Source organism: Alteromonas sp. S167 (genome assembly GCF_036864375.1).
Lineage (GTDB): Bacteria > Pseudomonadota > Gammaproteobacteria > Enterobacterales > Alteromonadaceae > Alteromonas.
Genome location: NZ_JAZETR010000003.1, coordinates 173014 through 392400, shown reverse-complemented (window position 1 = coordinate 392400; position 219387 = coordinate 173014). Strand labels below are relative to the sequence as shown.

Below are 219387 nucleotides of genomic sequence, written 5' to 3'. Positions count from 1 at the left end.
ATTCACTTGAAGCCGTTGCTTCTTAGTGACTCACCCTGTTCGAGTGAGGTGCGCATTATACGCTGGAAGTTTTCAGTGTCAACACTTTTTGAAAATTTATTTTCGAAAGTGTTTCTTTTAAACTCCCGTCTTTACTGGCCTATATAGGTAGTAGAGACTCACTTCGTTTGGTTAGCTGTTTTGCTTTCCCCCCGAAGCGGATGCGCATTTTAGGGAAATGAGCGCTCACGTCAACACTTATTTTAAAAAAAGTGTCATATTTGTTTTGAACGCTCGTTTATTCAGCAAAAACGCCCTATTTCCAGTATCCCGTCTTCTTTCTCATCTGGAATTTGCGCCATATTCCTGGCTTATGCGGCTTTAGCTTTCCTTTATAGTTAAGAATAAAGTCATCGATAGCATCAAGAACGCGTTCGCTATTATGACCATCGCGATATTTTTCGTGGTGATCTACATATGCATTTATTTCATCAATTACTTTAGACGGCTTCGTAAGCGCATAATCAATCGCCTCTTCAATTTTATCTGCCTCTGTTACATCGATGAGATGAGGGCCTGGATTTGTATTTCGGAAGGTCACCACGGGCTTTTCTTGCATCATAAATTCTAAGATGATGGATGAGCTGTCGCAAAGCAGCACACTGGCTTCGTTCACACTGTCTAAATCAACGGTGTGTAAATATTTAACGTTATCCATGGATGCTGCTAATTGTTTATAGCGTTCCACAATGTCAGAACCGTGCAATTTAGGGTGAAATGTAAGGATCCAGTTCCATTCTCGTTCTTTAGCTAATTTCTCGATAGTCGAAAATACCTGTTCAGCCGAACTAATCCCTTTGGTAAATGTGGTTCCATAAAGTATTGTCGGAGGGTTTGTTACCGGCGGGCGCTTTCCTTTTACATAGGTGTCGACTTTACACCATCCTGTCTCATAAGCCTTAAAGCTACCATGCTGTTCTTCTAATATTTTATAAGGTGCTGTACTGCTTGGCCCTTGTGTACAGATTAGGTCAAACCACCCGCGAATGCGGAAATGTGAATCTTCTTGGTAAGTCTGTTCACCGCGCTTACCAATAAAGTAACCGTGAAAAACGCCTACTTTAATACCAGGAATAAAATGATAGATATAGTTACCAGGTGTCAATGTTGCATCGGGATTGAATTCGACAAGCTCTTCAACGGTTGCTAATCTTCTTTCATCCTCAAGCAGCAAATCTTCACAACTAGGTTCTAGATACCACGCTACTTCCCCTCCACGCTTTCTGATCTCAGATTGGATAGGTCGCAAAATTGAATAGGAATATGGCAGTGCAGCAAATAGTACGTAGCGCTTTGACATGGACTCTCCGTAGAAGTAGCTTTTTAATTTTTGACGATAGTATATCAGCATTGTCACTTTAAAAGATTGAAGTCCGCCATCAATAACTAGATTAACCATCAAGTGTTACAGTGTTTTATGCATTTATTGAAAAAGGGCTTACCATAGCCTGCATAATTTCGTTAAAAGAGAGTTTTATGGCACAACCTATAAACAGTTTTAAAGGTATATCTCCTACGTTGGGAAAGAATGTCTATGTTGACGGCTCGGCGAGAATTGTGGGCGATGTGGTTTTAGGAGACGATGCGAGTATATGGCCCTTAGTAGCAGCTCGCGGCGACGTAAATAAAATTCGTATTGGTGCTCGCTCTAACGTTCAAGACGGGAGTGTTTTACATGTAACGAGAAAATCGTCACAAAACCCCGAGGGCTTTCCTCTTATAATCGGCGAAGACGTTACCGTTGGGCATAAATGTATGCTTCATGGCTGCCAGTTAGGTGACCGCATTTTGGTAGGCATGGGCGCTATCATTATGGATGGAGTCGTTGTTGAAGACGATGTGTTTATTGGAGCAGGTACATTGGTTCCGCCAAACAAGCGCCTTGAGAGTGGCTACTTATATGTCGGTAACCCAATGCAAAAGAAAAGGCTTTTAAAAGAAAGCGAACTGGCTTTTCTTAAACAGTCGGCTGTGAACTATGTTGTATTAAAAGACGAGTATCTAGAAGAAGCGAACTAGTTTCGCTTCTCTTTTTGTGTAACGATTTCCCTTACGCGCTTCACTATATCTGACGTATCGGGGCGCTTTTTAGTCCATATATAAAAAGCCTCGGCAGCTTGCTCAACCAGCATCCCTAATCCATCTATTTGGGTTTTGACGCCAAGTTCGGCCGCATCCCTCATAAAACGCGTGGGCGAGTTTTTATAAACCATGTCGTAAACCACGTCACAGTTATTCAAAACACCATCTTCTAAACTACACGGCAATTCATTGCTTAAACTGGCGGCTGTTGAATTAATAATAATATGAGGCCCAACATCTGCGATATCTTCAAGCGCAACCACCTGCACTTTAGCGTTTGAAGCGGCACTTGCCACTTCCTCTGCTTTCGCTTTGGTTCTATTGGTGATGATTAAAGAGGCGGCCCCTGCTTTTAATAACGGGGAGATTACGCCACGGGCTGCGCCGCCGGCACCAATAAGCAACACGCGCTTACCCTTAATTTCCACACCACTGTTAAGCAGATCGTTTACCAGCCCAACACCATCAGTGTTGTATCCCCACACTTCACCGCTGTCACCATTCATTAGCGTATTAACAGCTTGTGCATCTTTGGCTGCTTGGTCATCTACCTTTGCCAAGTTGAATGCATCAAGCTTAAAAGGCATGGTGACGTTACAACCTACAGCGCCTTCCTGAGCTAAAAACGCGTTGGCGGCATCTACAAAACCGTCTACTGGCGCAAGTATCTTTTCATAAGAAATCTTTTCTCCCACTTGTTCTGCAAACATTTCATGGATAGTTGGTGATAAACTCTGGGCAATAGGATTACCAAATACAGCGAATTTTTTCATGGGTATACGCGATTTATTTAAAGGTAAAAAGAAAAGCGAAGAAAGCGCCTCACACAATACGCCATACTATCGAATTGGCGGAGAGATGAAAGTGCGAGAATTGGCAAATTCGTTCTATGATATTATGGAAACCGATCCGTTAGCAGCTGAACTGCTGGCAATACACCCGCAACCATTAGATAGAATAAGACATGTATTCTTCTTGTATTTGACGATGTGGCTTGGCGGACCAGATGATTTTCAACAGCAGTTCGGCCACCCTCGCCTTCGTGCGCGCCACTTGCCATTCACTGTCTCACCAGAACTTAAAGACCAGTGGATGTACTGCATGCGAAAAGCAATGTTTAAAACCGTAGACGATTTAGCATTAGCGCAAAAGCTTCTGACGGCGCTAGATCAACTTGCCGAACATATGATAAACACAAAATAAAAAAGCGTGCGAATCAGCAAAAAGCCAATCGCACGCAACCCCCTGTTACTCTAAACGCTCTTAATGGCGCATAAGTAGTGCAATAATTTCAACAAGGTATCGCTATAAAAAAAGAGGCCCTACTATATAGCGGTACAATAAGCGGCATTAAAATGTATAGCCCACAGATAACGTATAAACCCATGGGTCTATTTCTATTTCACCCACTTTGCCTTCGGCATCGCCCACTTTAAAAGTGGCGTCTGTATCTATATCAATGAAGCGCACCGACGCATTCACATGCCACGTTTCATCTATGTGATAGTCCATTCCTACTTGAGCAGATAAACCAAAAGAATTATCTAACGACAAGTCACTTAAGCCCGCAGTTTCGTTAGCATCAGTAAATTTCTCATCATAAATAAAGGTGTAATTGATACCTGCGCCAATGTAGGGCTGGAACGATGAGGCTGCATCATTAAAGTAATAGTTGGCAGTAAGCGTTGGTGGAAGGTGTGTTACTTCACCTAACTGATTGCCAGTACCTAATGGGTCTGGTACTGAAAAAGACACATCGTGTTTAAACGGTGTGGCAGCTAGAAGCTCTATATTGATATTGTCTGTAATGAAATAAGCGACGTTAATTCCTAGCTGAGTATCATTACCGATTGTAAGCGCTACGCCTAAGTCCGAGCCACCAGCAACAATATTTGATGAAGATTCATCCGGCGCTACTGTTGTTAGACCGCCACGAACTAACCAGTCGCCTTGTTGATGCGCGTGAACCGCTGGAGAAAGCGCTGCTAGCGCTAGACAAATTGTTGAAAGAGTTGATGTACGCATAATGTGCTCTCATAAGTGATTTACTTCAATGAGGCCACTGTACGTATTTAGAAAAAGAAGATGTTGATCCAGCGCAAGTTTATTAGGTAACGAAAACCTTGGTAGATATGTGTATTGATGTAGATCAAAATCACGCGCCGCTATGGATGTAGCGGCGCTTTATATTATGGCATTAATTACCAATCGGTGGGCTTAAGCCAGTCAACAAGCTTCGCCTCGGCACTACCAGGTGCAGGCGTATAACAATACTCCCACCTCGCAAGCGGCGGCATAGACATCAAGATAGATTCAGTGCGGCCACCCGTTTGAAGACCGAATAAGGTTCCACGGTCGAAGACCAAGTTAAATTCAACGTAGCGACCACGACGATAAAGCTGAAAATCTCTCTCTCGTTCGCCATATGGCACTTGTTTACGACGCTCCATAATAGGTACATAGGCATCGATGTAACCATTGCCTACCGCCTGCATGAAAGCAAACGAAGTATCAAAACCCCACTCGTTTAGATCGTCGAAAAATAAACCACCAACACCGCGGGTCTCGTTACGATGCTTAAGGTAAAAATAGTCATCGCACCATTTCTTGTACTTAGCGTATACATTTTCACCATAAGGCTTACACAGCTTCTTCGCTGTATCATGCCAATGTATTACGTCGTCCTTAAACGGATAGAAAGGCGTTAAATCGAAACCACCACCGAACCACCAAATAGGCGCTTCGCCTTCTTTCTCTGCAATGAAAAAGCGAACATTAGCATGTGATGTAGGAATGTAAGGGTTGTGAGGATGTATAACCAGCGACACGCCCATAGCTTGAAAGTTTCTGCCTGCTAATTCAGGCCGATTGGCAGTAGCCGAGGCCGGCATCTGACTGCCAAATACGTGTGAAAAGTTTACGCCACCTTGCTCAATAACAGCACCGTTTTTGAGCACGCGTGAACGGCCTCCACCGCCCTCTTCTCGCTGCCAACTGTCTTCGACAAATTGGCCTTTACCATCGGCTAACTCCAACGTTTGACAGATGGTATCCTGCAGATTGAGAAGGTATGATTTTACTTGTTCGATAACTTCTGCTGCATCTTTCCCATCAAGTTGCGTAGACCCTATCATGCTCTTATTACCTCGGCAGTATCGCCATCGCGAATGGTACTCGGTTTTGTTGCTCCACCTACTTCACCATCAACATACACAACTGAATCGGCAAAAACAGCCTTTGCTTCATCAATGGTTATTGCCGGCGGTTGACCTGTTAAATTGGCACTTGTTGACACTAGCGGCTTACCAAGCTTGTTGCACAATTCTACCACCACCGGATGGTTAGTTACTCGAACCGCAATTTTCGGGTGCTTCCCTGAAATCCAACTTGGCGCAGAAGAAGATTTAGGTAATAGCCACGTATTTGGCCCAGGCCAGCTAGAAAAAATGTCGGTACGACGGTCTGGACGAATAGCATTGTCATCAACATAAGGTAAGAGTTGACTGTAGTTGGCAGCAATAAGAATGACGCCTTTTTCTACTGGGCGCTGTTTCACTTCTAATAGGGCATGCACTGCCGCTTCGTTATCTGGATCACATCCTATGCCCATAACCGCTTCGGTGGGATACACCAACAACTTACCTTCCTCAAATGCACTTACAATAGGATCTTTTTCTGTAACGTTGGCTTCAACAGGATTAAACGTATTCACGTCCCCATTTTGAAAATCAGACATTTTTCATTCTCTAAAACAAGGTTTATTTCTTATAACCGCACGCTGGCTGTGGGCATTGCAGCTGCCCTTTTTTATCGATAAGCACTGCCCACCCGCATGCTGGACATGCTTCGTTGACTGGGGTGAAATTTAGCACATAACGACACTTCGGATAATGGTTACATGCAAAAAACTGTTTACCGTATTTGTTGGTGCGCGAAATCAGCTGTCCTTTTTTACATTTCGGACAATCAACGGAGGTTTCTTCTTGCTGTTTGATAGGCGCAATGTAGTGGCAATCGGGGAAGTTGGTACAACCGATGAACATACCAAACCGGCCTTTCTTTATTGCTAATTCTGAACTGCATTCTGGGCAAGAAACGCCATCAAGTGTTTTAAGTAATGTCGTTTGTTTGTCGTGTAGCGGTTTACTGAAGCTACATTCTGGATAACCAGTACAACCTAGAAAAGGACCAGATTTACTGTTTTTAATATGAACGGCTTTGCCACATTCTGGACAATCGCCGAAGTTATCTTCTAAGGCATGCTCGTTTGCTGAAAATAACGAGTGGTCTATTTTAGACATGGCATACGATCACGCACTGCACTTTGGCAGTGCGTATAAAGCAGTTAGTGCTGAGTAAAACACGCATTAATGAAGTGCACCATCTGGCTCTTCGAACAGTAGGTCTTCCATTTGAGCGTAAGCATTTTCTTTACCTGGTACGTTAAACAGCACCATCAATACTACCCACTTCAAATCTTCTAAGCAGAATTCATTGGAATCAATTTCCATTACGCGGTCAATAACCATCTCTCTGGTAGATGCATCAAGCACATTAACTTGCTCTAAGAACATCAAAAAACCACGACATTCTACATCAAGGCGCATTTGCTCTTCATGCGTATAAATACGACTTAAACCAGTACTAATGCCTCTACAAAAATACGGCTTAATGTCGGTTTCTTGCAGCGCGGCAAGTTTTTCTAACCATGCGAGGGCTTTGTATATTTCATCATGATGAAAGCCTGCGCGAACCAACTCTTCTGTAAGCTCGTCTTGGTCTACGCGGATCTCAGTCTCACTGTGGATGAAGTTTTCGAACAGATACATGAGGATATCGAACATTTTATTTTCCCCTCAATTTAATGTAGCCACCAGGGACAGCGGCCACTAAACCACGCAATTCATATTCTAATAATGACGCCATTACATCTGACACAGTAACGGCATTGCGCTGGGCTATAACATCAATAGCGGTGATGTCATAATCCACACTAGCTAATAATTTATCAGTTGCCAAGCTATTCACTTCACTTTTTTCGTTTTCAATGTCAACGGGAATGCCTAGCTGTAAAGGCTCAACATCTATTTCATCAATAATGTCGTTCACGTTGGTTACTAGTTTAGCACCCTGTTGGATTAACCAATGGCAACCTTGTGCGTGTTCGTGGTAAATATTTCCCGGCACCGCAAACACTTCTCTCCCTAGATCTGCGGCCAAATTGGCAGTAATCAAGGTGCCACTCTTAATTTTCGCTTCTACAACCAAAGTGCCTAACGTTAATGCTGCAATAATTCTATTTCGCCTTGGAAAGTGCCAGGGTTTCGGTCCTTGGCCGGGAAAGAATTCAGTGATGCAAGCTCCTTTTCCACTAACAATAGCATCGAATAATGGCTTGTTCTTGGCAGGATAAACAATGTCGGGCCCTGTACCCATTACCGCAACTGTTTTGCCTGTATTTACTAACCCACCTTGATGTGCGGCACTGTCTATGCCCATAGCTAAACCACTGGTTACCGTAATGCCATTGTTCGACAGGTCACTGGCTAGAGTTTTTGCTATTTGCTTACCTTGTAAACTTGCACGTCTGCTGCCTACAACAGCCACTTGAGGTTTAATTAAGCACTGTGGTTCTCCCACCACGAACAGCACTAGCGGCGGAGAGTCGAGCTGCTTCAACGAACAGGGGTAGTTTGATGAGTCGTACGAAACAATATGATGATTTGCGCATTCCCTTTCCCACGCAATGGCTAAAGACGTAAGTTTGTCTGAAGTTTGCGTTTTTAATTTATCAATATCGGCAGCGTGTAAGTCATTTTCGGCTGTGAGTAGCTCATGCGGGGAAAGTGTTGTACGTAAAAGTAGTTCTAGCCAGTGTTTGCTAGCAATGCCCTGTGCCGAAGCCATACGAAGATACGCAAGCTCAAATTGCGTTAATGAAGACGCTGCTTTTGCGTTTATTTGTTGCGACTTTGCCCGTGAGAGTGTTTTTAATTGTGCTTGAAGAGAATGTTGAGACACTGCCGCTCCTTAATGTTAAGCGGCAGATTAAAAATAGCTTAGTGGGGTTAGCTAAGGCTTGGCGACGATAAAGCCGCGTTTTATGCTTTTGCTTGCACGGGTAATTAAGCCATAACTAACGTTATCAAACGTTTTAAACACGATAACTTCACCTACTTTCATTGCAGGTTGAGTTAACGTGTCGATAAACCATTCGCCACCGCTATTAGCACCCGGTTCATCGACATAGCGAGGGGTTTCGTCATCTACAATTGCAGGGCCTTGAACATATAACCCCATTACCGTTCCGGGCTTAACGTCCATATTCCCTAAATCAAGAATAACCACGTCGTATTTACCCAGTAAATCATGGTCATGCAAATCGCCCACTACTGCACCACGCTGCGAGGTTGCTGCAACTAGTTCAATGCTATCGGGGTTTTCAAACCCACCTTCCAACAGCTTATCGCCGCGCTTAGCCTCTTGGTAAGCATCATCGATAAACAGCAGCATAGTGTCATCAGTATTTCCTTCTGGAATGACTGATGCGGTAGATACGTGCGTGACTTGTATACCTAATGTCTCACCTTGAAGACTTTCGATGGTAGCGTGCTTCCGCACTACACGATACTGATCGTTGGCACTGAATTGCTGTTGACCTAATACAAAGTCGTCTGAGGCAAAGCGTATGTTACCGTCTTGATTACCGAGCACTTTGGGCAGCATGTTATATCTGTCTTCATCAACGAATGTGTGCTGCTTTATAAATGGCGCTATTGCCTCCCAAGCAAGTAAATCGATGGGTGCTGGCTTTATGCGTTTATTTGTTTCAGGTGATAGTGTCATTGCAAGCTTTTCTCGCTTGACGATTAACACCGGCTGCCCATCCTCGTATCCAACAGTAATGATGTCACCCGGGTAAATAAGGTGAGGGTTGTTAATTTGTGTGTTGGTGCGCCACAGTTCAGGCCAAAGCCAAGGCTCGTTTAGAAACACGTTGGCAATGCCCCATAAGGTATCGCCACGTTTCACCGTGTATGTTTTGGGCGCACCTTCTTTAAGTTGCAAGGCGAGTGCAGGTAAAGTAACTAGCGCACAAAAGGTTAACGCTGCTATTTGAACTATTTTACTTAATCGCTTTTTCAAATTAATCACCCGCAAATTATTCACTGTCGCTTATTGTTGCTTTTTCAGACAATAACACTATATCGACCTAAATCACTATACTAATAGGGCTTTGGCAAAAAACTGCACGAAAGCCGTGATATACGTTAGAATAGTAACTTAATAAGCACTGTAAAGTGTGCTGGCAATTAGATCGTATATGAATTTATACAGCAATAGGTGAAGTAAGCGAGACATGGCAATATTAGACGTATTAAGTTTTCCTGATGAACGACTTCGCACGGTAGCTAAACCGGTCGAAGAAGTTAACGACGAAATCAAACAATTGGTATCGGATATGTTCGAAACCATGAAGGATGAAAATGGTATTGGCCTTGCCGCTACACAGGTAAATCGCCACGTACAAGTCGTTGTTATGGACGTATCAGAAGACCAAAACGAACCTCGTGTGTTTATAAACCCTGAAATTACTCGTAAAGATGGTATGACCATTAGCGAGGAAGGCTGTTTATCTGTACCTGGCAATTATGCAAAAGTAGAGCGGGCTGAATCTATTACGGTAAAAGCACTTGACCAAAACGGTGAAACATTCGAGCTGGAAGCAGACGGTCTACTGGCTATTTGTATCCAACACGAGCTTGACCACTTAAAAGGCAAGCTTTTCATCGATTATCTATCACCTCTGAAGCGCCAGCGAATTCGCAAGAAGCTTGAAAAAGAAGCGCGACTAGCAGCGAAAGCATAGGACAATTTGTGACATCACCATTGAAAATAATTTTTGCCGGTACTCCGGATTTCGCTGCTAAGCACTTATCTGCACTTATCGACAGTCAGCATGACGTTGTTGCGGTTTACACGCAACCAGACCGCCCTGCCGGACGTGGTAAGAAACTCACAGCAAGCCCGGTAAAAGTATTAGCAGAAGAGCATGCTATAGACGTATTTCAACCGTCGTCACTTAAAAGCGAAGACGCTCAGAAAAGGCTTTCTTCATTGAACGCCGACCTCATGGTGGTAGTGGCTTACGGCTTATTGTTGCCAAAAGTGATACTTGATGCACCTAAGCTAGGTTGTATTAATGTGCATGGCTCCATACTGCCTAAATGGCGCGGTGCTGCGCCTATACAGCGCGCTATTTGGGCAGGTGATGCAGAAACAGGCGTTACCATTATGCAAATGGACGAAGGGTTAGATACCGGCGATATGCTACATATCGCTAAGCTTCCCGTAGCGTCTTCAGACACCAGCGCTACCATGTACGATAAACTCGCCGAGCTTGGGCCAAAAGCATTGGTAGAGGTAGTTGATAGCTTCGAAAGCTACACGCCAGTAAAACAAGATGATACACAAGCAACGTATGCTAAGAAGTTGTCAAAAGAAGAGGCGTTGATTAACTGGCACCACGATGCTGCTCAAATTGAGCGCAATATACGAGCTTTTAATCCTTGGCCAGTGGCATGGATGAAAGTAGAAGATCAGAACGTAAAAGTATGGTCTGCCCGTGTTGTTAAAGCAGAAAAAGCGGCTGCGCCAGGTACGGTTCTAAGTGCCAACAAGGAAGGCATTACAATAGCAACAGGCAACGAAGCCCTGTGTATTACGTCTTTGCAAATACCTGGTAAAAAGGCATTACCAACCGCAGATGTAATTAATGCGCGCCAGTCATGGTTTGAAATTGGTCGCAATTTATCTCAAGAAGAGTCTCTGTGAAGCCTATCCCACTTCCAAAACAAAAGAACCTGCGCGCGGACTGTGCATGGGTTATCTATCAAATTTTAGAGCATGGTAAGTCTTCAAGAGAATGCTTAGAGCGTGTTCAGCGTCGACACAATGTACGCGACAATGCATGGCTTCAGGAGATGTCTCTTGGTGTTATGCGTCGTCTGCCCATACTACAACATTGGCTTCGAGGTCTGCTTGATAGACCGCTGAAAGGCAACAAGAAAGTGGTAGAGCACCTTATTCTTCTGGGACTTTATCAACTTCACTATTCACGTGTTAGTAGCCATGCTGCTGTAGGTGAGACGGTTGCCGCTGCATCGTATTTAGGCGCAACGAGTCTTAAGGGTTTGGTAAACGCAGTTCTACGTAATTTTCAGCGTGAAAGCCTTGGCGATAAACCTATCGAGAACCCCATAATTGAAAGCGGGCTACCTAAGTGGTTATTTAAAGCTATTGAAAATGCCTATGGCGAAGACGCCAGCCGCGTGCGTGAAGCAACGAATGCAATGGCACCTATTTGGCTTCGCGTAAACAAACAAAAAACATCGTTAACCGCGTTCACTGCTGCGCTTGATAATATAAATGTTGCATACACAACAAGTGAAGAACACGGCGACGCCGTTATTTTGCAAAAGCGCGAAGACATTACGGCGCTTCCTGGCTTTGACGATGGCCACTTTGCTGTTCAAGATGGTGCAGCCCAACTTGCTGCACATTATTTACAAGTAAAAGCGGGAGAGCGCATTTTAGATTGCTGTGCCGCACCAGGTGGTAAAACCGGTCATATTGCTGAAAATACGCCTGACGTTGGCTATTTACTTGCCCTTGATGCAGATGCTACACGTCTAAAGCGAGTGGAAGAAAACATGACTCGCCTGCAGCATACGGTAGACATTAAGCAAGGTGATGCAACAGCACCGGATACATGGTGGGACGGTGAATTGTTTGACCGTATATTGCTAGATGCCCCCTGCTCCGCAACAGGTGTTATTAGAAGGCACCCCGATATACGCTGGCTTCGTAAATCAAGCGACATAGACAACCTTGCCGCGTTGCAGCGCCAAATTTTAGATACGCTTTGGGCATTGTTAAAGCCCGGCGGCACAATGCTCTACGCCACCTGCTCTATTCTTCCACAAGAAAACACGCAACAAATTCAGCAGTTTTTGGCGCAGACACCTGACGCGCAGTTATCGCCCGTGACAAAAACAGAAACGAGTGAAAGGCCTGGTAGACAAATTCTTCCCGGTGAACAACAAATGGATGGTTTCTATTATGCGAGGCTGGTAAAGTCGAGCCAATAACCCTTACTTATTTTAACGCAGTAACGGTTGCATAATTGTCATCACATACAGTTAGCAAGGCAAAGTAATAACGATGAAAATCATCATTTTGGGTGCAGGCCAAGTAGGCGGAACACTTGCAGAAAATTTGGTCGGCGAAAATAACGAAATTACCGTTATTGACTCCGATCCTACGATTCTTCGTTCCCTGCAAGACCGACTTGATTTACAGGTAGTTACCGGCGTAGGTTCGCACCCTGATGTGTTACGCAAAGCAGGTGCGGAAGATGCCGACATGCTAATTGCTGTAACCAATAGTGATGAAAGTAATATGTTGGCGTGTCAGGTTGCATACAGCCTATTCAAAACGCCTACTAAAATTGCCCGCGTTCGTTCAGAACAGTACATCATTTACCAAGAACAGCTTTACAAGCAGCAAGATATTCCAGTAGACCACATTATTGCGCCAGAACAGCTTGTGACCAAAGCCATCAAGCGCTTAATTGACTATCCCGGCGCACTTCAGGTAGTGGAATTCGCCGATGGAAAAGCCAGTTTAGTAGCGGTAAAAGCCTACTACGGCGGATTACTTGTTGGGCATGCTCTGTCTGCACTTAAAGATCATATGCCAAACGTTGAAACGCGTGTAGCTGCGATATATCGACGTGGCCGCCCTATTCGTCCACTTGGTACAACAGTGATTGAAGCCGACGACGAAGTATTCTTTATTGCGGCAACAAAGCACATTCGAGCAGTAATGAGCGAACTGCAGAAGCTAGAATCTAGCTATAAGCGCATTATGATTGCAGGCGGTGGCCTTATAGGTGCAGGTCTCGCCAAAAAGCTAGAACATAATCACAATGTAAAGCTGATTGAGTTTAGTCCTGAGCGCGCTAAGTACTTATCTGCACACTTAGATAAAACCATAGTGTTCAGTGGCGACGCATCAGATCCAGAGCTTTTAAGTGAAGAAAATGTTGAACAGGTAGATGCCTTTATTGCCGTTACCAACGACGATGAAGCCAATATTATGTCTGCCATGCTGGCCAAGCGAATGGGCGCACAAAAAGCCATGGTACTGATACAACGCAGTGCCTATGTTGACCTTGTGCAAGGTGGCGAAATTGATATTGCATTCTCTCCACAGCAAGCCACAATCTCGGCATTGTTAACGCATGTAAGGCGCGGCGATATTGTGAATGTGTACTCACTACGCCGAGGCGCAGCAGAAGCCATTGAAGCTATTGCACACGGCGATGAAAACACGTCAAAGGTAGTGGGCAAACAAATTGGTGATATAAAGCTACCTCCGGGCACCACCATAGGCGCCATAGTGCGAGACGACCAAGTTATTATTGCTCACAGCGACACCAAAGTTGAAGCCAACGACCACGTTATTTTGTTCCTTGTCGACAAGAAATACATCAATGACGTAGAGAAGCTTTTCCAGCCAAGTGCATTTTTCTTCGGCTAGCCTAACAACTCGCGTTAAGAGAAAAGCCAAAAAAACAAAATGAAAAAGCCGAGAAACTGTTTCTAGTTACTCGGCTTTTTGCTAGTTGGATATCAGGTTATCTAGACGCTTTAGCTACGCCAGAATGTTGGTGAAAACAGCACAAGAAGTGAAAACACTTCAAGACGACCAAATACCATCGCCACTACTAAAATCCATTTTCCTGCGTCTGTTACATCAGCATAGTTTGCGGCCACACTCCCTAAACCCGGCCCCAAGTTATTTAACATGGCGGTGGTTGCAGTAAATGCACTTAGGTTATCAAGTCCTGTCGCAATGAGTCCTATCATAATTATGACAAACACTACGGCGTATGCAGAAAAGAAGCCCCATACAGCCTCGACAACTTTGTCTGGCATAGCGCGGTCGCCAAACTTTACGCTGTATACCGCTTTGGGATGAATTAGACGGTCTACTTCACGTTTACCTTGAAGGAACAATAAGCACACCCTGACTACTTTAAGGCCTCCACCCGTTGAGCTTGCACAACCGCCAATAAAACTAGAAAAAATAAGCAGAATTGGCAGAAACGTTGGCCACACTGAAAAGTCTGTAGTAGCAAATCCTGCGGTAGTGCTGATAGACACAGCTTGAATCATTGCCTGATCTAACGCCTGCTCAGCAGAACTGTAGTAGCCAGACAGTGTAAGTACGAAGAAACAAATACCTATTAAAAATGCTTGAATTATAAAGAATGCTTTAAATTCTGGATCTTTAAAGTAACCACGCACTGAACGTGAGCTTACCGCCGCGTAATGTAGGGAAAAATTTAACGCCGCGATTAGCAAAAATACCGTACAAACAATGTTTACCATAGGGCTATTAAAATAACCTAAGCTTGCGTCGTGGTTCGAGAAACCACCTATTGCAACAGTAGAAAATGAATGACAAATAGCGTCGAACACATTCATACCTGCTAACCAATAAGACGCAGCACAAGCAATAGTAATAGATAAATAAATATACCAAAGATGCTTTGCTGTATCGGCAATACGCGGCGTCATCTTGTTGTCTTTTACCGGACCCGGTGTTTCTGCGCGATAGAGCTGCATACCACCAACTCCAAGGATAGGTAAAATAGCAACGGCGAGAACGATGATACCCATACCGCCAAGCCACTGCAGCTGCTGGCGATAAAACTGCACAGAATGCGGAAGAAAATCGATACCTTCTATTACTGTCGCACCAGTTGTGGTTAAACCAGAGAACGACTCAAAGAACGCATCTGTAACTGTCATACTGGGCTGTTCCAACAGTATCAAAGGAATGGCACCTACACTTGCCAGTACAGACCAGAAAAGCGCCACAATTAAAAAGCCTTCTCTAGCGCGTAAATCGTTCTTTTGCTGACGGTTTGGATACCATAGCGCCATACCACCTAGCACACAGATTATGAATGCCAAAGTAAAAGGTAGACCACTACCGTCTTGATATATCAACGACACAATTGCAGGCGGGATCATAGTAACGCTGAATAGCGCAATAAGAAGCCCCAGTATTCGTATGATGGCACGGTAGTGCATAGTGTATTATGCCTTTATTTTTATTAGTGGCGATAAGATGAAAAGCGCGACGTTATTCACTGTGTACTGTAAGGGAAACGTCATGTTCTCAGTAACAAGGCTTTGATTATAGGACGTTAAACAATAAGGGGAAACCTTTGTTTCCCCCTATCAATTCGCAATGCCTAAACATCTAACTAAATACAGTTCTACTTCATACTCAGCACGGTTTTTACCATTTTGCTTATGCTTCTATGTGCTTCTGTAATTGACTGCGCCAACATGTAAGCAGGTGTAGTAACCAACTTCGCTTCGTTGTCGATAACGACTTCATCTACATTACAGTTTACGTGCATTGCACCCAACGCATTTAGTCCGCTTGCCGTAGACTCGTCGTTACCAATAGTAAGCTTTACGTTATTGCCATACACTTTTGCTGCAAGTGCAGGTGCTATACAAGCGTAAGCAGCGGGCTTTTTCGCCGAAGCAAACGCACGGCATACTTCAAGTACATCTTCATTAAAAGTACATGCATCACCGTCAACCGCAAACGTGCATAAGTTTTTAGCCGCACCAAAACCACCTGGCAAAATAAGGGTATCAAAGGCATTTACGTCACACTCAGAAACCGGCTTTATATCACCGCGAGCAATGCGCGCTGACTCAACCAATACATTGCGCGACTCACCTTCAGCGACATCACCAGTTAAATGGTTAACCACGTGAAGCTGCTCTACATCTGGAGCAAAACATTGGTACGTAGCGCCCTCTAATTCAATGGCCAATAAGGTTAATACTGCTTCGTGCAGCTCTGCACCGTCAAAAACACCACTACCGCTTAGAATAACTGCTACTTGCTTCATATTGTCTTCCAACCCTTGTTCTGTCTACTTATTCAAATTTTGGCTATTAAACAGCCAACTGTTCAAAAAAAGTTCTTAGTAATACGTGTATACTTTGCAAATGGTTATGCTACATTATTCCACCAACTTGGTTAAACCAAAAAACAAATTCACCAAGTTATCCACAAAACATGGAATGGTTTGTAGCAGGTACGCTGTTTTCACACCTTAGTCTCATTCCCTTATTTTACTTGAATCTAGCGATGATCTTTACAAAGCAAAAGATCATCCGGATCAGTGTGCGCGACACTTTAGATCACAAAGTTATCCACAACACAGCACCCTTGATCACACTCTGTTAATGTTCTTCCACAATATGGCGATCTGAGCGTGGCTGTGGCATTCTTGCGCTCATAATCTATAACGGAAATCCGCCTTTTATGTCTGATTCGAAAAAGCCTCCATTTGTCTTAGTTGATGGATCATCTTATCTCTTTAGAGCGTTTCACGGCTTACCGCCGTTGACCAACTCAAAAGGACAAGATACGGGCGCCATTTATGGCGTTGTGAATATGCTGAAAAGCCTGATCAAGCAATATAACCCTACGCACATGGCGGTTATTTTTGATGCTAAGGGCAAAACATTTCGAGATGATATATATAAAGAGTACAAAGCAAATCGCCCGCCTATGCCGGACGAACTTCGTAGTCAAATTGAGCCGCTTCACGCCATTATCAAAGCGATGGGTTTGCCTGTAATTGTTGAGTCAGGCGTTGAGGCCGACGATGTTATAGGCACACTTGCCAAACACGCCACAGAAAAAGGCATCGACACCGTTATTAGTACTGGTGATAAGGATATGGCACAGCTGGTAAATCAGCATGTGACGTTGATTAACACCATGACTAATCAGGCTATGGACGTTGAAGGCGTAAATACTAAATTTGGTATTCCACCTGAATTGGTCATCGATTTCTTAGCACTTAAAGGCGATAAAGTAGATAACATTCCTGGCGTACCCGGTGTAGGCGATAAAAGCGCGCAAGCACTTCTTAACGGTATTGGTGGTATTGACGCTATTTACGAAAACCTCGATAAAATTGCCGACCTGTCGTTTAGAGGCAGTAAAACCATGGCCGCAAAGATGCAAGAATATGAAGAGCAGGCTCGCCTCTCTTATACACTTGCAACCATTAGTATCGACCTTGACTTGCCCTACGATGTTGAAACACTAACGCCTGAACAAGCAGATAACGAGCAACTGCGCGATTTATTTGCAGAATATGAATTTAAACGTTGGCATGCGGAAGTAAGCGCACTTTTGACAGGCGAAGCGCCTACATCAAGTGATAGCGCAGGCAACACCACTGCAAATGACGGTGAAGGCAAAGACGCAGCCTCCTCTAATTCCACCGTTGAGCTAGATCATTCACAATATGAAACCGTACTTGAAGAAGCACGTTTTAAAGAGTGGGTAGCGTTACTTGAAAAAGCAGAGCTTTTTGCATTCGATACAGAGACAACAAGCCTAAACTACATGGACGCCGAACTAGTAGGCGTTTCATTTTGTATTGAGCCAGGTAAAGCGGCATATGTGCCAGTAGCGCACGATTATCCAGATGCCCCAACGCAGCTTTCACGCGACGACGTGCTTAGTGCCTTAAAGCCTATTTTAGAGTCGAATGACATCATCAAAGTCGGTCAGCATATTAAATATGACAAAAATGTACTGGCAAACTATGACATTACCTTAAACGGTATTGGGTTTGACACCATGTTGGAAAGTTATGTGCTCAATAGCACGGCTCAACGACACGATATGGATTCATTGGCCCTTGCCTATTTAGGTCATAAAACCATTCACTTTGAAGAAATTGCTGGTAAAGGTGCAAAACAGCTTACGTTTAATCAGATCCCTCTTGAGCAAGCTGGCCCTTATGCAGCTGAAGACGCTGATATTACATTGCGCTTACACCAAACAATTTGGGAAAAGCTAAGCGGCATCGATGAATTAAAGCAGCTTCTTATTGATATTGAAGTACCGCTTGCTTGTGTTCTGTCGCGTATGGAACAACAAGGTGTACTTATCGACAGTCAGAAGCTTCGCCAGCAAAGCCAAGACCTTGCAACACGTATAGCAGAACTTGAAAAAGAAGTGCACGAAGAAGCAGGCGAACCTTTCAATTTGGGCTCTACAAAACAGCTTCAGCATATTTTGTTCGAGAAAATGTCGCTGCCGGTCATTAAAAAAACACCGAAAGGCGCACCGTCTACCTCAGAAGACGTGCTACAAGAGTTAGCATTGGAATACCCTCTTCCTCAAAAAATTATGGAATATCGCGGGTTAACCAAGCTGAAAAACACCTATACCGATAAGTTACCGAAAATGATTAACCACCGTACGGGTCGTGTTCACACGTCATATCATCAAGCGGTTACGGCAACAGGTAGACTGTCATCTACCGATCCTAATTTACAAAATATTCCTATTCGAAACGAAGAGGGTCGTCGTGTACGTCAGGCGTTTGTACCCCGTGAAGGCAATAAAATTGTTGCTGCCGACTACTCGCAAATTGAGCTTCGAATTATGGCACATTTATCGGGTGATAAAGGGTTACTTGACGCGTTTGCACACGGGAAGGACATCCATAAAGCCACCGCCGCAGAGGTGTTTGGTGTCAACCTTGATGACGTAACTACCGAGCAACGTCGCAGCGCTAAGGCCATCAACTTTGGTTTGATATACGGCATGAGTGCATTTGGTCTATCAAAGCAACTCAACATTCCTCGTAATGAAGCACAGAAGTATATGGACCTCTATTTTGAACGCTATCCTGGCGTATTAGAATACATGGACTCAACACGTGAAGGTGCCAAAGAAAAGGGCTATGTAGAAACCGTATTTGGCCGCCGTTTATACTTACCTGATATAAAAGCAAGCAATGGTGCGCGACGCAAAGGCGCTGAGCGCGCTGCGATAAATGCACCAATGCAAGGTACCGCGGCTGACATCATTAAAATGGCGATGATAAAGGTAGACGACTGGATTGCAAACAATGCCTCTGACGATGTCACCATGATGATGCAAGTACACGATGAGCTTGTATTTGAAATAAAAGAAGACAAGGTAGATGAATACGTAGCAACGATAACTACGTTAATGGAAACTGCAGCAACCCTTAATGTGCCTTTAGTTGTTGAGGCCGGTATTGGTGAGAACTGGGACGAAGCACATTAATTTAAAAGCGTGCCTTAATTACTTTGTTTAGGCATTTAAATTAAGTAATTAGATTACAGCTTTAAGTAAAACAGCACGCTAAAACCATTAAATTTGGTAATTAAATTACAAACCTCTCTTGCCTTTTACATGCTATGTTGTAAAATTACGCATGTAGGGTACAGAGGTGAGAAAGCTGTTTTCAAACCTTTGCTTTAACCCCGACAGATTTGTCGGGGTTTTTTTATGCCTGAAGAAAAGTAAAAGGAGATGGAAGCGAGGCTTATAAAGCGAGATTTTCAGTTTTTTAAAATATTTCTCTTTTTTTGTGAACTTTCTTATTTACCTACACTCTATATTTACGGTTTTTATGTGTTTTCTCTCATTTCACGCCTCGCATTATGCGGGGCGTTCTTTTATCTGAAACACAATAACTGCAGTGTAAAACATTATCGCTCGTCGTCAGCTTCAATCTCTTCATCTGGCTTATTTAAGCCAAACCATTCATTGAGAATATGTTCTAGTTCTGGCAAACCGTGTTTATTCAGCGAAGAAAAGGTTTGCACCGTTACGTCGCCCATAAATGCTAATGCAGCCTCTCGGGCCATCAATAACTGTGCTTTTCGTTTTCCACTTTTAAGCTTATCGGCTTTCGTTAATAACGCTAGAACTGGGATATTAGAGTCGACTGCCCAATGGATAAGGTCTTGATCTAGGTCTTTAAATGGATGACGAATATCCATAAGCACCACTAACCCTTTAAGTGATTTACGCTTTTGAAGGTACTCACCTAGCGAGGCTTGCCATTTTTTCTTCATGGCCACAGGCACTTTTGCAAAGCCATAACCAGGCAAATCAACTAAACGTAAATCTTCTTCTAACTCAAACACATTAATAAGCTGAGTACGACCTGGTGTTTTACTGGTGCGTGCCAAATTCTTTTGACGCGTTAATGTGTTTAACGCGCTCGACTTCCCTGCGTTAGAGCGGCCAGCAAACGCCACTTCTATCCCTGTATCATTCTTTAAGTGGCGAATATCAGGTGCACTAGTAAAGAATTTTGCTTTGGTGTAATACGACATCTAGACTATTTCCCATATGCGTCACAACCTAGGGTTTACAGTTTTTTAATGAATAAACCAGCTAAAAACCATAGTTTTATCATGGAATAGGTTTTTCTGACGCGTTAAATGTGTAAAATACGCATGATATCACGTATATCACGCGAGCCGTTGGATCCATTTAAGAGATTTATTATGAAAAAACTGTGTTTGTTGGTATTTATGTCTTTAGGTTTAAGCGCAACTGCAATGGCAGAAGGCGATGCCGAGGCAGGTAAAGCGAAATCAGCTGTATGTGCAGCTTGTCATGGTGCTGATGGAAACAGCATGATTGACATGAACCCTAAGATTGCTGGCCAGCATGAAAAGTACATTGTGAAGCAACTTATGGAATTTAAGCTTGCTTCACAAACCGGTGGTGAGGAAGGCCGAAACAACGCGGTAATGAACGGCATGGCTGCTCCACTTTCAGAACAAGACATGAAAGACCTAGCGGCTTACTTCTCAAGCCAAGAACAAAAGCCAGGCGAGACACCTGAACAATACGTTGAAGCCGGTCGTGCACTTTATCAAGGTGGCGACGAAGAGCGTGGCGTAACAGCATGTATTGCATGTCACGGCCCTAAAGGTAACGGTATGGCGCTAGCGGGCTTCCCTGATATCAGCGGTCAACACGCTACTTACACTGCATCTCAACTTAAATCATTCCGTTCTGGTCAGCGCCACAACGATATGAATGGCATGATGCGCGACATTGCGATGAAATTAACCGACGAAGATATCGAAATTTTATCTAACTATATCGCGGGCTTACACTAAATCGTATTGTTTTTAAGCACTATTGTTAATTAATTGTTATCAATTAAGTTGTATTTTGAAAATATTCGTGTAATCTAACGGCTGAGTTTGTAGTAGCCTTTGAAAAACTACAGGCTCGATAACAAGAATAATAATAAAAATACAAACATGGATGACGGGATAAAGAGCCAAGAGGGCCAAAAACAACAATAGCGCTCTGCTAACAATAAGAATAAGGGGAGCAAAGCTAGGGAAGCCAAATACACATAGATGTGTATAACGGGAGAGGTGTCATCTGACACTCATACAATGTAAGGTGATGGTGAAAACCATCACCTTTTTCTTTTTTCTATAGCCCCATTTTTTAACTACCTTTTTACGCGTTATTACTTCATGCAATGCCCGCTTTGTTTACATACAACTTCAATTACGCACTACGCTAAAGATAAAAAGCGTGACTATCTGCAATGTGGCAATTGCCAATTGGTGTTCGTAGCACCGTCATTCCTACCTTCTAAAGAGAAAGAAAAACAAGAGTACGATTTACACGAGAATAATTTCGAGGACCAGGGTTATCGTAAATTCTTAAGCAAAGTAATATCCCCTATCGCTGAACACATTACCCATCATAGTATTGATAAACCGCTTACAGGTTTAGATTTTGGCTGTGGGCCTGCAGCCGTTCTTGCAGATATGCTTGGCGAACAAGGTATACAAATGCACACCTTCGACCCTTTTTTCGCCAACACGCCAGAAGTGTTACAACGCACTTACGACATAGTAACGTGCACAGAAGCAATAGAGCATTTTCACGCGCCACATAAAGAATGGCAGCAGTTCAACTTACTTGTGCAACCTGGCAGTATAATTGTGGTTATGACAAAGCGTGTAATCGATAAATCGCGCTTCTTACAATGGCACTATAAAAACGACCCTACTCATGTAAGCTTTTTTAGCGAAGCCACATTTGAATTTTTAGCGCAGCGAGATGGATACGATGTGTCTTTCCCTACTGCCGACATTGCGCTTTTCAAAAAAATATAACCATCAAACAACCAAGCATCATTGTTTTTTTAAAGTGTGCCCAAACATCAGCATGCTTGTTCAATTCGCGCTATAATAGCGCTGTTTTTATTCTCTTTGTTAATTGGAAACTATGGCACGTTCAAAGAAATCTCGTAAAGTCGGTCTAATCGGTGTTCGTAAAGATCCGGACTTTAAACCAAGCGAAAACCGAAAGTCAGATTCACCTCGCCCTAAAAAGCATAAAGGTAAGCCTGCAGGTAGCCGTCACAATGTTGAGCAGAAAAAAGTTACTGGCAAAAAGAGTAATGAAAATAAAGATCCTCGTCACGGCAGTAAAAAGCCTATTCAGCTAGTAAAAGCGACGGTAACACCAACGCCGGCTCAGAAGAAAAAGTATGCCACGCCAGCACAAGAGCTTGCAGCACTTGAAGCCGATCAGCGCCTTACTGACTTGCTAGATAAACTGGACGACGGCAAGTCTCTAACGCGTGAACAACAAGCCTATGTTGATGAGAAAATGGCTCGCCATCGCATTTTGTGCGACCTACTTGGCATTGTTGAAGAAGACGGTGAAGAAGATGATATGGATCCTTTTGATGACTTAGACGCTATTAACATCGACGACTTTAAGCATTAACAATAAGCAGGACATCTTCATATGCTTTGGGCAGTACTAACGGGCGTAGCGCTTTTAATTATTCTTGGGCTAGGATTTTACGCGGGAAAAATGTTGTTCCTATTGAAACAGCAAAAGGCGCGACAAGAAGCTACCCGACAATCTCGAGTAGAAAATATTACAGAAAGCTTGGTACTTATTGCGAAAGCCATGGAACAGCAGCAGTGTGATTTATCTGAAGGCGTTATCCGCATTGTTAACTTGCTAAATGCTTTACCAATTGTCGATCAGCCAGATTACAAGACAAAGTACCCGCATATTTATGCGTTGTTCACTGAAGTAAGTGGCTTTGCTATTTTAGAAGAAAGGCAAAAGCTGTCTAAAGCAGAACGACGCAAGCAGGATATTGCGCGTGAACAAATTGAATCAGAGTATGAGTCAAAGGTTCTGTCTGAACTACCTGCGCTGCAAACATATTGTGAAACGTTAGTTTAACCGCGTTTCTCATTTCTCTTTGTATGGCGACTGTGCTTTATGTGTGGTCGCCTTACTTACACAAAGGCACATTAACCCGCGCTACTTTATTGCTAGGTCACAGGTTCGTTGATAGCAATGACAGTTTACCTCGTGGTCATTTACCATGCCAACCGCCTGCATGAATGCGTAGCAAATTGTTTCACCCACAAAGTTAAAACCCTGCTTTTTTAGCAGCTTAGACATTGCTTTCGACTCACCGGTGCTGGTAGGCGCATCTCTAAAGTTTTCCCACGTATTAATGATGGTTCTTCCCTCAGTGAATTGCCAAATAAAGTCACTAAACGAGTGCTTCTCTTCAATGGCGATAAAGCCTTTTGCGTTTCGAATAATCGACTCTATTTTAAGACGATTTCTAACAATGCCCTTGTCTTGCATCAGACGTTCAACGTCCGAACTGGTCATTGACGCAATTTTTTCTGGGTCAAAATTAAAAAAAGCACTTTCATAATTTTTGTGCTTTTTAAGGATCGTTATCCACGAAAGTCCTGCCTGCTGCCCGTCAAGACACAGCTTTGCAAATAGCGCCTGACTATCGGTTTCAGGAACTCCCCATTCATTGTCATGGTATGCCTGATATAAAGGGTCAGAGCTTACCCAACCGCATCGTTTTAGTTGATCTGACATAACAAATTATTAAATCCTTGTAGTTTATTGGTATATAACGCCCCTAACAGGCGTTTTTTCACCCTTTACACCTACATACTATGCCTTACAAATTGTATACTATCCCACCTTTATTTTTAGTCAGATAACTAACAAGCAGCGGATGTATGCAGAAATACGATATTAAAACCTTTCAAGGGTTGATCCTTGCGCTTCAAGATTATTGGGCGCGCCAAGGCTGCGTTATTATTCAGCCTCTGGATATGGAAGTAGGTGCAGGTACTTTTCACCCAATGACGTTCCTACGTTCTTTAGGCCCAGAGCCAATGAGTAGCGCCTATGTTCAACCATGCCGCCGACCTACAGACGGTCGTTACGGTGAAAACCCAAATCGCTTACAACATTACTATCAGTTTCAAGTAATGCTGAAGCCTTCTCCTGACAACATTCAGGAATTGTATTTGGGCTCTTTGAAAGAGTTAGGCTTCGATCCGCTAGTTCACGATATTCGCTTCGTTGAAGACAACTGGGAATCACCAACCCTTGGTGCTTGGGGTCTTGGTTGGGAAGTTTGGCTAAACGGCATGGAAGTAACACAATTTACTTACTTCCAACAGGTCGGTGGCATTGAGTGTAAGCCTGTTACTGGCGAAATCACCTATGGTTTAGAGCGCCTGGCGATGTACGTTCAAGGCGTAGACAGTATTTACGACTTAGTTTGGACAGACGGCCCAATGGGTAAAGTCACCTATCGTGATGTGTTCCATCAAAACGAAGTTGAACAGTCTACCTACAACTTTGAACACGCTAATGTTGAAGCGCTATTTAGAACCTTTGACGAGTGCGAAGCAGAAAGCCAAAAGTTGATTGAAAACAATCTTCCACTACCTGCGTACGAACAGGTTATGAAGGCCTCTCACGCTTTTAACTTACTTGATGCACGCCATGCAATATCGGTTACAGAGCGCCAGCGCTACATCCTTCGTGTAAGAACGCTTGCGAAGGCGTGTGCAGAAAGTTATTACCAAGCACGTGAAGCATTAGGCTTCCCACTATGTAACAAGGAGGCATAAGCGTGCGCACAGAAAATTGTTTAGTAGAATTAGGTACAGAAGAATTACCACCAAAAGCGCTTAAATCGCTGGGTGAAGCATTTGCTACTCAGTTCGAGGCAGCGCTTACTCAAGCTGATTTACAGTTCGACTCTGTAAACTGGTTTGCGGCACCTCGTCGTCTTGCCGTTTACGTCTCAGGTCTTGCTGAAGGACAAGCGGATAAAGTAGTTGAAAAACGCGGTCCAGCTGTGTCAGCAGCATTTGACGCAGACGGGAACCCCACTAAAGCAGCGCAAGGCTGGGCACGAGGAAACGGCATTGACGTTGCCGATGCTGAGCGCATGGTAACGGATAAAGGCGAATGGTTACTGCATAGAGCAAATGTACCAGGCCAGCCTGTTGCAGCACTACTTGAAAGCCTTATAAACCAAGCGGTAAGCAAGCTTCCTATTCCAAAGCCTATGCGCTGGGGTAACTACAACACGCAGTTTATTCGTCCGGTACATACACTGTGTGTACTTTATGGCAGTGAAGTAGTGAATGTTTCAGTACTTGGGCTCGCAAGTGGCCGAACTGTGCAAGGACACCGTTTCCACGGTGAAGCACGTTTTGAATTAGACCACGCCGATAACTATGCAGCAGCACTGGAAAAGCAGTATGTTTTAGCCGACTTCGAAGCGCGTAAGGACAAGGTTCGCCAACAACTAGAAGACGCAGCAAAGGCACTTTCGTTAACTCCAGATTACAACGAAGACCTGCTAGAAGAGATTGCTTCGTTAGTAGAATGGCCTGTTGTTCTTCAAGCAGGCTTCGATGAGGCTTTCCTTCAGGTGCCTAAAGAAGCATTGATCTATACCATGAAGGATGACCAGAAATACGTACCATTGCTAGATAGCGACGGCAGTCTTTCTAACACTTTCTTATTTGTTACCAATATTGAAAGCCGTGATCCTTCACAGGTAATCTCAGGTAATGAAAAAGTTATCCGCCCTCGCCTTGCTGATGCTGAATTCTTCTTTAACAGCGACAAGAAAGAAACCCTTGAAAGTCGCCTTGAAAGCTTAGAAACCGTTCTTTTCCAAAAGCAGCTAGGTACGCTTAAAGAGAAATCAGAACGTATTTCAGCACTCGCTGGTTTTATCGCTGCACAAATAGACGCTGACGACACACAAGCTTCACGAGCAGGTCTGCTAGCCAAAACAGATTTGATGTCGAACATGGTAATGGAGTTCCCTGACGTACAAGGCGTTATGGGTAAGTACTACGCATTAAATGACGGTGAAGACGAAGCGGTAGCCGTTGCGCTTTATGAGCAGTATATGCCTCGCTTTGCTGGCGATTCATTACCAAGTTCAGGTGTAAGTGCAGCAGTTGCCCTAGCCGACAAGCTAGATACCCTTGTAGGTATTTTCGGTATCGGTCAGCTGCCAAAAGGTGATAAAGATCCATTTGCACTACGTCGTGCGGCAATTGGTGTTCTGCGAATTATTACAGAACTATCGCTACCACTTGATTTAGATGTACTTGTAGCAAAAGCAGTAGATGTTTACGGTGATAAACTTACCAACACCGATACACAGCTTCAGGTAGTAGACTTTGTGTTAGGTCGCTTTACCGCACTGCTTCAAGATCAAGACGTTGCCATAGATGTTATTCAGGCAGTGGCGGCTAGACGCCCCACCAAGCCTGCTGACTATCTTGCGCGTGTTAACGCCGTAGCGCAGTTTAAAACGCTAGACGAAGCAGAAGCACTAGCCGCAGCCAATAAACGTGTGGCAAACATTCTAGCAAAGCAGAATGTAGATTTAGCTGGTGATGTTTCCATTGATGCATCGCTTCTTGCTGAAGATGCAGAAAAAGCGTTATTCAAAGCACTTGAGTCTGTTCAAGGTGAAGTGAACGCAGCGCTACCATCGCAAGACTATGCGCGTATTCTTACCGCACTTGCTACGTTACGAGACGTTATTGATACGTTCTTTGACAACGTAATGGTAATGGCGGAAGACGAAGCCGTTAAACGCAATAGACTTGCGTTATTGTTGCTTTTAAGGCAACTTTTCCTAACGACGGCAGACATTTCAATGCTTGCCAAGTCATAAGGCGATATTTTATTGATGGGCGATTAAGCTTACCAATAAGAAAGCCCAACGATTACGTTGGGCTTTTTTTTACACTGGAGTTGTTGTGAAAAAGTTAGTAAGTATTCTTTCACTTTGTTTTGTTTTAAGTGCCTGTTCAAGTAGCGGTAGCTTTAGCATTCCAGAACGTGCACCTGATATACCCCGTATTCAGTTTGAAAACATGTTTTTAAGAGGTGTTTTTAATTGGTGGGAAGCAGATCCAAGCTATCAGTTTCAAGCATCTAGCACTGGCTGGATTGTAGATGTTGAGTTAATTGCGGATGGTCAACCTTACGACTTTCGCTTATCTGATGCTAAGTGGACCCCTTCACAAAGCTGCGGTGGTAAATATAAAGGTCAGCCGGTGATGCTTGGCTCAACAGTATATTTAGTCTGTGAGCAGGGTTCATCAAACTTACAGTTTACCCCCTCGTCTACCGGTACTTATCGATTTACAGCAAGTCCTGCAAGTGCCGGCGAAGTTGCCCTCACCGTTACAAAACTATAGTTTATATTGACTACAACAAATAAAAAGGGATGCCATGACATCCCTTTTTATTTATGAGAGCTCTAGGTTTAGAGAGGAACTCCGGTGTATTAGAAGAACTCCATTTCGAATTCAACTAACGCCAATCCCGACTCGGTTTCATCAAAATAAAAATCGTATTTAGCATCATGTAAAAACACCTGCCAGTAGTTATCCAGGCCCATAACTTCATCGCCATACATTTGCATCACTTCGTCACCACTTTGACCTGAATAGTGCTTGGCGTACTGCCATTTTTGGTTTTTTTCTTCAAAATCAAACAAGCCTTCATAAACACTTAGCTTATTGAGTTCGTCATACTGAAACTGCAACACTAGGTTATTCTCATAGACCTGAATAATTGCACCGTCTTCGCTAAAAGCCTCGAAGCTTGGTGTGAACGTTATTAGTTCATCTAGCGCTATTGTTTCTCCTTGTGCTCGCCTGTCTTCAATGTACTCAATAACCTCTTTAGACTCTGTTACCGCGGCAAGTGAAAGCATGTTCTTCACATTGGATTGCGCTAGAGTATAGTTAAACCCTGTCACTACTAGCGCCCTGTCTCCGTTTATACTCCTAACTGTTAACAACGCATCTAACTGTTCGCCGTTGGGTCCAGTAAACCTGTAGATATTGTTTCCAACATATTGTCCGTTCAACTTCATCGCATCAATAGCAGCTTTACTCAGTTCATAACCTACTGAGTCTTGAATTTTCCACTGATTATCAAAGCGGTCGTCAAATGCGATTAAGTTTGTTAATGAACTTGAAACCCATTGGTTTTCATTTGAAACCTGATGTACTAAACCGTTCACAGTAACTATCCAAAGGTTTCTGCCGTAAGAAAATAAGGCAGTGTTTTCGCTTAGATTTAGTGTAGACGTTGGCGTTCCTAAAACATTCATCATTTCTTCAACTGATGAATTTAGCTTGATGCCAAAGGCTCCTTCACTTAATGAAATGGTATTATTTTTTAAGCTAGGCTGGTTTTTGTTTACATTGCGGTTTCGTGTAAGTGAAAACGAGATGACGTGCTCAATATCTACTGATGTTTTTTTATTATTGAAATTTGTTACCGTTTTGCGCTTCTCTTCGTCGGGAACAATTTCATACTTTGTTTGCGCAGCAGCATGAAATGAAAATAACGACAACATTAATAGTCCAAGCACCCCAAATCTAGACACAAACATAGACACCTGCGGGCCACTTCCATTTTTTATTTTCATCTAGTATTCCTTTTTTTATCTTGTTTCTATTTGTGTGTTAACACTGTATTGGCACTGTACATTGTTTTAATTGAATCAATTTCTTTCAGGTAAAGTTTTGCCTTGTCAGGTGCACGTAAAACACTGGAAAGACTGCGTTCAACATTAGCAATCGTCTTTCGAAGCGTGTAGTGTTCTACCTCATCCATCTGACCTAGAAATATCGCAATATGCTTTAGTGGCGCAATACAGCAGCTTTGAAGGTCTTCTTTGTATTGCACTGCCAGGTACTTAACCATGCCATTGCTAGTTGCATTACTCTGGCTACTCAAAGGTTGTAGCGGCATTTCATCTACGTCTTTTCTAAACGTTAGTGTCTTCGCCACCGATAATTGTAAAAGTTCTATCGCCTTTTGCCCGGCTTCGCTTTCTAGTTTCGACAGCCTGTTATGCAGTTGAATAAATGCTGGCGTGTTTATACCCACTATCTTCGCATCAATAAAAACTTGCTCTGCATGTAGTGCAATCTCACTTACATAAGTAATGTGGTTTAAATCATCAAGTAGGTCACCTGTAAGCTTGGTGTCGAGAATATCTGTGGCTTTTCGTAACAAGATAGCTTGTTCTTGCTTTGCTTTTGCAAAGCGAATCTGAGACTCAGTTAGCCCTTTCTCCTTTGAACATGCAAATAGAAGCGTGGTTAGAAAGGTAGTAAGGAATAGACGATACAAGTAACGCATAGAGGCACATCCTTTTGACTCGATGAATGCATAAAGCAGTTATTAACATCCTGTTAATATTCACTCTAGTATAGGGTTGATTAATTTACACGCTTTTTTTTGACTGAACCAAATGATTGATAGCACAGCAACCCATGTGTTCTAGTCGTTATTTTTTGCGTTTGCGAGTACAAAAAAAAGCGGCTTGTCTGTAAAACAAGCCGCTTTTCATTTCTCGATAATTAATTTATCTGGCGTCTACACGTCTAAGTTTTCTACTTTCAACGCGTTCGCTTCGATGAACTCTCTACGCGGCTCTACCTGGTCGCCCATTAGCGTTGTAAATAACTGGTCACAACCAATGGCATCTTCAATCGTTACCTGAAGCATACGACGGCTATCAGGATCCATTGTGGTTTCCCAAAGCTGGTCTGGGTTCATCTCACCTAACCCTTTATAGCGCTGTATGTACTGACCACGTTTCGCCTCGCCCATTAGCCATTCAAGTGCTGCCTTAAATGACTCAACAGGCTGCTTACGCTCACCACGCTGAATAAAGGCGTCAGCGCCCATCATGTCATTAATGGCAAGATTTAGCTCTTTCAAACGCTGATATTCATTAGATTCAATAAACTCATGGTTAATGATGTATTCATAATCAATACCGTGCATACGCATGATAATAGTGATGTAGTACTCACTAAGTTCTGAATCGTGACGAATCTCAAAGCGATAGGTTGCGCCATCGTTCTCGCGCTCTGTAAGCTGCTCTACGAAGTGAGTAGCTACGTTGGCAAGGGTTGCTTCATCTTTTAAGTCAGCAAGGTTCAGCGTAGGCGTATACAGCATTCTATAAAGAATAGAAGCAGGCATCATACGCTTCATACGCGCAATCATTTTCTCTACAGACTGGTATTGCTTAACTAGGTTTTCTAAGCCCACACCGCTAATGCCAGGGTCATCGCTGCTGGTGTGCAGTGAAGCACCATCGATTGCAATAGAGGTTAGATAGTTAGTAAGCGCATCATCGTCTTTCAAGTATTGCTCTTGCTTGCCTTTTTTCACTTTATAAAGCGGTGGCTGTGCAATATACACGTAACCACGCTCAATAATTTCAGGCATTTGACGGTAGAAGAATGTAAGTAGCAAAGTACGAATGTGAGAACCATCAACATCAGCATCGGTCATGATAATGATACTATGATAACGAAGTTTCTCAGGGTCATATTCGTCACGGCCTATGCCACAACCAAGCGCGGTGATGAGTGTTGCTACTTCCTGTGAAGAAAGCATCTTGTCGAAGCGCGCCTTCTCTACGTTAAGAATTTTACCTTTAAGTGGAAGAATTGCTTGGTTCTTACGGTTTCTACCCTGCTTCGCTGAACCGCCAGCAGAGTCACCCTCCACTATATATAGCTCACTTAGTGCCGGGTCTTTCTCTTGGCAGTCTGCAAGTTTGCCTGGTAGACCTGCTAAGTCTAACGCGCCTTTACGGCGTGTCATTTCACGAGCTTTACGCGCAGCTTCACGAGCGCGCGCAGCATCAATAATCTTACCTGCAATAATTTTACTTTCTGCTGGGTTTTCCAATAGGAAATCAGCAAGCTTTTCATTCATTGCCGATTCAACAGCAGGACGAACTTCAGAAGAAACAAGCTTGTCTTTGGTTTGCGAGCTAAATTTTGGATCTGGTACTTTTACTGAAATTACTGCTGTAAGACCTTCACGCGCGTCATCACCACTGGCGTTAGTTTTAGCTTTTTTGTTTAAGCCTTCCTTTTCCATGTAGTTATTTAATGTTCGCGTTAGTGCGCCACGGAAGCCCGCTAAGTGAGTACCACCGTCGCGCTGAGGAATGTTGTTAGTGAAACAGAATACATTTTCTTGGAAGCTATCGTTCCACTGCATTGCCACTTCTACTGCAATCCCATCTTCTTGCTCACTAGCAAAATGAAACACTTTTTGATGTACAGGTGTTTTCTTTTCATTTAAGTATTCTACAAACGCTTGAATACCACCTTCATACATAAAGTGGTCTTCTTTACCATCACGCTCATCTTTAAGACGGATAGAAACACCTGAGTTCAAAAATGAAAGTTCACGTAAACGCTTAGCTAGAATATCGTAGTGATAGAGCGTGTCAGTAAATGTGTCGGCACTCGGCCAGAAACGAATCATTGTTCCGGTCTTATCAGTATCACCTGTAACTGCTAGCGGAGCTTGCGGTACACCGTGATGATATTCTTGCTCGTGGGCTTTACCAGCACGGCGTATACGCAATTTCAATTTACTTGATAATGCGTTTACAACTGAAACACCTACGCCGTGAAGGCCACCTGACACTTTATAAGAGTTATCGTCGAACTTACCGCCGGCATGCAGAACCGTCATGATAACCTCTGCAGCTGACACGCCTTCTTCAGGGTGCAGCTCAGTAGGAATGCCACGTCCATCGTCAGACACAGATACCGAGCCATCGCTGTGGATTTGCACAACAATCTCAGAACAATGTCCAGCAAGCGCTTCATCGATTGAGTTATCGACAACCTCGAAAACCATGTGGTGCAATCCGGTACCATCATCTGTGTCACCGATATACATACCAGGACGTTTTCTTACGGCATCTAATCCTTTAAGTACTTTAATACTGGACGAGTCGTAGTTGTTCTCTGCTGACATACTAGCTTTTACTCCTCTTTCACGCTTCCATGTTCCACGTGAAACATTTTCTTTTCGTTATATTTTTCTATAAAGCCGAGTTGCGAAGATTCTATTGCAGTAACGAAAACCTGAGTATCCATTTCAAGCAACCCATCAATAAATTGTTCTCTTTTATCTGCGTCAAGCTCGGCACCTACATCGTCTAGTAAGAATATACTTTTGCGCTGTGTAGCCGAGTTGAACAACTTAGTTTGCGACATCTGTAACGCCGCCACTGCCATTCTAAGCTGCCCCCTAGATAAAAGCTCTTGGGCATTAACACCATTCACTTTAAGGCGTAAATCAGCCTTATGGGGCCCAGAAGAAGTATGTCCTATTTTACCATCATACTCGCGCTTTTTAACTAGGCTTTCTGATAAACAGACATCTTTTTCCCATCCTTTATAGTAACTCAATTCAACATCAAAGGTTGGAAGAAATTCATTTGCGTAATACTTAAAGACTGGTTTAAGTGATTCAACGTATTCCTGTCGCATTGTGGTTAAGGCTTCCCCTAACTCTGCGAATTGGTTTTCCCAATATTGATTCTCTGAGGCATCAAGATTTGCATGCTGCTTTAATAAGGCATTACGATGTTTTAGGAATTTAGCGTACTGATTAGAAAGAGATTGAAACTGATGTTTCACGTGAAACAATCCCCAATCGCAGAACCTTCTTCTTTCAGATGGAGAGCCAATTATTAAGTCTGTACTTTGTGGAGTAAAAAGTTGTATAGGTACTAAGCTAACTAAGTCGGATAACTTCTTAGACCTTTCTCCATTAATACTGCAGGTAAAGGAATCATTGCGGCTTCGCATAAAACCAAGCTTCAATGCTTCCCCTTCCTCGTCAGTACACGACGCGAATACGCTGAAATCATTTTTGTCGTGTTGAATTACCGACGTGTGTTTACTTGTTCGAAAAGACCGCCCAAAACCCAGATAATGTAATGCTTCAATAAGCGATGACTTACCACTACCGTTAACACCTCTGATTATAGTAAGCGACGTAGATGGTGAGAATGAGACAGAAGAGAGATTACGAAACTGAGTAATCTGTACGTTGTTCAGCTTCATGACAATATACTAAAAACAAAAGAGCGATGTTGCACCGTTGCATACATCGCTCTTTCTGATAAAAAATTAAAATACAAAATACGCTACAACACAATCGTGTAATGCACCTACAGGCGCATAGGCATAATAACGTATAGCGCTGAATCGTCAGCGTCATCTTCAATTAGCGCACTGGCATTAGAATCTGACAAACTTACTTTTACACTATCAGAGCCTAAAGAGTTAAGAACATCGATGAGATAGGCAACGTTAAAGCCTATTTCAAGATCATCACCCTGATATTGCACATCAACAATTTCTTCTGCTTCTTCTTGCTCAGGGTTGTTAGCGGTAATCTTTAGCTCGCCTGAAGAAAGATTCAAGCGAACGCCACGGAACTTTTCATTCGATAAGATAGCGGCACGAGAAAATGCGTCTTTCAATACTGCTTTACTTGCCACTATTTCTTTATCGCCGTTTTGCGGCAAAACACGTCGATAGTCGGGGAAGCGACCGTCTACTAGCTTAGACGTAAAAATAAAGTCGTTTGAGAAGATACGTAGGTGATTAGCACCAATTTGTACCTTTAAAGATTTATCATCTTCACTAATTAAACGCGAGATTTCCAACACACCTTTACGAGGAATGATTACCTGGCGAGCTGGAAGTGCTGTTTCATAGTTTAATCGGCATAGTGCTAGACGGTGACCATCTGTTGCAACTGTACGAATTACATTTTCTTCAGTTTCAAGCGACATACCGTTTAGGTAATAACGCACATCTTGTTGCGCCATTGAAAAGCTGGTTGAATCTATCAAGCGCTTTAAATCGCTGCATGTAAGCTCGAACTCAACTTCGCCTTCCCAATCTTCAAGATTAGGATAATCGTTCGCAGATAACGTAGAAAGCGTATAACGACCACGACCCGCACGAATTAACGCCTTACTTCCATCTAATGAAAAATGAATATCCGTACCTTCGGAAATGCCACGGATAATATCGAAAAGCTTTTTGGCAGGAACCGTTATTTCGCCCTCAGTGAATTCACCTTCTAGCTTTACGCTAGAGATAAGCTCAACCTCTAAATCTGTACCTGTAAGCCATAGTGCGTCTTCACTTACTTTGATAAGTACGTTAGACAGAATAGGCAAAGTGTGTCGGCGTTCAACCGCACCAGACACAAGTTGTAAAGGTTGCAAAAACTGTTCGCGGCTTATAGAAAATTTCATCGCAGTGCTATCTCGCCTCTAGGGTCGTTTGGTTAGGAAGATAAAGTCCTAATGAGGTTCTTATAGTCCTCTTTTATATCATGACTTTCTTCTCTTAGCTGCTCTATTTTTCGACAAGCGTGCAAAACCGTTGTGTGGTCGCGGCCACCAAACGCATTACCTAATTCAGGTAAGCTGTGGTTTGTTAGCTCCTTCGCTAATGCCATTGCAACCTGACGAGGTCTAGCAACGCTTCTACTTCTTCGTTTCGATAAAATATCAGCTACTTTAATCTTATAATAATCTGCTACCGTTTTCTGAATATTATCAACGGTTACCAACTTTTCTTGCAACGCTAGCAAATCACGAAGTGCTTCACGTACAAAATCGATGGTAATAGGCCGGCCAGTGAAATTCGCGTTTGCTATTACACGGTTTAACGCCCCTTCTAACTCACGAACATTTGAGCGAAGGCGTTTAGCAATAAAGAACGCTACTTCATTTGGTAAGTGAATGCGGTTTTCTGCTGCTTTACGCATAAGAATGGCAACACGTGTTTCAAGTTCTGGAGGCTCGATCGCGATGGTTAGCCCCCAGCCAAAACGTGACTTTAAGCGATCCTCAACACCGTCGATCTCTTTAGGATAACGATCTGACGTAAGAATGATCTGCTGATTACCTTCGAGCAGCGCATTAAACGTATGGAAAAACTCTTCTTGCGAGCGCTCTTTATTCGCAAAGAATTGAATATCATCAATAAGAAGCGCATCTACACTTCTATAGAAACGTTTGAAGTCTTCAATGGCGTTATTTTGAAGCGCTTTTACCATATCTTGAACAAAGCGTTCTGAGTGCATGTACACAATTTTAGCATCGCCATTGTTCGCAACAATGCCATTACCCACGGCATGCAATAAGTGCGTTTTACCTAAACCCGTACCACCATAAATAAACAGCGGGTTATATGAACCACCAGGGTTATTAGCAACTTGTGTTGCAGCTGCACGTGCTAGTTGGTTCGACTTACCTTCAACGAAATTGTCGAACTGATAAGTGGGGTTGATGTTACTTTTGTGCTTCATTGCTTCAGGAATAGGAATGACCTTCGGCGGCGTGGTCGTGCGCCCCTGATTATTCCCATACTGCTGGGTGTGATAGGCATTATTTTGCGCATTGCTTTGTTCAGCAAACGTGTCGCTGTTTAAAGACTGGTGACCAGAAGTCTGAATAGGTGCATTGTGCACAGGTGCATCATGAGACAGTGCACTAGTTGGCTGAGTATTATCCGCTTTTCTATCATCCCCCTTCTTCACATCACTAGTTATGTGACGAGCATTATCAGCACGAGCACTATCAACAGCGGTGTTAAAACCAGGCTGATTAAATTGTGATGGCTGTGATGAAGGAAGGCCCTGGCCTGACGCACCGGCGCTCAGTGGGCTATGACTTGAGACCTGCTGTGAAGGCACATTGCTTGGCGTGCGATTAACGCTTTGACGGCTCATCACTTCAAGTCGTAACTGGGGTGCATCGGCACCTGCAAACTCGCGCAGAAGCAACGTGATGTTGTTAAGGTATTTATCTCTTACCCAGTCAAGTACAAATCGATTAGGTGCATAGAGCGCAACAAAACCATCTTGTTCCTCACAAACAAGCGGTCGTATCCACATACTAAATTGCTGCGTTGGTAATTCTTGGCGCAGCCTTTCAAGGCATTGGTTCCATAGTGACATGGTACGTTGTTAGCTCCCGTAACTCGCTTGAAAAGCCAACAAGACGCCAATCTACTTTAATGAAGTAGATATAAGGAGGCAGAAAACGCGCTATGTATGAAAACAGCGTAGGGAATGTTGGGTAACTGCGAGATATTAGTTATCGTTGTATTCGCTGTGGATTATCTTACGTTATCAACAAAATGTAAATGGCGATCTTGGCTGATCTGAACGATCATTTTTTTATACCATTGAATTTATTGAAATTTAGTTTTAGATCAATACGCACTAACAAGCCAAGATATGCAAGCAAATTAGACTAATAAATCAGGTAGATCACCTTGCTTTTTTAGCTACCGTTATTGTTTTTCACAAATTACTGTGGATAACATCAGTGTTTTAGATGCGTTATTCACAGCTTCTTTCCAACCTTGTGAATTGATTTGATTAAAAAACAGCAAAATTTGTTCACTTATTCGTCCAAAAAGGCAGAATATCCATTGACAGCAGGCCCCGAGATCTCTAGAATTCAGCGTCCTTTTTCGATGGGCTTTTCTGGTGAAAACACCACAATGTTCTGGCAACAGTGCTTTGTGTTACCAAAAACGCCTATGTTTAACTAAATATAAGTGAGACTTTGGTCATGAAAAGAACATTTCAACCGAGCAATCTTAAGCGCAAGCGTTCTCACGGTTTTCGTGCTCGTATGGCGACTAAAAATGGTCGTAAAGTACTAGCAGCTCGCCGTGCAAAAGGCCGCGCTCGTCTTTCAGCTTAATTAGAAAGACGCCAAAGTGGGCGAGAATACGTTTTCTAGGGAGTTACGTCTGTTAACTCCCACCCACTTTACCTATGTGTTTGATAACGCAACCCCAGCAGTATCTCCCTCTTTTACTATCTTAGCTCGACACAATTCTCTTGCATCTCCACGTTTGGGCATAACGCTTGCCAAAAAACGTATTCGCAAAGCACACGACAGAAACCGTTTAAAACGATTAGTCAGAGAAAGTTTCAGGCATAAGCAGCATAACTTACCCAACGTTGATATCATCGTCATTGGTAAATCTGGTGCAGATAACCTTAGCAACCAAGAAGTTTTTGCAACATTGGATAAGCTATGGAAAAAGTTAAACAAGCGCTGCAACAAGTCCTAATTATTGTTCCTTTAATCTTCATTAAAGGTTACCAGTGGTTTATTTCACCGCTTTTAGGACAACGTTGTCGTTTCCATCCTTCTTGTTCTTGGTATGCTATAGACGCATTAAAAACACATGGATTGGTAAAAGGCGGTTGGTTATCTATTAAACGCATATTAAAATGCCACCCTTTGCATGCCGGTGGATACGATCCAGTACCGGAAAAACAACAAGATAAACACTCAAAATAAAGAGACCTCTATGGAATCGCAACGTAGTTTTCTGATAATTGGCCTCGCGCTAGTTAGCTTTTTGCTTTGGCAACAATGGCAAAAAGAATATGGGCCACAGCCTGTTACGCCTGTTGTGCAAGAACAGTCGCAAGAAGCACCTCAAGGTGTGCCGTCATTTAATGATACAAACAATGAAGATGTGCCGAGTGGCGACAGTATGCCTGCAGCACAACCTATGGCGTCTGCGACAAACACTCAGCGTATTATCGAAGTAAAAACCGATACACTGGATTTACGCATCGACCTTCTTGGTGGCGACGTAATCTCTGCTGACCTTTTAAAATTCCCAGTAGAGCAAGGCTCAGATATACCTTACAGCCTTTTGCGCTCAGGTAACGGTTTATACGTTGCACAAAGTGGTTTAATTGGTGCCCAAGGCCCAGATGCAAGTAGCAGCGGCCGTCCAGTTTACACTGCAGAAAATACGTTTTACGAAATGTCTGGCGATACGTTAGTGGTTCCACTTAACTGGAAAAACAATCAAGGCCTCTCTATTACCAAAACCTTCACGTTTAGCAAAGACCGTTACGACGTAAACGTAAGCTATACGGTGAATAATGGCAGCACAAACACAGCTACCGTTCAGCCATATGCACAGCTTAAACAAGTGATGCAGTTTGACGACGACAGCAACATGTTTATGCCGACATACCGTGGCGCAGCGTTCTCAACTGAAGATGACAAATATCAGAAGTACTCTTTTGATGAAATTGAAGATGAGAACCTGCGAGAAACCACCAAAGCAGGCTGGGTTGGGATGCTCGAACACTACTTCGTGTCTGCATGGGTTCCTTCACAAGAACAGACTAATACGGTTTATTCACGTAATTTGAAAAACCAGTATGCAGTTATTGGTGTGCTATCACCTTCAGAAAGCATTAATGCGGGTGAAACCAAAACTATTGCCTCTACGCTTTACATGGGTCCTAAAGACCAAGAAAAGCTAGCTAAAATTGCGCGCGGTTTAGACCTAACTGTAGATTACGGCATTTTGTGGTGGATCTCTCAATCGTTGTTCGCATTGCTTACTTTCCTACACAGCCTAGTGAACAACTGGGGTGTGGCCATCATTCTAATTACGGTTGTAGTTAAAGGTGCAATGTACTGGCTAACGAAGAAGCAGTACGAGTCAATGGCGCGCATGCGTAACCTTGCTCCTAAAATGCAGCAGCTAAAAGACCGTTTTGGTGATGACAGACAAAAAATGTCTCAAGCTATGATGGAGCTTTACCGCAAAGAAAAAGTAAACCCTATGGGCGGTTGCTTACCTTTGTTACTTCAAATGCCAATTTTCCTAGCGCTTTATTGGGTACTTATGGAAAGTGTCGAGCTACGTCACGCTGACTTCGCGCTTTGGATTACCGACTTATCGGTTAAAGATCCATACTTCGTGCTTCCAATTCTAACAGGCGCAAGTATGTATCTGCTGCAGAAACTGCAGCCAACTACCATTACCGACCCTATGCAGCAAAAAATTATGCAGTGGATGCCGGTAGCAATGAGTGTATTCTTCCTGTGGTTCCCTGCAGGACTAGTACTATACTGGCTAGTAAGTAACGTAATTACACTAATACAAGCCAAGATGATTTATGCTTCAATGGAGAAGCGGGGCATCAACGCAAAATAAGCGCTGATTACTTATTTTACAGCCCGCCTATGCGGGCTGTTTTGTCTTACGAGGATTATACCTGTGCCATCATTTGATATTGTTTCTGAAATCAACATGGAAGAAGTGCGTAACGCCACTGAAAACGCTAGCCGTGAATTGTCTACGCGTTTCGATTTTCGCGGAATAGACGCTAGTTTTGAATACAAAGACAAAACCGTTGTAATGAAAGCTGAAGCTGAATTCCAACTTCAACAAATGGAAAGTATGTTCCGTACTGCCATGTCTAAACGCAACGTAGATACATCATCAATGGATGTAAAACCCTATGACGCCCACGGCAAAACATACCGTCAAACTATTGCGTTTAAAGAGGGTATTGAACAACCTACTGCAAAGAAAATTGTGAAGCTTGTGAAAGACGCCAAAATTAAAGTGCAAACAGCAATACAAGGCGAAGAACTTCGCGTAACCGGTAAAAAGCGTGACGACCTTCAGCAAGTCATCTCTTTGGTAAAAGAGTCTAATTTAGGTCAACCGTTTCAATTTAAAAACTTCCGCGACTAACTATGGATTCACTCTCCCTTTCCACCGATACCATTACTGCACAAGCCACGGCACCAGGTCGTGGCGGTGTGGGCATTGTTCGCGTATCAGGCCCAAAAGCCAAAGCCATTGCCGAGGCACTAGTACCCTGCTCCCTTACACCACGATTAGCAACCTATACACCGTTTGTAGATAGCAATAATACGGTTATCGACCAAGGTATTGCGCTTTTTTTTAAAGGCCCAAATTCCTTTACCGGCGAAGACGTACTTGAACTACAAGGTCATGGTGGCCAAGTTGTTATGGATATGCTGATTGACGCGGTGTTATCTACAGGCCACGCCCGCTTGGCTAACCCGGGTGAGTTTAGTGAACAGGCTTTTCTTAACGACAAGCTAGACCTGGCGCAAGCTGAAGCCATTGCCGATTTAATTGATGCAAGCTCGCAACAGGCAGCGCGAAGCGCGCTACGTTCTTTGCAGGGAGAGTTTTCCACACAAATTCAAACGCTTTCCGACCAAATAATACATTTACGTATGTATGTTGAAGCAGCTATTGATTTCCCAGAAGAAGAAATAGACTTTCTTTCAGACGGAAAAGTGTCGGGTGACCTAAGCGAAATCATGCAAAGCTTGACCAAAGTACGTGAGCAAGCGAAACAAGGAACGCTTTTGCGCGAAGGTATGCAGGTGGTGATTGCAGGAAGACCTAATGCCGGTAAATCAAGCTTGCTGAATGCGCTTGCAGGCAGAGACAGCGCAATTGTAACCGACATAGCAGGCACCACACGAGATGTGCTGAAAGAGCATATTCACATTGACGGTATGCCGGTGCATATTATTGATACCGCAGGCTTACGAGAAAGCCCTGATAAAGTAGAGCAAATTGGTATTGAACGCGCATGGCAAGCCATAAACGAAGCCGACCATGTACTGTTTGTTGTCGACTCTACCGCAACCAGTGTCATTAACCCTTACGATATCTGGCCTGAATTTATGGACCGCTTGCCAAAAGGCATTCCGGTAACCGTAGTGCGCAACAAAGCCGATTTAAGTACATTAGATATTGGCCAAAGTAGTGTAAGTACACAGCACGGTGATATCTCGGTAATCAACTTATCAGCTAAGCAAGGAGACGGTGTCGATACGCTTAAAGCACACCTTGCTAAAACTATGGGCTTTGATACCACTACCGAAGGCCAGTTTATAGCAAGACGACGTCACATCGATGCGCTTGATCAAGCCTTTAATTTTGTAAGCACAGGCGAACAGCAGTTGCATGATGCCATGGCGGGTGAACTGTTAGCAGAAGAGTTACGTTTAGCGCATCAGGCGTTGTGTGAAATCACAGGTGAGTTCACCTCTGATGATCTACTTGGAAAGATTTTTTCCTCGTTTTGTATTGGTAAATAACAATAAGAAGTCGCATTTAATGAATAAGCATTTTGAGATTATCGTTGGCACCATGTTAGGTGCATCTGAATATGTTGCAGACGCCATTGCAGAAAGATTAGACGCTAACGGTCACACCCACACTATTCACACAGAGCCTAACCTTGATGATATCAAAACAGACTCACCATGGATTGTGTGTACATCTACACATGGTGCAGGAGAGCTACCTGACAATATCCAACCGTTTGCTCAGCAGCTTACACAAAGCGATTTATCCAGTGTTAACGCTTATGTTATTGGACTAGGTGACACCAGCTACGACACATTCTGTTTTGGCGCGAAAGAAATAAAAAAACACATTACTGAAAATGGCGGAAAGCTTGTTGCTGAGGCACTTTACATTGATGTGTTAGAACATCCAATTCCTGAAGATGCCGCGGTTGAATGGTTTGATGCCCAGTTGGCAGGCTAACTCGTTATGACAGATGCACTTACTCAAGCAGAAATTGCAGCACTACAATCACCATTATCAAATGAATGTCGCGTGTTGTATTTGCTTGGACTGCGCGTAGGCGCTAATAGTGCAACAACATCATCCTCCCCTATCGACTATAAGCAGCTGTTATCGCTGCTTAATGGTGACAACAAAGAGACGTCATTTCAGCGTGGCCGCCAAATTAACAGCCTGTTAAAGCAGCTTGAGCAAGTGGGTTTAGTCGCCATTCCGGTGAACCTTGACCTTGAGCACACCATTAATGGCCAAACGTTACTACTACCGTTAATGTCAGCGCCAGCATCAGATTTTGAACAGCTTCACCAACGACATAGCGCGATGTCCGGTTCTTGGCAGCCAAACAAAGCACTTTTTGAAGAAATGGCATCGTTACTGGGCATCATAGATAAAACTTATGATGATAACGATATAGGCGAATTTATTGCCTATTGGCTTGGCCGGCCAAGTTCAGTGTTCAGTGAGTTTCAATGGACCCAAAAATTTGCCAATAACATCAAGCGAAAAAGGCTAGCAGCGGGTTTTGGTTCAACACCAACAAAAGTGGTGGGATCACAACAAGTGAAAGTTGCAGCGGGCATTGAAGCAGATGATAATGCTAGAAAGCTGGTGGAAAAGTACGCCTCGTCAAAGAAGAGTTAAGCCATTATGGATCGTATAACAGACAAAATTGCAAATTTAGCAAAAGCACTTAAAAAGAACGTCGATCCCGGTGATGAATACATCGACTATAAAACGCTTCGTAAGCAATACGAAGCGAAAGCGAATGAAGAAGTATCGCAACTGCAGCAGCGCAGCAAGAAAGCGCGTGTAGAAGCTATTCATGGCCGTTCTGACCTAAACCCTAAATGGACCTTCGCTAATCTTGTTGAAGACAGCGACGATGTCATTGAAGCAGTATCTATTGCGCAATCTTTTATTGCAGCTCACGATGACCCTGCGTGGCGCCAGAGTGGCTCGCACATGATGCTGTTTTACGGTGATTACGGGCGCGGCAAGTCTCACATTGCAGGCGCTATTGCGCATCAGTTGATAGAACAATACGAGATTACGGTTTTGTATCGTCAGTTATCATCGTTACTAGAAATGCGAAACTTTTCTTACGACTTTGCAGCAACAGACAATGCTAGCCAGCGTTTTAGAGAAATACATCAGGAACTACTAGACGTAGATCTCCTTATTTTAGATGAAGTATGCGTTAACGAATCAGCACTTAAGAAAAATGCGCAAAGCTGGTTTGGTAATTTGTTACGACAGCGTTTGGTTAACAAGAAAAACTGTATTTTAATTACTAATCATAACCTTGCGGAACTTGAGAATGCGCTTGGTCGCTATTGTTTTGAATCTATCAAAGAATACGATACATACAAAGTACGCTTTCAAGGTCCTAGTCGTCGAGAAGGGCTAACCATTGAGCAAGAAGATATGCAAAGCTCTACTGCACAGCCCAGGTACCAGCCGAACCAAGTGCGTTAATTTCTTCAAAAAAACATGAGATAAAGGCGTCTGACTTGACGCCTTTCTTTCATTTGATTATTTTATGGCCATTCACTTCTTGGAGTTTGCGCCAACATGAACAACTAATACCTGCAGATCATACTTTTATCTTTTTTCGATCTACAGGGTTAGTAGGCGCACCATCAATGCCTCTTTTGTGCTTGTGTCTGTAATTACATAGCAATTACATATAATCGCCAGTCACTCGTGTACCGCCAATCGCTTTTTCATTATTCTTACACTGATTTGCATCAGCCTTAGGAACAGTATTTAAAGCCAGGCGATTTAAAGCTAAACGTTAAAAACTAGACCGAAAACGCTATACATATCACGCACAGCTGTCACAAAAAACGCCAAATAGGCTTTCACTGCGCTTGCCCCTGTCAAACGGGAGCAACCTATGCCTTTACTTTCTGCACACCAACTCACCTATGAACTTGATGACGGCCGCACGCTGTTTAAAAACCTTACCGTCAACCTAACCCACAAACGCACTGGCATTGTGGGCAAAAATGGTGCTGGGAAATCGCTACTTGCTGCTTTACTGTACGGCGATATTCTGCCCACACAAGGGCACGTGCAACGTGCACCTAACATCGGCTATTTCTCACAGATATCAGACCGTTTTTTACCATCTCAATCACAAACTATTGCTGAGCTTTTAAGTGTAAGTGATGTACTAAATGCGCTTGATAGAGTGGCTTTAGGACATTGCGAACCCGTACTTTTCGACGTCATTGGCGACAATTGGAACGCACACCATGATGTAGTAAGTAGGCTACGCGCTATTAACTTGCCTGACGACACTACCATGCCTGTAAGCAAACTAAGCGGTGGTGAATACAGCAAGCTAAAATTGCTGACGCTTTTTGAAAACAAACATGCACTATTAATTTTGGATGAACCATCGAACCACCTAGACCTACACGGTAAACAGTGGCTTGCAGATAAAATTAGCAAATATGAGGGTGCTGTAGTACTAGTAAGCCACGATCGAATGCTATTAAATGATATGGAAGAAATATGGGAAGTTGCTGATCAAACACTGCATATCTTCGGTGGAAACTATCACGCCTACATCGCGCAAAAAACTGCACAACATGACGCTTTGAAAAGAAAGTTTGGTGTATTGATGCAACAAACGAAACATTTAGAAAAACAGGCGCAACATAATTACGAAAAAGCACAGCGAAGAGCAAGCGCCGGCAACAAGCAACGCAAAGAAGGAAGCCAAGCAAAAGTTTTATTAGATAAAAAACGCGATAATGCTACAAAAGCCGCTTCAGCAAGAAGCAAAAACGAACGAACAAGAGCCGCACTAATCAATGAGCAAACACGCCAACTTTCAAAGCAATATTCAAGTTCTTCTCTTACCAACAAACCCTTACGGTTTTATTTGGACGCGCACAGTAATGGTACAACCCAAATAGTTAATAAGACGGCTTTTTCATGTGATAACGTTGTACTTAAATTTGGTTCTCAGAAACCGCTTTCTCTTGGTATAAATGCAAGCGAGAAGCTTCATGTAACTGGTACTAATGGCAGCGGAAAATCAACATTATTAAAAACCCTTTGCGGTAGCTTGCCACCGAAATATGGAAAGCTTTCTATAAACACGGTTACAGCATACCTCGACCAGCATTTTTGCTTACTTAACACTCAACAAACAGTTCTGGATTACCTCGTCGAGCAATGCCCTATCTTGTCAATAAGTCATGCTAGAACGCTGTTGGCCAGCGCAGGTCTTAGAAACGATATGGCTAATCAATCTGTAGAAACGTTAAGCGGCGGACAACAAATGGTATTGGCGATGCTGGTGGTAAGTAATCAAAGGCAGTGCCCTTTTTTATTACTAGATGAACCCGATAATCATCTTGATATCGACGCGAAGACAATACTTGCACGTGCAATAAAAGAATACAAAGGCGGTATTTTGTTAATCAGTCACGACACTGTTTTTATCGCTGACTGCGGAATAACCGACACTATTCATGTAAAAAAATGATGTTAACGCTGATAAGTGAAAAAAATTTTCCAAAAAATTACAGAATGTGATCGTTTGATAAAAACACGATCACGCGATCTAATCACAGGTTTTCGAAAAAATCTTCTCCACAACAAGATCGAGTTAGAAAGCTTATTCCTACAGGATCTTCTGATCACCATACATAATTAGCAAACATTTTATCCCCAACTGGATCACATCTTGATCACGCCTGTGGATAGGATCCTACAAACCACTGTGCATAAGCTTTGATCGAAAAAAGAATAACTTTTCGCAGAAATCAGGGTGTGGATAAAAAGGGGGTTTATACACAAGTTTGAAGGGGGGTTATGGATCGGTGTTTCCCAATGTTATTGATCGCGTAACTTGATGATCTTTATGCGCTTTGATCGGTTACCCACAGATCTTGATGATCCTAATAAAAGTAAAAATAAACAGATCTAAAAGAGATCTTAAGATCTTATTTCTCGATCACACTTTTCAACAAACCTCATTTGAGGAAAATTTAATCATTTTATTTGTCCAATAAGTCAGATAAAATACGCGCCCTTTTTTCAGCACAGTCTGATTAAAGTGTTTTAGTTTAAATCGAGTTTTGAATAGCTAAACACGCATCGGTTTTAAGTAAGTATTGGTTTTTCAGTGAGGTTATCCATGTTTTATGCTGAAGCATATGATGTCATAGTAGTAGGTGGTGGACATGCAGGTACAGAGGCTGCACTAGCGGCTGCGCGCATGGGGGCAAATACACTATTGCTTACTCACAATATTGAAACCATTGGGCAAATGTCTTGTAACCCAGCTATTGGTGGGATCGGTAAAGGGCATCTTGTTAAAGAGATCGATGCATTAGGTGGTGCAATGGCACTTGCCACCGATAAAGGTGGTATTCAGTTTAGAACACTTAACTCAAGCAAAGGTCCAGCCGTTCGCGCTACGCGAGCGCAAGCCGACAGAACACTTTATAAAAACGCGATTAAAGAAATTGTTGAAAACCAAGAAAATCTGACGTTATTCCAACAAAGCGTTGATGACATTATTGTTGAGAATGACCGTGTCTGCGGTGTTGTAACGCAAATGGGCTTGAAATTTAAGGCCAAAACCGTAGTACTAACGGTAGGAACATTCCTTGGTGGCACTATTCATATCGGTTTAGAGAATTACAAAGGCGGGCGTGCAGGCGATCCACCTTCTATCGCGCTTGCTGATAGACTTCGCGCATTGCCCTTCCGCGTTGACCGTTTAAAAACAGGAACACCAGCTCGATTAGATGCCCGTTCATTGGACTTTTCTGTGATGCAGCCACAGCCTGGAGATAATCCTACACCTGTGTTTTCTTTCATGGGGAACCGTGAAATGCATCCGACGCAAATCCCGTGCTACATCACGCATACGAATGAAAAGACGCATGACATTATACGCGGTGGTCTTGATCGCTCTCCTATGTTTACCGGTGTTATCGAGGGTATTGGCCCGCGTTACTGCCCCAGCATTGAAGATAAGATCACGCGTTTTGCTGATAAAACGTCGCACCAAATTTTTGTTGAGCCTGAAGGCCTTAATAGCATTGAGGTGTATCCAAACGGGATCTCTACAAGTTTGCCATTTGATGTGCAAATGAACTTAGTGCGTTCGATAAAAGGTTTTGAAAATGCGCACATAGTGCGTCCTGGGTATGCCATTGAGTATGATTTCTTTGATCCTCGCGATTTAAAACAAACGCTGGAAACAAAATTCATTGAAGGGTTGTTTTTTGCTGGGCAAATCAACGGTACTACGGGCTATGAAGAGGCTGGTGCTCAAGGTTTGGTGGCCGGTGCAAATGCAGCTCTACAAGTTCAGCAAAAAGATCCATTAATTCTTCGTCGCGACCAAGCGTATGTGGGCGTACTTATTGACGATTTGGCTACCATGGGAACCAAAGAGCCATATCGTATGTTTACAAGCCGTGCTGAATACCGCCTGTTACTACGTGAAGACAATGCCGACAGCCGCCTAACGGCAATGGGCCGTGAAATTGGCTTGGTTGATGATGCGCGTTGGGCCAAGTTCAACGACAAAATGGAAGCTGTAGAAAGTGAGCTTCAACGCTTACGAGGTCAATGGATACACCCAGACCACGCGGCGACGCCTGAACTTAACACCATGCTTAAAAATCCTGTTAGCCGCGAACATTCCCTTGAGGAATTAATTCGTCGTCCCGAAATGACATATTCGCAACTTATGGAAATTGAAAGTGTGGGGCCGGGATTAGAAGATCCGATCGCAGCAGAGCAAGTTGAAATTCAAATTAAGTATGCCGGATATATTGCGCGTCAAATGGACGAGATAGCCAAAACACAGCGCCATGAAAACACGTTGTTACCTGTTGATATGGACTTTAGCAAAATATCAGGCCTGTCGAATGAGGTCATTGCAAAGCTTACGGAAGCGCGACCTGAGACCATTGGCAAGGCATCTCGTATATCGGGAATAACGCCGGCCGCCATTTCTCTGCTTCTGGTTTACTTGAAAAAACACGGTATGTTGCGCAAGCAGGAAAAAATCAGTGCGTAAAACACGCACTTAACGCCGGCAACCATCACAAGCACTTAGCTTTTCCGAGATCTTAGCGTATCATTACAAATGATCTTGGAGAAGCCTGTATCCGCAAATCCAAATATTCGACAAGTAACTCTTGCAAGTGCGTCCGAACGCACAGAAATGCGTTAAATATCATCTAAAAAAGAAAGACTTATCAATGAGCATACAACAAGAATTGCACGCCATATTAACCTCGGGCCTTGATGCCTTATCACTCGAACTAAGTGACATACAGCAACAGCAGTTGGTTAACTACGTGGTAATGATTGATAAGTGGAATAAAGCGTACAACCTAACCTCGGTGCGCGATCCAAAGCAAATGATGGTAAAACATATTCTCGATTCTTTGGCCATTGTGCCGCACCTTTCTGGCGATAACATTATTGATGTTGGCACGGGTCCTGGACTTCCGGGAATGCCGCTAGCCATAGCATTTCCTGACAAATCGTTTACGCTTCTCGATTCATTAGGTAAACGCGTTCGATTTATGACACAGTGCGTGCACACATTGAAACTCACTAATGTAACCCCTGTACAGAGCCGTGTGGAAGAGCATCATGGCGAGCGCCCGTACGATATTGTACTTAGTCGCGCTTTCGCATCACTAAAAGATATGTTGCACTGGTGCGCGCATCTGGTAGATTCAGAAGGTCAGTTTTTGGCGCTTAAAGGTCAGTTTCCTCAAGATGAGATAGATGAAGTGAGTGATCACTTTCATGTGAGTAAAACGGAAAACCTCACTGTGCCAAATCTTGTAGGTGAAAGACATCTCGTTTGGCTGAAAAAGAAATAACAGGATCTAACGTGGCAAAGGTAATCGCAATCGCGAATCAAAAAGGTGGTGTTGGCAAAACGACGACTGCAGTGAATGTTGCAGCCTCAATGGCAGCAACTAAGCGCAAAGTATTGCTTATCGATCTTGACCCTCAGGGCAATGCAACGATGGGGAGCGGCGTAGACAAATATGATGTTGATGCAACCGCGTTCGAATTACTGATTGAAGAAAAGCCTATCAATGACGTTATTGTTAAAGCGACAAGCGGAAAATACGACCTTATTGCGGCAAACGGCGATGTAACCGCAGCTGAAATTAAGCTGATGGAAATGTTTGCCCGTGAAGTACGCCTTCGCAATGCGTTGAAGCCTGTGATGGATTACTACGATTTTATTTTTATCGACTGCCCTCCTTCGCTAAACCAACTTACCGTAAACGCACTTGCTGCAGCTGATTCTGTCATGGTGCCAATGCAGTGTGAATACTATGCACTGGAAGGGTTAACAGCACTGATGGACACCATTCAAAAATTGGCGTCAGTGGTGAATCCTGAATTGAAGATTGAAGGCGTATTGCGTACTATGTACGACCCGCGAAATCGACTAGCTAACGACGTTTCTGAACAATTGAAACGCCATTTTGGTGAGCAAGTTTATCGTACGGTTATCCCACGTAACGTGCGTCTTGCAGAAGCACCAAGTTTTGGTACGCCAGCGATGTACTACGACAAGTCATCAACAGGCGCTAAAGCGTACTTAGCATTGGCTGGCGAAATATTGCGTCGTCGGGATAAATCTTCGCCTGCACAGGCAAAAGCCAGTTAAATCTTAAAAAGCTGAAACATATCAGCACATGCCATAGAGGACACTATGTCAGCACGTAAAAGAGGCCTTGGTCGCGGCTTAGATGCGCTACTTGCAACCAGCCAATCATCAGCTCAACGCGAACAAGATAGCGCCGAGGTTGTACAAACCAACGGAGAGTTAAGCAAGCTTCCTATTGAGTTTTTAGTGCCGGGGAAATACCAACCTCGTAAAGACATGTCTCCCGAAGCGTTAGAAGAATTAGCGTCTTCCATTCGTGCGCAAGGCGTTATTCAGCCTATTGTGGTGCGAAAAGTCGATGAACATCGATTCGAAATTATTGCTGGTGAACGTCGCTGGCGTGCATCTCAGCTTGCGCAGTTAGATGAAGTACCATGCATCATTAAAAACGTGCCTGATGAAGCCGCTGTTGCTATCGCGCTAATTGAGAATATTCAGCGTGAAGATTTAAACGCAATGGAAGAAGCGCAGGCGTTAGACCGTTTAATGAACGAATTCGCGCTTACTCATCAAGAAGTTGCCGAAGCGGTTGGTAAGTCACGTACTACCGTAACGAACTTACTGCGCCTAAATAATCTCAATGAAGACGTTAAGCTTTTAGTGGAGCATGGCGACATTGAAATGGGCCACGCTCGTGCATTATTAGCCCTTGATGGCGAAACTCAATCTGACGCTGCACAAGTTGTGTCGGGTAAAGGGTTAACGGTACGCGACACTGAAAAGCTGGTGAAAAAGCTACTTGAGCCTGCAAAACCGAAGCCTGAGAAGAAAGTTGATCCTGATGTTGAAAACCTTATGACACGACTTTCAGAAAATTTAGGTGCACCAGTAAGCATTGATCACAATGCGAAAGGCAAAGGGAAGCTCACTATAAGCTTTAGTGATTTAGAACAATTAGATGGAATTATCTCTAAAATACAATAAGTTAAAAATTGAATTGCAGAGTTATTAGCAGAACCTATCCGCTAACGATGGTACATGCAACAAAAAAAGCGTGCACTCTCCTTTCCGGTTATAGCAACAGAAAATTTTCATAATAACTTTCAAAAAGCGTTGTACTGTTGAAAATTGTCGGTAAAACAGTATACTTCTGACGCTTTTTGTAAGACGTGAACAAGCGGCGAGAAAAAGTGACGAACAAGCTAGCAAAACGAGGCAAAGACCTCGCCAGAAAAGGGCTACTTTTTCAGGCAATTACTGCCCTTATCGTCACCACAATCGCAGGCGCTGCATCGGGAAGTCATTCCGCCATGTCAGCCGCCGCAGGAGCATTGATAAGCATTCTGCCGAATATCGTTTTTATGTTGTTCGCATTTCGGTATGCCGGAGCAAGCAAGAACGACCTTGTTGCACGTAGTTTTAGCCAAGGCTCAAAATTGAAGCTGGCACTGACAATCATTTTATTTGTAATTGCGTTTAAAGGCTTAAGCGCCACGCCACTTGAGATATTTATGGCTTTTGTGATTACAACTGCTAGCCATGGGTTAGCAATGTTTCATTACGGTACGAAAGAATAAAGTCGGCAACAGCCGCAAGAACGAACAGAATAACGACCGTTTGAAGCAAATAAACCAGTCACCAAATTTTTACACTTTACAACTTGGGTTAAACAATGGCATCTGAATACACTACCTCAGAATACATCAAGCACCACTTGACCAATGCCACTATGTGCTCAACTGACAACGGAGTCGCGTTTAACAAAGCGTGTTCTGATGCTGGTTTTTGGGCATGGCATGTCGACACGTTGGCATGGTCTATCGGTCTTGGTCTTCTTTTCCTAATTATCTTTAGAAGCGTTGCATCAAAAGCAACAACGGGCGTACCTGGCAAAATGCAGGCGTTTGTTGAGTTAGTTGTTGAATTTGTTGACGACAACGTGAAAAGCACTTTCCACGGTAAAAGCGCGCTTATTGCGCCATTAGCGCTGACCATCTTCGTATGGGTATTGCTAATGAACCTAATGGATCTAGTGCCTGTTGATTTAATTCCATGGGTATCTGGTCTAATTGGCCAAGCTGCTTTTGGTATGGATCCTCACGACGTTTACAACAAGGCGGTACCGACTACTGACCTTAACCTAACGTTTGCGCTGGCTTCAGGCGTGTTTATTCTTATCCTATTTTATTCAATCAAGATGAAGGGTATTGGTGGCTTTGCCAAAGAGCTAACGATGCAACCTTTTGGTCACCCTGTTTTCATTCCGGTGAACTTCATTCTTGAAACCGTTACGTTACTTGCGCGTCCGCTTTCACTAGCACTGCGTTTGTTCGGTAACTTATACGCCAGTGAGCTAATCTTTATCCTGATTGCTACCATTGGTTATTTCCAGCTTCCACTGCACTTTATGTGGGCTGTGTTCCATATTCTGGTACTTCCGCTTCAAGCGTTTATTTTCATGATGCTAACCATCGTGTACTTAAGCCTGGCGTGTGAAGACCACTAAGCATTAACGGGTGTCGGTTAACGCTGTTATCGACACCGTTTATTACAGAGTTTGACTTTTAAACATTAACTTTAAATTTAACTTAAATCGGAGACGTAAATGTTATACATCGCTGTTGCACTACTGATTGGTCTTGGTGCCCTAGGTACCGCTATTGGTTTCGGTCTACTAGGTGGTAAATTCCTTGAATCTGCTGCTCGTCAACCTGAACTAGCACCTCAACTACAAGTTAAAATGTTCATCGTAGCGGGTCTTATCGACGCCATCGCGATGATCGGTGTTGGTATCGCTCTATACCTATTGTTCGCTGTTGGTGCCTAATTTTACTAAACACTTTTTTAGCGAACTTTAAGAGGAGGGGCGATTGTGAATTTTAACGCCACTTTTATTGGTCAATTAATCGCCTTCGCTGTGTTCGTGGTGTTCTGCATGAAATATGTATGGCCTCCACTAATGGCAGCGATTGAAGAACGTCAGAAGAAAATTGCCGATGGGCTTGAAGCTTCTGAGCGTGCAGAGAAAGACCTAGAGCTTGCTCAAGCGAAAGCTTCTGAGCAATTGAAAGATGCGAAAGCGCAAGCAGCTGAAATTATCGAGCAGGCTAAAAAGCGTGCCAACCAATTGGTTGACGAAGAAACGCAAAAAGGCCATGCGGAACGCGAGAAAATTATCGCTTCTGGTTATGCCGAGATTGAAGCTGAACGCAATCGTGCCAAAGAAGATTTGCGCAAGCAGGTTTCTGCACTTGCAGTAGCTGGCGCACAGCAAATCTTACAACGTGAAATCGATGCAAACGCACAAAACGACATTGTTGAAAAACTTGTCGCTGAGCTTTAATAGGGAGATGAGCCATGTCTGAATTGACAACCGCTGCTCGTCCTTACGCTAAAGCTGCTTTCGATTTTGCTGTCGAGAAAGATGCCGTTGCAAAATGGCAAGAAATGCTAGCCTTTGCAGGCGCTGTAGCAGCGAACGATGACATGCACCAGCTTTTGTCTGGTGCGGTTGCCGCTGACACGCTTGCCGACATTTTTAACAATGTTTGTGGTGAGCAACTCGACGAACACGGCCAAAACCTAGTGAAGGTATTGGCTGAGAATAAACGTTTAGCCGCGTTGCCTGAAATTTCTACTTTGTTCGATGCGTTTAAAGCAGAGTACGACAAAGAAGTAGAAGTGGACGTAACCTCAGCATCAACGCTGACAGATGCACAACAAAGTGAGTTGATTGCATCTTTGGAAAAACGTTTGGCACGTAAAGTGAAGCTTAATTGTAACGTGGACCCTGCCCTTATCGCTGGAATGGTTATTAAAGCCGGCGATACAGTAATTGATGGTTCCGTAAAGTCGAAATTGAACCGTCTAGCAGACGCGTTGCAAGCATAACGGGGATAAGAGCATGCAACTTAATTCCACTGAAATTGCTGAACTGATCAAGAAAAGAATTGAACAGTTCAATGTAACCAGTGAAGCACGCAATGAAGGTACTATCGTCGCAGTAACTGACGGTATTATCCGCATTCATGGTCTTGCAGATGTAATGCAAGGTGAAATGATCGAGCTTCCTGGAAGCCGCTACGCAATTGCACTAAACCTTGAGCGAGACTCAGTTGGTGCCGTTGTAATGGGCCCATACGCTGACCTACAGGAAGGCGTAAAAGTACAATCTACAGGTCGTATCCTCGAAGTACCAGTTGGTACAGCGCTACTGGGTCGTGTTGTAAACACACTTGGTGAGCCTATCGACGGTAAGGGCGCGATCGACGCAGCTGGCTTCGAGCCGGTTGAAAAAATTGCACCTGGTGTAATCGAGCGTCAATCAGTAGACCAACCAATCCAAACTGGTTATAAGTCAGTTGACGCTATGATCCCAGTTGGTCGTGGTCAGCGTGAGCTTATCATCGGTGACCGTCAGTGTGGTAAAACAGCAATGGCTGTTGACGCAATCATCAACCAAAAAGGTACAGGCGTTAAATGTGTGTACGTAGCGGTTGGTCAGAAAGCGTCTACTATCGCTAACGTAGTACGTAAGCTAGAAGAGCACGGTGCGCTTGAGCACACTATCGTTGTTGCTGCTTCTGCTTCTGAGTCTGCAGCGCTTCAATACCTAGCGCCATACTCTGGTTGTACTATGGGTGAATACTTCCGTGACCGCGGTGAAGATGCGCTAATCGTATATGATGATTTGTCTAAGCAAGCTGTTGCTTACCGTCAAATCTCACTACTACTTAAGCGTCCACCAGGCCGTGAAGCTTACCCAGGTGACGTATTCTATCTTCACTCACGCCTACTAGAGCGTGCTGCACGTGTAAACGAGCAATACGTTGAGCGTTACACTAACGGTGAAGTTAAAGGTCAAACTGGTTCACTTACTGCGCTTCCAATTATCGAAACGCAAGCAGGTGACGTATCAGCTTTCGTACCAACTAACGTAATCTCGATTACTGACGGTCAGATCTTCCTAGAAACTGACTTGTTCAACGCAGGTATCCGTCCAGCGGTTAACGCTGGTATCTCGGTATCGCGTGTTGGTGGTGCTGCACAAACTAAAATTATCAAGAAGTTGGGTGGCGGTATCCGTCTAGCCCTAGCTCAGTATCGTGAACTTGCGGCGTTCTCGCAGTTTGCTTCTGACCTTGATGATGCAACTCGTGAACAGCTAGAGCACGGTGAGCGCGTAACTGAGCTAATGAAGCAGAAACAGTACGCTCCACTTTCTATCGCTGACATGGGTGTTTCTCTGTTCGCAGTAGAGAAAGGGTTCCTTAAGGACATCGAGCTTCCAAAAATCCTAGATTTTGAAGCTGCTCTTCACTCGTACATGAACAGTGAACATGCTGAGCTGATGAAGACTATCAACGAATCAGGTAACTACAACGACGAGATTGCCGGCAAGTTGAGCGACGCTTTAACTAACTTTAAAGCGACACAAACTTGGTAATCAATGGTGCTGGTGTTTAACCACCAGCGCATTTCGTTGAGTAATCGGAGAGATAGTCATGGCCAGCGGTAAAGAGATAAAAGGTAAGATTGGGAGTATCAAGAATACTCAGAAGATTACCAGTGCGATGGAAATGGTTGCTGCGTCTAAAATGAAAAAGGCGCAAGAACGCATGACCTCTGGTCGTCCATACGCACAAAACATGCTAAAAGTGATTGGTCACATTGCTAACGGTAACCTTGAATACCGCCATCCTTATTTGGAAGAGCGTGAAGTCAAGCGTGTTGGTTATATTGTGATATCTACTGACCGAGGCTTATGTGGTGGTTTGAACACCAACGAGTTTAAGCTAGTAACTCAGGACGTGAAGAAATGGCGCGACCAGGGTGTGGAAGTAGATTTTGCTGCATTAGGCTCTAAGGCGTGCGGTTTCTTTAACCGTTTTGGTGGCACTTTGTTAGCCGCTGAATCTGGTTTAGGTGACAAGCCGTCGGTAAGCGATGTAGTAGGTGTTGTACGTGTAATGCTTAATGCGTACGACGAAGGAAAATTAGACCGAGTATTCTTGGTATTCAATGACTTCGTTAACACCATGACACAGACACCTGTGATCAATCAGTTATTGCCTTTGCCAAAGTCGGAAGACGAAGAATATCAACATCGTTGGGACTACATTTACGAGCCAGATCCAAAAGAGATTTTGGAAGCATTAATGGTACGTTACATTGAGTCTCAGGTGTATCAGGGTGTTGTAGAAAACGCAGCGTCAGAGCAAGCTGCGCGAATGGTTGCCATGAAGGCAGCAACCGACAATGCCGGTAACCTTATTGATGAGTTACAACTGGTATATAACAAAGCGCGTCAGGCCGCAATCACTCAAGAAATTAGTGAGATTGTTGGCGGTGCCGCAGCGGTGTAGGCAAAGGTTTAAAAGAGATAACGAGGACAAATTATGAGTCAAGGTAAGGTCGTCCAAATCATTGGCGCCGTTGTGGACATTGAGTTTCCACAAGATGCGGTACCAAGAGTTTATGACGCACTACAAGTTACCGAAGGTGACTTATCAGGTCTAACCCTGGAAGTGCAACAGCAATTAGGTGGCGGTGTTGTTCGTGGCATCGCACTAGGTACTACTGACGGACTAAAACGTGGTCTTACAGTAGAGAACACCGGTAACCCAATCATGGTTCCAGTTGGTACGAAAACACTAGGTCGTATCATGGACGTATTGGGTAACCCAATCGACGAAGCAGGCCCAATTGGTGAAGAAGAGCGTATGTCTATTCACCGTGAAGCGCCTAGCTACGAAGATCAGTCTAGCTCGGTAGAACTACTAGAAACTGGTATCAAAGTAATCGACTTGGTTTGTCCATTCGCTAAGGGTGGTAAAGTTGGTCTATTCGGTGGTGCGGGTGTAGGTAAAACCGTAAACATGATGGAACTTATCCGTAACATCGCAATCGAGCACAGTGGTTTCTCAGTATTCGCAGGTGTTGGTGAGCGTACTCGTGAGGGTAACGATTTCTATCACGAAATGAACGAGTCAAACGTACTTGATAAAGTATCGCTTGTATACGGTCAGATGAACGAGCCACCAGGTAACCGTCTACGTGTTGCACTTACTGGTCTAACTATGGCAGAGAAGTTCCGTGACGAAGGTCGTGACGTACTATTCTTCGTAGATAACATCTATCGTTATACCCTAGCAGGTACTGAGGTATCAGCACTTCTAGGTCGTATGCCATCTGCGGTAGGTTACCAGCCAACTCTTGCAGAAGAGATGGGTGTACTTCAGGAACGTATTACGTCAACAAAGACTGGCTCAATCACTTCAATCCAAGCGGTATATGTACCTGCGGATGACTTGACTGACCCATCTCCAGCGACAACCTTTGCTCACTTGGATGCAACGGTAGTACTTTCTCGTGATATCGCGTCTCTTGGTATCTACCCTGCGGTAGACCCACTAGATTCAACGTCTCGTCAGCTAGATCCGCTTGTAATTGGTCAAGAGCACTATGACGTAGCACGTGGCGTACAGACTGTTCTTCAGCGCTATAAAGAGCTGAAAGACATCATCGCGATCCTAGGTATGGACGAACTATCTGAAGAAGACAAGCAAGTGGTATCACGTGCTCGTAAGATTCAGCGTTTCCTATCTCAGCCGTTCTTCGTAGCAGAAGTATTCACTGGTGCACCTGGTAAATACGTATCGCTAAAAGACACAATCAGTGGCTTTAAAGGCATTCTAGACGGTGAGTATGATCACCTTCCAGAGCAAGCCTTCTACATGGTTGGTTCTATCGAAGAAGCGCTAGAGAAAGCCAAGAAAGCATAATGACAAGGCTAGCAGTTGCTAGCCTAGCATCATGCTAACGTACCTAATCAGGAGGTTCACATGGCAATGACAGTACATTTGGACGTAGTAAGCGCGGAGAAAGCGATTTTCTCAGGTCGCGTTGAAGCGATTCAAGTGACAGGTAGCGAAGGTGAGCTGGGTATTCACCCTGGTCACGCGCCACTTATCTCTGCTATTAAACCTGGTATGGTGCGTTTGGTTAAACAGCACGGTGAAGAAGAAGTTATCTATGTTGCTGGTGGTGTACTAGAAGTACAACCTGGCAACGTTACCGTACTGGCTGATACCGCGGTTCGAGCTGAAGATCTTGACGAGCAGGCAGCACAAGAAGCCAAACGACGTGCAGAAGAGCACATCGCCAACCCAGGCGCTGACTTTAACTACGCTGAAGCAGCTCACGAGCTTGCTGAAGCCATTGCGCAACTTCGTCTTATACAGAAGTTACGCAAGTAAAAAGCACAGCTTTGAAAAAAACCCGCCAAATGGCGGGTTTTTTATTGCCAGCGTGAAAAGTAGGCATTCACATTGTTTTACACTTATTTCTATTGCTATCAACAATGCTAATGGCTTATGGTGGAAGGGCTTAAGTTCTAGTGACGTTAAATGGTTTTGTGTAGTAGCCCATCAAGCTAGTACAGAAAAATAAAAATAATGAAGTTAAACCCCTACTCCAACACGCACAAAGGTGCCTCTATTGGATTTTTCCCGCTGCTCGCAACGTTATTGTTGCTGACTCTACATTACTTCTCCGGCGCCTTAGATTGGCCACAGCACGGCGATATACGCGCTCAACGCGACTTTAACTCTGCCATTGGTATGTCGGTAATAACAGGGTACTTTTGGTTTGCACTTCGCTTAATGCATCAAAACGTAGCAAGCACGCTAATATCTCTTCTTGTCAAAACAAACCAATTGAGTCAGTTTTCATTTCACCGAAGCGCCCTATTCTTGCGCCTTAAACATCAAAGCATGAACTGTATTATTGTGGCGCTAATGCTTACATTGGTATACGTGTTTGTAGAAGGACTGCTGTTCAATAGCCCCGCCTTTTACCAGTATGTTTTGGCCGTTAATGGTACAATTTTTTGGTTCTTTTTTTGTCTGTTCTTGGCGCAAATATCATCAAATATCAATTATTTAAGAAATGAGATATTAGTAGAAACAGAGCAAAAGCTGGATTTGTTAAATTCAATCTCAGCATTAATAAAACTAGGCTTTGTAAATGCCACTACAGCACTAGGTGCGTTTGCACTGTTCCCAATATTCTGGTTTGAGAAAGCCGTGCCAATTATTGATATTATTGGGGCGAGTGTTTTTGCGCTTATTATTATCAGTTATCTTTTTTTACCTATTGTGAAGTTAAGAAAGCAATGGTTTTCTGTGAAAAATGAAGTGCACGTAGAGTTATCTGCAAATCAAGAAAAGCTTTTTTGCGAGCAAAATGAAGATTTAACCAAACTTGATTACTTACAAAGCGAGCGCGAATTGCTTATCAAGATGGCAATGCTTAAAATAACCACCCAAGATAAAGTAAGACTTGGCGCGTGTATAACAACCGTATTGTTGTCTTGGTTTACCTTCGGGTTTTTCTCGTACGTTTAATTGTGGCAGTGATAAGAGGGTCTACATTGCTATCTCGTTTGCCGTTTCTTTCATATAGAATGATTGTGTACCCGTTTTGTCTTTCTATTGCGCTTATTCTTATCAATGTGATGGGCGGATCTATTGATCTTCCGATTACTAACAACGATGCGCAAAGAGACTTTAATACTGCCTTAGGAACATCCCTAATTAGCGGATACTTCCTGCTAACCATCCGATTTGTACACCGCAATCTGGCTTCAAGCTTATACGCTATTTTGGTGATTAAGAACCAACAATCGTTGTTTAAGCACTACAACAAGGAAATAGCACAATCGTTTAAACGTCACGTTGTATGGTGCGTTTCTATTGGTTTTTTAATGCCCGTTGTATACATGGTTTCAGAGGGCGTGATTGAGAGAATTAATGAACCTGAGGTTATTGTTGTGGCCATTACTGCGATACCTTTTTGGTTTTTGATGTCGCTCTTTTTTATTGAAGTGTATGCCAGTAATAAGCTGCTTCGTAAGCTAACATGCAGTCACGAGCTTAGCCCTTCAAGTCAGATAGAGTTAATCAGAAAGGTGTTAAACGTTGGATTAACGTCGGCTACCATTATTCTGTCTGGTACTGCTTTGATGCCCATTTTTTGGATTAACCAACCCGTTCACTTTTTTGATTTATTGTTTATTTCTTGCCTTCTAGGCTTTGTAGCGTTGTTTCTAATGTGGCCTTTATTTACGCTTATATTTAAATTGAATTCGCTGTCTGAAAAAGTATTTGAAGAGAACGAAAACCTAATTAGTAACTACATAAAAAGCAACAACGCAAAAGTTGAATCGAGCTTCATAGAGAAAAAAATCACAGAGCAAGAGCTCTATACTCACGCTTTAACACCAAGTCACTACAAAAAACTTATTACCTGCATTATTCCTTTACCGTTTTCATGGTTGCTTTTTTTGCTCATTGAAAGCATCTTGGTGGTTTAAGCGCTTAACAACTCGGCTAGGCCTTTAGGATAAACGTGAAAATATACGGTGATAAACGCTCTGGTAATTGCTACAAACTGGAATTGCTGACGTCCATTCTTGAACTGCAACACGAATGGATTGATGTTGATATTTTAAAAGGTGAGACACGTTCCGCTTGGTTTTTAGAAAAATCGCCTAACGGCAAAATTCCAATTTTAGAACTTGATGACGGACGCGTGTTGTCTGAATCAAATGCTATTATGCATTATCTAGCCGCTAGCAGTTCACTTATTCCTACCTCTCAATTTTCGTTTGCCTCACTGTTGCAATGGCAATTCTTCGAGCAATACAGTCACGAGCCATACATAGCAGTAGCACGTTATATCAATATTTATCTCGGTATGCCCGAGGAGCGGCGTGCAGAGTTCGAGTCGAAGCAAGCGGGAGGATATCGTGCTCTAGCTGTAATGGAAGCGCAGCTTAAAGATACACCATTCTTATTGGGCGATACGTTAAGTCTTGCCGATATCTCGCTTTTCGCTTATACCCATGTTGCCCATGAAGGCGGGTTTGATTTATCAGCCTACCCTGCTATTCGAAACTGGATTAGTTTAATACAGTCGCAAAAGGGTTTTGTGAAGATGCTCGCGTAGCACGCTGCCTGATCTCATCGCTGTTATTTTCTGTGGTGTTGCGGTGGGCTTTTAAAATGTCGCTGCATCGCCTCCTGCGCGCTATATAAATTAGTCACATCGCTATGGCAAAGGCACTCTAAACTGTAGGCAACGGCCTCGAGTGTAGATAGCGCGTTGTTTACCGATGTATGACGAATTCGATAGTTTGACCTTGGTGCATTTTCAAAGTGAAACATCGGTAATGCTTCAAGCCATGGAAAGCTTTTCACAATGCCATAGGCTTGCTTCCAACTGCCGTCTATAAAAATTAGTGTCTGCAAGTTCCCTCTATCATCTTTTGAGGTCGACTCTAATGGATTACTGTTGCTGTGCGGATAAATAAGCGCTGCGTTACTTTCGGTATAGCGCTGCGCCAACGCAGTCATTGCCTCTTCATCATCGGTAAAAGTAGTGACTGCGTTTTTTAGAACGAGAGATACCAAGCGAGCGGTATTTTTTGCGTGAGAGTGTTCTTTTCTATGCTGAATAATGACAATGTCTATCGGGCTTGTGCTAACGGTAATATCATCGCAAATACACGTTACTTCAGGATATTGACATTGATTGCAGTATGGGCGCATTGATAGTGTTCGTTGTGTAGCTAAAACGTGGGTAATAGAACTAAAGAGTAACACAAAGCATGGTTAATGATGCAGTGCTGACACGTGTAGAGAATACCTTAGCAGTAATACCTGAAGGTGTTGTGGTTAGTTATGGACAGCTTGCTGACCTTAGCGGCTTGCCGGGACGTGCTAGGCTGATGGGTAGGGCGTTGCGCGCACTTGATGGCGAGCACAACTGGCACAGAGTGGTACGTGCAGACGGGAAAATTGCCTTCCCACATGGGTCGTGGCATGCCCACGAGCAAAGGCAGCGGCTAATTGAAGAGGGTCTGACAATAAAAAACAATCGTATTAATTTAAAAAAATACGGATGGAAACCCGATTTACACACTATACTTTCATCATTGCAGTACTAGCGTTTTGAAAAAGTTTTTACCGCTTGAAAGCAACATTTTCATTCGCGCAGTCACGCGCCTAAGTGCGTGTATTCTAAAAGAGTAAGCCACACCTAGTATGTTAAAAAAAATCACGATAGATCAGCTTGAGCCGGGTATGTTTGTTCATCAAATTGTTGAGCAAAAAGGAACGCTTTCAGTAAAGAGCCAAGGACGCGTGACTTCTATTGCTATTGTGGACACGTTAAAGAAGCGCGGTGTAAAAGCGCTCACTATCGATACTGAAAAGGCGTTTAATCCAAATAATGAATCTGATGCAGAATGCACTGCGCTTCAAGATCCGCCACTTGAAGCAGTAGATAATAAAAGAATTAAACGGGTAGCGCTGGGTGCCGAGCTCTCGCGTGCTGCAAAGCTTCACGAACAAGGTAAAGCAATACAGCAATTATTGTTGCAGAGCGTGCAGAAAGAAACGCCTTTTGATGCCAGTATTCCCAAAGCGTTTTCTAACAAGCTGGTTGAGTCAGTTGACAGAAACCCTGACGCGTTACTCTGCTTAACAAAGATTCGAGAAAAAGATGATTATCTTCTTGAGCATTCATTGAATGTCGCGATTTTATTAGCGAATTTTGGCCAGTTTCTTGGAATGTCTGATGAAGAGGTACAAGATTTATCGTACGCCGGTTTCCTTCATGATTTGGGTAAAATAAAGATACCCGACGAAATTTTGCATAAGCCTGGTCGATTGACTGACAGCGAAATGGACATCATGAAAGAACACGTTCAACACGGTGTCGATTATTTGAAAGGTACTGATATTTCTGCGCCGCTTATTCAAGCCATTGGCGAGCACCACGAAAGACTGGATGGGCTTGGTTACCCGAAGGGTAAAAAAGATGCCGAAATTAGCCTTGCAGGGCGTATGCTAGCGATTGCTGATATGTACGATGCGTTGACCGCTAATCGCGTCTATAAAGCCGGTATGTCTAGTCAGAAAGCGTTTTCTATACTAATGAACGAAGCGCCCACAAGACTCGACATTTCGCTCGTACAGCAATTTATAAAATGTTTAGGTGTTTATCCTGTAGGCAGTCTAGTACTGCTCTCAAATGAGCGCCTTGCGATGGTAATAGAACAAAATGACTCACCATTAACTCCAGTGGTAAAAGTATTTTATTCGGTACGAAATAGTCATTACCTAACGCCTAAAGACATAGACTTATCTAGCGATAAAACGGTGAAGGTATCAAAGGCTGCCATTCCATCAGATTACAACATCGACATTAATGCCTTCTTTGAAAGATCAGTTGTGCTTGGGTAAATGTGTCGCAATTTACTAACACCTTGTAGCTTTTACACAGTGCCGTATTTGCAGGCGACAGTTCGTTAACCTTGTGTTCAGTTAAGCAGTACTACTATTTGACCCCGTGGTTAGCGTTAAATACAGAAGTAACTGTTGCGCAGCTATATAATTGTTCAGAGGGGAATTTGCGTTAATTTTAGCGCTGCGAATATATAAAAAAGCGGTTTATATTATTGGTTGTAAAACACAACGTTATGGCAGTGGAATGCATTTTGCTCACATTGTTACTAGTAGCATATAAAACAGTTTTTTATTTTTTTGATGTAACGGGCAAACGACAGATTAAGTGTAAAGCATTTACTGGCGTGTTAATGCGTTACTAATATGGCTCGATATTCGAGATAAGAGGATGACATGAAAAAGATCTTAACAGTAGGCTTAATTACCGCTTCACTTGCTGTAGCAGGCTGTGCAAACGATCCCAACAATACGCAAAAAGGAGCGGCCATTGGTGCAGTTGTAGGTGCACTACTAGGTAAAGCGACCGGTGATAACGATAAAAGCCGTTATGCGTGGGGGGCAGCGGTAGGCGCAATTGCAGGTGGTGCTATTGGTAACTACATGGATAAGCAAGAAGAAGAACTACGTAATGAGTTATCTGATACAGGCGTTCAGGTAGTGCGTGAAGGTGATAATTTACGTTTAATCATGCCTGGCGACATTACGTTTGCAACAGACAGCTCAAGCATCAGCCCTAATTTTAACCCGGTATTGCAAGATGTTGCGAAGGTAGTGAATAACTACGAAAAAACCGTGCTAATGATTAAAGGGCATACCGATGACACAGGTGCCGAACAGTACAACCAAGCGCTGTCAGAACGTCGTGCAGGAGCGGTTAAAAACCTCTTAATTAATTATTCGGTAAATCCTACGCGTATTACTACTGTAGGCATGGGCGAGTACGCACCCAAAGTGCCTAACAGCAGTTCGGCAAACCGCTCGATGAACCGTCGTGTGGAAATGGAAATTCAGCCGCTTACCTAACAACGAAAGCTGGCTGTATAAGTTTGCATAGAAGCCACCTTACGGTGGCTTCTTCTTTAGTTATTGGTCCTTTAACGCTTTTATCTGAGCAGCAACGTCACTTGCAATGCTATTGGGTATGGGAATAGTGAGGTGATATTGCGATACCTTCCATGTATTATCTTTTTTTATTAATACGCCTGTACCACGCGTTTCTCCAAGCTTTTTGTTATCAAGTAATTCATCAAACCAAGCCACATCATTGTTTGACGATAAATAAATGCTTCGGTCTCTAGGGTAATATGTCCACCCAGTGCCTTTATCAAAATGCGGCTTCGCATACGCTTTAAACTCGTCTATCTGCCATACTTCGGAAGCGTCGGTACCAATAAATACTGCATCATTACTATAAAGGGCAAAATAACCGTGGAAGTCTGCATTAGATGCATTTTCGTGCAATGCATCTAATACATTATTTATATGGTCGATATCGCTTTTTGCATACGCGCTATTCATTGCGGTTGCTAGCATCATTAATAAGCTTAAAAGTGCGTATCTCATCTATTGTTCCTTTGTTTTAGTATGTTGATACCGTGCCATAGTCATGTACCACCGGTGATAATGGGCCAGCGTCTTTGTTTTCTATGTCGTAAAAGTTCTGAAGGGCGTTCTTAACGAGATGATTTGCTATGTCATAGGTTGAAAACTCTAGCGTGGTTACATTAATTGGCTTTTGATTATTGACCTTATTCTCTACCTCGCCTGGCAGGCAAGCTGCTACTACGGAAACATCTTGAGGTACTCTAAAGCCCAATTCCTCTAATAATGCATGAGCCGATATTGCAAGCGCCTGACTAGTGCATATGAGTGCTGAAAAGGGTTTCTCGCTAGAGACGAGTTCAAGCACAGCATCATTGGCACATGGTGCTTGGCTAGCGAATGTATAATCAGATGAGAAAGTGGTGGCTTGCAATTTATCGATATTGAGAAGACGATGAGTGATAAGAGCTATATCGCTATGATTGTGCTGTTTAAGGTAATCATACGCTGACAAGACAACTGCTTCTGCATTTGCCTTTATGGCTAACGGGTTATTTTCCTCTGCCGCCATATTAAAAATAAGACTGTTACGTGTTTTGTAGGGTGCCTTATCCAGCGTGGTTTGCTGCATAGAAAATACAATGATGCCGTCACAGCCTTGAAGGTGAAGGTAATTAATAGTGTCTTCTTCACTTTTGTTTGAGTCGCTGGAAAAAGCTATTAAGCAACGCTTTTGATGTTTTCTAAAAAGCTGCTCAATAGAAAACAACAAATGTGCGTAAAACTGCATATGTTGATTCGGTAGCACTATGCCTACCGTATTTGCATGTTTTGCAGCTAGGGAACGTGCATTTTGATTGGGTTTATAGGCTAAAGCTTCTGCGGCTGCTTTTACCTTTTCAGTCATTTTTGCATTTACGGTGCCTTTGCCGTTTAACACTCTTGATACAGTAGAAAGCGAGACGCCAGCTTTTTCTGCTACTTGATATATGGTTGTCATAGTTTGTAAGCACTTACTTTTATAGATTTTCTTTTAGCGTTAACGCACGTTTGCAATTCCCTTAGTATTTATCCAATTCACTTTTCTATAATTTTTTTATGCATTTACTGGACGAAATGGCAAACACCGACAACACTTCACTACGTAACACGGATACGTTAACGGTATTCCAATAAGAGTCAACACATGGAGGTAAACAAGCCACGTAACACATGAAACAGAAGAGAGAATTCAATGCTTAAGCGAACACTTGCGTCCATTTTGCTTACATCAGCGGTTAGTGTTTCTGCATTAGCAGAAGTAGCCGTTATCGTTCACCCTGGTAATAGTGCAGCCATAGATGCTGACGCGGTTGAACGTATTTTCCTAGGTAAGAAAAGTCAGTTTCCAGACGGCGCAGAAGCATTGCCTATCAATATCGAGAGCGGCGGTGCGGTAGATGAATTTAACAACAAAGTACTCGGACGCAGTACTGCTCAGGTTAAAAGCTTTTGGTCTAAGCAAATTTTCACTGGAAAAGGCACGCCGCCAAAAGAGGTGGCGAGTGACGCTAGCGTTATTGACCTTGTCAAAAACAACAAAAATGCCATTGGCTATGTTGATGCTGCCAACGTGACTGGCGACGTTAAAGTTGTATTTACTAAGTAGGAGCCAACATAGTGAAAGCGAATAAATTTAGCTTAGCAGTGCTATTAACTGCCTCGATCTCCGCTTCTCAAACGTATGCTGTTGATAACGTTCGAATAAATGGTTTTGGCAATGTAGTAATGGGCGTGACGTCTTCAGACGACACCTTTTTGGGGTACGACGATAACCCCGATTTCAGCAACGAAAGCTTATTTGCCCTTCAGGTTTCAAGCGATATCTCTGACAAGCTGTCGGCCACTGCGCAGGTGCTTGGGCGTGGTAGTGAAGACTTTGATGTGAACTTTGAGTGGGCATACTTAAGCTACAAAATCTCAGACTCGCTAACCTTAGTTGCAGGGCGTTCGCGTTTACCGTTATTCACTTATTCATCATCGCTTGATGTAGGCTATACCTATCACTGGATTACAGCACCTAGCGTGGTTTACAACGTACCATTTAATAACCTTGATGGGGTGAAACTATCTAAAACGGGTTATGCAGGTGGTTGGGACTACATGGTAGATGTAGCATTTGGTCAGTTTAAAGGTACAACCCTTGGTGCTGAAAACCGAGGTGAAAATACCGCACTGATATCAGGGCAAATCAGCAACGAAACGTTCACTTTTAGAAGTGTATATGGACGTACAACAAACACTATCGATTTGGCAAACTCTGAAGATGCGACAGCACAAGCGCTAGGTAATGGCTTTGACAGTCTCGAGGCTGCCGGTTTTGTTGATTTGGCAGACTCCCTTCGTATTGAACAAGACACCGGTGAATTCGTTGGTTTCAGTGTGATGTACGATAACTTTGACTATTTCATTGGTGCAGAACACACTGAGATTAAAACAACGAACACGTTTGCTAACGACGACGAAGCATATTATGTGACGGTTGGTGCCCGCTTTGGTAAATGGACTCCTGCTCTTACTTATGAAAATTTTGAGTCATCTGGTGATGTGAAATACACCGCCCAGATTGCGCAAATTGCCTCCTCTGGTCTTCCACCTGAGGCCGTAGCAGCATTGTCGGGTTTGGCTATCGGTAGTCAGCAGTCACAACTGTCTGACTATTCTATAGTAACCGCCTCACTTCGCTACGACGTTACGTCAGGAATGGCAATAAAGGCTGATATTTCGAAACGGTCAGATGACGTGGATGATAACCAAGATGCAACGCTCGCGCGTTTGGCAGTGAACTTTGTGTTCTAGGTAGAAAAGAAAAGCTCCGCTTACGGGCGGAGCTTTTTGGTGTTACTCAATATTCTGAATTTGTTCGCGCATTTGCTCAATAAGCACTTTAAGCTCTACGGCTGACTGCGTGATATCGGTGCTGATGGATTTAGAGCCCAGCGTATTAGACTCACGATTAAACTCTTGCATCATAAAGTCTAAACGACGGCCTACAGCGCCACCTTTTTTCAAAATGTTGCGGGTTTCTGCTACGTGCGCGTTAAGGCGATCGAGTTCTTCGGCTACATCAACCTTCTGAGCAAGCATTATCATTTCTTGTTCAAAGCGTCCTGCGTCTAGTTCTACTTTCGCCTCTTCAAAACGTGCCTGCACTTTTTCGCGTTGCCACACCATAATTTCAGGCATACGCTCTGTTACTTTGCCTACTTCAACATCAATGGCATCAAGGCGTTGGGTAATCATGCCTTTAAGTGCTTCACCTTCGGTTGCACGTGCACCAATAAAGTCAGACAAAGCCTGATCGAATGCCGCCATTACATCGGCATGGATGGTGTCCATATCCGCTTCTTCGGCTGCAATTACACCAGGCCAGCGCAACACGTCTAATGGGTTTACGCCCGTTGACTGTCCATGAGATTGAACCCAGTCGGCAGCGTTTAACACTTGCTTGGCAAGTTCTTCGTTAAGGCTAAGCTTAGTGACCGCCGCGTCATTTGCCGTAAATCGCAGTGCGCATTCTACTTTACCTCGGGCTAGCTTTTTGCGAAAACGCTCGCGAAGAACAGGCTCTAGTGAACGAAATTGCTCAGGAAGGCGAAAGTAAGTTTCTAGAAAACGCTGGTTAACTGAACGGATTTCCCAAACCGCAGAGCCCCACTCTTTCTTGGTCTCTACGCGTGCAAACGCGGTCATGCTGTAAATCATAAATATCCTTAACGCTAAAAAGTGAAAGCCTGCAAAAACAACGCGACGTTTTTCGTGTTGTATACGGTTCGTTCAAAGGCAGGTTTTCTTGTAACGTTAATAATAACCCACAAAAGCATATTTCTATACAAAGTTCGTTTTTAACGCTTGCGTGTATTGCGTTATACTTACGCCAATTCAACTTGCGCCACAGCGCCAATGGTTTTTGTACTATGCGCAAAACGGTCAAGTTTCTCATTTTTGCATTTACGTTGTGGAGAACACTATGCGTCCAAGCGGCAGAACCGCCAGTCAAATTCGCCCTGTTACAATTACTCGTCAATATACCTGCCATGCAGAAGGCTCTGTGCTTGTAGAGTTTGGTAACACCAAGGTGCTGTGTAATGCGACTGTGGAAGAAGGTGTACCACGCTTTATGAAGGGGCAAGGCAAAGGCTGGATTACAGCGGAATACAGCATGCTTCCACGTGCTACCCACACACGCAGTGGCCGAGAGGCAGCGCGTGGCAAGCAAGGTGGTCGTACGTTAGAAATTCAGCGTCTTATTGCTCGTTCGTTACGTGCCGCAGTTGACTTAAAACTGCTTGGTGAAAACACCATTACGCTAGACTGTGACGTTATTCAAGCCGACGGCGGCACACGTACAGCTTCAATTACAGGCGCTTGCGTGGCACTGGTTGATGCGCTGACATACATGCGTAGCAAAGGCATCATTAAAACTAACCCACTTAAGCACATGATTGCAGCGCTGTCGGTTGGTATTTATGAAGGCACACCTATTGCCGATTTAGAGTACACAGAAGACTCTGAAGCAGAGACCGATATGAACATCGTTATGACTGAGACCGGTAAGCTTATTGAAGTACAAGGCACCGCAGAAGGCGAACCATTCTCGTTCGAAGAGCTTGATGAAATGCTTAACATTGCTAAACACGGCTTACGAGAGCTATTCGATATTCAAAAAGCAGCACTAGCGTAATAAGAGGTTGTCATGAAAGCGTTTCAGCGTGATTTTATTGAATTTGCCATAGAGCGTGGCGTATTAAAATTTGGCGAGTTTACGTTAAAGTCGGGCCGTGTAAGCCCATACTTCTTTAACGCTGGGCTGTTTAATAGTGGTGGCGACCTTGCCAAACTAGGCCGCTTTTACGCTGATGCACTTACTGATGCTGGCGTTGACTTCGATGTGCTGTTTGGCCCTGCCTACAAAGGTATTCCCATTGCAACGACTACTGCAGTAGCACTGTTTGACAGCCACAAGGTAGACGTACCTTACTGCTTTAACCGCAAAGAAGCCAAAACCCACGGCGAGGGCGGAAATCTAGTAGGTAGCCCTTTAGAAGGTAAAGTTATGCTGGTGGATGACGTCATTACTGCGGGTACCGCAATTCGCGAGTCAATGACGTTAATTGAGCAGCAAAATGCAAGTTTATCTGGGGTGCTTATTGCGCTTGATAGACAAGAGCGCGGTAAAGGTGAACTGTCTGCCATTCAAGAGGTAGAGCGCGATTTCAACACCACCGTTATTTCAATTGTGTCGTTAGCCAATGTGGTGGAATACCTTACAGAAAAAGGTGGTCATGAAGACCAGATTGGCGCTATCAACGCATACCGTGAAAGCTATGGCATCTGATTTCGACACGGCATTTAACAGTGCGAATACGCATTTAGATGCGCTGGGTTTGCGTTGTCCTGAGCCAGTTATGATGGTGCGCCTAAATATTAGAAAATTGGCAGACGGAGAAACGCTTTCGGTTACCGCCGACGACCCGTCTACTGCCCGTGATATTCCCAGCTTTTGTCGGTTTATGGATCACACCCTTGTAGCGTCTCAAACCGACGTTATGCCCTACCAATATGTGATTAAAAAAGGCGTGTAGCGTTGTCTGCGCGCCTTTTTAGTCTAATACGTCGTTACGCTTTTTCAATTGCTGCTTGCAACAACAGTTGTTGAATAATCTGTTTGCTTTGCGTGCAGGGGCAGTGAATATCAGTCATATGTACGCTTTCTTTCTTCAGCATTTGTTGTAGTACAGACGCTTTCAAACTAAGCGTAATAAACCCATCGTCATGAATAGTGTGATTAGTAGGCATGGCTTCTCTCCATCTGCAATAATGTTCTTACATTAGTGTAAATGAGAATTATTATCAAATAAGAGGTTGAAATTTACGATGGGTTTCAAGCAATATATTGATTATCCCGATAAATTAGACAGCCACCACAGTAGCAATACCAGTAGCGTTATTGCCGCGACGGCTTTCATACGGTAGCGCTTTATCAGCTTTTCAGCGTGATTTCCCGCAAAGTAGACCACAATTGCTAAACCGAAATAACGCAGAGAACGAGCAATAACAGTTGCCAGCAAAAATAAGGGTAAAGAGAATTTTGTTGCGCCTGCGGCAAGCATGGCAACTTGAAAGGGAATGGGCGCAATGCCTAAAGTCATAACAAACCAAAAACCTTGCGCCTGCATTTTTTGTTGTACATTGTTAAATTGTTGTTCGTCGAAGAACGTGGTGATTAGCCAGTCACCAAATACATCAAACAAGTAATAGCCCAAAGCGTAACCAAACAAAGCGCCAATAACACACCCAATGGTTGCCATTAAGGCTATTTTCCAAAGCAACTCACGCTTTGCCTGCAACAACGGTATTAATACCGCTTCAAGGGGAATAGGCACTATAGTTGACTCAAGAAAAGACGCCAATGTAATGCTTTTCAGCATGTGTTTTGAGTCTATTAATTCTCTTGTCTTTCTCTTAACCTTTTTACTTAGTGCCATGTAATCCTTACTACTGTTGTTTGTATATTACACCGTCTTTCATTACAAAAGAGATGCTTTCCATTAGCGAAATGTCTTCTAATGGGTTACCTGATACTGCCACTATATCAGCAAGTTTTCCTTGCTCTAGCGTGCCAAGAATATCGCTAATCCCCAATAAATTTGCGCTATTCACAGTTGCACTAAGTAGCGCATCCTCCGGTGTCATTCCCGCTTCCACCATCAGTGAAAACTCTTGCGCATTATCGCCATGCGCTGAAACACCACTGTCGGTACCAAAAGCAATTTTCACGCCCGCTTCATAGGCTTGTGCAAAGGTATTTTGAATAAGTGGGCCTATGGCCGCGGCTTTAGGGCGCACTAAAGCCGGAAAATAGCCATCAATTTTTGCTTTGTCGGCAACAAACTTCCCGGCTAATATAGTAGGCACGTAATAGGTGCCGTTTTTCTTCATGAGGTCGCGAATTTCATCGTCCATGTACGTGCCGTGCTCAATAGAATCTACGCCCGCTTCAATAGCGCGCTTCATACCTTCACGGCCATGGGCATGCACCGCTACGGTCATACCATAGTCTTTTGCTGTATCAACAATCGCTTCAAGCTCATCGGTCATAAACTGCGGGTTTTGACCGCTTTTCGCTACACTTAGTACACCACCTGTAGCGGTGATTTTTATTAAATCAGCGCCATCTTGATAACGAGAACGTACCGCCTCACGGGCTTCCACTTCGCCATTAACAACACCCTGTTCGGGGCCTACATCAGGGCGAAGCTGGTGAGAAATCCCGTTACTAGGGTCAGCATGTCCGCCTGTTGTGGCAATAGATTTACCTACTGTATAAATACGTGGTCCTGTCGCATAGCCATTAGAGATAGCATTTCGAAGCGCTACGGTTTCGTAAAAACCGTCACCCAAATTTCTAACGGTTGTAAAACCAGCATCTAGCGTTATACGCGCATAGTTAGCGGCACGCAGCGCATAGTCAGCTTCATTTAACGAAAAACGGTCTAAATAGGTCTGAGGGCCGCCGTGCTGCATAGACAAGTGCACGTGCATGTCCATTAACCCAGGCATTACCGTGGCATGTTTTAAATCAATAACGGTGTCGCCCTGCCCTGGCTCTTTATAACCACGTTGAACTGATGAGATCTTGTTTCCATCAACAACAATGGTCACTTCTTGCTGTAAGGTTTTTGATGTGCCAGTAAATACGTTACCAGCGTGAATGAATGTAGCGGCTTGTATGCCTGCTGATACTGTCATTAATGTGGCAGAAATGCTGATAGCGGTAAGGGCTTTTTTCATAGTAGGCTGCTTCTTGTTGATATTATCGACACAATTGAATGTAAAACAGCCGTGAGGGGAACGCAAAAAAAAGTGATAAGTAGTAATAAATTAGAGGAGTTATGTTGGCAGTGTCGTCACTGGGTTTTCTTCTACCATGACAACTGCCAATACTGAAATAAGAACTCGCAGCTAAATGCTTACTTCGCCAATAACAAACCTTGTGTTGTTAGAGCGGATAGTAAACTGTGTGCTAGCTGCTTGCTGTTCTTCTGATCCTTGCTCTAACAGCTGGTAATACACATTTTGGTGCAGTCGCGCCCATAGGTTTCTTCGTACATTAATGTAAGGGATTTCTGTGGCATCAGAGTCTTTAAGCGCATCGGGCGGCGTGCGAAGTTGTAACTGTTCAGCGTTTGACAGTTCGATGTCATCACCTGTTTGCGTGGTAAATACAAAAACGTTGTTGCCAGTATCTTTGTTAGTTTTTCTGTGCCATTGCGTAATGAGAAAAGGTGTATCCTCTACCGTAATACCTACCTTTTCAACCGGCGTTACCAGAAAATACTTGTCATTCTCTTTCTTTAAAACAGAGGCAAACAATTGAACTAAGCTAGCGCGCCCTATTGGACTGCCTTCGTAAAACCAGCGACCATCAAGTGCAATAGTCAGGTTTATGTCACCGCAAAAATCAGGGTCCCACTTTTCTACAGGAGGAATGGGACGCGACGTTGAAGTCGCGCCTTTGAGCTGGTTTTGAAACCTAGTTAGATCCACGCTCTTCTACCAGCGTTTTAATTTCACGCAGTTTTGCTTTTATACGACGCATGTTGTCAGGCCCTGTTCGAAGCAACTGCTTTTGCGGCTCGTTCAAGTTTTCTAGGCGTTCATCAGCATATTTATACGCTACTGAGTCGGTATACACTTCAACTGGAACCGGTACTTCTGGCGTATCAAGTAGTTGGTCGATGGCTTGTAACAATACTTGATTGAAATCTTTGTCAGGATCGCCAATTTCATCATATTTAGCCTGTATATCACCTTTGTATGTAGCGTACACATCTAGCAAGGCTTCATTGTTGAAAGACTCAAGCATATCTACATACGGTGTATAGCGTTTATAACTTGCTGCATCAATCCATTGTTTACCAGCCTGAGAGTACACGCGGAAATTCTGCTCTGGTGGTGTTAATAGCTGATGGTTGGGTGCCATTTCATCGTTTGCTAAATTAGTTACCGAAACCACAAAGCGCTGCAGTAAACCTTCATTTACCAACATGCGATTTACCGTGTCGTCGCTGGCGGTTGAGCTATCTAATAGCGATGATTTTACAGCGGGGTCACTTATATCTAATGGCTCTGGTTCAGTTTCTTCTACTTCAGGAAGTGGCTCTACTTCTTCTTTTTCTTCAAGCTCAACGGTAGGTGCTGCTGGCTTGGGTTCAAAAATATCAGGCTCTATCGGAGCAGGTTCGTTTGGCTCAGTAATCGCAGGTTCTGGTTCTGTAACCTCTTCAGGCGCTTTTTCGCTTGGCCAAAATACTACGGCTAGTACAACAATTAGTAGAATGCCGATAATAATAAATATTGGACCTAACGACTTCTTTTCTGACAACTCGCTCATACTGTCTCCGCTTTAAAAATATCCTTTTAGTAATACTATCAAACATATTACTTATATTCAGACTTTCAATAATAAGAAACGTTCAAACTTCAAAAATATGCTGTTGGTGTCTTTTGATACAGCAATTTTCAGAAAATAGCGCAACTCTCTTGGTCGATTAGGGGTACTTACCTATTACGTGTACCGCTTGTTACATTTAATATATAAAAGTTGTTGATGAATTTAAACAATTGTTTAACATCTGAAGAAAGATCACTCTTTGAATTCATCATGACTGTAATTTTATTTGCGCTACCTGCGTTTTTTATCTTAATTGCATTGGAGCTTTTTTGGGATTGGAAAAAGCGTACAGGCCACTATCGTGTAAACGATGCAGTAACTAGCTTAAGTGCTGGGGTTTTGTCACGTGTGGTGGCGATTGGTCATCAACTTATCCCGTTTACGGCATATGTGATTGCCTACGAATATATTGCTCTTTTTGAGTTGAGTAATGCATGGTGGGTGTGGGTAGTTGCCTTTGTTGCCTACGATTTTTTCTATTATTGGAATCATCGTATGGGCCACGAAATGAGCATTTTGTGGGCGGCGCATGTTGTGCACCACTCTAGTGAAGATTACAACCTTACAACAGCGCTGCGACAAACCAGTGGTGCGCTGTTTAGCTGGGTATTTTATCTGCCGCTTGCAGTAGCAGGGTTTTCACCAGAGATGATTATAACCGTTGGCGCGTTGAACCTTGTTTATCAGTTTTGGGTGCACACTCAACACATTGATACGCTAGGTTGGATGGAAAAGGTGTTTGTAACACCGTCAAATCATCGTGTTCACCATGCACAGAATCGCGTATATATAGATAAAAATTACGGTGGTGTTTTTATTCTTTGGGACCGTTTATTCGGTACTTTCATTCCAGAGCTCAGCAACGAAAAACCGGTATTTGGTATTCGTGGGGCACTGAAAAGCTTTAATCCTCTCATGGCCAATATCCAGGTTTATAGCCGTCTTGCTAGGGACAGTTATTACACAAGCCGATGGAGTGATAAGTTTAAAGTTTGGTTTGGTCGCACGGGTTGGCGCCCTGCTGATGTAGCCGAGCGATTTCCAGAGGAGAAGCTTCCCTTGAATGTATTCGAAAAATACGATCCCAAATTGTCAGATTCGGTGAAGAAATATTGCGTATTTCAACACGCAGTTATGCTAGCAATTACCGTTTTTTTATTACTGAACGTAAGCGTATTAAGTGCTTCGCAGTTATTGGTGCTTTCTGCAACCGTAATAATGTGCAGTATTCAAATCGGCACTGTCCTGTCGGGTTCAAAGTTCGCTTTGGCTCTGGAGGGACCAAGGTTGCTTGTTTTCCCTTTAATGTGGTTCGCATCAGGGCTTGGTGATGTTGCTATAGTTTTTGGCGCACTGTCTGCTGTAAGTTTGACGCTTCTTGTTTGTGTTATAAGAAAGGGGTACATCCGCCGAACTTACACTGCCGCCGATAGACGAAGCAACACAAGCCAAGTTACTACTGAACTATAAATTTATTCTCAGCGTATTAGTTTTAAATAAAAAAGCCGCAAAAGCGGTTTTTTTTGCTTTCTTTATTCGTGCGTTTCGCTGAGGTTTTTATGCACAAGTTTTATTTCCGCGATATTGAAGACACCCCAACCGTTATTGATTACCTTGAAGTACAGTCTTATGAGATGAACGTGTACCTTGTTTATCTTTCAATTGGTGACAAAAGCGGCATGGTGTACGACAAGAAAGATAAGCCTATGCGCTTTTATTCGTCTGGTCATATTCGAGAAGCCTTTGCACACTGCAGCGTGGAAAAAGCGGTAATGAAGCACGATACACCGTACGATGAAATGATAGGAAACCCACCGAAGAGTGCAGAGCAAATGGCGCTGCCTTTTAGCATGGACTTGCCCTACTAGCTTCGTTAAAAGCTTGCCTTTCTAACAACGTTTTATAGCGTCGTGTCAAGCCATGGCGCGGCGGCAGCACGCATATTTACACGTGCGCCAAGACGCTTCGCCAGCAAAAATAATCCACCCAATTTTCGATGAATAAACAAGGCATCGACAGGGGGCGTGTGCCAAAAATCGTGCTGCATGGTTAACGCCATGCCTTTATCGTGCAAGCGCGCTATTAAGTCACTGTTGCCAAAGTCGTAAGGCCCTTCACTTCGAATTGATTCACAGGCTTCCATGCCAATATCAAGAACTGCGCTTATTTGCGCCTGAGAATGTGATTCATCTATTAACCCTATGGCAAACGCCGCCGCTAGCATGCCCTCTTTATTGTTAGTAGCCGCGCTGTTCAGTAGTGCTTTGTATTGCTGTGATAAGTGCGTTGGTACTTCTCGAGTTGCGCCAAAATCTAAAAGCACTAATTGTTTGGTGTCGACCTTGTACTTGTAGTTGGCTAAGTTGGGATCGCTTTGAATAAGCGTAAACTCAAAAACTTCTTTAAAGAACAGGGTCATTAGCGAAGTCATTATGCGGTCGCGCGTTTCTTGAGGCTCGTTTAATAACGTGTCTAAGCTGTCGGCCTCAATAAAGTCCATGGCAAGCACTGTAGGTGTTGTTAACGCTGAAAAGCGCTCTGGTACTACAAAGTCGTTATTCTTGCCTAAATGCTCGCGGTACCGCGTTAGCATAGCGGCTTCTCTATGATAATCGGCTTCTTGGTGCAGCTGCTGCTTGGCTTCTTCAAGTAAAGGGGCAATGTCTAACGACTTAGGTACCAAACCGGTTAGTTTAATAAGCGTTGCAACATTATCTACGTCGCTGTTGATGCTTTTTTTCACTCCAGGGTATTGCACTTTTATCGCTAGCATTTTTCCGTCCATGGTAATGGCTTTGTGCACTTGTCCGATAGACGCTGCAGCGATAGGTGCAAAAGAAAAGTAAAGCAGCGAGTCTTGCCAGTTATCTCCCCACGCGTGGTTTAAGGTATCAACAAGTTGTGATTTTGGCATCGGATCGGCGTCTTCGCGTAAACGCCCCATAATAGCGGCCAATTCTGGGGGTAAGAAATCACCCGTATCCATGGATATTAACTGCCCTAGCTTCATTGCTGCGCCGCGCATGCTTGCCAGTTGATTAGCAATGTTGCTGACGTTTTTTGGGGTAAGTAATAACGACGATAGTGCTGGTTTCTCGCCTTTGAGTAATTGTCCAGCTCCCTGCGTTACCACACTTCCTGCAATTTTGCCGGCCAATGCGCCTAAACGGCTCACTCGGGACAGTCGTGAGGAGGGAATGGCCTTACTTTTACGTGGTGCAGGTTTATCAGACATGTATATAGGGCTCTTTGTGGGTAAATATGTTTTACCTATCAACATACGTTTGGCTTTGCGTATGCGATTAGTTCAAAGCGCCGATGCGCGTGCTATTGCACAAGCCGCTGTGCTTGCCGTTGCATAACGTCTGCTAAATAAGTTGAGAAACAAACTGCAGGGTAAAACCAATTACACTACCGTAAGCAAAGCCCGTCCAACCATTACTACTGCGATAGCGCCATAAAGATGCGCCAAAAAAGCCGCACCATAGCATGGCTGAGTACGTTGCAATCATGCCATTACCCATGCCGGTATTAGGTAAAAACAGCATAACAATAAACGTAAGCACCATTGCACCACTTAATAGCACCCACATAACGTTCTTTTTGTTGGCAAAAGCGTTGTCTTTACTTTGTTTGCTATTACTTTCAGCGTTCGCGCTAAGTGTATTTTGTACCTCGGCTTCTTTTGCTTTGGCAGATATTCGCTTTCTTTCGCTTCTTGACTGCATACGCTTCGCGCCTACTGGTGTTGCTGCACTTGTGCTCATCAAAAGCCCTTTTTGTGTTTAATTGCCCACGTTAACGTTAGTGAAGTTAGGCCTAAAACACTATAAGACTTCAGTCTCACATGCGCTTAGTCAACATGCTCGAATTATCAAATTCAAAAACAAAAAAGCCCGCTTTATAAAACGGGCTTTCTACAACTTTTAAGCTATTCAATGCGTTAGTGATCGTGGCCTTTAAAGCTTACTTCAAGCAAGTTCACCGTATCGGCAAAGGTCAAGGTTTTAATATCACCTTTACCTTCAACGTTTATGGTGTTCACTTGTTTAGGCCACAGGTCGCGCAGTGCGTCATGGCGAATTTGCAAACCTTCTAGTGCAGGTGGCTCAGCGGTTTCTTGGTAAACCCAAAAGTGCTTACCTTCCACTTCAAAGCCTACTTCAGCCAAAGGCAGTGACTCACCTTCACTGTTCAATATAGCGAAGTGCTTTGCCACATAGTCGGCAAACGCCTGTTGTGTAGCTACATCGTCCATAATGTCAGCGTGCTTGTTGAACAGCGCTTTAACTGCATGCTCGGCGTCATGTAAATTAAAACGGTGCATTACTTCGATGTTCTCGGTGCGCTGGTTAAATAGCACGGTAGTAATGGCGGCTTTAATTTGATGCGCTTGAACCTGTGCACTAAACACAATGGCACACAACAAGCTAAACGTAACAAGACTAGCAAGCAGAGCAGATTTGCCCTGCTTGAAGGTCAAAGACAACTTATGCGTCATCTTTGTCCTCTTCTTTGTCTTCGTCTTTATCTAGCTCGGTTTTTGAATCGTGCATAAGGTCGCGATACTCGTAGGTATTACGCGGCTTGTTCTTATACGCTTCAATGCGTGATGGAATAATGCGACGTGGATAGTGGTTGTTTTCTACATCAACGTCAGCCGTTTCCCAATGCGGGTCAACCGTTACGCTAACAAGGTTCTTGTCTTTATCAGTAACGATAAGCTTGCTAACCGCTTTCGGTGTACGACGCCAAATTTCAGCAGGAATGCGCATCTCTTCTTTGCTGCCGTCTTCAAACGTTAGCTCAAGAATAATAGGCATTACCAAACCACCTTTGTTACTAAAATCTAGCACGTAGTAGTTTTTGTCTTCTTTAACCGCACGCTCAAACGCTTTACGCTCCCAAGGCTCAAGCTTATCAAGAAATTTCTTGTACTTGTTGCGCTCTTTGTTAGTTACCGTGTAGCGGTCGTTTTCATCGTAGAAGTCGCGAATATCTTCAAAACGGTCAACCCACAGCTTTTTACCTTCTTCTTTGTTACGAATATCGGTAAGCGACTTTGGCTTTTCCATTTCTGCTTCACGCTCGCGCGCAAAGTCGATATCTGGATCTTCAGTATCTAAACGAAGCTTGTAAACGCTGTCTAGGCTAATGTCTACGTGATCTGTTGTGTAGAACCACCCGCGCCAGAACCAATCAAGGTCAACACCCGATGCTTCTTCCATAGTGCGGAAGAAATCTGAAGGCGTAGGACGTTTAAACATCCAGCGTTGCGCATACTCTTTAAAGGCGAAGTCGAATAGCTCACGACCAAGAATGGTTTCACGAAGAATGTTTAGTGCTACCGCTGGCTTAGTGTAAGCATTTGGACCAAGGCGAAGTACCGAGTCAGACTGGGTCATAATTGGCACTTGAGTTTGAGACTTCATGTAGCCTGTAATATCGCGTGGCTCAACACCCCATGGAATAGTTGGATCCCATTCGCGGCCAGCAACACCGTCTAGGAAGCTGTTAAGGCCTTCGTCCATCCATGTCCACTGACGCTCATCAGAGTTAACCGTCATTGGGAAATAAATGTGACCTACTTCGTGAATAACCACGCCAATTAGGAAGCGCTTTTCAGCCAGTGAATACGTACGTGAGCCGTCATCGCGAAGCTCGGTACGTGGGCCGTTGAAGGTAATCATTGGGTATTCCATACCACCTACTGGGCCATTTACCGACTGCGCTACCGGATACGGGTAGTCAAAGCTAAAGCGGCTGTATACATCCATCGTGTGGATGATAGATTCCGTAGAGTATTTCTCCCAAAGCTCACCGCCCTCTTTCGGGTAAAAAGACATCGCCATTACAAGCGGTTGTGTATCGCCACCTTGCTGATAGCCACGTGCATCCCAAGCAAACTTACGTGAAGACGCCCATGCGAAGTCACGTACGTTGTCTGCTTTAAACGTCCACGTTTTAAGCTTCGAGGTACCTTCTTTTTCGTTTTCAATCGCTTCCTCTGGCGTTACGATGAAAACAATACGGTCAGCTTTTTCTGCTTTTTTCAAACGGTCGCGCTGCGTTTTTGTTAGCACGTCTTTCGGGTTTTGAAGCACACCTGTTGATGAAACGATGTGATCAGCAGGTACCGTAATATCTACTTCATAGTTACCAAACTCTAGCGTGAATTCACCGCGTCCAATGAACTCTTTGTTCGTCCATGCTTCGTAATCGGTGTAAGCCGCAAGGCGCGGGAACCACTGAGCTAGCAAGAAGATATCATTGCCGCCTTCGCGCTCATCATCTGGGAAGTGTTCGTAACCTGCTCGCGCCGACACAGCATCTTCTTCAACAATGTTGAACGCAAAGTCGATATCGAAAGTCACTTTCTTGCCGGGCTTAAGTGGCTTGGCAAGATCTACACGCATTAGTGTGCCAACAATGGTGTGGCGTAAGTCGTTGCCTGACTTATCTTCAACGCGAGAAATCGTATAGCCAAGCTCGTTATCTTCAACGAACTGCTGACGGCGAAGTGCACCCATGCTTAATTTAGCTGGCTTGTTGCCGCTAGCCGCTTGCGTACCCGGTCCACGATTACCAATACCACCAAAGGTAGTGGTAAGCGCCGACATTGAATCGTCGCGGAATTTATTTTGATCTAACTGCACCCATAAGTACTTAAGCGTATCTGGTGAGTTATTGTGATAAGTAATGGTTTCTTTGGCTTCAATACGGCGCTTGTCTTCAAGTAGTTTTACGTCGATGTCGTAGTCTACTTGTTGTTGCCAATACTGGTGGCCAGGCTCGCCCGCTGCGTTGCGGTATACATTAGGTGTTGGTAGTACTTCGTCTAGCTGACGGAATTTGTCTTCAAAGTCGCCTTTAGTTTGTTTAATAGCGGCGTTTGCACTTGGAAGAGATATCAGCATAGACAATACTGGCGCAAGCCAGAATAAGTGTCGTTTTGCGGTGCTCATGCAGGATCCTTGCAACTTGTATGTTGGAATTGTTATAGAATAACAAATGCTAGTATATCGGCCTCCTTAAATGGATCCAGTTTTTGACCGTAAACTAATTAAGTTTTAACGCAAAAATTGTGTAACAGAACGTTTGCTTACCTGCTCAACTGTCGTATTCTTGAGCTCTTGTTTCCTTTTTATCTCCTATTATGAATCGTTTCACTTGGCAGCGTGCTGTCATAAAAGTCGGTAGTGCTCTTATAGCGCCAGAGGGCAATGAGTGCAGTGGTCGTTTTCTATTGGCATTAGCCCGCTTTATTACCGCAAGCCGAGAAGCTGGCAAAGAAGTCATTTTAGTATCTTCTGGCAGCGTTGCAGCAGGTCGCAGCAAAGTTAAAATACGCCACAATGCTTCAATAGCAGAAAAACAAGCCATGGCGGCCATTGGTCAAACACTTATGATGGCAAATTGGCAGCGCTTTTTTGATTTTCCCTGCGCACAGGTGTTGTTAACCGCCGACGATTTACGCGACAGAACCCGTTACGTAAATATCAAAAACACATTGCGCGAAATACTTAATCATCAGGCGTTACCTGTGGTTAACGAAAACGACACTGTTGCGGTAAACGAGCTAAAAGTGGGAGATAACGATAATCTTGGCGCCTACACGGCTCTGGTAGCACAGGCCGATACCCTAATAATATGTTCAGATATTGACGGTCTTTATACCGCCGACCCGCGCAAAGATCCAACCGCTACACTTATTCCAACGGTTGAAAAAATTGACGCTACCATATATGGCCTAGCAGGCGGTGCTGGTACGTCTGTAGGTACCGGAGGTATGCGCACTAAAATAGAAGCTGCTGAAAAGTGCACCAACAGCGGTATTCAAACGCTTATCGTTAATGGGCGAAAAGGTGAAACCTTTGATAGTTTGCTGGAAGGCAGCGTGCCAGGAACCTTGTTTAAAGCAAACAGCACGCCGTCGAGCGCTAGACGATTGTGGCTTACGCATACACTTAAAACCGCTGGCACTATTGAAATAGACAGTGGCGCAAAAGAAGCACTAGTGAAAAAAGGGGCTTCGTTATTGCCATCGGGTATTACACATATACACGGGCAGTTTGAACAGGGGGATGCAATCGACGTGGTGTGTAATGGTAGCACGATAGCGAAAGGCCTTAGCTTGTATAACGCAAAAGACTTATTACTTATAAAAGGGAAAAAGTCGAAAGACATTGCCAGTGTGCTAGGTTATGAAACAGCTGATGTCGCCATACACCGAGACGATATGGTGCTGTTTTAACGCGCTTTAATCACTGCCGCCATTTAAAAAGGACAAGCATGACCGATATAACGCCTACCCTTTCCGACTATCCTTATAACGTTGTTATTGCCACTCGCTGGCAAGACAATGATGCCTATGGTCATATCAATAACGTAGTGTATTACGGCTTTTTCGACACGGCGGTAAACCGCTTTCTTATTGAAGAAGGCGGGTTAGATATCCATAAAAGTCAATCGGTGGCGTATGTGGTTAGTAGCCAGTGTCAATATATCGCCCCCGCAGCGTATCCAGAAGATATTTACGTAGGGCTGCGAGTGATTAAGATAGGGAGAAGCTCGGTAACGTATGGTTTGTCGGTGTTTGCTGGAGAGTCGAAAAGGCGCGTTGCTCATGGCCAGTTTGTTCATGTTTTTGTAGATAGAAAATCAGATAAAGCCATACCTATTCCGGTAAAAATCAAGTCGGCCCTTGAGTCGATATGTGATGTGCTATGAGTCAACATCGTATTGTTTTTCTTGATGCCGAAACGCTGGGCTTAGCGTCTCTTGATTCAAAAGGCTTAACCGAAAATTTTACCGACAGCACAAAAGATGGGCTGTCAGAAGGGCTTTTAGAAGCACAAGCAAACAGCATTGACGCTGATGTAACCATTTTTGATAATACTGCGCCTTCAGAGGTTAAAGAGCGAATTAGGCATGCTAGTGTAATCTTGGTGAACAAGGTGGTGCTGAATGCCGACACGCTTAGCGCTGCTAACAGTTTGAAGTATATTGGCGTAACCGCTACTGGTATGAATAATATCGACCTAGACTACTGCAATGCTAACGGTATTGAAGTGCGTAATGTCACGGCTTACGGCACCGACAGCGTGGCCCAACATACCCTTACATTGCTGCTTAATGTCGCTACACGGTTTGTGCAGTATCAGCATGACGTGCATGCGGGAAAGTGGTCGGCGTCGCCTCATTTTTGTTTGTCATCTCACCCCGTAGTAGAACTAGCCGGAAAGCATGCGGTTATTGTTGGTCATGGTGAGCTTGGCAAGCGCGTTGAAGTATTGCTAAAAGCACTAGGTATGCGGGTAAGCATTGCGGCAAGGCCAGGGAAAAAAGAGGATACGCGTCCATCGTTGTCTTCACTGTTACCCCATGCCGATGTGGTGACGCTGCATTGCCCGTTAACTGACGACACCAATCAATTAATTGATGCAAACGCGCTTTCGTTAATGAAACCAAGCTGTTTTCTTATTAATACTGCGCGCGGCGGGCTAGTGGATGAACACGCGCTACTTAACGCATTGATGAGCAAGCAACTAGGCGGTGCAGGTTTAGACGTATTATCGGTAGAGCCACCACCGGAAGACCATATTCTGCTAAAGGCAAACTTACCTAATTTAATCATTTCACCGCATAACGCGTGGATAGGTGTTAACGCAAGACAAACGCTGTTAGATAAAACCGTGGAGCAGTTAAAGGCATTTATCGCAGATAGGGGCAATGCGTAATGAATAACGCAACATTATTTGCCCTATGCTGTCTTATTTGGGGTTCAACATGGATTGCAATTACCTATCAAATAGGCCACACCTCTGAAACCTTTGCTATTGCTTTACGTTATTTATTGGCGTCGGCCTGTTTAGGTGCGTATTGTTTGGTTAGAAAACTTCCGCTAACGCTTCCCGTCCATGTGCATGTGAAAATGGCGGGTGTAGGGCTGTTTCTTTACAGTTTGAATTACACCCTGCTTTACATGGCTCAAGCACATATTATTAGTGCCCTGTTAGCCTTGATGAGCTCATGCATTATTTACATAAATGTAGTGCTAAGACGCTGGTGGTTAAAAGAGCCCATACGAAAAGAGGTAGTGATAGGCGCGACCTTTGGCTTAATTGGCATTGTGTGTTTGTTTGTGCCTGAGTTCTCGAAAGTATCAATGGATGCTGCGCTTGCTATTGGGTTAGGGATAGCGTTTGTGAGTTTCTTTTGTGCATCAGTAGGTAATGTAATTTCTGAGAGAATACTTACATCGGGCACACCTGTAATTCAAATGAACTTTTATGCCATGTCATACGCCATGGTGCTGTTATTCATTACCTCACTCTTAGCGCCAGGCGATATTGTTATTCCTACAAGCACTAGCTTTTATTTGTCGTTAGTGTATTTGGCATTATTTGGGTCTGTATTCGCATTTGGCGCATACATGAAGTTGCTAAAGCAGATGGGGGCAGATAAGGCTGCCTATGTGGTTCTTGTTTACCCTATGGTCGCACTTGTTATATCCACATTTTTTGAAGGTTACCAGTGGACCATGCTTTCTGTTGTAGGGGTTATTGTGGTGCTGGTGGGCAACGCTATAGCTATGGGCAAGGTGCCCTATTTTATGCGTCGCCCTTCAATACCAAATTAAGCTGGCCTGCGTTGCTTAACGCAGTGCGTTAATTTTCTTGTTTAGCTCGTAAGCAGGCTCGGTAACAATGGCCTCAAGCGTTTCAACGCGTTCCATTAAGGTTTTAATTTGCTCGTCTTTTTGCTTTAACTGCTGTGCTTGCTGCGACGTTTTACCGGCAATGAATGGATTGCTGCATTTACCGTTCATCCAGTCATTTAATCGCCACTGGAACTTGGCATCCAGGTAACACGCTAAGAGCGCAATAGACGTAATACCGCTGAGTAGTAAAACAAGGCTTAACGTTGACATTATGCTCTCCTTAAAAGTGGTGATGGCTGTCAAAATTTATCTGTGTGGAAATATTTAGGTGTCAAAAATCGTCTTTATTTCTTTCCTTCATAATCACTAGTCAGTTGTTACCGGAAAAAATTACAGAAATTTTTTAATGGCATAAAAAAATACGCAAAAAAAGCTGTAATAAAATTCAAAGCATGCAGACTGTATGAATATGAAATGGGGTAACACCTTAATAATTAGGCACTAAAATCAATAAAGGGCAGGAAGCTTGGGGCAAGGGTTCGAAGAGGTTTTTACGCAATACGGCGCATTGCTAAGCCGTGTGGCCAGCAGTTACGAAGCGAACGAGGCTATGCAGCAAGAATTGTTGCAGGAAATTGCTATTGCCGTGTGGCAGGGCCTATCAAGGTTTAAAGGCGATAGCAGCGTAAAAACCTATATTCTTAAAATTGCCCACAATCGTGCGGTTACTCATGTAGCAAGTCAGGTTAAACGGGTAGATACACACCGTTATGAAAATGAAGAGCTTGGTAGCGATGGCTATGCAAGTAATCAACACTCTCCAGAAACTGCCTCAAGCCAGCAGCAGTCTTTAGCCCGTTTACTCAAGGCCGTACGAGAACTTCCTTTACAGCAAAGGCAAGTATTAACCCTGTCTCTTGAGGGGCTAAGTTACGATGAAATTGCAGATGTTTGCGGCCTTACTAAGAGTCATGTGGGCGTAATTTTAAAACGTGCGAAACACGCCGTTATGCAGGAGGAACACCATGCACAGTGATAACGACAATCAGCAAGGTGACAATGCGTTAACTGAACTTTGGCAAGCACAGCCTACAAACACTATCGATGTGTCAGAGGTAAAGAAAAGCTTTAACAGCGAGCGTGTAAAACAGCGCCTTTATATACTGATTGACATCATTCTGTTGCTTCCGCCTCTATATTTGGTGTATCTGGCTTGGGGAGAAATGACGTTTGCGGCCAGGGCATTATGTTTGTTTATGGTGGTAACAGCTGTGCCGTTAGTGATGTATCAGTTATGGTTACGACGCGTCGCAGCGTTTACAAAAGATTCGCACACGTTAGATCATCTACAGCAGTTCACGCATCAAATAAAAAATAATATTCGCATTGCGTTTCTTACCAAACACTCGGCATGGCCTGCGTTTATTGTTTTGCCATTATTTGTATTGGAACGGCATTTTGCTGGTGCGCTTAGCCCTGAAAAATGGGACAAGTTAATCATTGCCCTGCCAATAGCCAGTATCATTGTTATTGTATGGGGTGTATGGGCGCATAAACGACAGCAGCGATTTGAGGCACAGCTGGCAGTGTTGCAAAGTATGGCCGACAAACGCGGCCATTAGCGAGGGTTAGTCTTTTGGCGAGTCTGCGTCGCTGGCTTTTTCGTCCCTTTTGCTGTCGCTTTTGTCTTCGCCATTGTCCTCTTGTGAAGGCGTTCTGTTGTCGCCAAGGAAGAACTCGTAGTACAAGTCTAGGGCAAACTCAGACTGATCTTCTAACGTGGTTTGGATGGCCTCAAGATACAGACTAGGAAGTAGTTTGTACTTTAATGCAAGGTCAGGCGGCAACTGTCTTCGTCTTAACGTAGCGTTGGCATCATTGTTACTTAAACCCACATCTACATTGTACTCTACTGATAAGCGGTCATTTATCTGCCCCGTTACAGACAAGCGGTTTTCATTAGTACTTAAGCTGAAATCGTCTATCCCGAGCGCACTGCCCACTTGTCCGGTGAGGGTTTTCGTATTTGATAAACCAAAACCTAACAGAAGCGCTGCGTAGTTGGGGTCTTGGGTTCCTGAGTTTGGTCCACTGCCGGTTAATAAGTACGACAGTACGCCCTGCTGATCCATTGCTGGCTCAGAAAACAGGTTAATACTTGGTGCATCGGCAGCGCCGTCAATTCGAATACCAGCAATAACGTTATCGTCGGTCTTCGCTGGGTCTCTAATGGCTTCTACAAGCAAAAGAGGTTGGTCAATAGGCCCGTTAAACTGCACTTCACCGGTTTGAATGATTAGCTGCTGACCGTATGCGTTATAGCGACCATTAAGTATTTGCAGGTCTCCAAACCCTACTAATGCTGGCTGCGTGTTCACACGAATTCCGCCATGTAAGCTTGCTGTAAGTCCAAAGGCCTCAAGCTTCACTTCTTGTGTTTTCGCTTTATCGATATTCACCATTACAGAGGCATGTACAATATCAAGGGGCTCTTCTCTGTCTGGCTCACCACGAAGGTGTACATCTTTAGATGGCGAAACGGCGCTTTCGGGTAAGCTTTCTATTTCAATGCGTGCCCAAGGAATATTTACATCCCCTTTCACATCTACGCGCTCTTTGGTTGCTGCGATTTCGATATTTGGTGACACTTTCAAGCGAACATTAGGCTGACGTACTTCAAACGCATTACCTTTTAGCGAGAAGTTGGCGCTAGGCGTTGAAGACCAGTCAATATCACCGGTTAGCTCACCTTTTCCTCCACCCAGTACAAACGTGCCATCAAGCTTTGCTGTTTGCTGGTTTAACACTATCGACTGGTTCCAGTCAGCAAGTGTAACCGGCGTATCTTGTATATCTATGGCGCCGTTAGAAATAGTCATCTCGCCGGTAAGCGCAGGTTCGCTTACCGTTCCTGCTAAAACAATTTCACCATTTAGCACACCTGTTAGCGTTCTTATTGCGGGCGAAAGTGGCTTTAAAGGCGCGACATCTAGCTGCTGCAAGGTAAGTGTACCTTCAAGAGGCTTTTTATCTTCAAACGGGCGAGTGGCAATGGTTAATGTGGCATCACCTATTTCTTTACTGGAAATAAGCGACGTTGCTTCAAGCTTTCCTTGTTTAATTTTGCCCGAGGTTTCAACAGAATTGATAGTAAGCGTTAGCGGTCGTTCCTCGCCAAGCTGCCATGGGGCTGGGCTAAGCGAGGCGGTAAACGTAGCATCGATAGGGTCGTTGGGCGCGTATTGCCCTTGGGTTTTTATCGTTAAAGTCGCATCTGATGGTGCAGATACAATATGCGGCACCAGCTCATTAGCCCATAGTCCAACGGGCAGTACGTTGGCACTGATATCCCATTTCGCGCGATTGTCTTGGTAGTTAACATTGGAAACGCAAAGCTCGCCTTCTTTTCGCGATGTCCAACAATGCTGGCCTATTTTGGCTGTTACAGGTTCAGTACCAATATTCACCGAAAATGCATTAGAGAGTGTCCAATACATGTTAGCCAGCTTCAACGTAGTATTACTTATTTGACCGTTCCAGTGATTGTTGGCCCATGCTCCCGTTAGGTCTGTTTTTAAGGTGTGCTCGGGTAGGCGTAAATCCAAAGAAGCCGTGTGATCGGTGTATTCACCTGCGAAATTAACACTGCCGTTTATTGCGCCTTGTTGTGCGGCCTCCGGCGAAAGCGCTGCGCTTATTAAAACATTTGTTAAATCTATTTCGCCCTTTGCTGAAGGGTTCTGCCATGGGCCAACCGCCTTTACATTGCCTTTTATCTTTCCGGAAACGTCAGGAAATAGGCTTTCAATTTGGGCTACATCAATGTTGATGTCGGCGTTTAGATGGCGTTTATTCAGCACTTGCGCAATGGCCTTTATGGCATTTGTGTCTTGCTTTATGCTGACGTTGGTTACAATCAAATCGCTTGGACCAGAATATACAGCATTGCCTTTCACATCTATGCGCTTGTTTTGAAGGTCGCCCGATACATTTAAGTCTCGCAAGCTGATATGCAGCCCATTTTGCCGCGAGTATTGCAATATGCTTTCTACATCACCGTTTACATTAGATGGCGCGTATTTACTAAAGCGTTTTGCTGATACATTCGTAAGCGTTGTTTTTCCTTCCCATGCTATGGCATCGTTAAGATAAAGCGTGCCGCTGTTTTTTAGGCTTCCTTCTAACGCTTGTACATTGGCTTCATTCACAAAAATATTGTTCTTTTTCAGTACCACATCTAAAGACACAGGTACTTTGCCAATGTCAGCAAGTGTTGCCGCACCGTTGCCTTTAAGAACGTAGTCGCCCATTACGCCATCTAGCGTAAGCGCGCCTTCATGTAGTGTTGCGTCTGCCATTAAAGGAATAGCCTGCTCGTTCCAGCTAGCTGAAAATTCAATAGGTAATGTGTCGTCTAAGATATTTGTGGATAGAGACGAGTTAGCAGTAACTGCACCTTCAGCGACAATGTTTACTGCAAGATCATCCAACGCACCTTTTGCATTTACATTTAGCTTTTGTGGCTGCGTGTCTAACTGAGTTTGTGCAGTTAATTTCGCCGTTAGCGGATAGTTGTTGGTTAAGTTCGCCGAAAAACGCCCCTGAACTGAACCTTGTTCATGAACGATTTTGATATCATCAACGCCAACATCTGTTTCTTTGAAGTGCGCATCGGTTAAAGCAATAACGTCCAGCTGCTCTGTTGTACTGCCTTGGCTAAACGAAAAACCTTCTATTAAGAATGTACCGATAGAAAGCGGAATTGGCGTAGCGATACTTTGCAACGTTGGTGCAGTGTATTGAAGTGAGTATGATGCGGGAAGCCCGGTATTAGGTGTTTTCGGCGAAGGCGCTGGTGAAGCAGGTTCTTCGCTCGTTTGTGGCAAAGTAACTGCTATGTTCTGTGCCGCGAAGGTTTCTAGTTCAATGGCGTCATCTGCTTCAAAATCGTATAGCTCAAGCGCTTTTACGCTGATGCTTACGGCCAATAGACTGACGTCAATATTATTCAGTGCCAGCGCTTCTACCTCTACAGGTAAAGGCATGGTAAACGTGGCATCTGTGGTGTCTTCTTGTATGGCTTCTGGTGTCTCGGCAACTTGTTTTATTGAAGCGTCATCCACAGACAGTTCGTTTACACAAACCCGTGGTTCGAAAAAGCAGCGCCAGGTTAGATCGGCATAAATAGTGCCCACTGAAACCTGCCATTGGGCGTCTTTCCAAGAAAGCCCAGTAATTTCAAGTGCATCAGCAAAGCTGCCGTCGATGCGCTCTATGTGTAAAGGTTTGACAAACGTATTCGCCAATACTTTTACTGTAGGGCCGCCTAGCGGGCTAATAAGCAGTGCGTAAAGGGCAACAACAATAAAAACAGGCGATAATAGCAGTGCTGAAATAGTACGTTTTTTCATAGCTCAGGCCCCAACATAATATGCAGTTGCCACGTTTTTTCCTCTGGTGCAAAACCTCTAGCAATATAAAATCGAACCGGTCCTATTGGCGAAATCCAATGAATGCCGGGTCCAATACTGTAGGTAAACTTGGAGCTTATATCGTTAGTGGCAGTACCTACATCCACAAAAGCGGCTGCACGCCAGTTATCAGCGAAACGGTAGGCATACTCCACGCTTGAGGTTGCCAAATATTTACCACCGATAGAGTCAATAATTGGCTCGCCTGTTTCTGGGTCAATCACTTCTGCAGTGGGGGAAATTTCCCTAAAATCGAAGCCTCTCACACTTCTATCACCACCCGCATAAAAACGCAGTGATGTAGGTACTTCGTCGAATCGATTGGTATCTATAGCGCCCAACTCACCGCGAATCGAAATTCGATGAACGTTATTAAAGGTTCTGATAATCATTGCCTCAGCCACTATTTTGGCAAAGTCGATATCTGATCCCACACCTTCGCGACCAATTTGTGATAGAAGCTGTAAATAACTGCCGTTGTCGATGTTCAACTCGCTGTCTTTTTTGCGATATGAAATGGAATAACCCGGTAAAACAAGCGATGTGGTATTGGTACTTAAATCGCCTTGGTCGTAGGTTTCGCGCAAGTAGGTAATAGAGCCATCGTGTTGCCACGGCGAGTTATTGTCTTGCCAGTAACGGTGTACCGCCAGCGATAGCGTTTCACTTTCAAAAGAGGTGTTACTGTATTCAATAAATTGGTAACCCGCTTCAATACTGGCATAGTCGCTAGTGATATTTTTCATTGGAATACGGTAGTCTGCCGTCACCGATTGCTCGGGAGACGATATGAAAATATCAGACGAAATAGAGTGACCTCGACTATTTACCCAAGGCCGTTCCCAGCCAAGCCTAATACGCGGTCCCGTGTCGGTTGCAGCACCAATTGCGGTGTTAAAAGAATCTGTAGGACGATGGAGCAAGGACACTTCAATAGGCACCAGTAAGCCGTCTGCTTCACTCACAACAGGGCGCGCAATTACACGGGTAAAGTAACCCGATTGGTTAAGGCTTCGGTTAAAATCGGCGAGCGCGGCAGAAGAGTATGCATCACCAGTTTTAAAGGGCTTTAATCGTTCAATAATGGCGCGGGCTTTGTCTTCTCCCACAAACGTTAATTCGCCAAACTGATATTGAGGGCCGCTTTGTGCAATAAGCAGTATGTTCGCTTGCTTCTCTTCTCTTACTAAATCTAGGCGTGTTACTTGCCAAAAATAGTCAAAGTAACCGTTTGAGAGCGCGTAATTAAACATGGAAGACTTAAACGCTTCATAAATGCGTTGATTAAGCACATCGCCTTGCTTTAGCTTGAAAGCGTTAAACCGTTCTCGAAATGCCTTGTCCTCTCGGCCTGCACCGATAATTTCTCGCGTTACTTTGTTTACGGTTAGCGGTGTATTTAAAACCACGTTTACTATCACTTTGCCGTCGGTGACGTTAACCGTAGTGTCGCTATTGTAATAGCCGAACGGTTGCACTGCGGTGGCTACGGTAGCGCCCACTTCATCTTGCCAGTAAGGGTCGGTTAATAAAGACGTTTCAACGTTTAGACTTGCCAAGTGAATGCGAATATTGTTGTGCAGTACGTCTTGTTCAACGCCTTCAATTTGATAGGTTATATCACTTTCAGCAAAACTTGGTGAAACTGCAAAACCGCACCCCAAAAGCATGAAAAAAAGATACACGCCACCCGTCAATACCGATTTCATTGCGAAGCGATATCCTCGTTGTATAAACAACAGAAAATAAAATGGGAGAACGGCAATGCCATTGCAGTCTGACGGCATGAAAAGACTAAATCCTTAAGGTATTGCAAGTAGGTGAAATCCATGTTGTGACTATGGTTAATCATACCACAACCGTTATTTGTAATTGTGTCGTTCGATGAGAGATCAGTTTTTTGCGTTCATTCTACCGCTTTGGGGATGAAACGTTCAAATTTTGGACTTTAACCGCTTCGCTTGTATACTACGCGCAGATGTACGAGGCGCAACCTAGCCCTAAGTTCCCTCGGTAAATAAAAAATGACAAGAAACAAGGATTGTTATGCATTTTAGACTCTCTCTCGCCACTTTACTGTTGGCTGTCTTCACGTTAGTGCTATCTAGCGATGCCGTTGGAAATCAATCAAAAAACACGTCAGATTATGAGGCGTTTAGTGCACTTCCTACTTATTGGACACCAGCGCTATCGCCGAATGGCGACAAAATTGCATTTGTACAAAATACCACGGGCGATAACGCTATTGCTATGCTGGCCACCTACGATCTTATTGAAGGTAAAAAGCACTTTCTTTTACAGTCTGACAACGAGCGCGTGAAAATTCGCTGGTATAAGTGGGTGAATAACGAGCGTTTAGTAGTCAGTGCACGCTATGAGACTAGAAGAGGCACAACTAAAGTGCACGACACCCGTTTGTTAAGTATTAAATACGACGGCAGTGGTAAAGGTGCGTTCAACCTTGTTAATTGGGAGCGCATAAAACAACGCGCAGGAAATCCCCGACATATTCCTCAGTTTCATGACGACGTGATTGATTGGCTCCCAAACGATCCTGATCACATTTTAATAGCGCTTGATGCTGAAGTGTTGGGCTTGCCATCGGTGTACAAAGTTAACGTAAATACCGGTAGCGTGTCGCGACTTGAGCGCGGCAAAAAGAAAATTAGAGACTGGATTACGGACAGACAACACAATGTTCGCGTTGGTGTATCACTAGATTTTGAAAGTGGTGAACGCAAAGTGTTCCTTAAAGAGGGGGACGACTGGCGAACGCTGTTTGAATACAACGCCATGACTGAAAAAGGCGCCTATCCACTTGGGTTCGCAAAAGATCCTAATATCTTGTATTACCGTGGCTATAAGGGCGATTACAAGGCGCTGTTTACGCTTAATGTGGCGACAAATGAACATACCGAAGTGTTCTCTGATGAGGGCTATGACGTAGATGGAAGCCTTATTTATTCCCCAGTTACTAACGATGCAATAGGTATTAGACACGACGGCCGTCACTATTGGGACGAGCGCTATGTTGGGTTGCAAAATGGTATAAATAAAGGTTTACCTGATTATCAGAACACCTTGGTAAGCTTTAGTGATGATGAGCAAACCTATTTGGTGTATTCAGAGTCAGATGTGTTACCAGGCATTTACCTAATTGGTAATCGCGAGAAAGGCTCGCTTGATTTTCTGTTTCAACAATATCCGCTAATAGATTCTGCTTCGCTGTCTGAACATGAACTTATTGAGTTTGAAGCAAGAGACGGCATGAAAATTGAAGCCTACCTCACACTACCAAAAGGCGACGGCCCATTCCCTACCATTATCCATCCTCATGGCGGCCCTGGAGCACGAGACTTCAGTGGTTTTGATTATTGGACTGCTTATTTTACTTATAAAGGTTATGCCGTTTTACGCCCCAATTTTAGAGGTTCACGCGGTTATGGATACAGCTTTGCACAAAGCCAAATGAAAGGCTGGGGCCTTGCTATGCAAGATGATATTACCGATGCGGCGAAATACATGGTTGAGAAAGGCCACGCAGAGCAAGGCAACATGTGCATAGTGGGTGCAAGCTATGGCGGATACGCAGCGTTAATGGCAACGGTAAAAACACCGGACTTGTTTCAGTGTGCGGTAAGCTTTGCCGGTGTCAGCTCGTTAAAACATATCGTTATGCATTCACGTAAGTTCTTGAATAATGAATTTGTTGAAAATCAAATAGGTGACGACTTTGACGACCTTGAAGCTCGCTCGCCGTATTACAACGTTGAAGGTATTAAAACCCCTATTTTGCTTGTTCATGGTGAAGAAGATCGCGTTGTAAGACCGCTGCACAGCAGATATATGGCTGACGAATTAGAAGATTATGATAAAACTTTCACGTATGTAGAGCTGGAAAGTGGCGACCACTCACTGTCGATTCAGCGAAACAGACACCGATTCTTTGCCGAAATGGATGCCTTTTTAAGTAAGTACTTGAAGCGTAAACATGCAGAGCATGAAGTTGCAAACAGCAACGACAAGCTTGAAGCACAAAGCGAATAAGTAAACCGTTAAAGCCGTCATTTTTCACGACAGTTACGGTGATTGTTGGCGGCTTTTTAATCACAGCTAGGTTATACTTGTCACTCTTAAAGCGCGAGATATCGCGCTTTTTTATTACCTAACTTTTATTCACATTCGAGATTTTATGCCGCAGTCACCCACCCGCGTATCTGAAGATACTGCTGTTGTAACTAAGCCCGTGCTAGGGTTATTTGAATTTGTTGCGTTAATGGCGACTATGACATCCCTTGTTGCGTTAAGTATCGATGCTATGCTGCCGGCACTTATTCAAATAGGTGATGCGCTAAATGTGGCTAACCCCAGTGAAACTCACTTAATCGTTACGGTGTTTTTTGTTGGAATGGCCTTTGGACAGATGTTCTTTGGACCGTTTAGTGACAGTCGTGGTCGCAGATTAACCATTCTTGTTGGCTTGTGTATCTTTGCCCTTGGTACGTTCGTGTGCATGATGGCCACAAATTTAGAAACCATGCTGATAGGTCGCATTATTCAAGCTTTTGGCGTATCGGGGCCCCGTATAGCGTCTATGGCTATCATTCGTGATCTATACGTTGGTGACGCTATGGCACGAGTGATGTCGTTTATTATGATGGTATTTATTCTAGTGCCTATGCTTGCGCCTATTATTGGGCAAACAGTGATGGATTTATTCTCGTGGTTCCATATCTTCACGTTATTTTTAGTGGTAGCCACTATGTCGGGAATTTGGTTTTTCTCTCGTCAAGCTGAAACCTTACCAAAAGCTAAGCGACGCGCCTTCTCGTGGGAAGCGTTTTTCGCTTCTTCAAAGTTTATTCTTACGCACCCCGCAGTAATGGGCTACACCTTTGCAATGGGTTGTATTTTCGGTGCTTTCCTTGCCTACTTAAGTGCTTCGCAAACCATTTTTTCGGTGTATTACGACATGGCAGAATGGTTCCCCTACATTTTTGCCATACTAGCGTTCTCCATCGGTTTGGCGTCTTATTTTAATGGCAAAATGGTAATGCGCTTTGGCATGCGAAAACTGTGTCGCTTTGCATTAAAAGGCGTGAACATCTTTGCATTGGTATATGTAGGCTTACTTTACGCTTATGACGGTTTGCCACCCATCGCGCTTACCGTTTCGGTAATGTTTATCGGCTTTTTCTTTGTGGGCATTCTGTTTGGTAACTTAAATGCTATGGCCATGCAGCCACTTGGTGATATGGCGGGTCTTGGTGCCGCTATTATCGGGTCTTTTTCGAGCTTGTTTTCTGTGCCTATAGCGCTTTTTGTAGATAGTTTTTTGTCAGGTACGTTAATGCCAATTGGCTTGGGCTTTTTGGTGTTCTTTGGTTTGGCGTATGTATCGGTACGCTACGCTGAAAAGGTTCGCGATAGCGAAGGGTAGCAGGCATAAAAAAGCCCGACCAAAATGGTCGGGCAAAAGGGCTTAGTTAAGCACCTAACGACAGAAACTGTCTTGACTACACTACTATTGCCTTCATGTCAGTCATATAGCCACGTAAGGTTTGACCTACCGATTCCACACCGTGTGAGCGAATAGCGTTATTTACTTCAACAAGGCGTTTGTTTTCTACTTGGTTAGAAGTAGCAGGCAAACCTTTACCAATAACACTGGTGTCGATGGTAGGCATAAATTTCTCACGCAAAATCGGAATTGCTGCATTAGCAAATAAGTAGTTTCCGTATTCTGCAGTATCAGAAATTACAACGTTCATTTCATATAAACGCTTACGTGCAATTGTATTAGAAATAAGCGGTGTTTCGTGTAGCGATTCGTAATAGGCAGACTCCGGAAGAATGCCAGCTTCAACCATTACGTCGAAGGCTACTTCTACACCGCACTTGATCATGGCAACTAACAAAATGCCGTGGTCAAAGAATTCTTGTTCGCTAATCTCACCTTCATAAGCAGGTGCATTTTCAAACGCGGTTTCACCGGTTTCTTCACGCCACTTAAGTAGGTTTGCATCGCCGTTGGCCCAGTCTTCCATCATAGTGCGAGAAAACTCACCGCTGATGATGTCGTCTTGGTGCTTTTCAAATAGCGGACGCAATAAATCAGTTAACTGTTCAGAAAGCTCGAAGGCTTTTAGCTTTGCAGGGTTAGACAGACGATCCATCATATTGGTTACGCCACCAATTTTAAGTGCTTCGGTAATAGCTTCTAAGCCGTACTGAATAAGTGCACCTGCATAGCCTGGATCAATGCCGTCATCTACCATTTTTTCAAAGGCAAGTACCGCTGCAACCTGCTGCATACCACAAAGAATGGTTTGCTCACCCATTAGGTCAGATTTAACTTCAGCAACAAACGAAGATTCCAATACGCCTGCACGGTCGCCACCTGTAGCACTAGCTAGCGCTTTAGCCTGATCCCAACCTTTGCCTTCTGGGTCGTTTTCTGGGTGCACAGCAATAAGTGTTGGAACACCAAAGCCACGCTTATATTCTTCACGTACTTCAGAGCCTGGGCTCTTTGGTGCGCACATAATAACCGTGATATCGCTACGGATTTGTTGACCTTCTTCGACAATATTGAAACCGTGTGAATAGCTAAGCGTTGCGCCCTCTTTCATTAGTGGCATCACCGCTTCTACTACGCTTGCATGCTGCTTATCGGGTGTAAGGTTGTAAACAACATCTGCATCAGGAATAAGCTCCTGGTAAGTACCCACGGTAAAACCATTGCTGCTAGCGCGTTTAAAAGAGTCCCGTTGTTCATCGATGGCAGCCTGACGCAGCGCATAAGAAACATCTAACCCTGAGTCTCGCATATTTAAGCCTTGATTAAGGCCTTGCGCACCGCAGCCAACAACGACAATTTTTTTGCCTTTTAAGCTCTGACAACCGTCAGCAAATTCTTCGCGTGCCATAAAACGGCAGCGGCCTAGCTGATCTAACTGCTGGCGAAGTGATAGGGTGTTGAAATAATTAGCCATAAAAATTTCCGAACAACATTCATTTTTGTCAATACCAACGTCAACCGTGACGCTGATAGACCTCGTCTATGACGACTTGGTATTGAGACTAAAAGATTTCTTTTGTTTTGGAAAATGATATATTTGCAAGATAATATTGCAAAAAGTGAAATGTTATGGACTTTCGAAGCCTTCAGCTGTTTAACCACTTAGCCACTAGCTTGCACTTTGGTGTTACCGCTGAGGCCATGTATGTATCGCCCTCTACGCTTAGCCGAGTTATTCAACGCCTTGAAGACGAGTTAGGCTGTACATTGTTTAAGCGTGACAATCGCAAGGTTGCGCTAACCCACAGCGGGCACAAGCTGTTGGCTTTTTCTAAGCAGGTATTAAAAGACTGGCAGCAGCTTAAAATTGACCTCAAAGAAGACAACGACGCGCTTCAGGGGGAACTTAGCGTGTTTTGCTCTGTAACCGCTAGCCAAAGCCACTTACCCGCCATGCTTCGTCAATTTAGGCAACAACATCCTGGTGTTGATATTCGTCTAATTACCGGCGACCCTGCTTTAGCCATTGAAAAAGTGAAAGGTAAACAGTGCGACTTATCTATTGCTATTTACACACCGGATATGCCAACCGATTTACATTTCACTGCGCTTGATAACGTACCCTTGGTGCTTATTGCCCCTAAAGCGTGGCGTCTTACTCAGTTGAGTCAGTTAGATTGGACAAAGCACCAAGTTATTATGCCTGAAACCGGCCCTACACGACGTACCGCATATCATTGGTTTGCTGAACACAGTATTCGCCCTAACGTGTATGCCTATGTGGGAGGGAACGAAGCTATTGTTAGCATGGTAGCCCTAGAATGTGGGGTAGGCTTTGTGCCTAAGGTGGTGCTTGATCACTCCAGTATGGCCAATGCGGTTACGCAAATTCAGGTAGACGACATCGAGCCTTACGCACTTGGGCTATGCTGTTTGCAAGACAAGCAAAACGAGCCTCTTATCAATGCGTTTATGGAGCTTAATGCTATTTAGCGTTCAAGCACTAGCTTCGTTGTAGCGGCTTAGTTGCCTAGTTGTCCAATTGCTTAAGTACCAAATTACTCAGCTACTTAACTGCTTTATAAGATTGTCCAGCGCTCTATAGCCTAAGGCCTCGGCCAGATGTGCGCGGCTCACTGCATTCTGGTGTTGTAAATCAGCAATGGTACGAGCCACTTTTAACGTGCGATGAAATACGCGCATAGAAAGGTTTAGCTGTTTTGCTGCCGCTTGCAAGAACTGCAAATCAGCCGCTGAAAGCTTGCAAATATCGGCCAGTTCACCCGCGTGCAATGCGCCGTTCGGTTTACCCTGACGCATTAGTTGTGTGTGTCGAGCAGCTGCAATGGCTTTTTTCGTTTCAAACAACGTGTCGTCAGGTTTATTGGCGCGTTCTGGTAAATCATAATCGGGTAAACGTGGCACCTCTACTTGAATATCAATTCTGTCGAGAAGCGGCCCTGATAGCCGGTTTAAATAATTAAGCTGCTGCTGAGGTGTTAGCCTGTTATCGTCTATGTCTCCCGTTGGGCTTGGGTTCATGGCAGCCACCAACTGAAAGTTGGCAGGGTAAGTGGCGCTACCCGATGCTCGAGATAAATGCACATCGCCAGTTTCTAGTGGCTCTCGTAACACGTCTAAGGCTTTACGGCCAAATTCCGGTAATTCATCTAAAAACAAAATGCCGTTATGTGCCAGAGATATTTCACCGGGCACAGGGTGTGAGCCCCCGCCAGTTAACGCCACTGCCGAGCTTGTATGATGCGGCGAGCGCAAATGACGTTTTAAAAATTGTTCTGCGAAAAGGCGCTCGCCTTTTACTGAATGAATGGCGGCCACTTCAAGTGCTTCTTCTTCAGTCATGTCTGGTAATAGTGAAAGCATTCGGCTTGCTAACAGGCTTTTACCCGTGCCCGGCGGGCCTACCATTAACAGATTATGCGACCCCGTGGCTGCAATCATAAGCGCGCGTTTGGCCTGCTCTTGGCCAATAATATCGTCCCAGCCGGAAGGTGTATCGGTACTTCCAACAGAAGAAAAGGGCTGACCTTTCGCTAATTTCTTATTACCCGCCAAGTGTTCGTAAACTGAGAGTAAGTCGAAGGCGGGATAGCGGGTGGCGTGAGAGACTAGCGCGGCTTCTATGTCATTGTCGCCAGGATATACAAGCGGCATATCTTCATTCGCTGCGGCCATCACAACAGGTATTAGCCCATTAACTGGTTTTATTTCGCCATTAAGGCCAAGTTCGCCCACCAACGCGATATTAAGTAGGCTAGTATCGTTAATGTAGCCCGATGCGGCCAATATTCCCACGGCGATAGGAAGGTCGAATCGCCCGCCGAATTTGGGTATGTCGGCAGGTGCCAAATTTACAGTAATGCGCTTAGCTGGAAAGTCAAAACCGCTGTTTATAAGCGCACTGCGTACGCGCTCTCTGGCTTCTTTTACGCTGGTTTCTGCCATACCTACCAACTGAAACGCCGGTAGACCATTGGCAAGATGGATTTCTACCCGTATTTCTGGTGCAGAAACACCCTGCCCCGCAAAGGTTTTAACCACCGCCATGCCCATAATATTCGTCGCCTTATTTACGTAACTCTGCTGTGAAATTGCAGTTTAAAAACAGGCACTATAAAGACAAAAGCGGGCCATTTTTACTGTACAAGAGACGAGATTTTTTCAATAAAACGGTTTCTCTTTGATACGGTTAAACACGCCCTAGTGATTGTCGTTGTAAAAAACGGGCAACTGCCAATGCCAACGCATTGCACCAAGGCGCAGTAATACTGTGGTTACCAATGCTGCAATACCGCACCATTGGGTTGCAAGCTCTAACTGTAAGCCAACGCCATACACCACACCCCCTGCAATACACGTCATAGCGTACAGTTCGCCGTTTAATACCAAAGGTACTTCACGGCAAATAACATCGCGCAGTAAACCGCCAAACACCCCTGTTATCGTACCCATTGCGACAGCCACCGCCATGCCCGTTTCGTAAGATAATGCTTTTTCTATTCCTACTACATTAAACAGTGCAAGCCCAAAAGCATCGGCAATCAGCAAGTAGTGGTAAGGAAAACGGGGGCTTACACGTAGCCATATAATTGGGATAAAAGCAGCAATCAACGTGGTGTATAAGTAATCGGTGTCCGCTATCCAAAATACGGGCACGTCAAGCATCACATCGCGTAAGGTTCCTCCACCAATAGCCGTTGCACTAGCAAGCACCACTACGCCAAAACCGTCCATGCGTTTTTGGTACGCCATTAAGGTGCCCGATATTGCACATACCGCTACACCCGCAAGGTTAAGCCAGTGAAACCAATCAAACATATCTACAACCTTTGTTTGTTAATTGAGTAGGTGCTGTTAAACAACCTGTATTTATTTCATAAAAAAGCACATTAAATAAGCGCACTGAAGCGTGATTAAAGCCAACACTTGCTATGCAAAATACTTGATCATCCGCTGCGTTTCATGCTATTTCTTTGCCCATTATCAACTCGTAGCCGTTATGAATAATCACTACGAGTTGAAAGTAGAGGTTAAGCCATAGCCTTATACGAACAACATTTCATTTTTTCCGAAGGGCATCTATTGTGTGCTTTGGACGTCAATATGTATCTTAAAAACAAGGTGCTAGCGTAAAGCTACGCAATTTGTTGCCTTTATTCTAGACGACTGAAGACGCTTTGCTATACCAAAATAAAACGCTCTCAATGTTAAGCGTTTATTTTTTCACTCGGTTATGCAAGGTAGTGCAAATAAACATTTAGTTTCAAAATAGCGCTAAAAGCGCCAATTAAAACGGGAAGGATTTATGCCCAAGTTACGTTCTGCAACTACCACGCAAGGTAGAAATATGGCGGGAGCTCGCGCGTTGTGGCGAGCAACTGGAATGAAAGACACTGACTTTGGAAAGCCGATTATTGCTATTGCGAACTCATTTACGCAGTTCGTACCGGGGCACGTTCACCTTAAAGATCTCGGACAACTAGTGGCGCGAAGCGTTGAAGCCGCGGGCGGTGTTGCAAAAGAGTTTAACACCATTGCAGTGGACGATGGCATTGCTATGGGGCACAGCGGCATGCTGTACAGCCTACCTTCTCGAGAAATCATAGCTGATGCTGTGGAATATATGGTGAATGCCCACTGTGCCGACGCCATCGTATGTATTTCTAACTGCGACAAAATAACGCCGGGGATGTTAATGGCGTCTATGCGCTTAAATGTACCCGTTATTTTTGTTTCAGGTGGGCCAATGGAAGCAGGTAAAACCAAGCTTTCAGATCAGCTTATTAAGCTTGATTTGGTAGATGCCATGGTAGCGGCTGCCGACGATAAAGTGAGTGATGCCGACAGCGACGAAATTGAACGCTCTGCCTGCCCAACTTGTGGCTCATGCTCTGGCATGTTTACGGCAAACTCGATGAACTGCTTAACCGAAGCATTGGGATTATCGTTACCCGGCAATGGCTCAATGCTAGCTACCCATGCCGACCGTGAGGGATTGTTTAAAAAGGCAGGTGCGCAAATTGTAGAGCTGTGTAAACGCTACTACGGCGACGATGATGAAAGTGTGTTGCCGCGTAATATTGCTAACTTCAAAGCGTTTGAGAATGCAATGAGCTTAGATATCGCCATGGGCGGGTCTACTAACACTATTTTGCATTTGTTAGCCGCTGCGATGGAAGGCGAAGTGCCTTTCACAATGGATGATATCGATCGTCTTTCTAGAAAAGTGCCGCACTTGTGCAAAGTGGCGCCATCTACACCCAAATACCATATGGAAGATGTTCACCGAGCAGGTGGCGTGTTGGGTATTTTGAACGAGCTTAACAAAGCCGGTTTGCTAAATACTGACGTGAATCATGTGTTGGGCAAACCGCTTACCGACGTTATTAGCGATTGGGATATTACTAACCCTGAGAACAAAGACGCTATTACCTTTTACCGCGCAGGTCCTGCAGGTATTCGTACCACTCAAGCGTTCAGTCAGGACTGTCGTTGGGACGAAGCCGATGATGACCGTGAAAACGGCTGTATTCGCACGGTAGAACATGCATACAGTCAAGAAGGCGGATTGGCAGTGCTATACGGTAATCTTGCTGAAGATGGCTGTATTGTTAAAACAGCCGGTGTTGACGAGTCGATTTTAAAATTCAATGGTACGGCCCGTATTTACGAAAGTCAGGACGACGCTGTTGCCGGAATTCTAGGTAACGAAGTGCAAGCTGGCGATGTGGTATTTATTCGCTATGAAGGTCCTCGTGGAGGGCCGGGTATGCAAGAGATGCTATACCCTACGTCATACTTAAAATCGAAAGGGCTTGGTAAGTCGTGCGCCCTTGTAACCGACGGTCGTTTTAGTGGTGGTACATCGGGCTTATCTATTGGGCACTGCTCGCCAGAAGCAGCTAGCGGCGGTGGTATTGGCCTTGTAGAAGATGGCGATAAAATAGCAATCGATATTCCAAATCGCAGTATTAACATCGTAATAAGCGATGAAGAGCTTGCCGCGCGTCGCGCCAAAATGGAAGCTAGCGACAAACCATGGCGCCCTAAAAACCGCGTTCGTGAGGTTTCTACATCACTGAAGACCTTCGCAGCATTGGCTACCAGTGCCGATAAAGGCGCTGTGCGCGATGTGAGTAAACTGGAAAATTTATGATGGTAAGTGAGCACGTTAGCGACCACGATTATCTTAAAAAGATCTTACTAGCCCCAGTATACGATGTGGCGGTGGCCAGTGAGCTGTCTTACATGTCGTTACTGTCGGCAGAACTTGGTAACGAGGTTTACTTAAAGCGAGAAGACCAGCAGCCAGTTAAGAGCTTCAAATTACGGGGCGCATACAACCGTATATGCTCGTTAACACAAGTGCAATTAAAAGCCGGTGTTATTGGCGCATCTGCAGGAAATCACGCTCAGGGTCTTGCTTACAGTGCCAAGATGAGAGGTATTCAGGCTACTATAGTTATGCCTGAAACGACACCTGACATTAAGGTTGATGCGGTGCGTCGCTTTGGTGGCGACAATGTCAATGTGGTGCTGTACGGCACCAGCTTCGACCAAGCAAGTAATCATGCAAAGACGCTATGTGAAACACATGGCTACACCTTTGTTCCACCCTTCGACGACCCCGATGTTATTGCTGGGCAAGGCACCGTTGCTCGAGAATTATTAGAGCAAAATCCTAACCTTGATATATTGTTTGTTGCCGTTGGTGGCGGCGGCCTTGCCGCTGGCATCGCTGTGTATCTAAAACAGTTAAAACCAAGCATTAAAATAGTTGCGGTAGAATCTGAAGAGTCAGCGTGCTTTATTAAAGCGCGCGAAAAAGGTGCGCCGACAGAGCTTGAAAGCGTAGGTATTTTTGCCGACGGCGTTGCCGTTAAGGTAATGGGGCAAGAAACCTTTAGACTATGTAATCGACTGATAGATGAAACTATTACAGTTACCAACGACGAAATTTGCGGTGCCATTAAAGATATATTCGATGACACGCGGGTTATTGCGGAGCCCGCTGGGGCGCTTTCTGTTGCTGCTATTCGCAAATATGCTAAGCAGCATGTTCTGCAAGGAAAGAAACTTGGCGGCATCTTGTGTGGAGCCAATATAAACTTCCACACGCTTCGTTATGTGTCGGAACGCTGTGAGCTTGGTGAGCAAAAAGAAGCCGTTTTTGCAGTGAAGATCCCTGAGACAAAGGGGGCATTCAAACAGTTCTGTGAATGCGTAGGTGCAAAAGCAATTACCGAGTTTAACTATCGTTACGCAAGTAGCACCGAAGCGCATATCTTTGTTGGCGTAAAACTTAAAGGTGGACAGCAAGAATTTTTAGCATTGCAAAGCTCGCTTGAAAGTAAAGGCTATGATTGCTTTAACCTTACGGATAACGAACTAGCGAAGCTGCATGTGCGCCATATGGTGGGAGGTAGGCTTCCTACGTCGTTAAACGAACAAGTGTTTAGCTTTGAATTTCCAGAGCGACCAGGAGCACTATTGAACTTCCTCAATACACTTGGTGAGCAATGGAACATTACGCTGTTTCACTATCGCAATCACGGTGCCGCTGAAGGTCTTGTCTTGGCTGGCTTTGATATTGCCCCAGAAAGCCGAGCTGACTTCAATCAGCACGTTGCCGAACTAGGATATAAAGTAGAAGAAGTGACCGACAACCCGGCTTATCGTTTCTTCTTATCTCAACCAGAATGATTTAACCAATTAAGCACCGCTTACAGTTTTTGCTTTTCGCCGTTTCACATTAAGCGCATGCTTACTGTGAAGCGGTGCAAAGCTGCCTTCTTACGTCACCAAAATAAAAAAGCCCAAACGGTGTTGCTACAAGCGTTTGGGCTTTGAAAGCTACAAAATACGGTTTAAAGCATTAACTCTCTGCGTGTAGCGCTACATTTTCAAGATGTTGCATCATCTCAGGCCAAATCAAGGCCATCACATCTTGGCGAAGCGCTTCGCATTCTTCTGAGTATCTAAGGCTGCCGTCTTTTTCAGTATCTAGCCAGTGATTATCTTTCAGAGCACTGATAAAGCTTGAAAGCACGTTTTTATCATAGAATTCTGGCGAGCTTAATCCATACAATGTCGACAAGCGTTCTGCCACTTTTTTGCTTTCACGTTCTAGTGCACTTCGACTAATCACTTTTTCTTTATCTAAAATAGTAAGCACCACAGCGTAGCGCTGTAATGTTTCTTGCATGCAGCGACTTAGCAACCATGCTGAATGGAACTGCTTACAGTGTGCATCAGGTGGCAGCAACTCATCACCTTCTTGACGAAGTAGACCGTTGCTTAGCAATGCGTTAATAAGCGAGTCGGTATGCGCTAGTGCTTCATCTTGCGTTAAGTGCAAAAACAGCTCTTTTTGCAACAATGGATAAAGTGCGGCGATTAATTGCAAAATTGCGCTACGGCCAGTCCCTTTTCTTGCAAATACCGACGCCATAATAAGCCCAGGTAGCGCAAACAGATGCAAAATATTATTGCGGTAGTAAGTTAGGTATACCGCTGATTTTGGCTGCGGGCCTATTAGTCGGCCATAGTCGTCCTCTTTTACATCAAAACGACCTAGCTTCAAGGTATCGTGCAGTAGTTCTTCTGCCGTCGAATCGGGAATAGTGGCGTCGTCACTAAAGGGCACTGCTTTAAACAGTTCTATGAAATCACCTAACGCCTGTTTTAGTTCTGCTTCACTCATGGTTTGTGTTTTTGAAGACAACAGGCAAAGCGAAGTAAGTGCCATTCCGTTAAGCGCTGCAGCACGGTTTATACGCGTCATCACATTATTGGCTAGCTCGTTAACCGCAGGTGTAAGCCAAGCCGGTTTCTTGTCTGGATCGGCGTCTCGACATTCGCGCCAATCTGGCACTTGGCTTTCTAGGAATTGGTTAAGTTGAATGGGCTCGCCAAAGTTCACGTAACCATGGCCATAGTTTTTTAACTTCTTAATGGCAGAAAATACCTGAAGGTTAGACTCTTTCTTTTTCTTCGAGCCTTTAAGCTCGTTTAAGTAGCTCTTCACTTCCATCACATTTTCATAGCCAATATACACAGGCACAATGCTCACGGGGCGATTAACACCTTTTAGCATGGCTTGAATAGTCATAGCCAGCATACCTGTTTTAGGCGGGATAAGTCTTCCGGTACGGCTTCTACCCCCTTCTGGATAATACTTTACTGAATAACCTTTGTTGAAAAGCAGCTCTAGATATTCTCTAAACACCGCTGTGTAAAGCTTGTTGCCAGCAAAACTGCGACGAAGGAAAAACGCACCACCACGGCGGAACATTTTGCCTACCGGCCAAAAGTTAAGGTTAATACCTGCAGCAATGTGAGGTGTTACCATACCTTCGTGATATATCACGTAGGTAAGCAATAGGTAGTCCATGTGGCTTCGGTGGCACGGTACATAAATAATTTCATGTCCATTAGCAGCAAGCTCACGAATTCTATCGGCATGGCCTACGCTGATACCGTTATAGATTTTATTCCAAATACGGGTAAGCAGCCTGTCACCAAAGCGTATTAAGCCTTCGCGATAGTCGGCAGCAATTTCGGTTACGTAAGACTGTGCTGTTTCTTTTGCTTTTTCGTGGCTTATCTTTTTACTGCGAGATTCTTCTGCTATCGCACGGCGAACGGCATCTGAACCCAATACACTGTTATTCAGTTCTTGGCGCTCAAGTAACATTGGGCCAGTCATGCTTTGGCGTTTACGTTGAAAGTGAGTGCTTGCTACACGTACTAGCTTGTGTGCAATGCTTTGATCGCTACCGTGCTGATTCGACATTACGCGGGCAGACACTGCTTTAGAGTAATTAATAAAGTTGTCTCGGCCTAAGAACAATACGATAAACAATTTTCTTAGCCAGCTTGGTGCGGCTCTATCAGCAATAAGATCGCTTAAACCTGGGTTGCCTTTACCTGGCGCTCGTCCCCACGTTACGAAAACGGGCACGACTTGAAGGTCAAGGTTTTCATGATCTCTGTGCAAATGAAAAAGTTCGGTAAATACTTCTTCAATATCGGTATCCTTTGCCGATGAGCGGAAAATCGGCTGCGTTTTTCTTAAAAACAGCGTAGAAGAATACTCTCTTCCGGCAAGCGCAAGAGTTTCAGTGGGGCTAGGTAAGCCCAGCGCCTCTGTCGACATTTTTAGCGCCAATTGATCGGTCACTGAGTTTGTTGGAAGCAGATAAACAATAGGTTTGTTCTTATCTATTCCTAATTCGGTTTCAACGTTTACTGGAATGCTATGCGCTTTAACCAGCAACTTAACAGGATAATGAAATACCGACAGAAGGGCTTTTCGCATCCACGACATGAATTATGTAATCCTATGAAATAAAATCTGGCGAAGTGTATCACAGTTGGCGATATATCTCGCTATTCGCACTGTGATACCTGAATTGTCACACCTGTTAAGTTATGGCTACAAATAGCCTTGAACAAGACGTTTCATGTAGGGCGTTATACGAACGCTTTTTTAAGCCGAATAACTACGTTATAACGCATGGGGGATGTTCCAATCAGCAGCATAGCGCATTGCTACATTGCAGCGCTCATAGGCTTTACCGTAGGTTTTCATTATTTCTGTACAATGCGTAAAGCCGTTTTTTTCATACAAATGGATGGCTGCTTCACAACTGCTATTAGTAAGCAAAAACAATAGCTTTGTAGCAATGTCTTCAGCTTCCTTAACGACATGTTGAAGTAACGCTTCACCCACTTTCAACCCTCGTGCCGTTGAGACTACCCCCATTTTGGTAAGTTCAAACGTGCCTTCATCTTTTTTCATCAGTGCGCAAGTTCCTACCACACCCAACTCAGGGTGCAGTGCAAACCAAATATGACCGCCTTTTTCGATAATTTCACGCTGAGGGTTTGATATGACACGCTCATCAATGGCTTCTAGCTTGAACATATCATTTATCCATTCTCGATTGATTGAATCAAAATAAGGAGCAAGCTCTAATGAAAAAGGCGCAAAAGTTAGCATGAAAATTAAACCTTTATGGGTGTGGATATAGGTAAAAATATTATCAGTGCCATACGCTTATCACAAAACAATTACGAATTGGCATTTATCAATGGGCGATTTAGGCTAGGCGCCTAATTATTACATAAAGTTCACACTCTTAAATAAATAAGAAAAGGCCTATAGAAAAGGGGGGTGAAAATTGCGAAATCTCTGCTTGTTTACTACTTTTGTATGATATTAACGCAGTGTGAGAACAAGCAATGAATGAGAAGTCTCGGCTTAAAGTCATCGATGAATTTATGCTAGATCAAGATTTGCCGTTAGACCTAGACGATTTAATGATGGTTTTGGCTGAAGCGTTTAGAGTACCTATCGCACTGATAGGCATTATGGGCGAATATGAGGAAAAATTTAAAGCCAGTTATGGACTTGATACTACCAGTGTTTGCCGTGAAGACACGCTTTGCAGCATCGTTGTTAAAACGCGAGACCAGCTTGTAGTTAGCGACGCCACACAAGACCCGAGATTTAAAGATAGCCCGCTCGTTACCGGCGCTCCCAATATTTGTTTTTATGCAGGTACACCGCTTGTTGTAAATGGTGAGGCCGTTGGTGCGCTGTGCCTTATCGATACAAAACCTCGAGAAATAGACGTAAAACACGTCAAGGCGCTAGAGCGCATAGCAACGCTTGTAAGTCAGCACATTACGTTATCCAATGAACATGAGATTCTAAAGCGAGAGCACGGCCTTATTGATAAATCGCCCATCGTACTTGCTACATGGCGGTTTGATACCTCACTTAACTTGATACATATATCGCAAAATTGCGAATACGTGTTGGGCGTGGCACCGCAAGACCTGTTAAGCGGCGCTGTTCAACTAAACGATATTTTATCTAACGCGGCAGAGCAGGATTTTACGTTTACTATGCAGGCACATCTTGAGGGCGTAGAAACGCATACCTGTCGTTTGCAAATTATTTCACCTACTCGCACCATCTGGGTAAGCATGATCTCAACAGCAAGTTTTCGTGAAGATGGAACGCTGCTGTCGGTACAGGCATTTTTGTTTGATACCAGCGATCAGAAGTTTGTTGAAGATAAATTGAATAAAACCAACTCACGCATGCGCTTGCTTCTTGAAGCATCTGAGTTGGGTACGTGGGACTGGAACTTACAGGCAGATGTCAACCAAGTGAACAAACGGTGGTGCGATATTGTTGGTTTAGAATACGAGTACTACGATACAAGCTCTCGTTTTTTTAAGCAGCTTATTCATCCTGCCGATTTTATTAATGTAGAAAGAAAATTAAATGAGCATTTGAGCGGTGAAGCAAAAGTATTTAACACCACGTTTAGAATGAAGCATAGCAGTGGGAAGTGGGTGTGGGTTGAAACCTACGGCAAGATTGTTGAAGTAGACGAGGGCGGCAACCCTGTGCGTGTTGCGGGTATTCACCGTGATATAACTCATCGAATGGAGAATGACCTTCACGAGAGAAAGAAAACCCAGTTACTGCAGTTTATAAATAAAACCCGTGCCTCTTATTTACAAAGTAACGACCTTACAGCGGCATGCCAGTCGGTCTTATCAGAGTTAATTGACATATCAGACAGCCAAATAGCCTTTATTGGCCAGATGCGAGACGTAGAAACGCAGCCCAAACTCTTTATACATGCAATTTCTGAAATTGTATGGGACAGTAAAAGCTTCACCCAATATGCTGAATATAGAAAGCGTAATTTATATTTTTCGTCGTTTGACAACTTATTTGGACAAGCCATTACGTCGGGCGAGGTCGTTATTAGTAATACCGCTGGAGCACATCCTGCTTCTAAAGGAACGCCACAAGGTCACCCCAGAATTAGTCGGTTCCTTGGTTTACCCATAAAAGTGAAAGACAGAGTAGTGGGTATTATTGGACTTGCGAATAAATTCTCACCATACACCAACGAGGATGCGGAGTTTTTTCAACCTTTATTAGACGCTCTTGCAGGGCTGTTTTATGCCGTAGACCTAGAGCAAGCTCGGGCCGAAGCAGAGGAAAAACTGCGTAAGTTAGCCATGACAGACCCGCTTACGGGGCTATTCAACCGGCGCGCGTTTATTGAGCAATGTGAGGACATGGCGAAAGATCATTGCAGTATTTTTGTTGTACTCATCGATATCGACCACTTTAAAAATGTAAACGATACCTATGGCCACGACGCTGGAGACTGTGCGCTTAAGCAAACCGCCGATATCATCAGCGATGCAATTAACGATGGAGACATTGTTGCACGTCTCGGCGGAGAGGAGTTTGCCATGGTAATTCGTGGTGAATGTGAGCGTGAAGCGAAGAAGCGTTTAGACTCATTGCGAAAGCGTATAGCCGCTACAAAAATGTCTTATAAAAAAGACACACTGCAACTAACGGTAAGCATGGGCGTAACCTTTGTTGACGACGGTTTTAATATGGATTTTAGTGCGCTGCTGTCTTTAGCTGACCAAGCCTTGTATGACGCTAAAGCTAATGGGCGAGACAGAATTGAGTGGGCACCATTCACCAAAAAAGCCGTTTAAGAAAACGGCTTTTTTAGAGAGCGTTACTTAGTTCTTGTTATTTCGTATTAGGTGTATATAATTACAGGAACTGTATGAACAGACAGGTCTTTTATGCGCCCATTAACAGCTCGACAAACCGAAGTTTTAGAACTTATCAAAACCACTATGCAAGAAACGGGAATGCCTCCAACGCGTGCGGAAATTGCCCGTCAGCTTGGTTTTCGTTCTGCTAATGCTGCCGAAGAGCATTTGAAAGCACTTGCTAGAAAAGGTGTTATTGACATTTTGCCGGGCACCTCTAGAGGTATCAAACTCAATATTCCGCTTGAAGATTCTGTAGAAGAAGATGGTTTGCCACTCATTGGCCGAGTGGCCGCTGGTGAGCCTATTCTTGCGCAAGAGCATGTAGAGTCGCATTACAAAGTCGATCCTGCACTGTTTCAGCCACAGGCTGACTTCTTGCTTCGTGTTAACGGCATGAGTATGAAAGATATTGGTATTTTAGATGGTGACTTACTCGCAGTGCATCGCACTACGGACGTTCACAATGGCCAAGTCGTGGTAGCTCGTGTTGATGAAGACGTAACGGTTAAACGCCTTGAAAAACGTGGCAGAGAAGTACTGCTACATGCCGAAAACGAAGAGTTTTCTCCAATTAAAGTGGACTTAGCCTCACAGCCTTTTGCTATCGAAGGTATTGCTGTAGGTGTAATTAGAAATGCAGACTGGATGTAGAGTTTTATCCAACTCAACCAAAAGCGGCCTATTAGCCGCTTTTTTTATACCTAAACTTTTGTTAATGATTGCACTATTGTGAAGCAAGGTTGTTTTTTGACCAAACGGATCAACTGAGTTAAAAAATTTAATACGCCCTCTTTTCCGCCGCGACATTGAAACAAAAATTTCACTTTTTAGCGTTTTATAATAAGTCTCGCCGTTTTAATTCCCTATCCACAATGTTTTAAATTGTTGTATTTAAACGCTTTTATTTAGAGTGAAAAATTATCTTATGTTCAAAATGGTTGTTTGAATCAAGGTTATTTGTTTGCAGCATTTGTGTTTATTTCTGCTATTGGACGGTATAGCTAGCTGAAACCAATGATTAAATTTTAAACACTTCATTAAAAATTTAATAGAAAAGACTAGACGGCAGTGAATAATCGCGCAATTATTAGTCAGGAATTAACAAAATAATAACAATGACTCTAAATTTGTTTTACAAGTTGCAGTTGTGGGTCAACCGTTCGCAAACCATCTGGTAGGGACAGCGCGCAAGAACATTTGGCGTTAATGGTTCTACCATTACGGAGGTGCTGAGTGAAACAACTAACGAACGTCATCGCAAAAGGGGCTGCGGCATTACCCTTTTTGTTATTTTCTCATTTTCTTTCTGCGCAACAGGCTGCTGAAGAAGTCTCTTCATTGAACCTACGGCGAGGAGCAACTGACATTAGCGGGCAAGTGTACGATTTGCATATGCTGATGTTCTTCATTTGCGTTGGTATTGCTGTGGTGGTGTTTGGCGTGATGTTCGCGTCTATGTATCTTCACAGAAAATCCCGCGGCGCTAAGCCCGCTAATTTCCATGAGAACGTAAAAGTGGAAATTGCATGGACAGTTGTGCCTTTCCTTATCCTTATCTTCATGGCGGTGCCAGCGGCCAATACACTGATTGCCATGGAAGACGTGTCTGAAGCGGACATGACGGTATTGGTAACAGGTTCGCAATGGAAGTGGCATTACAAGTACATGGACAGTGACGTTGAATACTATTCTTTACTGGCCACCCAGCGCGAGCAGATAGAAAATAAGTTTGAAAAGACAGATAACTATCTGCTTGAAGTCGATCGCCCCTTAGTTATTCCTACCGGTAAAAAAGTACGATTTCTTATCACGTCTGACGACGTTATCCATTCGTGGTGGGTACCCGATTTCGCAGTGAAAAAAGACGCTAACCCAGGTTTTATTAACGAGGCATGGGCCAAGGTGAATGAGCCAGGTATTTACCGAGGTCAGTGCGCTGAACTTTGCGGTAAAGATCACGGCTATATGCCCGTTGTTGTTATCGCCAAAGAGCCCGCCGCTTTCGAAGCTTGGATGGGAGAACAAGAAGACATTGTTCGCCAAGCAAAAGAGGAAGAGCAGCGCCTACTGTCGATGAACATGTCGATGGATGAGTTAATGAAGGAAGGCGAACGGGTGTACAACACAACATGTGCAGCGTGCCATATGCCAAACGGCGAAGGGCTACCAGGTGTATTTCCAGCGCTTAAAGGCAGCAAAATGGCCCTTGAAGATCAAAAAGGTCATATTGAAATTGTGCTTCATGGAAAGTCAGGAACCGCAATGCAGGCCTTTAACAAAATGCTAAGCCTTAAAGAGATTGCAGCGGTTGTGACTTATGAGCGCAATGCGTGGGGTAACAACACGGGTGACATGGTGCAGGCGAAAGATGTCAACGACGTGGCAATGGGTAACTAGGAGCGAGTTATGAGTAAAGCAACTGACGTTATTTCGCCAGATTCATCTGTGCATCACGACGAACATGATCATCATGATCATATTCCAAAAGGTATTACCCGCTGGTTATTTACCACAAACCATAAAGACATAGGCACGCTGTACTTATGGTTCGCCTTTATTATGTTCTTAGTGGGCGGTGCCATGGCCATGGTTATTCGCGCCGAGTTATTCCAGCCTGGCCTACAAATTGTCGAGCCAAACTTCTTTAACCAAATGACTACGGTACACGGTTTAATCATGGTGTTTGGTGCGGTTATGCCAGCGTTTACTGGCTTAGCAAACTGGTTAGTGCCTATGATGATTGGTGCGCCAGATATGGCCTTGCCGCGCATGAACAACTGGAGCTTTTGGATATTACCTGGGGCATTTTTAATATTGCTTAGTTCACTGTTTATGGAAGGTGGTGGTCCTGCGTTTGGCTGGACATTCTATGCGCCGCTTTCAACAACCTACAGTGGCGATTCAACCGCACTGTTTGTGTTCTCGGTGCACATCATGGGTATCTCATCCATCATGGGTGCGATAAACGTTATTGTTACCATCTTCAACATGCGCGCGCCGGGCATGACATGGATGAAAATGCCGCTGTTTGTATGGACATGGTTAATCACTGCCTTCCTACTTATCGCGGTAATGCCGGTATTAGCAGGCGCTGTTACCATGGTGCTTACCGATAAGTTCTTTGGAACAAGTTTCTTTGATGCTGCGGGCGGCGGTGACCCCGTTATGTTCCAGCACATTTTCTGGTTCTTCGGGCACCCTGAAGTATACATAATGATTTTGCCGGCTTTTGGCATCATTTCACAAATTGTCCCTACATTCTCGCGTAAAAAGTTGTTTGGCTATGCCTCAATGGTTTACGCAACGGCATCTATTGCATTGCTGTCGTTTGTTGTTTGGGCACACCACATGTTTACCACGGGTATGCCGGTATACATGGAAATGTTCTTTATGTTTGCCACCATGCTGATATCAGTACCTACCGGTGTAAAAGTGTTTAACTGGGTGGCAACGATGTGGCGTGGCTCGCTTACATTCGAAATGCCTATGATGTTTGCTATTGCCTTTATTGTGCTGTTTACCATTGGCGGTTTATCGGGCCTTATGCTGGCCATTACACCGGTAGATTTCCAATATCACGACACATACTTTGTAGTAGCGCACTTCCACTACGTACTGGTGACAGGCGCCGTATTCTCCATTATGGCTGCCGTGTATTACTGGTTGCCTAAATGGACAGGCAAAATGTACGACACGACATTAGCTAAATGGCACTTCTGGTGTTCGCTCGTGTCAGTGAACGTGTTGTTCTTCCCTATGCACTTTGTAGGTTTAGCAGGCATGCCTCGTCGTATTCCCGACTATGCCCTTCAGTTCGCCGACTTTAACAAGTGGATAAGCTTGGGTGGTTTTGCGTTTGGTTTGTCGCAGCTGATTTTCTTGGCGCTTCTTATTAAAGCGTGCCGAAAACAGGGCGAACCAGTATCGGCACAAGTATGGGATGGTGCAGAAGGTCTAGAGTGGGAAATCCCCTCTCCTGCTCCTTATCACACCTTCGATACGCCACCTGTTGTGAAGTAACTCATGCTAGCTCAAGCGCGAATTTAATCGCGCTTGAGCAAGGCTTAGTTTGGAGACTGTGTTATGTCGCAAGCAAATGCAAACAACAAAATGGTACTAAAGCTTGTTGCCATTGTTATTGGCATGTTTGGTTTTGGGTTCGCCCTTGTGCCGCTTTATGACGTGTTTTGTGATGTAACAGGAATTAATGGAAAAACAGAAAACAGTGCAGCAGTTTATCAATCTGTAGAGATTGATGAGTCTCGTGAAATAACAGTGGAATTTATCACGCGCACCAATACGGGCATGCCGTGGGAGTTTCGCGCTGAAACACAGCGAGTAAAAGTACATCCAGGCGAACTGAATACGGTATCGTTTTATGTTCGAAATCCTGCCTCAAGCAATATTGTAGCGCAGGCTATTCCTTCTGTTTCTCCAGGTACAGCCGCGTTGTACCTCAATAAAACTGAATGCTTTTGTTTTAACCAGCAGCCCCTAGACGCTGGAAGTGAGGCCTACATGCCTATGCAGTTTTATGTTGACCCACAGCTTCCTAAAGAAATTACGTATTTTACATTGCAGTACACACTATATGACGTCACCGCGAGAGCAAGTGACCTAACGACAAAACCGAATCCCTTTATGGTTAGCGGCGCTGAAAGCGGCAAATAATCAACGTAGGGGTAAGGAGATAATAATGCAGCAAGAATACCAAAAATATTATGTACCCGCGCAAAGCCCATGGCCAATTGTAGGAGCGGTAGCGCTCTTTCTTATTGCCGTAGGTGCTGGAAATTTTGTAGTAGAAGCCACTAAAGGTGAGTCTGGCTACGGAGGTCATATCTTAACCGCCGGCATCATTGTGCTATTGGTGATGTTAGTAGGCTGGTTTAAAAATCAAATCGATGAGTCGATGTCAGGGCTTTATAGCGACCAGCTAGGCCGCTCTTACCGTCAAGGTATGAGCTGGTTTATCTTTTCTGAAGTGATGTTTTTCGCGGCGTTTTTTGGCGCACTTTATTATGCGCGCTTTATCGCCGTGCCATGGCTTGGCGGCGCATCAAATAATGCTATGACCAATGAAGTGCTGTGGCCAAGCTTTGAAGCAATGTGGCCTTTAGTGTCTACACCTGGCGGTATTCAAACTAAAGAAATGAGTGCGGCAGGGCTACCCACTATCAACACGGTTATTCTGCTCGTCTCTTCAGTAACGCTGCACTTTGCGCATTCGGGTTTGGAAGAAAATAAACGCAAGCAGCTTACTTGGATGCTTGGGCTTACTATATTGCTTGGCTGTGGCTTCTTATTTTTGCAAGTAGAAGAGTACATTCATGCGTACCGCGAACTTGGTTTAACGCTTCAGTCGGGTATATACGGCAACACGTTCTTTATGCTTACTGGGTTCCATGGCATGCACGTAACGCTGGGAACCATCATACTCATTGTGTTGTTTTTCCGCGTGTTAAAAGGGCACTTTACGCCAGATAACCATTTTGCATTTCAAGCGGGTAGTTGGTACTGGCACTTTGTAGATGTGGTTTGGGTAATGCTCTACATCTTCGTTTACGTGCTTTAAGCCCTGTTCGCGTCGAGCCCTAGTAAGGTCTGGGGTTCGGCGTTATTAGCCCTGTACCTATTGCAACAAGAATAATTATAACAATAACGGCAGATGTGAGAACGCGACGACCAATGTATTTGCTCATTGGGCCATTTTTAGGGTCGTTTTTCATCATTACTCGCATAGCCAAAAACAAGTTAACGATCATGTATATCACTAAGGCAACTAGGATTATTTTTATCATTATAAAGACCTCTGTTTTTCTTATTGGTTTTTGTAGGGTGCGTTAACTATGGCACAACGCACTCGCAAGCTGCTTCCTTGGTTACTCACTGCAATTAGTGTGGCAGCAATGTGCGGGCTTGGCTTTTGGCAGCTAGAACGTATGATCCAAAAGCAGCATCGTTTAGCTAGCATAGCGCAAAAGCAAAGCAATGGAAGTGTGAGTTTATTAACCGCGTTAACGAACGATGACCCACGTGACATTACCGTTACCTTCGACGGCGAGCCTGATACTACACATCTGGTTTTTCTAGATAACCAAATCCAAGATAAACGTGTTGGCTACGATGTAATCGTGCCGGTCAGAACGAATGCTGGCTGGGTATTAGTGAATTACGGTTGGGTATCTGCACCTGATATGCAGCGCACGCTGCCGACAATAAAAATCGATAAAGGTCTTCTTTCTTTCAGAGGCATTGTGTCGGTGCCGGGTATTAACCCCTTGATAACAGAAACCAATACACAGTCATGGGTTTTCCCCGCGCTGGTTCAGCAAATTGACTTTGCAGATCTCAGTCAGCGCCTGAATCGCGACTTATTACCTTATGTTATTCAACTCACAACAGACGATGTTGCGTTTGTGCGCGACTTTCGCCCTGTAGTGATGTCTCCAGAAAAGCACCTTGGCTACGCCGTGCAATGGTTTGGATTAGCCGTTGCCGCTGCAGCTATAGGCGGCTTTGCCATTAGTAAAAAAGGACGTAGTTATGAGTGATACTGCATCAACTAAAAACGCGGCTTCAAAACGCACTTTGCTACTTATGATAGCGGTGTTTGTTATTCCTGTAGTGTTAGCAAAGCTAGCACTAGAGAACGACTGGTTTACTAAAGCTGCCACTAATAAAGGGCAATTACTATCACCTACCATTGATATGACTTCAGTGTTGCAAGATGCAGCACCGAAATGGCGAATGCTTTACGTTATGCCTGAAAACTGCGATGCAGTCTGTGAAAACGCGTTGTTTAGCATAAATCAGGTGTGGCTGGCGCTAGGAAAAGAGTCTGACAGAGCAGAAGCCTTAGTACTTACTACCGACAACAGCGACCCTAAAGCGCTTGCTGCGTTAACTCAGTACCCCAACGTTGCCACAATGGAAATTTCTACGCCTAGTCAATTAGCTACTAATAGCGTGTATATCGTGGACACCCAGAATAATGCCATGTTGTTTTATCAAATAAAGCTAGAACGACAAGATGCAGTAATGGAAAGCCGCAATATGTTGGCCGACATGAGAAAGCTATTAAAGCTATCGCGCATAGGATGATTAGTATGAAGAAATTAACGCTGTTTAGCTTATTTTTAGCTGCCGTCGTCATTATTTTAGGTGCGTATACACGTTTAACTGACGCCGGTCTGGGCTGCCCAGACTGGCCAGGTTGCTATGGCAACTTAACCGTTCCGCTAAGTGAAGAGAAAGTAGCACAAGCCAATGCTGCTTACCCTGAAAGACCTGTTGAAGCGTTTAAAGCATGGAATGAAATGGTGCACCGCTACTTTGCAGGCACGCTGGGGCTTTGCGTACTGGCGATTGCTGTTATTGCAGTGCGAAATCGAGGTAAAGGTACACCGGTTAAATTACCGCTATTTTTATTAGGGCTTATTACCTTTCAGGCCGCTCTAGGCATGTGGACGGTAACGCTCAACTTGTTGCCCGTTGTGGTGATGGGACATTTGTTAGGCGGTTTCACGGTACTGTCTTGTTTGTTTATTTTGTACTTGCGGCTAAAGCAGCACGATGTGCAATTACAGCAAAATGTTGAAGTTAGTAGCGAAGCATTGGCTCAGAAGCAAAATGGACAAAGCAGGCTTAAGGGTTTTGCGCTAGTTGGTGTTGGCGTGCTGGTTGTGCAAATAGCGTTAGGCGGTTGGACTTCTGCGAATTACGCTGCCCTTGCTTGTACCGAGATGCCAATATGTGAAGCGGGATGGCAGTCGCGATTAGACTTTGCCGGCGCGTTTAGTGTGCCCGATGCAGAGAATTACGAGTTTGGCGCCCATGATTATGGTGAGCGCGTAACTATGCATATTGTCCACCGTGCGGGCGCGTTGGTTACTTTTGCATACTTGCTTGCCCTGGGTTTGAGTGTGCTGCGCGCCAGTGGCACTACAAATCTGCAAAAGCGTATAGCCACGTTTATGTTGGGTGCTTTATCTGTGCAGGTGGCATTAGGTGTTAGCAATATTGTATTTATGCTGCCACTTGGTGTTGCTGTTATGCATAACGCCGTGGCCGCGGTACTGCTGCTATCGCTGCTTTATCTTGTTTTCACACTGGTCGTTCCGCTAAGCAAACACAGTAACCAGTTTACGTTTGCATCGACACAAAACGACGTGTCATCACACCAGGGCGCACCATTGTCTGCTGCGCATTCTTCTTTTTCTACTCATGCCCTTACAAAGGCGCCAGGAGGTTTCCATGGCTAAATCAGTGTCTATCACCGCTAGAACCGCTCGTCATCATCAAAGTGTTTCGTGGCGCGACTATTATGAAATGACAAAGCCCAATGTGGTTATGTTGTTATTGCTTACCGCACTTGTGGGAATGTGTTTGGCTACGCCCACATGGGTAAGTGCAGTAACACTTATATGCGGCCTTGCAGGTATCGGGATGCTATCGGCATCAGCAGCGGTAATAAATCATGTGGTAGATCATCGCATAGATAGCATGATGGCACGTACGTTTAATCGCCCGGTTGCTAAAGGAAAGGTAAGTGTTACGAGTGCGCTGTGGTTTGCAGCTGCTCTTGGCGTGATTGGTTTTGTAGTATTAGCCGCGTTCGTAAATATGCTAACCGCGTGGCTAACGCTTGCAAGCCTGGTGGGCTATGCGTTTATTTATACTATGTACCTAAAACGAGCAACGCCGCAGAACATCGTTATCGGCGGACTTGCAGGCGCCGCACCGCCGCTGCTTGGTTGGACCGCGGTAACCGGTGAAATGCACGCCCATGCATTGCTTCTTGTATTGATTATTTTTACCTGGACCCCACCACACTTTTGGGCGTTAGCCATTCATCGTGAAAAAGACTACGCAAAAGCAAAAGTGCCCATGCTTCCCGTTACGCACGGTGTAGGTTTCACCAAAACGTCGGTATTGCTATATACGGTGTTGTTAGGAATAGTATGTTTGATGCCTTACCTGACGGGAATGAGTGATCTTATCTACCTAATTGGTTCAAGTGTATTGAACGCTGGCTTCCTTTATTACGCAGTTAAGCTGAAGTATGCTGCCGACGAACAAACGGCAATGAAAACTTTTAGGTTTTCAATTATTCATCTCATGGTATTGTTTGTAGTATTGTTATTGGATCATTACATACCCATAAGTTTATGAATCAACGAACATTTGTTGGCATTGTTGCTGCGCTAGCCCTTGTGGCTGGTGTGGTTGGGGCGTTATATATAGCGCCTCCTAATTCTTCTTCGAACGCTCAGCCTGAGTATTTCCAAGCATACCCAGAACCGCGCGCAATCTCCGAGTTTTCCCTTACCGATCACAGGGGTAACCCATTCAATTTAACATCGCTCGAAGGGCAATGGAGCTTAGTGTTTGTTGGCTATACCTTTTGTCCAGATATATGCCCAACCACCATGGCAGAGCTGAACACAATTTATCCTGAACTTCAGGCTTTAGAGAGTGTCTATCCTATACGCGTTGTTTTTGTATCAGTTGATCCTAAACGAGACTCAATAAATAGACTTTCTGAGTATGTCAGCTATTTTAATAAAGAGTTTGTGGCGGTTACTGGAGAGCATAAATCTCTTTTTCCATTCGTTCGTAACCTTGGCATGATGTACGCCATTGCTGAAAGTACCGATAACCCAAACTACCTAGTTGATCATAGTGCGTCAGTGGTACTTATCGACCCACAGGCAAGGGTATTAGGCCGATTTAAACCTACAAGACAGCCAGGAAGGTTATCGATAAGTGATTCTCAGCAAATACTGGCAGATATGCCGGTGGTAATCTCAAAGTAGTAAAATGGATATCAAAATTAGACAAGGCGAGGCATCTGATGCCGCGCAAACTGCGCCGCTAATTTTAAGTGCCGCAGAATCATTATTAACATCAGTATTTGGACACAATAAAGACAAAACGGCACTAGGGTACTTAACTCACGCATGGGAACATGGCGGGGGGCAATACGGTTTTAAAAACCACTGGGTAGCAGAAGCCGACAGCACTATTTTAGGTGTTGTCACAGCGTGGCACAGTAAGCTAGGTGCTGCATTCGACCGCGCCACCCTTGATAGCATTACGTCGTACTTTACGCTTGATGAAGCGATGAACGTGCTTATGCGCAATCAAACTGTAGCGGTGAACCTTACACCTCCAACCACAAGCGAGCTTATGATTGGGCATCTATCTGTAGCTGAAGCAGGAAAGCGAAGAGGTATTGGCTCTGCCTTGGTTGACCTTATGAAAATGCGCGCAGAGCAACTTAAGAAGCGTAAGCTGGTGTTAGATGTAGAAGTCACTAACATTCAGGGCATTCGCTTTTATCAAAGCCAAAACTTTACTGAGGCATCAATTAACAAAGGCTTTATTCGCTTCGAACGCGACGTATAGGTAAACGTTTTCTTATATACATCGCTATTAGTGTACACAATGGCATTATTGGCTAGTCGGGATAGTTTCCATTATCGTCAGCAACGAAAAATGGCACAGAGTACCAGTAGTACCTGCCCGACTTACTAATGGATGGTGCAGTACAATTTACGCGTGAGCGACCTACGGGCAGCGCGTCTTCAATAGTAAACGCTACCGTACTCTTTGTGGTTTGAGTTTCAATAACATCGCCACCAAAGAAACAAGAAACTTGCGACGTTCGCATATCATCACTGTTAATGGTAAGCGTTATTGGTTTATCAATATTCCTATCTTTAATACGCGGCTCATTGTGAGATAAGTCGGTAACTGGCATTGCCAAACTGTTAAGCTTGGTTTTAAGTGTTTTCAGGTTTGCATAGGGCCCTGCCGCGGGAAAACGAGGTAATGCCTGCAAGTTGCTGTTAGGCCCAACAGCACCTGAGTGCTGTCCAAATGCTGTATAACCTTCTTGCTCTAGTTTGCTGGCAAGTGCAACGTTAAACTCGCCAAATGGATAGGCAAACAGTTTAGGGCTACTGCCTAGCTTCTCTTCAATTTTCTGCTGCGCTTGCGCTACGTTTTGCCAAACCGAAGAAAGCCATTTTGACTCTCCCATTTCAAACTCACCGTTAAGCATGTGAAGATGATCAAGGGTGTGATTAGCAAAAGTAACACCGTCGTTATGCATGGCCTCTACTTGTTCCCATGTAAGCTGAGATGGGCCAACGCTTATTTCATCTGGATTGATAAAAACAGTATAGGGGAAGCCTTTATCTACCAGCACTTTATGGGCATTGTGCAGAATATTGGCGTAGCCATCGTCAAAGGTAATGGCCACTGCGTTACTGGGTAATGACGTATTACTTTTCAATGCGGTAACGACCTGCTCTAGCGATACTACCGTATGATGTGCCGCTAAATATTCCATATGTTCAGAAAATTCATCAGGCGAAACGCTGGTGCTGCGCGGGGTTTTGTCTGATACGTGATGATAAAGCAAAATAGCGGCATTAGGCGCGGGAGATGCCTCTTCTGCAATGGCAACGCTGTTGTAAGTAGCAAAAAAGCTCAGCGCGAAACATACCTGTACAGAGGCTTTTAACCCTCTGATAGACGCCATTCCTTTTCTATCGAATAAATATAATAACCATTGCATGATACACTCCTTTTTTACGCCCAATTTATAATTGCAAACACTCAACTGAGATCAGCTTATGTCGCGTGATTTAGCACCAACTCATGCATTCTTTCGTGATCATACACGTCTATTGGCGCTAGCGCTGCCTATGATTTTGGCAAATATTACTACACCGCTTTTAGGTTTAGTCGATACTGCCGTGCTGGGTCATATGGCGTTGCCTGCTATGTTAGCGGGCGCGTCTGTTGGAGCATTAATTCTCACGCAAATTTATTGGGTGTGTGGTTTTCTGCGCATGTCGTCTACAGGGTTAAGCGCACAGGCAAAAGGCAGCGATAATGCGCAGTACGAATCGGCGAAAGTATTGTGGCAAACCGTTGCTATAGCGTTACTGTTAGGTGCCGCTATTGTTGCGCTGCAAGCTCCCATCCTGAAAGTTGGGCTCTCTCTCACGAACCCTAACGCGGAAGTGGCTACTTACTTACAACAATATTTTACAACCAGAGTGTGGGGTGCACCTGCTGCAATGCTGAATTTGGCGCTGGTGGGTTGGTTGGTAGGTCAACAGAAAACACGCACCGTTATGACCATTCAAATTATAGGAAACTTATTGAATGCACTGCTTGATGTAATATTTGTTTTCTATCTGGGTTACTCGGTTGCGGGCGTAGCTCTCGCGAGCGTGATAGCAGAATATACCATGGCGATATGTTCACTACTGGCCGCGTTGAAGATTGCGGGTGGTGTGGGCATAAATAGCGCATGGTTTAATCGCGCCGCACAAAAAGTATTAATGAAGTTAAACGGCGATATGCTTATTCGCAACCTTGCACTTCAAGCATGCTTAGCCTTTCTTACTATCCAGGGCGCGCGATACGGAGAGACATCTGCGGCAGTAAACGCTATTTTAATGCAATTTTTTGTTTTAATAGCGCTGGGGTTAGACGGCATTGCCTATGGTGTAGAGGCGCTAGTTGGAGAGGCGCAAGGTGCTCAGGATGCACAAGAAATAAAGCGCAGAACGTATCAAGGACTACTGTGGTCTTCGCTGTTTGCAGTTGCCTATAGTCTGGTGTTCTTTGCTTTTGGCGCCGACATCATTACCTTACTAACCGATCATCAAGTCATTAAAGACAGCGCACTACCTTATTTGCCGTTAATGGTCTTACTGCCTCTTTTGGGGCACTGGTGCTTTCTGTATGACGGTGTTTTTGTAGGCCTTACCCGTGCAAGTGCGATGAGAAATACCATGTTGTTCAGTGCTATAGTGGTGTTCTTTCCCGTGTGGTATTTAACACAAAGTAATGGCAATCCAAGCTTATGGTATGCGTTGCTGGCATTCCTTTTGGCACGTGGAATAAGCTTGGGGTTTTCATTCAGTACCCTAGATAAAAAAGGTGAGCTGGGACAATTGAACGGATAGCCTCTCGGTAAAAAGCTACGCTTTATTTTTCTTAAGTGTTCGGGGCTCAAACGTTTATTGTGGCGAACTTAAGCTTGTAATCAACTAACAACACGCCTGCGTTTCTATACTGACCTTTTATGCACTGGTTTTCTGTGCAATAACGACAGTGTGTTTTTCTGGGTACTGATCGAATTCAACATGACGAATAATACAGCCGGCATCCATGAGTATGCTTAAGTAGGCATTTACACCTAATGACGCATAGTACACCTCTGGCCCCATTGTGTTGTTGGTGTGCGAACCCGCCTTTTCAACGCCGCCACAAGAAAAAAACAGCACGCCATTTTCCACTAAGTTGCCGCAGAATTTTTCTAACAAAGGCTGTTGCTGCTCAAGTGGAATGTGCCAAAAGCTATCCCAAGCGCTAATAAAGGTATAATTTTTGGGAAGCTCAAAAGCGCATACGTCTTCATGGTAAAACGTGCCATACGGCTGGTTTTCTTTCGCAATAGACAGCATGGTTGCCGATATGTCTATACCCTCATATTGCAGTTTTGCTTTTTCTACAAGAGGAATAAATCGATTAGTGCACCCACAGCCCACATCAAGTGCAAAAGCAGGGCCTTGATGTGGGACAAGAAACGACAGTGCCTTTTCGTATGCAGCAATGCCATTTTGACTGTTGAACTGCTCTCTAGTCCACAAATGCGTTATGGTATCGTAAGCTTTGCCGGTATCTTCTGGTGACATCAACAGTCCTTTATCGTTACTTAAACGCGCTTCTTGCTAAATATGTGGTTACTTGCGAACTATGTGGGTTGCACACAGCTTATTGCCAGAAGGGTCGCGCAAATAAGCTAAGTACAGCTGCCTTTGGTCGTTTCCACGAATACCCGGTGGGTCTTCGCACGGTACACCGCCATTCTCACTGCCTACCTTATGCCATTCATCGACAATTTCTGGAGTACGTGCAGCAAGCCCAAGTGTTGTACCGTTTCCGTGCGTAGCAGCTTCACCATTTATTGGCTTGGTGAGTGCAAGAATGCCTTTGGGTGTGTAATAAAATACGCGACCATACTCGTCATACACACCGGCGTCGTAACCCAGTACGCCTAATATGGCATCGTAAAATGCTTTTGAAGCTTCAATATCGTTTGCACCAATCATTACATGGCTAAACATGGTTAATCCCTTTTTGTTTTTTTGATTTAATTTCGCTACGCCGTATCACACACTACGCCTAGTCACGTGCTGCGCCTTTCACACTGCGCCGAACCTTGTTAAGCACCGTGCAATATAAATTCTACTGCACGCTTGGCATGAATGGCCGTGGTGTCGTATAAACGCACTTTTGTATGCGGCTGTTGTACAAGCAGTGCAATCTCAGTACAGCCCAAAATAACGCCTTCTGCGCCTTGTGCTGCCAAGTCGTTTATAACGTTAATATACGCCTCACGTGACTCAGCACAAATCACGCCCTTGCATAATTGTTCATAAATAATGTTATGAACAATGGTCTGTTGCTCTGCACTCGGTACAACCACCTCAATGTTGAATTTGTCTTTTAGCCTGTCTTTGTAAAATGGCTGTGCCATTGTGAATTGCGTTCCTAACAAGCCGACAGTGTGTACTTTATCTTTATTTAGCGCTTCACCGGTGGCGTCAGCAATATGCAATAAGGGTAATGACGTTGCACTGATAACTGCATTGGCAACGTTATGCATAGTATTGGTACAAATAAGAATAGCATCAGCACCCGCGCGCTCTAGAGCCTTGGCTTCTTCAGCTAGCATATTGCCAAGTGTATCCCAGTTGTTTTCATGCTGTAGTCGCGCAATCGGGGCGAAATCTACGCTGCTTAACAGTAGTGGCGCACTGTGGAGCCCGCCTAAAGCATGGTTAACACCGCGGTTAAGTGCCTGATAATAGCTAACCGTCGACTCCCAACTCATTCCGCCAATAAGGCCCAGTTTTTTCATTGCATCACGTCCATTTTGGTGTTCGCCATAAGGTTCTTACCTCACGCCTTGCAATAGTCAATGTGCAACGAGAATAACGGGTTTTCAAGCGAAAAGCTTAAAACTTAGGAGGAGGTTTTTTGTTTTTCAGGAAGGTGAAACGGTTTAAGAATATACCCGCATAGCCAAACATAGCGTAGGCAAAACCGCCGAACAGGACAGAAAGTGACAGGTAGTGAACGGCAATGTGCCAATGACTTATTGATAAAAGCATTACAGCGCCAGCAACGAAAATAGCCAAACCTATTTTGAATCGTTGCCAGCTTTTATGCACATCTTGGGTGATAAGTGCCACTGTATTTTTTGCTTAGTACTAACTTAGTAGTACGAGTGCTCACCAGCTTGGTGTTCAGTTGCATCGCGCACGCCATTTAGCTCGCCTGCAAACTGTTCTAGCATCTGCTTTTCAATGCCGTCTTTCAGCGTAACATCAACCATTGAGCAGCCGTTACAACCACCGCCGAATTGAAGTATAGCGAAGCCGTCGTCGGTTAACTCGGTAAGTACAACGTTACCGCCGTGACTTGCAAGCTGAGGGTTAATCTCAGACTCAATCATGTAATTAATACGGTCGACAAGCGGTGCATCGTCAGACACTTTGCGCGCCTTAGCATTTGGCGCTTTAAGCGTTAGCTGTGAACCCATTTGGTCGGTAACGTAATCAATTTCAGCTTCGTCTAGGTACGGCGCACTCTCTTCATCCACCACGGCATCAAACCCATTGAACGGTAGACGCGTATCAGTAGATTCAACGGCATCTGGCGGGCAATAGGACACGCCACACTCTGCCGACGAAGTGCCTGGGTTTACGACGAATACACGAATATTCGTGCCAGACTCTTGTTTACTCAGCAGTTTTACGAAGTGAGCCTGGGCTTCTTCTGATATAGTTATCATCAGCAAGTCCTACATATTTTAAAATTTGGATTATTGTATCAAATTTACCTGAGTAAAACAGTCAGGTATTAATTAAAAAAATTATTTCAGTAAATCGAATTTGTTGAGGGCATTGTTTGTCGCAACGTCAGCTCAACCATAACAACAAGACGGGAAACGCCATGCTAGCGAACATTTACAACGCAGCGAAAAAAAGTCACCTTGCTCTGGTTACCGCTTTGGCGCTGGGAGCAGCGTCATTTGGTGCCGCCACAGTTAATGAAGCGCATGCAGCTCTAGTTACTATTGCACCTGATCACGGCGGCAAACCAGTTCACGCCTACTTACCTGACACGGTAACGTACAACACAAGTATTCCCACACCTGAATCGGTACTAGGTGCACAAATTGGAGAATGGCACGTTCGCCATGATCAACTGGTGCAATACATGAAAGTGCTTGCTGAAACGTCAGACCGTGTCACTATCGAAGAGACTGGACGCACTCATGAAAACCGCCCTCTTTTGCTGCTTACCATTACATCGCCAGATAACCGCGACAACCTGGAAACTATGCGAAAGCAGCATATCGATGCCATGTTGGGCGGCAAAAAAGTAAGTAAAGACGCACCACTTGTTTTCTACATGGGCTATAGCATTCACGGCAATGAACCGTCTGGGTCAAATGCGGCGCTTGCGCTAGCTTATTACCTTGCTGCCGGCCAAGGCGAAGAGGTTGATGCCCTTCTCAAAGATAATATTGTGTTGTTTGACCCTTCTTTCAACCCCGATGGCTTATCTCGGTTTGCACAGTGGGCGAACATGCACAAGGGTAAGCAGCTAGTATCTGACTCTCGTCATAGAGAGCATGACGAAGGATGGCCTTCGGGTAGAACTAATCACTATTGGTTCGATCTAAATAGAGACTGGCTGTTATTGGCTCATCCTGAGTCTCAAGCGCGTATTAAGCAGTTTCATAAATGGCGCCCGCATGTGTTGACGGATTTTCATGAAATGGGCACAGACAGCACCTATTTCTTCCAGCCGGGTGTACGCTCTAGAAAGAACCCACTAACACCAGACGAGAATGTGACCCTTACAGAGGCGCTGGCACAGTATCATGCCGCGGCTTTTGATAAAGAAGGCACTTTGTATTTTACCGAGCAAGCCTTTGACGACTTTTACGCAGGTAAGGGGTCTACCTATCCTGATCTGCATGGCAGTATTGGTATCCTGTTCGAGCAGGCAAGTTCTCGCGGTCATCTGCAGTCGTCCATTAATGGCGACCTTGCATTTAAGGACACTATTCAAAACCAAGTAACAACGTCATTGAGCACGTTCAGAGGCGCTTTAGCAAATAAAGCGGCGCTTTTAGATTATCAGTCTAACTTTGTGCGCGGCACACAAGAACAAGCGAAGAACGATAAAACCGTTGGTTTCGTTGTAGGTACAGAAACCGATTTAGGCCGTTTGAACGCCTTTTTGTCGATGCTAGAGCAGCACAACATTCGCTACGAAGTGGTGAATAAAGACAGCAAAGTAAACGGAATAACATACAAAAAGGGGCAGGCTGTCTATGTACCGACTGAGCAGCCGCAGTACCGTCTAGTAAAATCGATTTTTTCTACACAAACATCGTTTGAAAACAATACCTTTTACGATGTGTCTACGTGGAATTTAGCACTGGCTTTTAATCTTCAATATTCGCCATTAGATAAAGGTGATGCCCGTGACGTGAAACGAGGCGACAAAGAAACCGTTGCAACGCTTGCCCTAAATACTATTCAAAATGATGCTTATGCCTATGGCTTTTCGTGGCAGCACTACTATGCTCCAGCAATGCTACAAACGCTTTTAGAGCAAGGTGTTCAGGTTCGTAGTAGCGAAGAGGCGTTTGCGGCATTGTCGTATAATGGTGACGTAGTTTCCCTACCGCCTGGCAGCATAATTGTTCCTAAAGGGCTGGCACAGCCAGCGAACATTGAAGACATTATTACGCAAGCACAAGCTAAACTTCGGGTTCCTGTATTTAGCTTTAAGTCGGGACTTACGCCGGTAGGAAACGACTTAGGTAGCAGAAGCATGGCGCCAGTTTACGCCCCTCAAGTGATGATTGTGGGTGGTGAGGGTACCAGTGAATACGAAGCGGGCGAAATCTGGCATTACTTCGATACTAAGGTAGGTATTGCGGCCAGCATTGTTGAGCAGCAGCACGTTGGACGTGCGCTTTCAGACCCTTCAATTCACTACACCCATATTATTTTCCCAAGCGGCCGTTACGGGTTTTCTGAGAGCCAGAAAGCGCAGTTAGAGAGCTGGGTTAAAGCCGGCGGCGTAATGATAGGTCAGAAATCGGCACTTCGTTACTTCACTGATAACAAGTGGCTTGATGCAGAAATAGTAAGCCGTGAAACCATTGATAATGCGTACGACGAGAGCAAGTTGTCTTACGCAGACGGCGGAGCGTTGTACGCGAAGAAGCTAGTAGCAGGCGCAGTATTTGAGACGAAAATAGACACGTCACACCCGTTATTCTATGGCTTTGAAAGCGATACGCTTCCTATGTTTAAAACCAGTAATATGATTGTGCAGGGCGACAGTTCGCCGTTTGTTACGCCGGCAACCTATACCGAAGAGCCGTTAATGGCAGGCTTTAGTGATAATGCTATGGTTGAGCTTATGGCTGAGTCTACAGCGGTTACCACCAACAAAATGGGGCGCGGTGTGGTTATTGGTTTCACAGACAACATGCAATTTAGAGGGTACTGGTATGGCACAAATAAAGTGCTTGCTAATGCAATCTATCAATCTCACTTCGTACGTTAATTTACGCGTTTACTACTGATTAGTCAGTAACGTACTTTTGGGCGGTGGTGTAAATGTCATCGCCCATACCTGTATATCTATATCGGGGTAACGTGCCCTTAGCATTTTACTTAGTACATTCACCGTGCCTCCCGTTGTAATAACGTCATCAACAATTGCTACTCGCAGCTGTTCCTGCTTTTTTTGTGCTTGACTGTAGTCGTGGTCGATACCTGTCTTTGTTAACCGAAATGCGTGCTTTGCATTAGCCTGCCTCGCCGCTTTTGAGAGCATGTGTTGCGCCTGCCACCCTCTGCGCTGAGCCCAATTTGGTGCAACGGGTATATGCAGTGCACTACTCAACACATGTGCAATTACTTGGGCTTGGTTATAGTGGCGTTTAGCAAGCCGCCATACGCTTATCGGCACAGGAAGCAATATATGTGGTAGCGGTAAGCTACAGTGTCGCTTTTTATGGACAAACCAGTTACTAAGCGCTTTGCCTGCGGCGACAGTATGGGTAAACTTAAACTGGTGAACCAGTGAGGACATTGGCCATGTATGCAGCCCTAATATTGACAGACTACTGTAGTGGCTGTGCTTTACATGGCCGCCTACTGGGCCATAGCGAAGCAAATTATCGCCATGCAGTGTTGAGTTGAAAAAAAACAAATCTTCTTCACACCACTGACATACTGGCGTAGGACTTGCCTGATAACATAATAGGCATGAAAGGTTCATTATGTTGATTCCATCAACTTCCTTGAATGGTCGACTGTTGACTTATTTTCATTATTTCGTGTTACGAACACGGCAAAGCCAAAGGAGGTGTATATGGAAAGTTTGCATACTAAAAGTGCACTTGTCACCCGTACACAGGGCACAGGTTTAGAGATTGTTTTCTTGCACGGCTGGGGCATGAATAGCGGGGCATTTACTTCGTTTATTCCTTATTTAAGTGACAATTTCACCATTACGACCATCGATCTTCCTGGTTTTGGCGAAAATGCTGATCACTTGCCGTCACCTTATACGGTTGAAACGCTGGCGAATGCACTTGTAGACGTATTGCCTGAACGCTGTGTATTGGTTGGCTGGTCGCTTGGTGGTTTAGTGGCGCAGAAACTCGCGTTGATGGCGCCAGAAAAGTTAGCAGGCTTAATTACGATTGCATCAACGCCTCGATTTATCGCCGGGCCTGGTTGGCCTGGTATTGCGGCAGACTTGTTGAAAATGTTTGAGGCGCAGCTAGAGAAAAACTACCAAAAAACCCTTGAGCGCTTTTTGGCTATTCAGGCGATGGGAAGCGAAACTGCGAAGCAAGATATTAAAGCTATTCGCGAACATGTTACCCAATTCCCAGACCCCGCAGAAGAAGCTTTGAAAAAGGGTTTACGTATACTGTCTACTGAAGATATTCGACAAGAAGTAGGACGAATTGCGGTGCCAACACTTAGGATTTACGGGCGATTGGACTCTCTGGTGCCCACCAGTGGCATTGATAATATTTGTGAACTGCAACCGCAAGCAGACACGGTAGTTTTACCGCATGCCTCTCACGCACCGTTTATTTCCCATCCTCAGCAAACTGCCGATATCATTTTTAGTTTTGTGGCGAATGTTCAGCGACAAAAAGCGTCTTAAGTCGCTATTTTAAAAGCCTTACACGACAAAAGTTTAATGCTTAAACACCGTGAAAGGCTTTCTATTTTCTCGATATTGGTTAATAATTGCACATGAGAGGGTAGAGGTAGTGTATGAATAGTATTAGTAGTTCAAACGTAGGTGCTGCGTTTGCGTCGGGCCAACTGGGCCTGCAAAATGCCAGCAACGGTATTACGCAAGCAGCGTCGAATATTGCAGCAAGAACTGCAGAAAGAACAGTAGAGAGCTCGCAAAATGTGCCAAGCGAAGCGACGGCCGCTGCATCTTCCTCAGCTCAAAACGCTACATCAGGTTCTACACCAGGCGCTGTGCCCGGGAACATAACCGATGATTTAATTTCGCTTAACGTGAACAGTATTAACGCACAGGCGTCAGCTAAAGTGCTTGATACTGCTAACGACATGTTAGGCACTATTATTGATACTATTGCGTAAATAGAGAGTTCACATTGAACATCGTCACCCCAATTCTTAACGCTATCGCCTACCCAACGGCGAATATAAACACGGAGTCGGCTCGTCGCGACAACGTGCAGCGTGAGACTATTCCGCAAACGGGTGACGCAGAGCAAGGTGCTTCGCAAAAAGGGCTTGGTTCTGAAGCTGATAAAGCGAAAAGTCCTGGATTACCGCCAGCGCCGGTTACGTACGAGCGCCCACAAATTCAAACCGACCTGCAAAATGCTTTTCAGAATGTGTTTGGTGGAGAGCGCGACAATGCGCAAGATGAAAGCGCTGGAAAAGAAAATGCGCAAAGCGAGCAGCAAGCGCAGCAGCGTGAGCAACAACAAGCTCAACAAGATGCGCAAGAAATTGAACAATTAAAGGCCCGCGACCAAGAAGTTCGTGCGCACGAGCAGGCTCACGCCGCCACTGGCGGTCAGTATGCAGGTTCGCCACAATATGAATATACAACAGGGCCAGATAACAAGCGTTACGCCACAGGTGGCGAAGTTTCTATTGATATATCAGAAGAGCAAAGCCCTGAGCAAACCTTAAGAAAAATGCAGCAAGTACGCGCTGCAGCACTTGCACCCGCCCAACCTTCATCACAAGATTTGAAAGTAGCCGCAGAGGCTGCACAAAAAGCCTTTGAAGCGCGAAACGATATTGCTGAGGATAACCGCGAAGAGCTAGCCTCGGTATCACAAGCTTCAACATCTAGTTCTTCAAATGCGCCAAGCGCTTCAAGCGCAACTGATTCGCCAAATATCCCCAATGCTTCAACGCAAGTAACGGGTGAAAACGCGGAAAATGACCTAGAAGGCTTTATTCCTAACGTAGCGCCGTCACAGCCACCGTCGCTTGATGACATTACAGGAAACACCGTTGCACCGCCAACGCGCAGTCTGGACGATGCTATTTTATCGGCGCAACAGTCGGTGCAAGAAGGCCAGGCTCCAGCCAGCGATGCTATTGGTACGCGTTCGCTAAACTTTGAAGCACCTGCAAGCGACCCGCTTATGCAAGCGCGCATTGGGCGTATCCAAAACGCATACACGCAAGCATATACTCCTGTTAGGGAAGGCCTAGCTCTGCAAGCATAGGCAGCCGTCAGTTTTTAGTATTCATCGAGCGTCTGCTCACGTATATGCATATAGCTACACCATGTGAACGCTGCCTTATCTAAATGCCTAGCACATAACCTTTGCTGCAACACATACTGTCAGGGTCAACACACTTTAATAATCTAGAATGGCTTTGGTGAATTCAAAGCTAGCAGGTTTGTCTAAAATGGTGTGAAGTACACTATTCATTGTGTCTACATCACCGTCAAAGCCACCATGTGTACGGGCGGCGCTGGCGGTGCCTTCAACACCGTCGCTGTATATAAAACTTATTCCTTTCTCAGAGGCGTTAAATACCTGCATACCAAGCAATGGCATATTAGCTTTTGATTCGAAGGCGTTAGAGACAAGATAGAGTAACGATTTTTGATATACACGCCCCACGTGATCGTCTAACTCTAAGGTTTCAGACAAGTTATAAATACGTGTTTGCTTTATAAACTGCTTATCGATTAGCGGCGCTAGTGTTTCTTTAAATAAAGGGTAGCTAATGGCAGGCGCCAACAGCTGCAAACTTTTCACCGACAACTCCGGCGTTAACTTAGCCAGCCTCGCAAGGCTATGAGCATGAAAAATAGACCCTGCTGAATGCCCTACAACATGAAGCTCTACCTGTTTATTGTCACGTAAATAGCGGGCAAGTTGGGAAAGAAAGTAACTGCCATCTGATGTAGCACGGGTAAACGGGGTGCATGCGTCTGACTTCATTTCTCGCCATAGCGCTCCACCTACTTTTCGCGTGGCCCACTCTAAAATGCGATCGGTATAGTCTGTGAAAGCGCCGACCTTGTTGCTGACTTCTTTGTTTTTAAAACCAAGAATGTCTTTTAGCTCTTCTAGTAAGCCTGTGTCGTACATGAAATGTATTGGATAAATGCCGTTTTTTAAGAATGTGTCTTTCATTGCAGCAATGCGCTGTGCCGACGCTTTTACCGTGTTTAAGCCACCGTGTGCGTACAGCATAACTTTGTTATGCTTCGATGCTGCAAGCTGCGCGATAACATTGTCGACGTGTGCTTTATTGCTCCAATACTTGCTTGTTGTATCGAAGTGACCATCGTCAAAATGTACAAAGTGATTTTGAATACTCACGCGGGGTGTAGCGCGTTTAAATAGCCCTTTGGCAACAAGCCCTGTCGCGTGATGGAATGTGCCGGTTGTGTTTATGGGTAACGCAAGTTGCACTACCCATGCATCCATTACATTCAAGGCCCAATCTTCATAACGCCACAACGCCAGCCCCGACTTTTTCCATTTTGTGCCCCACGAGTTTTGAACCCAAAAGCCCGTGTCGTTATAACCCACGATAGCGAAAGCATGGCCGCCCATTGGTTCGGGCGTAAGAGTTATTTCGTCGCCATCGCAGTCTTTCCATCCTTCATGAATTCTGGCTGAAACAAAAATGACGCCTACTTCGTTTATGGCTGCATGAAAGTCGCTTATTTCTCGTTCAAGCCGATAATACGCGCCCAAGCGATGGTTGGCGGCGTCTTGTGCAATAGGCAGAGTCATGGCAAATCCATCGCTATTTTCAATGTCTTTCGTTAATGTGTGGCTGCACACACCGCTGTTGTACCAGCCCTTTATAGCACCGCGACAGCTTGAGCCTTCGTAACCATCTCCTAGCCACTCGTCGTGACGTTTAGCCATTACATACAGCATCCAAGGGCTTACGCTGCAGTCTTCACCTTGTTGTCGGTAAATAAAGTTTATTGTTGCGGCAAGCGCGAAACCTGTGCAGGCACCGTCTTCGCCTTGATTAAGAATATTGAGGTTACCTGGCGGGTCGACAAAAGGCTTAAGTGGCGCAAGATGTGGTTGATAAACACGGTCGCGAAGATCGGGCGTATCTTCGTTAACAATGAGCATACTTGAAGACAATGAGGGTACGTTCATGGGTCGTCCTATGACAGTTGAGCGCAATGGTATTGTCTAAGTATCATTCAATTGCTGGCTATATTTCAAGCCAGCAATGAATGTGAATTGGCAGGTTACTTTTTCGCTTTGGCAAACGCATCGGCAAAGGCATTGCCCATAGCGCTGTTTTGACTCTGATTGCGGCTTTGATTGTGGTTATTGCGGTTCTGACCGCCCCGCTGCTGATTGCGCGCAGGCTTGTTACCGCCATTGTTCTGGCGAGACGCTTTGTCTCTGCCACCGTTATTGTTACTCGATGACTGCGTTGGTGTGTCGTCAAGGCGCATGGTGAATGAAATACGCTTTCGCTGAACATCAACTTCAAGCACCTTCACTTTCACAATATCACCGGCTTTTACCACTTCACGAGGGTCTGAGATAAACTTGTTTGTTAATGCTGAAATGTGCACAAGACCGTCTTGGTGAACACCAACATCTACAAAGGCGCCGAAGTTGGCAACGTTGCTAACTACTCCTTCTAAAACCATACCTACTTTTAAATCGTTAATGGTTTCTACGCCGTCTTTAAATGCCGCGGTCTTAAATTCAGGTCGTGGGTCTCGGCCGGGTTTATCCAACTCTTTCAAGATGTCTTTTACCGTTGGTAATCCAAAGTCATCGTTAGTAAAGTTTTCTGGTGACAAGCGCTTAAGTAGCTCGGTATTACCAATAATATCGTTTACAGCGACTTCGGTAGTATCAACAATTTTATCTACTACTGGGTACGCTTCAGGATGCACGGCAGACGCATCAAGCGGGTTAGTGCCGTTTACGATACGAAGGAACCCTGCGGCTTGCTCGAAGGCTTTTGGCCCTAGACGTTCTACTTTAAGCAGGGCTTTTCTGTCAGGGAATGCGCCGTTGGTATCGCGGAAGTGAACAATGTTGTGCGCCAGCGTTTTATTTAAGCCAGAAACATAGCTAAGCAGTGCTGGTGATGCCGTATTTAAGTCTACGCCAACTGCGTTAACGCAGTCTTCTATAACGCGGTCTAGCGATTTGCCCAACTGGCTTTGGCTTACGTCGTGCTGATATTGGCCAACGCCAATGGCTTTGGGTTCAATCTTTACCAGTTCGGCTAGAGGGTCTTGTAAGCGACGTGCAATAGACACAGCACCGCGTAAAGACACATCAAGTTCAGGCAGCTCTTTTGACGCAAGCTCAGACGCTGAATACACAGATGCGCCTGCTTCGCTTACCATGATTTTCTGTGCTTGTAGGTCGCTGTTATTTTTCAGCATTTCACCCACTAGCTTATCGGTTTCGCGTGAGCCTGTGCCGTTACCAATACTAATTAGGTCTACCTTGTACTGTTTACATAGCGTAGTAAGCGTACGAATAGACTTGTCCCATTGGTTTTGTGGAGCATGCGGGAAGATGGTATTAGTGGCGAGCACTTTACCTGTACTGTCTACTACCGCTACTTTCACACCGGTACGTAGGCCTGGGTCTAACCCCATTGTTGTTTTGGCTCCCGCAGGTGCAGCCATTAGCAAATCGTTCAGGTTCTTGGCGAATACTTCGATGGCTTCTTCTTCAGCTCGTTCACGAAGCGCACTAAAAAGCTCAGTTTCCATGTGAAGACCAATTTTTATTTTCCAAGTCCACTGTACAACTTGTGCTAAGAAGTCATCTGCGGCGCGACCTCGGTGCATAATGTCGTAATGGCTTGCAATAATATGTTCACAATGCGACGGACCGTTTTCTTCCGACTGAGGATCGGCATCTAGCTGAATATGCAGCATGCCTTCGTTACGCCCTCTAAACATCGCCAGTGCGCGATGAGAAGGTACGGTTTTATACTTTTCGTTGTGCTCGAAGTAGTCTTTATACTTCGCCGCTTCTTTCTCTTTACCCGGCGCTACCGTGCTTTTTACATGTGCGTTTTCGGTTAAATAATGGCGTACTTTACCCAGCAAAGCCGCATCTTCTGCGAAACGCTCCATTAAAATATAGCGAGCACCTTCTAGTGCTGCTTTCGTGTCAGCAATGCCTGCATCACTATTTATATACTGCTGCGCTTCACTTTCAGGCGCCACATTCGCATCGTTAAACAGTGTATCAGCCAACGGCTCTAAACCCGCTTCAATGGCAATTTGCCCTTTTGTTCTGCGACGGGGCTTGTAGGGTAAGTAAAGATCTTCGAGGGTAGTTTTGCTATCAGCTGAAACAATGCTGTTCTTCAACTCGCTAGTAAGTTTTCCCTGCTCATCGATAGACTTTAAAATAACCTCGCGACGCTCTTCTAGCTCGCGAAGATAAGTAAGACGCTGCTCTAAATTACGCAGTTGGGTGTCGTCTAACCCTTGGGTAACTTCTTTTCGGTAACGAGCAATAAACGGAACCGTTGCGCCCTCGTCTAACAGTTTGACGGCTGCAGTCACTTGCGACGCTTGTACGGCAAGTTCTTCGGCAATTTTATTTATAATCATAAGTCGCTCTAAGGTGCTTAAAAATATGCATTAGGCAAATGCAAAACGTTGTACCGATAATGTAAGGCGCACAACATTGGTAATGAAACAAGATGCGGCAATTGTATCACCGCGATAAAAAGGAAGTCGTCTGATCATCACACCAAACGCTTTGTTGAAAGCCGTAATGCAATGCCTTTCACTCCCATGGTATTAACATTTTCTACAGTTTATCTGTGGTGTCGTACCAAATACGGTTAATCCACCATTCTTTAGTGCCGGCTTCGGTTTTAACAATAAACTCATCATCCTCTTCTTTTCCCACCAATGCTCTTGCCATGGGGGAATCTATAGAAATGTAGTCTTTGCGCCCGAAAATTTCATCATAACCCACTAATCTCAGCTGCATCACAGTGCCAGACTCATTCTCAATTTCTACCCAAGCGCCAAAAAATACCTTTCCTTCTTGCTGTGGGTCGTAATCAACAACTTTTAAATTCTCTAAACACTTGCGCAGGTAACGCACCCGTCGGTCTATTTCACGTAGCTTCTTTTTGTTGTACTGATAGTCAGCGTTTTCGCTTCTATCACCCAGGCTGGCTGCCCATGTTACCTTACGGGTAGTCTCTGGGCGCTCTACTCGCCACAGCGTGTCTAGTTCCTGCTTTAGTTGCAAATAACCTTTTCGAGTGATCAGTGGTGTTTTCACAATGGCCTACAAAAAGATGAATTAAATACCCTTACTCTATGAGGGTGAATGAGTGAAACGCAATCTTTACGTTTGTTAATTGATGAGAAATAAGGCATGTTGAATATTTATTGAACATAAACCATTTTTAAAGAGTCGTAGTATAAAATATATACAAATCTCTGAGGGAAGCAGATGCGTAATAAAATTCCGATGTTGAACCGCCGGCGTTCCAATGCCGACACCCTCCAAATTAGCGGTACGATAATTGGATTTATGCTTTTTTTAAGTGGTGCGCTGTTATTGCTTTACGCCATGCTTGATATTGTTGTTCATTTGAAAAGCCTAAAAACCGTTGTTTATCTTATTTTGGGTTGTGCCATGTATAAGGTTGGACAGTCACTGTTAAATTACTTTGCAACATTCAAAGTACATACAGAGCGTCGCCGCGCACCGCAAAGATAGTGGCTTAAAACTTTCTGTTCTAAAAGCACCGCGCTAAGGCTAATTTGTTCCATGAAAAACGCTGTCGAAAATAGGCAATTATTGGGAGCGTTGACTATATTTACATAGTGATTCGAGGCACCAAGCATATTGAATAACCCACTTTACTATTTGGGTACGCGCGTGGTGATAAGCCACTTGCTCGTAGGGAAAAGGTAGGCATGGATTACGCTGACTCACTTAAATAAAAAAGCCGACGCATTGGGCGTCGGCTTTATCATTTCTATACACTTATTCGTCTTAATACGCGTGCATTCAATTATTCGGTAGGTGCTTCAGCTTCTGGTTTAACAACCTCAAGAAGCTCAACATCAAAAATAAGTGTTGAGTTAGGTGTTATTGCACCTGTTGCACGTTGACCATACGCAAGCTCAGAAGGAATGTGGAAGCGATACTTGGCGCCTTCTTTCATTAGCTGAACGCCTTCAGTCCAACCTGAAATAACACGGTTTAGTGGGAACTCAGCTGGCTCGCCACGCTTGTAAGATGAATCGAACTCTGTGCCGTCTAGTAGCGTACCGCGATAGTGAACTTTCACTACATCAGTTGCTACAGGGCTTGCGCCTTCACCTTCGGTTAGAACTTCATATTGAAGACCTGACTCGGTCGTTACTACGCCTTCACGCTTTGCGTTTTCTTCAAGGTATGCAACACCGGCTTCAATGTTTTTCTCTGCGGCTTGTGCTGCAGCTTCTTGTTGTTTAGTACGAAGTACTTCTTCACCTTGCTGAGCAATTTGTTGAATTTGTTCAGGAGTGAATTTTAGCGTATCTGCTAAACCGTCTTGAAAGCCTTGTTTAAGAGCTTCTTGGTCTAACGTAAGACCTAGTTGCTCTTGTTGTTCTGCACGACTGCTAACAAACAAACCCATGCTTGCGCCCATGGCGTAAGCTTGCTTTTGTGAATCTGTCATTTCTTCTGCTGAAACAGAAGTAGTATTTGCACTATCAGCGGTTGTAGAAGCGGCTTCATCAGTAGTATTTGGCTGGCAAGCAAATAGGCCTAGCGCAGCAAAGGTTGATAAAGCAACGAGCGACTTCTGCATAAAAATGTCTCCATTATTTTTTATCATCATGCGTCTGTGTCTATACTGCTGCATCCAAGGCAGTGTTGCACGATAGTTAAAGATGCGTGATCCGTGCTATGTTAAACCTAGCGTTAACAAAGCGAAACCCATTTGATTATGTTTAGAGCCCAAATGTTCCTTAGAATATTGTTACTCATCGTACTTATCGGTGGATCTGCAGGATGTACCGTACCTGATACTACGCCAATACAACAGTGGCGTCATGTAGAAGAAGGCGCATACGCATCTGATATTTCTTCTGACGGCTCGCTGGCCGTGGTGTCTGGAGCGAATAACGGTATAAACGTTTGGCGTATTGGCGAGGATACACCGCTATTTAGCTGGGGGCATCAGGGTGAAGGTAATAACACTGTTATGTCTGTTCATATTAGTGCTGATAAACGTTATGTAGTCACGGCCGATCGTGAAGCGTTTGCCCTGTGGAGTATTGACACCGGTGAACCAGAAGGCTTTTGGCGCATCGATGAGTCGTCTATTCGCGATGTAGCAGTGACTAACGGTGGTAACGGTATTTTGGTGGCGCGCTCTAGCGGCAAGGTAATGTATTTCGAGCCAAGAACATCAAGACGGTTAGAGTTTTTAGGCCACACTGAAAAAGTGAACAGCATTGATATTTCACCTAATGGTAAATTTGCGTTAACCGGCGGCAATGATTATATCGCTTATTTGTGGAGCACTGAGACAGGGCAAATAATTCATACATTTACCCACCCTACGCGGGTAACCAAAGTAGCGCTTGATGATCAAGGGCGCTTCGCATTTACCGCCGATAGCAAAAGTAAATCGCAAATATGGAATGTTCAAACGGGTCAACCGGTAAGCGCGCTCGATTTTGCATCAAGACAGAAAATATTCACCGATGTGGAGTTTTCTAAAGACGGTACACACCTAGTCACCGGGTCTCCGTCGCGAAAGGTTTACGTATGGGACTTGCAAACGGGCCAGCAAACACAGGCAATTCAAGTTGCATCGCGCGAATCTATCTCTCCCCCTACGGCAGTTGTTTATGGCGTTGCCTTTATGCCAAATGGTAACATAGTGTCTGTTAGCAGTAGTGGTCTTGCCGAAGTATGGCAACGAGAGAGGTAACATGACGACCAAAAGTAGTAGTGAAATGGAACAGCAGCTTGAAAGTGCACATGCGCTTATTGAAGAGCTGCAAACAAAAGTTGCGTTTCAAGAACATACCATTGAAGCACTTAACGATGCGTTGTCATCGCAGCAGAAACAGTTGGATGATTTGTCGTTCAAGGTACGTCACGTTATTGACCGCGTTAAGTCGATTGAGCCTTCTAATATTGCTAAACAGTCTGAAGAAACCCCGCCACCTCACTATTAATTAGTGGTAACTTATATATTTAAGGCATTTTGTTGCGAGTAGTTAGAGCCACTGCTAGATTTAAAAAACCAGCAGTACGAGGCCGCACCTTTGTCGACAAAACATGCAGACGAACAGCACCCGCTTTTTCAAGAGCTAAAGGCGCTGTTTCAAACCGACCCTAAAATTTTCGACTTCATAGAACGTTCTTCTTTGGATGGGCTATGGTTTTGGGATTTAGAAAACCCTGAACACGAGTGGATGAGCCCGTCATTTTGGAAAACGCTTGGCTACGACCCTGCTGAAAAAAAACACCTAGCGTCTGAATGGAAAGATATTATTTTTGAGGAAGACCTTGCTACCGCCTTTGATAACTTTGAAAAGCACTGCGCTAATCCAGCGCACCCCTACGATCAGTTTGTAAGATACCGCCATAAAAAAGGCCATACCGTATGGGTACGATGCAGGGGCATGGCCATTCGAGATACCTCTGGTAAGCCTATGAGAATGATTGGTGCGCATACCGACGTTACAGCGTTGAAAGCGCAAGAGGCTGAAAATTTAAAACAGGAGCGAGAGCAAAAAATCGCTTTTCAGCAGCAGGCAATGCTGCTTGCTGAACTAGAAAAAACCGCCAACATTGGTACGTGGGAAGTTGACCTTAAAACTCAAGAAGTCGTGTGGAGTAAGCAAACCAAAGCCATTCACGAAGTGCCTGATGACTACCTTCCAAACATAGAGACCGGTATTAACTTTTACAAAGAAGGGCGCAACCGTGAGCTGATAACCGAAGCAGTAGCTGCTGGCATTGAAAACGGAACGCCATGGGATCTCGCGCTACAAATTATCACCGCTACAGGTAAAGAAAAGTGGGTGAAAGCGCAGGGTAAGCCGTATTTTGCTGACGGTGAGTGCATACGGCTTTTTGGTGTTTTTCAAGATATAACGAAACAGAAAAATGTAGAAAATGAGCTTCGTGCAGCTCGAGAAGAAGCGGTCTCGAACTCATTAAGAATACAAATTGCCAACAGCTCTACGGGTATGGGCGTATGGGAATGGGATCTCATCAACGACAGCTTGTATTGGGACGATTGGATGTATTCGCTTTACGATGTGCCTAAAGATAAATTTAGTGGTGCATTCGAGGCTTGGGAAACATCGGTTCATCCTGACGACATAGATCACGCCAAGGATTTGCTTATTACCGCTATAAAGAAAACTGGTAGCTACGATACTCAGTTTCGCATACTGACCAGCGAAGGCATAGTTAAGCATATCAAAGCAAATGCATTAGTGCAGAAAGACGCATCGGGTAAGTCGATAAAAATGATAGGTGTGAATTACGATATTACCGACAAGGTAAACACCATGGCGGTGCTTAAGCAGGAAAAGAGTAATGCAGAAGCGGCAACCAGGGCGAAAAGCGCCTTTCTAGCCAATATGAGCCATGAAATAAGAACGCCGATGAACGCCATTTTAGGTGCTTTGCAACTCCTTGCTAATAGCACGGTTGAGGCATCATTGAGGCCGGTTGTTGAAAACGCGACTCTTTCTGCAAAAGGGCTTATTACCATTATTAACGATATTCTTGACTACTCGAAAATCGAGTCTGAAAAGCTCATGTTGGAATATGCCCCCTTTTCAGCGTTAAATACGCTAGATTCGGTTAAATACGAGCTTGAAGATTTAGTTAAGCAAAAGGGAATTGATTTCACTATTGAGGTTGCGCCCGAATTCGTTGATGGTTGGTGCGGAGACAGCGTGCGCGTAAAGCAAATATTGCTAAATTTAACGTCGAACGCCGTCAAATTTACCAAAGAAGGCACCGTTACCGTTAAGCTGCATAGCATTGAGCGCAATGATCAAGACGTACTGTATTGTCAGATAATTGATACTGGGATAGGCATGAGTGAAGAAGTTCAGGCGAGAGTGTTTGAGCGATTTTCACAAGCTGATTCGTCCACTACACGCTTATATGGTGGTACAGGGCTAGGTATGGCTATTTCGCTAAGCTTAGTTAAGCTAATGGACGGGTGCATGCACCTTGAAAGTGAAGAAGGAAAAGGCACCACTATAACGCTAGAGCTTCCGCTATCACGGGCAGCAATGAAAGAAGAAAGCGCTGATAAAATAGAAGATTCAATGCCCAATCTACAGGGTATGAAAATTCTAATAGCAGAGGACAACAGCATTAATCAAATGGTTATTGAGTCGATGCTAACGCCTACAGGCGCAAGTCTAGTCATGGTGGATAATGGAAAGCAGGCGGTAGACTATGTGCAACAAAACCAAGTGGATTTGATTTTTATGGACATTCAAATGCCGGTGATGGACGGTCTTGAGGCCCAGAAACACATACGAGATTTAAATCGTGATATACCCGTTATAGCGCTAACGGCAAATGTGATGAGTGAAGATGTTGCACGGTACCTAGATGCAGGTTTTACTACACATATTGGTAAGCCAGTAGATTTGAAAGCGCTCTATCAGTTACTGCATTTATACCGTTCAACGCCTCAGGCTAGCTAGCTTTTTAATCTGCCTTATCCATCTTTCTTTATTGCTGCTTCTTTGCAGGATAACGCGGTTTAGCGTTGAACAACTGACATTCAACACACTGCATGATAAAAAGTGTTGTCCTTTAGAAGGATGTTACAGGGCTATGATGTGAAGTTTAATGAGGTTTGAAAATACCGATAACGTTTTCGTTTTCTCGTGTTGCTGCACTTACTTTTTCATCGGTCTGCGCTTCATTGTAGCCACACGCCACGCACTCAAGCTTTTCAACATTGTTTTCATAATACAATGAAATGGTATCTTGCTCTTGGCATTTAGGGCAGGTTGCACCAGCAACAAAGCGGCGTCTAACTCGTTTCGACATACTTACACCTTGGTTATATTTCGCTGGTATTATACCGTTAAAAACCACGTAATGATCAGCTTTTACCTTAAGTTTTTGGTATAATCCATCGCCGCAAAAATCACTATTTACGTTGTTTCACCACAGGTAACCCATGATAAAGCTTTCTAATATTTCGCTGCTGCGAGGCAGAAAAGTGCTACTTGAAGAGGCCTCTGCACAGGTATTTCCTGGCCATAAAGTGGCGTTGATTGGAAGCAATGGTTGCGGAAAGTCGAGCCTTTTTGCGTTACTTCGCAGCGAGCTTAGCGTAGATGCTGGCGACTGCAGTGTACCTAGTGATTGGCGTATTGTCAGTGTTGCACAAGAAACACCAGCGTCTGATCGCACCGCTATCGACTACGTCATTGACGGTGATAAACACTTGCGCAAACTACAAGCGTCGCTTGCCATTGCCGAGCAACAAGAAGATGGCGTTAAAATAGGCCAGCTGCACGGGCAGCTAGAGCAAGCTGGCGCCTATGATGTTGAATCTCGTGCCGCCACTATCCTCTCTGGACTAGGTTTTACCAATACTCAGCTTTCTGCCCCCGTGACAGATTTTTCTGGTGGCTGGCGCATGCGATTGAACCTTGCGCAGGCACTGCTATGTCCTTCTGACCTGTTGTTACTTGATGAACCCACTAACCACCTCGATTTAGACGCCGTTATTTGGTTAGAAAAGTGGCTTCAGCGTTATGCGGGAACCTTGCTGCTTATATCGCATGATAAGGCCTTTATCGATAACACGGTGGCACAAATTATTAGCGTAGAACAACAAAAGCTGATGACCTACACAGGCAATTATTCTGCCTATGAAACCCAGCGTGCTGAGCGTATTCGCCTGCAAAACATAGAATATGAAAAGCAGCAGCAAAAAGTGGCGCACCTAAATTCATTTATTACGCGCTTCAAAGCCAAAGCCAGTAAAGCGAAGCAGGCGCAAAGTCGTATCAAGCAATTAGAAAAAATGGAAACGCTGCTTCCTGCGCATATGGCTAGCCCATTTAGTTTTTCCTTTGCAGAGCCATCGGCGTTGCCAAATCCGCTAGTGCAGATGGAAAAAGTACAGCTGGGTTACGACGAACACATAGTACTGCAGCAGGTTAAGCTAAATTTAGTGCCAGGCAGTCGAATTGGTTTGCTGGGTAGAAACGGGCAAGGTAAGTCGACCCTTATTAAACTTCTGGCTGGCGTGCATGCGCCGAAGCAAGGGGTGTTTAATACGGCCAAAGGCTTAAAAATTGGGTATTTTGCGCAGCATCAGTTAGAAACCTTAGATGCGAGTGCCACACCACTGTTGCATTTACAGCGCATAGATGAAAAAGCCACAGAACAACAGCTTCGCGATTATTTAGGTGGCTTTGGTTTTAACGGTGATGAAGCGCTCTCGCCGGTGGCGCCTATGTCGGGTGGAGAAAAAGCGCGCTTAGTGCTGGCGCTTATTGTTTATCAAAAGCCCAATTTGTTGCTGTTAGATGAGCCGACTAACCATTTAGATTTAGAAATGCGCCATGCATTAAACATTGCGCTGCAAGGTTTTGAGGGGGCGATGGTGTTGGTATCGCACGATCGCTTCTTATTAACATCGGTATGTGAAGACTTTTATTTAGTAGATAGCGGTGCCGTTGAACCTTTCAAAGGCGACTTAGATGACTATAGAGACTGGATTTTAAAGCAGCAGGCTGCTGAAAAAGCGAAAGCTAATGAAGAGGCTAAAGCGCAGCACAATGATGAAAATTCTAAGCCAGAACGCAAAATAGACCGTAAAGAAGAAAAGCGTCGTGAAGCCGAATTTAGGCAGCAAATAGCGCCTTTTAAAAAGGCCATCGACAAACATGAAAAAGCGATGGAAAAGGCAAGCTTGGCGCTAAGTGAAGTAGAAACAGCGTTAGCTGATACCAGTATATACAGCGACGACAAAAAAGCAGAGCTTATGCAGCTGCTTGATAAGCAAACCAACCTTAAGCAACAGCTTGAGGAAGAAGAAATGGCCTGGCTTGATGCACAGGAAGAAATAGAGCGCGCAAGGGACACTTACAACAATGCCAACGCCTAGTTTAAACAGCAAAACGTTTTGGCAGTACAGCGTTAGCTTGTATGCAACGGGCGATATAGCGCCCATCGCGCTAATGCTTCAAGACAACCACAAGGTTAACGTGAATGTGCTTTTGCTGGTATGTTGGTGTTTACAAAACAACGTCATCATAAATCTTGCACAGTTAAACGCCGTAATAAAGGCGTGCGAGCCTAGCGAAGCCACGCTTAAGTTACATCGTGCTTCTCGCAAAGCGGCACATCCAGATAAAGGTGGTAGTGCTGATGTTTATGAAACATTGAAAAAAGAAGAATTAACGCTTGAACGACAGCAGCAAGAAGCCATGATGCTGGCCTTTAACGAGCAGGTGGTTGCTACTATTCCAGGTAATGCTGCATTGGGCGCAAATGTGTTTAACGCTTCTATAGCTGCACTTATAAACGCTTATAACCTACGAGATAGCCAAGAGGCTCGTCATTTGGTAAGCCTTTTAGTCAATCAATTATCTTAATAACAAGAACGTAAAAGAAGTTACATGAGTAAATCAGCGCTATCGCATGGAAAAATAATTAAAAGCAGTTTTAAAGTGCCAAGGTGGGCCAAGAATAGGCATGTGCAAACGATATGGCCGCGCTTCATTCAAAAGCGTTTACCTTTGTCTTATGACATGGAACGATTAACGTTGCCTGATGATGACTTTGTAGATGTTGCGTGGGGCCCAAAACCGCAGGAAACATCGGGTATTGTAGTGATGTTTCATGGGTTAGAAGGCAGTATGAAATCGCACTATGCTAACGACATGATGGCACAGCTTTCTGTTAATGGTTGGCAGGTTGTGATGATGCATTTTCGTGGCTGCAGCGGTGTGCCAAACCTAAAAGCTCGCGCCTATCATAGCGGTGAAACTGAAGATCCTAGTTTTTTCCTCGATTGGCTACACGACAAGTTTCCAAGTATTCCCAAAGTGGCGATTGGTTTTTCGCTAGGTGGGAATATGTTGTTGAAGCTGTTAGGTGAAAACCCTGCTCAAAAATGGCTTAAAGCTGCCGTTGCTATTTCATCACCCCTTAAGCTGTCTGAATGTGCTAAATCAATTAACCAAGGTTTTTCACGGGTATACCAGAAGTACTTATTAACGAGTATGAAAGATACTCTACGTAAAAAAATGGAATACATCGACTATCGCAAGCTCATTCAACTAACGAAAGCAGACGTAGACGGTATAAAAAGCTTTATGCAGTTTGACGAGAAGGTAACGGCACCCCTTCACGGTTTTGCTGATGCAGAAGATTATTATGAAAAGTGTAGTGCCTACCATTTTCTAAGCGCTATTCACTGCCCTACGTTAGTGTTACACAGTATTGACGACCCTTTTATGAACCACCTTATTGTGCCAAAAGAAGAAGAGCTGGCGCGCAATGTAACGGTTGAATTAAGTGAAAGAGGCGGTCACGTTGGTTTTATGCAGGGGTCTATACTCAACCCTAAAGTATGGCTGCACGAGCGCGTGAAGCGTTTTGTAACCGACGTATTACCCGTAAACAGTACATGTAGCTACAAATAGCTACAAAAAATAGCAGAGCAACTTTCACCTCTAAACCAAAGCTTTTAAATAAGCCGCTATTACGAGCCCTTATTACAAATCCTAACTGCAGCAGCACACGTTTATGGTGTGCGAACAGGAGACATAAATGATTATTCCCGTTGACGCACTAGAACCCGATACGCTGTACAGTTTAGCCGAAGCGTTTGTATTGCGAGAAGGTACTGACTACGGCGAGCAAGAAGTAGAGCTTGATGTAAAGGTGCAGCAGGTATTAGAAAAACTAAAAAGCGGAGACGCTGTTTTGGTTTATTCTGAGCTTCATGAAAGCGTTGATATTAAACGCAAAGAAGACATTCAACCTAGCGATGTGGAAAGCGAAGGCAATGAAGGTTATTGATAAGCGCCAAGACACAAAACAGGATCAAAAAAGCCGGGTCGAGCAACCCGGCCACCTACCTGAGGAGAGGAAGGCTTAAAAAGCGTAGCGTGCAGTTACCTGCATAATGTCTAACTCATCAATAACTTTATAGTTAGCGCCAACTGCCCACTGCGATGTAATGTAATAATTAGCACCTACTTTGAACGTCGCTTCACCGTCATCTACGTCGTAGTATCCAATCTCACCTGCAAGTTCGACTTGCTCGGTTATCATAGAACGAAGACCGGCATTTATGCTGTAACCTGTTTCGTCTGAAATGTCGCCATCTACACGTTCAAGGTTAGCGCCAAAGTACGCGTCAGTAGTCGTGTTTATTGGAAGTCTGTAGCCTGCACCTAGCGTAAGCATGTCGAAATCGAAACTGCCTTCTTCGAAGAAGCTATATTCACCGTTCAAATACCAATTGCTATTTAGTAAGTATTTACCGTTAACAGTAAGGCCATCTGGTTCGAACGATTCATTGTTATCGAAGTCCATTTTTGTGTAGCCACCTTCAACATAACGCCAGTCTGGCTTGTCTGCCATTGCGCTTAATGGAAGTACTGAAGCTGAAACTAGCGCGAGAAGTGTAAGTGTTTTACGCATGTGATTACTCCTTAATATTCACAGAAGCTCGTTTCCGTATTCGCGTTGACTTTTCAAATACGTGAGCCACGTTTTCGTGTGTTGAAGTGTTTGCAAAGCGTTTGCCAACATTGCGTTATCTGGCCATTAGTTTCGCCTTTTATTTGTTTAACACGCTGATATTTATGGTTATTTGTGTTTTCTTTTTTGCTGCGCTTGCTTCTTATAAATGTAATTCACACGCCGGTGATGAATAAAAACAGAATAACTGTCTCTAAAAAACAACACTTATTCTTTAGTCTATAAAATCTGACCAGCTAAAACGCGCTTAAAGTACAAAATTTAACTTCACACCCTTTTTTATGTTTATGAAATAAATAGTTTTTTTCATTAATCAAATGGCCTAATAGCGTATTGGAACACCTTTTGCTCATTAGCTAATGACAACGCGAACGTAATTCAAATGGTGTGCAGGCTTCATTTCACTTTTAAATCTGCATTACACAAATGAGTTAGCAAGGAATAGAGCGCTTTCAAATTAATTCATTTGCTTCTGGCTATGGCCTTCTTTGTATAGCGTTCTTTTCATAAGGAGAGGATGAATGAGCAAGTTAGACTTATTTTCCATAAGTAAAAAGATTACCGCTGGCGCCAAATCTGGCGTAGCCATGCTATTCATAAGTGTTTTCTTGATGGCACTTCAAGCCGTTTCGGCAGAAGAGGTAAATGACAAAAATCAGCCTAAGAGTGCGTCACCAGTACTTCAATCAGTTATTGATGCTGCACGCGTATCTGCAACGCAAAGCTATGAGCAAGACGATCATGGCCTAAATTCGGCGCTAAAAGAGATGGACTATACAACGTATCGTTCTATTCGCTTTAAAAGTGAAGAAAGCCTTTGGCGCGACGAGAACGACTATGAAGTGCAGTTTTTTCACCCAGGTTTCCTTTATGAGCATCCCGTAACCATTCACACCATTGGTAGCGATAACGCGCCGGTTCGATTACCGTTTGATAAAACCATGTTCAGTTATGACGGCACTTCAAAGGCGTTGGCCGACCTTACTGATACCAAATCGGGTTTCGCAGGGTTCCGCCTTCATTACCCGATTAAGAACGCGCAATACAAAGATGAGTTCGCGGTATTTCTTGGTGCGTCTTACTTTCGTTTAGTGGGTAAAAATCAGGTGTATGGCATTTCTGCACGCGGTCTTGCTATTGATACGGCGTTAGCAAAAGGCGAAGAGTTTCCCCATTTTACTGAGTTTTGGATAGTCGAGCCTAAAGAAGGTCAGCCGATTACCGTTTATGCGCGTCTTGAGAGTCCGTCTGTAGCGGGTGCATACAAATTTATAATTCAGCCAGGGTTAGATACTAAGGTTGAGGTTCAAAGCTGGCTGTTTGCTCGTGAAGACGTGCAAAAGCTTGGTATAGCACCGTTTACCAGTATGTTTTTGTACGGCGAAAACTCAGAAAAACGTCATGACGACTACCGCCCTGAAGTACATGACAGTGACGGTGTACTTATGGTGACACACGCCGATGAACAAATCTGGCGCCCTATTACTAATCCAGCACGGTTACAGATAACATCGCTAAGTGATATCTCGCCTAAAGGCTTTGGCATGCTTCAGCGTGACGGTGAATGGGGCAATTATTTAGATGCAGAAGCCAACTATCACCTTCGTCCAGGGCTGTGGGTTACGCCATCTCAAGGCTTTGATAAAGGCCGTCTAGAGGTAGTTGAAATTCCAACAAAGTCTGAAATACACGACAACATTGTAGCGTTTTGGACACCAGAACAGCCTTTTAACGCAGGTGACTCTCGCTACTTTGCATATACGCTAAGTACCGTTGAGCAAAATCCTTTCAAAGGTGAGCTGGCAAGAGTAGTGCGCACTCGTCAGGGAAAAGCGGTGCTGCCCGGCGATGAATTTAAAGACGAGCGCTTAAGCAAAACACGCCAGTTTAGCATTGACTTTACCGCGCCAGAGGGCGCTGAACTTGATGCTGACGCAATGAAGCTAGTGGTGCAGGGCGTTAACGGCACTATTTCACAGCAACGACTTTATGCTGTTGCTGATGGAAAAGAGTGGCGCGCTACGTTCTTTGTACAGCCTAAAGAAGAACAAACCGTAGATATGCGCGCCTACATTGAACATGACGGTAAACGTATTAGCGAGGTATGGAACTATGTTTACCAACCGCTTCAATAAAAACCAGCAAAACGCAGCACAAGCTGTATCAAGTTATGAACACAGTTCAGCGTGGCAGTTAATAGTAAAAGGATCATCTATGCGTTTGTTTATTATGGCAATGTTAGTTATTCCCAGTACTGCATTGGCAGGCTGGAGTTTGTACGAAATTTTTCTTCCAAACGGCCTGACAGGCCTAGAGATGGCGCAATTAGGCCTTGGTTTAACCCTTTTTGCATGGCTGTGCATGGCATTTTGGACTGGCATAATTGGGTTTGTTTTACAGCTGTTTCATATCGACCCGTTAAGCCTTAGTAAAAAGCAGAAAGCGCCTAGCGAGAATATAGCGTTGAAAGCGCGTCATGCTGTAGTAATGCCAGTTTACAACGAAGATACCAAGCGCATTATGGTGGGCTTTGAGGCGTGCGTTCGTGAGCTTATGGGCAGTGAGTCGGCGGCGAATTTCGATTTTTACATGTTAAGCGATACGCGAGACTTACAAAAAGCAGATGCAGAGCTACGCGCTTTTTCTAGACTACAAAAGCGCTTAGGTAGCTATGCATCGCAGGTGTTCTATCGCCGCCGTGAGCAAAACCTTCACAGAAAAGTAGGTAACCTTAAAGAATTTTGTGAGCGCTGGGGTGGCAACTACGAAGCTATGATTGTACTTGATGCCGACAGCATCATGAGTAAAACCCGCATGGTTGACCTTGCGCGTCGAATAGAGCAAAACCCTGACACTGCTCTTGTTCAAACTATTCCTATGCCAGTGCGCCAAGACACCTTCTTCGGTCGCTTTGTACAGTTTGCAGCGCATTTATACAGCCCTATGCTGGCAACGGGTTTGTCGTTTTGGCAAACCGATAGCGCCAACTACTGGGGGCACAACGCCATTATTCGCATAGCGCCCTTTATGCAGCATTGTGGTTTACCTACCCTTGAAGGTCGTGCGCCTTTTGGTGGTGAAATTTTAAGTCACGATTTTGTTGAGGCCGCGCTACTTCGCCGTGCAGGATGGCAAGCCTATCTGCTAACAGATACCACGGGAAGTTACGAAGAAGTACCTAGCAACATTGTTGATTACGCCATTCGCGATCGCAGATGGGTTCAGGGCAATATTCAACATTTAGGTTTACTAAATGTGAAAGGCCTTAAAATGGCGAATCGCCTGCATTTTCTATTTGGCGCTTTTGCCTACATTTCATCGCTAATCTTATTTTGTATGTTGGCATTGGGCACTGCTGATGCACTGATTAGAGCAACGTCAGTGCCTGAATTCTTCGTCTCTGAATATCAGCTGTTTCCAAGCTGGCAGGTGGCACGACAAGACATGATGATGGTTACCATGTGGGGTACGGCAGCACTGCTTTTCTTACCTAAGCTTTTGGGTATTGTGCTTGCGCTTATTCAACGTCGTGAGCAGTTTGGTGGCGCGTGGTCGCTATTAAAAGGTGCTGCTGTAGAGCTGGTCATGGCTGTAATTATTGCCCCTTTGATGATGTTCTATCACAGCTTTTTTGTTTTAAGTGTATTCGTAGGCCATTCAGTTAAGTGGGAAGCGCAGGAGCGCGAAGGCAGAAAAGTACCATGGAAGATTGCAATTAAGCACACGCAGCTTATGAGCTGTCTAGCGGTAGCATGGGGTGTAACTACATTCTATTTTACACCTTCGCTATTTATGTGGCTGCTACCTGTGTTGATAGGAATGGTGCTAGCCGCCCCTGTTATTCACTTCTCGAGCAGCAGTGAATGGGGTATTGCTATGCGCAAAATGGGAGTATTCATTATTGACCAAGAAGTTAGTGAATGCACAGCGTTAAAGCGCTTACGGGTAGCAATGTCGTTCTTTGCTATTTCGCAGCACAAGCCTGAGGTACCTGCACTGCCAGAGAGCCTTTGGGTTGCTATGCCAGAGCAAGCGCTCCATGAAAAGCCTTTGCCTATGCGTCCTGCTTTAGTGAGTAATGTTTAACGCACTATGATTAAGCAACTATGAGTAACCAAGTGGCTTTAGGATAAACCATGATGGGTTAACATAAAAAAACCGCACTGTTATGTGCGGTTTTTTGTTAGCTTTGAACTGCCGATTTAGCGGCGCACTTTTAGTAATTGCGGAACTACTGATTAAACGTTACCGAGAATGTAACGGGTACAGTGGTAGTAATGCTTTTAAGGCCTGCAATTTTTTGCAGTGCACTTACACCGCCAGCTAAACCGAAAGACTCTGCCTTTATCAGTGTAGGCGCTGTGGTTGATACCGTTAGTGTGTCTTCACTTACTCGGCTTGCTTTAATAGAAAAAGACGTTGGAACAGCTTTTCCGTGAAGCGTAAGAATGCCATCTACTTTACCGTTCATCACTTCACCATCTTTTAGGTTCATCATGTTCTCTGGCAAGTCGGCTTCAAACGTTGCTTGCGCGTACTTGGTTACTTGAAACAGCATTTCCTGCATGCGCTTATTGCGTATATCAATGGCTGTGTTTACCGATGAAAGGTCGACATTTACCATTAGCTTCCCAGCGTCTGACAAACTGCCGTCGAAATCATCAAATTTGTGTACTTCAGTTACCTGGGCATTTTTTGTTGAAAGGAAGTGCAACACGCTGGTCTCGGTGTCCATTGTCCAGTCAGCGGTAGCTGGAAAGGCAAGACCGCATGCAACCAAGGCAGAAAATAACGTACGTATACGCTTTGCCATCATAAAATTACTCCTTGTTCAAATAGGGTGCTATCGCCAAAAGAAAACGCGATGCGATAATAGGTAATACGGTTTAGTCAGTGTGCGGGTTTACAAAATCATTGTATTGCACCACATCTTCCCACGGCACACGCTGGTCGCCCATAACTACAAAGTCAGGGTTTTCCAATGAATGACGTTGATTGTACGTCAGTGGCTCAAAATTGGCTGCGGCAATGCTGCCTCCTGCTTCCGACACTATGCATTGCGACGCACCTGTATCCCACTCACCAGTAATGCCGATGCGCATAAAGACATCTGCTTTACCTTCAGCAATAAAGCAAGCTTTCAACGAGCAGCTACCAAGGGGAAGCGTATGATAAACACGCTTTGCGCTCATACGGCTTAGTACTTTCTCGCGCGATTGGCGGCGGCTTATTGCTATCATCACCACGCTTTCACTGGGGTCGTCCAGTTTACGCACGTTAATTTGATGGTCGCCATCGGGTGAAGCTTTGTTAGCGCCCTTGCCTTTTTGTGCATAATAAAGCGACTGACCTGGTGGCCAAAAAATAACCCCTATCACGGGTTCATTATTTTCGATAAGCGCAATATTAACGGCAAAGTCGCCGCTTCGTGCTATAAATTCCTGAGTGCCGTCGATGGGATCTATTAGCCAGTATCGAGACCAATGTTGGCGTTCTTCTAAACTTGCGTGCTTATTTTCTTCAGACAAAATAGGAATGTCTGGTGTGGCAGCCATTAACCGCTTGTTGATAATATCGTTGGCAAGGTAATCTGCGCTGGTAACGGGCGACTCATCGGCCTTTTGATAGGCGTCAAAATCACCTTTGTCATACACTTCTAATACAGCTTCACCAGCTTCAACAGCAATTGTCTTTGCAAGTTCTAGTAGATTGGCATGGGCGTCATCGGGCATTGTTTATTGTTCCTTAAACCACTTCTGAGCTAAAAACAGTGCGGCAATACAGCGTGCTTCAACAAAGTCTTCTCTTGAAAGTAAAGCATCTGCTTCAGATAAAGGCCAGTGGATTACTTCAAGTGGCTCGGGTTCGTCACCTTCAAGTTTTTGTGGGTACAGATTACGCGCCAGCACTATAGTCATGCTGGCATTAAAAAACGTAGGGGCCATGCTTACGTTGTGTAGCTCAATGAGCTCGTGGGCGCCAAATCCAGCCTCTTCTTGCAGCTCTCGGTTTGCAGCTTCAATAGCGCTCTCACCTGGGTCGATTAACCCTTTTGGGAAACCCAGTTGATAAGAGTGCGTGCCGGCTGCATATTCGCGAATAAGCACCATGGTGTCGTCGTCAAGCATTGGTACTATCATTACTGCACCGCGGCTTCCGCCCGCCATGCGTTCGAATTCGCGCGTTTCGCCGTTAGAAAACTCAAGGTCTAGACGTTCCACCCGAAAGAGTTTGCTTTGCGCAACAATTTCACGAGAATGAATGTGTGGTAACGGTTTGTTCGGGTCAATTTTTGGCATGGCTATCGCTACAACTTTGTTATCATATGTTTCATATAATCTGTATCTAGCTTACTTCATTATAAGGAAAATCGCTTGCCCTTTCTGCCCTGGAATGAAATTGATACCGTGCTTCTTGATATGGACGGCACACTGTTAGATTTACACTACGACAACCAGTTTTGGTTACACCATTTACCAAAGCGATTGGCACAGCTTCGAGGCATCAGTGAGGCGCAAAGTCAGGCTGAAATGACAGCGCGATACGAGGCGGTGTTTGGGCAAATTCAGTGGTACTGCCTAGACTATTGGGCCGAATCGCTTGAAATGGATTTGGAGGGTGAGTTTATGCCTTTAAAGCGCGAGCTGGCGCACCTTTTAGAGCTGCGTGAAGACACCATACCGTTTCTACAAGCACTACACGAATCGGGTCGAGAAGTGGTATTGGTGACCAATGCTCACCCAAATAGCTTGGCACTGAAACTTGAGCATACGCAGCTGGATGATCATATAGATAATTTGATATCTACACATGAGTTTGGGGTAACAAAAGAATCTCAACTGCTTTGGGAAAGGTTGCAGGCACGAGTGAAATTTGAGCCATCGCGCACGTTATTTGTGGACGATTCATTACCTATTCTTAATGCAGCAAAAACGTATGGTATTAAGCACTTACTCGCGGTAGATAACCCTGATAGTAAATTGCCTAATCGAAATATTACCGAATTCCCCGCTGTTCGCGATTATCGCCTTATGCTAGATGACATTAAGGCTAATCCATTAAACGCTAAACCGTAAGAAGTTAAAGCCTAAAAGTCTACACAAACTAGGCTAAGAACTGGCACACCAAAAGGATATGAATTAGTGGTTTCAGATATTATTTATGTTGGCTCTAAAAACCCAGTGAAGATAAACGCGGCGTTAAATACGCTGTCGGATACGTTAGAGCACGACTTTGAAGCGCAAGGTTTGAAGGTACCAAGCGGTGTAGCCGACCAGCCAATGACAGAAGACGAAACTCGTCTTGGTGCCATTAATCGCGTTAAGGCAATGCTAGAGCACCATCAAGGTGGGTTAACCGATGCATGGTACGTCGCAATTGAAGGTGGCGTTGACGTGTTAGAAGATGGCCCAGCCACTTTTGCGTACGTGGCTATTTACCATGAAGGTCATTGGTCAGTAAGCAGAAGCGCCAGTTTGCCGCTGCCGGTTAGCGTTTATCAAGCGCTGCAGAGAGGTGAAGAGTTAGGTAACGTAATGGATAGACTGTTTGATACGGAAAACGTAAAACAAAAAGAAGGCGCTATTGGTTTACTTACATTAAATCACGCTACGCGCCAGAGTGTGTACGAAGTGGCGCTAACTTTGGCTATGGCCAAATTTCACTTTCCAGATTTATACACCGACTAATGCTTCGCCTGTTGTACGCGTAATACTGCTACTATTTTTACTCAAAGGGCGCGCATCAAGCACGCCTCTGAAATCTTTTCCCATCTCAGTAATCTTTTCTTGAAGCGCATCGCTTTTTATTCTCTTAACTTGTTTAGTTTTTCTCTATTTGTCTGATTTTTATGGGGTTTTAGGTTTTCTTGAACTTTGGCTTTTTAGTTGCACGATTACTCGACCATATCGTGCACCAAAAGGAAAAGGAGTGTGACCATGAGCGAAGCTATCAATACCTATAACCCTGCAACTGGTGAAAAAATCGATCACTATCATCTTTTATCAGAAGCCGATGCTGAACATGCAGTGTCACGTGCGCAAGAAGCATTTCTAACGTGGAAAAGTACATCATTTGAAGTACGCGCTAAATTGTTTGAAAACTTGGCAGCACTCATGGAGTCGCGTATTGATGATTTAGCAGGGCTAATGACCCGTGAAATGGGCAAAGTATTAGCGCAAGGTAAGCAAGAGGTGCAGCTGTGTGCTGAGATTTGTCGCTACACCGCGCAACATGGTGCAGACGTGCTAGAAGACGAGCATCGAATTTTTGAAGGCGGCAGAGCCATTATTACGTATCAACCTATTGGCGTAGTGCTTGGCATTCAGCCGTGGAATTTCCCGCTTTACCAAGTTATTCGTTACAGTGCATCTAATATTATGGCGGGTAATACTACCGTACTTAAGCATGCACAAAATGTGTTTGGCATGGCGGTAGCTACTCAGCAATTATTTGAAGATGCAGGTTTCCCTAAAAATGTTTACCAGTCGCTACTTATTGATGGTGAAACGGCGAGTAACTTGATAAAGCATAAATATGTGCGCGGCGTTACGTTTACCGGTAGTGACAAAGTGGGTAAGCAAGTGGCACAAGAAGCGGCCAGTTTGTCAAAGAAAACCGTTATGGAGCTTGGTAGTAATGATGCCTTTGTTGTGCTTTCAGATGCTGACATCGATAACGCGGTAGACATGTGTATTCAAGGCCGCGTTATTAATAATGGTGAGACCTGTGTTGCGGCAAAACGCTTCGTTATTGAAGATAGCGTGTACGACAGCTTTAGAGATAAGTTTGTTGAAAAGTGCAAAGCGCTGAAAGTGGGCGACCCAACACGCAGCGAAACAAACCTTGGTCCTATGGCTCGTGAAGACTTACGAGACGAGCTGCACGAACAGGTGAAAACGTCGATGGAAAAAGGCGCTGAGCTTCTCTTAGGTGGTGAAATTCCTGATTCGGCGGGTTACTTCTACCCCGTTACAGTGCTTGAAAACGTAACGCCAGGCATGCCTGCCTACGACGATGAGTTATTTGGTCCGGTTGCCTCACTTATACGTGCACAAGACGACAAGCAAGCAATGGAAATTGCGAATGACTCGCGCTACGGCCTGGGTGGCGGTATATTCAGCGACAATGTAGATAATGCTGTTGCTTTAGCGCGTAACGAGTTTGATACCGGGATGGTAAATATTAACGGATATTCTCTTGCCCAGCCAAACCTACCTTTCGGTGGTGTAAAAGACAGCGGCTATGGCCGTGAACACGGTGGTTATGGTATGCGTGAATTCGTTAATATTAAAACAATTATGGTTGCTGAACAGAGTGCCTAGCCCTTTGGGGTTTAAGGCAGTGTAGGTAAAAAGCAGAGCGCGCACCGATGTGCCGCAGGGAGTGAAGATGAAACAGCGTAAAACACAATTAAGCTGCGCTATTCTGGTAAGTATAGGGCTTGTTGCAAACGTATTTGCTGCACATGACCCTTCACTAGCTGCTGGTTTATATTCGGGTGCAGATAAAGATGCAGCCAAAGAGACTAGCGCTGCACTTGAGACGAGTGATAACCGCGTTTGTAAAGACGTGTCGGTTCAAGTTTTAGGCTCTGGCGGGCCAGAGCTGGACGATGGCCGCACGTCAAGCGGCTACCTAGTATGGGTGAATGATAAGGCCCGAGTGATTGTTGATGCGGGCAGTGGCAGTAGTATTCAATTCGGTGCATCAGGTGCGCAATTTGAAGATATAGATGCATTGTTATTGTCGCATTTACATACCGACCATGCCGCAGACTTACCCAGCTATCTTAAGGGTAGCTACTTCACTAGCAGGCAAGACAATTTAATGATTTTTGGCCCTGCATGTAACAACGTAATGCCAGCAACATCCACTTACGTTGATACGTTAGTAGGCGATGAAGGCGCTTTTCGTTATTTATCCTCGTATACGCAAGACGGTGAGGACGACTACACCATCGTAACTACAGATGTTACCGGTGCAACAGCATCAGAGCCGCTTTTTGTCACCATAGCACCGGATATCACAGCCAAAGCACTCTCTGTGCCTCACGGGCCTATTCCTACACTGGCATGGAAGGTTATCGCTAACGGATGCAGTATTGTTTTTTCTGGCGATACCAGTGATGCTAGCAATGCGCTGGCGGCATTTGCCGAAAACGCAGATTTACTTATTTTGCACAACGCTATTCCCGATAATGCGGGAAATGCGGCAAAAAACCTTCATATGACGCCCACACAGCTTATTCAAATAGCTAAAGACTCGAAGGCAAAACAGGTGTTAGTGTCACATATAATGAAGCGTAGTGAGGCTGGCCTAAATGGGCTGGTGGAAGCGATGACGGTTGTAGCACCGGGGCGAGTGTATGCAGCAAAAGAGTTAATGAACATCACGCTTGAATAAGCGCGATGTTCACTTGAAATGGTGTAATTTAGAAGCGCCTATTGAGGAGCAAAAGGTAGCGGAACCGGCGTACCGTTTACTGTCGCTTTACCGTCTTTGAACTCAAGATCGGTTTCGTAGCCTTGTTCGGTAATCTTAAGAAAACCCTGTTCAGCGAACGCGTTTAGCATCATGGGTGCCTGTTGATCGGCAGCCGCTTTAATTTCTTCAGCTGTCATATTTTGTGCCTGCGGATTTGCCAAAATTTGCCCCATCATATAGCCCGACGTCATACTTTCAGCAAATGCTTTATCGGCCGATATTTTAGCATCAGCTAAAAGGTGCGATATCCAGTATGCTACGTCTTCCATTGTGCCTGGCAATGCAGTGATACCCACAAGCTTTGTGTTTGCTTGCGCGGTAAACGAACCTTCTGGCACCGTCGCTTTTAGCTTTGTGATGTTAATTTCAGGCTCTACTTGTAACTGACTTAGCAAATTATCTTGTACAAAGCCTTTCAGTTTGTCGCCAAGCTGGTCGGCAGGCACGGTAAGCGCGTTATTGTTGAATTCTTGATAGGCTTTAACAAAATCTAGCTCTAGATTGTTAATGGCTAAACCCAGCGCCATATCGCTGGCTTCCATGTCTGGCCCAACGGCTTTTTCTAGTGCGTATTCTACATACACATTAGCGGTATTTGTTGCCTCGTTTATTTCTGTATTGGTGACAAATGATAGTTTGTCTAACGTCACTTCACCTTTTTGTTCATCAAGCCCTGCAACAATGATGCTAGCGATGTGTGCTGTAGCCTCTGATTCAAAAAGTTCACCTTTTAGCGCCTTCATAAAGTCGCCTTTGAACGTCATTGTCATATCAAGGTCGTTCATACTGAAAGAAAAGGTGTTGTCGCTCATTGCGAATGTACTTTTTTCTGACGTATAAACGATGTTCTCGCCTTGTTGATTAGCCTCGCCTTTGAAGCCAGAGAATGATGCAGAAAATCCATCCTCGCCTTCTGCAACAAATGCTGGAATTTCATCGCTATAAGCTAAGCCGCCTAATAAGCCAATAGCACCGGTATTGATATACAGCGGTTTAGTGTTGTCCCAGCTCATATGCTCACGTAGTGCTTCAGCATCAATAGACACCGTGTACTGTACTTTCCCTATACCTACATCGTTACTAAAAAATACTGGGCCGTGGTGCGCCACTAATGTGGCCATTATGGAAGGGTTTTCTTCGGTAGGCACTTCTTGAGGGTCAAGCTGTTGCGCAGCCATAAGGGCATTTAGATCGAATGCGAGTTCGATATCAGCGGTAGAGGAAAACCAGCCTTTCTCATAGGAAACTACATTCGCAGAGTAAACGGGCATATCGTTGATGCCTGTTATGGCGGTATTGACGCGTTGCTGAACGCTGTTTCCAATAAAGTAGGGCGCAGCACCAAGTGCAACTATTGCTGCACCGGCGCCGAAAATAAGGGGCTTATTCATATTACAGTCCTTTGTGTTGTTGTGTTCCAGTGCCTTTTTTCAAGGCAGTTTCAGTGTGTCTTGAGTTTTATGTTTAGTAACTATTAAATATCAATGGGAATATAGCCACTGGCATTTGGGGTACCAAATAAGCGCGACGCTTGATGTACCTCATTCGGCAAGCTTGAATCGGGCTTAAATTTACCGCTCACTTTTATTTTCTTCATGTTAGGCGCCACAATGGCATCCATTGAAAGCCCTAACAGGTTCGGCTCTTGCACCACAATGCCAAAATCGTCGCCTTCACAGCGAAGCGTGGCAGAATAAGTGCCGAAATCAATAGGCCCTTGTGTTCCTGCTACAGTAGCGTTTAGCCAGTCGCCCTTACCACTCAATGTTAAGCACGTGGGCCCGAAAGCCAGTTCATTAAGCTGTAGCTTAAAGCGTCCGCCAGCGTTCACAGGAAGTGGCAAGCGTACTTTGGCAATAACGCGATCTACCGGTAAGTACAAAGTGAAATCTTCTGTTTTAACGCGTGTTTGGCTGAACAGCCCGGTGGTAATTGGGCCTTCAAACGCAATATCGTTTTTATCACGAATATTACCGCCTTTTACGTTTACATTAATTTTGCCTAACAGCATATAGAGTGGGTTAAGTTCCCACTTCACGTTGTTAATAGGTAAGCCATCCACCACAATGGTTTGAGCCTTTCCGCTAAACAACGTGCCGCTTACGTTAGCTACAGCAACGTTGCTTGGAAGATTAATACGTCCAAGTACGTGAACGGCGGGCATATACGCAATGGCAAACAGCAAAAAGGCAATAACACCGCCTATTACCCATGTAACTTTTAACTTCATGATCTACCTAACTGTAATCGGCGAATTTTTATATATCCAGCGTCATCGGCTTCTGCAATGTCGGCTTGAAGAATGACAACGCCCATGCTTTCCATAGACTGAAGCCACGCCAATACATCATTGAATGGCGCTTGATCTACCCACACTTGCAACTCAGCTCCCTGAGGCTGCATACGCGTAATGGCAATATTGTGTTTTGATGTTGTGCGGTTTACCGCCTGCGGTAACGAACCCGTTAAGCTGCTTTTGCCACCGCTGCTGCGACGCAATAACGCTGCCCGTGCGCCACTGTCTTTAACCCAAGTCAGCAAAGACTGTTGATTGTTTAAAAGCTTCTCTTGTTTGTCTAGCGCAGCATTAAGTGGAGACCAAATAGCAAAATAAAAGATAGCGATAACAACCATTACCGCCGACGCAATAACCAGCTTCTGCTCACGGTCAGTCAGCGCTTTAAATTTCTCTAGTAGTGCATTCATAGCGCGCTCCTAATCGATACTGTACCGACCACACCGTTATCGCGGTTGTTTATTGCGCCCTGCTCTACGGTAAAGCCTGCACTTTCCGCTGAGCGTTTAAATTGCTCTAGCGCCTCAAAATTTTTGCCTTGAGCCTGCATTCTTATTTCGGTACGTGACGCATCGAAACGCAGCGTTTGTGGTGTTACGTCGGTAGCGGCAAAAGCGGGAGAAAGCTGGTCTAGCATAACTAACAGCGTAGCATTGCCTCCGCCTTGCTCTAGCTTGGCTAATTCACCTTCAATGGCAAGACGTGCATTGCGATAGCCGCGAAGGTTAGGAAAGCCTGCTTTTACGGCTTGTTTAATTTCAGCACTCAGTGCTTCGTTTTGTGATTCAAGCTGATAAAGGGTAACGGTTTTATCGACAAGACTTGTGCTTAAGGCAATAACCGCAAGAATGGCGGCTACGCGCCACTGCATAAATTCACCCGAACGCTTGCGCTTTACTTTGTATTCACCCTGGCACAAGTTAAATCCGCCGCTCATCGCTTCTTTCGCAAGCACCTGCATTGGCAGCTCTAGTGGCGCCTCTGCTTCCTCTATATTAGGTAGTGAGCTTAAATCAATACCCGCAAAGTTGGTTACTGCAATGGGCGCTTCGTTTTGCGCGGTAAAGTGAGCCAGCGTGGGTAGAAGCCAGTCTTGCTCGCCTTGAACACCTTTAAACGCGTCTTGTCGAACTAATAGCTGATTTCCTAGTATTAACACCGACCAGCCACCTTCTGTTACTGGTACAGCTAGTACATCTGGAATTATGGTGTCGCAAAATAAGTTGGCGTCGCTAAGCCATTGCTGCCACTGCTGCATTTTTTCATGACTAACAATGGCTACTGCCTGTTCGTCACCTTGTTTTGGGCCTATGGCAAAAAACTGCTCGCTAATGTCGGTAGCAAGTTCGTCTTCCAGCATAAAGGGCAATGCCGACAGTACTTTTCGTCCTGCACGCGGCGGCAGTGTTACCCATTTAAGTAGTATTTCACTGCTAGGTGCAAGGGCAATAACAGCCCGTTGACCTGCGCGCTCGGTAAGAGAAGACAGAGCGTCTGCATCGGGTAATTCGCCAGAGGCAATAATTTCATTCTCTGTTTGCGAATACACCAGCCAGCTAATGGGATCGTGGTGGTTGGCGCCAAGGCGCACCAATAGTTGTTCCATCAATAGGTTCCCCCAAACTCGCGATTCACAATGCTTACAGCGTTATCTGTATTCACGTGAAACACGGTGGAAAGCTTAAAAGTTGCTTTGTTGTACTGTGTTTTTGTGTGCAACATAAAATACTCAGTTTTTACGTCGAACCAGTCTTGTCGCGTATTCGACATACTGAGTGCTTGAATACTTGGTTCGGCTAAAAAATCACCTTTGTCGTCCCAACCACTTGGTGGGCGACTATTAATCAAACTAGACGCTTGTTGTAAATCGAGCCCCGTAAGCCCTGCAAGCAGTGCGGCGTCTTCTGTTTCTAGCGTATTAACGTTAATTTTTAGTTCGCTATTGTCTGGTACTACACACACCAGTGGCATCAGCTCATTTATCCACTGTGGTGACGCACCGTTTATAATACGCAATTCACTTTTCGATGCCAGTGGTCCGTTAGCCGCAAGGTATGGAAATTCCCTTGATTCGTACTCACTGTCTTCGGCACCGTAAGCGCGCGTGTTGTCATCGTCGTCTACCCAGTCGGCAAGACTGTCGCGAAGTGTGTCTGCTGTGTAGTTATCAAGACCATCTATGTTGAGCGCGAGCAACATACCGTGAAAAGCTTCCATGGCCTCGGTGGTGATGTTACTGCTGTTTGCACTTTGATTCTGGTTTTGACCGCCGCTAACAATAGCATTTAAATTAAAGCACGATCGCATGTCTTCTAAATTGGCAATTAAGCCGCCATTTTCTAATGGATAGCGAAACTCTTGTGCCCAAGGTTGATCCAATGAAATGGCATTTGGGCTTTCTTTAACTAGACTTTGAATAGATTTACGGGCAAATGCTTCTGCTCCTAGTGCGTACCAATAAGCCTGGTTGTTGTCTTTTAGGTTCATGGTACGCTGCACTTGAAGCTGTAGCCGTGTACCCATTTCCGTAGCAAGTACGGCTACCAACGCCACAATCATAAGCACTATCATAAGCGCTACGCCGCGCTGTTTAGCCGGTGGAGATGATAGCGTTGATATGTTTTTCACCTGCATCATTGGCTTGAATCCGTTACTAGCGTGAATTCACGGCGAATTCGGCCAAAATCTTTACTGACGAACTCAATGGCAACGGCTCTGGGAAGACCGGTGCCCTTAAAGCTTTCGCTCCAGTTTATTTCTTTATTGCTTACTATGTTACTGGTGGTGTCTGTTGGTGCTACAAATTCAAATTTAAGGCTGTCTATATCTTCTAGCAAAACGCGTATTTTGGGCTCGTGACCAATTACGTTATCTACATAGTTGCTATAAAGGCGCTCTAATTTATTATCACGCAGACGGTATACAATAGGCTGCAGCGTACTTCTCGGTAGCATTAGCTGTGGGTTATGCCAGCCACCTCTTACTAAACCAATGCCGTCGTCGTCACTGTCGTCCATCTCGCCGCCGGCCAATACCACTTCTTGTTTTTCGCCGTTAACACGGGCTGCGCGAGGTACCGCTTGTTGAATATCACGCTCAATGGTTATCATGGCGCGCTGCAGTAGTTGCAGTTTGGCAAACCGTTCTTCAGAAATTTCATTGCTGTCAATTACGGTGGTAAGCAAACCCGTAGAGGCGAGGCCTATCAATGTGAAGATAGCCATAGCGATAAGAATTTCGATAAGCGTAAAGCCGCGCTGCATCTTCATTACTCTGTGGGCTTTGCAACAAACGTGGTGACCGAGGTTACCGTGCTGCCGTAGCTTTCATCTTCGCCCACGGCAACGGTAACGGCGCGTAAATCGTTGTCGTTGGTTTTGGTGACGGTTTGCTGCCAATACCAAGTGCGGTCGGCCATTTCCATGCTGCCCTTAAGGTTGTTTTTGGGCGGCCAAGTATTTTCTAACTGAAGTTGGTTCAAGCGATTGCTTGCTACCCAATTGGCGAACGTTACCGACTCTATTTGACCTACGCTAGATAAATGCTCGCCTGCCGCTTTTAAAATGGCGGTGCCGGTAAGTGCAAAAATAAGTAAGGCCACCATCACTTCAAGAAGCGTTAGGCCCTTTACTTTCGAAGGTAAGCCGGTGGGATACTTTGAGCGCATCATAATAACGGCGACTCCAATGGCCCTTCTAAGGTCAGCGGAGGCAGCTCCTGATTTTGAAGGCTGTAGTAAACCGGCTCTTCACCGTCGTCGCCTTCGTAGTTAAACGACAGCACAAAAGGCGTTATTTCACCGCTCGACATAATAAGGATTTGCGGTGGAGGCAGTTTCTTTTCTTCTTCGTTGCCTATTTCAACGCCGGCATCAGACACACTTAAGTTTTCGTCAAACAACTCTCTGTCGAACAGGCGGTCTTCAACGTCCCACGGTAAGTCGTCTAGGTTCAACTCGTAAGTGAAAGGTTCTGGCAGGGTGTAGGTACTGTAAATGTCTTCCTCGATGCGTTGCCATTCGTCTTCATCATCTAGGTAAACAAAGTAGTATTCGTTTTTTTGCTGTTCAAAACGTACACCAAGCTGCTGCTGATTAAGCACTGCAAAGTCGCTTGCCATATCCACAATAACTTGTAGCCGCTGCGCTTGGCTTTTAAGCAGGTCAGACTTACTGGCACCGAATGCGTTAAACATCACAAAGCCAGCAGCTAAACCAATTAGCAGCAGTACAAGCATGACTTCAAGTAGTGTGAAGCCTGCCTTTTTAGAGTGTGTACTGCCGCCGCGTAGCATAAATACTTAGTTTAGGTATTCGTTGATGTTCCAGTTACCAATATCGTCATCAGTACCTGGTTCGCCATCTGGGCCATTCGAAAAAATATCTACTACGCCTAATTCTCCTGGGCTAATTAGTGCGTAAGGGTTGCCCCACGGATCTTCTGGTAAGCGTTTAATAAAGCCACCTTCAGGGTAGTTACGTGGAATAGGGTCGATAGTTGGTAGGTTTACCAGCGCATCTAGGCCCTGTTCCGTTGTTGGAAAGCGGTTATTGCGAAGCTTGTACATTTCAAGCGCGCTTTCCATTTGCTGAATATCAACAGCGGCCTTTTTAAGCTGCGCTTCTTCTTGGTTACCCAAAATTTGCGGTGCAACCATAGACGCCATAATACCGATGATTAGAAGTACAACCATGACCTCAATCAAACTGAAACCAGAACTGCGATTTAGAGTTTTCATTAAATATTCACCATATTGTTCAATGCTAGAATTGGCTGCAATATTGCCATTACGATGAACAGAACAATACCTGCCATCGACACAATAAGTAAGGGTTCAAATACCTTAAGTGAGACACCAATAAGCGCTTCGAATTCCCTGTCTTGATTATCTGCAGCGCGCGACAGCATTTGCTGAAGCTCACCCGACTTTTCACCCGATGCAATCATGTGCATCATCATGGGTGGAAACATTTTTGTGTTGTCTAATGCGGCGCGAAGGCTACTACCTTCTTTCACGTTTATTGCGGCATCAGACACTTGGTTTTTAATGTGCTGGTTTTCCAATACGTCGCCCGATATGCGCATAGCTTCAAGTAGCGGCACAGCACTGGCACTTAAGATACTTAACGTGCGAGCAAAGCGTGCCGTATTAAGACCTTTAGACACTTTGCCAATTAAGGGAAGTTTTAAAAGCACGCGATGATAGCGCAACTTCATGTGTTTTTGCTGCAATACACGCTGAATAATAACCAGCAATATGCCAATGCCAAGCAGCATAAATAAGCCGTAGTCTTGTAGCCACGTACTTACTGAAATAAGGAACTGCGTAATGCCGGGAAGGTCTTGCCCCATATGGTCGAACTGCCCCACAATTTTTGGAACAACCACAGTAAGTAGCAATAACACTATGCCCATTGCAAAAAACAGCATTAGCGAGGGGTAAATCATGGCCTGAGTAATTTGGCTGCGAGTTTGTTGTCTACGCTCTGTGTAGTCGGCTAAGCGGTTCAATACCGTATCTAAGTGGCCAGACTTTTCACCGGCGGCAACCATAGCGCGATAAAGCTCGTCAAATACACTGGGGAATTCACCCAGTGAATCGGCTAGGCCGTGACCTTCTACTACTTTACTGCGCACAGCCATCATCATGTTTTTTTGTCTGGGCTTCTCACATTGTTCGGCAACGGCAAGCAGTGCTTCTTCAATGGGTAATGCCGACTCTACCAATGTAGCAAGCTGGCGTGTTAATAGCGCAAGGTCTGACGCAGAAATACGGGGTTTGAACAGTGAAAAGCTTAAGCCTTTGCTGTTTGATTGATTGCGCTCGGCAACTTGCTCCACTTCCAGTGGAATAAGCCCTTTTTCACGAAGCTGCTGACGCACTTGGCGAGGGTTATCACCCTCAAGCACACCGCTTGAATTTTTTCCGCGGGCATCAACCGCTTTATAAGCGAACGCCGCCATTTAGTCTTCCCTCGTTACTCGTAATACTTCTTCAAGTGAGGTTTCACCGGCAAGTACTTTGCTGCAACCGTCTTCACGAATGCTAGGGGTAGTTTGTCTGATATAGCGCTCGATAGCTTGCTCACCTACACCTTCGTGCATCATCTCACGCACTTTCTCATCAACCATCAATAGTTCATGAATACCTGTTCTTCCGCGATAGCCAGTTTGGTTACAGGCAGCGCAGCCGTGAGGTCTATAAATGGTGGTTTCGCTGGTGGCTGTTGGCCCTAGGATCTCTAGCTCAGAGGCATCTGGCGTGTGCGGCTGTTTACACTCTGGGCACAAGGTTCGAACAAGACGTTGCGATAGCACGGCAAGTAAACTTGAAGACAACAAGAAAGGCTCAATGCCCATATCTTCTAAACGGGTAATGGCACCTGCAGCGGTGTTGGTATGCAGCGTAGATAATACCAAGTGACCCGTTAAACTGGCCTGAACCGCAATTTGCGCAGTTTCAATATCACGGATCTCACCTACCATTACTACGTCGGGGTCTTGACGAAGGATAGCGCGAAGCCCGCGAGCAAAGGTCATATCTACACGGGGGTTAACCTGTGTTTGCCCTATGCCCGGTAAATCAAATTCAATGGGATCTTCAACGGTAAGAATGTTGCGGTCGCGGGAGTTTATTTCGGTTAATCCTGCATACAGCGTGGTACTTTTACCCGAGCCAGTAGGACCGGTTACCAAAATAATGCCGTGAGGCTTTCTAATTAAACTAGAGAAGTGGTTGCGGTTTTGCAGCGTCATGCCTAAATCTTCAAGATTTAAGCGTGCGTTGTTTTTATCAAGCAAACGCAGTACTACACGTTCTCCGTGGCTTGACGGCATGGTAGATACACGTACGTCTACTGCACGGCCTGCAATACGAAGCGTAATACGGCCATCTTGTGGTACGCGCTTTTCAGCAATATCCAGCTTCGCCATTACCTTTATACGCGACACCAGCATTGAAGATAGTTTGCGGTTAGGACGCAGAATTTCACGCAATACACCGTCTACACGAAAACGCACTACCAGCTGGTTTTCGAAGGTTTCGATGTGAATGTCCGAAGCTCCTTCTTTAATGGCTTCACCTAACATCGCATTAATCAGCTTGATGATAGGCGCATCGTCTTCACTGTCTAGCAAATCTTCGGTGTCAGGAAGGTCTTCGGCTAGTGCAAATAAATCACTCTCGTTACCAAGGTCTTCCATCAACTGCTTTGCTGCCGAGCTGTCACGTTGGAATGCGCTAGTTAGCAGGCTTTCAAATTCATCGGCAGGGATAGTTTTTGGTACAAAAGGCTCGCCGTAAAAACGACGTACTTCTGCAAACACATCAAAAGGAGTGTTTTCTGTGAAATACAGCACAGCAGGTGTTTCGTTCGTTTCCAACAGCACTTGATTGCGCTTTGCAAAACTAAACGACAGCTGTTTGGGGCCGGCTTCTGCCTCTGGCAAGCCAGCGTCTTCACCCATGGCTTCAAGCGCTTCTTCTTGCGCTTCTAAAGCCTGAGTAATTTGTTCGTCTTGCCCTGCCATATTAGTCGTTACCTTCTTCTTGTTTCTCTTTCTCTAGAAGGTACTCTTCAAACGATGGCGGTAGTGATAATGCATCATTCCACTCAGGCATGCTTGGCGTGTCGGTGAACGGCATTAACGAAACCCCTTCCTGCTGACGCTTAAGCTGTAGCGCACGCATGTAGTTGTACTTACGATGGCTTATTTCGTTGGTAGTTGCACCGTCGCGCACGATGGTAGGTTTAAGGAATACCATTAGGTTACGCTTACGCTTGCTGGTAGATGATGTCTTGAATAAGTGCCCAAGAATCGGAATGTCACCTAGTAACGGCACTTTTGACACACTTTCTTGTACGTCTTCATCAATTAGGCCACCAAGTACAATGGTGCCGCCGTCATCAACAATTACCGTGGTTTTAATTTCACGCTTGTTGATAGAAATATCTACTGATGTTGCACCGCTTACGCTTGATACTTCTTGTTCGATAAGCAGTTGTACCGCGTCGCCTTCGTTAATTTGTGGTGTAACTTTAAGCTTTATACCTACTTCTTGACGCTCTACCGTTTGGAACGGGTTAGAGTTATTTGCGCCAGTTGTAGTACCGGTAATAATTGGCACTTCCTGACCCACAATAAAGAAGGCTTCTTCGTTATCCATGGTCGTTAGGTGCGGAGTGGCAAGAATGTTCGAGTTAGTGTCGGTACTCACTGCTTGTACTACCGCGCCCCAACCATTTTCAATAATACCTGCAATCATACCGTTAGCGCCGCCAAGTAGGCTTGCTAGGTTAGTAAAATCGCCTTCAATAGTTTCAGTTGATTCAACAACTTCACCATTTGCAGTCACGTTAGTTCGGTTTACTTCGCGGTCTTCTGCCTGACGAAGCGCCACAGCTAATGAGCCCACAGGAATAACGCCGTTATTAAACTGCGTGCCACCACCGTCTTCCGATACCCACTGTACGCCAAGGGTTGCGCCATCGCCTTCAAATACTTCAACAATAATGGCTTCAACTTGTACTTGCGCACGGCGCACGTCTAGCTGGCGAACTACCTCTTCTAGTGAGCGCATCATATCTGGTTCTGCGGTAATTACGATGGCGTTAGAGTCTTCGTGTGCATCAATGCTGATTTCGCGGTTTGAACCCGAACGACGCGATGTGTTTGTACCACCTTGCTCTTCTGCTTGAATGCTGGCCGATACGCCTTGTAGAACCTGTACTAAGTCTTCAGCCTTGGCGTAGTTTAAGAACATAACGCGCGTGTTGCCGTTCGTTTCAAGTTCTTGGTCCATACGCTGAATAAGGTTAATCAGGCGCTGACGGGCTTTTACATCACCACTTACAATAACCGAGTTTGTTCGGTCGTCTGCAACTGCACGAGGCTCAGACTTACCACCTGTATTTGCTTTACCCTGCGACTTATTAATGCTGTCGATAATACGCACCATTTCAGATGCTGACGCATAGCGAAGTTTTACAATTTCTACTTCTTCGTCACCAGCACGGTCAACGCGTTCAATAATTTCTACTAAACGGTTTACTACCGCTGCGCGTCCAGTCAGCATCATTACGTTTGAAGGGTCGTGGCTTACTACATTACCGCCGCCGGCTTGGTCATTTAGCTGACGTAGAATAGGCGCAAGTTCACGCACTGGCACATTGTAAACGGGCACAACGCGAGTAATCATTTCATCGCCGTCACGTTTAGAGCCTTCAACAACAGGGATGTTTGATGTTTTTGCGTCTTTAGAGCGAACCACTTTCAAAATGCCGCTTGGCATTTCAACAACGGCAAAGTCGTAAACCTGTAGTACGTTTAAGAAAAACTGATAGTACTGGTCTTCATTCAGCATATCGTAGCTACGAACGCTAATTTTACCGCGAACGTTCGGGTCGACGATAATGGTGCGTTCAAGGTTTTTACCTACAATATTAATAAATTCATTAATGTCGGTATCTTTGAAGTTAGGCATGTACTCAGCAGCGGTTACTGAGAAACACAGAAGTGCTGTACACATTGCCGTGCCCAAGCGAGATAATATTTTTTGGCCAGTGCGCCTTTTCATTCTAACTTCCTTCATTTCCTAATCTGTCGATGCGCGGTGTAGTTGTTATATTCCGCTGCTTACTACCTATTACCTGTATTGCCAATTTATTTATTGTTCTATGACTCAGGTAAGTCTAGATACAGGGTAGTTAAGCTGTCATCTCTAATAATTGTTAATGCTATGGTTTGTGCACTTCGAAGCTCTGAAAGGGCTTCTTGCGATTGTTGTAGGTCTGTTAAGTCAAAACCATTAATTTGAGTAATTACATCGCCAGCTTGTAAACCTGCTGATTTAAACAGCTCAGGTTTTTGTCCGGGGCTAACCTGATAGCCAATGAGCTGGCCCTCGTTAGTCTTTGGCGAAATAGAAATAAAATCGGTGAAACTTGCTGGGCGCTCGCGAATGGCTGCGGTGGCCTCTAGCGCCTCATCGCTAAGCTCTCGAGCGTCTTCATCGTCATCCGTCGTTTCTTCTGGTTGTGGCTGCAATCGTGCAAGCTGCTCACGTCGACGATTCGCTTCTTCATAGTCGATACCGTCTAGCATTAATGTTTCGTTACGCACGCCGTTTCTAATGATTACGCGATCGTTATACACTTTTTGAAGCGTTGCGTTGGTGCCTTCAATTTTTTCACCAAGGCCATAAACTGCTTGGCTGCCGCTGTTTTCGATAATGGCAGTACCAGCCTCTGCTTCCGAGCTGGCTACAACACCGGTTAGCGTAAGGTTCAATCGGGTTTCTGGTGCATCAGTAACATCAACAACCGCTTCTACCTTTGGCTTGGCTGCTGCATTTCCAAATAAATTTAGCTGTTGTATTTTGCGTATGTCGCCCCCACTTTTGCCTGACGCAGAAGAAAGTGCTGGAGCACGCGTTACACTAGGTGTCGCAGACAGCTGTGGTTCAGGTATAATTTGCCACATTAACTTGGCGGCGAATGCGATTAAGTACAAGCTAAGCAGAACCACTACAAGCGTATGTAGCTGTTTTTGATGCTGGTTCAGAAAAACAACCAGAGATTGTGGGTTGGGTTTATTGAATGTCATGCTGCCACTTATGGTACTACTTATTATAATAAAGTGAATTTTTGGTTAACCGCGCTTTAGCAAAACCCATAATAGCCTAGTAAAGGTGGGGGTCACAACACTAAAGCTCCACCATTACGAAATTATTACATGAGCCAATCGGAAAGCAACAATACAACACAAAACGTCAGGCTGGACAAGTGGCTGTGGGCTGTAAGGTTCTTCAAAACCCGCGCAATAGCCAGAGATATGGTGCAGTCGGGGAAGGTTCAGTACAACGGCCAAAGGGCTAAACCTGGTAAGCATGTAGAGCTTAATGCCATGGTAAAAGTTCCGTCTGGTTGGGATTACCGTGAAATAAAGGTGCTAGGCTTAAGTGATAAGCGCTTAAGCGCACCGCTAGCGCAAGCACTTTATGAAGAAACCAGCGAAAGTGTAACAAAACGTGAAGAAAATCAGGCGGCAAGAAAAATGAACGCATTTCACAGCCCTAAGCCTGAAAAACGACCAGACAAAAAGCAACGAAGACAGATTATTAATTTTAAGCAGCAGTAACGTGTTGCAAGACAGGAATACCTATGAGCGATTTTGATAAATTACACCGCTTTCTATTTACTCAAGCAAACGTGCGCGGCGAACTAGTAAGGCTGAACGACAGCTTGAAGCAAATTGTGCATAGCTACGAGTACCCCGTTCAAATTCAAACGCTGCTTGGCGAAATGGCGGCTGCAACATCGCTGCTTACGGCAACGTTGAAGTTTAAAGGCGAAGTGTCTCTGCAAATTCAAAGTAAAGGCCCGGTAAGTTATGCAGTGATTAATGCAACACATGATCAAACCTTTCGCGGTGTTGCCCGCTGGGATGAATCGTTAGCTACGTTACCTGAAACATTCTCTGAATTGTTAACACAAGCGGTGTTGGTTATTACTATTACCCCAGATGAGGGCGAACGCTATCAGGGTGTTGTTGCGCTTGATAAACCAAGCCTGTCTGAATGTATTGAAAGTTACTTCGAGCAGTCAGAACAGCTTGCGACCAGCGTGCATTTATTAACTGATTTAAGCGATCCTGAAAATGCGAAAGCGTCAGGTGTGTTACTTCAGGTACTACCAACGGATGCCAGCGCCACTGATGTGTCGCAAGCAAATGAGTTTGCGCATATTACCAAGCTAACTGAAACATTAACGCAAGAAGAAATGTTCTCGCTATCGGTAGAAGATATTTTGTATCGTCTTTATCACCAAGAAGACGTTGAAGTTTATCCAGCAAAAGATGTGTCGTTTGCCTGTACGTGTTCGAAAGAGCGCAGCGCAGAGGCGTTGCGTCACGTAGAAAAAGCAGAGCTTCTTGCCATTATTGAAGAAGAAGGCGCAGTAAAAATGAATTGCCAATACTGTCATGCAGAATACCGCTTCGATAGCATTGACGTTGAAGCAATTCACAATGGCAACTTTGGTGCTCCGGCTTCAAATCAGTAGTGTTGAACCTGACAATTTAACGCTTAATAAACGCCAGTTTATCGGTAAGCTACTTCATCGGTAAGCAGAGCTCACGTTTATCGACAGGTAATAAATACGTGAACCGTTAATCATTCAAAGCACCTAGTTTGCAAAGGTAAACGTAGGTGCTTTTTTGTTTCTGAATTTTGCCAAGCGTGTGCTTTGTTTTGCTGTTTTAATGTAGCAGTTTTTAAGTAGAAGTTTCCGTCTAGCAGTTTTTACGCCTTTCCTCCGCTTCTTCTTGTAAGCCATAACACTTCACATTTGGTTGATTTTTAATCACTGGTAAGTGTTCAAACTATGTCTGCACGCAGTGTTTTCTTTTTATGAAAGTGAAGCTGAAAATTTTCAAAAAATATTACATGTTTTTTTATTAGGAAATTAAGCGATCAGGAATACGGCTTTTTGCTAAATTCATGAATGAATATGCAATGAAAAGGTTTGCTTTGTAATTAATTTACAATATTTATGAAAGTGGAGGGCGGTAAATAGTGGTTATATAATTTAAAAATGCGCCAAAGCCTTTGTTTACTTTACACTCTAGCGAGTGGTATTTTTTTGAAAGTGCTTTTGAAAAATTACGTATAGGGTGACAGGTATGACCGCAGCAGCTTCAAATCCAACCGAGCTAAATGTAGCTCCGTTGGTTAATCTTTCTAACGCAGAGCTCATCGAACGCGCGGTAAAACGCGGTGAAGGTGTGCTAGACAAAAACGGTGCATTGGTAGTTGAAACGGGCAAGCGCACGGGTCGTTCACCAAACGATCGTTTTATTGTTAAAGAGCCAACAACCGAGAACGACATTGATTGGGGCAAGGTGAACAAACCTTTCGACTCAGACAAGTTCGATGCGTTGTGGAGTCGTGTTGAAGCTTACCTCGCTACTCAAGAACACTTTATGTCTCACCTTCAAGTGGGCTCTGATGTAAATCACGCCTTACCGCTTGAAGTTCGCACGCAAACTGCGTGGCAGCATGTGTTTGCACGTAACCTATTTATCATTCCTGAACAGTGGAATGTAAATAATGAGCAACCATGGCAAATCCTAAATGTGCCTGGCTTTACTTGTGACCCAGAGCGCGACGGTACAAACAGTGACGGTACTGTAATCATCAACTTCGCTAAGAAGCGCGTACTGATTGCGGGTATGCGTTATGCGGGCGAAATGAAGAAAGCCATGTTCTCTGTACAAAACTTCCTACTTCCAGCAAAAGACGTTTTGCCTATGCACTGCTCGGCAAATGTGGGTGAAGAAGGTGACACTACGTTGTTTTTCGGCCTTTCAGGTACCGGTAAAACTACATTGTCTGCAGACCCTAAACGTTTCTTAATTGGTGACGATGAACACGGCTGGGCACCAGGCAGCGTATTTAACATTGAAGGCGGCTGCTATGCTAAATGTATCGACCTTTCACAAAAGAACGAGCCAGTAATTTGGAATGCTATTAAGTTCGGCACTATTTTGGAAAACGTAGTGCTAGATGAAACACGTACGCCAGACTACACCGATACATCACTTACGCAGAACTCACGTGCTGCTTACCCACTTGAGCATATTGAGAAACGTGTTGAAGAAAACCGTGGTGGCGAGCCTCGCTCTGTTGTTTTTTTAACTTGTGACGTAAGCGGCGTTCTACCACCGGTTTCGGTACTAAGCGAAGAAGCGGCAGCATATCACTTCCTTAGCGGCTATACCGCAAAAGTAGGTTCAACTGAAATTGGCTCTACAAGCGATATTGAATCAACGTTCTCTACATGCTTTGGTGCACCATTCTTCCCGCGCCCAGCAGGTGTTTACGCTGAGCTACTTATTAAGCGTGTGAAAGAATTTGGCGCTAAAGTTTACTTAGTAAATACCGGTTGGACTGGCGGTCCTTACGGAACAGGTAGTCGTTTCGATATTCCAACAACGCGTGCCATTATTGATGCAATTGTATCGGGTGAACTTGCTAACGTTGAAACACAGCACATCGACGCATTGAACCTTGACGTGCCAGTGGCTATTCCAGGCGTTGACAGCAACTTGCTTGTTCCGCAAAACACATGGGCAGACAAAGCGAAATACGAAGAATATGCAGCCAACTTGGTTAACGACTTCAAACAAAACTTTGAAAAATATGACGTTAGCGACGCTATCGTAAAAGCAGGTCCGGGTAACTAATTCGCTTTGAATTAGCTATCTGCCTGACTCTTCCCAACGTTCATCACGCTCAACGTGATTGATGTTTAGCCCGCGCTTATGTGCGGGCTTTTTTGTGCCTCTAAAACCTATGATTAAAGCCTGAAGCGTAGCTTGTTAACAAAATTAACATTATGAATACGTATGTTTATTTAAGTTGAGCGATGCACTGGCTATCATTCATCGTACATAAATGGGCTTTAATTAAGCGCGCTTCGTTATTTCAGTGCGCACCGCTCGAAGCATAAAAAGGTTTTAAGCATGATAGACAGGAAACAGCGTTTAGCACTTGCATGTGCTGGTTTGGCATTTTTTTCGGCTAGCACGCTAGCGGAAGTACAAACAGCAACACTTGAAAATGCAACGCTTACCATCGATACGGATACCAATGACTTTACGGTTAGGGCGCTGCATAACAACAGCTTTCAAGTAACCTACCTTACGGATAGTAAGGGTACACCTTACGCACATCTGCCTTCTATGGCACTTCCTGAGCAAACATTGAATGCGGTTTCAAAAAACATCGCGGGCGATATCGAGCTAGTAGAAACGGAAACCACCGTTACCCTTACATTCAATAACGTTGCTGCCCATGTCGATAAAGCGACTCATGCCATTAGCTACGCCGTAAACGGCAAAGTAGTAGCGAAAGAACAAGGTGGATTGAGCATTTCGGATAATGGTGTAAGCCTGTCTTTTACGTTAGATGAAAATGAAAAGCTGTATGGTGGCGGTCAGCGTGTTTTAGGCATGGATCGTCGTGGTCACAGCATGCCGTTATACAACAAAGCGCATTATGGCTACACCACGTCTTCAAACCAAATGTATTACGGTTTATCTGCAGTGATGTCGTCGAAAAATTACAGCGTTCTGTTTGATAACACCGCTTCTGGTACGTTAGACATTGGTAAAACTAACAGCGACGAATTACTGTTTAGCGCACAAGGCGGCCGCGCCAGCTACATTATGGTGTTGGGGGAGAGTCTGGAAGATACGGTAACTTCAACAGTAGCCGTGACGGGCAAGCAGCCACTTCCACCGCGTTGGTTACTGGGTAACTTTGCATCTCGCTTTGGCTACAAATCGCAGCAGCAGGTAATGGATGTTGTTGATCAATTTAACCGACAAGATATTCCTGTCGATGCTGTAGTACTAGACCTTTACTGGTTTGGTAAAGACATAAAAGGGCATATGGGGAATTTAAGCTGGGACAAAGAAGCATTCCCTGAGCCAGAAGCCATGATTGCAAGCCTTCGTGAGCAAGATGTAAAAACGGTATTGATTACCGAACCGTTCATTTTAACCACATCTAAGCAGTGGGATAGCGCAACCAGTGCAAATGCACTAGCCACTAAAGCCGATGGCACCCCTTACACGTTCGATTTTTATTTCGGTAATACCGGGCTAGTCGATGTGTTCAGTGAAAATGGACAAGACTGGTTTTGGCAATACTACGAAAAACTTGCTGCGCAAGGCGTAGCTGGTTGGTGGGGCGATTTAGGCGAGCCTGAAGTGCACCCAGACGATATTCAGCACATGTGGCAGTCGACAAAAGTAAGTGGTGCAGAAGTGCACAATGCTTATGGCCATCAGTGGGCTAAAACCGTGTATAACAACTTAACAGCGCTTCAGCCTAACACTCGCCCTTTTGTATTAATGCGCTCTGGCTTTTTGGGTAGCCAACGCTTTGGCATGGTGCCTTGGACGGGCGATGTTAGCAGAAGCTGGGGTGGATTGAAGCCACAGGTTGAACTGGCATTGCAGATGAGCGTGTTTGGTTTGGCTTATACCCATTCAGATTTAGGTGGCTTTGCAGGCGGAGAAACCTTCGATGCAGAGCTATATACAAGATGGTTACAGTTCGGTACGTTCTCGCCTGTTTTTAGGCCGCATGCGCAAGATAACATTGCGCCAGAGCCTATTTTCCACGCCGACCCTGTGAAGTCTATTGCTCGCGATTTTATAAAATTGCGCTACAAAATGTTGCCTTACAACTATTCACTGGCTATTGAAAATTCCCTTACTGGTATGCCGCTTATGCGCCCACTGGCAATAGCGTTTAATGAAGACAAATGGTTCGAAGACGCAAACAGTTATATGTGGGGTGATGCCTTTTTAGTGTCACCGGTTACCGAGCCAAACAAAAGCACGTGGCAAACTTCGCTGCCTGAAGGCGTATGGTTTGATTTCTTTTCACATACAAAATACCAAGGCGGACAAACGGTTAATTACCCGCTTACCCAAGAAAACTTCCCCGTTTGGGTGAAAGCAGGCGCTTTTGTTCCTATGGTTGAAAGCGTATCTCGTACCGAAGCATATTCAGCGAAGGCTTTCACTATGCACTATTGGCATGATGAAAGTGCAAGCGCATCGGAATACACGCTTTACGACGATGATGGCGTAAATCCAAACACAGTTGAAAAGGGGTTGTATTCTAAGCTTCAATTCAATGCGTCCAGCACGAAGAACGGCGTACTTGAACTTACTCTTCACAGTGACGGGAGTTATATTGGCATGCCGAAAACCCGTGAAGTGACTTATGTAGTGCACGGTTTGTCTAAAAAGCCGCGTTCGGCATCAGTTAATGATAAAGCTGCTGACATGCGTTGGGATGATGAGAAGAAAACACTTTCGGTCACAATCTCAAGTGATTACCAGCAAGAAGTGGTTGTTACACTGGCAAAGTAATCGGCTTTACGTGCGATTTCTGAGTATATTTCTACGTATAGCTTCAGTAACATAACGTCGGTTTCATAATCAGTACAAGGTGCGCTGTGCACCTTGTATCCATGCCATTCTCACCTTTTTTCGCAAAATAAAACGGAGCGTTAATGAGCCGACTTCCTGCCACTATTGTTATTTTTGCGGGCTTTTTCCTTATTGGGAAACTGTTTATTTTGTGGGGTATTCTGCTGCCCAACATTGCCACAGAATTAGCGATGTCTGAAATTGTAAGTGGTGCGCTGTTTTCTTTGTTTTCGGTTGGCATGATGTTAGGTGCTGTGCTTGGCGGTAAATATGCAAGCCGATTTGAGTTCATGCCATTACTAGCCAGCTTGTTTAGTATTAATACCCTGTTGCTGCTTATGGTATCGATGCTGAGTTCGTGGCAATGGTTTTTAGTGTTAGCTGTGTTTATTGGTGTTATTAGCTCCACCATTTTTACCATTGGCCATACACTTATAGCGCGAATGTACGCTGAAAAGCGCTTTACTATGATGGGGCTAATGGACTTCATGTTCAGCTTAGGCACGTTCGCAGCGTCGTTCTTTGTAACGCTGCTCTACCTTGTTGAAGAGAATTGGCGCCTGCCCATTCAAGTGCTTGCTGGCGTTATGTTGGTACTGTCTTGCTATGCGTTTATTGCAGCACGCTCTCAGGCCAAAGTACTTAAAGGACAGCCTAAAGCGCCAAAGCAAACACTGGCTTTTGGCGTTATTATCAAGCAGCCCGTTTTTATGTTTTTGGCGCTGCTAAGTTTTGGCTACGGCGCGGTGGAATTTGGTAACGCAAACTGGTTTGTAAGCTATGCACAAAACGGTATTGGTTTTACGGGTGAACAGTCGCGCAACCTGTTAGCGTGTTTTACCGCAGGCATGGTAATAAGTCGCCTTACCTTCGCTTTTTTACTGCGTTTTGTGTCGGTGCATCGCTTAATGTTATTAATGGCAACCATGTCATTTGCTGGCGTATTTGCGCTTAAGCTTATGCCCAGTCTATACGGCATTGGTGCGGGTAATTTATTGTTAGGTTTGGGGCTAGGTGGGTTATTTCCATTAGCACTGTCGGCGGCAATGAATATCGATAGCGACAATGGGCCGGTTCTATCAGGCATTGCTATTATTGGCAATTCTACGGGTGTTCAGGTGTCTTCATTTTCAACCGGGCTGTGGGCCAACTTCGTACCGCTTTCCACCGCTTTTTGGGTAATTCCCGTTGGTGGATGTTTGCTATGGCTAGCAACCTACGGCTACAGCAGAAAAATAAAGCAGCAAATTCAGGCTTAAACTAACGGCTAACTTTACTAGTTGGGAAGGTCTTTAAAGGGCGAGAAGGGAATATAGAACTCGGCTACAAGACCTTGTTGAGGGTGATTTCGAAGGGTTACTTCACCGTCGTGTGCTTCAATTATTCGTCGAATGATGGCAAGCCCCAACCCTGAGCCTGATGAATTTCGGGCTTTATCGCCCTGTGCAAACGGCATAAACACGTTGTTCAATTCGTCTTGTGGAATACCTGGCCCAAAATCGCGCACTTTGCAGTACACACGCTTTTCGTGACGGTTATAAAAGCTACTTATTGCAATGTCGTCCGAGCCATACTTAAAGGCATTTTCAATCAAATTGTCTATTACCCGTTTCATGGCAATACGACGCAGTGGTAGCGGTGGTATGGCATTTAGCTTAAGCTCAATATGGTGCTTTTCGTCAAGATGACGCGCTTGAACTAGTTCAGCAATAATCGCGTTAAGGTCGGTTTCTTGAGTTACTTCTTCGGTATCATAGCGCGCATAATCAATAAACTGGTCGATTATGGCGTTCATATCTTCAATATCTTTAACAATGCCGTCTTTTATCCAGTCTTGATCTTCCGGCAGCATTTCAGACGCTAGACGAATTCGCGTCAATGGCGTGCGCAAATCGTGAGAAATACCCGCAGTCATAATATTACGGTCGTTTTCTAATTGTTTGATGCCTTGGTTCATTCGATTAAACGCGCGTGTAACCTGAATCATCTCTGTACTGCCCTGTTCACGCAACGGCGCAGGATGTTCACCTTTACCCACAGAGATAGCTGCCTTCTGCAACGCCTTCAGTGGACGGGTCATGCGCCTTACAAACAGCCAGCCACCGGCAACACTTAAGATACCAATTACCATCAGGTACATAGTAAGTGGTGAAATGTTGGCTTCGTTTAACCCAAGTATGGGAATGGAAATCCAGGTGTCGGGATACCGGTTTAACGATATCCAAACAATATACGGGGCGCTTTCGTCGCTAGCTTGCGTGGCAGTACTAATTCGTACGTCTGCCAGTTGATTTAATTGCTTACTTACCTGCGATGAAATGAAGCCGTAGTACACCGCCGTTTCAAGGCCATTCTTACGCGCTACGCTTTCATCAAACACCGATACTTGGGTTTTCTGAAAGTATTCGTCACGGGTTTTTTGGTTGGTGACAAGCAGATCGTTAGCCAGCACCGCTTTTACCTGTGTGGCAAGCAGACTATTTATTTGCTGATAGCTTGGTTGAATAAAGTAGGTAACAACAGAAACGTAAGACACAATTTGGTTTATCAGCAGCAAGATGCCAATAAGCATTACGGTTTGCCCAAACGCACTCTTTGGAATTAAGCGCATGGCAAACCTTCAGACAAAATCGTGCTGATAAACTGAAAGTGCATTGTGAAGCTAAACTTGTTCGCCGTCAGGCACAAATACGTAGCCTAAACCCCATACGGTTTGTATATAACGAGGGTTAGCAGGATCTGCCTCTAGCATGCGGCGCAAACGTGAAACCTGCACGTCTATGCTGCGCTCAAGTGCACTGTAGTCACGCCCCCTTGCTAGGTTCATGAGTTTGTCACGAGACAATGGCTCGCGAGGGTGTGTTACAAGCGACTTTAATACCGCAAACTCACCGCTGGTTAACGTAAGCGGCTTATCAGCTGCTGTCATTTCGCGGGTAGCAAGGTTAAGTTTGAAGTCGCCAAACTCAATAACCTGCACATCTTTAGACGGAGCGCCAGGCGCTTCAGAGCTGCGACGACGCAATACGGCTTTCGCTCTCGCTAATAACTCTCTTGGGTTAAACGGTTTGGGTAGGTAGTCATCTGCGCCCATTTCAAGGCCAATGATACGATCTACTTCGTCGCCTTTTGCAGTAAGCATGATGATGGGCATATCGTTTTCAGACTGGCGAAGTCGACGACAAATAGAAAGTCCGTCTTCGCCTGGCAGCATAAGATCTAACACCATAAGATGAAAATTCTCGCGCTCTAACAATCTGTCCATCTGCTCTGCATTAGCGGCACTGCGAACCTGATAACCTTGCTCTAATAAATAGCGCTCTAATAGGCTACGAAGACGCATATCGTCATCCACAACGAGAATTTTTGAGGTTTCCTGACCCATACTCATACCTTTTGAAATACTTTTTCTTTCACTATAACCACAAGGTGAGAAATACAAAAGAGAGAAAACGTAAAAGGTGTGTAGTGATTGTTACAAATAGTGTCTATTGAATAAAATCAACCCGTTATTAGCTTAAGCGCTAGCCGCTATTTTTAAAAAGAGCGGCCTGAACAGCGCCTTAGCAATAACTGTTTTCTATTTGAACGTTAGAACATTAAGGGCTTTTGTATCGGCTTCACCGCGTAAGGTTGAAAGATATAACGATGTTATTGCATCTATTCCATTAACGTGTTGTTCAAAGAAGGTATCGTTAAGTTGGGTAGCGAACCTTTGCCATGCATTTGCGTACTTCGCCAAAAATGCCTGGTGCCCCCATTCACTTTGGCGCAGCTTAACGCGTGCAGGTGCAAAGAAAATTTCGGCATCTAATGCTTTTGGGTTTGGTTTTTCTTGGGCTTTCCAGTCTGTGGCCCCAATCAGCGTAACCTTTGCTAGCTTTTCACCTAGCACGTCAGTAAGTGCGTTTATAAGCGCGCCGTTTGCCGCGAAGTCTAATAACCAATATTGCTCAGCGTTTGAAAGTGCTGCAACATCTTCATAGCTCAGTACGTCATCGTAGCAGTTTGATGCCTTTACCATGTCTACATTACTTGTAGAAGTAAGACCAATAACGCGATAGTTGGCACCGCGCTGTGCCTTTTGATCTTTAAGTAACTGTGCGGTACCCAGCGCGGTTTTACTTGAAGCGCTAGAGAGTAACAAGGATTCACCGGTCGAGGTATCGGCCACAAAGTCGTCTAACACGAACGAGGTCATATACAGCGGTCTAAAGTTTAACTGCCAGGCTTCTCTAGATGGGTTGTAGCCTGGGTCGTTAGCACAGCGAAGATATTGGTCGTATACGGGGCTTATGCTTTTTCGTTTTTCGTGAATGTCGCTAAAGCCATGGTCGGCAACTTTGCCAGCTTTTATTATCCAATGGCTTGCCATCGGCAAATAGCCAAACACTTTTTCACCTTCTTTAACATCTGCATGGCGGCTTGCTTTAACCGTGGCAAAGCCCCACACAGGCACTATGCCAAAGCCAACTTCTTCGGTGGGAAAAAAGCCCCAATATCCCATTTTAAAACCCAGCGCGGCATAGGTAATGTTGTTCGCAGAAAAACCAAAACTGTCGGTTTCTAGCAAAACCTCATCCTCTAGCAACTGCGTTGCATCAAAAGTGGTTTGCACGGTTTTTGTTTGGCTAAGGTTTTCTTGGTTTACCCAAATTTGTTGGCTGGTAAATGTTGTCATACAGTGTGCTTCCTTGGTTCTTTCCCACTAGACTGAACCAGTTACATACACAATACGACTTACAGTTGTAAATATATTGTTATAGTAAAAATGTATAGTGCAAGACATTAAAGAGCGAAGAATGCATAGCTCTAGAAATATGTAGTGCTAAAAATGCGTAGCGCTAAAAGTACACTGTGAAAAATGTATATTTAGGAAATAAACGCGCTACTCGTCGGTGCTTAACCAGTCCATCTGATGGCCTGCTCTGCGCTTCTTATTAAGAATATCCTCAAGCAGCGGAGACAGAATTAGCTCCATGGCTAAGCCCATTTTTCCACCTGGCACCACCAATGTGTTGATGCGCGACATAAAGGCGCCGTCGATCATTTTCAATAAATACGGGTAGTCGACGTTTTTCATTTCACGTCTAAAGCGCACCACTACGAAGCTTTCGTCTTGAGTAGGAATTTCGCGGGCACTAAATGGGTTTGAAGTGTCTACAGTTGGTACACGCTGAAAGTTAACGTGAGTGCGTGAAAACTGCGGCGTAATATAATGGAAGTAGTCGTCAAGGCCACGAACGATACTGCTCATTACCGCTTCGCGAGAATGCCCGCGGTCGGTAGTGTCGCGCACAATCTTTTGGATCCACTCTAAGTTTACGATTGGCACCATGCCTACCAATAGGTCTACATGTTTGGCTACATCGTTTTCTTCTGTTTTAACGCCGCCATGCAGGCCTTCATAAAATAAAAGGTCTGTATTTTGAGGCAGGTCTTGCCATGGCGTGAAGGTACCCGGCATTTGATTAAACGGTACAGCTTCATCAAACGTATGCAGGTATTGTCTAAATTGGCCCGTTCCAGAGCTACCATATTCTCTGAAAAGTGATTCGAGTAACTCAAAGTCATTGGCCTTGGGGCCAAAATAACTGATATGTCTGCCTTGTTCTTGGGCTTTACGAATTTCAACTTCCATTTCAGGGCGCGTAAAGCGATGGAAGCTGTCACCGCCCACCACTGCTGCATTCACATTTAAGTTTCTGAAAATGTGGCGAATGGCGTTGGTTGTGGTAGTGGTACCCGCACCAGAAGAACCTGTTATTGCAATAATAGGATGTTTTACAGACATAGGGATTCTTGTTGGGAATGACGGGTACTAGTTATAAGCTGATGTGAGATAAGAATCAAGGGGAGTGAAGTTAGCTAAGGAGTCACAAAAGTTGCAACTCCTGATTGGCTGCTTGCACCTAGAGGTGCATTTTCGAACGACTTACCCAGTTATTCCGCGTCATCTTCCTGTGCATTTGCGTCAAGTTTGTCTAGTGAGCCAAGTTTATTAAAGCTAATCATGTCACGCAGTTCTTTACCGTACTCGTCTCCACGCTCAGAGTATTTGTTGAGGCCATAGCTTAATGCAACGCCAGTAATCACTTCTCCTTTCTGGCGAAGGTTCTGTCGAATATTACGTAAGGGTTTGTAAGCATCATGGGTATTCAAATTTAACATGTAGCTTTCTACAGAATCGGCAGGCGAGCGAAAATCTGCCACTTCATGGGTTTTATTGGTGTCTCGTGATTTAGGCACAATTCCGCAGCCTTTGGTAAAGCACCACTGGCCAAAAAAGTTGTTGCCTTGTTTAGCGAATCGAGATGTACCCCATGCACTCTCGTTAGCCGCTTGTGCTATCGCTAATGACACCGGAATAATATCAGCACGGCGTAATAAAATCGTACAGGCTGACTCTTGTTCTAGTTCATCATCTTCAATACGGAATTTTGTTATAAATTCGTCTAGCTGGTTTGTTTTATCGGCGTCACATGCGCTTTCAATTTGCTGTCGGTCAGCTGCGAATTCTTTGTTTAGATCTACAACGATAGGGGTGAAGTATTCAAAGAATGCGGCTTTTCTGTCGGGGCCAGCGGTGTAAGCAGTAAAGTCTGGCGCTGGCTCTTTAGCGAAAAATGCAAACCACGACACAACAATGGCCACTAACACTATCGCAACTGCCACAAAGGCTTTGCTATTTAACATCAGGTGATACCTCTCTATTTGTATGAATTTCTCGCCTGACACAGCGAATTACCTGAACTCATGCTTATTAAACATACATGGTCTAAAACACACTGCAAACTTTGGGGTGGCTAGAAAGGTTAAACTTATCTAATAAAGGCGTTGGCTACATGCCATTTCTAATACGGCGCCTGAGCTGTAAAGGTAAACACTCAGCAAAAACACTAGAACTTGATTCTAGGCTATAAATCAGCTTTTGAGCAACTGTGCGCAGTTTAGTTAATTGATAAGAATATTGCGGTAGGCTTAATAAGAAATTACTTAGATGTAGAAAATTACATGGTGAACGCAGCGTTGTGCTGCGTTCACTGGACTAAGTGATAGGTACTTAGCTTTGTCTTGTTAGCTCTTACTGTGCATTCGCCTCGCGGGCAATGGCTCGATATGCAATATCGTTGCGGAAGTAAACGTCTTTAAACTGAATGGTTTTAAGCAACTCGTACGCTTTTTGCTGCGCTTCAGTTACGCTATTACCTAGTGCTGTGGCACATAAAACACGACCGCCCGCAGTCACTACTTTTCCGTCTTTAAGCGCTGTACCCGCGTGGAAAACTTTACCTTCAAGTTTTTCTGCTTCTTCAAAGCCGGTAATTTCGTCGCCTTTTTCGTAGCTGCCCGGATAGCCGCCCGCGGCTAGTACAACGCCTACGGCTGCTCTATCGTCAAAAGCAATGGTTTTACCTGCTAGCTCACCTTTACAGGCTGCTTGGCAAAGCGGTACTAAATCAGACTGAAGGCGAAGCATAATGGGCTGTGTTTCTGGGTCGCCAAAGCGGCAGTTGTATTCAATAACCTTCGGTGTACCGTCAGCCATTATCATTAGGCCTGCGTACAAGAAGCCTACATAGTCGTTGCCTTCAGATGCCATGCCGTTAACGGTTGGCATAATCACTTCATCCATAATACGGTTATGAATGTCTGGTGTAACTACAGGTGCCGGTGAATAGGCGCCCATGCCGCCTGTATTTGGTCCTTTGTCGCCATCTGCAGCACGTTTATGGTCTTGGCTGGTGGCGAAGGGTAGAACGTTTTTACCGTCTACCATCACGATGAATGATGCTTCTTCACCATCTAAGAATTCTTCAATAACAACACGGCTGCCTGCTTCACCAAACGCGTTGCCTGCCAGCATGTCTTTAATTGCGTCTTCGGCTTCTTCAAGGGTCATGGCAACAATTACGCCTTTACCTGCGGCAAGGCCATCAGCTTTAACCACAATAGGCGCGCCTTTTTCGCGTACATAGGCAATGGCAGGGTCTATCTCGGTAAAGTTCTGATATTCGGCAGTAGGAATATTGTGGCGTGCTAGAAAGTCTTTAGTGAAAGCTTTCGAGCCTTCAAGCTGCGCAGCGGCTTGTGTAGGCCCGAAAATCATTAAACCTTCATTAACGAACGCATCTACAACACCTGCAACTAGCGGCGCTTCAGGACCAACAATGGTCAGTTCAACGTTGTTTTGTTTAGCAAAAGAAACTAGCCCAGCAATATCGTTAACATCAATTGCTACGTTCTCTAGCTTTGCTTCCGTTGCAGTGCCTGCATTACCCGGCGCTACAAAAACTGTTGATACATCAGAAGACTGCGCAGCTTTGAAAGCCAGCGCGTGTTCGCGGCCACCGCCGCCAATTACAAGTACGTTCATTAACTGTTCCGTTTTGTGTGTTATTTGTTAGGTTTTATAAATTTTAGTGTCATGCGATTACTCTCGCCAATCGCCATGTACTTTTCGCGGTCTTGGTCATCTAACGCTAAACGTGGTGGCAGTGTCCATACACCTTTAGGGTGGTCTGCACTGTCCATTGGGTTTGCGTTAACATCGCTGCTGGCTTCTAATACAAAGCCTGCTTTTTCAGCTGCTGCAACTACATAGCTGCGCTTCATATAACCGCTTTTCTGCATTGCATCGTTTTCAGCGCTTTCCGGAAGCTCGTGCTCTACTACACCCAATACACCACCTGGCTTAAGTGCTGTGAAGAACGCGCCAAACGCATTGTCGATGCCTTCATCGCCTTCGCGCATGTACCAGTTGTGTACGTTTCGGAAAGTAAGCACCATATCAGCCGTGCCAGCGTCAATGATATCTAATGCCTTGGTTGGGTGAAAAGCAGTAACGGTAGCGCCTTGGTATTTTTCACCTGCTTCGGTTTTCTTTTTAAAGGCCGCTAGCGCTTTTTTATAGTACTCGTTAGAGTTTTCATCTACATAGAAGTGTGCCGCAACATATTTACCGCTTTCTTTTACTACAGGGTAAAGAATGTCGGTATACCAACCACCACCTGGAGACACTTCAACTACCGTCATATCTGGCTGAAGGCCAAAGAAGCGCAGCGTTTGTTGAGGGTTGCGGTATTCGTCACGGGCTTTTGCTTTAGATGTACGCAGGTCGCTCATGGCGGCGTCTGAAATAGCATCGGCAGTGGCAAAGCCTGATGACATACCAAGTGTAGCGGCTAACACGAATTGGGCTAACTTCTTCATTTTTATTTCCTTTCTGTCGTAGGTGTTGTCAATTGTGATAACAGTATTACTACAATTTACTGTAGGACAGATCAAGCCTACCAGTTAACCATGACAGTCACTCTACACCCCAACAGAATAAATCGTATCTTTATCGCTTTAGGTTTGAGGCGTTTTAAGGACGCTTATGTATATAGCCCTTTGAACAGGGATATTGTAACAAGCGCCTTCGATAAAACACTTTCAATAAAACACCTCTATGGCATTGGCGCCGCAGAGGTGTTTCATTTGCGTGCTTTCGCACGCAAAGCGATAACGTACAATTAGTGACGGAAGTGGCGCATGCCTGTGAACACCATAGCAATACCGTGTTCATCAGCGGCATCAATGACTTCTTGATCGCGCATTGAGCCACCAGGCTGAATTACCGCTTTAATACCGGCTTCAGCCGCAGCGTCGATACCGTCGCGGAATGGGAAGAATGCGTCAGACGCCATTACAGAGCCTGCTACTTCTAAGTTTTCATCAGCTGCTTTAATGCCCGCAATTTTCGCAGAGTAAACGCGGCTCATTTGGCCAGCGCCAACCCCTACCGTCATGCCATCTTTGCAGTAAACAATGGCATTAGACTTCACATATTTTGCTACTTTCCAGCAGAACATAAGGTCACGCAGTTCGTCTTCGCTTGGCTTGCGCTTAGTCACAACTTCTAGGTCTTCCATTTCAACCATGCCGAAGTCGCGCTCTTGCACTAGTAGCCCGCCGTTTACGCGTTTGAAGTCATAGCCTTCAGTAAGTTGACCTGCCCAGTCGCCACAGGCAAGAAGACGCACGTTTTTCTTCGCGCTAACCACTTCTTTCGCTTCATCGCTAACCGTAGGAGCAATAATCACTTCAACGAATTGACGGTCAACAATAGCTTGTGCAGTTTTCGCGTCTAGTTCGCGGTTAAACGCAATAATGCCACCAAATGCTGATGTTGGGTCGGTTTTAAAAGCGCGGTCGTAGGCACTTAGAATGTCGTCGCCAATAGCAACACCACAAGGGTTAGCGTGCTTTACGATAACGCATGCTGGCTGTTCGAACTCTTTAACGCATTCAAGCGCGGCATCGGTGTCGGCAATGTTGTTAAAAGATAGTTCTTTACCCTGAAGCTGTGTTGCTGTGGCAACAGACGCTTCTTGAATGTTGTTTTCAACATAAAACGCTGCTTCTTGGTGGCTATTCTCACCGTAGCGAAGGTCTTGCTTCTTGGTAAGCTGCATGTTGTACGTACGCGGAAATTCACTGTGTACGTGATCTGCATCAGCTTCGCAGCCCGTGCTGTCTAAACGCGCACCAAAGTAGTTTGCAATCATGCCGTCGTATTCAGCAGTGTGTTCAAATGCTTTGATGGCTAAATCAAAGCGTGTGCTGTAAGACAAAGAGCCGTTGTTGTCGTTCATTTCTGCAAGCACGCGAGAGTAGTCAGACGCATTTACCACAATGGTAACGTCTTTATGGTTTTTCGCTGCTGCACGCACCATTGTTGGTCCACCGATATCGATATTTTCAATAGCGTCTTCTAGCGTGCAGTCTTCGTTGGCTACTGTGGCGGCAAATGGATAAAGATTTACCACCACCAAGTCGATTGGTGCGATGTTGTTTTCTTCCATTACTGCTTCATCAACGCCGCGACGAGCAAGAATGCCACCGTGAATTTTCGGGTGAAGTGTTTTTACACGTCCAGCCATAATTTCTGGGTGACCTGTGTGATCAGAGACTTCTTTAACAGGTAAGCCAGCATCAGCCAGTAATTTCGCAGTACCGCCCGTCGACAGAAGCTCTACGCCAGCGTTATGCAGCGCTGTCGCGAAATCGAGGATACCAGTTTTGTCAGAGACACTAAGGAGAGCACGTTTTATAGGTTTTGGAGTTTGCATAAATTTTAAGTTTCTAATGTTGTAGTGTTGAAACAAAAAGAGCACCGTGTGGTGCTCTTTGGAGGGCAAAGCCCTTGGAATCTTAGTTCATGCCGTATTGCTTTAGCTTCTTGCGAAGTGTGCCACGGTTGATGCCCATCATGATGGCCGCGCGGGTTTGGTTGCCGCGTGTGTAAGTCATGACTTCTTCTAGCAGCGGCGCTTCAACTTCTGCCAATACCATTTCGTAAAGGTTATCGATGTTAGCGTTGTCCAGTTGCTTTAGGTACTTGTTAACCGCTTGCTTTACAGAATCACGCAGTGGCTTTTGCGCTTGCGTTTGTGAAGGCGTAGTTACTGTAGTAGTAAAAGGTGAAGTCACGTTTTGATCGAACATAATACTGTGTTGCTCTTAAGTTAGTCATCACTATGCTGCAGGAGAAATCTGTCGGGTTTCTCGTGTTTGCAGCGCTTGAAAATATGCATTAAGTGCTTCGAGTTGCTCATTTGCATCATCGATAGCGTTAAACGTTTTACGAAACTGACGGTCCGTATCATGTTCCGAAAGGTACCAGCCCACGTGCTTACGGGCTATTCTTACACCAGAGATGTCACCGTAAAAATTCTGCACATTTGTTACATGCTCATACAAAATTTCATACTGCTCTGACAACGGAGGTGGTGCTAGGTTCTCGCCCGTTTCAAGATAGTGTTGAATTTGGTTAAAAATCCAAGGTCTACCCTGCGCGCCGCGGCCTATCATCACACCATTTGCTCCGGTGTAATCTAATACCTTTTGTGCTTTTTCAGGAGAAGTAATATCGCCATTTGCAATGACAGGAATTGATATTGCTGCCTTTATCTTGCGAATGGTGTCGTACTCCGCTTCTCCTTTATACATACATGCTCGCGTTCTACCGTGAACAGCAAGCGACTGTATGCCGTTTTGCTCTGCAATGCGGGCAATTTCAATCCCATTGCGGTTTTCTGGGTTCCAGCCGGTACGAATTTTCAGTGTTACAGGAACATCAACCGCATTTACAACGGCTTTGATTATCGCTTCCACTGTGTCTGGGTATTGAAGCAATGCAGAACCTGCAAGCTTCTTATTAACCTTCTTAGCAGGGCAACCCATGTTGATATCGATGATTTGCGCACCATTCTCAACATTGAACTGCGCCGCTTGAGCCATAAGCTCAGGATCGGCCCCAGCAATTTGTACAGAGCGAATACCTTCTTCGCCTTCATGATTCATTCGAGCTTGAGACTTCGCGGTGTTCCACACTTTCGGATTACTTGAAAGCATTTCTGATACCACAAGCCCTGCACCTAAGCGCTTACAAAGTTGGCGAAAAGGCCTGTCTGTTACGCCAGCCATGGGAGCCAACATCAAATTGTTCTCTAACGCATATGGTCCAATTTGTATTGAGTTTTGCATGGTTTGTCGTATAGCTCTTTATCTAAAACTGCACAGAAAATATACACCCGGCTAAAACGGGGCGCTAAGTGTACGCGTTTTCGCAATGCTTGAAAAGGCTAAAAATCACACAAAATTTCACTAAGTGCTCTTGACAGTGAAAAAAAACTGTCACATTAAAGAGCTAAGGCTGTTTTCTTGTGTGAAATTTAATCGAAAGTCTTACAGCCCCCGAATTAAAAGGGCTGTAATGTGAAAAATATTAACAATTTGTTAGTGCTTTTTTCCCGACACCCGTGCCCATTCTCCATCAATGGCACTTGGCTCAAGGTCAATATCTTGTTTATAGGCGCTTTCAATACTGTTTACTTGTTCGGCTAAAATACCCGACAGCACAAGAAGACCGTCTTTTTTACAGTATCCAGTAATAATACTTTGCAGTTCTAAAAGTGGGCCCGATAGAATATTGGCCATCACAACGTCGGCTTCTAGGGATGGTTGGTTTTCTGGTAGGTATACGTCTAAACGGTCTTCTACACCGTTTCGGCGTGCGTTTTCTTCGGTGGCCTGAAGCGCTTGTGGGTCGATATCGATACCAATAACGCGTTTCGCTCCAAGTTTCAGGGCTGCAAGTGCAAGAATGCCCGAGCCACAGCCGAAATCCACAACGGTTTTACCCGTCATATCAATGCCATCAAGCCAGCGAAGACAAAGTGCTGTGGTGGGGTGTGTTCCAGTGCCAAAAGCAAGCCCTGGGTCTAGCATCACGTTTACTGCAGTAGGGTCTGGAACGTCCCGCCAGCTTGGGCATATCCAAAGACGCTCACCGAACTGCATTGGATGAAAGTTATCCATCCATTCGCGTTCCCAGTCTTTGTCTTCTAGTGGCTCTAGCTTGTATTTAAAATCTTTGCCTAATACCTTGGCTTTACCCAAACGCGCAAGAATGCCTTTCATGTCAGCATCGGCTTCAAACAAACCCACTACCTGCGTATCTGGCCATAACAATACTTCGCCGGGCTTTGGCTCGTACATGGGGGTATCTTTTGCGTCAACATAAGTTACTGCTTGTGACCCATTCGCAGTCATCATGTCGCCAATTGCTTCAGCAGTTTCAGACGTTGTGTTAATTCGTAATTGTAGCCAAGCCATAATGTTCTATTACTAAGGTATTTTCTCTATTGTACAACTGGTGGCATTTAAACAAAATGCAGCAATGCAAATTAAACAGTTCAGCTATTGCCTGATACTGACAAATATCTATGCGCAAATTGGCAATCATCTATGAGTGAGTGGCCTTATCGCAAAGGGTTAGCAAACTAGCCTTTTGTATGCTGGTTAATTAAATAAAAAGCATTATAGTCATACTATAAAACGCTGCTTACGAAGAAGGCACATTACACTTATGCGCATAGCCGCTTTATTTACAGTCTTACTGTACTCATTCATCGCTTCATCTGAACAATTAGATGTGGTGGTTGGATGGGACAAACCGCCTTATGTTATGTCAGCCGATCATTCTGGTTTTGAATTAGAGCTGACTCGTGCCATTTTGAAAGAGTTAGGGCACGAACTGTCTCCCATTTATGTCCCTTTCGGGCGCACCGCTCGCTTACTTAAAGACAACGCTGTTGATATTGCTTTAACCCTAAATAAAGCGCACAAGGTGTCGGCTGATATTCTTAGCGACCCCTATGTGGTGTATCAAAATGTTGTTGTTACCCGTGAAGATAGAAATATCGCTGTTAGCGACTTAGCCAGCTTAAGAGGAAAAAGCATCATTGCCTTTCAAACTGCTAAAAATGTGCTTGGTAAGGAATATGGCAATACCCTTGCGTCACAACCGAATTATCTCGAAATGGCAAGGCAAGACAGGCAAGTGAACATGTTAATGTTGGGAAGCGTAGATGCGGTGATTATGGATAGAAACATATTTAGCTACTTTAAAGCGCAAAATGACGCCTATGCTGATGATGCAGTCACTATTCACGAGCTTTTTCCGGTTTCAGCATACTGTGCAGGTATTCCCAACCCAGAGTTGCGCGCGCAGTTTAATGTAACACTGAAGAAATTTTTTGAAGACGGTCGTTATCAAGCTTTACTCGCACGGTTTAGGCTAGAGAATTTGTTCGATAAACTGGTAGAGCAGCAGTCACACATAAATGAAAGCTAGTACTTTTAATACGGGGCCGCAGATATAAAGAAATGTACAGATACAAAAAAGCCCCACTTAAACGAGGCTTTTGAAAAACTTAGACATTTTCGGTTAGCTAGCTAATTTGCGTCCTAGCCTGGCTTTTTCACCCAAGCACTACACCAGCCATTTGCATTAACGAGTTTTCCAGGGAAAATGTTACAAGGGCGGTACTGCTCACCATCTGAACCTTGCACATACATGCAGTTAGAACACTTCGCGCCATCTACCGTTGACTCTGGCTTATAATTAAGCGCCTTTGCGGTTGCATCGTCTGCGCTAAGTTGTTCTTGCGCTTGAGCTCGCAGTGCAACGCCACCCAAAGTAAGGCCAATTAACGTAGAGCCAGACAGCTTCAAAAAGTCGCGGCGGTTTACAGATTTCATATTATTCTCCTTAGAGACAGAAACGATAATGATTCTTTTTTATTCAGCGCCTTAAACGCAAAAACCTGCCCAAAGAGGCAGGTTTTTTGTACATACATAAATACTATCTGTTTTCGCAGAAAGATCGAATAAAAAGTCTGTAAATCATTTGATCTGCATTAAATAAACTTCACCCTCTTGGGTAAATTCGACCCTTCTTGCTAAGGCTAGTTCATTTTTGTTTAAGTTCAACGTTGGGTTTCGCATACGTGTACTGCGCTAGTCGCGATGTACTATGGTAGCTATCTAACCCCGAAATACATGCGCTGCCGGCACCTTCAATATCTGCGTATCCGTCTTCAGCAATTATGTCATTAGGTAAATGTAATTCATGAATTTCGCCAATTACCATTTCAGTGTCGTTTAATAACGTGAAATGCTGAGCAACTTTCAGCCCCATCTTTATGCTGCTTTCTTTAACATAAGGTGCGGGAAAATGTTCACTCATTTGTACGGTAAGCCCTACAGCGTCGAACTCGCTCTCATCTACTTCGTATCTCGCAGAGGTTTGATGTGCTTTATCCACCCAACTAGTGTGCACATGATTTAACGTGTAGAAGCCCTGCTTTTTGATATTTCCCAGCGAGTCTCGCTGCACAGTGTGAGGACGCATAATCATGCCAAGCAAAGGTGGGTTCGCCCCAATGTGAACAACTGAACTAATAACTGCGAGGTTATGTGTAGTACCGTCAGTAGTGCCCAATAACACTGCTGGTTTAAACCCCGATAAGCTATTAATTAAATTGGCGCGGTAACGCTGTGCTAAGTTATCTATATCGCTTCTCGACAGTACCCTAGTCATTTTCTCGCTCCGCCTGTATCGAAATATCATCGCCGTGTTGATACACACTTAATTCTATGGGCTGGCAGCATACCTGACAATCAAGCACTTGTGTTTGGCCAACATCATACATTTCATCAATTTCAACATCATTGGGTGCCATACAATAGGGGCAAGAAAAGCCCATAGCACGCGTTAAACTCATATCTTCACCATAATTGTTCAATTCTATGGGCTTATTACGAACTGACATTTCCCCGTGATCATCTTATGGCAATAAAAGGTATTTACTTGTAAGAGTAACGGTATTAGAAGAGGCGAGTGTGGCCAATAAAGTAGGCACGTGCCCGTGCTGTAGTCGGCATACAAGGCTAACCTTTCATCATCTTATTCCTAAGAAAATGCATCGTCGCACGTATTTCAAAAAACACTACACCAAAGAGCAGCTTCAGGCAGGCGTAAACATTTGTCGGCAGTGCCACAGTGGAATACATCGCTTTTACGATGAAATGACCCTTGCCAAGCAACTGCATTCACTGTGTTTACTTCAAGCCGATGAACAACTTTCTACATTTTTTAATTGGGTTTCAAAACAGCGAGTTAAGGTGTAAATACCACTTTTAAGAAGGCTTGTCTCTTCATGAATGCTTGATTGTGATATATGTATAAATATACACTATTTGCGTTATTCGTTTATAAGAATGTGCTATGCGTAAAGACTTACCGCCGCGTTATTACCTAACGCATTTCTTTGAGTTTTTGAGCTTCTTTGAAGGAGCTAATCAAGTATTGCTTAGTGACAGCGCGCAACAATTTGTATCGCGTTTTAAGGCGTTAAGCGACGACAAGCAATGTATTGTGGTACGAGCCGCTAACAGAAAATATGCCGTAATAGATCGCTCTCAATTCAACTATGCAGAAATAAACAGCCCGCAAGCACAAATAGACGAACTTGTTGAAGAGGGTTGGTTTGGCGATTTGTCTCACGCATCAACCAGCGACATTGCTGGTGTATTAACAAAAGACGCAATAGTTGAGTTACTTGGCGAATATGGCAGTACGCAAGGTTTGAATGCGCTGACCAAGCCAAAACTGGTTGCCTTATTAGATGCTGAGATAAAGCAAAAGGGATGGCCAGCACGATTCGCACTAGATCAGTACTTGGTTTGTTTGTTTGATGATGCATTGCGGTATCTTTTGTTTTTGTATTTTGGCAATACAAAGAGTCGCCTAAATCAATTTTCAATGCGAGACTTAGGCGTTATGCGCACACGTGCAGACTCGGTGTCAGACACAGCGCGCTTCGATCACAACAATGATGCACAAGCAGCATGGTATTACGCGAAGCATCACACTCAGCTCCCCTATTATGACGATGACAAAATACTGTCTTTGTCACGCGATGACTTCCCTGCCACTGACGGTGTGTCGGCCTGTTTTTTTAAAGATCAGTTTCTCTATGCGCTAAGCCTTAAGCTGATGGACATAGATAGGGTAAATGGGCTTCGGATCATGTCGCTTGCCGAGAGCGACAAAGCCAAAGAAAAATGGTTAAGAGAAAGCTATAAAGATGGTCAGGTGGAAGAGGTCAAAGCCGCACTTGAGCAAATTATTGACAACCCTCAGTCTGATACGCTTCTTGCTTTTGCCGAAGACTTTTATGCGCGTAAATACCACAAGAAACGTACCAGCACGGTTACTGATATGCTGCGCAATGCAAGCCGCACACTTGCTATTGATGTGAGCCAAAATCAGCAGGTGGAAAGAGGTGTACTTGCCCATTATGCCCGTGAAGGCATTACTGGCTGGCGTACTGAAAATAGACTGTGGCGTAGCTTGTTTGGGCTAACATTTTGGAAGCTGCTTTACGAAGAAGATACACTGGTAACCGAGTTCGACAGAAGGCCGCTTTCGCTAAAGCAAAATAACTTTTATGCCAAGTTTGAGAGCAGCATTGAAGCACTGTTAACGCAACTCGATAGCAAAGAGAAGTTACGCTTTCACGTACACAAAATGGCTACGATGCACTATGGCAAAGTGAACAGCTTATTTATGTGGTCTAGCCATTTACTTACGCCTATTGAAGCGTTAATTGAGCATGCATCGCTTGACGCCATATACGCGCTGTTACGCATGATGTGTCGCGATTTTGAATCGTTGCGCGATGGCTTTCCAGACATAATGGTGTTTGATGGCACGCTGCGGTTTGAAGAAATTAAAGCTCCGGGCGATCAACTAAGACGAAACCAGTTGGTGTCTATACAGCGTCTGCAGCAAGCCGGTTTTGACGTGGCGGTAACGACGGTGGAATGGGTACGCGACCCTGCTCAGCCCTACGTTGTGGTAGATATTGAAACCACAGGGGGCAACAACAGCTACAACCGCATAACGGAAATTGGCATGGTTAAATTAATAGCGGGCGAAGAAGTGGCACGCTATCAAACGTTAATAAACCCACAACGTCGAATTCCTTCCAACATAACTAGGCTCACTGGTATTTCAGACGAAATGGTGGCCGATGCACCTGTTTTCGAACAAGTTGCCGACGATATAGCCACGTTTACAGAAGATGCGGTTTTTGTAGCCCACAACGTTAATTTTGATTACGGCTTTATTAAGCAAGAATTTGCACGACTAGAGCAGGTGTATAGAAGACCGAAAATGTGCACGGTGCGCGAAATGCGCCGCACTTATCCAGGGCTGCCGTCCTATTCTCTTGCTAACCTTACTAGACACTTTGAGATCACGATGGAACGTCACCACCGAGCGTTAAGCGATGCAAAAGCGGCGGCAGAGCTATTGAAACTTGCCTTTGAAAAAGACGATGAAGCTGTAGTCAGCAAGATAAATAGCGCCTGAGAACTACCTCAACGTTCATCACCTAAAAGTGAACGAAAACGCGCGTTGTGCGTAATATTGGGTGTTTTGTGTGGTATTGAGTTTTAATAATGAGTTTAACTGAAGAACAAGAATCTCGCGTGATTGAAATGGCGTGGGAAGACAGAACCCCTTTCGAGGCAATTGAACGCCTATACGGTTTACCTGAGAAAGACGTTATTAAGCTTATGCGTAAAAACCTTAAGCAAAAAACGTTTAAAAACTGGCGCGCTCGGGTAACTGGAAGAAAGACCAAACATGCTAGTTTGCGCCCAGAGGGCGTGGACCGAGGATATTGTCCGTCTCAGTACAAGCCGAAGGGCGCCAACAAGTAAGTTTTCTCAAAATAGTAAGCTTTTCCTAAAAAGTTATTTTCTTACTCTTCGGGTTCGCCGCTGTCGGTGGGTGTGACGGTTGTTATTGGCAACAAAAACGCCATAAGCTGCTGACGTAGCGGACTTGGAAAAATGATAGTGTTGGACGACTGCGCAATTGATCTAGCGTGATGTACCTGTCGCCAAAGATTATTGTAAGTATCGCTTTCTTTCTGCAGATTCTCTACCCGTTGCATTAGGTCTTCAATAAACTCTGATGGCGACAATTCGGGACGCTTCTTTATCTCTAGTGCCAGCGACTTCACCACGTATGCTTCCCACTCTTTTCTGTAGCTGTTTGTTAGCCGTTCTGGATAAAGTGTTAGGTCTGCAATGTCTTGTGCTAAATCAACAATGTCTAGCGGATCGTCGAATAATACGCGAAAAGCAAGCAGCACATCGTCTGAAAGTCGGGATATGGGGAGTTTTTCTTTTAACTGAGCGTATCGGCTGATCACAATTGCACCTCTCACTTCACATTGCATTTGTACGTGTCGAAACGAACTTCGACTTCAACTCATACGAAAGTATAAAAAACGAGGTGTTTTTAAGAAAGCCGATGAGATTAAAAATACGTAATAAGAATCTTATGAACTCTGCAAAGGTGTGAAGCGTATTTCACTATGCACTGTTAAAGTGTGTACGCGTTCTTGCTGTTTGGCCCATCTTTTGATGGGCCTTTTTTTATTGTGTTAAAGAAAGCTTGATGCCTGCTAGTAAGCGACTAACGCTATCTACAACATCGGTACGAACAAACCATTCTAAATCATGAGTTTCTGAGACAACTCCGCTAAACTCAATAGAGCCGCCATGTCCGGTACCGAGAAAGTCTTCAATTAATTCAGCACGAGCGCCAAAATCATCATCTATGTACGAATAGTACGCAAAATATTCTATCGGGTAAGGCGAAGTGCTAGTAAAAAGAGTAAATTCACCACTTGCACCAACAACCAATTTTTCGGCAGGGCTGTCTACGCGCTGAACCAGTTCGATAAAAGCAGTATCTTGATCGTTTAATCGATAACGATATTCTCCTCTTATAAAGCTGCCGCTAACCATCCGCTCAATACTGGCTTCATAGCTATGACGCTGATTCATGCGCGCTGAATATTCAATTTCTACGTATTCGTCTTCGTTACCGAAGGTAAAAGCTTGGTCGGCCTGTGCATTGCCTAATTGTCCAATCACCACTTCTAACGCACTGTTATTTTTCAGCGTTCTTACATGCCTAACACCTGTTATCCAACCGTCTTTTGATAAACCCGTAGAAGAAACTCGGCCCTTGAAAGTAGGAATAACCCCTATTTCTGTTTTTCCGTAGTCTCCCTCGTGACGCATAAACAAACGACGCGCATAAATGTAGTCGGTGCTTTCGCTGCCAAAAGTGTTATGACTAGATGAAAAGTCGTCACCTGTTACGACGAAACTGTTGATTGACCATGCATCAGACACATTTAGCGAAGGGTAATAGCGCAGGCGATATTGTTCGCGGCTGGGTCTATTTGACCGGTTATCGTAACGAATTTGTATGTCGAGTTTCTGTGAAAACACAGCTGTGTTTGCACTTACAGGGAAGATAAAACAGGCTGTAAGCAAAGCGTTGAAAAGTAAAAAAACGGCGGTACCGCGCACGCACAATCCTTAGTACATTAATTTTTGTTTAGTGTATACGCATCTTGAAGTAATACGGGTTTAAAGTAAAAAAAAGCCGGCAAGGCTGCCGGCATAAGTGGAGGTGGACTCCAATGAGGGTTGAATCGGTTCAACAGAGCGATTCGGGAACACACATAACTCAATAGCTTGGGACAGGGAGATGTCTCAAAACATGTGATAAGTATAGAGCGTCAGGTTGAATGAAAAAATTGCTAAAAATTGATTGTTGTAATCGGAAAAGTAGAATGTATAGCAAATTTTTTGAGGAAAATTGAGCCGCACATAATGTGACGTGCGGCCCAAAGGGGGGATTAGGCTAAACCTAATTTCTTCTCGAGGTAGTGAATGTTGGTGCCACCTGCAAAGAAGTTTTCATCGGCCATAATAGCGCGCTGAAGTGGAATGTTGGTTTTAATACCCTCAACTACGATCTCTTCGAGGGCATGACGCATTCGTGCTATAGCTTCGTCGCGACTTTCACCAAAGGTAATAAGCTTACCAATCATTGAGTCGTAGTATGGCGGTACATGGTAGCCTGCATAAATGTGCGACTCCCAACGAATACCTAAACCACCAGGCGCATGGAACATATCAATAGGACCAGGACTTGGAATAAAGGTATTTGGATCTTCCGCGTTAATACGGCATTCAATAGCGTGACCGCGAATTTGAATTTGCGATTGGTCTATTGATAAAGGCTGACCTGCGGCAATACGAAGTTGCTCTTTAATCAAATCAACGCCCGTGATCATTTCAGATACTGGGTGTTCAACCTGAATACGCGTATTCATTTCGATGAAATAGAACTCGCCATTTTCGTATAGGAACTCGAAAGTGCCTGCACCGCGATAGCCAATTTCAATACAAGCACGACGACAACGATCACCAATTTTAGTGCGCATTTGCTCTGAAATACCCGGTGCCGGTGCTTCTTCTACCACTTTCTGGTGACGACGCTGCATAGAGCAGTCACGCTCACCAAGGTGAATAGCGTTACCTTGACCGTCGGCAAGTACCTGAATTTCAACGTGACGTGGATTTTCTAGGAATTTCTCCATATACACAGTTGGATTACCAAAAGCCGCACCAGCCTCAGCCTGTGTAGTTTCAATGGCTTTAATTAGTTCAGCTTCGCTTCGAACCACACGCATACCACGACCACCGCCGCCGCCAGCCGCCTTAACAATAATAGGGTAGCCAATACGTTTGGCGATAGCTTTGTTGCGTTCTACATCGTCGGTAAGTGGGCCGTCAGACCCAGGTACACAAGGTACACCTGCTTTTTTCATGGCGTTAATAGCAGAAACTTTGTCACCCATTAGGTTTATAGTTTCGGCTTTAGGGCCAATGAAAATAAAGCCACTTTTCTCTACTGCTTCAGCAAAGTCGGCGTTTTCTGCAAGAAAACCGTAACCGGGGTGAATTGCGATAGAGTTTGTGACTTCCGCCGCAGCAATAATGCGAGGAATGTTCAGGTAGCTCTCTGTTGCAGACGCTTTACCAATACAAATTGATTCGTCGGCAAGCAACACGTGCTTTAAGTTTTTGTCCGCAGTGGAATGCACAGCTACGGTTTTGATGCCTAATTCTTTACAGGCTCTCAAAATTCGTAGGGCTATTTCACCACGGTTAGCAATTAGTACTTTATCTAGCATCAGGCAGTACTCGCTTATTCAATGATGAACATTGGCTGGTCGAATTCAACAGGGTCTTGGTTTTCTACCAAGATTGCCTTAACCACGCCGTCTTTATCTGCTTCAATTTGGTTCATCATCTTCATGGCTTCGATAATACAAAGCGTGTCGCCTACTTTAACCTGCTGACCTACTTCAGCAAATGCTTTTGCTGTTGGAGAAGATGCACGATAGAAAGTACCCACCATTGGTGATTTAACAACGTGGCCTTCTGGTTGCGCAGGCTCTGCAGCCGCTGCTGGTGCAGGTGCTGGCGCCGCTGCAGGTGCCGCCTGAGGTGCCGCTGGTGCTGCAAAACTGTAATTTACTGGCGCTTGAACACCCGTTGGTCCACGGTGGATGCGTACAGACTCTTCGCCCTCAGTGATCTCAAGCTCAGCAATGCCTGATTCTTCCACTAGTTCGATAAGTTTTTTAATCTTTCTAATATCCATGTTCTGTCTCTGCGTTATTTTTTCGATTTCGGTAAGTTGATTGCTGCAGTTAGTGCTAGCGAATAGCCAATTGCGCCTAGGCCCACGATAACGCCGGCTGCAACATCAGAAAAATAGGAATGATGACGAAACGGCTCACGGGCGTGAACGTTCGACAAATGCACTTCAATAAACGGGATATTGACACTAAGCAGTGCGTCGCGAAGCGCCACACTGGTGTGCGTGAAAGCAGCAGGGTTGATAATGATGGCGTCAACCTTACCCATGGCAGCGTGCACGCGGTCAATTAATGCGTGTTCAGCATTTGATTGAAAATGTTCAAGCGTAACGCTGCTAGACGACGCCTGTGCCTGCAAGTCATCAACGATGTCTTGAAGCGTTTGCGTACCATATTTTTCAGGTTCACGTTGACCTAACATATTTAGGTTAGGGCCATTCAATAACAAAATATTCATGTAGTTTGCTGCTATCTTCGGGAAAATGTCATGGTATTTGCCATTTCAACAAAGTTTTATGACAGTTGCACGAAAAAAAGCCAATTTTTTTGCTCGTTTATTGTGTTAAATACCGATTATAGAGATAGCAAAAGATTTCGCAGCAAAATACTGGTCTAATCAGGTGTTTTCGGTGCAAAGTTTTTTGCTTTTTACTATTTGTTTACATCCAGTGATGCGAGGTTCTGCGCAGTGTCTAGCAGTATGAATAAACATGAATCAATGAAGAGACGGTAAAGAGACCCTGAGGATAGGGACACTAAACATAAGTAAGGATAAGTATACAAATGCGTTTGCGGCGTTGCGCTACCGCAAAAGAGGTATAAGCACATCAAGTGCTTTGTTCATGTATCATTGCGCTGTTTATCAATCATTAAGGGCTCTGCCGTGCGTTCGTTATCGTTGAAATTGTTATTCATGCTATTCCTCTTTGTATTAGCACCTTTTTCTTTGGCGGATAGCCATAAAGAACATGCCATACATTCACGCATTGGATATCACGGTATGGCGGTGTTTACTGATGGCAGCGCTATTTTCGCCAGTCATTTACCGTTGTATCGTCAGCCCCATGACTTTCAAATTGTTTACAGGTTGGCGTTTTACAACAAAGGCGCTGAACAACAGATTCAGCAATACCTTATCGAGAACAAGCGAAGCGATGGACAAGCAGTAATGACACTCCTGCCAGAACAGTTCGACTTAAATGAACTTGCCACGTCACAAACGCCAACGTTGAAAACCCGTTTCTTCACCGATCATTTTGAGCGTGGTGGGCAGCCCATGCTGTTTAACGGTAAAAAAGAAGTGAATGTGAAATATGCTACGCCAGTGTTGGTCGAGCAGTTAATCATTGCCGATGGCGAAGCGTCAGAACACACTGGCAAAGAAGCAAGTTGGTTTAGCGTTTCACTTCCTTCTAAACTACAAACCGCTGGGCTTTTTGTGCACAAAATAGATACCAAACCTTCTTTCGATGCCATTGTGTTAGCCAAAGGGTGTGAAGAGGCTGGGGCATACGAAGGTAATGTGTTGTCGGTTGATGCTCTTCGCGACGCTTTCGCGCATTGCGACAGTGTTGAAATTCCTTACGCTGACGCACAAGACTTCCAATAGGTCAGGTCATCACACGCTAGTTAATGGCGATGTCTTTGAATGAAAATGGCACGCTAATGTAGCGCCCATGATACTTCGCCACATAGATGCCAAAGTGCAAATGTGGCAGCGAAGAGAAGCCGGTGTTGCCCGAATAGCCAAGAAGTTGCCCCTGCTGCACGTACTGCCCACGCTCAACCGCTACACCTTTGTGGCGTAAATGGTAGTATTCGCCGGTAGTGCCATCGCTATGTAGTACCACCACATAATTAGCGTGGCTGGCATAGTCTGGTGTTGGACCGCCCTTATTACCATCGGCTTTTGTGTCTATTACTGTGCCTGCTCTTGCGGCGAGCACTGGCGTGCCTACGGGTGCTGCAAAGTCGATGGCATAGCGAGAAGCCCCACTGTGGCTAAATGCGCCATTAAACCCCTGCACAATACTGTATTCACTTGCTGGCTGTAGAGGCGACATGTAGGCAAAATTACTGTCGTGTTGTGCGTTAATAGTGCCAACAGTCCACCTAACACGCATGGTCTTCCAAAATGCGTCTGCATCATCAATGTAACCGAGTGATACTGTGCTGTTCGAGGATAAAAACGTACTGATATGGCTCTTGCGCTCCCCTTTTTTGCCATTGCCCGCTTGTTTCAAATAAAGCTGTTTGGAATAGAGTGTAACCGCTACAGGAAGGTTTGTTTTTCCTATAAGCGCTAACTGCCAAACATCAGCATTGTTAACTGATGGCGTTAATTCAAAACAAAAGCGATTGTTGTCAAAACAACCTTCTTGGCTTTCTTCGGTATTTAAAGGGTTATTTTGATTGTTACCTTGGTTTAAGCACTGCTTTTCTACTTCGTCCGAATTGTCTGAAAGCGGCTGGTCATTCTGTTTGGGGGCTCGTTTATCTAACGTTGCATCCGAAGCTGAAACTGCTATCAGTTGGAACAATAAATATACCAGTAAAGCTGCTAGTAAACCTGCCAATAAAGCAAACAATGCCCCACGAGGCGCAAAAAAGCCTCGTGAAGCTGCAATAGGTTTACGGTGCAGTGTGCCCATTTACCGATGCGTTAACGTGATCTGCGAAGGCTTCTGCATTCATAAAGCCAGTCACTCGCGCTTTTTGAAGTTCTTCGCCCTGCTGATTGAAAAACAGTATGGTAGGCAAGCCTAGTACATTAAAGGTATCGAAAATTTCCTGTCGCTCGGGCGTGTTATCGGTTAAATCCATCTGCATCCACACCGTATTGCTAAGTGCACTAACTACTTTTGCATTGGGGAACGTATACTTTTCAAATTCCTTACACGCAACGCACCAGTCTGCGTAAAGATCTACCATCACGGTTTTACCGTCGCGGTTTGCTTCACTAATTTTCTGGCGAAGGTCGTTTAAGTCTCTGGCTATCACAAATTCAGGGTGACTTTGCTTCTCGCCCCATAAACCTGCATTAATACCGGCTTGGTGCGTTAAGCCAATACTGCCCATAACGCCCATGGCCACAATAATGGCGCGTACTAATTTCATTTTGGTGTTTGGCGACGCGCGATTAATGGCCCAGTAGTAACCAAATAAACCAGCGCTTAAACCGGCCCAAAGAAAGTCGGTGTATACACTGTTCCAAAGTCGTTCAATAAACACGATAGCTACGGCAAGCATCATAAAGCCAAAGGTGACTTTCACTACGTTCATCCAGTTGCCAGCTTTGGGAAGTAGTTTTCCGCCAGTCATACCAAATAAAATAAGCGGTAGGCCCATCCCTATACTTAATAGATATAGCGAAATAAAACCAAGGGTCATGTCACCCGTTTGAGCAATAAATAACAAAATGCCGGTAAGCGGTGCGGTAGTGCAAGGAGACGCAATAAGCCCAGACAATACGCCCATGACAAACACGCCAACAAAACTGCCGGGAGTTTGGTTGTTACTCATATGAGTGAGCTTTTCTTGGTATTTAGCGGGCAGCTGGATTTCAAAACCACCAAATAATGCAACGGCTAACGTCACAAACAATACAATGAATACTGCAAGTACAATGGGGTGTTGTAGTGCAGCTTGAAACTGTGCCCCCGCTACTGCTACTACTAGCCCTAGCAATGAGTAGGTAATGGCCATGCCTTGAACATAAACAAAGGTAAGCCAGAACGCATGCGACGTGGTTTTAGGTTTACCTTGCCCAATTACAATGCCCGACACAATGGGATACATAGGGAAAACGCACGGCGTAAAGGCTAGCCCAACGCCTAGTGCGAAAAACAGCGCTAGCGTAAGCGGTAAGTTATCTTTATTAATTAACTGCTCGGCTAAGTTGAATTGTTGGCTTGCAACACGTTCTTCAGCAGCATCATTTAGCGTTTCTTGATTCTGGCTCTGTTGCCCGTTAACCAGTGCTTCTAAATACACTACTTTGACAGTAGGGGGGTAACACAACCCTGCATCTGCACAGCCTTGATAGCGAATTTTCACAACGCCATCTTTAGACGCGCTTTTTATCGGAACGGTAATAGATACATTGTTGTAGAACACTTCCGACTTACCATAAAACTCGTCTTCTATAGTAACCCCTTCAGGGTAAGAGGGCGTGCCAATTTCAGCCTGCTTCGCTACGTATTTAAACTGTTTGAGGTACAAATAGTAACCGTCGGCAATAGTAAAGCTAATGGTAAGTTCATCGCCTTTTTGTGCGTAGTCCAGCATAAAAGCTTGATCTACTGGTAAAAACTGCGGTTCATCGGCAAATGGGTCGTTAAACGCGTCGTTAAGCTGTGCCTGTGATGAAAAGCTTAATGTCAGTAACGCAAATGGCAGTAAAAACATACACCATAAACGTGAAAGGCGGGGTTTCGGAATAATGTGGGTAAGTAAAGCGTTGATCATTTTTGTAGTCTTTTTATTTGGTGCTTTGTAAATACTGTTGTAGCCATGTGCCGTAGCTGTGGCTGGCTTCGGCATTAAGCTCGAGCCATTCTGGTACGTCATACGGGTGTAACTCGCTCACTTTATCGTATGCTTCAAGCACATATTGTGAAATGGTTTTTATAACAAGCTGGCATTCAGTGTCGGTATGTATACTGCCTTCCCATGCGTATACCGACTGCACACCTTTAATGATATTCACACAAGCTGCCAGCTTGCTTTCAACTAGCTGCTTGGCAATATCGTGTGCTACTTCTTCGCTTGGTGCAGTGCAAAGCACAACTTTTATGGTCATAGTAAACCTTTTTTACCTGTTTTTGGCGCCATCAGCGCGGAATGAAAGCAGCGGCTGACGCGTTGACTTACATAGGCTACGCTGTTGCTAACAAGACCTAGATAACATGACTATTCTTTCACAGCGGCAGTATATCACGGTTGCTGTCGGTCGCTTGTGTGCGCCAATTAACCGAAATAGGTGGCACCTTTTCTTGTTATTACGCTCAAAGCCCTTATAACAGGTTATGAATATTTAAGAGAGGAAGCATTTTGCGGTTTTTATTTATTTTGTTTGCCGTACTACCCATTTTGGAAATTGCGCTGCTGGTTAATGTAGGAAACATTATCGGCGGGTGGAATACCATTGGCTTGGTCATTTTAACGGCGTTTATTGGTGCGTACTTTGTAAAACGCGAAGGTATTAGCACCTTACAAACCGCGCAGGCCAAAATGCAGCGAAATGAAGTGCCAGGCAAGGAACTTGTTGAAGGCTTAATGTTAGTCGTGGCGGGTGTGTTACTGGTAACGCCAGGCTTTATTACCGACATCATCGGTTTTATGTTTGCACTGCCGGGCTCAAGGCACTTACTTGCTGCACAAGCTAGCAAACATATGAAAATGCGTGTGGTGGCACCGGGTATGGGTGCGGGGTTTGGCTCAGGAGCAGGGTTTAATCAAACCAACCAGCATAATCCATTCGGGCAAAATCCGTTTAATGCATCGCAGTCAAAAAACGACAATGGCGAAGTGTTTGAGGGCGAGTTTACTGACAACACGACAAACAACCCTGATAAGCGACTTAAATAGCGCGCGTTTTCTTTGCCTTTCATCTTCTGAAAGCTTGAGTGTCGAACACAAGTTCACCGCCAAAAAGGCAGTTTTAGAGCTGCCTTTTCATGCGCTTCACTTCAGGCAATTTTCTTTGTTGAACCCACAATAAGTTGCTAAACAAAATCGTTTTAGCGGTAAAAACCAAATTTTTTACATTTTTTTGCTAAAAAACCCTTGAAGTTGTCTGGGTACTACCCCATCTCTCCGTGCAGAAACGATTTTAACTGCTCAGCAATGAGCAACCCAGGCACACAACATTCGGGCTGTCTGAATGTTGGTAATCACATAAACTTGAATAGTGGAATTTTCAGGAGACTTGAAAATGGCAATTCGTCCTTTACACGACCGCGTAATCCTTAAGCGCGCAGAGCAAGAAAGCAAATCTGCAGGCGGTATCGTTCTGACTGGTTCTGCAGCAGAAAAATCTACACGCGGTGAAGTGATCGCAGTAGGTAACGGTCGCATTCTTGAGAACGGTGAAGTAAAAGCGCTAGACGTTAAAGTTGGCGACACCGTTATTTTCAACGACGGTTACGGCGTTAAAACAGAAAAGCTGGATGGTGAAGAAGTACTTATCCTAAGCGAAAGCGACATTCTAGCGATTGTTGAGTAATTACAACTAACGTTAAAACGAATTTTAGAGGAATTGAATCATGGCAGCTAAAGAAGTACGTTTTGGTGATGACGCTCGCAGTAAAATGCTAAAAGGCGTAAACATACTAGCCAACGCAGTTAAAGTAACACTTGGTCCAAAAGGACGTAACGTTGTTCTAGATAAGTCATTCGGCGCTCCAACTATCACTAAAGATGGTGTGTCTGTAGCGAAAGAAATCGAGCTTGAAGACAAGTTCGAGAACATGGGCGCACAGATGGTAAAAGAAGTTGCGTCTAAAGCGAACGACGAAGCAGGTGACGGTACAACTACTGCAACTGTTCTAGCGCAAGCTATCGTAACTGAAGGTCTTAAGAGTGTTGCAGCGGGTATGAACCCAATGGACCTTAAGCGTGGTATCGACAAAGCGGTTATTGCAGCAGTTGAAGAGCTTAAAGCCCTTTCTACTGACTGTGCAGACAGCAAGTCTATCGCTCAAGTAGGTACTATTTCTGCAAACTCTGATTCAGAAGTTGGCGATATCATTGCACAAGCAATGGAAAAAGTAGGTAAAGAAGGTGTTATCACTGTTGAAGAAGGTCAGGCACTTCAAAACGAACTAGACGTTGTTGAAGGTATGCAGTTCGACCGTGGTTACCTATCTCCATACTTCATCAACAACCAAGAAAATGGCACTGTTGAACTAGACAACCCGTTCATCCTATTGGTTGACAAGAAGATTTCTAACATCCGCGAACTACTTCCTACCCTTGAAGGCGTAGCGAAAGCTGGTAAGCCGCTAATGATCATCGCTGAAGATGTTGAAGGCGAAGCGCTTGCTACACTAGTAGTAAACAACATGCGCGGTATTGTTAAAGTTGCAGCGGTTAAAGCACCAGGTTTTGGTGACCGTCGTAAAGCAATGCTTCAAGACATCGCTATCCTAACTGGCGGTACAGTAATCTCTGAAGAGATTGGTCTAGACCTTGAAAAAGTTCAGCTTGAAGACCTAGGTACTGCTAAGCGCGTAGTTATCAACAAAGACAACACTACTGTTGTTGACGGTAACGGCGACCAAGAAGCGATTGAAGGCCGTTGTGCACAAATCAAAGGTCAAATTGAAGAGTCTTCATCTGACTACGACAAAGAAAAGCTTCAAGAGCGTCTTGCTAAACTTTCAGGCGGTGTTGCAGTAATTAAAGTTGGTGCAGCAACTGAAGTTGAAATGAAAGAGAAGAAAGACCGCGTAGAAGATGCACTACACGCAACGCGCGCAGCGGTTGAAGAAGGTGTAGTACCTGGTGGTGGTGTGGCTCTAGTTCGCGCAGCAGCTAAACTTGCTGACCTAACTGGTGATAACGAAGACCAAACAGTAGGTATCAAGCTTGCACTACGTGCGATGGAAGCGCCTCTACGTCAAATCGCGTCTAACGCAGGTGCTGAAGCGTCTGTTGTTATCAACGCAGTTAAAGGCGGCGAAGGTAACTACGGCTACAACGCAGGTAACGACACTTACGGCGACATGCTAGAAATGGGTATCCTTGACCCAACTAAAGTAACGCGCTCTGCACTACAGTTCGCATCTTCAATTGCTTCACTAATGATCACAACTGAGGCAATGGTAGCTGAGCTACCTAAAGATGAAGCTGCGCCTGCAATGCCTGATATGGGCGGCATGGGCGGAATGGGCGGCATGATGTAATCATCTCCCAAGCTTAACGCTTAAAAGAAAGGCGCTGCTCATAGAGCAGCGCCTTTTTTGATTGTGTGACAAATCTAGAGCGTTACAGGGCTATGTGCCCTGTTTTTCTGCAATATACTCGTCCACCAATTCTTCAAGTATGGCAAGCGGTACTGCGCCGTTTTTAAGTACAACGTCGTGGAAATCACGTAGGTCGAATTTATCGCCTAATGCCTGTTTGGCTTTCTCGCGAATTTCCAAAATCTTAATCATACCCACTTTATAAGACGTAGCTTGTCCCGGCATTACAATGTAACGCTCAATTTCTGCCGTTACGTCGCTAAGTGCCATACCTGTATTGTCCACCATATATTCAATGGCTTCTTCGCGGGTCCAGCGCTTATCATGAATGCCTGTATCTACCACTAGGCGTACTGCTCTGAATAGCTCGGCTTGTAATCGGCCAAGGTTATCAAGCGGCTTGTCTTGAAAGCCCATTTCCCACGCAAGGTACTCTGAATACAGTGCCCAGCCCTCGGTGTAAGCAGTGAAAGGCGACATTTTACGAATAAACGGCATGCCTTCTAACTCCATTGCTACTGCAATTTGGAAGTGGTGACCTGGAATACCTTCATGGTAGGCCAGTGTACGCATACTGTATTTGGGCGTGGCTTTAATATCGTAAAGGTTTGCGAAGAAACGGCCTGGGCGAGAGCCGTCAATGGCTGGCTGCTGATAGTAAGCACCTGGCGCAGTCTTTTCTTTGAACTCGGGAATACGTACTACTTCCATGCCAGCTTCAGGTCGAATTCTAAATGCTTCGCTAATGCCAGCGTCAATTTCATCCAGAATAATTTGGTAGTCTTTCAGAATTTGCTCGCGTCCGGCATCGCTGTCTTCATAATAGTGTGAAGGGTCTGCCGTTAGTGCATCCATGGCTGCCGAGAAGCCCTGCGTTATGTCGTAGCCCTCGCCTGCAAGTATGGCCAACATTTCACCCTGAATTCTTGCGACTTCTTTTAAGCCAAGGTTGTGAATTTCGTCGGCTGTCATGTCAGTAGTCGTGAAAAAGCGAAGTGCATTAGCATACACTTTATCGCCATCAGGCAAGTGCCAGTAACCGTGGTCATTGCCAGCTTTAGCTTGAAGCGCGGTAAAATAGTCGATAAATAGCTGATAAGCGCGATCAACATCGTCATTAATTACTTCTTGCGCTTGCGCTAAATAGGCATCTTGCTGCTCGGCGGTAAGTGTTTCCACCTTTGCCATTTTGTCTTTAAGCGAGCTATACAAAATGTTGTCTTCAAGCGGCGACGAAACAAACCCGTTCATTTCATCAAGTACGCGGTCAATCACAAAGCGCGGAGGAATAATGCCTTTTTCTTCACGTAGCTTTAAGCCTTCTAGTACTTGAGCAAACTTTTCGTCCACTGCGCGCAAACGGCTTAAGTAATTTTCTACGTCTGTAGCGTCCTTAATTTGGTGTTGAGCTTCCATAAAGCTAGGAAAGCCGTTTTGTACACCAAATAGCTGGTTTACTGGATAGCTATGGTATTGAAATGGCTCGTTGCTAATAAGGTAATCAAGCAAGTACAGCGTAATTTCTTTTGATAGTTGCTCATCTTTGCTCAAGTCTTCGTCGCTGTAGGCATTTACCGCATCGCGGATACGACGGGCTTTGGTAAACATTTCTTTGCCTTTTTCAAGACTAGCGTCGTCTAGCTCAGCGTTGTGGCCTTTAATGCCCATCGATTCAAGAAACCCTAGTGAAGTGAGTGTTTCAGGGCTCTCAAAGGCAACCTTCACCATTTCTCGGTTTAGTAGGTTGTTAAAGTAAAAAGGTTTATCTGCATACCATTCGTGAGCGGCAAACGAACCGCCAGCAAGTACCACCACCAGCAAGCCGGTGCCTATCCATTTAAAAAATCGTTTCATTTTTTTTGTTATCCAAGGTTTTTTAAAAGCGCTTATATTATTGAAACTTAGCTCCAACCTTTACGTTAACGGAAAATGTATTAATTAGTAAGCTTGTTTTGTAAACGATTGTGAAAAATGGGTGGGCTGCTTTCTTTGAAAGCGATGCCTAAAAGCTGTGCTCAAAAGAAGTATTTAAGTGCTGTACTTAAAAGAGCTTGCGCCGCCAGAATTAGTTACTCTGCAGAAGGGTGTGCGATATAATTACTTTATTACCTGCAAACGACTAAAAGACCTATGGCTACTGCATCTGCTATTCATATCCTAGTGAAAACCGAAAAAGAAGCACTTTCAATCTTGGAGCAATTAAAAAAAGGGAAAGACTTTGCGACGCTTGCAAAACGTCACTCTACTTGCCCATCTGGCAAACGCGGAGGCGATTTAGGCGAATTTCGTCGCGGTCAAATGGTTAAAGCGTTCGATGACGTGGTGTTTAAAAAAGACGTGTTAAAAGTGCATGGGCCGGTAAAAACGCGATTTGGCTATCACTTAATAAAAACCTTGTATCGCAGTAAGTAGGCTAGAAGTAGCGCGCAAATTGAAGAAGCTACAGCGCAAATTGTTCATTAGTACGCTGCGCTAGTGTTAGTTTTGCAAAGAATCTTGTGCAGTGTTTTGTGTAGCGTCAACAGGTTCAGCGTCGTCAAATACAGCACATTGATTCTTGCCCGCATGTTTCGCTTTATACAGCGCTTGGTCGGCGCGAGAATATACCTCGTTCATAGACAGTGGCTTTTCGCCCTGTGTGGAAAACGCAATACCGCATGAAGCGGTAACTTTATAACGCGGTGGATTATTGGCATGTTCGATATTGAGTTTGCGTACCTCGTCACACAGAGACTTACAAAACTTAATACCTTCTTGGCGGCTGCTACAAGTGCTTACAATAGCAAACTCTTCACCGCCTGTTCGAAAAGCAAATTCGTTTGTTCTTCTGCTGAAGCTAAGAAATAGTTCCCCTACCTCCCTTATAACATTGTCTCCTGCGGGGTGACCGTATTTATCGTTGTACTTTTTAAACTCATCTAAATCTAGAATAACCAGCATCAAAATTTTGTTTTCACGATACGCGCGATTGATTTCGTAACCTACAATACGGTTAAACTCTCGGCGGTTTAATAGCCCTGATAATTCATCTAACTTGGCAATATCTACTATCGCCTTTTCCGTAAGGCGCACGTATCGAATAAGGAAATACCACAGCACTAGCACAACGAAAAACGCAATTACCATCGACATAATAAGGTAAAAGCCGCGCTTTTCTTGGTTTTCATCTATTTTAAACTGGGTGTTGGTCAACACTTCATTTATGGCATTGGTTAGTCCATTACTAAAAGCGGCTTTGTATTGCTGATACTTATCGCTTTTAAGTAGCGCTAGCGCTTCTCTGCGTTTGTTGTCTGAGACCAGTTCAAACGCCTGCGACTCCATAGCAATTAATTGTTCATTGGCTTGAGCCGTCTCTTCAAAAAAGCGTGCAATTTTGGGATCAGTAGCCTTCGCTCTCACTAGTAGCTCATCAAGCGTAACTTCATATCTTATATATCGCTCTCGCCATCTTGGGTCATCATCTAGTGTGGCAACCAGCGTCGACATAGTAAGTACTTCATCATGATAAGCAATGTCTTTGGCAATAAGTTTTAGCGATTGAAATTGTGTAGTTAGGGTGTGCTGTTTATTGAAAAAATACACGGTGCCCGCGGCGGTGAATATCAATGCCACTAGTGCAAAAGAGAGCAATACAAACAATGTGTAGCGCAAGGAATATATACGCTTTGGTACAAAATGACTTTTCTTCAGAGCAAGTTACCAAAACAACACTTTGTTATGAGTGTAGAAGCGCTTTTGGTGTGTGTCGAAGTGAATGTAGGTAAAAGCGTTAAAAAACTGCGCTGACCTTTGCTAGTTTCCAGGTTCCCATTTCTCGCCACAAACATAGTGCTTAGCATAAACCGCATAAGGATTGCTTTTTTCATGAATGGTAGCGCGCATAGCACTGTTATGATCAACGGTGATAAAAGCAGTTTCTTCAGCAACGCCTTCTTTATTCAACGGATAAAAGCTTGTTGAATAGTCGCTAAGTAACATGCGTTTATCCATGCCGTTATCGGTTAGTCGTACTCGTGTCACTACCTTGTAAGCGGGTTTGGCGTTTCCTAGACTCACTATCTTTTTAAAATAATGGCCTTTGTCAGTTTGAAGCTGTGAGAAGCCGTTTAACGTTGCCACAAAGGTTTTAAAATCTATGCTTTCTCGTTGCAGCATAAAGTCATGATGAATAATGCTGCCGTCTTTGGCGTGGCTAAGCTGCGTATTAATATCGCCCTTACCTGCGGTATATGCTTGCTCTTGTTCAAGTGATGAAAGGAACACTTGCCCCTCTTCAGCATAATGAATAAGTGCTTTGGTGTTCATATTTACAAAGTAATCGCTTATGCCTGCGGGAATGACTTCGAACAACATGATGTCTGGCGTTGCTGCGCCGCGGGCCTCAGGTGTTTGGGGGCCTTTTGCAACACATTTATCTGAAATAAAGTAGTAGTACTGTCCCGCCTCTATGGCTTGAACGGACATTGAAGAAAACATGCAGACAGTAATCATACCAAGGTATGTGATGCACTTGCGTGCGCTACTTTTGATGATGCAACGAAGCTGCATAAAGAATTACCCTAAAATCACTTGCTCAACTTGGGAGCTATTGTAAGGGCATGAAGTACAAAGGGCGAGTAAAGCTTTATTTTGTGTTTTCTAAACGTTCTATTTCTTTCCAAAGCTCTTCAGATTGTGCTGTAAGCATTGAATAAGTTTTTATATCGCCATTGCGCTGAGCGTGCATCGCTTTTTCTAGTAACGCATCGTATTGCTTGCGCAGTTTCTTGGTGGGATTTGATTTAAAAAGGCCAAACATCTTGGTTATCTCATATATAAACAGTTACCCAATTAACGATAGAAGGATGAAATTCGATCACATCTTATTGATATTGTCTTTGAGAATAGACTACGGGCTTTAATCATTTAACGTTATTCTCACCTTTACGTTTGTTTGTTTTTTGTTCGCCTCTGCTGAGAGCTGAGAATAAACACCGCAAATCAAAACACCCTCTCTAAAACCAATGCTCTCTCTTATATAAATATTAGTTATGTCTTTTAAGTAAACAATACTAGAGCTCAATGTGCGTTCCACGCTATTTTGGCGTTGGGCAGTGCGAAAACTGACCTGTAATGGCCTATTAGGGCATTACTAATGCAATATTATTACAGCCAAAATTAAACCATTTCTGATTTAAATTTCGCCAAGTAATGCTAGGTATAAGCGAATTAAATGGCTCTTGGGTGAACAAAGAGTGTCATTCTCGGGGTAGATGAATCAATAGGAGAAGCGTGTGAAAATCATAATACTCAATGAGTCGAAGACGCCAGATCCGCTAAACAATGTGGAAAAACGTTGTGCAGTTACACCAAGTAGTGTGCAGCGGCTGGTAAAGAAAGGGGCGACGATACTGCTTGAAAAAGGCGCTGGTCAGTCCTCTGGGTACCTAGATAAGCAATATGAAGATGCAGGTGCGTCTGTTATTGATGATGTGAATGATGCTCTATCAACCGCAGACATGTTGGTTGCAGTAAATAAGCCGGCTACCGATCAGTTAGCGCTGATGAAAAAAGGGGCCGTTGTGGTTGGCCACCTCGACCCTTTCTTTCAGCAGTCGCTTATTGAAGATATTGCGCAAAAAGGCTTAACAGCAATTTCTGTTGAAATGATACCGCGCTCGTCTCGCGCGCAAAAAATGGACGCATTAAGTTCTCAGGCCAGCCTTGCAGGCTATGTCATGGTAATGCAGGCAGCAAACCAACTACCTTCAATTTTGCCAATGATGATGACGCCCTCTGGCACCATAAAACCTGCCAAAGTATTTATTATTGGTGCTGGCGTTGCTGGCCTTCAAGCCATTGCTACGGCGAAGCGTTTGGGTGCCAATGTACTTGCCTACGACACGCGTGCGGTTGTAGCAGAGCAGGTAGAGTCGCTAGGTGGCAAGTTTCTAAAAATAGATATTGGTGAAACCGGGCAAACTAAAGATGGTTATGCCAAAGAGCTGACCGACGAGCAAAAAGCAAAACAGCAAGAAGCGCAGCGTGATGCTATTGCCGATTCTGACATTGTTATCACCACCGCGCAGCTATTTGGCCGCAAACCACCGGTGCTTATTTCAAAAGACACTCTGGCACTAATGAAGCCGGGTAGCGTAGTGGTTGATATGGCTGCAACTTCTGGCGGCAACGTTGAGGGTTCGGTAGCCGGGCAAACCGTTGAAGTGAATGGAGTGAAAATCATCGGTAATGGCTACTGGAGTCAATACGTTGCAAAAGCAGCCACCGATATGTATGCCAACAACATCTACAACCTTGTTGATGAGTTCTTCAATGATGAAAGCAAAACGTTTGAGTTGAACTTAGAGGACGACATCCTTGCAGGTTGTGTGATTACGCATGACGGCAAAATAACAAACGACATGCTACTTAATGCTTATAAAGGAGCTTAATCATGGAAATCATCTACTTACTTTTCATTGTGTTACTGGCTGCTTTTTTGGGTTTTGAGTTAATTCGAAAGGTGCCTGCAACGTTACATACGCCGCTTATGTCTGGCTCTAATGCGATATCTGGTATTACGCTAGTTGGCGCGTTAGTGGCATCGGGCAGCGACAACAATTTGCTTACTACCATTTTGGGTACTGCCGCGGTTGCGCTGGCCAGTATTAACGTAGTAGGTGGCTATTTGGTAACCGACCGCATGTTAAGCATGTTCAAAAAGAAAGATAAATAAGGAGTACGCAAGTGAGTGATATCGTAACCATAATCAACCTTGCGTATGTAGCTGCTGCGGCACTATTTATTACAGGTCTTAAATTACTTAGCCATCCCGATACTGCCAAAAAAGGTAACTTTGTGTCGGCGTTGGGTATGTTGGTGGCAGTGGTTGTTACACTGCTTGACCAGCAAATTATTAGTTACCACTATATTTTATTAGGTTTCGTGCTTGGTGGCGCCTTTGGTGCATGGAAGGCAAAAACCGTAGAAATGACCGCCATGCCTGAAATGGTCTCGCTGTTTAATGGCTATGGTGGTGCAGCATCATTATTGCTTGGCTGGGCAACGCTGGCTGGTATGAATGTGCTTACCTTAAATACAGAAAGCACGTTTACTTTCGTTACCTTGTTTTTCACTATTTTGGTGGGTGGTATTACCTTCTCTGGCTCGGTGGTAGCATGGGGTAAGCTATCGGGTAAGATGAGTTCTAAAGCCGTCATTTTTACTGGCCTTCGAGAACTATCTATTCTCCATCTAATTGCCATGGTAGTCGTGGGTTATCTATTTGCAACCGATCCTGGCAACGATATCTGGATTTACTGTGCTATCGCCTTGTCTTTAAGTTTTGGCTTGTGGGCAACTATTTCTATTGGTGGTGCAGATATGCCGGTAGTTATTGCTTTATTAAATAGTTATTCCGGTGTTGCAGCGTCTGCTGCGGGATTAGCAACAGGCAATACTATTTTGATTGTAACAGGCTTACTGGTTGGGGCATCAGGCCTTATTCTGACCAATATAATGTGTAAAGCCATGAACCGTTCGTTAATGAACGTGTTGCTTTCAGGTTTTGCGAAGCCAGTTGAAGCCGGCGAAAAAATTGAGGGTGAAATTAAAGTACTGGCAGCACAAGATGCATTTTATGTGCTTGAAGCTGCTCAAGCGGTATTGGTTGTACCTGGTTATGGTATGGCGGTAGCACAAGCACAGCATGCGGTGCGTGAACTACAGTCGTTACTTGAAGAAAATGGCTGTACGGTTGATTACGCTATTCACGCTGTTGCCGGACGTATGCCGGGACACATGAATGTACTGTTAGCCGAGGCCGACGTACCTTACGATCAGTTATACGAGATGGATGATGTGAACCCTCGTATGGAAAATTACGATGTGGTCATTGTTATTGGCGCAAACGATGTGGTTAACCCAGCTGCAAAAGAAATGAAAGGTAGCCCTATTTACGGTATGCCTGTCATTGAAGCTCACCGCGCTAAAACGGTATTTGTGTTGAAGCGCTCTGCAAACGCAGGCTTTGCAGGGGTGGATAATCCACTGTTCTTTAAAGACAACACTCGCATGGTGTTAGGTGACGCAAAAGACACTATTAACAGCATTATTCGTGAATTTGGTGACGATTAAATCTTTACTCACTTTTCACACACAATGAAAAGGGGCAAAAGCCCCTTTTTTTGTGCTTTTTTTATAATCGTAAGCGTTTTACAAACAGATAAGATTAAACCTATCTACTAAGGTTGTAGTAACACGCTATCGCTACTAGTATGGTATGTCTGTTGTGGGAATGTGATTTTGTAACATTAACCTCCCCAAGTTCATGTAGAAATGCCGCATATAGACAGGTAACGGCACAGCAACGAAAAAGAAGAGATGTAGCAACTTATGCCAACGGCCCCTTTTAACATCGAGCAATTTCATAATTGTCTCTTGGTAACACTTCGCGGTAAGTGGGATATGGCTACCAATATTCAATACCTTGCTCAGCTATCAGAGAGCTTAAAACGCCGCAGGGGAAGACCCTTCCATCTTTTGGTTGATATGCGCACGTGGCAAATACCCAAATCAGATTCCTTCAACCAAATGAAAGCGCCGATTAAACTTGATAGACGCAACCAATTAAGCGAAGTGTGGTTAGAGAATGAAGACACTGATGCCGACCACATTGCTAATAAATTTTTTAGCGAACAAAGGTTCTCGTTAACACGTACTAGGGATGAGCAGATATTTTTGGCGCATAGCAAAACGCTAGTAGATGAAGTGGTTATGACGTACATCCGTTCGTGGATTGAAAACGATACGTTTCGATAAACAAAATTAGTCGCGACAATCGATATTTTACATCGCAACAAATGTTGTGTTGTCTATAATACGCTGCTTATTTTTGCACATACTATGCTAAGCATTACTTAGCCCACTTAACAATAGGTGAATACATTGTCAGATTGGAGCATCGAAGAAGCAGAGCGCGTCTATGGCGTGTCTCAATGGGGTGGCGGCTATTTCAAAGTTGGTGAAAATGGCAACGTTCACATCACTCCAGTGCCAGAGGATCCAAGTATCCAGATCGACTTTAATTCGGTAATCGAAGATATACGAAAAGAAGGCGTGCAGTTTCCTGTTGTTGTACGTTTTCACGATATTCTGCGCTCGCAAGTGGCAGGATTAAACAAAGCGTTTAGAAGCACCATTGAAGAAGCCGAATACCAAGGTGAATATCAAGGTGTATACCCCGTTAAAGTAAACCAAATGCGCGAAGTGGTTGAAGAAATTGTTGATGCGGGCAAGCCTTTCAACTACGGGTTAGAAGCAGGCTCTAAAGCCGAGTTGCTGACTGTTTTGGCAATGAATACTAATGAACAGTCGCTAACGATATTAAACGGCTACAAAGACGATGAAGTCATGCGTCTAGCACTACTTGGTAGAAAGCTAGGACGTAAGGTTGTTGTAGTTGTTGAGAAGTTCACCGAATTACTGCTATTGGTGAAAACGTCGAAAGAGTTGGGCATCGACCCAATAATTGGCGTGCGCTCTAAAATGACGGTAAAAGGTCGTGGAAAATGGGAAAGCTCAGGTGGCGAACGCGCTAAATTTGGCTTAACCATTACTGAAATTATTAACGCAGCGCGCTACCTTGAAGAACAAGGCATGGCGCACTGCTTGAAGCTGCTTCACTTCCATATTGGTAGCCAATTAACCGATATTCGCGCAGTAAAAGAAGCGATTACTGAAGGTGCTCGCATTTATGCTGACCTTCACAAAATGGGCTTTGCATTAGACTATGTAGATGTAGGTGGTGGTTTAGGTATCGACTACGACGGTAGTAACTCTACGAATGAGTCATCGCGTAACTACAGCATGCAAGAATACGTTGCTGACGTTGTGTATGGCATGAAAGAAATGTGCGACCTTGAAGGCGTTCCGCATCCTCATCTTGTGAGTGAAAGTGGCCGCGCTATTACCGCACACCACAGTTGTGTTATTACCGAAATTGTTGGTGAAATTAAGTCTAATGCTGCGACTATGGATACGTCTGCGAAAGAGGGCGAGCATATTTTCTTGAAAAATATGCGTGAGCTTGCCGACACGTTCGACGAGCAAACCAACATGCACGAAATTTATAACGATGCATCGCAGTATAAAGAGCAAGCGTTAGACGCTTTTAAGCTTCGCGTGTTGCCTCTTGAAGAGCTAGGTAAAATTGAAACGCTTTATTGGCAAATCATGGAGCGTTTGCAAAAGTGGTATCGCAACGAAGAGTACGTACCTGAAGAGCTTCAGGAGCTTGATTACAGCTTATCTTCGCAGTACTTATGTAACTTCTCTATTTTCCAATCGGCGGCAGATACGTGGGCTATCGACCAGCTTCTTCCGGTTGTGCCGCTAACGCGCATGAACGAAGAGCCTACCGTAAATTGCTCGCTTGTTGACATTACCTGTGACAGTGACGGCAAAATTGACCAGTTCACTATTGGTCGTGAAATTACTGACGTGCTGCCTATGCACCCACTTAAGAAAGACGAGCCATACTACGTTGGCTTATTCTTAACGGGCGCATACCAAGACGTGATGGGTGATATGCACAACTTGTTTGGTCGATTAAACGAAGTGCATATTTACAGCTATGACGACGACCCAGAAGATTTCTATATTGAAGAAGTTGTTAAGGGGTCATCGGTAGAAGACGTACTGAACGTAATGCAGTATAACCCGCGTGCTATGGCATCAGACGTAAAACGTTTGATTGATAAGCAAGTTTGGGACGGAAAGCTAAATCCTCGTGAGGGTGTACGCTGGACAGACTTTTATGAAAAGTGCCTAAACGGGTATACCTACTTAAAGCAAAATTGATTGATTAAGTCGGCAAACTCACTGTTTGCCGACGCTCTCGAAATAGCGTTTCCAAAGCTGCGCTGTGGTGCTATTAATCATGTTTGATTCGGCGTTCATAAGCATTACATAGCCCACCTTATGCTCTGGCGAAAAGGCTACATCAGCACGGTAGCCCTTTACCCAGCCTCCGTGATAATTCAGCTTAACGCCATCAATATCGTAAATGCGCCAACCTAGTCCGTAAGAGGCATCGTCAATCATGCCTCGCCAGCCTCGACGATAGATTTCACGCTTTGTTTTCACTCGCTCGGTGGTAACAAATTCAATCATTTCCGGTGATACGATGGTAGGAAACTCGCCCAACAACGCTTGAAGATAAACCGTCATGTCGCTAATGCTTGCATTAACGCCGGCGGCTGGGGCGAAGCGATAATAATTGCTTTCAACCTT

At 44.5% G+C, this 219387-nt stretch carries 209 protein-coding genes (1 of these 209 only partly in view); 112 read left to right on the top strand and 97 right to left on the bottom strand.

What is annotated here, in order from left to right; genetic code table 11:
- Window positions 1–295: 295 nt before the first annotated feature.
- On the bottom strand, window positions 296–1339 hold the full coding sequence (locus tag V7R35_RS07745) for a UDP-N-acetylglucosamine 2-epimerase (protein ID WP_334014159.1): 1044 nt from the start codon (window positions 1337–1339) through the stop codon (window positions 296–298).
- 176 nt (window positions 1340–1515) lie between these two features.
- Here V7R35_RS07745 and V7R35_RS07740 point away from each other — a divergent pair, with 176 nt between their 5' ends.
- The gene (locus V7R35_RS07740) at window positions 1516–2058 is read left to right on the top strand and encodes a gamma carbonic anhydrase family protein (protein ID WP_334014158.1); all 543 of its coding nucleotides are present in this window, start codon (window positions 1516–1518) and stop codon (window positions 2056–2058) included.
- On the opposite strand, the gene aroE is transcribed toward V7R35_RS07740, so the two are convergent.
- Complete coding sequence (gene aroE, locus V7R35_RS07735) at window positions 2055–2894, bottom strand: shikimate dehydrogenase (RefSeq protein ID WP_334014157.1); 840 nt, start codon at window positions 2892–2894, stop codon at window positions 2055–2057. The genes V7R35_RS07740 and aroE overlap by 4 nt on opposite strands.
- Between aroE and V7R35_RS07730 the strand changes: the two genes are divergently transcribed.
- Complete coding sequence (locus V7R35_RS07730; RefSeq protein WP_334014156.1) at window positions 2893–3324, top strand: group II truncated hemoglobin; 432 nt, start codon at window positions 2893–2895, stop codon at window positions 3322–3324. The genes aroE and V7R35_RS07730 overlap by 2 nt on opposite strands.
- A gap of 147 nt (window positions 3325–3471) precedes the next feature.
- On the opposite strand, the gene V7R35_RS07725 is transcribed toward V7R35_RS07730, so the two are convergent.
- The 7 genes from V7R35_RS07725 to V7R35_RS07695 form a co-directional block, all read right to left on the bottom strand.
- A complete protein-coding gene (locus V7R35_RS07725) occupies window positions 3472–4146 on the bottom strand; it encodes an OmpW family outer membrane protein (protein ID WP_334014155.1) in 675 nt (224 codons plus the stop codon).
- A gap of 176 nt (window positions 4147–4322) precedes the next feature.
- Window positions 4323–5255, bottom strand: coding sequence for an oxygen-dependent coproporphyrinogen oxidase (gene hemF / locus V7R35_RS07720; RefSeq protein ID WP_334014154.1), 933 nt, complete (start codon window positions 5253–5255; stop codon window positions 4323–4325).
- On the bottom strand, window positions 5252–5857 hold the full coding sequence (locus tag V7R35_RS07715; protein ID WP_334014153.1) for a Sua5/YciO/YrdC/YwlC family protein: 606 nt from the start codon (window positions 5855–5857) through the stop codon (window positions 5252–5254). Before V7R35_RS07715 ends, hemF begins: the two co-directional genes overlap by 4 nt.
- A gap of 22 nt (window positions 5858–5879) precedes the next feature.
- A complete protein-coding gene (locus tag V7R35_RS07710) occupies window positions 5880–6422 on the bottom strand; it encodes a DNA topoisomerase family protein (RefSeq protein ID WP_334014152.1) in 543 nt (180 codons plus the stop codon).
- Between the two features lie 66 nt (window positions 6423–6488).
- Window positions 6489–6965 (bottom strand): DUF494 family protein, encoded by a 477-nt coding sequence (locus tag V7R35_RS07705; protein WP_334014151.1) that lies wholly within the window; start codon window positions 6963–6965, stop codon window positions 6489–6491.
- A gap of 1 nt (window position 6966) precedes the next feature.
- A complete protein-coding gene (gene dprA / locus V7R35_RS07700) occupies window positions 6967–8142 on the bottom strand; it encodes a DNA-processing protein DprA (RefSeq protein ID WP_334014150.1) in 1176 nt (391 codons plus the stop codon).
- Window positions 8143–8193: 51 nt separating this feature from the next.
- On the bottom strand, window positions 8194–9276 hold the full coding sequence (locus tag V7R35_RS07695; RefSeq protein WP_334014149.1) for a LysM peptidoglycan-binding domain-containing protein: 1083 nt from the start codon (window positions 9274–9276) through the stop codon (window positions 8194–8196).
- 205 nt (window positions 9277–9481) lie between these two features.
- Here V7R35_RS07695 and def point away from each other — a divergent pair, with 205 nt between their 5' ends.
- The 4 genes from def to trkA all read left to right on the top strand — a co-directional run bounded on the left by def (window position 9482) and on the right by trkA (window position 13725).
- The gene (def, locus tag V7R35_RS07690) at window positions 9482–9991 is read left to right on the top strand and encodes a peptide deformylase (RefSeq protein ID WP_334014148.1); all 510 of its coding nucleotides are present in this window, start codon (window positions 9482–9484) and stop codon (window positions 9989–9991) included.
- 8 nt (window positions 9992–9999) lie between these two features.
- On the top strand, window positions 10000–10956 hold the full coding sequence (gene fmt, locus V7R35_RS07685) for a methionyl-tRNA formyltransferase (protein ID WP_334014147.1): 957 nt from the start codon (window positions 10000–10002) through the stop codon (window positions 10954–10956).
- Window positions 10953–12272: a 16S rRNA (cytosine(967)-C(5))-methyltransferase RsmB gene (gene rsmB, locus V7R35_RS07680; protein ID WP_334014146.1), complete on the top strand. Its 1320-nt coding sequence runs from the start codon at window positions 10953–10955 to the stop codon at window positions 12270–12272. The genes fmt and rsmB overlap by 4 nt, the downstream gene beginning before the upstream one ends.
- 73 nt (window positions 12273–12345) lie before the next feature.
- On the top strand, window positions 12346–13725 hold the full coding sequence (gene trkA, locus V7R35_RS07675) for a Trk system potassium transporter TrkA (protein WP_334014145.1): 1380 nt from the start codon (window positions 12346–12348) through the stop codon (window positions 13723–13725).
- A gap of 110 nt (window positions 13726–13835) precedes the next feature.
- Here the strand turns inward: trkA and V7R35_RS07670 are convergent, their stop codons facing one another.
- Both V7R35_RS07670 and elbB read right to left on the bottom strand, forming a co-directional pair.
- Complete coding sequence (locus V7R35_RS07670) at window positions 13836–15287, bottom strand: TrkH family potassium uptake protein (protein ID WP_334014144.1); 1452 nt, start codon at window positions 15285–15287, stop codon at window positions 13836–13838.
- A gap of 188 nt (window positions 15288–15475) precedes the next feature.
- Window positions 15476–16129 (bottom strand): isoprenoid biosynthesis glyoxalase ElbB, encoded by a 654-nt coding sequence (gene elbB, locus V7R35_RS07665; protein WP_334014143.1) that lies wholly within the window; start codon window positions 16127–16129, stop codon window positions 15476–15478.
- Window positions 16130–16548: 419 nt separating this feature from the next.
- Here elbB and polA point away from each other — a divergent pair, with 419 nt between their 5' ends.
- On the top strand, window positions 16549–19347 hold the full coding sequence (gene polA / locus V7R35_RS07660; protein WP_334014142.1) for a DNA polymerase I: 2799 nt from the start codon (window positions 16549–16551) through the stop codon (window positions 19345–19347).
- Window positions 19348–19775: 428 nt separating this feature from the next.
- On the opposite strand, the gene yihA is transcribed toward polA, so the two are convergent.
- Window positions 19776–20408: a ribosome biogenesis GTP-binding protein YihA/YsxC gene (gene yihA, locus V7R35_RS07655; protein ID WP_334014141.1), complete on the bottom strand. Its 633-nt coding sequence runs from the start codon at window positions 20406–20408 to the stop codon at window positions 19776–19778.
- A gap of 174 nt (window positions 20409–20582) precedes the next feature.
- Here yihA and V7R35_RS07650 point away from each other — a divergent pair, with 174 nt between their 5' ends.
- The 4 genes from V7R35_RS07650 to V7R35_RS07635 all read left to right on the top strand — a co-directional run bounded on the left by V7R35_RS07650 (window position 20583) and on the right by V7R35_RS07635 (window position 23322).
- Window positions 20583–21206: a c-type cytochrome gene (locus tag V7R35_RS07650; protein ID WP_334014140.1), complete on the top strand. Its 624-nt coding sequence runs from the start codon at window positions 20583–20585 to the stop codon at window positions 21204–21206.
- Window positions 21207–21578: 372 nt separating this feature from the next.
- On the top strand, window positions 21579–22229 hold the full coding sequence (locus tag V7R35_RS07645) for a class I SAM-dependent methyltransferase (protein ID WP_334014139.1): 651 nt from the start codon (window positions 21579–21581) through the stop codon (window positions 22227–22229).
- A 112-nt stretch (window positions 22230–22341) separates the two neighbouring features.
- Entirely contained in the window at window positions 22342–22848 is a 507-nt protein-coding gene (yihI, locus tag V7R35_RS07640) for a Der GTPase-activating protein YihI (protein ID WP_334014138.1), read from the top strand.
- A gap of 21 nt (window positions 22849–22869) precedes the next feature.
- A complete protein-coding gene (locus V7R35_RS07635) occupies window positions 22870–23322 on the top strand; it encodes a DUF2489 domain-containing protein (RefSeq protein WP_334014137.1) in 453 nt (150 codons plus the stop codon).
- A gap of 81 nt (window positions 23323–23403) precedes the next feature.
- Here V7R35_RS07635 and V7R35_RS07630 read toward each other — a convergent pair whose 3' ends face one another.
- On the bottom strand, window positions 23404–23988 hold the full coding sequence (locus V7R35_RS07630; protein WP_334014136.1) for a DNA-3-methyladenine glycosylase I: 585 nt from the start codon (window positions 23986–23988) through the stop codon (window positions 23404–23406).
- Between the two features lie 146 nt (window positions 23989–24134).
- Here V7R35_RS07630 and glyQ point away from each other — a divergent pair, with 146 nt between their 5' ends.
- From glyQ to V7R35_RS07615, 3 genes are all read left to right on the top strand, one after another.
- Window positions 24135–25040 carry a glycine--tRNA ligase subunit alpha gene (glyQ, locus tag V7R35_RS07625; protein ID WP_334014135.1) on the top strand — a complete coding sequence of 302 codons (906 nt, stop codon included), beginning with the start codon at window positions 24135–24137 and terminating at the stop codon, window positions 25038–25040.
- Window positions 25041–25042: 2 nt separating this feature from the next.
- On the top strand, window positions 25043–27121 hold the full coding sequence (gene glyS, locus V7R35_RS07620) for a glycine--tRNA ligase subunit beta (protein WP_334014134.1): 2079 nt from the start codon (window positions 25043–25045) through the stop codon (window positions 27119–27121).
- 85 nt (window positions 27122–27206) lie between these two features.
- Window positions 27207–27650, top strand: a complete 444-nt coding sequence (locus V7R35_RS07615) for a hypothetical protein (RefSeq protein WP_334014133.1) — start codon at window positions 27207–27209, stop codon at window positions 27648–27650.
- Between the two features lie 89 nt (window positions 27651–27739).
- Here V7R35_RS07615 and V7R35_RS07610 read toward each other — a convergent pair whose 3' ends face one another.
- From V7R35_RS07610 to dnaA, 6 genes are all read right to left on the bottom strand, one after another.
- On the bottom strand, window positions 27740–28894 hold the full coding sequence (locus V7R35_RS07610) for a hypothetical protein (RefSeq protein ID WP_334014132.1): 1155 nt from the start codon (window positions 28892–28894) through the stop codon (window positions 27740–27742).
- Between the two features lie 26 nt (window positions 28895–28920).
- Window positions 28921–29613: a hypothetical protein gene (locus V7R35_RS07605; protein WP_334014131.1), complete on the bottom strand. Its 693-nt coding sequence runs from the start codon at window positions 29611–29613 to the stop codon at window positions 28921–28923.
- Between the two features lie 237 nt (window positions 29614–29850).
- The gene (gene gyrB / locus V7R35_RS07600; RefSeq protein ID WP_334014130.1) at window positions 29851–32271 is read right to left on the bottom strand and encodes a DNA topoisomerase (ATP-hydrolyzing) subunit B; all 2421 of its coding nucleotides are present in this window, start codon (window positions 32269–32271) and stop codon (window positions 29851–29853) included.
- A gap of 8 nt (window positions 32272–32279) precedes the next feature.
- Window positions 32280–33368, bottom strand: coding sequence for a DNA replication/repair protein RecF (gene recF / locus V7R35_RS07595; protein WP_334014129.1), 1089 nt, complete (start codon window positions 33366–33368; stop codon window positions 32280–32282).
- A 107-nt stretch (window positions 33369–33475) separates the two neighbouring features.
- On the bottom strand, window positions 33476–34576 hold the full coding sequence (gene dnaN, locus V7R35_RS07590) for a DNA polymerase III subunit beta (protein WP_334014128.1): 1101 nt from the start codon (window positions 34574–34576) through the stop codon (window positions 33476–33478).
- A gap of 32 nt (window positions 34577–34608) precedes the next feature.
- The gene (gene dnaA / locus V7R35_RS07585) at window positions 34609–36288 is read right to left on the bottom strand and encodes a chromosomal replication initiator protein DnaA (RefSeq protein ID WP_334014127.1); all 1680 of its coding nucleotides are present in this window, start codon (window positions 36286–36288) and stop codon (window positions 34609–34611) included.
- Window positions 36289–36910: 622 nt separating this feature from the next.
- On the opposite strand from dnaA, the gene rpmH reads away from it, so the two are divergent.
- The 26 genes from rpmH to V7R35_RS07455 all read left to right on the top strand — a co-directional run bounded on the left by rpmH (window position 36911) and on the right by V7R35_RS07455 (window position 60387).
- On the top strand, window positions 36911–37045 hold the full coding sequence (rpmH, locus tag V7R35_RS07580; protein ID WP_014290886.1) for a 50S ribosomal protein L34: 135 nt from the start codon (window positions 36911–36913) through the stop codon (window positions 37043–37045).
- 16 nt (window positions 37046–37061) lie between these two features.
- Window positions 37062–37421: a ribonuclease P protein component gene (rnpA, locus tag V7R35_RS07575; protein WP_334014126.1), complete on the top strand. Its 360-nt coding sequence runs from the start codon at window positions 37062–37064 to the stop codon at window positions 37419–37421.
- Window positions 37385–37654, top strand: coding sequence for a membrane protein insertion efficiency factor YidD (yidD, locus tag V7R35_RS07570; RefSeq protein ID WP_334014125.1), 270 nt, complete (start codon window positions 37385–37387; stop codon window positions 37652–37654). The genes rnpA and yidD overlap by 37 nt, the downstream gene beginning before the upstream one ends.
- A gap of 10 nt (window positions 37655–37664) precedes the next feature.
- A complete protein-coding gene (gene yidC / locus V7R35_RS07565) occupies window positions 37665–39323 on the top strand; it encodes a membrane protein insertase YidC (protein WP_334014124.1) in 1659 nt (552 codons plus the stop codon).
- A 63-nt stretch (window positions 39324–39386) separates the two neighbouring features.
- Window positions 39387–39869: a YajQ family cyclic di-GMP-binding protein gene (locus V7R35_RS07560; RefSeq protein ID WP_334014123.1), complete on the top strand. Its 483-nt coding sequence runs from the start codon at window positions 39387–39389 to the stop codon at window positions 39867–39869.
- Between the two features lie 2 nt (window positions 39870–39871).
- Window positions 39872–41260 carry a tRNA uridine-5-carboxymethylaminomethyl(34) synthesis GTPase MnmE gene (mnmE, locus tag V7R35_RS07555; protein WP_334014122.1) on the top strand — a complete coding sequence of 463 codons (1389 nt, stop codon included), beginning with the start codon at window positions 39872–39874 and terminating at the stop codon, window positions 41258–41260.
- A gap of 19 nt (window positions 41261–41279) precedes the next feature.
- Window positions 41280–41714, top strand: a complete 435-nt coding sequence (gene mioC, locus V7R35_RS07550) for an FMN-binding protein MioC (protein ID WP_334014121.1) — start codon at window positions 41280–41282, stop codon at window positions 41712–41714.
- Between the two features lie 6 nt (window positions 41715–41720).
- On the top strand, window positions 41721–42395 hold the full coding sequence (locus tag V7R35_RS07545; protein WP_334014120.1) for a DnaT-like ssDNA-binding domain-containing protein: 675 nt from the start codon (window positions 41721–41723) through the stop codon (window positions 42393–42395).
- A gap of 6 nt (window positions 42396–42401) precedes the next feature.
- A complete protein-coding gene (locus tag V7R35_RS07540) occupies window positions 42402–43229 on the top strand; it encodes a DnaA ATPase domain-containing protein (RefSeq protein ID WP_334014119.1) in 828 nt (275 codons plus the stop codon).
- Between the two features lie 421 nt (window positions 43230–43650).
- Window positions 43651–45255, top strand: coding sequence for an ATP-binding cassette domain-containing protein (locus V7R35_RS07535; protein ID WP_334014118.1), 1605 nt, complete (start codon window positions 43651–43653; stop codon window positions 45253–45255).
- A 654-nt stretch (window positions 45256–45909) separates the two neighbouring features.
- Window positions 45910–47811 (top strand): tRNA uridine-5-carboxymethylaminomethyl(34) synthesis enzyme MnmG, encoded by a 1902-nt coding sequence (gene mnmG / locus V7R35_RS07530; protein ID WP_334014117.1) that lies wholly within the window; start codon window positions 45910–45912, stop codon window positions 47809–47811.
- A 184-nt stretch (window positions 47812–47995) separates the two neighbouring features.
- Window positions 47996–48631 carry a 16S rRNA (guanine(527)-N(7))-methyltransferase RsmG gene (gene rsmG / locus V7R35_RS07525; RefSeq protein ID WP_334014115.1) on the top strand — a complete coding sequence of 212 codons (636 nt, stop codon included), beginning with the start codon at window positions 47996–47998 and terminating at the stop codon, window positions 48629–48631.
- Between the two features lie 11 nt (window positions 48632–48642).
- A complete protein-coding gene (locus V7R35_RS07520) occupies window positions 48643–49437 on the top strand; it encodes a ParA family protein (RefSeq protein WP_334014114.1) in 795 nt (264 codons plus the stop codon).
- Between the two features lie 45 nt (window positions 49438–49482).
- Window positions 49483–50361 carry a ParB/RepB/Spo0J family partition protein gene (locus tag V7R35_RS07515; RefSeq protein WP_334014113.1) on the top strand — a complete coding sequence of 293 codons (879 nt, stop codon included), beginning with the start codon at window positions 49483–49485 and terminating at the stop codon, window positions 50359–50361.
- A gap of 206 nt (window positions 50362–50567) precedes the next feature.
- A complete protein-coding gene (locus V7R35_RS07510; protein ID WP_334014112.1) occupies window positions 50568–50954 on the top strand; it encodes an ATP synthase subunit I in 387 nt (128 codons plus the stop codon).
- A 95-nt stretch (window positions 50955–51049) separates the two neighbouring features.
- A complete protein-coding gene (gene atpB, locus V7R35_RS07505; RefSeq protein WP_334014111.1) occupies window positions 51050–51883 on the top strand; it encodes a F0F1 ATP synthase subunit A in 834 nt (277 codons plus the stop codon).
- A gap of 99 nt (window positions 51884–51982) precedes the next feature.
- The gene (atpE, locus tag V7R35_RS07500; protein WP_012520222.1) at window positions 51983–52204 is read left to right on the top strand and encodes a F0F1 ATP synthase subunit C; all 222 of its coding nucleotides are present in this window, start codon (window positions 51983–51985) and stop codon (window positions 52202–52204) included.
- Window positions 52205–52249: 45 nt separating this feature from the next.
- Window positions 52250–52720, top strand: coding sequence for a F0F1 ATP synthase subunit B (gene atpF / locus V7R35_RS07495; RefSeq protein ID WP_334014110.1), 471 nt, complete (start codon window positions 52250–52252; stop codon window positions 52718–52720).
- A gap of 14 nt (window positions 52721–52734) precedes the next feature.
- Window positions 52735–53268: a F0F1 ATP synthase subunit delta gene (atpH, locus tag V7R35_RS07490; protein ID WP_334014109.1), complete on the top strand. Its 534-nt coding sequence runs from the start codon at window positions 52735–52737 to the stop codon at window positions 53266–53268.
- A 13-nt stretch (window positions 53269–53281) separates the two neighbouring features.
- Complete coding sequence (atpA, locus tag V7R35_RS07485) at window positions 53282–54823, top strand: F0F1 ATP synthase subunit alpha (RefSeq protein ID WP_334014108.1); 1542 nt, start codon at window positions 53282–53284, stop codon at window positions 54821–54823.
- Window positions 54824–54881: 58 nt separating this feature from the next.
- Window positions 54882–55742 carry a F0F1 ATP synthase subunit gamma gene (gene atpG / locus V7R35_RS07480; RefSeq protein WP_334014107.1) on the top strand — a complete coding sequence of 287 codons (861 nt, stop codon included), beginning with the start codon at window positions 54882–54884 and terminating at the stop codon, window positions 55740–55742.
- A gap of 33 nt (window positions 55743–55775) precedes the next feature.
- Window positions 55776–57161 carry a F0F1 ATP synthase subunit beta gene (gene atpD, locus V7R35_RS07475; RefSeq protein WP_334014106.1) on the top strand — a complete coding sequence of 462 codons (1386 nt, stop codon included), beginning with the start codon at window positions 55776–55778 and terminating at the stop codon, window positions 57159–57161.
- A 60-nt stretch (window positions 57162–57221) separates the two neighbouring features.
- Window positions 57222–57635, top strand: coding sequence for a F0F1 ATP synthase subunit epsilon (locus V7R35_RS07470; RefSeq protein WP_039221270.1), 414 nt, complete (start codon window positions 57222–57224; stop codon window positions 57633–57635).
- A 198-nt stretch (window positions 57636–57833) separates the two neighbouring features.
- Window positions 57834–58784, top strand: a complete 951-nt coding sequence (locus V7R35_RS07465) for a hypothetical protein (protein WP_334014105.1) — start codon at window positions 57834–57836, stop codon at window positions 58782–58784.
- A 2-nt stretch (window positions 58785–58786) separates the two neighbouring features.
- Window positions 58787–59752 (top strand): hypothetical protein, encoded by a 966-nt coding sequence (locus V7R35_RS07460; protein WP_334014104.1) that lies wholly within the window; start codon window positions 58787–58789, stop codon window positions 59750–59752.
- A 35-nt stretch (window positions 59753–59787) separates the two neighbouring features.
- Window positions 59788–60387 (top strand): glutathione S-transferase family protein, encoded by a 600-nt coding sequence (locus tag V7R35_RS07455; RefSeq protein WP_334014103.1) that lies wholly within the window; start codon window positions 59788–59790, stop codon window positions 60385–60387.
- 23 nt (window positions 60388–60410) lie between these two features.
- Here the strand turns inward: V7R35_RS07455 and V7R35_RS07450 are convergent, their stop codons facing one another.
- On the bottom strand, window positions 60411–60989 hold the full coding sequence (locus V7R35_RS07450; protein ID WP_334014102.1) for a tRNA-uridine aminocarboxypropyltransferase: 579 nt from the start codon (window positions 60987–60989) through the stop codon (window positions 60411–60413).
- Between the two features lie 59 nt (window positions 60990–61048).
- On the opposite strand from V7R35_RS07450, the gene V7R35_RS07445 reads away from it, so the two are divergent.
- From V7R35_RS07445 to V7R35_RS07435, 3 genes are all read left to right on the top strand, one after another.
- A complete protein-coding gene (locus tag V7R35_RS07445) occupies window positions 61049–61387 on the top strand; it encodes an MGMT family protein (RefSeq protein WP_334014101.1) in 339 nt (112 codons plus the stop codon).
- 97 nt (window positions 61388–61484) lie between these two features.
- Entirely contained in the window at window positions 61485–62687 is a 1203-nt protein-coding gene (locus V7R35_RS07440) for an HD-GYP domain-containing protein (protein ID WP_334014100.1), read from the top strand.
- Window positions 62688–63083: 396 nt separating this feature from the next.
- Complete coding sequence (locus V7R35_RS07435; protein ID WP_334014099.1) at window positions 63084–63713, top strand: OmpA family protein; 630 nt, start codon at window positions 63084–63086, stop codon at window positions 63711–63713.
- A 60-nt stretch (window positions 63714–63773) separates the two neighbouring features.
- On the opposite strand, the gene V7R35_RS07430 is transcribed toward V7R35_RS07435, so the two are convergent.
- Together V7R35_RS07430 and V7R35_RS07425 are read right to left on the bottom strand one after the other, a co-directional pair.
- Window positions 63774–64253 (bottom strand): nuclear transport factor 2 family protein, encoded by a 480-nt coding sequence (locus V7R35_RS07430; RefSeq protein ID WP_334014098.1) that lies wholly within the window; start codon window positions 64251–64253, stop codon window positions 63774–63776.
- A 16-nt stretch (window positions 64254–64269) separates the two neighbouring features.
- Complete coding sequence (locus tag V7R35_RS07425) at window positions 64270–65232, bottom strand: LacI family DNA-binding transcriptional regulator (RefSeq protein WP_334014097.1); 963 nt, start codon at window positions 65230–65232, stop codon at window positions 64270–64272.
- Window positions 65233–65466: 234 nt separating this feature from the next.
- On the opposite strand from V7R35_RS07425, the gene V7R35_RS07420 reads away from it, so the two are divergent.
- Window positions 65467–65880 carry a phosphate ABC transporter substrate-binding protein gene (locus tag V7R35_RS07420; protein WP_334014096.1) on the top strand — a complete coding sequence of 138 codons (414 nt, stop codon included), beginning with the start codon at window positions 65467–65469 and terminating at the stop codon, window positions 65878–65880.
- A gap of 11 nt (window positions 65881–65891) precedes the next feature.
- Window positions 65892–67070, top strand: a complete 1179-nt coding sequence (locus V7R35_RS07415) for a topoisomerase IV (protein WP_334014095.1) — start codon at window positions 65892–65894, stop codon at window positions 67068–67070.
- 42 nt (window positions 67071–67112) lie between these two features.
- On the opposite strand, the gene V7R35_RS07410 is transcribed toward V7R35_RS07415, so the two are convergent.
- Window positions 67113–67976: a YicC/YloC family endoribonuclease gene (locus V7R35_RS07410; protein ID WP_334014094.1), complete on the bottom strand. Its 864-nt coding sequence runs from the start codon at window positions 67974–67976 to the stop codon at window positions 67113–67115.
- A gap of 265 nt (window positions 67977–68241) precedes the next feature.
- On the opposite strand from V7R35_RS07410, the gene rph reads away from it, so the two are divergent.
- Genes rph through tusA form a run of 3 tightly spaced genes read left to right on the top strand, consistent with a single transcriptional unit; the run spans window position 68242 to window position 69856 of the window.
- A complete protein-coding gene (gene rph, locus V7R35_RS07405; protein ID WP_334014093.1) occupies window positions 68242–68955 on the top strand; it encodes a ribonuclease PH in 714 nt (237 codons plus the stop codon).
- A 12-nt stretch (window positions 68956–68967) separates the two neighbouring features.
- Window positions 68968–69609, top strand: coding sequence for an orotate phosphoribosyltransferase (pyrE, locus tag V7R35_RS07400; RefSeq protein ID WP_334014092.1), 642 nt, complete (start codon window positions 68968–68970; stop codon window positions 69607–69609).
- Window positions 69599–69856, top strand: a complete 258-nt coding sequence (gene tusA, locus V7R35_RS07395; RefSeq protein WP_334014091.1) for a sulfurtransferase TusA — start codon at window positions 69599–69601, stop codon at window positions 69854–69856. The genes pyrE and tusA overlap by 11 nt, the downstream gene beginning before the upstream one ends.
- A gap of 34 nt (window positions 69857–69890) precedes the next feature.
- Here the strand turns inward: tusA and V7R35_RS07390 are convergent, their stop codons facing one another.
- From V7R35_RS07390 to V7R35_RS07370, 5 genes are all read right to left on the bottom strand, one after another.
- Complete coding sequence (locus V7R35_RS07390; RefSeq protein ID WP_334014090.1) at window positions 69891–70070, bottom strand: hypothetical protein; 180 nt, start codon at window positions 70068–70070, stop codon at window positions 69891–69893.
- A 101-nt stretch (window positions 70071–70171) separates the two neighbouring features.
- Window positions 70172–70759 (bottom strand): YqaA family protein, encoded by a 588-nt coding sequence (locus V7R35_RS07385; RefSeq protein WP_334014089.1) that lies wholly within the window; start codon window positions 70757–70759, stop codon window positions 70172–70174.
- A 10-nt stretch (window positions 70760–70769) separates the two neighbouring features.
- Window positions 70770–72023 carry an amidohydrolase family protein gene (locus V7R35_RS07380; RefSeq protein WP_438823453.1) on the bottom strand — a complete coding sequence of 418 codons (1254 nt, stop codon included), beginning with the start codon at window positions 72021–72023 and terminating at the stop codon, window positions 70770–70772.
- A 213-nt stretch (window positions 72024–72236) separates the two neighbouring features.
- Window positions 72237–72821: a DUF1285 domain-containing protein gene (locus V7R35_RS07375; RefSeq protein WP_334014087.1), complete on the bottom strand. Its 585-nt coding sequence runs from the start codon at window positions 72819–72821 to the stop codon at window positions 72237–72239.
- Window positions 72808–73668: a DUF3014 domain-containing protein gene (locus tag V7R35_RS07370; RefSeq protein WP_334014086.1), complete on the bottom strand. Its 861-nt coding sequence runs from the start codon at window positions 73666–73668 to the stop codon at window positions 72808–72810. The genes V7R35_RS07375 and V7R35_RS07370 overlap by 14 nt, the downstream gene beginning before the upstream one ends.
- A gap of 270 nt (window positions 73669–73938) precedes the next feature.
- Between V7R35_RS07370 and V7R35_RS07365 the strand changes: the two genes are divergently transcribed.
- Window positions 73939–75198: a sterol desaturase family protein gene (locus tag V7R35_RS07365; RefSeq protein WP_334014085.1), complete on the top strand. Its 1260-nt coding sequence runs from the start codon at window positions 73939–73941 to the stop codon at window positions 75196–75198.
- An 89-nt stretch (window positions 75199–75287) separates the two neighbouring features.
- Complete coding sequence (locus V7R35_RS07360) at window positions 75288–75596, top strand: DUF6482 family protein (protein ID WP_334014084.1); 309 nt, start codon at window positions 75288–75290, stop codon at window positions 75594–75596.
- Window positions 75597–75628: 32 nt separating this feature from the next.
- On the opposite strand, the gene V7R35_RS07355 is transcribed toward V7R35_RS07360, so the two are convergent.
- The gene (locus V7R35_RS07355) at window positions 75629–76963 is read right to left on the bottom strand and encodes an ABC1 kinase family protein (RefSeq protein ID WP_334014083.1); all 1335 of its coding nucleotides are present in this window, start codon (window positions 76961–76963) and stop codon (window positions 75629–75631) included.
- On the opposite strand from V7R35_RS07355, the gene V7R35_RS07350 reads away from it, so the two are divergent.
- Window positions 76962–77090, top strand: a complete 129-nt coding sequence (locus V7R35_RS07350; RefSeq protein WP_334014082.1) for a hypothetical protein — start codon at window positions 76962–76964, stop codon at window positions 77088–77090. The genes V7R35_RS07355 and V7R35_RS07350 overlap by 2 nt on opposite strands.
- A gap of 6 nt (window positions 77091–77096) precedes the next feature.
- On the opposite strand, the gene V7R35_RS07345 is transcribed toward V7R35_RS07350, so the two are convergent.
- The 3 genes from V7R35_RS07345 to V7R35_RS07335 form a co-directional block, all read right to left on the bottom strand.
- Complete coding sequence (locus V7R35_RS07345; RefSeq protein WP_334014081.1) at window positions 77097–77495, bottom strand: hypothetical protein; 399 nt, start codon at window positions 77493–77495, stop codon at window positions 77097–77099.
- A 176-nt stretch (window positions 77496–77671) separates the two neighbouring features.
- Window positions 77672–78229 carry a DUF6702 family protein gene (locus V7R35_RS07340; RefSeq protein WP_334014080.1) on the bottom strand — a complete coding sequence of 186 codons (558 nt, stop codon included), beginning with the start codon at window positions 78227–78229 and terminating at the stop codon, window positions 77672–77674.
- Entirely contained in the window at window positions 78219–80693 is a 2475-nt protein-coding gene (locus V7R35_RS07335; protein ID WP_334014079.1) for a M1 family metallopeptidase, read from the bottom strand. Before V7R35_RS07335 ends, V7R35_RS07340 begins: the two co-directional genes overlap by 11 nt.
- A 191-nt stretch (window positions 80694–80884) precedes the next feature.
- Here V7R35_RS07335 and proB point away from each other — a divergent pair, with 191 nt between their 5' ends.
- From proB to V7R35_RS07315, 4 genes are read left to right on the top strand one after another with little or no spacing between them, the layout of a single operon-like run.
- A complete protein-coding gene (gene proB, locus V7R35_RS07330) occupies window positions 80885–81982 on the top strand; it encodes a glutamate 5-kinase (protein ID WP_334014078.1) in 1098 nt (365 codons plus the stop codon).
- 38 nt (window positions 81983–82020) lie between these two features.
- Complete coding sequence (locus V7R35_RS07325; RefSeq protein WP_334014077.1) at window positions 82021–82458, top strand: acyl-CoA thioesterase; 438 nt, start codon at window positions 82021–82023, stop codon at window positions 82456–82458.
- Complete coding sequence (locus tag V7R35_RS07320; RefSeq protein ID WP_334014076.1) at window positions 82455–83468, top strand: D-2-hydroxyacid dehydrogenase; 1014 nt, start codon at window positions 82455–82457, stop codon at window positions 83466–83468. The genes V7R35_RS07325 and V7R35_RS07320 overlap by 4 nt, the downstream gene beginning before the upstream one ends.
- Window positions 83468–84370 carry a DMT family transporter gene (locus tag V7R35_RS07315; RefSeq protein ID WP_334014075.1) on the top strand — a complete coding sequence of 301 codons (903 nt, stop codon included), beginning with the start codon at window positions 83468–83470 and terminating at the stop codon, window positions 84368–84370. Before V7R35_RS07320 ends, V7R35_RS07315 begins: the two co-directional genes overlap by 1 nt.
- A 15-nt stretch (window positions 84371–84385) precedes the next feature.
- Here the strand turns inward: V7R35_RS07315 and V7R35_RS07310 are convergent, their stop codons facing one another.
- Window positions 84386–84661, bottom strand: coding sequence for a hypothetical protein (locus V7R35_RS07310; RefSeq protein ID WP_334014074.1), 276 nt, complete (start codon window positions 84659–84661; stop codon window positions 84386–84388).
- A 256-nt stretch (window positions 84662–84917) separates the two neighbouring features.
- On the opposite strand from V7R35_RS07310, the gene V7R35_RS07305 reads away from it, so the two are divergent.
- Window positions 84918–85427 (top strand): RNA polymerase sigma factor, encoded by a 510-nt coding sequence (locus tag V7R35_RS07305; protein ID WP_334014073.1) that lies wholly within the window; start codon window positions 84918–84920, stop codon window positions 85425–85427.
- Window positions 85417–86013 (top strand): hypothetical protein, encoded by a 597-nt coding sequence (locus V7R35_RS07300; RefSeq protein WP_334014072.1) that lies wholly within the window; start codon window positions 85417–85419, stop codon window positions 86011–86013. Before V7R35_RS07305 ends, V7R35_RS07300 begins: the two co-directional genes overlap by 11 nt.
- 6 nt (window positions 86014–86019) lie before the next feature.
- Here V7R35_RS07300 and V7R35_RS07295 read toward each other — a convergent pair whose 3' ends face one another.
- Both V7R35_RS07295 and V7R35_RS07290 read right to left on the bottom strand, forming a co-directional pair.
- Window positions 86020–89802, bottom strand: coding sequence for a translocation/assembly module TamB domain-containing protein (locus V7R35_RS07295; RefSeq protein WP_334014071.1), 3783 nt, complete (start codon window positions 89800–89802; stop codon window positions 86020–86022).
- Window positions 89799–91649, bottom strand: a complete 1851-nt coding sequence (locus V7R35_RS07290; protein WP_334014070.1) for an autotransporter assembly complex protein TamA — start codon at window positions 91647–91649, stop codon at window positions 89799–89801. The genes V7R35_RS07295 and V7R35_RS07290 overlap by 4 nt, the downstream gene beginning before the upstream one ends.
- 259 nt (window positions 91650–91908) lie before the next feature.
- Here V7R35_RS07290 and V7R35_RS07285 point away from each other — a divergent pair, with 259 nt between their 5' ends.
- On the top strand, window positions 91909–93909 hold the full coding sequence (locus V7R35_RS07285) for an alpha/beta hydrolase family protein (protein ID WP_334014069.1): 2001 nt from the start codon (window positions 91909–91911) through the stop codon (window positions 93907–93909).
- Between the two features lie 145 nt (window positions 93910–94054).
- Window positions 94055–95302 (top strand): multidrug effflux MFS transporter, encoded by a 1248-nt coding sequence (locus tag V7R35_RS07280; RefSeq protein ID WP_334014068.1) that lies wholly within the window; start codon window positions 94055–94057, stop codon window positions 95300–95302.
- Window positions 95303–95378: 76 nt separating this feature from the next.
- On the opposite strand, the gene ilvC is transcribed toward V7R35_RS07280, so the two are convergent.
- Window positions 95379–96857: a ketol-acid reductoisomerase gene (ilvC, locus tag V7R35_RS07275; RefSeq protein WP_334014067.1), complete on the bottom strand. Its 1479-nt coding sequence runs from the start codon at window positions 96855–96857 to the stop codon at window positions 95379–95381.
- A gap of 155 nt (window positions 96858–97012) precedes the next feature.
- On the opposite strand from ilvC, the gene ilvY reads away from it, so the two are divergent.
- Window positions 97013–97876 carry an HTH-type transcriptional activator IlvY gene (gene ilvY / locus V7R35_RS07270; RefSeq protein ID WP_334014066.1) on the top strand — a complete coding sequence of 288 codons (864 nt, stop codon included), beginning with the start codon at window positions 97013–97015 and terminating at the stop codon, window positions 97874–97876.
- A gap of 69 nt (window positions 97877–97945) precedes the next feature.
- Here ilvY and V7R35_RS07265 read toward each other — a convergent pair whose 3' ends face one another.
- Window positions 97946–99457, bottom strand: coding sequence for a YifB family Mg chelatase-like AAA ATPase (locus V7R35_RS07265; protein ID WP_334014065.1), 1512 nt, complete (start codon window positions 99455–99457; stop codon window positions 97946–97948).
- Window positions 99458–99604: 147 nt separating this feature from the next.
- Window positions 99605–100222: a trimeric intracellular cation channel family protein gene (locus V7R35_RS07260; RefSeq protein WP_334014064.1), complete on the bottom strand. Its 618-nt coding sequence runs from the start codon at window positions 100220–100222 to the stop codon at window positions 99605–99607.
- A 487-nt stretch (window positions 100223–100709) separates the two neighbouring features.
- Here V7R35_RS07260 and ilvD point away from each other — a divergent pair, with 487 nt between their 5' ends.
- Window positions 100710–102560 carry a dihydroxy-acid dehydratase gene (ilvD, locus tag V7R35_RS07255; protein WP_334014063.1) on the top strand — a complete coding sequence of 617 codons (1851 nt, stop codon included), beginning with the start codon at window positions 100710–100712 and terminating at the stop codon, window positions 102558–102560.
- The gene (gene ilvA / locus V7R35_RS07250; protein WP_334014167.1) at window positions 102560–104107 is read left to right on the top strand and encodes a threonine ammonia-lyase, biosynthetic; all 1548 of its coding nucleotides are present in this window, start codon (window positions 102560–102562) and stop codon (window positions 104105–104107) included. The genes ilvD and ilvA overlap by 1 nt, the downstream gene beginning before the upstream one ends.
- Before the next feature lie 172 nt (window positions 104108–104279).
- Here ilvA and plsB read toward each other — a convergent pair whose 3' ends face one another.
- Both plsB and V7R35_RS07240 read right to left on the bottom strand, forming a co-directional pair.
- A complete protein-coding gene (gene plsB / locus V7R35_RS07245; protein WP_334014062.1) occupies window positions 104280–106733 on the bottom strand; it encodes a glycerol-3-phosphate 1-O-acyltransferase PlsB in 2454 nt (817 codons plus the stop codon).
- Between the two features lie 180 nt (window positions 106734–106913).
- Window positions 106914–107408 carry a GNAT family N-acetyltransferase gene (locus tag V7R35_RS07240; RefSeq protein ID WP_334014061.1) on the bottom strand — a complete coding sequence of 165 codons (495 nt, stop codon included), beginning with the start codon at window positions 107406–107408 and terminating at the stop codon, window positions 106914–106916.
- Between the two features lie 242 nt (window positions 107409–107650).
- Between V7R35_RS07240 and V7R35_RS07235 the strand changes: the two genes are divergently transcribed.
- The 6 genes from V7R35_RS07235 to V7R35_RS07210 all read left to right on the top strand — a co-directional run bounded on the left by V7R35_RS07235 (window position 107651) and on the right by V7R35_RS07210 (window position 115595).
- Window positions 107651–109954: a sensor domain-containing diguanylate cyclase gene (locus V7R35_RS07235; RefSeq protein ID WP_334014060.1), complete on the top strand. Its 2304-nt coding sequence runs from the start codon at window positions 107651–107653 to the stop codon at window positions 109952–109954.
- Window positions 109955–110047: 93 nt separating this feature from the next.
- Complete coding sequence (gene lexA, locus V7R35_RS07230) at window positions 110048–110671, top strand: transcriptional repressor LexA (RefSeq protein ID WP_334014059.1); 624 nt, start codon at window positions 110048–110050, stop codon at window positions 110669–110671.
- 582 nt (window positions 110672–111253) lie between these two features.
- Window positions 111254–112417: a cytochrome c oxidase subunit II gene (gene coxB / locus V7R35_RS07225; RefSeq protein ID WP_334014058.1), complete on the top strand. Its 1164-nt coding sequence runs from the start codon at window positions 111254–111256 to the stop codon at window positions 112415–112417.
- A 9-nt stretch (window positions 112418–112426) separates the two neighbouring features.
- Window positions 112427–114040 (top strand): cytochrome c oxidase subunit I, encoded by a 1614-nt coding sequence (gene ctaD / locus V7R35_RS07220; RefSeq protein WP_334014057.1) that lies wholly within the window; start codon window positions 112427–112429, stop codon window positions 114038–114040.
- 63 nt (window positions 114041–114103) lie between these two features.
- Window positions 114104–114691, top strand: coding sequence for a cytochrome c oxidase assembly protein (locus tag V7R35_RS07215; RefSeq protein WP_334014056.1), 588 nt, complete (start codon window positions 114104–114106; stop codon window positions 114689–114691).
- 25 nt (window positions 114692–114716) lie between these two features.
- Window positions 114717–115595: a cytochrome c oxidase subunit 3 gene (locus V7R35_RS07210; RefSeq protein ID WP_334014055.1), complete on the top strand. Its 879-nt coding sequence runs from the start codon at window positions 114717–114719 to the stop codon at window positions 115593–115595.
- A 19-nt stretch (window positions 115596–115614) separates the two neighbouring features.
- Here the strand turns inward: V7R35_RS07210 and V7R35_RS07205 are convergent, their stop codons facing one another.
- Complete coding sequence (locus tag V7R35_RS07205; RefSeq protein WP_334014166.1) at window positions 115615–115824, bottom strand: DUF2909 domain-containing protein; 210 nt, start codon at window positions 115822–115824, stop codon at window positions 115615–115617.
- Window positions 115825–115869: 45 nt separating this feature from the next.
- Here V7R35_RS07205 and V7R35_RS07200 point away from each other — a divergent pair, with 45 nt between their 5' ends.
- From V7R35_RS07200 to V7R35_RS07175, 6 genes are read left to right on the top strand one after another with little or no spacing between them, the layout of a single operon-like run.
- Window positions 115870–116574, top strand: a complete 705-nt coding sequence (locus tag V7R35_RS07200; RefSeq protein ID WP_334014054.1) for an SURF1 family protein — start codon at window positions 115870–115872, stop codon at window positions 116572–116574.
- Window positions 116567–117124, top strand: a complete 558-nt coding sequence (locus tag V7R35_RS07195) for a hypothetical protein (protein WP_334014053.1) — start codon at window positions 116567–116569, stop codon at window positions 117122–117124. The genes V7R35_RS07200 and V7R35_RS07195 overlap by 8 nt, the downstream gene beginning before the upstream one ends.
- Window positions 117125–117129: 5 nt before the next feature.
- Window positions 117130–118284, top strand: coding sequence for a COX15/CtaA family protein (locus V7R35_RS07190; RefSeq protein ID WP_334014052.1), 1155 nt, complete (start codon window positions 117130–117132; stop codon window positions 118282–118284).
- Window positions 118277–119194, top strand: a complete 918-nt coding sequence (gene cyoE, locus V7R35_RS07185) for a heme o synthase (protein ID WP_334014051.1) — start codon at window positions 118277–118279, stop codon at window positions 119192–119194. Before V7R35_RS07190 ends, cyoE begins: the two co-directional genes overlap by 8 nt.
- Window positions 119191–119838, top strand: a complete 648-nt coding sequence (locus tag V7R35_RS07180; RefSeq protein ID WP_334014050.1) for an SCO family protein — start codon at window positions 119191–119193, stop codon at window positions 119836–119838. Before cyoE ends, V7R35_RS07180 begins: the two co-directional genes overlap by 4 nt.
- 4 nt (window positions 119839–119842) lie before the next feature.
- The gene (locus V7R35_RS07175; RefSeq protein ID WP_334014049.1) at window positions 119843–120430 is read left to right on the top strand and encodes a GNAT family N-acetyltransferase; all 588 of its coding nucleotides are present in this window, start codon (window positions 119843–119845) and stop codon (window positions 120428–120430) included.
- A gap of 52 nt (window positions 120431–120482) precedes the next feature.
- On the opposite strand, the gene V7R35_RS07170 is transcribed toward V7R35_RS07175, so the two are convergent.
- Window positions 120483–121607 carry a polysaccharide deacetylase family protein gene (locus tag V7R35_RS07170; protein ID WP_334014048.1) on the bottom strand — a complete coding sequence of 375 codons (1125 nt, stop codon included), beginning with the start codon at window positions 121605–121607 and terminating at the stop codon, window positions 120483–120485.
- A gap of 58 nt (window positions 121608–121665) precedes the next feature.
- Between V7R35_RS07170 and V7R35_RS07165 the strand changes: the two genes are divergently transcribed.
- On the top strand, window positions 121666–123012 hold the full coding sequence (locus tag V7R35_RS07165) for an MATE family efflux transporter (protein ID WP_334014047.1): 1347 nt from the start codon (window positions 121666–121668) through the stop codon (window positions 123010–123012).
- A gap of 117 nt (window positions 123013–123129) precedes the next feature.
- On the opposite strand, the gene V7R35_RS07160 is transcribed toward V7R35_RS07165, so the two are convergent.
- The 5 genes from V7R35_RS07160 to nfuA form a co-directional block, all read right to left on the bottom strand.
- On the bottom strand, window positions 123130–123744 hold the full coding sequence (locus tag V7R35_RS07160; RefSeq protein ID WP_334014046.1) for a class I SAM-dependent DNA methyltransferase: 615 nt from the start codon (window positions 123742–123744) through the stop codon (window positions 123130–123132).
- Between the two features lie 48 nt (window positions 123745–123792).
- A complete protein-coding gene (locus V7R35_RS07155; protein WP_334014045.1) occupies window positions 123793–124176 on the bottom strand; it encodes a VOC family protein in 384 nt (127 codons plus the stop codon).
- A gap of 98 nt (window positions 124177–124274) precedes the next feature.
- Complete coding sequence (locus V7R35_RS07150) at window positions 124275–124973, bottom strand: aspartate/glutamate racemase family protein (RefSeq protein ID WP_334014044.1); 699 nt, start codon at window positions 124971–124973, stop codon at window positions 124275–124277.
- A gap of 97 nt (window positions 124974–125070) precedes the next feature.
- Window positions 125071–125307, bottom strand: a complete 237-nt coding sequence (locus tag V7R35_RS07145; RefSeq protein WP_334014043.1) for a hypothetical protein — start codon at window positions 125305–125307, stop codon at window positions 125071–125073.
- 23 nt (window positions 125308–125330) lie between these two features.
- Window positions 125331–125909 (bottom strand): Fe-S biogenesis protein NfuA, encoded by a 579-nt coding sequence (gene nfuA / locus V7R35_RS07140; RefSeq protein ID WP_334014042.1) that lies wholly within the window; start codon window positions 125907–125909, stop codon window positions 125331–125333.
- A 161-nt stretch (window positions 125910–126070) separates the two neighbouring features.
- Here nfuA and V7R35_RS07135 point away from each other — a divergent pair, with 161 nt between their 5' ends.
- Window positions 126071–128713, top strand: coding sequence for a M14 family zinc carboxypeptidase (locus tag V7R35_RS07135; protein ID WP_334014041.1), 2643 nt, complete (start codon window positions 126071–126073; stop codon window positions 128711–128713).
- Between the two features lie 12 nt (window positions 128714–128725).
- Here V7R35_RS07135 and V7R35_RS07130 read toward each other — a convergent pair whose 3' ends face one another.
- Window positions 128726–129433, bottom strand: coding sequence for a ComF family protein (locus tag V7R35_RS07130; RefSeq protein ID WP_334014040.1), 708 nt, complete (start codon window positions 129431–129433; stop codon window positions 128726–128728).
- A 93-nt stretch (window positions 129434–129526) separates the two neighbouring features.
- Between V7R35_RS07130 and bioH the strand changes: the two genes are divergently transcribed.
- From bioH to V7R35_RS07115, 3 genes are all read left to right on the top strand, one after another.
- Entirely contained in the window at window positions 129527–130336 is an 810-nt protein-coding gene (gene bioH / locus V7R35_RS07125) for a pimeloyl-ACP methyl ester esterase BioH (protein ID WP_334014039.1), read from the top strand.
- 113 nt (window positions 130337–130449) lie between these two features.
- Window positions 130450–130791: a hypothetical protein gene (locus tag V7R35_RS07120; RefSeq protein WP_334014038.1), complete on the top strand. Its 342-nt coding sequence runs from the start codon at window positions 130450–130452 to the stop codon at window positions 130789–130791.
- A gap of 14 nt (window positions 130792–130805) precedes the next feature.
- On the top strand, window positions 130806–131903 hold the full coding sequence (locus tag V7R35_RS07115; RefSeq protein ID WP_334014037.1) for a putative metalloprotease CJM1_0395 family protein: 1098 nt from the start codon (window positions 130806–130808) through the stop codon (window positions 131901–131903).
- Window positions 131904–132038: 135 nt separating this feature from the next.
- On the opposite strand, the gene V7R35_RS07110 is transcribed toward V7R35_RS07115, so the two are convergent.
- The 3 genes from V7R35_RS07110 to greB all read right to left on the bottom strand — a co-directional run bounded on the left by V7R35_RS07110 (window position 132039) and on the right by greB (window position 136961).
- On the bottom strand, window positions 132039–133820 hold the full coding sequence (locus V7R35_RS07110) for a C1 family peptidase (protein ID WP_334014036.1): 1782 nt from the start codon (window positions 133818–133820) through the stop codon (window positions 132039–132041).
- A 95-nt stretch (window positions 133821–133915) separates the two neighbouring features.
- Window positions 133916–136273 (bottom strand): Tex family protein, encoded by a 2358-nt coding sequence (locus V7R35_RS07105; protein WP_334014035.1) that lies wholly within the window; start codon window positions 136271–136273, stop codon window positions 133916–133918.
- A 202-nt stretch (window positions 136274–136475) separates the two neighbouring features.
- Window positions 136476–136961, bottom strand: a complete 486-nt coding sequence (gene greB / locus V7R35_RS07100; protein ID WP_334014034.1) for a transcription elongation factor GreB — start codon at window positions 136959–136961, stop codon at window positions 136476–136478.
- A 174-nt stretch (window positions 136962–137135) separates the two neighbouring features.
- On the opposite strand from greB, the gene V7R35_RS07095 reads away from it, so the two are divergent.
- Window positions 137136–137405, top strand: coding sequence for a hypothetical protein (locus V7R35_RS07095; RefSeq protein WP_334014033.1), 270 nt, complete (start codon window positions 137136–137138; stop codon window positions 137403–137405).
- A 298-nt stretch (window positions 137406–137703) separates the two neighbouring features.
- On the opposite strand, the gene fkpA is transcribed toward V7R35_RS07095, so the two are convergent.
- On the bottom strand, window positions 137704–138489 hold the full coding sequence (gene fkpA, locus V7R35_RS07090) for an FKBP-type peptidyl-prolyl cis-trans isomerase (protein ID WP_334014032.1): 786 nt from the start codon (window positions 138487–138489) through the stop codon (window positions 137704–137706).
- A 153-nt stretch (window positions 138490–138642) separates the two neighbouring features.
- Here fkpA and V7R35_RS07085 point away from each other — a divergent pair, with 153 nt between their 5' ends.
- From V7R35_RS07085 to V7R35_RS07075, 3 genes are all read left to right on the top strand, one after another.
- Complete coding sequence (locus tag V7R35_RS07085) at window positions 138643–139620, top strand: WD40 repeat domain-containing protein (protein WP_334014031.1); 978 nt, start codon at window positions 138643–138645, stop codon at window positions 139618–139620.
- 1 nt (window position 139621) lies between these two features.
- Window positions 139622–139870, top strand: a complete 249-nt coding sequence (locus V7R35_RS07080) for a SlyX family protein (RefSeq protein ID WP_334014030.1) — start codon at window positions 139622–139624, stop codon at window positions 139868–139870.
- 90 nt (window positions 139871–139960) lie between these two features.
- Complete coding sequence (locus V7R35_RS07075; protein WP_334014029.1) at window positions 139961–142378, top strand: PAS domain-containing protein; 2418 nt, start codon at window positions 139961–139963, stop codon at window positions 142376–142378.
- A 145-nt stretch (window positions 142379–142523) separates the two neighbouring features.
- On the opposite strand, the gene V7R35_RS07070 is transcribed toward V7R35_RS07075, so the two are convergent.
- On the bottom strand, window positions 142524–142730 hold the full coding sequence (locus V7R35_RS07070; RefSeq protein WP_334014028.1) for a YheV family putative zinc ribbon protein: 207 nt from the start codon (window positions 142728–142730) through the stop codon (window positions 142524–142526).
- Between the two features lie 133 nt (window positions 142731–142863).
- Here V7R35_RS07070 and V7R35_RS07065 point away from each other — a divergent pair, with 133 nt between their 5' ends.
- From V7R35_RS07065 to V7R35_RS07050, 4 genes are all read left to right on the top strand, one after another.
- Window positions 142864–144807 carry an ATP-binding cassette domain-containing protein gene (locus V7R35_RS07065; RefSeq protein WP_334014027.1) on the top strand — a complete coding sequence of 648 codons (1944 nt, stop codon included), beginning with the start codon at window positions 142864–142866 and terminating at the stop codon, window positions 144805–144807.
- Window positions 144794–145297 (top strand): TIGR02444 family protein, encoded by a 504-nt coding sequence (locus tag V7R35_RS07060; RefSeq protein ID WP_334014026.1) that lies wholly within the window; start codon window positions 144794–144796, stop codon window positions 145295–145297. Before V7R35_RS07065 ends, V7R35_RS07060 begins: the two co-directional genes overlap by 14 nt.
- A gap of 24 nt (window positions 145298–145321) precedes the next feature.
- Window positions 145322–146350, top strand: coding sequence for a hydrolase (locus tag V7R35_RS07055; protein WP_334014025.1), 1029 nt, complete (start codon window positions 145322–145324; stop codon window positions 146348–146350).
- A 127-nt stretch (window positions 146351–146477) separates the two neighbouring features.
- Window positions 146478–146729 (top strand): YheU family protein, encoded by a 252-nt coding sequence (locus tag V7R35_RS07050; RefSeq protein ID WP_334014024.1) that lies wholly within the window; start codon window positions 146478–146480, stop codon window positions 146727–146729.
- Between the two features lie 75 nt (window positions 146730–146804).
- Here the strand turns inward: V7R35_RS07050 and V7R35_RS07045 are convergent, their stop codons facing one another.
- A complete protein-coding gene (locus tag V7R35_RS07045) occupies window positions 146805–147356 on the bottom strand; it encodes a porin family protein (protein WP_334014023.1) in 552 nt (183 codons plus the stop codon).
- A 581-nt stretch (window positions 147357–147937) separates the two neighbouring features.
- Here V7R35_RS07045 and V7R35_RS07040 point away from each other — a divergent pair.
- Window positions 147938–149551, top strand: coding sequence for a glucan biosynthesis protein (locus V7R35_RS07040; protein ID WP_438823449.1), 1614 nt, complete (start codon window positions 147938–147940; stop codon window positions 149549–149551).
- Window positions 149529–151502, top strand: coding sequence for a glucans biosynthesis glucosyltransferase MdoH (gene mdoH / locus V7R35_RS07035; protein WP_334014022.1), 1974 nt, complete (start codon window positions 149529–149531; stop codon window positions 151500–151502). Before V7R35_RS07040 ends, mdoH begins: the two co-directional genes overlap by 23 nt.
- A 145-nt stretch (window positions 151503–151647) precedes the next feature.
- On the opposite strand, the gene V7R35_RS07030 is transcribed toward mdoH, so the two are convergent.
- The 3 genes from V7R35_RS07030 to nudE form a co-directional block, all read right to left on the bottom strand.
- Window positions 151648–152232 (bottom strand): YceI family protein, encoded by a 585-nt coding sequence (locus V7R35_RS07030; protein WP_334014021.1) that lies wholly within the window; start codon window positions 152230–152232, stop codon window positions 151648–151650.
- A 70-nt stretch (window positions 152233–152302) separates the two neighbouring features.
- Entirely contained in the window at window positions 152303–153148 is an 846-nt protein-coding gene (gene cysQ / locus V7R35_RS07025) for a 3'(2'),5'-bisphosphate nucleotidase CysQ (RefSeq protein WP_334014020.1), read from the bottom strand.
- Window positions 153149–153151: 3 nt separating this feature from the next.
- The gene (gene nudE / locus V7R35_RS07020; protein ID WP_334014019.1) at window positions 153152–153715 is read right to left on the bottom strand and encodes an ADP compounds hydrolase NudE; all 564 of its coding nucleotides are present in this window, start codon (window positions 153713–153715) and stop codon (window positions 153152–153154) included.
- Window positions 153716–153790: 75 nt separating this feature from the next.
- Between nudE and yrfG the strand changes: the two genes are divergently transcribed.
- The 4 genes from yrfG (at window position 153791) to V7R35_RS07000 (ending at window position 157820) form a co-directional block, all read left to right on the top strand.
- Entirely contained in the window at window positions 153791–154492 is a 702-nt protein-coding gene (yrfG, locus tag V7R35_RS07015; protein WP_334014018.1) for a GMP/IMP nucleotidase, read from the top strand.
- Window positions 154493–154558: 66 nt separating this feature from the next.
- The gene (gene yjjX, locus V7R35_RS07010; RefSeq protein ID WP_334014017.1) at window positions 154559–155104 is read left to right on the top strand and encodes an inosine/xanthosine triphosphatase; all 546 of its coding nucleotides are present in this window, start codon (window positions 154559–154561) and stop codon (window positions 155102–155104) included.
- A gap of 249 nt (window positions 155105–155353) precedes the next feature.
- Window positions 155354–156739, top strand: a complete 1386-nt coding sequence (locus tag V7R35_RS07005; protein WP_334014016.1) for an NAD-dependent succinate-semialdehyde dehydrogenase — start codon at window positions 155354–155356, stop codon at window positions 156737–156739.
- A gap of 67 nt (window positions 156740–156806) precedes the next feature.
- Window positions 156807–157820 carry an MBL fold metallo-hydrolase gene (locus V7R35_RS07000; protein WP_334014015.1) on the top strand — a complete coding sequence of 338 codons (1014 nt, stop codon included), beginning with the start codon at window positions 156807–156809 and terminating at the stop codon, window positions 157818–157820.
- 38 nt (window positions 157821–157858) lie between these two features.
- On the opposite strand, the gene V7R35_RS06995 is transcribed toward V7R35_RS07000, so the two are convergent.
- The 13 genes from V7R35_RS06995 to gspC form a co-directional block, all read right to left on the bottom strand.
- Window positions 157859–159292 carry a YdgA family protein gene (locus tag V7R35_RS06995; protein WP_334014014.1) on the bottom strand — a complete coding sequence of 478 codons (1434 nt, stop codon included), beginning with the start codon at window positions 159290–159292 and terminating at the stop codon, window positions 157859–157861.
- An 83-nt stretch (window positions 159293–159375) separates the two neighbouring features.
- Window positions 159376–160131, bottom strand: coding sequence for a type II secretion system protein N (locus V7R35_RS06990; RefSeq protein ID WP_334014013.1), 756 nt, complete (start codon window positions 160129–160131; stop codon window positions 159376–159378).
- Window positions 160128–160607 (bottom strand): type II secretion system protein M, encoded by a 480-nt coding sequence (locus V7R35_RS06985; RefSeq protein WP_334014012.1) that lies wholly within the window; start codon window positions 160605–160607, stop codon window positions 160128–160130. Before V7R35_RS06985 ends, V7R35_RS06990 begins: the two co-directional genes overlap by 4 nt.
- On the bottom strand, window positions 160604–161803 hold the full coding sequence (gspL, locus tag V7R35_RS06980; RefSeq protein ID WP_334014011.1) for a type II secretion system protein GspL: 1200 nt from the start codon (window positions 161801–161803) through the stop codon (window positions 160604–160606). Before gspL ends, V7R35_RS06985 begins: the two co-directional genes overlap by 4 nt.
- Complete coding sequence (gene gspK, locus V7R35_RS06975; RefSeq protein ID WP_438823452.1) at window positions 161803–162831, bottom strand: type II secretion system minor pseudopilin GspK; 1029 nt, start codon at window positions 162829–162831, stop codon at window positions 161803–161805. Before gspK ends, gspL begins: the two co-directional genes overlap by 1 nt.
- Window positions 162831–163460: a type II secretion system minor pseudopilin GspJ gene (gspJ, locus tag V7R35_RS06970; protein ID WP_334014164.1), complete on the bottom strand. Its 630-nt coding sequence runs from the start codon at window positions 163458–163460 to the stop codon at window positions 162831–162833. The genes gspK and gspJ overlap by 1 nt, the downstream gene beginning before the upstream one ends.
- A gap of 5 nt (window positions 163461–163465) precedes the next feature.
- The gene (gene gspI, locus V7R35_RS06965; protein WP_334014008.1) at window positions 163466–163867 is read right to left on the bottom strand and encodes a type II secretion system minor pseudopilin GspI; all 402 of its coding nucleotides are present in this window, start codon (window positions 163865–163867) and stop codon (window positions 163466–163468) included.
- Entirely contained in the window at window positions 163864–164490 is a 627-nt protein-coding gene (gene gspH / locus V7R35_RS06960; protein WP_334014007.1) for a type II secretion system minor pseudopilin GspH, read from the bottom strand. The genes gspI and gspH overlap by 4 nt, the downstream gene beginning before the upstream one ends.
- Window positions 164491–164496: 6 nt before the next feature.
- Window positions 164497–164934 carry a type II secretion system major pseudopilin GspG gene (gene gspG, locus V7R35_RS06955; RefSeq protein ID WP_334014006.1) on the bottom strand — a complete coding sequence of 146 codons (438 nt, stop codon included), beginning with the start codon at window positions 164932–164934 and terminating at the stop codon, window positions 164497–164499.
- On the bottom strand, window positions 164934–166160 hold the full coding sequence (gspF, locus tag V7R35_RS06950) for a type II secretion system inner membrane protein GspF (RefSeq protein WP_334014005.1): 1227 nt from the start codon (window positions 166158–166160) through the stop codon (window positions 164934–164936). Before gspF ends, gspG begins: the two co-directional genes overlap by 1 nt.
- Window positions 166161–167726 carry a type II secretion system ATPase GspE gene (gene gspE / locus V7R35_RS06945; protein WP_334014004.1) on the bottom strand — a complete coding sequence of 522 codons (1566 nt, stop codon included), beginning with the start codon at window positions 167724–167726 and terminating at the stop codon, window positions 166161–166163. It abuts the gene before it with no gap.
- Window position 167727: 1 nt separating this feature from the next.
- Window positions 167728–169773 (bottom strand): type II secretion system secretin GspD, encoded by a 2046-nt coding sequence (gene gspD, locus V7R35_RS06940; protein WP_334014003.1) that lies wholly within the window; start codon window positions 169771–169773, stop codon window positions 167728–167730.
- A gap of 98 nt (window positions 169774–169871) precedes the next feature.
- Window positions 169872–170801: a type II secretion system protein GspC gene (gene gspC, locus V7R35_RS06935; protein WP_334014002.1), complete on the bottom strand. Its 930-nt coding sequence runs from the start codon at window positions 170799–170801 to the stop codon at window positions 169872–169874.
- A gap of 129 nt (window positions 170802–170930) precedes the next feature.
- Between gspC and hslR the strand changes: the two genes are divergently transcribed.
- From hslR to V7R35_RS06910, 5 genes are all read left to right on the top strand, one after another.
- Window positions 170931–171335 (top strand): ribosome-associated heat shock protein Hsp15, encoded by a 405-nt coding sequence (gene hslR / locus V7R35_RS06930; protein WP_334014001.1) that lies wholly within the window; start codon window positions 170931–170933, stop codon window positions 171333–171335.
- Between the two features lie 23 nt (window positions 171336–171358).
- Window positions 171359–172258 (top strand): Hsp33 family molecular chaperone HslO, encoded by a 900-nt coding sequence (gene hslO, locus V7R35_RS06925; RefSeq protein WP_334014000.1) that lies wholly within the window; start codon window positions 171359–171361, stop codon window positions 172256–172258.
- 619 nt (window positions 172259–172877) lie between these two features.
- Window positions 172878–174440 carry a phosphoenolpyruvate carboxykinase gene (locus V7R35_RS06920; protein ID WP_334013999.1) on the top strand — a complete coding sequence of 521 codons (1563 nt, stop codon included), beginning with the start codon at window positions 172878–172880 and terminating at the stop codon, window positions 174438–174440.
- A gap of 279 nt (window positions 174441–174719) precedes the next feature.
- Window positions 174720–177146 (top strand): TIM-barrel domain-containing protein, encoded by a 2427-nt coding sequence (locus V7R35_RS06915; RefSeq protein WP_334013998.1) that lies wholly within the window; start codon window positions 174720–174722, stop codon window positions 177144–177146.
- Window positions 177147–177289: 143 nt separating this feature from the next.
- Complete coding sequence (locus V7R35_RS06910) at window positions 177290–178465, top strand: MFS transporter (protein WP_334013997.1); 1176 nt, start codon at window positions 177290–177292, stop codon at window positions 178463–178465.
- A 17-nt stretch (window positions 178466–178482) separates the two neighbouring features.
- Here the strand turns inward: V7R35_RS06910 and envZ are convergent, their stop codons facing one another.
- From envZ to prmA, 11 genes are all read right to left on the bottom strand, one after another.
- Window positions 178483–179817 carry a two-component system sensor histidine kinase EnvZ gene (gene envZ / locus V7R35_RS06905; protein WP_334013996.1) on the bottom strand — a complete coding sequence of 445 codons (1335 nt, stop codon included), beginning with the start codon at window positions 179815–179817 and terminating at the stop codon, window positions 178483–178485.
- A 51-nt stretch (window positions 179818–179868) separates the two neighbouring features.
- Window positions 179869–180591, bottom strand: coding sequence for an osmolarity response regulator transcription factor OmpR (gene ompR, locus V7R35_RS06900; RefSeq protein ID WP_334013995.1), 723 nt, complete (start codon window positions 180589–180591; stop codon window positions 179869–179871).
- A 195-nt stretch (window positions 180592–180786) separates the two neighbouring features.
- Window positions 180787–181887 (bottom strand): DUF2855 family protein, encoded by a 1101-nt coding sequence (locus tag V7R35_RS06895; protein WP_334013994.1) that lies wholly within the window; start codon window positions 181885–181887, stop codon window positions 180787–180789.
- 207 nt (window positions 181888–182094) lie between these two features.
- The gene (locus V7R35_RS06890; protein WP_334013993.1) at window positions 182095–183000 is read right to left on the bottom strand and encodes a phosphoribulokinase; all 906 of its coding nucleotides are present in this window, start codon (window positions 182998–183000) and stop codon (window positions 182095–182097) included.
- A gap of 149 nt (window positions 183001–183149) precedes the next feature.
- Window positions 183150–183902 (bottom strand): glucosaminidase domain-containing protein, encoded by a 753-nt coding sequence (locus tag V7R35_RS06885; protein ID WP_334013992.1) that lies wholly within the window; start codon window positions 183900–183902, stop codon window positions 183150–183152.
- 388 nt (window positions 183903–184290) lie between these two features.
- Complete coding sequence (purD, locus tag V7R35_RS06880; RefSeq protein WP_334013991.1) at window positions 184291–185583, bottom strand: phosphoribosylamine--glycine ligase; 1293 nt, start codon at window positions 185581–185583, stop codon at window positions 184291–184293.
- A gap of 20 nt (window positions 185584–185603) precedes the next feature.
- Window positions 185604–186419 carry a class I SAM-dependent methyltransferase gene (locus tag V7R35_RS06875; RefSeq protein WP_334013990.1) on the bottom strand — a complete coding sequence of 272 codons (816 nt, stop codon included), beginning with the start codon at window positions 186417–186419 and terminating at the stop codon, window positions 185604–185606.
- Window positions 186420–186721: 302 nt separating this feature from the next.
- Complete coding sequence (gene purH / locus V7R35_RS06870) at window positions 186722–188320, bottom strand: bifunctional phosphoribosylaminoimidazolecarboxamide formyltransferase/IMP cyclohydrolase (protein ID WP_334013989.1); 1599 nt, start codon at window positions 188318–188320, stop codon at window positions 186722–186724.
- 82 nt (window positions 188321–188402) lie between these two features.
- Window positions 188403–188696: a DNA-binding transcriptional regulator Fis gene (gene fis / locus V7R35_RS06865; protein ID WP_012520109.1), complete on the bottom strand. Its 294-nt coding sequence runs from the start codon at window positions 188694–188696 to the stop codon at window positions 188403–188405.
- Window positions 188697–188726: 30 nt separating this feature from the next.
- Window positions 188727–189725 (bottom strand): tRNA dihydrouridine synthase DusB, encoded by a 999-nt coding sequence (dusB, locus tag V7R35_RS06860; protein WP_334014163.1) that lies wholly within the window; start codon window positions 189723–189725, stop codon window positions 188727–188729.
- Window positions 189726–189989: 264 nt separating this feature from the next.
- A complete protein-coding gene (gene prmA, locus V7R35_RS06855) occupies window positions 189990–190868 on the bottom strand; it encodes a 50S ribosomal protein L11 methyltransferase (protein WP_334013988.1) in 879 nt (292 codons plus the stop codon).
- A 253-nt stretch (window positions 190869–191121) separates the two neighbouring features.
- On the opposite strand from prmA, the gene V7R35_RS06850 reads away from it, so the two are divergent.
- A complete protein-coding gene (locus V7R35_RS06850) occupies window positions 191122–191889 on the top strand; it encodes a substrate-binding periplasmic protein (protein WP_334013987.1) in 768 nt (255 codons plus the stop codon).
- Between the two features lie 113 nt (window positions 191890–192002).
- Here V7R35_RS06850 and V7R35_RS06845 read toward each other — a convergent pair whose 3' ends face one another.
- The 3 genes from V7R35_RS06845 to V7R35_RS06835 all read right to left on the bottom strand — a co-directional run bounded on the left by V7R35_RS06845 (window position 192003) and on the right by V7R35_RS06835 (window position 193321).
- On the bottom strand, window positions 192003–192296 hold the full coding sequence (locus V7R35_RS06845; protein WP_334013986.1) for a high-potential iron-sulfur protein: 294 nt from the start codon (window positions 192294–192296) through the stop codon (window positions 192003–192005).
- Window positions 192297–192507: 211 nt separating this feature from the next.
- Window positions 192508–193137 carry a flavin reductase family protein gene (locus tag V7R35_RS06840; protein WP_334013985.1) on the bottom strand — a complete coding sequence of 210 codons (630 nt, stop codon included), beginning with the start codon at window positions 193135–193137 and terminating at the stop codon, window positions 192508–192510.
- Complete coding sequence (locus V7R35_RS06835; protein ID WP_334013984.1) at window positions 193130–193321, bottom strand: CPXCG motif-containing cysteine-rich protein; 192 nt, start codon at window positions 193319–193321, stop codon at window positions 193130–193132. Before V7R35_RS06835 ends, V7R35_RS06840 begins: the two co-directional genes overlap by 8 nt.
- Before the next feature lie 118 nt (window positions 193322–193439).
- Here V7R35_RS06835 and V7R35_RS06830 point away from each other — a divergent pair, with 118 nt between their 5' ends.
- From V7R35_RS06830 to V7R35_RS06820, 3 genes are all read left to right on the top strand, one after another.
- Window positions 193440–193727, top strand: a complete 288-nt coding sequence (locus tag V7R35_RS06830) for a hypothetical protein (protein WP_334013983.1) — start codon at window positions 193440–193442, stop codon at window positions 193725–193727.
- Window positions 193728–193824: 97 nt separating this feature from the next.
- A complete protein-coding gene (locus V7R35_RS06825; RefSeq protein WP_334013982.1) occupies window positions 193825–195975 on the top strand; it encodes an exonuclease domain-containing protein in 2151 nt (716 codons plus the stop codon).
- 89 nt (window positions 195976–196064) lie between these two features.
- Window positions 196065–196328 carry a TIGR03643 family protein gene (locus tag V7R35_RS06820; protein ID WP_334013981.1) on the top strand — a complete coding sequence of 88 codons (264 nt, stop codon included), beginning with the start codon at window positions 196065–196067 and terminating at the stop codon, window positions 196326–196328.
- A gap of 41 nt (window positions 196329–196369) precedes the next feature.
- Here V7R35_RS06820 and V7R35_RS06815 read toward each other — a convergent pair whose 3' ends face one another.
- From V7R35_RS06815 to aroQ, 5 genes are all read right to left on the bottom strand, one after another.
- On the bottom strand, window positions 196370–196825 hold the full coding sequence (locus V7R35_RS06815; protein WP_334013980.1) for a hypothetical protein: 456 nt from the start codon (window positions 196823–196825) through the stop codon (window positions 196370–196372).
- A gap of 226 nt (window positions 196826–197051) precedes the next feature.
- On the bottom strand, window positions 197052–197963 hold the full coding sequence (locus V7R35_RS06810) for a hypothetical protein (RefSeq protein WP_438823451.1): 912 nt from the start codon (window positions 197961–197963) through the stop codon (window positions 197052–197054).
- A gap of 368 nt (window positions 197964–198331) precedes the next feature.
- A complete protein-coding gene (gene accC, locus V7R35_RS06805) occupies window positions 198332–199675 on the bottom strand; it encodes an acetyl-CoA carboxylase biotin carboxylase subunit (RefSeq protein WP_334013978.1) in 1344 nt (447 codons plus the stop codon).
- 14 nt (window positions 199676–199689) lie between these two features.
- Window positions 199690–200148: an acetyl-CoA carboxylase biotin carboxyl carrier protein gene (gene accB / locus V7R35_RS06800; protein WP_334013977.1), complete on the bottom strand. Its 459-nt coding sequence runs from the start codon at window positions 200146–200148 to the stop codon at window positions 199690–199692.
- Window positions 200149–200162: 14 nt separating this feature from the next.
- Window positions 200163–200603 (bottom strand): type II 3-dehydroquinate dehydratase, encoded by a 441-nt coding sequence (gene aroQ, locus V7R35_RS06795; protein WP_334013976.1) that lies wholly within the window; start codon window positions 200601–200603, stop codon window positions 200163–200165.
- Between the two features lie 426 nt (window positions 200604–201029).
- On the opposite strand from aroQ, the gene V7R35_RS06790 reads away from it, so the two are divergent.
- Window positions 201030–201755, top strand: a complete 726-nt coding sequence (locus V7R35_RS06790) for a hypothetical protein (protein WP_334013974.1) — start codon at window positions 201030–201032, stop codon at window positions 201753–201755.
- A 16-nt stretch (window positions 201756–201771) separates the two neighbouring features.
- Here the strand turns inward: V7R35_RS06790 and V7R35_RS06785 are convergent, their stop codons facing one another.
- Genes V7R35_RS06785 through cutA form a run of 3 tightly spaced genes read right to left on the bottom strand, consistent with a single transcriptional unit; the run spans window position 201772 to window position 204947 of the window.
- Window positions 201772–202797 carry a M23 family metallopeptidase gene (locus V7R35_RS06785; RefSeq protein WP_438823448.1) on the bottom strand — a complete coding sequence of 342 codons (1026 nt, stop codon included), beginning with the start codon at window positions 202795–202797 and terminating at the stop codon, window positions 201772–201774.
- Window positions 202778–204613: a protein-disulfide reductase DsbD gene (locus V7R35_RS06780; protein ID WP_334013973.1), complete on the bottom strand. Its 1836-nt coding sequence runs from the start codon at window positions 204611–204613 to the stop codon at window positions 202778–202780. The genes V7R35_RS06785 and V7R35_RS06780 overlap by 20 nt, the downstream gene beginning before the upstream one ends.
- A 13-nt stretch (window positions 204614–204626) precedes the next feature.
- Window positions 204627–204947 carry a divalent-cation tolerance protein CutA gene (gene cutA, locus V7R35_RS06775; RefSeq protein WP_334013972.1) on the bottom strand — a complete coding sequence of 107 codons (321 nt, stop codon included), beginning with the start codon at window positions 204945–204947 and terminating at the stop codon, window positions 204627–204629.
- 251 nt (window positions 204948–205198) lie between these two features.
- Between cutA and V7R35_RS06770 the strand changes: the two genes are divergently transcribed.
- The 3 genes from V7R35_RS06770 (at window position 205199) to groL (ending at window position 208053) form a co-directional block, all read left to right on the top strand.
- Window positions 205199–205735, top strand: coding sequence for an FxsA family protein (locus tag V7R35_RS06770; protein WP_334013971.1), 537 nt, complete (start codon window positions 205199–205201; stop codon window positions 205733–205735).
- Between the two features lie 346 nt (window positions 205736–206081).
- Complete coding sequence (locus V7R35_RS06765; RefSeq protein ID WP_012520088.1) at window positions 206082–206372, top strand: co-chaperone GroES; 291 nt, start codon at window positions 206082–206084, stop codon at window positions 206370–206372.
- A gap of 40 nt (window positions 206373–206412) precedes the next feature.
- Window positions 206413–208053: a chaperonin GroEL gene (gene groL, locus V7R35_RS06760; protein WP_334013970.1), complete on the top strand. Its 1641-nt coding sequence runs from the start codon at window positions 206413–206415 to the stop codon at window positions 208051–208053.
- Window positions 208054–208143: 90 nt separating this feature from the next.
- On the opposite strand, the gene V7R35_RS06755 is transcribed toward groL, so the two are convergent.
- Window positions 208144–209967, bottom strand: coding sequence for a DUF885 domain-containing protein (locus tag V7R35_RS06755; protein ID WP_334013969.1), 1824 nt, complete (start codon window positions 209965–209967; stop codon window positions 208144–208146).
- Between the two features lie 276 nt (window positions 209968–210243).
- Between V7R35_RS06755 and ppiC the strand changes: the two genes are divergently transcribed.
- Complete coding sequence (ppiC, locus tag V7R35_RS06750; protein ID WP_334013968.1) at window positions 210244–210525, top strand: peptidylprolyl isomerase PpiC; 282 nt, start codon at window positions 210244–210246, stop codon at window positions 210523–210525.
- A 66-nt stretch (window positions 210526–210591) separates the two neighbouring features.
- Here ppiC and V7R35_RS06745 read toward each other — a convergent pair whose 3' ends face one another.
- From V7R35_RS06745 to V7R35_RS06735, 3 genes are all read right to left on the bottom strand, one after another.
- The gene (locus V7R35_RS06745) at window positions 210592–211767 is read right to left on the bottom strand and encodes a GGDEF domain-containing protein (protein ID WP_334013966.1); all 1176 of its coding nucleotides are present in this window, start codon (window positions 211765–211767) and stop codon (window positions 210592–210594) included.
- Between the two features lie 141 nt (window positions 211768–211908).
- Window positions 211909–212580, bottom strand: a complete 672-nt coding sequence (locus tag V7R35_RS06740; RefSeq protein ID WP_334013965.1) for a hypothetical protein — start codon at window positions 212578–212580, stop codon at window positions 211909–211911.
- 160 nt (window positions 212581–212740) lie between these two features.
- A complete protein-coding gene (locus tag V7R35_RS06735) occupies window positions 212741–212914 on the bottom strand; it encodes a DUF6435 family protein (protein ID WP_334013964.1) in 174 nt (57 codons plus the stop codon).
- Between the two features lie 475 nt (window positions 212915–213389).
- On the opposite strand from V7R35_RS06735, the gene V7R35_RS06730 reads away from it, so the two are divergent.
- The 5 genes from V7R35_RS06730 (at window position 213390) to speA (ending at window position 218955) form a co-directional block, all read left to right on the top strand.
- Complete coding sequence (locus tag V7R35_RS06730; RefSeq protein WP_334013963.1) at window positions 213390–214547, top strand: NAD(P) transhydrogenase subunit alpha; 1158 nt, start codon at window positions 213390–213392, stop codon at window positions 214545–214547.
- Between the two features lie 2 nt (window positions 214548–214549).
- Window positions 214550–214831 carry an NAD(P) transhydrogenase subunit alpha gene (locus tag V7R35_RS06725; protein WP_334013962.1) on the top strand — a complete coding sequence of 94 codons (282 nt, stop codon included), beginning with the start codon at window positions 214550–214552 and terminating at the stop codon, window positions 214829–214831.
- 11 nt (window positions 214832–214842) lie between these two features.
- A complete protein-coding gene (locus V7R35_RS06720; protein ID WP_334013961.1) occupies window positions 214843–216231 on the top strand; it encodes an NAD(P)(+) transhydrogenase (Re/Si-specific) subunit beta in 1389 nt (462 codons plus the stop codon).
- Window positions 216232–216489: 258 nt separating this feature from the next.
- Window positions 216490–216915, top strand: a complete 426-nt coding sequence (locus V7R35_RS06715; RefSeq protein ID WP_334013960.1) for an arginine decarboxylase — start codon at window positions 216490–216492, stop codon at window positions 216913–216915.
- A 126-nt stretch (window positions 216916–217041) separates the two neighbouring features.
- Window positions 217042–218955 (top strand): biosynthetic arginine decarboxylase, encoded by a 1914-nt coding sequence (speA, locus tag V7R35_RS06710; protein WP_334013959.1) that lies wholly within the window; start codon window positions 217042–217044, stop codon window positions 218953–218955.
- An 18-nt stretch (window positions 218956–218973) separates the two neighbouring features.
- Here speA and V7R35_RS06705 read toward each other — a convergent pair whose 3' ends face one another.
- A protein-coding gene (locus V7R35_RS06705; RefSeq protein WP_334013958.1) for a serine hydrolase domain-containing protein crosses the window boundary here: on the bottom strand, window positions 218974–219387 show its 3' portion. 732 nt of this gene lie beyond the right edge of the window; the window shows 414 of its 1146 coding nt (coding positions 733–1146); the start codon falls outside the window, past its right edge; its stop codon occupies window positions 218974–218976.

Coding starts and splice junctions, on each gene's coding strand:
- V7R35_RS07200 (WP_334014054.1), top strand. CDS start 115,870: ATGGCACAACGCACTCGCAAGCTGCTTCCTTGGTTACTCACTGCAATT.
- V7R35_RS06785 (WP_438823448.1), bottom strand. CDS start 202,797: ATGGGCACACTGCACCGTAAACCTATTGCAGCTTCACGAGGCTTTTTT.
- V7R35_RS07135 (WP_334014041.1), top strand. CDS start 126,071: ATGCTAGCGAACATTTACAACGCAGCGAAAAAAAGTCACCTTGCTCTG.
- V7R35_RS06995 (WP_334014014.1), bottom strand. CDS start 159,292: ATGAATAAGCCCCTTATTTTCGGCGCCGGTGCAGCAATAGTTGCACTT.
- gspL (WP_334014011.1), bottom strand. CDS start 161,803: ATGGAACAACTATTGGTGCGCCTTGGCGCCAACCACCACGATCCCATT.
- atpE (WP_012520222.1), top strand. CDS start 51,983: ATGTTATACATCGCTGTTGCACTACTGATTGGTCTTGGTGCCCTAGGT.
- V7R35_RS07055 (WP_334014025.1), top strand. CDS start 145,322: ATGAGTAAATCAGCGCTATCGCATGGAAAAATAATTAAAAGCAGTTTT.
- V7R35_RS07345 (WP_334014081.1), bottom strand. CDS start 77,495: ATGAGCACAAGTGCAGCAACACCAGTAGGCGCGAAGCGTATGCAGTCA.
- V7R35_RS07340 (WP_334014080.1), bottom strand. CDS start 78,229: ATGACGCATAAGTTGTCTTTGACCTTCAAGCAGGGCAAATCTGCTCTG.
- V7R35_RS07130 (WP_334014040.1), bottom strand. CDS start 129,433: ATGAACCTTTCATGCCTATTATGTTATCAGGCAAGTCCTACGCCAGTA.
- gspE (WP_334014004.1), bottom strand. CDS start 167,726: ATGGCAGGGCAAGACGAACAAATTACTCAGGCTTTAGAAGCGCAAGAA.
- V7R35_RS06840 (WP_334013985.1), bottom strand. CDS start 193,137: ATGACTAGGGTACTGTCGAGAAGCGATATAGATAACTTAGCACAGCGT.
- recF (WP_334014129.1), bottom strand. CDS start 33,368: ATGAAGCTGAACAACGTACAGATTACTCAGTTTCGTAATCTCTCTTCT.
- V7R35_RS07210 (WP_334014055.1), top strand. CDS start 114,717: ATGCAGCAAGAATACCAAAAATATTATGTACCCGCGCAAAGCCCATGG.
- V7R35_RS06875 (WP_334013990.1), bottom strand. CDS start 186,419: ATGAAGAAGTTAGCCCAATTCGTGTTAGCCGCTACACTTGGTATGTCA.
- V7R35_RS07355 (WP_334014083.1), bottom strand. CDS start 76,963: ATGTCTGATAAACCTGCACCACGTAAAAGTAAGGCCATTCCCTCCTCA.
- V7R35_RS06740 (WP_334013965.1), bottom strand. CDS start 212,580: ATGTCCGTTCAAGCCATAGAGGCGGGACAGTACTACTACTTTATTTCA.
- mnmG (WP_334014117.1), top strand. CDS start 45,910: ATGTTTTATGCTGAAGCATATGATGTCATAGTAGTAGGTGGTGGACAT.
- V7R35_RS07260 (WP_334014064.1), bottom strand. CDS start 100,222: ATGTTTGATTGGTTTCACTGGCTTAACCTTGCGGGTGTAGCGGTATGT.
- V7R35_RS07110 (WP_334014036.1), bottom strand. CDS start 133,820: ATGAACGTACCCTCATTGTCTTCAAGTATGCTCATTGTTAACGAAGAT.
- yihI (WP_334014138.1), top strand. CDS start 22,342: ATGGCACGTTCAAAGAAATCTCGTAAAGTCGGTCTAATCGGTGTTCGT.
- V7R35_RS07430 (WP_334014098.1), bottom strand. CDS start 64,253: ATGAGATACGCACTTTTAAGCTTATTAATGATGCTAGCAACCGCAATG.
- fis (WP_012520109.1), bottom strand. CDS start 188,696: ATGTTCGATCAAAACGTGACTTCACCTTTTACTACTACAGTAACTACG.
- rpmH (WP_014290886.1), top strand. CDS start 36,911: ATGAAAAGAACATTTCAACCGAGCAATCTTAAGCGCAAGCGTTCTCAC.
- mdoH (WP_334014022.1), top strand. CDS start 149,529: ATGTTTACCAACCGCTTCAATAAAAACCAGCAAAACGCAGCACAAGCT.
- V7R35_RS07005 (WP_334014016.1), top strand. CDS start 155,354: ATGAGCGAAGCTATCAATACCTATAACCCTGCAACTGGTGAAAAAATC.
- V7R35_RS07095 (WP_334014033.1), top strand. CDS start 137,136: ATGCGTAATAAAATTCCGATGTTGAACCGCCGGCGTTCCAATGCCGAC.
- ilvY (WP_334014066.1), top strand. CDS start 97,013: ATGGACTTTCGAAGCCTTCAGCTGTTTAACCACTTAGCCACTAGCTTG.
- plsB (WP_334014062.1), bottom strand. CDS start 106,733: ATGTCGTGGATGCGAAAAGCCCTTCTGTCGGTATTTCATTATCCTGTT.
- accC (WP_334013978.1), bottom strand. CDS start 199,675: ATGCTAGATAAAGTACTAATTGCTAACCGTGGTGAAATAGCCCTACGA.
- fkpA (WP_334014032.1), bottom strand. CDS start 138,489: ATGCAGAAGTCGCTCGTTGCTTTATCAACCTTTGCTGCGCTAGGCCTA.
- V7R35_RS07670 (WP_334014144.1), bottom strand. CDS start 15,287: ATGCACTACCGTGCCATCATACGAATACTGGGGCTTCTTATTGCGCTA.
- V7R35_RS07105 (WP_334014035.1), bottom strand. CDS start 136,273: ATGATTATAAATAAAATTGCCGAAGAACTTGCCGTACAAGCGTCGCAA.
- atpG (WP_334014107.1), top strand. CDS start 54,882: ATGGCCAGCGGTAAAGAGATAAAAGGTAAGATTGGGAGTATCAAGAAT.
- V7R35_RS07215 (WP_334014056.1), top strand. CDS start 114,104: ATGTCGCAAGCAAATGCAAACAACAAAATGGTACTAAAGCTTGTTGCC.
- V7R35_RS07450 (WP_334014102.1), bottom strand. CDS start 60,989: ATGCGCCCATACTGCAATCAATGTCAATATCCTGAAGTAACGTGTATT.
- V7R35_RS07335 (WP_334014079.1), bottom strand. CDS start 80,693: ATGAGCACCGCAAAACGACACTTATTCTGGCTTGCGCCAGTATTGTCT.
- yidC (WP_334014124.1), top strand. CDS start 37,665: ATGGAATCGCAACGTAGTTTTCTGATAATTGGCCTCGCGCTAGTTAGC.
- V7R35_RS07605 (WP_334014131.1), bottom strand. CDS start 29,613: ATGCGTTACTTGTATCGTCTATTCCTTACTACCTTTCTAACCACGCTT.
- V7R35_RS06835 (WP_334013984.1), bottom strand. CDS start 193,321: ATGAGTTTAACGCGTGCTATGGGCTTTTCTTGCCCCTATTGTATGGCA.
- gspC (WP_334014002.1), bottom strand. CDS start 170,801: ATGACATTCAATAAACCCAACCCACAATCTCTGGTTGTTTTTCTGAAC.
- V7R35_RS07470 (WP_039221270.1), top strand. CDS start 57,222: ATGGCAATGACAGTACATTTGGACGTAGTAAGCGCGGAGAAAGCGATT.
- V7R35_RS07315 (WP_334014075.1), top strand. CDS start 83,468: ATGAATAACGCAACATTATTTGCCCTATGCTGTCTTATTTGGGGTTCA.
- V7R35_RS07540 (WP_334014119.1), top strand. CDS start 42,402: ATGGATCGTATAACAGACAAAATTGCAAATTTAGCAAAAGCACTTAAA.
- V7R35_RS06765 (WP_012520088.1), top strand. CDS start 206,082: ATGGCAATTCGTCCTTTACACGACCGCGTAATCCTTAAGCGCGCAGAG.
- ilvA (WP_334014167.1), top strand. CDS start 102,560: ATGGTAAGTGAGCACGTTAGCGACCACGATTATCTTAAAAAGATCTTA.
- prmA (WP_334013988.1), bottom strand. CDS start 190,868: ATGGCTTGGCTACAATTACGAATTAACACAACGTCTGAAACTGCTGAA.
- V7R35_RS07410 (WP_334014094.1), bottom strand. CDS start 67,976: ATGATTTACAGCATGACCGCGTTTGCACGCGTAGAGACCAAGAAAGAG.
- gspD (WP_334014003.1), bottom strand. CDS start 169,773: ATGAAAAGGCGCACTGGCCAAAAAATATTATCTCGCTTGGGCACGGCA.
- gspI (WP_334014008.1), bottom strand. CDS start 163,867: ATGATGCGCTCAAAGTATCCCACCGGCTTACCTTCGAAAGTAAAGGGC.
- V7R35_RS07030 (WP_334014021.1), bottom strand. CDS start 152,232: ATGATGGCAAAGCGTATACGTACGTTATTTTCTGCCTTGGTTGCATGC.
- yidD (WP_334014125.1), top strand. CDS start 37,385: ATGGAAAAAGTTAAACAAGCGCTGCAACAAGTCCTAATTATTGTTCCT.
- tusA (WP_334014091.1), top strand. CDS start 69,599: ATGGCATCTGATTTCGACACGGCATTTAACAGTGCGAATACGCATTTA.
- V7R35_RS07610 (WP_334014132.1), bottom strand. CDS start 28,894: ATGAAAATAAAAAATGGAAGTGGCCCGCAGGTGTCTATGTTTGTGTCT.
- gspF (WP_334014005.1), bottom strand. CDS start 166,160: ATGGCGGCGTTCGCTTATAAAGCGGTTGATGCCCGCGGAAAAAATTCA.
- V7R35_RS07150 (WP_334014044.1), bottom strand. CDS start 124,973: ATGAAAAAACTGGGCCTTATTGGCGGAATGAGTTGGGAGTCGACGGTT.
- V7R35_RS07195 (WP_334014053.1), top strand. CDS start 116,567: ATGAGTGATACTGCATCAACTAAAAACGCGGCTTCAAAACGCACTTTG.
- V7R35_RS07635 (WP_334014137.1), top strand. CDS start 22,870: ATGCTTTGGGCAGTACTAACGGGCGTAGCGCTTTTAATTATTCTTGGG.
- V7R35_RS06920 (WP_334013999.1), top strand. CDS start 172,878: ATGACCGCAGCAGCTTCAAATCCAACCGAGCTAAATGTAGCTCCGTTG.
- V7R35_RS07160 (WP_334014046.1), bottom strand. CDS start 123,744: ATGTCACCAGAAGATACCGGCAAAGCTTACGATACCATAACGCATTTG.
- V7R35_RS07385 (WP_334014089.1), bottom strand. CDS start 70,759: ATGGCACTAAGTAAAAAGGTTAAGAGAAAGACAAGAGAATTAATAGAC.
- V7R35_RS07295 (WP_334014071.1), bottom strand. CDS start 89,802: ATGAAAAAACGTACTATTTCAGCACTGCTATTATCGCCTGTTTTTATT.
- V7R35_RS07445 (WP_334014101.1), top strand. CDS start 61,049: ATGGTTAATGATGCAGTGCTGACACGTGTAGAGAATACCTTAGCAGTA.
- proB (WP_334014078.1), top strand. CDS start 80,885: ATGAATCGTTTCACTTGGCAGCGTGCTGTCATAAAAGTCGGTAGTGCT.
- cyoE (WP_334014051.1), top strand. CDS start 118,277: ATGGCTAAATCAGTGTCTATCACCGCTAGAACCGCTCGTCATCATCAA.
- trkA (WP_334014145.1), top strand. CDS start 12,346: ATGAAAATCATCATTTTGGGTGCAGGCCAAGTAGGCGGAACACTTGCA.
- V7R35_RS07435 (WP_334014099.1), top strand. CDS start 63,084: ATGAAAAAGATCTTAACAGTAGGCTTAATTACCGCTTCACTTGCTGTA.
- V7R35_RS07280 (WP_334014068.1), top strand. CDS start 94,055: ATGCCGCAGTCACCCACCCGCGTATCTGAAGATACTGCTGTTGTAACT.
- V7R35_RS07465 (WP_334014105.1), top strand. CDS start 57,834: ATGAAGTTAAACCCCTACTCCAACACGCACAAAGGTGCCTCTATTGGA.
- V7R35_RS07065 (WP_334014027.1), top strand. CDS start 142,864: ATGATAAAGCTTTCTAATATTTCGCTGCTGCGAGGCAGAAAAGTGCTA.
- ppiC (WP_334013968.1), top strand. CDS start 210,244: ATGGCTACTGCATCTGCTATTCATATCCTAGTGAAAACCGAAAAAGAA.
- V7R35_RS07420 (WP_334014096.1), top strand. CDS start 65,467: ATGCTTAAGCGAACACTTGCGTCCATTTTGCTTACATCAGCGGTTAGT.
- V7R35_RS07320 (WP_334014076.1), top strand. CDS start 82,455: ATGAGTCAACATCGTATTGTTTTTCTTGATGCCGAAACGCTGGGCTTA.
- V7R35_RS07365 (WP_334014085.1), top strand. CDS start 73,939: ATGACTGTAATTTTATTTGCGCTACCTGCGTTTTTTATCTTAATTGCA.
- bioH (WP_334014039.1), top strand. CDS start 129,527: ATGGAAAGTTTGCATACTAAAAGTGCACTTGTCACCCGTACACAGGGC.
- V7R35_RS07265 (WP_334014065.1), bottom strand. CDS start 99,457: ATGGGCATGGCGGTGGTTAAAACCTTTGCGGGGCAGGGTGTTTCTGCA.
- V7R35_RS07175 (WP_334014049.1), top strand. CDS start 119,843: ATGGATATCAAAATTAGACAAGGCGAGGCATCTGATGCCGCGCAAACT.
- V7R35_RS07000 (WP_334014015.1), top strand. CDS start 156,807: ATGAAACAGCGTAAAACACAATTAAGCTGCGCTATTCTGGTAAGTATA.
- atpH (WP_334014109.1), top strand. CDS start 52,735: ATGTCTGAATTGACAACCGCTGCTCGTCCTTACGCTAAAGCTGCTTTC.
- elbB (WP_334014143.1), bottom strand. CDS start 16,129: ATGAAGCAAGTAGCAGTTATTCTAAGCGGTAGTGGTGTTTTTGACGGT.
- mioC (WP_334014121.1), top strand. CDS start 41,280: ATGAATAAGCATTTTGAGATTATCGTTGGCACCATGTTAGGTGCATCT.
- atpA (WP_334014108.1), top strand. CDS start 53,282: ATGCAACTTAATTCCACTGAAATTGCTGAACTGATCAAGAAAAGAATT.
- V7R35_RS07070 (WP_334014028.1), bottom strand. CDS start 142,730: ATGTCGAAACGAGTTAGACGCCGCTTTGTTGCTGGTGCAACCTGCCCT.
- ctaD (WP_334014057.1), top strand. CDS start 112,427: ATGAGTAAAGCAACTGACGTTATTTCGCCAGATTCATCTGTGCATCAC.
- V7R35_RS06885 (WP_334013992.1), bottom strand. CDS start 183,902: ATGTTAAATAGCAAAGCCTTTGTGGCAGTTGCGATAGTGTTAGTGGCC.
- V7R35_RS07190 (WP_334014052.1), top strand. CDS start 117,130: ATGAAGAAATTAACGCTGTTTAGCTTATTTTTAGCTGCCGTCGTCATT.
- V7R35_RS06735 (WP_334013964.1), bottom strand. CDS start 212,914: ATGTTTGGCCTTTTTAAATCAAATCCCACCAAGAAACTGCGCAAGCAA.
- nfuA (WP_334014042.1), bottom strand. CDS start 125,909: ATGATAACTATATCAGAAGAAGCCCAGGCTCACTTCGTAAAACTGCTG.
- atpD (WP_334014106.1), top strand. CDS start 55,776: ATGAGTCAAGGTAAGGTCGTCCAAATCATTGGCGCCGTTGTGGACATT.
- hslO (WP_334014000.1), top strand. CDS start 171,359: ATGAGCGATTTTGATAAATTACACCGCTTTCTATTTACTCAAGCAAAC.
- V7R35_RS07380 (WP_438823453.1), bottom strand. CDS start 72,023: ATGACAGTATCAGCAGGCATACAAGCCGCTACATTCATTCACGCTGGT.
- V7R35_RS07085 (WP_334014031.1), top strand. CDS start 138,643: ATGTTCCTTAGAATATTGTTACTCATCGTACTTATCGGTGGATCTGCA.
- ilvC (WP_334014067.1), bottom strand. CDS start 96,857: ATGGCTAATTATTTCAACACCCTATCACTTCGCCAGCAGTTAGATCAG.
- V7R35_RS07710 (WP_334014152.1), bottom strand. CDS start 6,422: ATGTCTAAAATAGACCACTCGTTATTTTCAGCAAACGAGCATGCCTTA.
- hslR (WP_334014001.1), top strand. CDS start 170,931: ATGAGCCAATCGGAAAGCAACAATACAACACAAAACGTCAGGCTGGAC.
- V7R35_RS06755 (WP_334013969.1), bottom strand. CDS start 209,967: ATGAAACGATTTTTTAAATGGATAGGCACCGGCTTGCTGGTGGTGGTA.
- V7R35_RS06825 (WP_334013982.1), top strand. CDS start 193,825: ATGCGTAAAGACTTACCGCCGCGTTATTACCTAACGCATTTCTTTGAG.
- glyQ (WP_334014135.1), top strand. CDS start 24,135: ATGCAGAAATACGATATTAAAACCTTTCAAGGGTTGATCCTTGCGCTT.
- V7R35_RS06990 (WP_334014013.1), bottom strand. CDS start 160,131: ATGAAGTTAAAAGTTACATGGGTAATAGGCGGTGTTATTGCCTTTTTG.
- V7R35_RS07390 (WP_334014090.1), bottom strand. CDS start 70,070: ATGCCTACTAATCACACTATTCATGACGATGGGTTTATTACGCTTAGT.
- aroE (WP_334014157.1), bottom strand. CDS start 2,894: ATGAAAAAATTCGCTGTATTTGGTAATCCTATTGCCCAGAGTTTATCA.
- yihA (WP_334014141.1), bottom strand. CDS start 20,408: ATGTCGTATTACACCAAAGCAAAATTCTTTACTAGTGCACCTGATATT.
- V7R35_RS07310 (WP_334014074.1), bottom strand. CDS start 84,661: ATGTCAACGTTAAGCCTTGTTTTACTACTCAGCGGTATTACGTCTATT.
- V7R35_RS07325 (WP_334014077.1), top strand. CDS start 82,021: ATGACCGATATAACGCCTACCCTTTCCGACTATCCTTATAACGTTGTT.
- polA (WP_334014142.1), top strand. CDS start 16,549: ATGTCTGATTCGAAAAAGCCTCCATTTGTCTTAGTTGATGGATCATCT.
- V7R35_RS07715 (WP_334014153.1), bottom strand. CDS start 5,857: ATGTCTGATTTTCAAAATGGGGACGTGAATACGTTTAATCCTGTTGAA.
- V7R35_RS07425 (WP_334014097.1), bottom strand. CDS start 65,232: ATGACAACCATATATCAAGTAGCAGAAAAAGCTGGCGTCTCGCTTTCT.
- aroQ (WP_334013976.1), bottom strand. CDS start 200,603: ATGAATATTTTGTTATTGAATGGCCCTAACCTAAATATGTTAGGTCAA.
- V7R35_RS07725 (WP_334014155.1), bottom strand. CDS start 4,146: ATGCGTACATCAACTCTTTCAACAATTTGTCTAGCGCTAGCAGCGCTT.
- V7R35_RS07535 (WP_334014118.1), top strand. CDS start 43,651: ATGCCTTTACTTTCTGCACACCAACTCACCTATGAACTTGATGACGGC.
- V7R35_RS07285 (WP_334014069.1), top strand. CDS start 91,909: ATGCATTTTAGACTCTCTCTCGCCACTTTACTGTTGGCTGTCTTCACG.
- V7R35_RS07360 (WP_334014084.1), top strand. CDS start 75,288: ATGCACAAGTTTTATTTCCGCGATATTGAAGACACCCCAACCGTTATT.
- gspH (WP_334014007.1), bottom strand. CDS start 164,490: ATGCTACGCGGCGGCAGTACACACTCTAAAAAGGCAGGCTTCACACTA.
- V7R35_RS07060 (WP_334014026.1), top strand. CDS start 144,794: ATGCCAACGCCTAGTTTAAACAGCAAAACGTTTTGGCAGTACAGCGTT.
- V7R35_RS06820 (WP_334013981.1), top strand. CDS start 196,065: ATGAGTTTAACTGAAGAACAAGAATCTCGCGTGATTGAAATGGCGTGG.
- ilvD (WP_334014063.1), top strand. CDS start 100,710: ATGCCCAAGTTACGTTCTGCAACTACCACGCAAGGTAGAAATATGGCG.
- V7R35_RS07645 (WP_334014139.1), top strand. CDS start 21,579: ATGCAATGCCCGCTTTGTTTACATACAACTTCAATTACGCACTACGCT.
- lexA (WP_334014059.1), top strand. CDS start 110,048: ATGCGCCCATTAACAGCTCGACAAACCGAAGTTTTAGAACTTATCAAA.
- V7R35_RS06890 (WP_334013993.1), bottom strand. CDS start 183,000: ATGTCTGTAAAACATCCTATTATTGCAATAACAGGTTCTTCTGGTGCG.
- hemF (WP_334014154.1), bottom strand. CDS start 5,255: ATGATAGGGTCTACGCAACTTGATGGGAAAGATGCAGCAGAAGTTATC.
- V7R35_RS07240 (WP_334014061.1), bottom strand. CDS start 107,408: ATGCTAACTTTTGCGCCTTTTTCATTAGAGCTTGCTCCTTATTTTGAT.
- gyrB (WP_334014130.1), bottom strand. CDS start 32,271: ATGTCAGCAGAGAACAACTACGACTCGTCCAGTATTAAAGTACTTAAA.
- V7R35_RS07630 (WP_334014136.1), bottom strand. CDS start 23,988: ATGTCAGATCAACTAAAACGATGCGGTTGGGTAAGCTCTGACCCTTTA.
- groL (WP_334013970.1), top strand. CDS start 206,413: ATGGCAGCTAAAGAAGTACGTTTTGGTGATGACGCTCGCAGTAAAATG.
- V7R35_RS07370 (WP_334014086.1), bottom strand. CDS start 73,668: ATGAGCGAGTTGTCAGAAAAGAAGTCGTTAGGTCCAATATTTATTATT.
- V7R35_RS07705 (WP_334014151.1), bottom strand. CDS start 6,965: ATGTTCGATATCCTCATGTATCTGTTCGAAAACTTCATCCACAGTGAG.
- atpB (WP_334014111.1), top strand. CDS start 51,050: ATGGCATCTGAATACACTACCTCAGAATACATCAAGCACCACTTGACC.
- V7R35_RS07650 (WP_334014140.1), top strand. CDS start 20,583: ATGAAAAAACTGTGTTTGTTGGTATTTATGTCTTTAGGTTTAAGCGCA.
- purH (WP_334013989.1), bottom strand. CDS start 188,320: ATGCAAACTCCAAAACCTATAAAACGTGCTCTCCTTAGTGTCTCTGAC.
- V7R35_RS07350 (WP_334014082.1), top strand. CDS start 76,962: ATGTATATAGGGCTCTTTGTGGGTAAATATGTTTTACCTATCAACATA.
- V7R35_RS07730 (WP_334014156.1), top strand. CDS start 2,893: ATGGGTATACGCGATTTATTTAAAGGTAAAAAGAAAAGCGAAGAAAGC.
- pyrE (WP_334014092.1), top strand. CDS start 68,968: ATGAAAGCGTTTCAGCGTGATTTTATTGAATTTGCCATAGAGCGTGGC.
- V7R35_RS07080 (WP_334014030.1), top strand. CDS start 139,622: ATGACGACCAAAAGTAGTAGTGAAATGGAACAGCAGCTTGAAAGTGCA.
- V7R35_RS07040 (WP_438823449.1), top strand. CDS start 147,938: ATGAGCAAGTTAGACTTATTTTCCATAAGTAAAAAGATTACCGCTGGC.
- V7R35_RS07120 (WP_334014038.1), top strand. CDS start 130,450: ATGAATAGTATTAGTAGTTCAAACGTAGGTGCTGCGTTTGCGTCGGGC.
- purD (WP_334013991.1), bottom strand. CDS start 185,583: ATGAACGTACTTGTAATTGGCGGCGGTGGCCGCGAACACGCGCTGGCT.
- ompR (WP_334013995.1), bottom strand. CDS start 180,591: ATGGGTCAGGAAACCTCAAAAATTCTCGTTGTGGATGACGATATGCGT.
- gspK (WP_438823452.1), bottom strand. CDS start 162,831: ATGCAGGTGAAAAACATATCAACGCTATCATCTCCACCGGCTAAACAG.
- V7R35_RS06845 (WP_334013986.1), bottom strand. CDS start 192,296: ATGAAATCTGTAAACCGCCGCGACTTTTTGAAGCTGTCTGGCTCTACG.
- V7R35_RS06915 (WP_334013998.1), top strand. CDS start 174,720: ATGATAGACAGGAAACAGCGTTTAGCACTTGCATGTGCTGGTTTGGCA.
- envZ (WP_334013996.1), bottom strand. CDS start 179,817: ATGCGCTTAATTCCAAAGAGTGCGTTTGGGCAAACCGTAATGCTTATT.
- dnaA (WP_334014127.1), bottom strand. CDS start 36,288: ATGTCACTATGGAACCAATGCCTTGAAAGGCTGCGCCAAGAATTACCA.
- nudE (WP_334014019.1), bottom strand. CDS start 153,715: ATGCCAAAAATTGACCCGAACAAACCGTTACCACACATTCATTCTCGT.
- cutA (WP_334013972.1), bottom strand. CDS start 204,947: ATGACCATAAAAGTTGTGCTTTGCACTGCACCAAGCGAAGAAGTAGCA.
- V7R35_RS06910 (WP_334013997.1), top strand. CDS start 177,290: ATGAGCCGACTTCCTGCCACTATTGTTATTTTTGCGGGCTTTTTCCTT.
- V7R35_RS07235 (WP_334014060.1), top strand. CDS start 107,651: ATGAATGAGAAGTCTCGGCTTAAAGTCATCGATGAATTTATGCTAGAT.
- gspG (WP_334014006.1), bottom strand. CDS start 164,934: ATGAAAACTCTAAATCGCAGTTCTGGTTTCAGTTTGATTGAGGTCATG.
- V7R35_RS06715 (WP_334013960.1), top strand. CDS start 216,490: ATGCCAACGGCCCCTTTTAACATCGAGCAATTTCATAATTGTCTCTTG.
- def (WP_334014148.1), top strand. CDS start 9,482: ATGGCAATATTAGACGTATTAAGTTTTCCTGATGAACGACTTCGCACG.
- V7R35_RS07740 (WP_334014158.1), top strand. CDS start 1,516: ATGGCACAACCTATAAACAGTTTTAAAGGTATATCTCCTACGTTGGGA.
- dnaN (WP_334014128.1), bottom strand. CDS start 34,576: ATGAAATTTTCTATAAGCCGCGAACAGTTTTTGCAACCTTTACAACTT.
- rsmG (WP_334014115.1), top strand. CDS start 47,996: ATGAGCATACAACAAGAATTGCACGCCATATTAACCTCGGGCCTTGAT.
- mnmE (WP_334014122.1), top strand. CDS start 39,872: ATGGATTCACTCTCCCTTTCCACCGATACCATTACTGCACAAGCCACG.
- V7R35_RS07440 (WP_334014100.1), top strand. CDS start 61,485: ATGTTAAAAAAAATCACGATAGATCAGCTTGAGCCGGGTATGTTTGTT.
- V7R35_RS07515 (WP_334014113.1), top strand. CDS start 49,483: ATGTCAGCACGTAAAAGAGGCCTTGGTCGCGGCTTAGATGCGCTACTT.
- V7R35_RS06895 (WP_334013994.1), bottom strand. CDS start 181,887: ATGACAACATTTACCAGCCAACAAATTTGGGTAAACCAAGAAAACCTT.
- V7R35_RS07170 (WP_334014048.1), bottom strand. CDS start 121,607: ATGCAATGGTTATTATATTTATTCGATAGAAAAGGAATGGCGTCTATC.
- V7R35_RS07155 (WP_334014045.1), bottom strand. CDS start 124,176: ATGTTTAGCCATGTAATGATTGGTGCAAACGATATTGAAGCTTCAAAA.
- V7R35_RS07180 (WP_334014050.1), top strand. CDS start 119,191: ATGAATCAACGAACATTTGTTGGCATTGTTGCTGCGCTAGCCCTTGTG.
- cysQ (WP_334014020.1), bottom strand. CDS start 153,148: ATGCCCGATGACGCCCATGCCAATCTACTAGAACTTGCAAAGACAATT.
- V7R35_RS07050 (WP_334014024.1), top strand. CDS start 146,478: ATGATTATTCCCGTTGACGCACTAGAACCCGATACGCTGTACAGTTTA.
- V7R35_RS07745 (WP_334014159.1), bottom strand. CDS start 1,339: ATGTCAAAGCGCTACGTACTATTTGCTGCACTGCCATATTCCTATTCA.
- V7R35_RS07545 (WP_334014120.1), top strand. CDS start 41,721: ATGACAGATGCACTTACTCAAGCAGAAATTGCAGCACTACAATCACCA.
- V7R35_RS06780 (WP_334013973.1), bottom strand. CDS start 204,613: ATGATCAACGCTTTACTTACCCACATTATTCCGAAACCCCGCCTTTCA.
- V7R35_RS07165 (WP_334014047.1), top strand. CDS start 121,666: ATGTCGCGTGATTTAGCACCAACTCATGCATTCTTTCGTGATCATACA.
- V7R35_RS06850 (WP_334013987.1), top strand. CDS start 191,122: ATGCGCATAGCCGCTTTATTTACAGTCTTACTGTACTCATTCATCGCT.
- V7R35_RS07045 (WP_334014023.1), bottom strand. CDS start 147,356: ATGCGTAAAACACTTACACTTCTCGCGCTAGTTTCAGCTTCAGTACTT.
- rph (WP_334014093.1), top strand. CDS start 68,242: ATGCGTCCAAGCGGCAGAACCGCCAGTCAAATTCGCCCTGTTACAATT.
- V7R35_RS06725 (WP_334013962.1), top strand. CDS start 214,550: ATGGAAATCATCTACTTACTTTTCATTGTGTTACTGGCTGCTTTTTTG.
- V7R35_RS07300 (WP_334014072.1), top strand. CDS start 85,417: ATGCACAGTGATAACGACAATCAGCAAGGTGACAATGCGTTAACTGAA.
- V7R35_RS07290 (WP_334014070.1), bottom strand. CDS start 91,649: ATGCCGTCAGACTGCAATGGCATTGCCGTTCTCCCATTTTATTTTCTG.
- V7R35_RS06985 (WP_334014012.1), bottom strand. CDS start 160,607: ATGAATGCACTACTAGAGAAATTTAAAGCGCTGACTGACCGTGAGCAG.
- gspJ (WP_334014164.1), bottom strand. CDS start 163,460: ATGCAGCGCGGCTTTACGCTTATCGAAATTCTTATCGCTATGGCTATC.
- accB (WP_334013977.1), bottom strand. CDS start 200,148: ATGGATATTAGAAAGATTAAAAAACTTATCGAACTAGTGGAAGAATCA.